General features: G+C 69.4%; 213 protein-coding genes and 18 pseudogenes (2 of these 231 cut by a window edge). 123 read left to right on the top strand and 108 right to left on the bottom strand.

Annotation, left to right across the window (positions count from 1 at the left end; all coding sequences use genetic code 11):
• Positions 1-538 carry the 3' portion of an aspartate/glutamate racemase family protein gene (locus tag OG456_RS41810; protein ID WP_266570301.1) on the top strand. 188 nt of this gene lie to the left of the window's left edge, so 538 of the gene's 726 nt are visible here — the last part of the coding sequence; the start codon falls outside the window, past its left edge; its stop codon occupies positions 536-538.
• A gap of 195 nt (positions 539-733) precedes the next feature.
• On the opposite strand, the gene OG456_RS41805 is transcribed toward OG456_RS41810, so the two are convergent.
• On the bottom strand, positions 734-1,972 hold the full coding sequence (locus OG456_RS41805) for an IS30 family transposase (protein ID WP_266556830.1): 1,239 nt from the start codon (positions 1,970-1,972) through the stop codon (positions 734-736).
• Between the two features lie 82 nt (positions 1,973-2,054).
• Positions 2,055-2,627 carry a dihydrofolate reductase family protein gene (locus tag OG456_RS41800; RefSeq protein ID WP_266570300.1) on the bottom strand — a complete coding sequence of 191 codons (573 nt, stop codon included), beginning with the start codon at positions 2,625-2,627 and terminating at the stop codon, positions 2,055-2,057.
• Between the two features lie 328 nt (positions 2,628-2,955).
• Here OG456_RS41800 and OG456_RS41795 point away from each other — a divergent pair, with 328 nt between their 5' ends.
• Positions 2,956-4,968 carry a family 20 glycosylhydrolase gene (locus tag OG456_RS41795; RefSeq protein WP_266570299.1) on the top strand — a complete coding sequence of 671 codons (2,013 nt, stop codon included), beginning with the start codon at positions 2,956-2,958 and terminating at the stop codon, positions 4,966-4,968.
• 21 nt (positions 4,969-4,989) lie between these two features.
• Here the strand turns inward: OG456_RS41795 and OG456_RS41790 are convergent, their stop codons facing one another.
• The 3 genes from OG456_RS41790 to OG456_RS41780 all read right to left on the bottom strand — a co-directional run bounded on the left by OG456_RS41790 (position 4,990) and on the right by OG456_RS41780 (position 6,903).
• Positions 4,990-5,493 (bottom strand): hypothetical protein, encoded by a 504-nt coding sequence (locus OG456_RS41790; RefSeq protein WP_266570298.1) that lies wholly within the window; start codon positions 5,491-5,493, stop codon positions 4,990-4,992.
• Between the two features lie 62 nt (positions 5,494-5,555).
• On the bottom strand, positions 5,556-6,344 hold the full coding sequence (locus tag OG456_RS41785) for a metalloregulator ArsR/SmtB family transcription factor (RefSeq protein ID WP_266570767.1): 789 nt from the start codon (positions 6,342-6,344) through the stop codon (positions 5,556-5,558).
• Between the two features lie 112 nt (positions 6,345-6,456).
• Positions 6,457-6,903, bottom strand: a complete 447-nt coding sequence (locus OG456_RS41780; protein WP_266570297.1) for a hypothetical protein — start codon at positions 6,901-6,903, stop codon at positions 6,457-6,459.
• A gap of 86 nt (positions 6,904-6,989) precedes the next feature.
• On the opposite strand from OG456_RS41780, the gene OG456_RS41775 reads away from it, so the two are divergent.
• Both OG456_RS41775 and OG456_RS41770 read left to right on the top strand, forming a co-directional pair.
• Positions 6,990-7,604 carry a TetR/AcrR family transcriptional regulator gene (locus OG456_RS41775; RefSeq protein WP_266570766.1) on the top strand — a complete coding sequence of 205 codons (615 nt, stop codon included), beginning with the start codon at positions 6,990-6,992 and terminating at the stop codon, positions 7,602-7,604.
• Positions 7,605-8,051: 447 nt separating this feature from the next.
• A complete protein-coding gene (locus tag OG456_RS41770; protein WP_266570296.1) occupies positions 8,052-8,789 on the top strand; it encodes a carbonic anhydrase in 738 nt (245 codons plus the stop codon).
• Positions 8,790-8,812: 23 nt separating this feature from the next.
• Here OG456_RS41770 and OG456_RS41765 read toward each other — a convergent pair.
• Positions 8,813-9,169: pseudogene (locus OG456_RS41765) on the bottom strand (FAD-dependent oxidoreductase); the annotation flags it as partial.
• Positions 9,170-9,296: 127 nt separating this feature from the next.
• The gene (locus OG456_RS41760) at positions 9,297-9,569 is read right to left on the bottom strand and encodes an HPr family phosphocarrier protein (protein ID WP_266570295.1); all 273 of its coding nucleotides are present in this window, start codon (positions 9,567-9,569) and stop codon (positions 9,297-9,299) included.
• Positions 9,570-9,800: 231 nt separating this feature from the next.
• Between OG456_RS41760 and OG456_RS41755 the strand changes: the two genes are divergently transcribed.
• Positions 9,801-11,057, top strand: a complete 1,257-nt coding sequence (locus tag OG456_RS41755) for an aromatic acid exporter family protein (RefSeq protein WP_266570294.1) — start codon at positions 9,801-9,803, stop codon at positions 11,055-11,057.
• 17 nt (positions 11,058-11,074) lie between these two features.
• Here OG456_RS41755 and OG456_RS41750 read toward each other — a convergent pair whose 3' ends face one another.
• Positions 11,075-11,641 carry a TetR family transcriptional regulator gene (locus OG456_RS41750; RefSeq protein ID WP_266570293.1) on the bottom strand — a complete coding sequence of 189 codons (567 nt, stop codon included), beginning with the start codon at positions 11,639-11,641 and terminating at the stop codon, positions 11,075-11,077.
• Positions 11,642-11,745: 104 nt separating this feature from the next.
• Between OG456_RS41750 and OG456_RS41745 the strand changes: the two genes are divergently transcribed.
• The gene (locus OG456_RS41745; RefSeq protein ID WP_266570765.1) at positions 11,746-12,669 is read left to right on the top strand and encodes an SDR family oxidoreductase; all 924 of its coding nucleotides are present in this window, start codon (positions 11,746-11,748) and stop codon (positions 12,667-12,669) included.
• Positions 12,670-12,767: 98 nt separating this feature from the next.
• Here the strand turns inward: OG456_RS41745 and OG456_RS41740 are convergent, their stop codons facing one another.
• The 4 genes from OG456_RS41740 to OG456_RS41725 all read right to left on the bottom strand — a co-directional run bounded on the left by OG456_RS41740 (position 12,768) and on the right by OG456_RS41725 (position 17,843).
• Complete coding sequence (locus tag OG456_RS41740) at positions 12,768-14,096, bottom strand: wax ester/triacylglycerol synthase domain-containing protein (protein WP_266570292.1); 1,329 nt, start codon at positions 14,094-14,096, stop codon at positions 12,768-12,770.
• Between the two features lie 92 nt (positions 14,097-14,188).
• Entirely contained in the window at positions 14,189-15,472 is a 1,284-nt protein-coding gene (locus tag OG456_RS41735) for a glycosyltransferase (protein WP_266570291.1), read from the bottom strand.
• A gap of 154 nt (positions 15,473-15,626) precedes the next feature.
• Complete coding sequence (locus OG456_RS41730) at positions 15,627-16,553, bottom strand: alpha/beta fold hydrolase (RefSeq protein WP_266570764.1); 927 nt, start codon at positions 16,551-16,553, stop codon at positions 15,627-15,629.
• 255 nt (positions 16,554-16,808) lie between these two features.
• Positions 16,809-17,843 (bottom strand): alpha/beta hydrolase, encoded by a 1,035-nt coding sequence (locus OG456_RS41725; RefSeq protein ID WP_266570290.1) that lies wholly within the window; start codon positions 17,841-17,843, stop codon positions 16,809-16,811.
• A 200-nt stretch (positions 17,844-18,043) separates the two neighbouring features.
• Here OG456_RS41725 and OG456_RS41720 point away from each other — a divergent pair, with 200 nt between their 5' ends.
• Entirely contained in the window at positions 18,044-18,454 is a 411-nt protein-coding gene (locus tag OG456_RS41720) for a hypothetical protein (protein ID WP_266570289.1), read from the top strand.
• A gap of 30 nt (positions 18,455-18,484) precedes the next feature.
• On the opposite strand, the gene OG456_RS41715 is transcribed toward OG456_RS41720, so the two are convergent.
• Positions 18,485-19,186, bottom strand: coding sequence for a FadR/GntR family transcriptional regulator (locus OG456_RS41715; RefSeq protein ID WP_266570288.1), 702 nt, complete (start codon positions 19,184-19,186; stop codon positions 18,485-18,487).
• Between the two features lie 9 nt (positions 19,187-19,195).
• On the opposite strand from OG456_RS41715, the gene OG456_RS41710 reads away from it, so the two are divergent.
• The 3 genes from OG456_RS41710 (at position 19,196) to OG456_RS41700 (ending at position 20,658) form a co-directional block, all read left to right on the top strand.
• The gene (locus OG456_RS41710) at positions 19,196-19,672 is read left to right on the top strand and encodes a fumarylacetoacetate hydrolase family protein (protein ID WP_266570287.1); all 477 of its coding nucleotides are present in this window, start codon (positions 19,196-19,198) and stop codon (positions 19,670-19,672) included.
• A gap of 152 nt (positions 19,673-19,824) precedes the next feature.
• On the top strand, positions 19,825-20,466 hold the full coding sequence (locus OG456_RS41705) for a class I SAM-dependent methyltransferase (RefSeq protein WP_266570286.1): 642 nt from the start codon (positions 19,825-19,827) through the stop codon (positions 20,464-20,466).
• A gap of 60 nt (positions 20,467-20,526) precedes the next feature.
• Positions 20,527-20,658 carry a hypothetical protein gene (locus OG456_RS41700; protein WP_266570285.1) on the top strand — a complete coding sequence of 44 codons (132 nt, stop codon included), beginning with the start codon at positions 20,527-20,529 and terminating at the stop codon, positions 20,656-20,658.
• On the opposite strand, the gene OG456_RS41695 is transcribed toward OG456_RS41700, so the two are convergent.
• The gene (locus OG456_RS41695) at positions 20,639-21,055 is read right to left on the bottom strand and encodes a VOC family protein (RefSeq protein WP_266570284.1); all 417 of its coding nucleotides are present in this window, start codon (positions 21,053-21,055) and stop codon (positions 20,639-20,641) included. The two genes, OG456_RS41700 and OG456_RS41695, sit on opposite strands and share 20 nt — an antisense overlap.
• A gap of 152 nt (positions 21,056-21,207) precedes the next feature.
• Here OG456_RS41695 and OG456_RS41690 point away from each other — a divergent pair, with 152 nt between their 5' ends.
• Together OG456_RS41690 and OG456_RS41685 are read left to right on the top strand one after the other, a co-directional pair.
• Complete coding sequence (locus tag OG456_RS41690) at positions 21,208-21,750, top strand: DUF1707 domain-containing protein (RefSeq protein WP_266570283.1); 543 nt, start codon at positions 21,208-21,210, stop codon at positions 21,748-21,750.
• A gap of 153 nt (positions 21,751-21,903) precedes the next feature.
• Positions 21,904-22,377, top strand: a complete 474-nt coding sequence (locus OG456_RS41685) for an SRPBCC domain-containing protein (RefSeq protein ID WP_266570282.1) — start codon at positions 21,904-21,906, stop codon at positions 22,375-22,377.
• A 33-nt stretch (positions 22,378-22,410) separates the two neighbouring features.
• Here OG456_RS41685 and OG456_RS41680 read toward each other — a convergent pair whose 3' ends face one another.
• The gene (locus OG456_RS41680; RefSeq protein WP_266570281.1) at positions 22,411-22,830 is read right to left on the bottom strand and encodes a DUF5996 family protein; all 420 of its coding nucleotides are present in this window, start codon (positions 22,828-22,830) and stop codon (positions 22,411-22,413) included.
• Between the two features lie 378 nt (positions 22,831-23,208).
• On the opposite strand from OG456_RS41680, the gene OG456_RS50935 reads away from it, so the two are divergent.
• A complete protein-coding gene (locus OG456_RS50935) occupies positions 23,209-23,289 on the top strand; it encodes a tryptorubin family RiPP precursor (protein ID WP_353963518.1) in 81 nt (26 codons plus the stop codon).
• Between the two features lie 106 nt (positions 23,290-23,395).
• Positions 23,396-24,448, top strand: a complete 1,053-nt coding sequence (locus OG456_RS41675) for a cytochrome P450 (RefSeq protein ID WP_266570280.1) — start codon at positions 23,396-23,398, stop codon at positions 24,446-24,448.
• A gap of 125 nt (positions 24,449-24,573) precedes the next feature.
• Here the strand turns inward: OG456_RS41675 and OG456_RS41670 are convergent, their stop codons facing one another.
• Positions 24,574-25,368 (bottom strand): SDR family NAD(P)-dependent oxidoreductase, encoded by a 795-nt coding sequence (locus OG456_RS41670; RefSeq protein WP_266570279.1) that lies wholly within the window; start codon positions 25,366-25,368, stop codon positions 24,574-24,576.
• Positions 25,369-25,786: 418 nt separating this feature from the next.
• On the opposite strand from OG456_RS41670, the gene OG456_RS41665 reads away from it, so the two are divergent.
• Positions 25,787-26,311 carry a lamin tail domain-containing protein gene (locus OG456_RS41665; RefSeq protein WP_266570278.1) on the top strand — a complete coding sequence of 175 codons (525 nt, stop codon included), beginning with the start codon at positions 25,787-25,789 and terminating at the stop codon, positions 26,309-26,311.
• A 133-nt stretch (positions 26,312-26,444) separates the two neighbouring features.
• Here OG456_RS41665 and OG456_RS41660 read toward each other — a convergent pair whose 3' ends face one another.
• The gene (locus OG456_RS41660; RefSeq protein WP_266570277.1) at positions 26,445-27,155 is read right to left on the bottom strand and encodes a response regulator; all 711 of its coding nucleotides are present in this window, start codon (positions 27,153-27,155) and stop codon (positions 26,445-26,447) included.
• Positions 27,152-28,798, bottom strand: coding sequence for an ATP-binding protein (locus OG456_RS41655; protein ID WP_266570276.1), 1,647 nt, complete (start codon positions 28,796-28,798; stop codon positions 27,152-27,154). Before OG456_RS41655 ends, OG456_RS41660 begins: the two co-directional genes overlap by 4 nt.
• A 97-nt stretch (positions 28,799-28,895) precedes the next feature.
• Between OG456_RS41655 and OG456_RS41650 the strand changes: the two genes are divergently transcribed.
• Both OG456_RS41650 and OG456_RS41645 read left to right on the top strand, forming a co-directional pair.
• Positions 28,896-29,897 carry a tripartite tricarboxylate transporter substrate binding protein gene (locus OG456_RS41650; protein WP_266570275.1) on the top strand — a complete coding sequence of 334 codons (1,002 nt, stop codon included), beginning with the start codon at positions 28,896-28,898 and terminating at the stop codon, positions 29,895-29,897.
• Positions 29,898-30,080: 183 nt separating this feature from the next.
• Complete coding sequence (locus tag OG456_RS41645; RefSeq protein ID WP_266570274.1) at positions 30,081-31,526, top strand: GntP family permease; 1,446 nt, start codon at positions 30,081-30,083, stop codon at positions 31,524-31,526.
• Between the two features lie 13 nt (positions 31,527-31,539).
• Here OG456_RS41645 and OG456_RS41640 read toward each other — a convergent pair whose 3' ends face one another.
• From OG456_RS41640 to OG456_RS41630, 3 genes are all read right to left on the bottom strand, one after another.
• Positions 31,540-31,950: a VOC family protein gene (locus tag OG456_RS41640; protein WP_266570273.1), complete on the bottom strand. Its 411-nt coding sequence runs from the start codon at positions 31,948-31,950 to the stop codon at positions 31,540-31,542.
• A 388-nt stretch (positions 31,951-32,338) separates the two neighbouring features.
• On the bottom strand, positions 32,339-33,892 hold the full coding sequence (locus tag OG456_RS41635; RefSeq protein ID WP_266570272.1) for an LLM class flavin-dependent oxidoreductase: 1,554 nt from the start codon (positions 33,890-33,892) through the stop codon (positions 32,339-32,341).
• A gap of 21 nt (positions 33,893-33,913) precedes the next feature.
• Positions 33,914-35,419 carry an MFS transporter gene (locus OG456_RS41630; RefSeq protein ID WP_266570763.1) on the bottom strand — a complete coding sequence of 502 codons (1,506 nt, stop codon included), beginning with the start codon at positions 35,417-35,419 and terminating at the stop codon, positions 33,914-33,916.
• A gap of 67 nt (positions 35,420-35,486) precedes the next feature.
• Between OG456_RS41630 and OG456_RS41625 the strand changes: the two genes are divergently transcribed.
• Positions 35,487-36,014, top strand: coding sequence for a MarR family winged helix-turn-helix transcriptional regulator (locus tag OG456_RS41625; RefSeq protein WP_266570271.1), 528 nt, complete (start codon positions 35,487-35,489; stop codon positions 36,012-36,014).
• 463 nt (positions 36,015-36,477) lie between these two features.
• On the opposite strand, the gene OG456_RS41620 is transcribed toward OG456_RS41625, so the two are convergent.
• Positions 36,478-36,750, bottom strand: a complete 273-nt coding sequence (locus OG456_RS41620; protein WP_266570270.1) for a TetR family transcriptional regulator — start codon at positions 36,748-36,750, stop codon at positions 36,478-36,480.
• A gap of 76 nt (positions 36,751-36,826) precedes the next feature.
• On the opposite strand from OG456_RS41620, the gene OG456_RS41615 reads away from it, so the two are divergent.
• Positions 36,827-38,266, top strand: coding sequence for a cytosine permease (locus OG456_RS41615; protein ID WP_266570269.1), 1,440 nt, complete (start codon positions 36,827-36,829; stop codon positions 38,264-38,266).
• Positions 38,267-38,358: 92 nt separating this feature from the next.
• Entirely contained in the window at positions 38,359-39,597 is a 1,239-nt protein-coding gene (locus tag OG456_RS41610; protein WP_266556830.1) for an IS30 family transposase, read from the top strand.
• Between the two features lie 91 nt (positions 39,598-39,688).
• Here OG456_RS41610 and OG456_RS41605 read toward each other — a convergent pair whose 3' ends face one another.
• Genes OG456_RS41605 through OG456_RS41595 form a run of 3 tightly spaced genes read right to left on the bottom strand, consistent with a single transcriptional unit; the run spans position 39,689 to position 44,752 of the window.
• Positions 39,689-42,451, bottom strand: a complete 2,763-nt coding sequence (locus OG456_RS41605; RefSeq protein ID WP_266570268.1) for a bifunctional YncE family protein/alkaline phosphatase family protein — start codon at positions 42,449-42,451, stop codon at positions 39,689-39,691.
• A gap of 4 nt (positions 42,452-42,455) precedes the next feature.
• Positions 42,456-43,814: an ABC transporter permease gene (locus OG456_RS41600; protein ID WP_266570267.1), complete on the bottom strand. Its 1,359-nt coding sequence runs from the start codon at positions 43,812-43,814 to the stop codon at positions 42,456-42,458.
• The gene (locus OG456_RS41595; protein WP_266570266.1) at positions 43,811-44,752 is read right to left on the bottom strand and encodes an ABC transporter ATP-binding protein; all 942 of its coding nucleotides are present in this window, start codon (positions 44,750-44,752) and stop codon (positions 43,811-43,813) included. The genes OG456_RS41600 and OG456_RS41595 overlap by 4 nt, the downstream gene beginning before the upstream one ends.
• Before the next feature lie 219 nt (positions 44,753-44,971).
• On the opposite strand from OG456_RS41595, the gene OG456_RS41590 reads away from it, so the two are divergent.
• From OG456_RS41590 to OG456_RS41570, 5 genes are all read left to right on the top strand, one after another.
• A complete protein-coding gene (locus OG456_RS41590) occupies positions 44,972-45,289 on the top strand; it encodes a hypothetical protein (RefSeq protein ID WP_266570265.1) in 318 nt (105 codons plus the stop codon).
• Between the two features lie 507 nt (positions 45,290-45,796).
• Positions 45,797-46,036, top strand: a complete 240-nt coding sequence (locus OG456_RS41585) for a DUF5302 domain-containing protein (RefSeq protein WP_266570264.1) — start codon at positions 45,797-45,799, stop codon at positions 46,034-46,036.
• Between the two features lie 84 nt (positions 46,037-46,120).
• Positions 46,121-47,731, top strand: a complete 1,611-nt coding sequence (locus OG456_RS41580) for an APC family permease (RefSeq protein WP_266570262.1) — start codon at positions 46,121-46,123, stop codon at positions 47,729-47,731.
• A gap of 125 nt (positions 47,732-47,856) precedes the next feature.
• On the top strand, positions 47,857-49,665 hold the full coding sequence (locus OG456_RS41575) for an MFS transporter (RefSeq protein ID WP_266570261.1): 1,809 nt from the start codon (positions 47,857-47,859) through the stop codon (positions 49,663-49,665).
• Entirely contained in the window at positions 49,665-50,153 is a 489-nt protein-coding gene (locus tag OG456_RS41570) for a MarR family winged helix-turn-helix transcriptional regulator (protein WP_266570260.1), read from the top strand. Before OG456_RS41575 ends, OG456_RS41570 begins: the two co-directional genes overlap by 1 nt.
• Before the next feature lie 3 nt (positions 50,154-50,156).
• On the opposite strand, the gene OG456_RS41565 is transcribed toward OG456_RS41570, so the two are convergent.
• Positions 50,157-51,695: a SpoIIE family protein phosphatase gene (locus tag OG456_RS41565; protein WP_266570259.1), complete on the bottom strand. Its 1,539-nt coding sequence runs from the start codon at positions 51,693-51,695 to the stop codon at positions 50,157-50,159.
• A 200-nt stretch (positions 51,696-51,895) separates the two neighbouring features.
• Positions 51,896-52,117: pseudogene (locus OG456_RS41560) on the bottom strand (NAD(P)-binding protein); the annotation flags it as partial.
• A 92-nt stretch (positions 52,118-52,209) separates the two neighbouring features.
• Between OG456_RS41560 and OG456_RS50930 the strand changes: the two are divergent.
• The 4 genes and pseudogenes from OG456_RS50930 to OG456_RS41545 form a co-directional block, all read left to right on the top strand.
• Positions 52,210-52,584: pseudogene (locus OG456_RS50930) on the top strand (sigma factor); the annotation flags it as partial.
• Positions 52,585-52,752: 168 nt separating this feature from the next.
• Complete coding sequence (locus OG456_RS41555; RefSeq protein WP_266570257.1) at positions 52,753-53,967, top strand: transposase; 1,215 nt, start codon at positions 52,753-52,755, stop codon at positions 53,965-53,967.
• 37 nt (positions 53,968-54,004) lie between these two features.
• Positions 54,005-54,340, top strand: a pseudogene (locus OG456_RS41550) (sigma-70 family RNA polymerase sigma factor); the annotation flags it as partial.
• Entirely contained in the window at positions 54,337-55,089 is a 753-nt protein-coding gene (locus tag OG456_RS41545; protein ID WP_266570256.1) for an anti-sigma factor, read from the top strand. The pseudogene OG456_RS41550 and the gene OG456_RS41545, both read left to right, overlap by 4 nt.
• A gap of 201 nt (positions 55,090-55,290) precedes the next feature.
• Here the strand turns inward: OG456_RS41545 and OG456_RS41540 are convergent, their stop codons facing one another.
• Positions 55,291-55,731, bottom strand: a complete 441-nt coding sequence (locus OG456_RS41540; RefSeq protein ID WP_266570255.1) for a GNAT family N-acetyltransferase — start codon at positions 55,729-55,731, stop codon at positions 55,291-55,293.
• Between the two features lie 213 nt (positions 55,732-55,944).
• Here OG456_RS41540 and OG456_RS41535 point away from each other — a divergent pair, with 213 nt between their 5' ends.
• Both OG456_RS41535 and OG456_RS41530 read left to right on the top strand, forming a co-directional pair.
• A complete protein-coding gene (locus tag OG456_RS41535) occupies positions 55,945-56,583 on the top strand; it encodes a dihydrofolate reductase family protein (protein ID WP_266570254.1) in 639 nt (212 codons plus the stop codon).
• A gap of 79 nt (positions 56,584-56,662) precedes the next feature.
• Entirely contained in the window at positions 56,663-57,109 is a 447-nt protein-coding gene (locus OG456_RS41530) for a PaaI family thioesterase (RefSeq protein ID WP_266570253.1), read from the top strand.
• Positions 57,110-57,334: 225 nt separating this feature from the next.
• Here OG456_RS41530 and OG456_RS41525 read toward each other — a convergent pair whose 3' ends face one another.
• Together OG456_RS41525 and OG456_RS41520 are read right to left on the bottom strand one after the other, a co-directional pair.
• Complete coding sequence (locus OG456_RS41525) at positions 57,335-57,973, bottom strand: two-component system response regulator (protein ID WP_266570252.1); 639 nt, start codon at positions 57,971-57,973, stop codon at positions 57,335-57,337.
• Positions 57,970-62,205: a HAMP domain-containing protein gene (locus tag OG456_RS41520; protein ID WP_266570762.1), complete on the bottom strand. Its 4,236-nt coding sequence runs from the start codon at positions 62,203-62,205 to the stop codon at positions 57,970-57,972. Before OG456_RS41520 ends, OG456_RS41525 begins: the two co-directional genes overlap by 4 nt.
• Positions 62,206-62,363: 158 nt before the next feature.
• Here OG456_RS41520 and OG456_RS41515 point away from each other — a divergent pair, with 158 nt between their 5' ends.
• The 4 genes from OG456_RS41515 (at position 62,364) to OG456_RS41500 (ending at position 67,458) form a co-directional block, all read left to right on the top strand.
• The gene (locus OG456_RS41515) at positions 62,364-64,217 is read left to right on the top strand and encodes a SpoIIE family protein phosphatase (protein WP_266570251.1); all 1,854 of its coding nucleotides are present in this window, start codon (positions 62,364-62,366) and stop codon (positions 64,215-64,217) included.
• A 117-nt stretch (positions 64,218-64,334) separates the two neighbouring features.
• Positions 64,335-65,486 carry a hypothetical protein gene (locus tag OG456_RS41510; RefSeq protein ID WP_266570250.1) on the top strand — a complete coding sequence of 384 codons (1,152 nt, stop codon included), beginning with the start codon at positions 64,335-64,337 and terminating at the stop codon, positions 65,484-65,486.
• A gap of 182 nt (positions 65,487-65,668) precedes the next feature.
• Positions 65,669-66,361: a DUF899 family protein gene (locus OG456_RS41505; protein ID WP_266570249.1), complete on the top strand. Its 693-nt coding sequence runs from the start codon at positions 65,669-65,671 to the stop codon at positions 66,359-66,361.
• Between the two features lie 578 nt (positions 66,362-66,939).
• Positions 66,940-67,458 carry a DUF3592 domain-containing protein gene (locus tag OG456_RS41500; protein WP_266570248.1) on the top strand — a complete coding sequence of 173 codons (519 nt, stop codon included), beginning with the start codon at positions 66,940-66,942 and terminating at the stop codon, positions 67,456-67,458.
• Between the two features lie 150 nt (positions 67,459-67,608).
• Here the strand turns inward: OG456_RS41500 and OG456_RS41495 are convergent, their stop codons facing one another.
• From OG456_RS41495 to OG456_RS41470, 6 genes are all read right to left on the bottom strand, one after another.
• Positions 67,609-68,190 (bottom strand): TMEM165/GDT1 family protein, encoded by a 582-nt coding sequence (locus tag OG456_RS41495; RefSeq protein ID WP_266570247.1) that lies wholly within the window; start codon positions 68,188-68,190, stop codon positions 67,609-67,611.
• Positions 68,191-68,807: 617 nt separating this feature from the next.
• Entirely contained in the window at positions 68,808-71,963 is a 3,156-nt protein-coding gene (locus OG456_RS41490) for a discoidin domain-containing protein (protein ID WP_266570246.1), read from the bottom strand.
• 193 nt (positions 71,964-72,156) lie between these two features.
• Positions 72,157-73,020 (bottom strand): LLM class flavin-dependent oxidoreductase, encoded by an 864-nt coding sequence (locus OG456_RS41485; RefSeq protein WP_266570245.1) that lies wholly within the window; start codon positions 73,018-73,020, stop codon positions 72,157-72,159.
• 263 nt (positions 73,021-73,283) lie between these two features.
• Complete coding sequence (locus OG456_RS41480; protein ID WP_266570244.1) at positions 73,284-74,078, bottom strand: amino acid ABC transporter ATP-binding protein; 795 nt, start codon at positions 74,076-74,078, stop codon at positions 73,284-73,286.
• Positions 74,079-74,135: 57 nt separating this feature from the next.
• Entirely contained in the window at positions 74,136-74,987 is an 852-nt protein-coding gene (locus tag OG456_RS41475) for an amino acid ABC transporter permease (protein WP_266570243.1), read from the bottom strand.
• Positions 74,984-75,772 (bottom strand): ABC transporter substrate-binding protein, encoded by a 789-nt coding sequence (locus OG456_RS41470; protein ID WP_266570761.1) that lies wholly within the window; start codon positions 75,770-75,772, stop codon positions 74,984-74,986. Before OG456_RS41470 ends, OG456_RS41475 begins: the two co-directional genes overlap by 4 nt.
• Before the next feature lie 417 nt (positions 75,773-76,189).
• Here OG456_RS41470 and OG456_RS41465 point away from each other — a divergent pair, with 417 nt between their 5' ends.
• The 4 genes from OG456_RS41465 (at position 76,190) to OG456_RS41450 (ending at position 80,992) form a co-directional block, all read left to right on the top strand.
• Positions 76,190-77,806 (top strand): phosphodiester glycosidase family protein, encoded by a 1,617-nt coding sequence (locus OG456_RS41465; RefSeq protein WP_266570242.1) that lies wholly within the window; start codon positions 76,190-76,192, stop codon positions 77,804-77,806.
• Between the two features lie 20 nt (positions 77,807-77,826).
• Complete coding sequence (locus OG456_RS41460) at positions 77,827-78,813, top strand: alpha/beta hydrolase family protein (protein ID WP_266570241.1); 987 nt, start codon at positions 77,827-77,829, stop codon at positions 78,811-78,813.
• Positions 78,814-78,878: 65 nt separating this feature from the next.
• Positions 78,879-80,420 (top strand): MFS transporter, encoded by a 1,542-nt coding sequence (locus tag OG456_RS41455; protein WP_266570240.1) that lies wholly within the window; start codon positions 78,879-78,881, stop codon positions 80,418-80,420.
• Positions 80,417-80,992 carry a TetR/AcrR family transcriptional regulator gene (locus OG456_RS41450; RefSeq protein ID WP_266570239.1) on the top strand — a complete coding sequence of 192 codons (576 nt, stop codon included), beginning with the start codon at positions 80,417-80,419 and terminating at the stop codon, positions 80,990-80,992. Before OG456_RS41455 ends, OG456_RS41450 begins: the two co-directional genes overlap by 4 nt.
• A 21-nt stretch (positions 80,993-81,013) precedes the next feature.
• On the opposite strand, the gene OG456_RS41445 is transcribed toward OG456_RS41450, so the two are convergent.
• From OG456_RS41445 to OG456_RS41435, 3 genes are all read right to left on the bottom strand, one after another.
• Entirely contained in the window at positions 81,014-82,267 is a 1,254-nt protein-coding gene (locus OG456_RS41445; protein WP_266570238.1) for an amidohydrolase, read from the bottom strand.
• A gap of 148 nt (positions 82,268-82,415) precedes the next feature.
• Positions 82,416-83,063: an FMN-binding negative transcriptional regulator gene (locus OG456_RS41440; protein ID WP_266570237.1), complete on the bottom strand. Its 648-nt coding sequence runs from the start codon at positions 83,061-83,063 to the stop codon at positions 82,416-82,418.
• A 30-nt stretch (positions 83,064-83,093) separates the two neighbouring features.
• Positions 83,094-83,930 (bottom strand): EamA family transporter, encoded by an 837-nt coding sequence (locus OG456_RS41435; protein WP_266570236.1) that lies wholly within the window; start codon positions 83,928-83,930, stop codon positions 83,094-83,096.
• Positions 83,931-84,046: 116 nt separating this feature from the next.
• Between OG456_RS41435 and OG456_RS41430 the strand changes: the two genes are divergently transcribed.
• Positions 84,047-84,631: an XRE family transcriptional regulator gene (locus OG456_RS41430; protein WP_266570235.1), complete on the top strand. Its 585-nt coding sequence runs from the start codon at positions 84,047-84,049 to the stop codon at positions 84,629-84,631.
• Between the two features lie 16 nt (positions 84,632-84,647).
• Here the strand turns inward: OG456_RS41430 and OG456_RS41425 are convergent, their stop codons facing one another.
• The 5 genes from OG456_RS41425 to OG456_RS41405 form a co-directional block, all read right to left on the bottom strand.
• The gene (locus OG456_RS41425) at positions 84,648-85,070 is read right to left on the bottom strand and encodes a hypothetical protein (RefSeq protein ID WP_266570234.1); all 423 of its coding nucleotides are present in this window, start codon (positions 85,068-85,070) and stop codon (positions 84,648-84,650) included.
• Positions 85,071-85,144: 74 nt separating this feature from the next.
• On the bottom strand, positions 85,145-85,297 hold the full coding sequence (locus OG456_RS41420; RefSeq protein WP_266570233.1) for a hypothetical protein: 153 nt from the start codon (positions 85,295-85,297) through the stop codon (positions 85,145-85,147).
• Between the two features lie 72 nt (positions 85,298-85,369).
• On the bottom strand, positions 85,370-86,098 hold the full coding sequence (locus tag OG456_RS41415; RefSeq protein ID WP_266570232.1) for a cupin domain-containing protein: 729 nt from the start codon (positions 86,096-86,098) through the stop codon (positions 85,370-85,372).
• On the bottom strand, positions 86,092-87,015 hold the full coding sequence (locus OG456_RS41410) for a PmoA family protein (RefSeq protein WP_266570231.1): 924 nt from the start codon (positions 87,013-87,015) through the stop codon (positions 86,092-86,094). Before OG456_RS41410 ends, OG456_RS41415 begins: the two co-directional genes overlap by 7 nt.
• Positions 87,012-88,160 (bottom strand): Gfo/Idh/MocA family protein, encoded by a 1,149-nt coding sequence (locus OG456_RS41405; protein WP_266570230.1) that lies wholly within the window; start codon positions 88,158-88,160, stop codon positions 87,012-87,014. Before OG456_RS41405 ends, OG456_RS41410 begins: the two co-directional genes overlap by 4 nt.
• Before the next feature lie 181 nt (positions 88,161-88,341).
• Between OG456_RS41405 and OG456_RS41400 the strand changes: the two genes are divergently transcribed.
• Complete coding sequence (locus OG456_RS41400; protein WP_266570229.1) at positions 88,342-89,388, top strand: LacI family DNA-binding transcriptional regulator; 1,047 nt, start codon at positions 88,342-88,344, stop codon at positions 89,386-89,388.
• 89 nt (positions 89,389-89,477) lie between these two features.
• On the opposite strand, the gene OG456_RS41395 is transcribed toward OG456_RS41400, so the two are convergent.
• From OG456_RS41395 to OG456_RS41365, 7 genes are all read right to left on the bottom strand, one after another.
• Positions 89,478-91,352, bottom strand: coding sequence for a DUF2264 domain-containing protein (locus tag OG456_RS41395; RefSeq protein ID WP_266570228.1), 1,875 nt, complete (start codon positions 91,350-91,352; stop codon positions 89,478-89,480).
• Positions 91,349-92,329 carry a hydroxyacid dehydrogenase gene (locus tag OG456_RS41390; protein WP_266570760.1) on the bottom strand — a complete coding sequence of 327 codons (981 nt, stop codon included), beginning with the start codon at positions 92,327-92,329 and terminating at the stop codon, positions 91,349-91,351. The genes OG456_RS41395 and OG456_RS41390 overlap by 4 nt, the downstream gene beginning before the upstream one ends.
• A gap of 23 nt (positions 92,330-92,352) precedes the next feature.
• Positions 92,353-93,225 carry a carbohydrate ABC transporter permease gene (locus OG456_RS41385; protein WP_266570227.1) on the bottom strand — a complete coding sequence of 291 codons (873 nt, stop codon included), beginning with the start codon at positions 93,223-93,225 and terminating at the stop codon, positions 92,353-92,355.
• On the bottom strand, positions 93,222-94,205 hold the full coding sequence (locus OG456_RS41380; RefSeq protein ID WP_266570226.1) for a carbohydrate ABC transporter permease: 984 nt from the start codon (positions 94,203-94,205) through the stop codon (positions 93,222-93,224). Before OG456_RS41380 ends, OG456_RS41385 begins: the two co-directional genes overlap by 4 nt.
• A 31-nt stretch (positions 94,206-94,236) precedes the next feature.
• A complete protein-coding gene (locus OG456_RS41375) occupies positions 94,237-95,580 on the bottom strand; it encodes an ABC transporter substrate-binding protein (RefSeq protein ID WP_266570225.1) in 1,344 nt (447 codons plus the stop codon).
• Positions 95,581-95,683: 103 nt separating this feature from the next.
• Positions 95,684-96,859, bottom strand: a complete 1,176-nt coding sequence (locus tag OG456_RS41370) for a substrate-binding domain-containing protein (protein WP_266570224.1) — start codon at positions 96,857-96,859, stop codon at positions 95,684-95,686.
• A 272-nt stretch (positions 96,860-97,131) separates the two neighbouring features.
• Positions 97,132-97,284, bottom strand: coding sequence for a helix-turn-helix domain-containing protein (locus OG456_RS41365; protein ID WP_266570223.1), 153 nt, complete (start codon positions 97,282-97,284; stop codon positions 97,132-97,134).
• Positions 97,285-97,440: 156 nt separating this feature from the next.
• On the opposite strand from OG456_RS41365, the gene OG456_RS41360 reads away from it, so the two are divergent.
• Together OG456_RS41360 and OG456_RS41355 are read left to right on the top strand one after the other, a co-directional pair.
• The gene (locus OG456_RS41360; RefSeq protein ID WP_266570222.1) at positions 97,441-98,976 is read left to right on the top strand and encodes a cytosine permease; all 1,536 of its coding nucleotides are present in this window, start codon (positions 97,441-97,443) and stop codon (positions 98,974-98,976) included.
• Between the two features lie 5 nt (positions 98,977-98,981).
• Positions 98,982-99,626 (top strand): cyclase family protein, encoded by a 645-nt coding sequence (locus OG456_RS41355; protein ID WP_266570221.1) that lies wholly within the window; start codon positions 98,982-98,984, stop codon positions 99,624-99,626.
• Positions 99,627-99,810: 184 nt separating this feature from the next.
• Here OG456_RS41355 and OG456_RS41350 read toward each other — a convergent pair.
• A pseudogene (locus OG456_RS41350) lies at positions 99,811-99,996 on the bottom strand (substrate-binding domain-containing protein); the annotation flags it as partial.
• Positions 99,997-100,065: 69 nt separating this feature from the next.
• On the opposite strand from OG456_RS41350, the pseudogene OG456_RS41345 reads away from it, so the two are divergent.
• Positions 100,066-100,503: pseudogene (locus tag OG456_RS41345) on the top strand (RNA-guided endonuclease InsQ/TnpB family protein); the annotation flags it as partial.
• A gap of 42 nt (positions 100,504-100,545) precedes the next feature.
• Here OG456_RS41345 and OG456_RS41340 read toward each other — a convergent pair.
• Complete coding sequence (locus OG456_RS41340) at positions 100,546-100,740, bottom strand: hypothetical protein (RefSeq protein ID WP_266570220.1); 195 nt, start codon at positions 100,738-100,740, stop codon at positions 100,546-100,548.
• On the opposite strand from OG456_RS41340, the gene OG456_RS41335 reads away from it, so the two are divergent.
• The 5 genes from OG456_RS41335 to OG456_RS41315 all read left to right on the top strand — a co-directional run bounded on the left by OG456_RS41335 (position 100,739) and on the right by OG456_RS41315 (position 104,534).
• Complete coding sequence (locus OG456_RS41335) at positions 100,739-100,894, top strand: hypothetical protein (RefSeq protein ID WP_266570219.1); 156 nt, start codon at positions 100,739-100,741, stop codon at positions 100,892-100,894. The two genes, OG456_RS41340 and OG456_RS41335, sit on opposite strands and share 2 nt — an antisense overlap.
• Before the next feature lie 44 nt (positions 100,895-100,938).
• Positions 100,939-102,417 (top strand): FGGY-family carbohydrate kinase, encoded by a 1,479-nt coding sequence (locus OG456_RS41330; RefSeq protein ID WP_266570218.1) that lies wholly within the window; start codon positions 100,939-100,941, stop codon positions 102,415-102,417.
• Between the two features lie 112 nt (positions 102,418-102,529).
• Entirely contained in the window at positions 102,530-103,285 is a 756-nt protein-coding gene (locus OG456_RS41325; protein WP_266570217.1) for a hypothetical protein, read from the top strand.
• Positions 103,282-103,440: a hypothetical protein gene (locus tag OG456_RS41320; protein ID WP_266570216.1), complete on the top strand. Its 159-nt coding sequence runs from the start codon at positions 103,282-103,284 to the stop codon at positions 103,438-103,440. Before OG456_RS41325 ends, OG456_RS41320 begins: the two co-directional genes overlap by 4 nt.
• 203 nt (positions 103,441-103,643) lie before the next feature.
• The gene (locus tag OG456_RS41315; RefSeq protein WP_266570215.1) at positions 103,644-104,534 is read left to right on the top strand and encodes an MBL fold metallo-hydrolase; all 891 of its coding nucleotides are present in this window, start codon (positions 103,644-103,646) and stop codon (positions 104,532-104,534) included.
• 137 nt (positions 104,535-104,671) lie between these two features.
• Here the strand turns inward: OG456_RS41315 and OG456_RS41310 are convergent, their stop codons facing one another.
• The 6 genes from OG456_RS41310 to OG456_RS41285 form a co-directional block, all read right to left on the bottom strand.
• Positions 104,672-105,121, bottom strand: a complete 450-nt coding sequence (locus OG456_RS41310; protein WP_266570214.1) for a spore-associated protein — start codon at positions 105,119-105,121, stop codon at positions 104,672-104,674.
• Positions 105,122-105,367: 246 nt separating this feature from the next.
• Complete coding sequence (locus tag OG456_RS41305) at positions 105,368-105,658, bottom strand: zf-HC2 domain-containing protein (RefSeq protein WP_266570212.1); 291 nt, start codon at positions 105,656-105,658, stop codon at positions 105,368-105,370.
• Positions 105,659-105,912: 254 nt separating this feature from the next.
• On the bottom strand, positions 105,913-106,602 hold the full coding sequence (locus tag OG456_RS41300) for a response regulator transcription factor (protein WP_266570211.1): 690 nt from the start codon (positions 106,600-106,602) through the stop codon (positions 105,913-105,915).
• The gene (locus OG456_RS41295; protein ID WP_266570210.1) at positions 106,599-107,849 is read right to left on the bottom strand and encodes a sensor histidine kinase; all 1,251 of its coding nucleotides are present in this window, start codon (positions 107,847-107,849) and stop codon (positions 106,599-106,601) included. The genes OG456_RS41300 and OG456_RS41295 overlap by 4 nt, the downstream gene beginning before the upstream one ends.
• A 71-nt stretch (positions 107,850-107,920) precedes the next feature.
• Positions 107,921-108,490: a hypothetical protein gene (locus tag OG456_RS41290; protein ID WP_266570209.1), complete on the bottom strand. Its 570-nt coding sequence runs from the start codon at positions 108,488-108,490 to the stop codon at positions 107,921-107,923.
• On the bottom strand, positions 108,487-109,293 hold the full coding sequence (locus OG456_RS41285; RefSeq protein ID WP_266570208.1) for a ferritin-like protein: 807 nt from the start codon (positions 109,291-109,293) through the stop codon (positions 108,487-108,489). The genes OG456_RS41290 and OG456_RS41285 overlap by 4 nt, the downstream gene beginning before the upstream one ends.
• Positions 109,294-109,776: 483 nt before the next feature.
• Between OG456_RS41285 and OG456_RS41280 the strand changes: the two genes are divergently transcribed.
• Positions 109,777-110,973, top strand: coding sequence for an aromatic ring-hydroxylating dioxygenase subunit alpha (locus OG456_RS41280; RefSeq protein WP_266570207.1), 1,197 nt, complete (start codon positions 109,777-109,779; stop codon positions 110,971-110,973).
• Between the two features lie 90 nt (positions 110,974-111,063).
• On the opposite strand, the gene yicI is transcribed toward OG456_RS41280, so the two are convergent.
• The 6 genes from yicI to OG456_RS41250 all read right to left on the bottom strand — a co-directional run bounded on the left by yicI (position 111,064) and on the right by OG456_RS41250 (position 119,120).
• Positions 111,064-113,394 carry an alpha-xylosidase gene (gene yicI, locus OG456_RS41275; RefSeq protein ID WP_266570206.1) on the bottom strand — a complete coding sequence of 777 codons (2,331 nt, stop codon included), beginning with the start codon at positions 113,392-113,394 and terminating at the stop codon, positions 111,064-111,066.
• Positions 113,391-114,839: a GH1 family beta-glucosidase gene (locus tag OG456_RS41270; RefSeq protein ID WP_266570205.1), complete on the bottom strand. Its 1,449-nt coding sequence runs from the start codon at positions 114,837-114,839 to the stop codon at positions 113,391-113,393. The genes yicI and OG456_RS41270 overlap by 4 nt, the downstream gene beginning before the upstream one ends.
• Before the next feature lie 32 nt (positions 114,840-114,871).
• Positions 114,872-115,603 (bottom strand): carbohydrate ABC transporter permease, encoded by a 732-nt coding sequence (locus OG456_RS41265; protein WP_227300739.1) that lies wholly within the window; start codon positions 115,601-115,603, stop codon positions 114,872-114,874.
• A gap of 102 nt (positions 115,604-115,705) precedes the next feature.
• Entirely contained in the window at positions 115,706-116,671 is a 966-nt protein-coding gene (locus OG456_RS41260) for a carbohydrate ABC transporter permease (RefSeq protein WP_266570204.1), read from the bottom strand.
• Between the two features lie 10 nt (positions 116,672-116,681).
• On the bottom strand, positions 116,682-117,917 hold the full coding sequence (locus tag OG456_RS41255; RefSeq protein ID WP_266570203.1) for a sugar ABC transporter substrate-binding protein: 1,236 nt from the start codon (positions 117,915-117,917) through the stop codon (positions 116,682-116,684).
• Between the two features lie 159 nt (positions 117,918-118,076).
• The gene (locus tag OG456_RS41250; protein WP_266570202.1) at positions 118,077-119,120 is read right to left on the bottom strand and encodes a LacI family DNA-binding transcriptional regulator; all 1,044 of its coding nucleotides are present in this window, start codon (positions 119,118-119,120) and stop codon (positions 118,077-118,079) included.
• A 381-nt stretch (positions 119,121-119,501) separates the two neighbouring features.
• Here OG456_RS41250 and OG456_RS41245 point away from each other — a divergent pair, with 381 nt between their 5' ends.
• Positions 119,502-119,840 carry a hypothetical protein gene (locus tag OG456_RS41245; RefSeq protein WP_266570201.1) on the top strand — a complete coding sequence of 113 codons (339 nt, stop codon included), beginning with the start codon at positions 119,502-119,504 and terminating at the stop codon, positions 119,838-119,840.
• 364 nt (positions 119,841-120,204) lie between these two features.
• Here OG456_RS41245 and OG456_RS41240 read toward each other — a convergent pair whose 3' ends face one another.
• The 7 genes from OG456_RS41240 to OG456_RS41210 form a co-directional block, all read right to left on the bottom strand.
• On the bottom strand, positions 120,205-120,801 hold the full coding sequence (locus OG456_RS41240; RefSeq protein ID WP_266570200.1) for a Dabb family protein: 597 nt from the start codon (positions 120,799-120,801) through the stop codon (positions 120,205-120,207).
• Positions 120,798-121,130: a hypothetical protein gene (locus OG456_RS41235; RefSeq protein WP_266570199.1), complete on the bottom strand. Its 333-nt coding sequence runs from the start codon at positions 121,128-121,130 to the stop codon at positions 120,798-120,800. The genes OG456_RS41240 and OG456_RS41235 overlap by 4 nt, the downstream gene beginning before the upstream one ends.
• The gene (locus tag OG456_RS41230; protein WP_266570198.1) at positions 121,127-122,044 is read right to left on the bottom strand and encodes an LLM class F420-dependent oxidoreductase; all 918 of its coding nucleotides are present in this window, start codon (positions 122,042-122,044) and stop codon (positions 121,127-121,129) included. Before OG456_RS41230 ends, OG456_RS41235 begins: the two co-directional genes overlap by 4 nt.
• 152 nt (positions 122,045-122,196) lie before the next feature.
• Positions 122,197-122,418, bottom strand: a complete 222-nt coding sequence (locus OG456_RS41225) for a hypothetical protein (RefSeq protein ID WP_266570196.1) — start codon at positions 122,416-122,418, stop codon at positions 122,197-122,199.
• A gap of 85 nt (positions 122,419-122,503) precedes the next feature.
• Positions 122,504-123,355 carry an ABC transporter permease gene (locus OG456_RS41220; protein WP_266570195.1) on the bottom strand — a complete coding sequence of 284 codons (852 nt, stop codon included), beginning with the start codon at positions 123,353-123,355 and terminating at the stop codon, positions 122,504-122,506.
• Positions 123,315-124,160, bottom strand: a complete 846-nt coding sequence (locus tag OG456_RS41215; protein ID WP_266570194.1) for an ABC transporter ATP-binding protein — start codon at positions 124,158-124,160, stop codon at positions 123,315-123,317. Before OG456_RS41215 ends, OG456_RS41220 begins: the two co-directional genes overlap by 41 nt.
• The gene (locus OG456_RS41210) at positions 124,157-124,672 is read right to left on the bottom strand and encodes a MarR family winged helix-turn-helix transcriptional regulator (protein WP_266570193.1); all 516 of its coding nucleotides are present in this window, start codon (positions 124,670-124,672) and stop codon (positions 124,157-124,159) included. The genes OG456_RS41215 and OG456_RS41210 overlap by 4 nt, the downstream gene beginning before the upstream one ends.
• A 235-nt stretch (positions 124,673-124,907) precedes the next feature.
• On the opposite strand from OG456_RS41210, the gene OG456_RS41205 reads away from it, so the two are divergent.
• On the top strand, positions 124,908-125,276 hold the full coding sequence (locus tag OG456_RS41205; RefSeq protein WP_266570192.1) for a DUF6479 family protein: 369 nt from the start codon (positions 124,908-124,910) through the stop codon (positions 125,274-125,276).
• A gap of 353 nt (positions 125,277-125,629) precedes the next feature.
• Complete coding sequence (locus OG456_RS41200) at positions 125,630-126,823, top strand: cysteine desulfurase-like protein (RefSeq protein WP_266570759.1); 1,194 nt, start codon at positions 125,630-125,632, stop codon at positions 126,821-126,823.
• A gap of 222 nt (positions 126,824-127,045) precedes the next feature.
• On the opposite strand, the gene OG456_RS41195 is transcribed toward OG456_RS41200, so the two are convergent.
• Together OG456_RS41195 and OG456_RS41190 are read right to left on the bottom strand one after the other, a co-directional pair.
• Entirely contained in the window at positions 127,046-127,702 is a 657-nt protein-coding gene (locus OG456_RS41195; protein WP_266570191.1) for a TetR/AcrR family transcriptional regulator, read from the bottom strand.
• A gap of 55 nt (positions 127,703-127,757) precedes the next feature.
• Complete coding sequence (locus OG456_RS41190; protein ID WP_266570190.1) at positions 127,758-128,699, bottom strand: alpha/beta fold hydrolase; 942 nt, start codon at positions 128,697-128,699, stop codon at positions 127,758-127,760.
• A 143-nt stretch (positions 128,700-128,842) separates the two neighbouring features.
• On the opposite strand from OG456_RS41190, the gene OG456_RS41185 reads away from it, so the two are divergent.
• From OG456_RS41185 to OG456_RS41170, 4 genes are all read left to right on the top strand, one after another.
• On the top strand, positions 128,843-129,658 hold the full coding sequence (locus OG456_RS41185) for an enoyl-CoA hydratase-related protein (RefSeq protein ID WP_266570189.1): 816 nt from the start codon (positions 128,843-128,845) through the stop codon (positions 129,656-129,658).
• 19 nt (positions 129,659-129,677) lie between these two features.
• Positions 129,678-131,219, top strand: coding sequence for a long-chain fatty acid--CoA ligase (locus tag OG456_RS41180; RefSeq protein ID WP_266570188.1), 1,542 nt, complete (start codon positions 129,678-129,680; stop codon positions 131,217-131,219).
• A 47-nt stretch (positions 131,220-131,266) separates the two neighbouring features.
• Entirely contained in the window at positions 131,267-132,139 is an 873-nt protein-coding gene (locus OG456_RS41175) for a hypothetical protein (protein WP_266570187.1), read from the top strand.
• Positions 132,140-132,255: 116 nt separating this feature from the next.
• Positions 132,256-133,068, top strand: coding sequence for an SDR family oxidoreductase (locus OG456_RS41170; RefSeq protein WP_266570186.1), 813 nt, complete (start codon positions 132,256-132,258; stop codon positions 133,066-133,068).
• Between the two features lie 135 nt (positions 133,069-133,203).
• Here the strand turns inward: OG456_RS41170 and OG456_RS41165 are convergent, their stop codons facing one another.
• The gene (locus OG456_RS41165; RefSeq protein WP_266570185.1) at positions 133,204-134,397 is read right to left on the bottom strand and encodes an RNA-guided endonuclease TnpB family protein; all 1,194 of its coding nucleotides are present in this window, start codon (positions 134,395-134,397) and stop codon (positions 133,204-133,206) included.
• A gap of 204 nt (positions 134,398-134,601) precedes the next feature.
• Between OG456_RS41165 and OG456_RS41160 the strand changes: the two genes are divergently transcribed.
• On the top strand, positions 134,602-135,651 hold the full coding sequence (locus OG456_RS41160) for a phosphotransferase family protein (protein ID WP_266570184.1): 1,050 nt from the start codon (positions 134,602-134,604) through the stop codon (positions 135,649-135,651).
• Positions 135,652-135,702: 51 nt separating this feature from the next.
• Entirely contained in the window at positions 135,703-136,020 is a 318-nt protein-coding gene (locus OG456_RS41155; RefSeq protein WP_266570183.1) for a putative quinol monooxygenase, read from the top strand.
• Between the two features lie 116 nt (positions 136,021-136,136).
• Here the strand turns inward: OG456_RS41155 and OG456_RS41150 are convergent, their stop codons facing one another.
• Positions 136,137-137,336, bottom strand: coding sequence for an acetyl-CoA C-acyltransferase (locus OG456_RS41150; protein ID WP_266570182.1), 1,200 nt, complete (start codon positions 137,334-137,336; stop codon positions 136,137-136,139).
• Positions 137,337-137,608: 272 nt separating this feature from the next.
• Here OG456_RS41150 and OG456_RS41145 point away from each other — a divergent pair, with 272 nt between their 5' ends.
• The 3 genes from OG456_RS41145 (at position 137,609) to OG456_RS41135 (ending at position 139,514) form a co-directional block, all read left to right on the top strand.
• Positions 137,609-138,121, top strand: coding sequence for a MaoC family dehydratase (locus OG456_RS41145; protein WP_266570181.1), 513 nt, complete (start codon positions 137,609-137,611; stop codon positions 138,119-138,121).
• 251 nt (positions 138,122-138,372) lie between these two features.
• Positions 138,373-138,843, top strand: coding sequence for a helix-turn-helix domain-containing protein (locus tag OG456_RS41140; RefSeq protein ID WP_266563812.1), 471 nt, complete (start codon positions 138,373-138,375; stop codon positions 138,841-138,843).
• Positions 138,732-139,514 (top strand): IS630 family transposase, encoded by a 783-nt coding sequence (locus tag OG456_RS41135; protein ID WP_266563810.1) that lies wholly within the window; start codon positions 138,732-138,734, stop codon positions 139,512-139,514. Before OG456_RS41140 ends, OG456_RS41135 begins: the two co-directional genes overlap by 112 nt.
• On the opposite strand, the gene OG456_RS41130 is transcribed toward OG456_RS41135, so the two are convergent.
• Positions 139,511-140,083, bottom strand: coding sequence for a hypothetical protein (locus OG456_RS41130; protein ID WP_266570180.1), 573 nt, complete (start codon positions 140,081-140,083; stop codon positions 139,511-139,513). The genes OG456_RS41135 and OG456_RS41130 overlap by 4 nt on opposite strands.
• 149 nt (positions 140,084-140,232) lie before the next feature.
• Here OG456_RS41130 and fecE point away from each other — a divergent pair.
• The 3 genes and pseudogenes from fecE to OG456_RS41115 form a co-directional block, all read left to right on the top strand.
• Positions 140,233-140,331 (top strand): annotated as a pseudogene (gene fecE, locus OG456_RS41125) (Fe(3+) dicitrate ABC transporter ATP-binding protein FecE); the annotation flags it as partial.
• A 146-nt stretch (positions 140,332-140,477) separates the two neighbouring features.
• Positions 140,478-141,632, top strand: a complete 1,155-nt coding sequence (locus OG456_RS41120; RefSeq protein WP_266570179.1) for a hypothetical protein — start codon at positions 140,478-140,480, stop codon at positions 141,630-141,632.
• A gap of 135 nt (positions 141,633-141,767) precedes the next feature.
• Positions 141,768-143,276, top strand: coding sequence for a carotenoid oxygenase family protein (locus OG456_RS41115; protein WP_266570177.1), 1,509 nt, complete (start codon positions 141,768-141,770; stop codon positions 143,274-143,276).
• A 19-nt stretch (positions 143,277-143,295) separates the two neighbouring features.
• Here OG456_RS41115 and OG456_RS41110 read toward each other — a convergent pair whose 3' ends face one another.
• Positions 143,296-144,084 (bottom strand): tetratricopeptide repeat protein, encoded by a 789-nt coding sequence (locus OG456_RS41110; protein WP_266570176.1) that lies wholly within the window; start codon positions 144,082-144,084, stop codon positions 143,296-143,298.
• A 24-nt stretch (positions 144,085-144,108) separates the two neighbouring features.
• Between OG456_RS41110 and OG456_RS41105 the strand changes: the two genes are divergently transcribed.
• From OG456_RS41105 to OG456_RS41020, 18 genes are all read left to right on the top strand, one after another.
• Positions 144,109-144,429, top strand: coding sequence for a hypothetical protein (locus OG456_RS41105; RefSeq protein ID WP_266570175.1), 321 nt, complete (start codon positions 144,109-144,111; stop codon positions 144,427-144,429).
• Between the two features lie 127 nt (positions 144,430-144,556).
• Positions 144,557-144,688: a hypothetical protein gene (locus OG456_RS41100; protein WP_266570174.1), complete on the top strand. Its 132-nt coding sequence runs from the start codon at positions 144,557-144,559 to the stop codon at positions 144,686-144,688.
• 27 nt (positions 144,689-144,715) lie between these two features.
• Positions 144,716-145,183 carry an SRPBCC family protein gene (locus OG456_RS41095; protein ID WP_266570173.1) on the top strand — a complete coding sequence of 156 codons (468 nt, stop codon included), beginning with the start codon at positions 144,716-144,718 and terminating at the stop codon, positions 145,181-145,183.
• A 378-nt stretch (positions 145,184-145,561) separates the two neighbouring features.
• Positions 145,562-147,310, top strand: a complete 1,749-nt coding sequence (locus tag OG456_RS41090) for a hydrogenase maturation protein (RefSeq protein ID WP_266570172.1) — start codon at positions 145,562-145,564, stop codon at positions 147,308-147,310.
• 127 nt (positions 147,311-147,437) lie between these two features.
• The gene (locus tag OG456_RS41085; RefSeq protein WP_266570171.1) at positions 147,438-148,526 is read left to right on the top strand and encodes a hydrogenase expression protein HypE; all 1,089 of its coding nucleotides are present in this window, start codon (positions 147,438-147,440) and stop codon (positions 148,524-148,526) included.
• 91 nt (positions 148,527-148,617) lie between these two features.
• Positions 148,618-150,396 carry a nickel-dependent hydrogenase large subunit gene (locus OG456_RS41080; protein ID WP_266570170.1) on the top strand — a complete coding sequence of 593 codons (1,779 nt, stop codon included), beginning with the start codon at positions 148,618-148,620 and terminating at the stop codon, positions 150,394-150,396.
• Positions 150,393-150,989 (top strand): hypothetical protein, encoded by a 597-nt coding sequence (locus tag OG456_RS41075; protein WP_266570169.1) that lies wholly within the window; start codon positions 150,393-150,395, stop codon positions 150,987-150,989. Before OG456_RS41080 ends, OG456_RS41075 begins: the two co-directional genes overlap by 4 nt.
• Positions 150,986-151,639, top strand: a complete 654-nt coding sequence (locus OG456_RS41070) for a DUF5947 family protein (RefSeq protein ID WP_266570168.1) — start codon at positions 150,986-150,988, stop codon at positions 151,637-151,639. The genes OG456_RS41075 and OG456_RS41070 overlap by 4 nt, the downstream gene beginning before the upstream one ends.
• Positions 151,636-152,301 (top strand): DUF6084 family protein, encoded by a 666-nt coding sequence (locus OG456_RS41065; RefSeq protein ID WP_266570167.1) that lies wholly within the window; start codon positions 151,636-151,638, stop codon positions 152,299-152,301. The genes OG456_RS41070 and OG456_RS41065 overlap by 4 nt, the downstream gene beginning before the upstream one ends.
• Positions 152,298-153,734, top strand: coding sequence for a hypothetical protein (locus OG456_RS41060; RefSeq protein ID WP_266570166.1), 1,437 nt, complete (start codon positions 152,298-152,300; stop codon positions 153,732-153,734). Before OG456_RS41065 ends, OG456_RS41060 begins: the two co-directional genes overlap by 4 nt.
• A complete protein-coding gene (locus tag OG456_RS41055; RefSeq protein ID WP_266570165.1) occupies positions 153,731-154,273 on the top strand; it encodes a hydrogenase maturation protease in 543 nt (180 codons plus the stop codon). Before OG456_RS41060 ends, OG456_RS41055 begins: the two co-directional genes overlap by 4 nt.
• A gap of 255 nt (positions 154,274-154,528) precedes the next feature.
• Positions 154,529-154,927, top strand: a complete 399-nt coding sequence (locus OG456_RS41050) for a hydrogenase maturation nickel metallochaperone HypA (protein WP_266570164.1) — start codon at positions 154,529-154,531, stop codon at positions 154,925-154,927.
• A gap of 3 nt (positions 154,928-154,930) precedes the next feature.
• Positions 154,931-155,680 carry a hydrogenase nickel incorporation protein HypB gene (gene hypB / locus OG456_RS41045; RefSeq protein WP_266570163.1) on the top strand — a complete coding sequence of 250 codons (750 nt, stop codon included), beginning with the start codon at positions 154,931-154,933 and terminating at the stop codon, positions 155,678-155,680.
• Entirely contained in the window at positions 155,677-158,034 is a 2,358-nt protein-coding gene (hypF, locus tag OG456_RS41040) for a carbamoyltransferase HypF (protein ID WP_266570162.1), read from the top strand. The genes hypB and hypF overlap by 4 nt, the downstream gene beginning before the upstream one ends.
• Before the next feature lie 49 nt (positions 158,035-158,083).
• Complete coding sequence (locus OG456_RS41035; protein WP_116504436.1) at positions 158,084-158,404, top strand: HypC/HybG/HupF family hydrogenase formation chaperone; 321 nt, start codon at positions 158,084-158,086, stop codon at positions 158,402-158,404.
• Complete coding sequence (gene hypD, locus OG456_RS41030) at positions 158,401-159,525, top strand: hydrogenase formation protein HypD (RefSeq protein ID WP_266570160.1); 1,125 nt, start codon at positions 158,401-158,403, stop codon at positions 159,523-159,525. Before OG456_RS41035 ends, hypD begins: the two co-directional genes overlap by 4 nt.
• Positions 159,518-160,591 (top strand): hydrogenase expression/formation protein HypE, encoded by a 1,074-nt coding sequence (hypE, locus tag OG456_RS41025; RefSeq protein ID WP_323136443.1) that lies wholly within the window; start codon positions 159,518-159,520, stop codon positions 160,589-160,591. Before hypD ends, hypE begins: the two co-directional genes overlap by 8 nt.
• Positions 160,592-161,009: 418 nt before the next feature.
• Positions 161,010-163,103, top strand: coding sequence for a SpoIIE family protein phosphatase (locus tag OG456_RS41020; protein ID WP_266570159.1), 2,094 nt, complete (start codon positions 161,010-161,012; stop codon positions 163,101-163,103).
• Positions 163,104-163,242: 139 nt separating this feature from the next.
• On the opposite strand, the gene sigJ is transcribed toward OG456_RS41020, so the two are convergent.
• Positions 163,243-164,160 carry an RNA polymerase sigma factor SigJ gene (gene sigJ / locus OG456_RS41015; RefSeq protein WP_266570158.1) on the bottom strand — a complete coding sequence of 306 codons (918 nt, stop codon included), beginning with the start codon at positions 164,158-164,160 and terminating at the stop codon, positions 163,243-163,245.
• A gap of 101 nt (positions 164,161-164,261) precedes the next feature.
• Here sigJ and OG456_RS41010 point away from each other — a divergent pair, with 101 nt between their 5' ends.
• Positions 164,262-164,642, top strand: a complete 381-nt coding sequence (locus OG456_RS41010; RefSeq protein WP_266570157.1) for a hypothetical protein — start codon at positions 164,262-164,264, stop codon at positions 164,640-164,642.
• A 59-nt stretch (positions 164,643-164,701) separates the two neighbouring features.
• Here the strand turns inward: OG456_RS41010 and OG456_RS41005 are convergent, their stop codons facing one another.
• On the bottom strand, positions 164,702-165,295 hold the full coding sequence (locus tag OG456_RS41005) for a hypothetical protein (RefSeq protein WP_266570156.1): 594 nt from the start codon (positions 165,293-165,295) through the stop codon (positions 164,702-164,704).
• A 387-nt stretch (positions 165,296-165,682) separates the two neighbouring features.
• On the opposite strand from OG456_RS41005, the gene OG456_RS41000 reads away from it, so the two are divergent.
• Positions 165,683-166,021, top strand: a complete 339-nt coding sequence (locus OG456_RS41000) for a cupin domain-containing protein (protein WP_266570155.1) — start codon at positions 165,683-165,685, stop codon at positions 166,019-166,021.
• Here the strand turns inward: OG456_RS41000 and OG456_RS40995 are convergent.
• Complete coding sequence (locus OG456_RS40995; protein ID WP_266570154.1) at positions 165,970-166,545, bottom strand: hypothetical protein; 576 nt, start codon at positions 166,543-166,545, stop codon at positions 165,970-165,972. The genes OG456_RS41000 and OG456_RS40995 overlap by 52 nt on opposite strands.
• On the opposite strand from OG456_RS40995, the gene OG456_RS40990 reads away from it, so the two are divergent.
• The 3 genes from OG456_RS40990 to OG456_RS40980 all read left to right on the top strand — a co-directional run bounded on the left by OG456_RS40990 (position 166,538) and on the right by OG456_RS40980 (position 169,153).
• Positions 166,538-166,912: an Lrp/AsnC ligand binding domain-containing protein gene (locus OG456_RS40990; RefSeq protein WP_266570153.1), complete on the top strand. Its 375-nt coding sequence runs from the start codon at positions 166,538-166,540 to the stop codon at positions 166,910-166,912. The genes OG456_RS40995 and OG456_RS40990 overlap by 8 nt on opposite strands.
• Positions 166,913-166,985: 73 nt before the next feature.
• On the top strand, positions 166,986-168,308 hold the full coding sequence (locus tag OG456_RS40985; protein WP_266570152.1) for a transposase: 1,323 nt from the start codon (positions 166,986-166,988) through the stop codon (positions 168,306-168,308).
• A gap of 59 nt (positions 168,309-168,367) precedes the next feature.
• Entirely contained in the window at positions 168,368-169,153 is a 786-nt protein-coding gene (locus OG456_RS40980; protein WP_266570151.1) for an ABC transporter permease, read from the top strand.
• Positions 169,154-169,192: 39 nt separating this feature from the next.
• Here the strand turns inward: OG456_RS40980 and OG456_RS40975 are convergent, their stop codons facing one another.
• Positions 169,193-170,122, bottom strand: a complete 930-nt coding sequence (locus tag OG456_RS40975) for a M56 family metallopeptidase (RefSeq protein WP_266570150.1) — start codon at positions 170,120-170,122, stop codon at positions 169,193-169,195.
• A 15-nt stretch (positions 170,123-170,137) separates the two neighbouring features.
• The gene (locus tag OG456_RS40970) at positions 170,138-170,533 is read right to left on the bottom strand and encodes a BlaI/MecI/CopY family transcriptional regulator (RefSeq protein ID WP_266570149.1); all 396 of its coding nucleotides are present in this window, start codon (positions 170,531-170,533) and stop codon (positions 170,138-170,140) included.
• A gap of 182 nt (positions 170,534-170,715) precedes the next feature.
• On the opposite strand from OG456_RS40970, the gene OG456_RS40965 reads away from it, so the two are divergent.
• The 9 genes from OG456_RS40965 to OG456_RS40925 all read left to right on the top strand — a co-directional run bounded on the left by OG456_RS40965 (position 170,716) and on the right by OG456_RS40925 (position 180,598).
• Positions 170,716-171,354, top strand: a complete 639-nt coding sequence (locus tag OG456_RS40965; RefSeq protein ID WP_266570148.1) for a phosphatase PAP2 family protein — start codon at positions 170,716-170,718, stop codon at positions 171,352-171,354.
• Positions 171,351-172,187, top strand: a complete 837-nt coding sequence (locus tag OG456_RS40960; RefSeq protein ID WP_266570147.1) for an undecaprenyl-diphosphate phosphatase — start codon at positions 171,351-171,353, stop codon at positions 172,185-172,187. The genes OG456_RS40965 and OG456_RS40960 overlap by 4 nt, the downstream gene beginning before the upstream one ends.
• A gap of 320 nt (positions 172,188-172,507) precedes the next feature.
• Positions 172,508-173,542, top strand: a complete 1,035-nt coding sequence (locus OG456_RS40955) for a sodium-dependent transporter (protein WP_266933624.1) — start codon at positions 172,508-172,510, stop codon at positions 173,540-173,542.
• Between the two features lie 172 nt (positions 173,543-173,714).
• Entirely contained in the window at positions 173,715-174,653 is a 939-nt protein-coding gene (locus OG456_RS40950) for an ATP-binding cassette domain-containing protein (protein WP_266570146.1), read from the top strand.
• The gene (locus OG456_RS40945) at positions 174,650-175,501 is read left to right on the top strand and encodes an ABC transporter permease (protein ID WP_266570145.1); all 852 of its coding nucleotides are present in this window, start codon (positions 174,650-174,652) and stop codon (positions 175,499-175,501) included. The genes OG456_RS40950 and OG456_RS40945 overlap by 4 nt, the downstream gene beginning before the upstream one ends.
• 70 nt (positions 175,502-175,571) lie before the next feature.
• Positions 175,572-176,855 carry a sensor histidine kinase gene (locus tag OG456_RS40940; protein WP_266570144.1) on the top strand — a complete coding sequence of 428 codons (1,284 nt, stop codon included), beginning with the start codon at positions 175,572-175,574 and terminating at the stop codon, positions 176,853-176,855.
• A complete protein-coding gene (locus OG456_RS40935) occupies positions 176,852-177,520 on the top strand; it encodes a response regulator transcription factor (RefSeq protein WP_266570143.1) in 669 nt (222 codons plus the stop codon). The genes OG456_RS40940 and OG456_RS40935 overlap by 4 nt, the downstream gene beginning before the upstream one ends.
• 446 nt (positions 177,521-177,966) lie before the next feature.
• Positions 177,967-179,439: an IS607 family element RNA-guided endonuclease TnpB gene (gene tnpB, locus OG456_RS40930; protein WP_266570142.1), complete on the top strand. Its 1,473-nt coding sequence runs from the start codon at positions 177,967-177,969 to the stop codon at positions 179,437-179,439.
• Positions 179,440-179,626: 187 nt separating this feature from the next.
• Positions 179,627-180,598: an SDR family NAD(P)-dependent oxidoreductase gene (locus OG456_RS40925; protein ID WP_266570141.1), complete on the top strand. Its 972-nt coding sequence runs from the start codon at positions 179,627-179,629 to the stop codon at positions 180,596-180,598.
• Between the two features lie 43 nt (positions 180,599-180,641).
• Here the strand turns inward: OG456_RS40925 and OG456_RS40920 are convergent, their stop codons facing one another.
• The 4 genes and pseudogenes from OG456_RS40920 to OG456_RS40905 all read right to left on the bottom strand — a co-directional run.
• A complete protein-coding gene (locus OG456_RS40920) occupies positions 180,642-181,646 on the bottom strand; it encodes a twin-arginine translocation signal domain-containing protein (RefSeq protein WP_266570140.1) in 1,005 nt (334 codons plus the stop codon).
• A gap of 36 nt (positions 181,647-181,682) precedes the next feature.
• Positions 181,683-181,969: pseudogene (locus OG456_RS40915) on the bottom strand (transporter); the annotation flags it as partial.
• 72 nt (positions 181,970-182,041) lie between these two features.
• Positions 182,042-183,215, bottom strand: a pseudogene (locus tag OG456_RS40910) (RNA-guided endonuclease InsQ/TnpB family protein); the annotation flags it as partial.
• Positions 183,216-183,394: 179 nt separating this feature from the next.
• Positions 183,395-184,396, bottom strand: a pseudogene (locus tag OG456_RS40905) (transporter); the annotation flags it as partial.
• Between the two features lie 218 nt (positions 184,397-184,614).
• Here OG456_RS40905 and OG456_RS40900 point away from each other — a divergent pair.
• On the top strand, positions 184,615-185,958 hold the full coding sequence (locus OG456_RS40900; protein ID WP_266570139.1) for a CdaR family transcriptional regulator: 1,344 nt from the start codon (positions 184,615-184,617) through the stop codon (positions 185,956-185,958).
• A gap of 19 nt (positions 185,959-185,977) precedes the next feature.
• Here the strand turns inward: OG456_RS40900 and OG456_RS40895 are convergent, their stop codons facing one another.
• Positions 185,978-187,186, bottom strand: a complete 1,209-nt coding sequence (locus tag OG456_RS40895; protein WP_266570138.1) for an acyl-CoA dehydrogenase family protein — start codon at positions 187,184-187,186, stop codon at positions 185,978-185,980.
• A gap of 310 nt (positions 187,187-187,496) precedes the next feature.
• Between OG456_RS40895 and OG456_RS40890 the strand changes: the two genes are divergently transcribed.
• Both OG456_RS40890 and OG456_RS40885 read left to right on the top strand, forming a co-directional pair.
• Entirely contained in the window at positions 187,497-188,063 is a 567-nt protein-coding gene (locus tag OG456_RS40890) for a flavin reductase family protein (RefSeq protein ID WP_266570137.1), read from the top strand.
• Complete coding sequence (locus OG456_RS40885; protein ID WP_266570136.1) at positions 188,026-188,400, top strand: IclR family transcriptional regulator C-terminal domain-containing protein; 375 nt, start codon at positions 188,026-188,028, stop codon at positions 188,398-188,400. The genes OG456_RS40890 and OG456_RS40885 overlap by 38 nt, the downstream gene beginning before the upstream one ends.
• Before the next feature lie 237 nt (positions 188,401-188,637).
• On the opposite strand, the gene OG456_RS40880 is transcribed toward OG456_RS40885, so the two are convergent.
• On the bottom strand, positions 188,638-189,975 hold the full coding sequence (locus tag OG456_RS40880) for an IS630 family transposase (RefSeq protein WP_266570135.1): 1,338 nt from the start codon (positions 189,973-189,975) through the stop codon (positions 188,638-188,640).
• 175 nt (positions 189,976-190,150) lie between these two features.
• Between OG456_RS40880 and OG456_RS40875 the strand changes: the two genes are divergently transcribed.
• Complete coding sequence (locus tag OG456_RS40875; protein WP_266570134.1) at positions 190,151-190,546, top strand: hypothetical protein; 396 nt, start codon at positions 190,151-190,153, stop codon at positions 190,544-190,546.
• A 133-nt stretch (positions 190,547-190,679) separates the two neighbouring features.
• A pseudogene (locus OG456_RS40870) lies at positions 190,680-190,983 on the top strand (YnfA family protein).
• Here the strand turns inward: OG456_RS40870 and OG456_RS40865 are convergent.
• Both OG456_RS40865 and OG456_RS40860 read right to left on the bottom strand, forming a co-directional pair.
• A complete protein-coding gene (locus OG456_RS40865; RefSeq protein WP_266570133.1) occupies positions 190,896-191,570 on the bottom strand; it encodes a hypothetical protein in 675 nt (224 codons plus the stop codon). The pseudogene OG456_RS40870 and the gene OG456_RS40865 sit on opposite strands and share 88 nt — an antisense overlap.
• A 232-nt stretch (positions 191,571-191,802) precedes the next feature.
• The gene (locus tag OG456_RS40860) at positions 191,803-192,186 is read right to left on the bottom strand and encodes a metalloregulator ArsR/SmtB family transcription factor (protein WP_266570132.1); all 384 of its coding nucleotides are present in this window, start codon (positions 192,184-192,186) and stop codon (positions 191,803-191,805) included.
• 95 nt (positions 192,187-192,281) lie between these two features.
• On the opposite strand from OG456_RS40860, the gene OG456_RS40855 reads away from it, so the two are divergent.
• Together OG456_RS40855 and OG456_RS40850 are read left to right on the top strand one after the other, a co-directional pair.
• Positions 192,282-194,258, top strand: coding sequence for a heavy metal translocating P-type ATPase (locus OG456_RS40855; RefSeq protein WP_266570131.1), 1,977 nt, complete (start codon positions 192,282-192,284; stop codon positions 194,256-194,258).
• Positions 194,255-194,674, top strand: coding sequence for a (2Fe-2S) ferredoxin domain-containing protein (locus tag OG456_RS40850; RefSeq protein WP_266570130.1), 420 nt, complete (start codon positions 194,255-194,257; stop codon positions 194,672-194,674). Before OG456_RS40855 ends, OG456_RS40850 begins: the two co-directional genes overlap by 4 nt.
• 180 nt (positions 194,675-194,854) lie before the next feature.
• Here OG456_RS40850 and OG456_RS40845 read toward each other — a convergent pair whose 3' ends face one another.
• Complete coding sequence (locus OG456_RS40845; RefSeq protein WP_266570129.1) at positions 194,855-195,169, bottom strand: hypothetical protein; 315 nt, start codon at positions 195,167-195,169, stop codon at positions 194,855-194,857.
• Between the two features lie 388 nt (positions 195,170-195,557).
• Here OG456_RS40845 and OG456_RS40840 point away from each other — a divergent pair, with 388 nt between their 5' ends.
• Positions 195,558-196,778: a transposase gene (locus OG456_RS40840; protein WP_266570128.1), complete on the top strand. Its 1,221-nt coding sequence runs from the start codon at positions 195,558-195,560 to the stop codon at positions 196,776-196,778.
• A 162-nt stretch (positions 196,779-196,940) separates the two neighbouring features.
• Here OG456_RS40840 and OG456_RS40835 read toward each other — a convergent pair.
• A pseudogene (locus OG456_RS40835) lies at positions 196,941-197,474 on the bottom strand (transcriptional regulator); the annotation flags it as partial.
• Between the two features lie 185 nt (positions 197,475-197,659).
• On the opposite strand from OG456_RS40835, the gene OG456_RS40830 reads away from it, so the two are divergent.
• The 5 genes and pseudogenes from OG456_RS40830 (at position 197,660) to OG456_RS40810 (ending at position 202,069) form a co-directional block, all read left to right on the top strand.
• Positions 197,660-198,838 carry a fibronectin type III-like domain-contianing protein gene (locus tag OG456_RS40830; protein ID WP_266570127.1) on the top strand — a complete coding sequence of 393 codons (1,179 nt, stop codon included), beginning with the start codon at positions 197,660-197,662 and terminating at the stop codon, positions 198,836-198,838.
• Positions 198,835-199,797, top strand: a complete 963-nt coding sequence (locus tag OG456_RS40825; RefSeq protein ID WP_266570126.1) for a glycoside hydrolase family 3 N-terminal domain-containing protein — start codon at positions 198,835-198,837, stop codon at positions 199,795-199,797. Before OG456_RS40830 ends, OG456_RS40825 begins: the two co-directional genes overlap by 4 nt.
• Positions 199,798-199,887: 90 nt before the next feature.
• Positions 199,888-200,640: pseudogene (locus OG456_RS40820) on the top strand (ATP-binding protein); the annotation flags it as partial.
• A gap of 334 nt (positions 200,641-200,974) precedes the next feature.
• The gene (locus tag OG456_RS40815) at positions 200,975-201,088 is read left to right on the top strand and encodes a universal stress protein (RefSeq protein WP_323136442.1); all 114 of its coding nucleotides are present in this window, start codon (positions 200,975-200,977) and stop codon (positions 201,086-201,088) included.
• A 99-nt stretch (positions 201,089-201,187) separates the two neighbouring features.
• Positions 201,188-202,069 carry a universal stress protein gene (locus tag OG456_RS40810; RefSeq protein WP_266570125.1) on the top strand — a complete coding sequence of 294 codons (882 nt, stop codon included), beginning with the start codon at positions 201,188-201,190 and terminating at the stop codon, positions 202,067-202,069.
• 13 nt (positions 202,070-202,082) lie between these two features.
• On the opposite strand, the gene ppk2 is transcribed toward OG456_RS40810, so the two are convergent.
• On the bottom strand, positions 202,083-202,886 hold the full coding sequence (gene ppk2, locus OG456_RS40805) for a polyphosphate kinase 2 (RefSeq protein ID WP_266570124.1): 804 nt from the start codon (positions 202,884-202,886) through the stop codon (positions 202,083-202,085).
• Between the two features lie 48 nt (positions 202,887-202,934).
• Here ppk2 and OG456_RS40800 point away from each other — a divergent pair, with 48 nt between their 5' ends.
• The 3 genes and pseudogenes from OG456_RS40800 to OG456_RS40790 form a co-directional block, all read left to right on the top strand.
• Positions 202,935-205,319: a phosphoketolase gene (locus tag OG456_RS40800; RefSeq protein WP_266570123.1), complete on the top strand. Its 2,385-nt coding sequence runs from the start codon at positions 202,935-202,937 to the stop codon at positions 205,317-205,319.
• 79 nt (positions 205,320-205,398) lie between these two features.
• A complete protein-coding gene (locus tag OG456_RS40795; RefSeq protein WP_266570122.1) occupies positions 205,399-206,145 on the top strand; it encodes an HAD family phosphatase in 747 nt (248 codons plus the stop codon).
• A gap of 2 nt (positions 206,146-206,147) precedes the next feature.
• A pseudogene (locus tag OG456_RS40790) lies at positions 206,148-206,432 on the top strand (glycoside hydrolase family 65 protein); the annotation flags it as partial.
• A 243-nt stretch (positions 206,433-206,675) separates the two neighbouring features.
• Here OG456_RS40790 and OG456_RS40785 read toward each other — a convergent pair.
• The 3 genes and pseudogenes from OG456_RS40785 to OG456_RS40775 form a co-directional block, all read right to left on the bottom strand.
• Positions 206,676-206,951: a DUF1918 domain-containing protein gene (locus OG456_RS40785; protein WP_266570755.1), complete on the bottom strand. Its 276-nt coding sequence runs from the start codon at positions 206,949-206,951 to the stop codon at positions 206,676-206,678.
• A 126-nt stretch (positions 206,952-207,077) separates the two neighbouring features.
• Positions 207,078-208,394 (bottom strand): annotated as a pseudogene (locus OG456_RS40780) (nicotinate phosphoribosyltransferase); the annotation flags it as partial.
• A 15-nt stretch (positions 208,395-208,409) separates the two neighbouring features.
• The gene (locus OG456_RS40775) at positions 208,410-209,060 is read right to left on the bottom strand and encodes a CBS domain-containing protein (RefSeq protein ID WP_266570121.1); all 651 of its coding nucleotides are present in this window, start codon (positions 209,058-209,060) and stop codon (positions 208,410-208,412) included.
• A gap of 258 nt (positions 209,061-209,318) precedes the next feature.
• Between OG456_RS40775 and OG456_RS40770 the strand changes: the two genes are divergently transcribed.
• On the top strand, positions 209,319-210,020 hold the full coding sequence (locus OG456_RS40770; RefSeq protein ID WP_266570120.1) for a CBS domain-containing protein: 702 nt from the start codon (positions 209,319-209,321) through the stop codon (positions 210,018-210,020).
• A gap of 135 nt (positions 210,021-210,155) precedes the next feature.
• Here the strand turns inward: OG456_RS40770 and OG456_RS40765 are convergent, their stop codons facing one another.
• Together OG456_RS40765 and OG456_RS40760 are read right to left on the bottom strand one after the other, a co-directional pair.
• Positions 210,156-210,809 (bottom strand): CBS domain-containing protein, encoded by a 654-nt coding sequence (locus tag OG456_RS40765; protein ID WP_266570119.1) that lies wholly within the window; start codon positions 210,807-210,809, stop codon positions 210,156-210,158.
• 41 nt (positions 210,810-210,850) lie between these two features.
• Positions 210,851-211,309 carry a Crp/Fnr family transcriptional regulator gene (locus tag OG456_RS40760; protein ID WP_266570118.1) on the bottom strand — a complete coding sequence of 153 codons (459 nt, stop codon included), beginning with the start codon at positions 211,307-211,309 and terminating at the stop codon, positions 210,851-210,853.
• 181 nt (positions 211,310-211,490) lie between these two features.
• On the opposite strand from OG456_RS40760, the gene OG456_RS40755 reads away from it, so the two are divergent.
• A complete protein-coding gene (locus tag OG456_RS40755; protein WP_266570117.1) occupies positions 211,491-211,748 on the top strand; it encodes a hypothetical protein in 258 nt (85 codons plus the stop codon).
• Between the two features lie 164 nt (positions 211,749-211,912).
• Here the strand turns inward: OG456_RS40755 and OG456_RS40750 are convergent, their stop codons facing one another.
• Positions 211,913-212,041 carry a hypothetical protein gene (locus tag OG456_RS40750; RefSeq protein WP_266570754.1) on the bottom strand — a complete coding sequence of 43 codons (129 nt, stop codon included), beginning with the start codon at positions 212,039-212,041 and terminating at the stop codon, positions 211,913-211,915.
• A 564-nt stretch (positions 212,042-212,605) separates the two neighbouring features.
• Here OG456_RS40750 and OG456_RS40745 point away from each other — a divergent pair.
• The 3 genes and pseudogenes from OG456_RS40745 to OG456_RS40735 form a co-directional block, all read left to right on the top strand.
• Positions 212,606-213,019 (top strand): annotated as a pseudogene (locus OG456_RS40745) (PEP/pyruvate-binding domain-containing protein); the annotation flags it as partial.
• Between the two features lie 50 nt (positions 213,020-213,069).
• Positions 213,070-213,889, top strand: a pseudogene (locus OG456_RS40740) (zinc-binding dehydrogenase); the annotation flags it as partial.
• 75 nt (positions 213,890-213,964) lie between these two features.
• Positions 213,965-214,630 (top strand): SDR family oxidoreductase, encoded by a 666-nt coding sequence (locus OG456_RS40735; protein WP_266570116.1) that lies wholly within the window; start codon positions 213,965-213,967, stop codon positions 214,628-214,630.
• A 613-nt stretch (positions 214,631-215,243) separates the two neighbouring features.
• Here OG456_RS40735 and OG456_RS40730 read toward each other — a convergent pair.
• Positions 215,244-216,332, bottom strand: a complete 1,089-nt coding sequence (locus OG456_RS40730) for a HAMP domain-containing sensor histidine kinase (protein WP_266570115.1) — start codon at positions 216,330-216,332, stop codon at positions 215,244-215,246.
• Positions 216,325-217,020 carry a response regulator transcription factor gene (locus OG456_RS40725; RefSeq protein WP_266570114.1) on the bottom strand — a complete coding sequence of 232 codons (696 nt, stop codon included), beginning with the start codon at positions 217,018-217,020 and terminating at the stop codon, positions 216,325-216,327. The genes OG456_RS40730 and OG456_RS40725 overlap by 8 nt, the downstream gene beginning before the upstream one ends.
• Before the next feature lie 157 nt (positions 217,021-217,177).
• On the opposite strand from OG456_RS40725, the gene OG456_RS40720 reads away from it, so the two are divergent.
• Both OG456_RS40720 and OG456_RS40715 read left to right on the top strand, forming a co-directional pair.
• Positions 217,178-217,762: a M15 family metallopeptidase gene (locus OG456_RS40720; protein ID WP_266570113.1), complete on the top strand. Its 585-nt coding sequence runs from the start codon at positions 217,178-217,180 to the stop codon at positions 217,760-217,762.
• Positions 217,763-217,785: 23 nt separating this feature from the next.
• Positions 217,786-218,865: an endonuclease/exonuclease/phosphatase family protein gene (locus tag OG456_RS40715; RefSeq protein WP_266570112.1), complete on the top strand. Its 1,080-nt coding sequence runs from the start codon at positions 217,786-217,788 to the stop codon at positions 218,863-218,865.
• A gap of 342 nt (positions 218,866-219,207) precedes the next feature.
• Here the strand turns inward: OG456_RS40715 and OG456_RS40710 are convergent, their stop codons facing one another.
• A complete protein-coding gene (locus tag OG456_RS40710; RefSeq protein WP_266570111.1) occupies positions 219,208-219,867 on the bottom strand; it encodes a YceI family protein in 660 nt (219 codons plus the stop codon).
• A gap of 572 nt (positions 219,868-220,439) precedes the next feature.
• Between OG456_RS40710 and OG456_RS40705 the strand changes: the two genes are divergently transcribed.
• Both OG456_RS40705 and OG456_RS40700 read left to right on the top strand, forming a co-directional pair.
• Positions 220,440-220,652, top strand: a complete 213-nt coding sequence (locus tag OG456_RS40705) for a hypothetical protein (protein WP_266570110.1) — start codon at positions 220,440-220,442, stop codon at positions 220,650-220,652.
• A gap of 25 nt (positions 220,653-220,677) precedes the next feature.
• Positions 220,678-222,783 carry a SpoIIE family protein phosphatase gene (locus OG456_RS40700; RefSeq protein ID WP_266570109.1) on the top strand — a complete coding sequence of 702 codons (2,106 nt, stop codon included), beginning with the start codon at positions 220,678-220,680 and terminating at the stop codon, positions 222,781-222,783.
• 506 nt (positions 222,784-223,289) lie between these two features.
• Here the strand turns inward: OG456_RS40700 and OG456_RS40695 are convergent.
• The 3 genes and pseudogenes from OG456_RS40695 to OG456_RS40685 form a co-directional block, all read right to left on the bottom strand.
• Positions 223,290-223,605 (bottom strand): annotated as a pseudogene (locus OG456_RS40695) (asparaginase); the annotation flags it as partial.
• Positions 223,497-223,784: an asparaginase gene (locus OG456_RS40690; protein WP_266570108.1), complete on the bottom strand. Its 288-nt coding sequence runs from the start codon at positions 223,782-223,784 to the stop codon at positions 223,497-223,499. The gene OG456_RS40690 and the pseudogene OG456_RS40695, both read right to left, overlap by 109 nt.
• A 254-nt stretch (positions 223,785-224,038) precedes the next feature.
• On the bottom strand, positions 224,039-224,362 hold the full coding sequence (locus tag OG456_RS40685) for a hypothetical protein (RefSeq protein WP_266570107.1): 324 nt from the start codon (positions 224,360-224,362) through the stop codon (positions 224,039-224,041).
• Between the two features lie 346 nt (positions 224,363-224,708).
• Here OG456_RS40685 and OG456_RS40680 point away from each other — a divergent pair, with 346 nt between their 5' ends.
• Entirely contained in the window at positions 224,709-225,368 is a 660-nt protein-coding gene (locus OG456_RS40680) for a TetR/AcrR family transcriptional regulator (protein WP_266570106.1), read from the top strand.
• 3 nt (positions 225,369-225,371) lie between these two features.
• Here OG456_RS40680 and OG456_RS40675 read toward each other — a convergent pair whose 3' ends face one another.
• Both OG456_RS40675 and OG456_RS40670 read right to left on the bottom strand, forming a co-directional pair.
• The gene (locus tag OG456_RS40675) at positions 225,372-226,400 is read right to left on the bottom strand and encodes an SMP-30/gluconolactonase/LRE family protein (protein WP_266570105.1); all 1,029 of its coding nucleotides are present in this window, start codon (positions 226,398-226,400) and stop codon (positions 225,372-225,374) included.
• Positions 226,401-226,567: 167 nt separating this feature from the next.
• Positions 226,568-226,833 carry the 3' end of an SDR family NAD(P)-dependent oxidoreductase gene (locus OG456_RS40670; protein WP_266570104.1) on the bottom strand. The gene runs 796 nt beyond the window's last position, so the window shows 266 of its 1,062 coding nt (coding positions 797-1,062); the start codon falls outside the window, past its right edge; it ends in the stop codon at positions 226,568-226,570.

The raw sequence follows: 226,833 nt of genomic DNA, 5'->3' as shown, positions 1-226,833 counted from the left end.
CTACCCGCACCCCTTCGACGCCGTCATCCAGGCCGGCTACGGCGAGCACGGACGGGAGGGGCTCCAGGAACTCCTCGACGTCCCGGTCGTCGACATCACGGAAGCCGCCGCGAGCACCGCGCAGTTCCTCGGCCACCGCTACTCCGTGGTCACCACGCTCGACCGGACCGTGCCGCTCATCGAGGACCGGCTCAAGCTCGCCGGTCTCTCGGACCGTTGCGCGTCGGTGCGGGCCAGCGGAATGGCCGTACTGGACCTGGAGAGCGACGAGGAAGCCGCGGTCGAGGCCATCGTGGAACAGGCGGCCCAGGCCGTCGAACGCGACAAGGCCGAGGTGATCTGCCTCGGTTGCGGCGGCATGGCCGGCCTCGCGGAGCGAGTCGTCAAGCGCACCGGTGTCCCCGTCGTGGACGGCGTCGCGGCGGCCGTCACCATCGCCGAGTCCCTCGTCCGCCTCGGCCTCTCCACCTCGAAGGTACGCACGTACGCGGCGCCCCGCCCCAAGACCATCAAGAACTGGCCGCCACGGGCTGCGTGAACAAGAGGCGGGGTCCGCTTCACGCCGGGGTATTCACGAGGGCGCCGTCGATCACCGTCATGCGGACCACGCCAGAACCCTCAAGTGCGCCTGAATCAAGGGCCCTGATCGGAAGCCTCAGTTGGAGGCCCTGATTGGAGGCCCTGATTGGAGGTCCTGTTGGCGAATTCCAGGGGTCGTTGCAACACGGGTTGATCAACTGGCTGTGGCCAGGAGCTTAGCGAGGCGCTCGGCTGGGGTTTCCCAGCCGAGCGTTTTGCGTGGGCGGCGGTTGAGCTGGTCGGCGACCGCGCGGAGGTGTTCGGGAGTGTGGGCGGACAGGTCTGTGCCTTTCGGGAAGTATTGCCGCAGCAGGCCGTTCGTGTTCTCGTTCGAGCCGCGCTGCCAGGGACTGGCCGGGTCGCAGAAGTAGACCGGGATGTCGGTGGCGAGGGTGAATTCGTGGTGACGGCCCATCTCGCTGCCCTGGTCCCAAGTGAGGGAGCGGGCCAGGTGGGAGGGCAGCGTGGTGACCGTGCTCGTCAGGGCGTCTCGGACGGCTTCGGCACCGTGGTCGGCGGGCAGGTGCAGGAGCATGACGTAGCGGGTGGAGCGCTCCACCAGGGTGCCGATCGCCGAACCGCTGTTCTTCCCGATGATCAAGTCGCCCTCCCAGTGGCCGGGCACCGCCCGGTCTTCCACCTCGGCGGGGCGGTCGCTGATCATGACCATGGGATGGCTGTAGCGAGGTTGCCGTTGCTGGGCTTGCCGGCGGGGCTTTCGGCGAGCACGACCGCTGCGGAGAGCTCCAGCGAGTTCACGGCGGAGTTCTCCGCGACCCTGCAGGTAGAGGGTCTGATAGACCGTCTCGTGGACCACATGCATCTCCGGCCGGTCGGGAAAGCGTGTCCGCAGAGCCTGACAGATTTGTTCGGGGCTCCACTTCTCATCCAGCATCTCCTGGATGGCCGTTCGTAGTTCCCCGCTCCTGCTGATCTTGCGGTCTTTGGGGCGGGGCCTTCGTGCGTCGGCGCGGGCCTGGGCAGCATGAGGCCGGTAATACCAGGTGCCGTAGTCGTGCAATACGGTGCGGTTGCGGCGGATCTCCCGGCTGATCGTGGACGGACTGCGGCCCAGCTCAGCGGCGATCTGACGAATCGTGGCCTTCTCCCGCAGCCGATCAGCTATGTGGATGCGTTCGTCCTCGCGCAGATACCGCGACGGGCCGCAGACGACCGCTCCCCGTGGTGCGGGAGGCAGTGGCCTGCGGCCCTTGCCCGGCGCGTGGTTACCGTTGCGCCACTTCTTGCCGGTCCGGATGTCGACACCGACGATCCGGCAGGCTTCCCTGTTGCTGTAGCCCTGTGCCATGAGCTGGAAGTATGCGGCCCGCTCACGCGTCAGCTTCTTCCGGCCCTGCGGCTTCGTACGCTCTGGACGGACCTCGAACTCCATCGAACACCCCTGAGAGCTGGGGTGTTGCAACCACCGCTAGAACTCAAGGTTTGGAGTGGGTGCCCCTTGTGTTCCCGCGCGGTCAGCGGACGACGTCGAACACCTGCTTCTGCAGACCGTTGGCGTACGCCTCGGCCTCGACGAGCTTGAGCTTCTGGGTGTCCTTGTCCGTGTCGCTGAACAGGCGCTTGCCCGCGCCGAGCAGCAGCGGGAAGACGAGCAGGTGGTAGCGGTCGATGAGGCCGGCGTCCGAGAGGCTCCGGTTGAGGGCGGCGCTGCCGTGGATGATGATCGGCCCGCCCTCGGTCTCCTTGAGCGCGGCGACCTCGTCGAGGGAGCGCAGGATCGTGGTCTCGCCCCAGTCCGCGACGAGCTCGTCCTCGGTGAGGGTGGTGGAGACGACGTACTTGGGCATGGCCTTGTACTGGGCGAATTCCTCCATGCCGGGCCAGACGGGGCTGAACGCCTCGTAGCTGACGCGGCCCATCATCATGGCGGCGGCCTCCTGCTGCTCGCGGCCCTTGATCTCGAACGCCTCCGGGAGGAATTCGACGTCTTTGAAGGTCCACCCGGAATTCCGGTAGCCGGGCTCGCCGCCCGGGGCCTCGACAACGCCGTCGAGCGAGACGAAGGCGGTGCTGATCAGAGTGCGCATCTCAAGGTCTCCTGGTGTGTTCCGTACCGGCCGGCAGGCGGTTGGCAGGTGGTGATCCGGTCTTCCGGTCATTCGGTCGGTGGCCGATACGGCTACTCGCCCGCGGATCACCACTATCACTGACTGGATGACTGCGGCGCCCGAGCAAAATCATCGGCGCGCACTGGGCCACTCGCCTTGCCCAGTCCCGTCTCGCCCTCCTGCATGCTCAATCATGCTTGGTGCATTGCGTATTGACGCACAATCGCGCACCGTCGATGATGTGGCCCTGCCAGGTCCGAGTGCCCGAGAGTCCAGCCTTCTGCCGCAGCACCTCGAAGGGGCCCGCATGATGTCACGCCCGGCTCGCCGCCCACGTCTCCGGCTGGCTTCCCTGCTCGTCCCTGTCGTCGCGGGTGTGCTGCTCGGCGGCACGCTCGGCGCGCCCGCCGCACGCGCCGGGGAGGCCAATCCAGCTCCGGTGACGGTCCCGTCGCTGCGCTCCTGGCAAGGCGGGCAAGGGAGTTGGGAACTGACACCGCGCACGCGCATCGTCATCGCCCCTTCGGCGGTGGCCGAACTCCGGACCACCGCGAGGCTCCTGGCAGGGGAGTTGGACGCGCAGGAGGGAGTGCGGCCGCTCATCGTGTCCGGAACCCCAGGTGGGCACGACATCGGGCTGAGGGTCGGCGACGTGCCAGGTGCGGCGGGCCGGGAGGCGTACCGTTTCACCCTCGAAGACGCCGCCCGCCTGACCGGCGCCTCGCGGGAAGGCGTCATCCATGGCACCCGCACCCTCCTCCAGGCGCTGCGCACCTCGCCCAGGGCGCATTCCATCGCCCGGGGGACCGCGACCGACTGGCCACTGTTCGGCGATCGCGGGCAGATGCTCGACGTCGGCCGCAAATACTTCCCCGTCGACTATCTGAAGCAGCAGATCCGCCAGAGCGCGTGGTACAAGCTCAACACCTTCCACCTCCACCTCTCGGACTGGAACGGCTACCGCGTCGAGAGCGCGAAGTACCCGGAGATCGTCGCCGAACAGCACTACACCACAGGGGAATTGAGGGACCTCGAGGACTACGCCGAGCAGTACGGAGTGACCATCGTCCCGGAGATCGACCTGCCCGGACACTCCGTGGCCATCGGCACCGCCAAGCCCGAACTCTCCTTCTCCTGCGAGTCGATGGCCCGCCCCCACACCAGCTGGGAGGGGTCGGACCTGGGCCACTGGACCCTCGACTACACCAAGCCCGCCACCCGCGCCTTCGCCCGCGACCTCGTCGAAGAGGTCGCCGACATCTTCAGGAAGAGCCCTTACATCCACGTCGGCACGGACGAAGTGCCACTGGAGGCGGCGCAGAAGGCCTGCCCCGAACTCGTCGCCTACCAGAAGGCGAAGGGGTATCCCTACGTCGGCGACGCGCTCGTCGAATTCATCAACGACCTCGACCGGACCGTACGTGACCACGGAAAGACCACCCAGGTCTGGCAGTGGTGGGACTACCAGCAGCCCACCAGCATCACCCCCGACAAGCGGATCGTGGTCAACGAATGGCTGTCGAGCCCGGAAGGCCGGGCCGCGAAGGGGTACCGGACCATCGGCACCCAGGACGGACCCCTGTACGTGAGCCCGGGATTCGGTGCCACGCCCGGCAGTTACGGCTTCTTCGACATCCGCACCACCTACCGCGACTACGCGTTCACCCAGCGGGACGGCATCCTGGGCTACCGCGTCGCCCGCTGGTCGGACCACACCCAGACCTTCCCGGTCAGCTGGGTCGACTACTTCGCCCGGCGTCCCCTGGCCGTCGTCGCCGAGCGGACCTGGGCCACCCCCGCGGGCTCCGACGTACGTCCCTTCCTCGACCGCTACGACCAGGTCGGTGACGCCCTGCCCCTGCCCGTCGCCGGCGACATCGGCAACAACCCGGGCATGCTGAGCCAAACCGGCTGGACGGCGACCGCCACGAGCCAGGAGACGACCGGCGAGCCCGGCCAGGCCTCGCGAGCCGTCGACAACGACCCGTACACGCACTGGCACAGTGACTACAGCGCCGCACTTCCCCAGCAACTCTCCATCGACCTCGGCCGCGAGCAACACATCTCCGGCATCCGCTACATGCCACGTCAGGACGGCGGCACGAACGGCCGGGTGAAGGCGTACGAGGTGTTGGTGTCCGACGACGGAGCCACCTGGCGGAAGGTGGCAACCGGCGCCTTCCCGAACGACCGCACCGAGTACGTGGTCCCGGTGGCCCCGGTCACCGCGCGCCATGTCGCCCTGCGGGCGCTGAGCGAACACGGCGACCAGAACCGGTTCGCGGCGGTGGCGGAACTGGATGTGGTGCGGGCGCGTTGAGGGCCGGGGGTCTTCCAACCCCTAGTCATCTGCCGCCGGTTGTGGCAGCAGGGCCAGGAGTTGTCGGGTGTGGCCGGGCAGTTCCACGTCCGCCAGGCCCGTGATGAGGTCCCTGAGCGGGAGGGGCTGATTGACCAGGAGCTTGTCGTGGGACAGCAGCAAGGCGGGCACCAGCGTGTCGAGCTCGGTCTCGCTCAGCATCGGGCCGCCGAGGGCGCAGAGGGCGTCTGCCTGGAGGCGGATGCGCTCCCGGAGCCCCGCGTTGCCGCCGGCGAGCGCGATGACGTGCTCGATGGTCCAGATGTCGTGCGCCGTGCGGGTGTCGTACGTCGTGGGTGCTCCCGCGGACGCAGCGGAGACGGTCGCGATGGTGGCGGCGTTGACGATGGCGACGTGGGCGAGGATCTGGTCGGCGTTCCACTCGCCGGTGGGCGGGACGGGGCTCGTGTCCCCGGAGCCGGCCACTGTGGAGGCGGCGTCCAGCAGCGTGCGGTAGGCGTCTCGAAGGGAAATGGTGTCCACCATGGCTTCTTCCTTGAGTCCTGCGCGGAGTGACTTCGGGGGGAGGGGCTGTCGTTCCTGCCGCTTCAGGCGTGCGAGCTCGACATGCTCCACGGCGCCTGCGGGAGCACCTCGCCGGTCTCGAGCAGCGACTTGAGGTTCGCGAGGACGGCCGGCCATCCCTGTGAAATACCGTTCAGCATCTCCGAGTTGGGGAGGTTCTCGTGGGTCACGGTGAGCCGGACGATGTCTTCGTGCGGCTCGACGAGGAAGGTGACGACGGACGGGTCGCGCGGCGGCCGGGCGTCCGGGGTGTCCTCGAACGTGATGACCAGACGCGTCGGCGGCTCGGCCTTGAGGACCTGACCGACTACGTCGACGGCCCCCGATCCGTCGACGCGTCGGTGTTCCCAGGCCGAGCCCGGCTGCCAGTCGGAGACGTTGGCGTGTCCCCAGTAGTGCGCCGTCAGGTCTGCGTCGGTCAGGGCCTGCCACACCTGCTCCGCTCCGGCCCGGATGTAGGTGACGTAGACGTAGGACGGTACGGATGCTGATCCGCTGGTCATGGCGTACTCCTCTGCCTGGTTCCTGATGGCGCTGATCGCTTGCAGACGGGGCTTGTCGAACTCGGAGATCCAGCGTTCCTCGATCTCGTGGATCGGGGCCGGATTGAGGTAGTGAAGCCGTTCGCGTCCGCGCCGGACGACGGTCACGAGGCCGGCCCGCTCCAGGATGTCGAGATGCTGGGTGGCTGACTGGCGCGCCATGTCCAGGCGTTCGCACAGCTCCCGCAACGTTTGGCCGTTGTGCTCGCGCAGACGGTCGAGCAGCCGACGCCGGGTGGGATCGGCCAGCGCTTTGAAGACCTGGTCCATGCCTGTCGCTTCGTGGCTCACACTCCGATTATGCAGGTATTCACCTGCATAATGCCAGCGGTCATGAGGAGTGGGTTCATGCACGCCCGGTGCGCCCTGGTCGTCGCCCGTGTCAGAGGTCGGCGGGGGAAGGCGCTTCCGCGGGTGTGGTGGTGGGCTCGGAGGTGACGTCCTGACGCGCCGGAACCCCGCGGCGCCCGGCCAGTCGGCACCCGAGGCAATCCGGGTGCCCGTTGCGTGCGCCGCGGTCCCGGCCCCTGAGATCCGAAGGTCGCGGGCCGGGCGGCTTGCCCCAGCCCGCGAGGTGCAGGCCCCATGTGACCAGCGTCGCCGAGGCCAGGACGCAGATCCCCAGCCAGATCCCCGGGCGCCAGCCGCAGATGCCGAGGCCTGTGCTGATCGCCCCACCGGTGGCAACAGCGAAGCCGGCCCAACCGGCGACGGTGTGCCCCTCGTCGTGCCGGTGCGCGTCGAGCTGTCCGCCCGCACGTCTCTCCGCCTGTTCGCCCGGAAGCCTCTTCACCTGTCCGACCGGTCGCCTGTCCAGATGTCCGTTCATGGGGTGAGGGCCTCCTCGGTAGGCTATTTGTTGAGTGACTGCTCAAGAATGGACCCTAGCATGAGTTTTTGAGCGAGCGCTCTAGAATGGCGGGCATGAGCAAGGCACGAGGGCGTCCCCGCACGTTCGACCGGGACGCGGCGCTGGAGGCGGCCATTCGACTGTTCTGGGAGCGCGGATTCGAGGCGACCTCGCTGGGCGAGCTGACGGAGGCGATGGGCATCCGCCCGGGCAGTCTCTATGCGGCGTTCGGCGACAAGAAGGCGCTCTTCAGAGAGGCTGTCGAGGTGTACGGGCGGTCGCCGGTGGGGTCCTTCCCGGCGCGTGCGCTGGCCGAGGAGCCGACGGCACGCGGCGCCGTGTCCCGGATCCTGCGTGAGGCGGCGGCGGTCTACGCGGATCCGTCGCACCCGGCGGGCTGCCTGGCCATCAGTGCGGCCACCAACGTCACTGCGCAGGACGACGAGATCGCCAAGTTCCTGCGCGACGTGCGCAACGCGGGCCTGGCCGCCATCGAGGAGCGCCTGCGCCGGGCCCAGGAAGAAGGGGAGCTGCCGGCCGGGGCCGATGCGTCGGCCCTGGCCTCCTACTTCGCCACGATCGTGCAGGGACTTTCACAGCGCGCACGGGACGGAGCGGACGCCGCCGAGCTGTCCCAGGTGGCCGAGCTGGCGCTGGCGGCGTGGCCTGACGGCGGCTGACGGCTGCACCTGGGCCCGTCCGCCGTTGGCGAACCGACCCGCGAGCGCGCCGGACGCGCCGTCGGTGACACGCCGGGCATCGCGCCCGAACAGGGCGCCGACCACATCCCGCTCGTCCTCGCCTCCACACCCACGCCCGCCACCGTCGGCCCACCCGCACGACTGAACCTGACTCCGCATGCCGGACGCTCGAGCCCGCCACGGACGTGTGGCTCAGTTGCCGCCCAGCTGCCCCGCGCTGTACACGCTGATGGACAGCGAACCCACGACCATCTCGTCGGCCGCGTTCGCAGCCTGGGCCGAACGAAAGCCCCTAGCCCGCCGGTGGCAATGTGCCGCGCGCCCGCTCGCGCCTGCCGTCACTTCACCCGTACCTGGCAGCACAATCGCCCCTGTCAGGACGCATGGGCGTGTGCGAGCGGTACACAGCACCGAGGGGAACGACCGATGGACACAGCAGAGTCTCCGAATCGCAGAGTTCTGCTCGCCGGCGCACTCGCCAGTGCCACGGTCGCGCTCGCGGGGTGCACACCGACGACCAGCGCCGTCACCACACCGTCCAGCACTTCGCCGCTGCCTCCGCCGACCACGTCCGTGGCGGCATTCACGAGGCTGATGGAGGGCAACAAGCGCTGGGTGAGCGGGGACCTTCAGCACCCCGACCGGGATCCGGACCGTCGTGAGCTGGTGGCTCAGCAACAGGAGCCGTACGGGTCGGTCCTTTCGTGCATCGACTCCCGCGTGCCGCCTGAACTCCTCTTCGACACCGGGCTCGGCGACCTCTACGTGATGCGCACGGGCGGGGAGGCGATCGGGCCGGTCGTCACCGGTTCTGTCGAATACGGGCCCATGACGAGCGGCACCCCGCTCATCGTGGTCCTCGGCCATCAGCGGTGCGGCGCGGTCAAGGCGGCGTACGAGTCCCTGCGTGACAGCAAACCCCTGCCGGGCAACTTGCAGGCGATCGTCAAGGCTCTGGAACCGGCGTATCGGCAGGCAGTCCGCGAGGGCGGCGCCGACCCCGTCGAGACCATGGCCCGCGCGCAGGTCACCCTGACCGCGACCGATCTGCGCACCAACGACGACCTTTCCCCACTCGTGAAGAAGGGCGACCTCGCCGTGGTCGGCGCCTATTACTCACTCGACACCGGCAAGGTGGAAGTCCTGAGCGGCGCCCCGTCCTGAACCGGCCCGCGCCGCGGATCATCTCAGCCGGTGAGGAAGTCGATGAGGCTGTGCGGTGCCCGGTCGTCGAGGCAGAGCGCCATGAGCCGGTGGGCATCCGCGGCTTCCGACTCGCTGCGCGGGAACATCGCCTCTTCGTAGACGGTGAGCGCCGCTTCCAGGCCGTCGGGGTGCGCGGCGATCGCCCGCCCGAGGTCAGCGCCGTCGAGCATCGCCAGGTTCGCGCCCTCGCCGGACGGCGGCATGAGGTGCGCGGCGTCACGGAGGAGCGTCACCCCGGGCATGCGGTCCCAACGGTGCCGGTTCGGGAGCGTGTGGATGGGGCGCGGTACCGGTGCGGTTTCGCCGTCGGTGATCAGCGCGGTGAGTTCCGGCGCCCACCGCCGGTCGACAGCCGACGGCAGCCATCGACGACCTGCCCCCACGCGTCTGGGCTTGTCGGGGTCGAGGATCGCGTGGATGCCGTCGAGGCGTCCGTCCCGCACGGAGATGGCGACGATCTGACTGTTACTCCCTGGCGTCGAGGTCGGTCGCCACGAGCGCGGCCAGTTCGTCTATGGCGGCGTCCGCGCCGTCGCCCTCGGCTGTGAGCACCACGGAATCACCCTGCTTCACCGCGAGCGCGAGCACGGACAGCAGGCTTCGTGCGTCGACCGGGCTCTGCCCCTCACGGGCCACCGTCACCTTGACCGGCTGCTTCGAGGCGGCCTGGACGAAGACGGAAGCCGGGCGGGCGTGCAGCCCGGTGCGCGAACCGATGACGACAGTGCGCTGCGGCATGAGGTGACCCTCTTTCTGGAGGCGAAGAGTGAGAGGCTCTCCACGGATGTGGATTTACATCCGTTTGATGTCCGAGCCTCTGCGTTTTCAGGGATGCTACGGGGATGGCGCGGCGAAGTAAACAGATATGGGCATGAAGCGCGAGCGCCGAGCTCCCTCGATCTCGTCCGGCATGACCCGGGCGGTCTAGGCGGCCGGGAGGTGCCGCACGGATCGGGGAAGGGACTGAAGATGCGTCTGGTACCCGAGCGGCTGGTGAAGCTGCTGAGCCGTGTCCCCCGTGGCAGTCGGCTCGTGAAACGGCTGAGGCACCCGGTCGCCGTGCAGACGCTACGGGCCACCGTCGCCGCGACGATCGCCTATGTCATCGCCCTGCGCCTCAGCCGCGAACCGGTTCCGCTGACCGCGCCCCTGACCGCTCTCCTCGTCGTGCAGGTGACCCTGTACGCGACCGTGAAGATGAGCCTCCGCCGCATCAACGCCGTTGTCGTCGGAGTGTTCATCGCCATCGGGTTCAGCGCCTTGGTGGGGCTGAGCTGGTGGAGCCTGGGGCTGATCATCCTCGCGTCCCTCACCATCGGGCCCTTCGTCCGCGCGGACGAGTTCGTGCCCGAGGTGGCGATCAGCGCCATGCTCGTACTCGGCGTCACCCAAGTGGCATCGAGCGCATGGGACCGCGTACTGGAAACCCTGATCGGAGCCCTGACCGGGCTCGCCTTCAACCTGTTCTTCGCCCCACCCCTCTGGGTGGACACGGCGGGCGACGCCCTGGAGGACCTCGCCCGCCGCATGCGCCGCCTGCTCCTCGAACTCAGCGACCAGCTCGACGCCGAGACCCCCTGGCCACTCGCCGCGGAACGACTCCACGAGGCGCGGCGCCTCGATCAGGACATCGCCGAAGTGGACGCCTCCCTGCGGCAGGCCGAGGACAGCCTCCGGCTCAATCCGCGCGTACGGGAGGGGCGACTGCACCGCGTGGTCCTGCGGACCGGCCTCGACACACTCGAAATCTGCACCGTCGTGCTGCGCGTCATCGCCCGGACTCTGACGGACCTGGCCAAACAGCGTGAAGAGGAGTGGCTGCTGGAACCCGAGGTGTCGATGGCGATGCGCGATCTGCTCGGGCACGTCGCGGACGCCCTGGTCAGCTTCGCCGTACTCGTCTCCACCGGAACCAGTTCGGAGTCGGAAACGGCCGAGGACCGCCTGGTCAGCCATCTCGGCGCCGCCAACGCCCAGCGCGAACACGTCGCACGATTGCTTCTGGACACCGTCCAGGAGGACCCGCGCCAGTGGCAACTGCAGGGGGCCCTGCTCACCGAGATCGACCGCATCCTCGCCGAACTCGACACGGAGCACCGCTCACAGCGCCTCATGGAGGAACTCGACCGCAACGCCCAGCAACTCCACGAACGCTTCCCGGTACTCGCCGACGTACTGAGATGGGCACGCAAGCACAACCTGCGTGTACGCCGGAAAGGCGCGTGACGGAGAAAAGAGGCGGGCTAGTTGCCCGTCAGCGCCGTCCTGAGCTCGTCCAGCGATTCCCGCATGAACCGCGACATCTCACGTTCCTCTGCCGCGCCGATCCAGCGCTCGAAGCCCACCTTGAAGACGGCGACCCCCGCCTCGGCGGTCAGGCTCGCGGCCGGCTCCGCCACGCCCCGTCGGCGCAGAGTGTCGGCGAGCGCCGCTGACATCGAGGCGAGCTTGATGAGTTCGCGCTCCTGGAGTTCCGCGGTCGCCATGATCACGGCCTGCCGCCGCCGCGCGAAGTCGCGGCGGTCGACAAAGAACTCGGCGAGTGTGTCAAGGCCCACGGCCACCGCGTCGATCGGCGCCGCGGACTTCGGCACGTCGGCCACCGCTTTCACGAACGCCTCCTCCAGCTCGCCGGAGCCGGCGAAAAGGACCTCGCGCTTGTCCGCGTAGTGCCGGAAGAACGTGCGCTCCGTGAGCCCGGCCCGTTTGGCGATCTCCGCCACGGTCGTCTGCTCGAACCCGCGCTCGCTGTAGAGCTCCAACGCCGCGTTCGCCAGACGCCCACGCGCGTTCGGCTCCCATCTACCCATGCGCAGATCTTACGTGATGACAGTGAATGACATCAGGTGTAGCGTTGATGACAGGCACTGACATCACCATGGCAGCATCTGCCATCGACTCTTTGGGGTTCCTCATGCGCATCTTCGTGACCGGCGCTTCCGGCTGGATCGGCTCCGCCGTCGTTCCCGAGCTCATCGACGCGGGACACGAGGTCGTCGGGCTGGCCCGCTCCGACGCCTCCGCCGCTGCGCTCACCGCCGCAGGGGTGGAGGTCGTCCGGGGCACCGTCGACGACCTCGACGTACTGCGTGACGCGGCCGCCGCGTCGGACGGGGTGATCCACCTCGCCTTCAAGCACGACATCGCCTTCTCCGGCGACTTCCAGGGGGCGGCGGAGGCGGATCGCCGCGCCGTCGACACCATCGGCGCCGCGCTCACCGGCACCGACCGGCCCTTCGTCCTCGCCTCCGGCGTGGCCGGCCTCGCGCCCGGGCGCGTGTCGACCGAGCAGGACACGGCCACCAACGACGGCTCGCCGATCTCCATCCGGGTGGCCACCGCCCAGGCGGTGCTCGACCTCGCCTCGCAGGGCGTGCGCTCGTCCGTGGTGCGGCTCGCTCCCACCTGCCACGGTGACGGGGACAACGGTTTCATGGCGACGCTGGTCGCGACCGCCCGCGCCAAGGGTGTCTCCGGCTACGCCGGCGACGGCGCCAACCGCTGGCCCGCCGTCCACCGACTCGACGCCGCCCACCTGTTCCGCCTCGCGGCCGAGAAGGCCCCCGCAGGATCGGTGCTGCACGGCGTCGCGGAGGAGGGGGTCGCGCTCCGCGACATCGCCGAAGTGATCGGCCGTCACCTCGACGTGCCGGTGACGTCCGTGGCTCCCGAGAACGCCGCCGAGCACTTCGCCTGGCTGGCCGCCTTCATCGGCATCGACGCCCCGGCGTCGAACACGCTGACCCGCGAACTGCTCGCCTGGGAGCCGGCCCACCCCGGCCTCCTCGAAGACCTCGACAAGGGGCACTACTTCCAGGCGTCGACGACCACTGCCTGACGCGAGCCGCGGAGTCGGCACCGGCGCGGGGCACGTACACGTGGATTGCGGCGCAGCGACTTCACCCGAACTGGCTGAAGCCGTCTTCCTCGAGACGCTCAGTTGGCCAGGATGCGGATCTCGTCATGGATTCGTTCGGCGAGTGGTTGCGCCAGGTCACGATGGTTGTGGTCGGTGACGGCGGTCACGACGGAGGTGCTGCCGTGATGGATGGCGGTGACTGCGAGGGGGTGGCCCGGGCCGAGTGGAGGGATGGCTGCCATCGCGGTGAGTCGCGCTGATCCGAGGGCGAGTTCACCTGCGTGTGTGGACACGCTGCTGCAGAGAAGGGAGAAGTAGCGAGGTGAGTCGACGTAACGGCCGGCTGCGTTGCTCAGAGGGGTGATCTTGCGTGGTCGTGAGGAGACCACGGCGGCCTGGGCGCGGGCCCTGGCTCCGATCGCGGCGCGCCGGATGAAGGAGTCGACGGCAGCGAGTCTCTCCCTCGCGTCCCCCCGCTGGGGGAGCGGTACCCGGACCGTGGCGTAGTGGTTGCCGAGGAGTTGTGATTGCTCGCTGGTGCGTACGTCGACGGGGACCAGGGCGTAGATGCCGGGCAAGGTCGGTAGGGAGCGGCCGGTGACGCCCAGGTTTCGCAGCGCTCCGGCGGTGGCGGCGAGGAAGACCGCGTTGGTGGAGGCGCGTTCGGCTGGCGCGGCGGAGCGCAACGAGGCGCGGGCGGCGTCGAGTTCCTTGCGCGGCACGTGGCGGAAGGACAGGACACGGTGAGGGTCCACGGGACCGTGAAAGGGCAGTGGGCGGGCCTTGGGCAGCAAGTCGCCCAGAGTCCAGGAGAGTTGACGGCCTCGGGAGGGCGTGTCAGCTGTCGCAGGGCCGCCGACTCGCGGAGGGCGTAGGCCGGCGGTCTCGTCGAACAGGGCGCGGAGCAACGTGGCGATCGATCTGCCGTCGAGCAGTGCGTGGTGGGCGCGGAGCAGGAGAACGAAGCCGCCCGTGGTGGGGACGAGGTGCAACTGCCAGGGTGGGCGGCGGGGGTCGAGTGGCGCAGTGAAGAGGGCTGCGATGTCCACTTCGAGTTCCGTCGTGGCGGCGCCGGGGCTTTCGACGATGTGGTGAGCGGCCTCGAAGTGCGGGCCGGTCGACCACATCGGCCAGCTGTCCTCCGTGGGACCGGCTGCGCTCGGCATCTGTCGTAGCCGCTCGTAGGGTGCCAGGCGGTACCGGGCCAAGGAGCGCAGGGCTGGCAGCGTGGGCGGGGGCCCCTCGAACCAGGCGAGCAGTGCGGCTGTCATGTTGGAGCCGCCGCTGCTCTGCTGGCGGTGCATCCAGGCGTCCAGCGGTGGCATGGAGGTGCTGGGGCGCGAGTTGTTGTGTTCCGGTGCGGTCGACGAGGTGGCGAGGTGTGATGGCGGGGCTGGTCGGGTCATAGGGGGTCCTCAAGCCAAAGGTGGTGGGTGCCCTGCTCAGTTCGGTGTGTCCGGGCGAGCGCTGGGCCGGCGCACGCGCGGGCTGACGCGGATCAGTCGAGCGCGGCGACCGCGCGGGCTACGGCCCCCGCTCCGTCCTCCTGCGCAAGGCGTACGGCCGCTGCCGCGGCGTTCCGTGACAGCGCACGGTCCTGGGTCGTCCGGGTGAGCGCGTCGGCCAATCGTGCGGCGGTCAGTTCGGTGCAGGGCAGTGCTTTCGCGCTCACCCCGAGTTGCACAAGGCGGGCGGCCCACCAGGGCTGATCGGTCATGACCGGGACCGGTACCGCAGGAACCCCCGCCCGAAGACCGGCCGCCGTGGTGCCGGCGCCCGCGTGGTGGACCACTGCCGCCGTCTGCGGCATCAACCAGCTGTGCGGGATCTCGTCGACGGTGATGACGTCGTCGTCGACCACAGAGAGGCCGGCCCAGCCCGACTGGACGACCCCACGCAGCCCCGCGCGGCGCAGCGCCTGCGCCGCGATCTGACCGAGCTCCTCGGGTTCGCCGGGCATCATGCTTCCGAAACCGATGAGTACTGGGGGTGGTCCGGCGGCCAGGAAGTCCCTTACCAGAGTGGGTGGTTGCCAGTTCGGGCACTCGTGCGGCCACCAGTAGCCGGCCACGTGCAGTCCCGGCCGCCAGTCCGCCGGACGTGGAACGACCCAGGGGCTGTAGCCGTGCCAGATCGGCCACTGACTGCGCTCGCGGACGCTGCGCAGACGATGGGCGCTGCGGTGGTCGACACCCAGGCGGGCGTGGACGGCGCGATTGGCCGTGTGGTACAGGGTGTCGAAGAGGGCGTTGGAGGCGTGGCCCCGCAGGAGGTTGGTGCGGCCCGGGCTCTGCCAGGCCATCGTGCACGGGGCGAACTCTGTTGTGGGCACGTCGGGTTGAAGGAAGACGCCCATGGTGGGAATGCGGTGGTGGCGCGCGATGGCCGCGCCGATCGGGGCCGCCATGGTGGACAGCAGGATGAGGTCGGCCTTCGGATCCACGGCGGTGAGGATGGCGTCCACCAACGAGAGCATGGCCTGTTCGGTCGTCCGGACGAGTGACCGTAGCGACTTGAGCGACCTGAGTGCTCGGCGCTGGGGTGAACGAAGGGCGTTCGAGGGATGCCCTGCGCTGCTGAGGCTGCTGTGGGCGCCGATCAGTGACTCAAAGGGATCGGCTTCGAGCGGTTCCATGCGAAGTCCGCAGCAGGCAACCATCGGCGCGAACTTGGCGTGGGTGACGATCTCGACGGTGTGCCCCTCGGTCAACAGCCGGTGTGCGAGGCCCGTGTAGGGGGCGACCGAACCGGTCGAACCCACCGTGATGGCTTGGATGCGCATCGAGTGCGGGTCCCCTTTCAACCGGAGTCGCGCAACCCGGAGTTCCTGCCGAGCCGTTGGGCTGCTGCGACTCACGTCTTTCCATACGCCACCAACGAGCACGCGGACCGAGAGTCACATGACCACGTACTGCCGGGGACGCCGTCGGGCGTACTCACCGTGCTGGGCAGGGCTGGGAAGTCCGCTCCACCCCGCGGCAGTACGTGAGCTGTTCTAACGGCTCGTCCGCCAGGAAGTGTGTGATCAGGTCGGCGAGTTCGACCGGCCGCTCCAGCGGAAGCATGTGGTCGGCGTCGGCCACCCGCGTGAACCAGCTGTCGGAGCACGTGGCGGCGAGGTCCCGGCACAGGTCCGGAGTGGTGAACGTGTCGTGCTCCCCGGTGGCGACCAGCACCGGCATGGCCGGCGGCCGGCTCGTGTCGAGCATCTCGTGCCTGAGCAGACGCATCGTGTTGGCCAGGTGTTTCGCGACGTCCTCCTCGCTCAGGTTGAGCATCCGGCGCATCAGGAAGCGGCGAACCCGGGAGCCTGCGGTGACGGAGTCGATCCGGTCGGCGTTGACCATGAACGCGACGGTCTCCTCGGCGAACTCCTCCATACGCCGGTCCACAAGCAGGTCCAGAGTCCGGCGCATGGCGACCCGGGCGTGCCCGGGAATGGACGTCATGGTCCCTACCAGTACCATCCTCTCGACGAGTTCGGGCCGCCGCTGCGCGAGGCGGTAGACGATCGCGGTGCCGTACGAACCGCCCACGAGATTGACAGAGGTCAGACCCGACTCGTCGAGCATGTGACCCAGGGCGTCCGCGAGGAAGTCCGCGCCATGGCGGTCGGGGAGGACGTTCCCGGCACCCCAGCCCGGCAGGTCGACAGTGAACACGTCCACGTGCGTGAGCAGTTCACGTTCCAGACGACCCCAACTCTCCTTGGTCTGGAACGCACCGCCGACCAGCACCAAGGGCGCGATACGCGGCGCGGCCGCACGCACCAGCCGCGACTCGCAGCGGTAGCCCTCCCAGTCGTGGCGGGACACGAGAGGGGATCGGGTGCGGGTGTTCGGGACGGTGAGCGCCGGGCGCATCAGTGACACGGGGTCTCAACCCCCGTTCCGTGCATCAGGTCCAGCGGTGGGCCGCCTCGGCGCTGTCGCCGCGTGGTCGATCCAGCCGAGGTCCCGACAAAACCGTACATTGACATGCCGTCAAGATATCGTCCCGAACGGAACATTCTGTTCCATTCGCTGGATAGTGGTCGAGCCGTGGCATACCAACTCTCCAAGCTCGCTGACTTGTTCCCCCCAAGCCGGTGCCGTGGCGCGAGCGCTGGGGCATGGGGCTCAGGTACGGCGGTCGGCGAGCAGGCGTTGGAGCCAGCGGGTGCGGGCGTTGCGCGCGTCCTGGCTCAAGGTCGCCTTAGGCGCCACGCTGTCGAAGCCGTGGTAGGCGCCCGGCCATACGTGCAGTTCAGCCTGGCCGCCCGCCTGCCAGATGGCGTTCGCGTAGGCGACGCCCTCGTCCCGGAACATCTCTGCCGACCCGACATCGATATACGCCGGGGGGAGGTGCGAGAGGTCCTCGGCGCGGGAGGGGGCCGCGTACGGGGGCAGGTCCTCGGCGCCGTAGCGATCGCCCAGCAGGGCCTGCCACGCGGTGGCGTTCGAGGTGAGGTCCCAGAGCCCGAGGCCCGACATCTGTCGACTGGAGAAGGTGCTGCCGCGGTCGTCGAGCATGGGGCACAGCAGCAGTTGCCCCAGCGGCTCGGGACCGCCGCGGTCGCGGGCCAGCAGGGCGAGGGCCGCGGCGAGCCCGCCACCGGCGCTCTTGCCGCCGATGATGACGCGGTCCGGGTCGATGTCCAGTTCGGCCTCGTGCGCGGCAGCCCAGACGAGCCCCGCGTAGCAGTCCTGCAGCGGCGCCGGGTACTGCGCCCCCGGCGCCAGCCGGTACTCGACCGAGATCACGGCCATGTTCAGCGGCTGAGCCCACTCGCGGAGAATCCGCGGAAGCACGGACCACGCGTTGCCCATGACCATCGCGCCGCCGTGCATGTAGTACAGCAGCGGCAGCCGTCCGACGAGCCCGGACGGCCGGGCGCTCACGAGCGTGACCTCCGGCCCGCCGGGCGGTCCCGGTACGCGCAACTCCGTCACGTCGAAACGGCCGTCAGCGCGCAGGTCCTCGGCGGTTGGCCTGGGCCGGGCCGCGGCATCCTGCTGCTGCCGGGCCGCAAGATTGTCCGGGGTGAGCGGCTCCCTCGGCTCCTTGCCCAAGTCCGCCAGTACGACGCTCAGTTCGGGGTCGAACGGGGGCGCCGCCTTCGGCGCCGGGACACCGTCCCCGGTCGGACTGCGGAACGGTCGTCTGAGACCCATACACCGCAGCCAATCACAGTGAACGACTGCGCCGGCACCGATGCCTGATGCCTGACGCCGTAACGGGTCGGGCTGGTGAGTTCGGGGGAGTTAGCGCCTCTATTCATCCCTACGAGTGAATTGGTGAATGGACGTCTGAACGGTCGTCCCCGCGGTGCGCTGTGCTGGGTCAAAGGGCAACGGATGCCGAGGGGGAGCGTATGCGTGTCGCCGTGCTGTGTGTCTGGCTGGTCACCGCGAGCCTGGGCGGATATCTGGCCACGGTGTGGATCCGCCACGGAGGGCTGCAACAGCGCACGCCGGGCGTGACGCGGCTGCCGCTGTGGCTCGTCCTCGGCCACATCGCGCTCGCTGTCGCCGGACTTGCCTCCTGGACGGCGTACCTCATCGGTAACGCGCGCGGCTCCGCCTGGGCCGCTTGTGCTGTCGTTCTGATCGTGGCCGCTTTCGGCTTCATGATGCTTTTCCGCTGGCTGCCCAGCAGGGGGAGACATTCGCAGGGGCATGCCACCGCTGAACGGAACTTCCCGCTCACCGCGGTCGTCGCCCACGGAATGAGCGCCGCTGTCACGGTGCTGCTGGTCGCGCTCGTCGTCCTGGGGCATGCGTGACACGACGAGTGGCGGCAGCGCCCTGCTCCCTCAGGCGCGATCCCGTACCGCGTCGAGGCGGTCACGCACCCAGGCGTCCACATCGTTGACGTGCCGGTTGGCCGCCGTGAAGGCGGCCAGGCTGTCGTGGGCGCGCAGGGCGCGGTAGATGTCCATATGCTGCTCGTGGGTCCAGGCGAGCACGTCGGACTTGATCAGCGCTCGCCAGATGCGGGCCCTGGCCGTCTGCTGGGTGACGGAGGAGAGCAGCGACTCAAGGGTGCGGTTGCCCGTCGCGGCGACGATGTCGGCGTGGAACGCGAGGTCCTCGCGGACCAGCTCCTCCGGGTCGTGCAGTGTTCTCATGCGCTCGATGCGCTGGTGGAGGGCGTCGAGGGTGGCCGCGTCGATCCGGGTCGCCGCGAGCGCGGTGGCACTCGGCTCGATGACCTTGCGGCACTCCAGCATCTCGTCGAGACCGGTGTCGTTGGCGAGGTCCAGGAAGCTGCCGATGGCGCGCACCGGCCGGTCCGGCCGCAGATCCGTGACGAACGTGCCGTCACCCCGGCGCACGTCGAGAGACAGGTGCTGCACCAGTTCGCACAGGCCGACTCCGCCCGCGTGCGGGCAGACGGGCACGTCGTGCGCGGCGGCGAGCAGCAGGGCGGCGACCGCCTCGTTCATGCCGCCGAGCCGGCAGGCGTCGATCTGGCAGATGCCGATCGCCTTGCTCTGCAGGAACTGCTTGAACATCACGGCATCGTGGACGACGTCAGCTCCCGGTCGATCGAGGGCGAGAACCCCCGCTATCTGCCCCAGGCCAAGATCTATGCCGGAAGCGCCGCGGTGTCCTCGGGCATAGCGCCCTTCTGGGAGATCGAGGACGCGACCGCGCTGAAGATTGCCCTCGAGGTGCGGCGCGACGGCGCCGTCGCCTATGACGCGACGACCACCACGGCCTCCTTCCACCGTCCTCCGCAAGGGCTGGTGGACCATCTCTGGCACTCCCAGCCGTTCCCCGACGGCGCGGTGCTGTCCACCGGCACCGGCACCGGCATCGTGCCGGGACTCGACTTCACCCTGCGGGGCGGGGACGTGGTCGAGATCACCGTCGACGGCGTCGGGAAGCTCTCGAATCCCGTACGCGGAGACCAGGCGGAGCTGGACTGGCTGGTCGAAGCGATCGACCACCCACTGACGCGGCGTGCGCACCGAACAGGCGCGAGTAGGGGCCGGTGACCGATGTGAGTGGCGGCCGCCTCACACGCCGGCCGTCGCCAAACGGCTTGCAGGGCAAGGCGGTTGGGCCACGCAGGGGGTGGACGCGGGAGGAGGGCCGTGCGACGGGGCACTTGTCGGCGCGACAAGGCAAGGCTCTAGTCTCGTCGCTTGTGACTGAAACTCCCTCACACCGCAATGCGACAGCGGACGCCTACGACGCCGTGTCCGTCCTCTACGCCGAAGTCACCCGCGATGCGCTGGACGCACAGCCGCTGGACCGCGCGGTGCTCGCCGCGTTCGCCGAACTCGCGCGGACGAACGAGGGCGGGCCCGTGGCCGAGCTGGGCTGCGGCCCGGGACGTGTGACCGCGCACCTGCGGGACCTCGGCCTCGATGTCTTCGGCGTCGACCTGTCGCCGGTGATGGTCGACCTGGCTCGCGAGACCTACCCGGACCTGCGGTTCGAGGTGGGCTCCATGGACGCGCTGAGCCTGGCCGACGGCTCGCTGAACGGCATCGTGTCCTGGTACTCGGTCATCCACACCCCGCCGCGGGACGTGCCCTCGTACTTCGACGAGTTCCGCCGTGTACTCACGCCTGGCGGCCACCTCTTGCTCGGCTTCTTCGAGTCCGGGGGCGATCCGGTCACGGAGTTCGACCACAAGGTGGTGACGGCCTACCGGTGGCCGATCGACGACCTGGCGAAGATGGCCGCCGAGGCCGGCTTCGCCGAGGTGGGCCGGATGCTGCGCGAGCCGCGGGAGGGCGAACGGTTCCGCCAGGGGCGTCTGCTGATGCGCAGGGGCAGCTGACGCGACACCGCGGGCCCGTGCCCTGGAGGAGGGCGGGGACCCCGTCGGTACATCAACCGCATGCCGCGTGACCGGGTCTGGGCATGGACCTCCGAGAAGGCCTTCCACGCGGCGTGCGGCTCCGGCGACCTCACCGAGGCACTCGCGCGGTTCCGCTTCTGGGCGATGCGGGTCAGGCGCCGGCCTCGCTGATGTTGACCATCCAGGTGACGCCGAACTTGTCGGTGCACATGCCGAACACGTCACCCCACATCTGCTTCTCCAGCGGGACCGCCACATTGCCGCCGGCCGACAGCTTCTCCCAGTAGCCGCGCAGTTCGTCGGCGTCGTCGCCGCTCAGGCTCACCGAGAAGTTGTTGCCCTGCTTGAGCTCCATGCCCGGCGGGTTGTCTGCGCCCATGAGCATGAAGCCGTTCGGGGCCTCCTGCAAGCCGTGCATGACCTTGTCGGCGTACCCGGGGGGCGTCTCGGAACCGAACGCTCCGTACGTGTTCATCGACAGGTCGCCGCCGAAAACGCTCTTGTAGAACTCCATGGCTTGCTTGGCGTCACCGGCGAAGCTGATGTACGGATTGAGTCGAGAGACCATGAGCGATTCCTTTCGTGACGTTTTGTCAGGGGTGCACACTAGTCGCGTTCCGCCTGCTCAATGGGGATAGGCGCAGACCGTTTTCCCGGGGGTGGGCCTTGGCCGCGTGGATTCCTCGGCGGCAGCTGAATTCCCGACACTAGAGTGAAACGGTGACTCTCCCGCAGGAAAATCCGGCACGCCCGATCAGCGAAGACGACCGCGACTCAGCCGTGCAACGTGTGCAGAAGGCGTACGCCGAAGGGCACATCTCGCATGAGGACATGGACGGCCGTCTGCAGCAGGTCCTCACCGCCAGGACGCACCGCGAGCTCGCGCCGGCTCTCGCCTCGCTCCCGGAGGAGGACCCGGGCACCTCGTCCACGATCGGCGCCCTCGGCGGACGGATCAAACGGCGCGGCGCATGGAAGGTTCCTCGGAACCTCAAGGTCGAGTCCGCCTTCGGAAGTGTGCGCCTGGACCTGTCCCGGGCAGCCTTCGAGCACTCGACAGTCGACATCGAGCTCCAGGTCGGCACCGGCAAGGCCAAGATCACGGTGCCTCGCGACGCGATCGTCGACGTAGAGGGTCTGCACACGGGATGGAAGGACCTGCGCTACAAGCCCCCGCGGCACTCCGGCACGGGCGGCCCGCGGATCCGGATCTCCGGGACCATGGGGTTCGGCCGATTGAAGATCCGCCACGCGCGGCGTTGAGGGATCGGCGCCTGCGGTCGCCAGTGGTGCCCTGGGAGCGGGTCCAGCCCGCACGACCGATGAGTTCTGCCTCGCCGGCTCGTCTGCATATGGGGAACCCCCACTTCCGTGTCTGCGGGAGCCCGAGATGAGCTGACAAGGAGCGCGCACACCATGGCCGAGGACAACGTGAGCGCCACCCTGACCGTGGCCGCGCCCGCTGAGAGGGTGTTCGCCGTGCTGGCGGACCCGACGGCCCATGCCGCGATCGACGGCACCGGCTGGGTTCGGCGATCCGTCGACCGGGCGCCGCTGACCGAGGTGGGGCAGATTTTCCGGATGGACATGTACCACCCCAACCATCCCGACGGTGGCTACCAGACGGTCAACAAGGTCCAGGTACTCGGCCCGCCGCGCACCATCGGCTGGCTGACGGGATACCGCAAGGACGACGGAGAGCTGGACTTCGGCGGCTGGATCTGGCGTTACGACCTTGCGCCGCTCGGTCCGTCCGAGACCGAGGTCACGCTCACCTACGACTGGTCGGCGGTGCCGCAGCACATCCGGGAGTACATCCAGTTCCCGCCGTTCGGCCCGGAGCATCTCACCAACTCGCTGCACCACTTGGCCGGGCTCGTCCAGGAATGAAGACGCGGGTCGGGGCCTCCGGCGACCGTCGGTTCATTGATCCCGGCCCCGGACCGCCGCCGGTGGTGTCGTGCGCATGCGCCAGCCGTCGCAGCGGGATCCGATCACGTCGGCCGGCCAGCCCGCTGTTTCCACGGCCGCCTCGTAGACGGCCTCGCCGAACGCCACGATGGCCCGGCGAGGGTCTGCGGACTCGACGACCACGTCACTGTCCAGCAGTCGGTAGTGCACCTCGAAGGTGACTCCCCGGCGCCGAAAGGTCGGCGTCCGGAGTCCGCGGGGGGTGACATCGAGAACGATGTTTCCCCCAGCCGGCCTCGAAGGGCTCGTCCAGGGTGTACTTGCCCCGACCTGCACCAGCCGGTTCACGTAGTCGACCATGGGCGCCAGATCCTCGTGGACCAGCGCCGGCCATGCGTTGAGTCGTTCGCTGATGGAGAGCCTCCCGGCCATTTTCGCGCGCAGGTCAGAGCGCTGCCTGCTCGGCAGTGAGGGCTCCCCATCCGGCCAAACTGGCCGCGGTGGGAACGACGCCTTCCGAGATCCCGCATGTTGCACCACCCCCTTTCCCGGTCTCACCCGCAGCGCCGCGACCAGTGCATAGGGCGAACGCGGCGACCCTTCGAGGCCGCACACGGTTCACGCAGAGCACTGCGTGCGCAGGGAAATGCAGAGTCTGAAGGTGGATATGCGAAACGCTCTTCGGTGAATTGGTGGATTGGCCGTTGATCACGGCAGGGAAGGTTCACCGCGCCACCGGCATGCGATCTTCACCGGCTCACCCCGGCACCCGTCGCGTGTCTTCCGACCGCCCTGAGAGGGGGTGCAGTGATGAAGCTTCTCTTCGCCATCCGCAACAAGGCCGCGGCCCGAAAGTCCCTGAAGGCCAACGCCTGGTATCTCTGGTACTGACCCGGCACGCCTCCACCCGCCCCCGCTGTGCGGTGGCAGCGAGCAGACGCCCGACGCCGACTGCCGTACAGCGGGGGTTCCGACCCCCACCGCCACCGGAGAACCCGTGTCGCTCACCTCCGTGCCGCGCATGCGCCGTACCGTGCTCGCCCCGCGACTGACAGCCCTGCTCGACGCCCACCTGGGCCAGGACGTCTTCCGCCTCGAGAGCGACACCGTCGGAGTGGCCGGATACGACGTCGCCGACCGGATCCTCGCCGCGCGCCGGGCGACGGAGACCGAGCGGCCGACGTTCAAGCCCCTGCACGGCCGCTCGATCTCGCGCAACGAAGCCTCCTCGGTCACCCGGACGGTAGGCAACGACGTCCGCGAGGCGCTGAAGCGCCCCTTGCCGTCGGACGTCGACCTGTCGGGTCCTTGGCCTCTCACCGGACACCTCTTCCTGAGGGACCTCATCCTCGGCCAAGACCCCCTCCGTCTGCGCATATTGATGAGCCGCAACCTCGAACTGACACCCAAGCTGACCTGGTCCGTGATCGCCGCAGGCGCCGCGCTGCCCGGCTGGCCGCGCCCCGGCGCCCACCTCACCGGTCTTGCGGGGCGGGCGGCCGAGGCCGTCGGCTACCAGGACCGCAGGTACGCGATGGGTGTCTACCGGCGAGCGGCCGCCCCGGTGTGTTTCACGGTCTCGACGCTCGTCGCGAACGCACTGTGGCTCGGCTCCCCCTTCGACGACAGCACGTCGAACCGCGACATCATCTACGAGGCCCTGCGACTGCTGCCGCCCTCGTGGAACATCCTCCGCAACGCCTCCCCGGAGTACCCCGCGATCGACAGCCGGATCCGGGACGACGACGACGTCCTGCTACTTCCGCTGCTCTCGCACCGCGACCCGGCCCGGTGGGAGGACGCGGCCGCGTTCCGGCCCGAGCGCTGGGAGGAACTCGACCCCGACGCCACGCCGGGCTATCTGCCCTTCGGGCATGCCTCTGAGCGCTGCTGGGGACGGCACATGGTGATGCCGCTCGCCGAACTGCTGCTGGACCGGATCCGCAGCTCAGGGCTCGTCGTCGATCCCGAGCAGCGCACCGTCAGGGTTCCGCTGCTCGGCCTGCTGGGGGTCGAGGAAGTACGCCTGACGAAGGCGCGAACAGCCTGACGAACGGCAGGAGTTGCCATGGTTTCGTCGAACTTCCTTTGGTCGACGGCTGCTTGCTGGTGTTGCGCACGGGCAACGCATGAGTCTTCCGGCCCGACGCACACGATCGTAGGGCGCGCGTCGCCTTACGGGAGGATGGCGTCGATGTATCCACCGTCGACCCGCAGCGCGCCGCCCGTGGTCGCGGACGCCAGGTCGGAGCTCAGGTACACCACCATGTTGGCGATCTCCTCGGGTTCGATCAGGCGCTGCAACAGCGACTGCGGGCGGTACTCGCGCATGAAGACGCGCTGCGCCTCGTCCCACGGCAGGTCGCGGTCGACGAGTTGGTACACGAAGTCTTCGACGCCGCCGGTGTGAGTAGGGCCCGCGATGACGCAGTTCACGGTAACGCCCGTTCCCGCGGCGTGCTTGGCGAAGCCGCGGCTGACCGCGAGCAGAGCGGTCTTCGACATGCCGTAGTGGATCATCTCGGCGGGGATCACCACCGCGGAGTCGCTCGCGATGTACTGGACGCGCCCCCGGCCGCGTTCGGTCATCCGCGGCAGGTACAGCTGCGTGAGCCGGACGGCGGCCAGCACGTTCACCTCGAAGTAGCGGCGCCATTCGTCGTCCGTGATGTCCAGGGGGTTCTTCGCGTCGAAGATGCCGAGATTGTTGATGAGGATGTCCACGTCAGGCAGCGTTTCCCAGGCGCGTCGAGCGCCCTCCTCGGAACCGACGTCGGCGGCGACCGGAACGAAGTCGCCGTCCGGCACGGCGACTTTGAGCTGCTCGACGGCCGTCTCCACCCTGCCCTGGTCGCGTCCGTTGACCCCGACCCGCGCGCCGGCGCGTGCGAGTCCGGTCGCGATCGCGGCTCCGATGCCTTGCGTGGAGCCCGTCACCAGAGCGGTGCGGCCCGAAAGGTCCAGGTGCACGTCTTGTTCCCTTACTGGATTGGGTGGGTGATCGGCGGGTCGTCACGAGACTCTTCCCTCTCGCAGACCCCCGGTGATGCCCGGGCGCTCGGAATTGGGGCCGAACGGGTGGGGAGCGGTGCGGCTGTTACGCGCTTCCGGGTGACGGGACGCCGGGGGGCGCGGCAGAAGCGGGGCCGGAGTCGTGCGGAGTAAGGGCCGAGACGTCAACTTGGTGCCTTCAGTGCATAAATGGACGATACATGGGAGAGCAACAGAAATATGGACGACATGTAACGGCCTTCACGTCTTGCGCACATTCAGGACGATCTGTTGGCAAGTTGGGCGTTCTCGGCCACCGGGCCGGGACCCGCACATCGCAGACCTGCGGCACATCACGCCGGTACACGGGTCTGCAGTACAAAGTGAAGGGGCATTCATGTCCGCTTTCATGTCAGTTGCCGCCCGCCGTACCGCTGCCGCCGCCCTCGCGGCCGGCGCGCTGGTCGGAACGTTCGCCGCGTCGGCATCGGCCGACGCCGGTGGCCGCCTGCACCGCGACCGCGTCGAGATCTCCGGCGCGCAGTACGACTCCCCGGGCTGGGACAACGGCACCAACCGCTCCCTCAACAAGGAGTGGGTCGATGTCACCAACACGTCCCGCCACGCGGTGAACCTCGACGGGTGGACGCTGTCGGCCAGGGACGGTCGCACCTACACCTTCCATCACTACCGCCTGGCGGGCCGCGCGACGGTCCGCGTCCACAGCGGTGTCGGGCGCGACAGCGGCCGTGACGTGTACCAGGACCGTCGCAGGTACGTGTGGGACAACCGCTCCGACACCGCCACCCTGCGCGATGACCGCAACCGGAGGGTCGACACCCTTTCCTGGGGCGGCCACCGCGACGACCGCGACGACCGCGGCCACCGCGACGACCGCGGTCACCACGGCGGCCACCGCTGACCTGACCTGAACCTGCCCGCGGGACTCCCAGCCCGCGGGCAGCGATGACCCGCCTCGGAGGGGGCGTTCCGCAGCACGGTCTGCGGGACGCCCCCTCTTGGCTGCCGCCGACGGCACGGCTACCGCTTCGACGTCACCCGTGCCAGTCGTAGCGTCGCTCCGGGCGGCCGGCGACGCCGTAGCGCAGTGACACGCCGGCGCTTCCGGTGCCGTGGAAGTACTCGAGGTAACGGCGGGCGCTGACGCGGGAGATGCCGGTCAGGGCGGCGCATTCGCTGGCGGACAGAGTGCCGTCGGCCTCGCGCAGGGTGCGTTCGACCATCGCGGCGGTCTCGACGCTCATGCCCTTGGGCAGGCCACCGCCCGGAGCGGCCAGGGCCGTTCCGCCCAGCACGCGGTCCACGTCGGCCTGGCCCCGTACGACCGCGGAGAGCAGTCGGCGGCGCCGGGCGGCGTACCGCTCGAGCCGGGGGAGCAGGTCCTCGAAGTCGAAGGGCTTGAGCAGGTAGTCGACCACGCCGCGGCGGACCGCGCGGCGCACCGTCTCCGCTTCCTGGGCGGCGCTGATGACCATGATGTCGCAGTCGTGGCCCGCGGCGCGCAGCCGGGGGATGAGATCGAGGCCGAAGACGTCCGGCAGGTACAGGTCGAGCAGGATGAGGTCGGGGCGCAGTTCCTCGACGGCGTCGATCGCCTGTTGCCCGGTGTGAGCGGTGCCGATGACGCGGAACGGCACGACGCGCTCGACGAAGGTGCGGTGCACCCGGGCCACCATGAAGTCGTCGTCCACGACGAGCACGTCGATCGAGTCGTCTTCTGCGGCCGTGTCGTGCGGGGCGGTCATCCGGGGACTCCTTCGGGCGCCACATCGGCGGGGTGACCGAGGGGCATGTGGGCGGTGAACATGGCGCCGTCGGCGGTGTTGGCCACCGATATCTCGCCGCTGTGGCGCTCGCAGACGAGCTTGGTGAGGGCCAGGCCGATCCCGCGCTCGCCCTCCTCGGCGGCCTTGGTGGTGAAGCCGTGCGCGAAGACCTCCCGAGCCACTTCGGGCGGCAGGCCGGGGCCGGAGTCCCGGACCACGACCTCCACGCTGGACGCGTCCTGCCGCAGCTCCACCTCGACCCACGCGTCGCCGGTGTCGTCATCGGAAGCGGCGGCGTCCACCGCGTTGTCGACGAGGTTGCCGATCACGGTGGCCAGATCGGCCGCGTCCTCCGGTGCCAGCCGGCCGAGTGCGGTCCCGGCGGAGATCCGCAGACTGACCTTGCGTTCGGCAGCGAGGGAGGACTTCGCCATCAGCAGCGCGGCGATCGCGGTGTCGCGCACGCGCCGGGCGAGTGTCACATCGAGCGACTGGCGGCGCTGGTTGAGGGCGCGGATGTAGCGGACCACTTCTTCCTGCTCCCCGATCTGGATCAGACCGGAGATGGTGTGGAGCTGGTTCGCGAACTCGTGGGCCTGTGCGCGCAGCAGCTCGGAGGAGCTGCGGAAGGAGCCGATCTCCCGTTCCAGCTCGGCCAGTTCGGTGCGATCGCGCAGGGTTGTCACCGAACCGAACAGGCGGCCGTCCTTCATGACGGTCATCCGGTTCATCACCAGCAGACGCCCACGGCGGATCACCACCTGGTCGTGCTGGTCGGCCGCGCCGTGCCGGGCCCCTACGAGCACGTCTCGCAGCCGCCCCTCGAAACCCAGGTCGTCAATGCCCTGCCCCACGCAGTCCTCGGGCAGGTCGAGGAGGCGCCGGCCCACGTCGTTGACCAGCGTGAGACGGAGCTGCGGGTCCAAGGCGACGACGCCCTCCGCGATCCCGTACAGCATCGCCTCGCGGTGCTCGGCGAGGCCGGCGATCTCGCGCGGCTCCAGGCCGTACGTCTGGCGTTTGACCCGTCGGGCAAGGAGCCAGGAACCCAGCACACCGAGCCCGCTCGCGATGCCCAGGTAGGCGAGCAGGTACGAAGAGGCGCCGCTGAGCCGCTGCCACACGGTGGGGGAGACCTCTCCGATCATGACGGTGCCGAGCTGCCGCCCGAGCGTCTGCCTCGCAGCGCTCAGAACCGGCACCTGCGCCACCAGCTCGCGGCTTCCGTCCAGCGTCAGATCGCCGGACCAGCTGCGGCCCCGGGCAACCCCCGCTCCCAGGTTCAGCCGTTCACCCACCACCGTGGGGTTGGTGGACGAGACGATGCGGCCGTTTGCGTCGGCCACGGTCACTGATGTGACGCCGGACTGCGCCAGCGTGGAGTGCACCAGCGGGGCCAGCGCCTCCTCGGGGGCAGGCCTCACGAGCTGGCTGCGGACCAGGGGGTTGGCGCCCAGTTGCTCGGCCAGCGCATCGACCTTGCGGCCCTCGACCCGTTGGAAGGTGGCCTCGGACTGGGCGAGCGAGACACCCGCGACCGCCAGCAGCACCACCACGACGATGGCGAGCTGGAGCACCAGCATCTGGCCAGCGAGGGTATGGCGGCGGAACGTCGTGACCACAATTAACTCAATCTTTGCTACTGACACAACGTGGGCGGCTCGCGTGCCATGTCGGACAATCATGACGCCCGGCAGTTGAAATCGAAAGCGAGGTGCCATGAGAGGTCCCGCACGTGCCCTTCTCGGCACCGTCGCCGTACTGACACTCCTCACAATCAGCGCATGCGGGGTGTTTCCCGGGGTGTTTCCCGACGGGCAGGCGCAGTCGGACCGCGATCTGCGGATCCTGGTGCCCAACACACCCGGTGGCGGCTACGACACCACGGCCCGGACCGCGGCCCGGGTCATGGACGAGACGCACATCGCGCCGGACGTGCAGGTGTTCAACCTTCCCGGGGCGGGCGGCACGGTGGGCCTGCAGCGCATCGTCGACGAACGAGGCAACGGAGATCTGGCGCTGCAGATGGGCCTCGGCGTCGTGGGCGCCTCGCATGAGGCGAAGGCGAAGGTGACGGTCGCCCGGACCACACCGATCGCCCGTCTCATCGAGGAGGCGGGTGCGGTCGTCGTCCGCAAGGACTCGCCGTTCAGAACGGTCGGCGACCTCATCACCGCGTGGCGAAGGGCCCCTGAACGCCTCGCCGTCGGTGGCGGATCGTCTCCCGGCGGACCGGATTACCTGCTGCCCATGGAGCTGGCGAAGGCAGTCGGCATCGACCCCAGGAAGGTCGACTACGTCGGCTACGGCGGCGGTGGCGGCGACTTGCTGCCGGCACTGCTCGACGGCGAGGTCGACTTCGCCACCAGCGGCCTGGGCGAGTTCCTCGACCAGGTCGACAGCGGCCAGCTGCGGGTCCTCGCCGTCACGGGCGAGCATCCGGTCGAGCCTCTGGCCGGGGTCCCGACGCTCAAGTCGTCGGGCATCGACCTGGTCTTCAGCAACTGGCGGGGCATCGTCGCCCCGCCCGGTATCAGCGACGCCGACAGGCAGCGCTGGGTCGATGCGTTGACCGAGTTGCACCGGTCCAGTCGGTGGCAGGCCGAGCTCGACCGGCACGGCTGGACCGACGCGTTCGCCACCGGCGACACGTTCGCGGCCTACCTCACCCAGCAGGACAAGCTCGTGGCCGGTCTCGCCGCCTCCCTCGGACGGGAGTGACCGGGCGCTCGTCCACCGACGGCTCGCTTCGAAACCGAAGGCTTGCACCACGGGCAGCTGCCCGAAGTGATCCCACCCACCCATGACCGGGACGGTCCGGCCCCCGTGCGCGAGGGCTCGCCGAGCCATGCCCGTTTTCCTCCGGCCGGACCGCGGCCGGTTCCCGAAAGGCACTCCTCCCGTATGACCGCACACACTTGGTACCTGTTGCTCGTCCTCACCGTGGCGATCGGGCTGCTGATCTACTTGATCAACTCCCGGCTCCGCATCCACCCGTTCATCGCCCTCATCGTGGTGACCATCGGCACCGGGCTCGCCGCCGGTGAACCCGTGGCGAAACTGACCGGGTCCATCGAGGAGGGAGCGGGCGGCACCCTCGGTGACATCGGCCTCACACTCGCCCTCGGAGCCATGCTCGGCCGCCTGCTGTCCGACTCCGGTGCCACCGACGCCATCGCCCACGCCATCGTCGACCGTTCCAGCAACCGCAGGCTTCCCTGGCTCGTCGCGGCCGCGGCGTTCGTCATCGGCATCCCGATGTTCTTCGAGGTCGGCCTCATCGTGCTGCTGCCGCTGATCTTCAGCGTCGCGCGCCGCCTGGAGGGCGACGGCGCAACGAAGGGTTCTCCGTACGTGCTGCTCGGCGTGCCCGCCATCGCCGCGCTGTCCACCCTGCACGGCATGTTGCCGCCCCACCCCGGACCGCTGACCGCCATGACGGGCCTCCACGCCGACCTCGGCCTGACCCTCGGCGTCGGCATCATCTGCTCGATCCCGACCGTCATCCTGGCCGGCCCTGTGTACGCCCGCTGGATCGCGCCCCGCCTGGCCGATGTACGGCCCGACCCCGTGCTCGTGGCCCAGTTCACCGGTGCCGACCGGAACGACGCAGCCGGCACCGCCACGGAAACTTCTCCCACCGGCCCGGCCGAGGGGACGCGCACCGACACTCTGCGGCGCGCCGGTGTGTCCACCGGACTGGCCGTCACCTCGGTCCTCATACCCGTCGCTCTGATGCTGCTGCGCACCCTCGCCGAAACCGTGCTCGACGAGTCCAGCACCGTGCGTGCGGCGCTCACGTTCGTCGGTGAACCGCTGGTGGCGATGCTCGCCGGTTTCCTGTTCGCGCTCGGTGTGACCCTCGTAGGCGGTGGCCGCTCCAGCGAGGCGACCCGCTCCTCCCTGACGGACAGCCTCAAGTCCATCGCCGCGATCCTGCTCATCATCGGTGGCGGCGGCGCGTTCAAGCAGGTGCTTCAGGACTCCGGTATCGGTGACGCCATCGCCTCCGCGGCCGAGGGAGCCCACCTCAACGTGATCGTGCTGGGCTGGCTGATCGCCCTGCTCCTGTCCCTGACCACCGGTTCGGCCACCGTCGGCATCGTCTCGGCCACCGGCATCGTCGCCCCGCTGATCGGCACGGGTGGCGGGCTCGAGGCCTCGCTCCTGGTGGTCGCGATCGGCGCCGGCTCCCTGGGCCTCAACTACGTCAACCATGCCGGGTTCTGGCTGGTCAAGGAGTCCTTCGGCATGGACCTCACCCAGGCCACCAAGACACAGACCGTCGTGCAGACACTGGTCAGTGTGATGGGTCTCGGGATGGCCCTGCTCCTGTCCGTCCTCGCCTGACCGGAGGCGAGCGCTAGGAGTTGGACCAGTTGCGGGTGGACAGCACCAGCAGGTAGCCGTCCGGGTCCTGGATCGTCACACCCCATGTGTCCCAGTAAGGGTTGTGCGCCGGGACCCGCTTGCCGCCGTGCTGTTCGAGGCGTTCCACGAGGGAGTCCGGAACCGGTTCGCCGAGGTAGATCACCAGGACGTCCTCGGCGGTCGGCCGCGGCTCCACGGGCGCGGCGGGATCGTTGACGAGTTCCAGGTGCCAGCCCGCATCCGGCCAGCCGGCCATGAGAAGTGAGTGGTCGTCAGGCGTGCCGTCCGACGCATGCCGGTAGAGGACGTCGAGACCGAGTCCCGAGATCCAGAAGCGTTCCGCCGCTTCGAGGTCACGCGACGGACGGGCGATGCGCACATGAGCCGCGGCGTTGGCCGGCATCGTGTCAACTCCTGACAGGTAAGGACTTCCTGCCCACTGACAGGTCGTACGCGGAGCCTAGCGAGCAATCGATCACGCGCCCATCCGGCGCAGGCACTAGTGCAGCGCGTCGCAGGTCCTTTTCCGGTGTGGCGGACCGGCTCGGTCGCGCCTTGTAGTCGGTGAGGTGGACCAGGGCGGCCGTGTCGAAGGCGTCGTTGGGGTCGCGCTCGTTGTCCGTCGATCTCCATGATCGCGGTGAACCAGGCTTCCCGGCGCTGGACCTGGCGCACACCACGTTCACCAAGTGGACAGGCGCCCCCGCCTTCGTCCGGCGGAGGGCGCCAGGGTCCTCCTGCGGCTGCGCCCTGAGCACATCCACCGCAAGGACTGACCTGTCCGACGAGTACTACCAGCCCGTGCCGAAGCGAGCCATCGGCTCGATCAACTCTCTTTCCTCGTAGGACAGATGGGACAGCAGTGCGTCAGTCAGGAGGTCGACCGCCGTACGCAGGCCCGCGCGGGACGTGCTGTCGGCGTCGTCGGCCACCGACGCGACCAGTTCACGGTCGATGCGTTCGATAACGCCCTGTATGGCGTGGTGCTCCTCGGCGAGCCGGTCGAGCACGGGGGCGAGACCCGGCTCGCTCTCCCGCAGGTGCGGGAACAGGTCGTCGTCCTCGCGCACATGGTGAGCGGTGGTGAACTGGCAGTACGAGGCGCAGCATGCGCCCAACACCCATGTGTTCTGACGCAGACTCAACTGTTGCAGCTCCGAGCGCGCCTCCCCCGCATCCAGTGCGTCCGTGAGGACCTGGTCGACGATCTCGCGCAACTGCGTCAGATCTGCCCTCAGCCGGTCGTGAGCGGCGATCAGATTGCGTGCGGGCTGCTCCGCGGCCCTGGTGTACCGGTGTTGCGGGTCGGCGGCGGGACCGCTGGGCCGGTCCGTCTCGCTCCACAGCTGCTCCGCGCTGTGCCGCAGCCCCAGGTCCGGGGTTGCCTCCACGGAGAAGGGATGCCCGGCCGAGGCTGTCTCCGCCGGGGGATGTACGGAAATAGCAGCGGGGGTGGCCAGGGGCGCCGCGCCGCGCGCGCGGGCGGCGGCGACGAGTTCTCTGGTGGCCGGGGCCACCTCCTTCGCGAACACCTGGATGAGCTCCGGGTGCCCCGACGGCAGCAGATACGCGCTGGTGCCCACTTCCAGGGTGAGTTCGGCCAGTTGCTCGGGCCAGTTGGACGGTGCGCCCTGGGGCCACCCCCCTCCGCCCGGCGAGAGGTTGTACAGCCGCCGTACCTGCTCGGGCTTGCGCCCGGCCGCTAGCGCGGCCTCGTCGATGGCCAGTTGCCCCTGGGCGAGCCGGGGCGGTGGCACATGCGGGACGCTCGGCAGCCAGCCGTCGGCCGCCGCCCCCGTCAGACGCAGCATCCGTGGTGCCACCGCGCCGAGCCAGATCGAGATGGGGTGTGCGGGCACCGGACCGGGTGCGGCGCCGTGCAGGGTGTAGTGCCTGCCTTCGACATGGACGTGCCGGCCGCCGGCCCATAGAGCTCGGATGATCTCGATGGCCTCCCGCGTCGCGGTGACCGCCTCACCGGGCGTGCGGTGCGGACCGCCCTCGGCGGTGATGGCGTCCCAGTACGCGCCGGCGCCCAGGCCCAGTTCGACTCGTCCGCCACTGAGCAGATCGAGGCTCGCCGCGCCGCGGGCCAGCGCGGCAGGCGGCCGCAGTGGCAGATTCGTCACGTTCGGCAGCACCCGTACCCGTTGCGTGGCTGTGGCGATCACCGCCAGGGTGGTCCAGGCGTCGAGAAGCCCCGGCCGGTACGGATGGTCGGGTACGGAGACCAGATCCAGCCCCGCCTCATCGACGAGCCGAGCCAGGAGGACGACCTCCTCGGGCTGGTTCGCCGAGGGCATGAGAATGGTGCCGAAGAGAAGGTCGTGACCGTAGTCGGGCATGTAGAGGTGCTCCTTGTCGGCTCAGCGGGCGGGAGAACCGCTCGGCTCGGGCGCTGCGGCACCTGTGGACGCGGCGGCATTCTTGCGCAGGGATCCTGGTCCGGCGAGTGCCGCGAGCGTGGCGACACCGAGGGCGACGGCGGACATCACGAATGCCGTCGTGTAGCCGGACTCGGCCGGGAACGGTGTGCCCCGCACGGTCTTGGAAGCCACGATCGATGCACCGATCTGCGCACCGAGCGAGCCGCCGATGGTTCGCATGATGGTGTTGATACCGGTGGCCTCGCCGACCTGTCGCGGGTCAACCGCGCTCACTACGAGGTTGGCCAGGGCGGCGAATGCGAAGCCGACGCCGATGCCGAGCACACCGGAGCCCACGTACATCGCCCACTCGCTGTCGTGTGCGCCCGCATAGATGACGAAGCCCACCAGGCCGATCAAGCAGGCGAGTACCAGGGGGAGCTTCCAGCCGATGGCTGCGCCGAGTCGGCTGACCAGTGGGCTGGCGAACAGCATGGTGACGGCCATCGGCACCATGAAGAGGCCGGCCTCGGTGACCGAGGCACCGAACCCGTAACCCGCCTGGCTGGGCGTCTGGGCGAGCAGCGGTACCAGCGTGAACGCGCCGTACATACCGAAACCGATGATGAGAGCGGCCACGTGGGACGTCGCGACGGCGGGGCGGCGCAGCAGGTCGATATCGATCAGCGGCTCCTGGATACGCCGCTCAGCGGCGACGAACACCGCACCGAGCACCACTGCGGCCACGAAAAGGGAGATCACACCCGCCGAGCCCCAGCCCCAGGACCTGCCCTCACTGATGGCGAGCAGCAAGGCGACGACCGCGCCGCTCAGCAGCACCACACCGATCCAGTCGATACGTCCGGGGGAGCGGTTGGGCGACTCCTTGATGAACGCGGCGACAGCCAGCATGCCCAGCACGATCACGACCAGGCCGAGCCAGAAGATCCAGTGCCAGCTGAGCGCGTCCACGATCGGGCCGGGGATGACGAGGCCGATGCCGAAGCCGATTCCGAACGTCGAGCTGATCATGCCGATCGCGACGGGCACGCGCTCGCGCGGGAACTGCTCGCGCACGATGCCGAAGGCGAGCGGGAAGGCTGCGGAGCCCACACCCTGCACGGCACGGGCGGCGATCAGCAGCCCCAGCGAGTTCGCTACGGCGCACAGCAGGGTGCCGACGGCGAAAACGGTGAGGCTCGCGATGAGCACCCGGCGCTTGCCGAACATGTCACCGACCCGGCCGAGCAGGGCGGTGGCCACGGAGGCCGTGAGCAGGAACGAGCTGATGACCCAGGAGATGCCCGTGGTGCTGGCGTCGAACTCTCGCTGCAGGTCGGGCAGGGCGGGCACGACCATCGTCTGCATCAACGAGAACGACAGCACGGCGATCAGTAGCGCCGTGAACGGGGCGGTGACACCAGGAGTGGGTGTCGGTGAGTCCGACGAGGCAGCCATGTTCGAGGCTTTGGCGTCGCTCATGGCTCGCTCCTCAGGGGGTTCGATGTCATGCCGAAATAATTACATGACGACACGCTTACGTCCAGGATTAGATCTTGGTTATGCTGATGACATGCCGACGAAGGAAGTTCCTGCCTGCGAGGATGCAGAGGTCGTGAGCCCTGGTGAGGGCGCCGAGGTCCGGGGCGGGGACGTAGGGCGTCCACCCAGCCTGCTCGCACTGCCCTCGTACCTGGTAAGTCATGTCTCCCGGATTGGCCACGACGTCCTGATCGCGGCAGTCGCCGAGGCGGACCTCCGGCTGCCCCACTTCGCGACCCTCACCGCACTTGCCGACTTCGGTTCCCTGCCGCAGCATGAGCTCGCCGACAGACTCGGGCTCAACCGAAGCCACTTGGTGGGGTACTTGGACACCGTCGAGGGGCGCGGGTTCGTGCAACGCACGCGTGACCCCGCCGATCGTCGGCGGCAGCTCGTCGAGCTCACGCGTGAGGGCGAGAAGGTGCAGCGTCGGCTGTTCGAGGTGGCGTTGCGCTCCCAGGACGAGTTCCTCGCCTGCCTCACGCCCGAGGAGCGGACTGTGCTGTCGGCGTTGTTGCACCGAGTGCTGGTAGCCGGTGAGCAGTCGCGCCCGAATTAGTCAAAATTGCACCAGTCGCATGGATCGCTACTGGACTCCTAGTGCAGCGCGTGCACGTTCTTTTCCGGTGTGGCGGACCGGCTTCGGTCACCTCTCGTAGTCGGTGAGGTGGACCAGGGCGGCCGTGTCGAAGGCGTCGTTGGGGTGGCCTGTGAAGCCGCCGGTGTGCAGCAGGGCCGGTTCATAGGCGTCGGTCGCGGCGGACAGGAGCTCGAAGCCTCATTCCTCGGGCTCGCCGAGGTACTCGATGCGGCACAGGGGGATGTGCTCGTCGTGTCCGTCGATCTCCATGGTCGCGATGATGTAGCCGAAGGATCCGCGCCATCGGACGTCGACTTCGGCCAGCGCGCGTCAGCGGCCCAGCTGTGCGGCGTGGTGGTCGACGGTGCCGTCGACCTTGCCCTTTCGCCCGGCGCGGGGTGCCCGGGCTGCTCGACCGGCCCCGCTCCGGCCGCCCGGAGCGCTACGGACCCAGCGAGCGTCTGGCCGTCGTGGCGATCGCCACCTCCCTGCCGCCCGAGGGCGCGACGGTAGGGACCCGCACCACGTCGCCTCCCGCGGACTTGAAGTGATGGTCCACCAGGCCCGGTACGACGCCCGCCGCCTGGGCGACCCGTTGCGCCGTCAGCTTGTCCAGGCCCTCGCTCACGGCGATCACGTCCGCGGCCCGCAATATCTCCGCGCGCCGCTCGACGGCGGGCCAGCGGCGTTGTCCGGTCCGTGAGGTTGACGTCATGACCTGGGATGCTTATTGACTCCCACCCCAACAAGCAACTGGTGCGCATCCCAAGAGTGGGATTCCGGAGGTCAGGATGGCGTTGAGGGCAACCGGCGGCACCAGCGAGGGGCCCGAGCGGGGCGAGCCGGTCACCGATCGCACCGGTCATGTGGAGACCCACGGTGTCGACCACATCCCGGACGCCGATCGCCATGGTCGGCCACGTTCCCTGTTCACGGTGTGGGCGGCCTCCAACATGAGCTACCTGTACATCGTGCTGGGCGGCGCGATGGTGCTGCTCGGCCTCGACATCTGGCAGTCCTTCGCGGTGATCGTGGCCGGCAACCTCCTCTGGGCGGGCGTGGGCTACCTCGCGATCAGCGGCCCCAGCTCCGGAACGCCGAGCTGGGTGGTGACGCGGACGATGTTCGGCGTCCGCGGCAACAGATTCCTCAACGTGACGCTCGGGTGGACCATCGCGGTCGCCTACGAGGCGATCGGCCTGGCCCTGGGATCCCTCGCCGGATTCGCACTGGTCGACCACTTGGGCATCCACGCGAACACCCCGGTCAAGGTGGCGATCGTGCTGGTCACCGCTGTCGTGACGTTCTCCATCAGTGTGTACGGGCACGCCACCATCGTGCGGTGCAGCATCTGGTTCACCTGGGCGCTGACCGCCTGCGTCCTGGTCCTGGCGTACTACGTGCTGCGCCACACCGACTGGGGCTATCGGACACCTGCTGCCACCGCAGTCCACGGCCACGAGCTGTGGGTGATCCTCGCCTCGGGATTCACGATCATGGTGGGCGGCCCCCTGTCATGGAGCAGCGGCGCTGACTACGCCCGCTATCTGCCCGCCGACACCTCCCGCAAGGCGGTGTGCTGGTGGACGGCAGTCGGCGGATTCGTGCCGGCCGTCCTGCTCAGCGGACTCGGTGTCCTGGCCGGGACGGCGGTGGACATGACCGACGCGCAGACGTCACTGAAGGCGGTCATGCCCGGCTGGTTCTATCCGGTCTTCCTGCTGGTCGTCATCTTCGGCTCGATCACGAACAACGTTCTCACCGCATACAGCGGCGGCCTGGCCCTTCAGTCCGGTGGGATCCCCTGGAGCCGCGCCTTCACCGTCGTCTTCGACGCCTCCATCGCGCTCGGCCTCACCTTCTACTCCCTGTTCGTGTCCGACTTCCTCGACACCATGAACAGCGGTCTGGAACTCTCCGTCGCGTTCCTCGGCCCCGGGTTCGCGATCTACGCCGTGGACATCTTTCTGCGCCGCAACCGCTACGACGGAGTCGCGTTGCAGGACCAGACCCCCGACAGCCGCTTCTGGTACTGGCACGGAGTGAATCCCGCCGGAGCCGCCGCGATGGCCATCGGCGTCGGGGCGGCGCTCCTGTGCGCCAACACGGCCATCTACACCGGCCCGGTCGCGGCCGCCCTCGGCGGCGCCGACCTGTCCGCAGCCGTCGGGATGTCCCTGGGCGCCTTGGTCTACGCGGGATTGACGCTTCGTCAGCGGCGCTCGGGATGAAACGGGACCCGAATTGGCAGAAGGGCCCCTGCCCGGCAACGATGCTTGAGTTCTAGCGGTGGTTGCAACACCCCAGCTCTCAGGGGTGTTCGATGGAGTTCGAGGTCCGTCCAGAGCGTACGAAGCCGCAGGGCCGGAAGAAGCTGACGCGTGAGCGGGCCGCATACTTCCAGCTCATGGCACAGGGCTACAGCAACAGGGAAGCCTGCCGGATCGTCGGTGTCGACATCCGGACCGGCAAGAAGTGGCGCAACGGTAACCACGCGCCGGGCAAGGGCCGCAGGCCACTGCCTCCCGCACCACGGGGAGCGGTCGTCTGCGGCCCGTCGCGGTATCTGCGCGAGGACGAACGCATCCACATAGCTGATCGGCTGCGGGAGAAGGCCACGATTCGTCAGATCGCCGCTGAGCTGGGCCGCAGTCCGTCCACGATCAGCCGGGAGATCCGCCGCAACCGCACCGTATTGCACGACTACGGCACCTGGTATTACCGGCCTCATGCTGCCCAGGCCCGCGCCGACGCACGAAGGCCCCGCCCCAAAGACCGCAAGATCAGCAGGAGCGGGGAACTACGAACGGCCATCCAGGAGATGCTGGATGAGAAGTGGAGCCCCGAACAAATCTGTCAGGCTCTGCGGACACGCTTTCCCGACCGGCCGGAGATGCATGTGGTCCACGAGACGGTCTATCAGACCCTCTACCTGCAGGGTCGCGGAGAACTCCGCCGTGAACTCGCTGGAGCTCTCCGCAGCGGTCGTGCTCGCCGAAAGCCCCGCCGGCAAGCCCAGCAACGGCAACCTCGCTACAGCCATCCCATGGTCATGATCAGCGACCGCCCCGCCGAGGTGGAAGACCGGGCGGTGCCCGGCCACTGGGAGGGCGACTTGATCATCGGGAAGAACAGCGGTTCGGCGATCGGCACCCTGGTGGAGCGCTCCACCCGCTACGTCATGCTCCTGCACCTGCCCGCCGACCACGGTGCCGAAGCCGTCCGAGACGCCCTGACGAGCACGGTCACCACGCTGCCCTCCCACCTGGCCCGCTCCCTCACTTGGGACCAGGGCAGCGAGATGGGCCGTCACCACGAATTCACCCTCGCCACCGACATCCCGGTCTACTTCTGCGACCCGGCCAGTCCCTGGCAGCGCGGCTCGAACGAGAACACGAACGGCCTGCTGCGGCAATACTTCCCGAAAGGCACAGACCTGTCCGCCCACACTCCCGAACACCTCCGCGCGGTCGCCGACCAGCTCAACCGCCGCCCACGCAAAACGCTCGGCTGGGAAACCCCAGCCGAGCGCCTCGCTAAGCTCCTGGCCACAGCCAGTTGATCAACCCGTGTTGCAACGACCCCTGGAATTCGCCATGCCGGGCAGGGGCCCCTTCCGGGATCTGCGACTTGGGATCCGCGCTCTGACTACATCAGCCGTCGGATTCCGGTGACGGGATGTAGGCGCCCGGCACCTCCTTCGGGGCGAAGATCTTGCTCTCGCCGGGGTACGGCTTCGACCACTCGTGCGTCTGGTACCACGTGAAGTGGTTCATCTGCGCGGGGTTCGCGAAGTCGGGCTTGGCGTCGCGCCCGGTCAGCCGCTGCTGCGACTTCCAGGCGTCCCACTGCGCCGCGAGCTTCTGCTTGTCCGCCGGTACCTTCGCCGAGGGCGCCGCCGCGGCATTGGGGTTCTGCGGGGCCGGGGTGTCCAGACCGCAGGAGGGCGGGGTCTTCAGACCCGCGGTGAGCGAGGTGCGGTTGGGCAGTGCCTTGAACGGCGTGACGTCCGCCGTCCGGCTGAACGCCTCCCGCATCGGGCTGGCCGCGCTGTCCTTCTGGTTCATCGGGTGGACCCCGAGGATCTGCTCGATGGTGCGGATCATCGTGATCTGCGAGTAGTAGTGGCTGTCGACCACACCGTGCCTGGCCCAGGGGCTGATGATCTGGATCGGGGCGCGGTGGCCGTCGACGTGGTCGAGGCCGGCCTGGGAGTCGTCCTCGACAACGAAGATCGCCGAGTCCTTCCAGTACTTGCTGTGCGAGATCTCGTCGACCATCCGGCCGACCGCGAGGTCGTTGTCCGCGACCTGGGCGGCGGCGTTCGCCGGACCGCCGGTGTGGTCGCTGGACAGCCAGAACATGTTCAGGTTGGCCGGACCGTTCTTCTCGAAGTCACGCTTCCAGATCTCCGACCGGTAGATGTCCGGGACGCTCGTATCGAACTTCGGGAACCCGTGCACCGAAACGGAGTTGAGCGACGGGATGGGCGAGGACGACACCAGGGGGTAGGCGGTGTCCTGGCCGGTCGCCCCCATGTTCTTGGAGTCGCAGTACAGGTTCTGCCAGCTCGCGTTCGCCGGCTTGGTGAGGAACTGCTGGAACTCGCCGAAGTCCCGTACGGACTTTCCGGCCGCCTGGGCGCCGGTCCAGATGAAGCCGGTGCGCTGGTGACCGAGCGCGTCGTCCTCGGTGTCGTAACTGCGCGCGTACTCACCGGCAGAGGACTCGGTGTACTCCGGATCGTCGGCCTGCATCAGCCAGTTGTGGCCCTCGGCGGAGTTCGTACCGATGTCGTACGTGTTGTCGTACAGGCCGAACTGCTTCGCCAGGGCGTGCTGGTTCGGCGTCACGTTCTCGCCGAACTGAGCCAGCGACGGGTCGCCGTTGCCCTCCGGGACGTCGCCGAGGACCTGGTCGTAGGTCCGGTTCTCCTTGACGATCAGGAACACGTGCTTGATCGTCGAAGGGTCGCCGAGCCGCGCCGGGACCGGCACGGGCTTCGTCTTCTTCTTGTCCTTGCCGTGGGCCAGCGTGACCGAGCCGCGGGTCCAGCCGTTCTGCTGGAAGACCTTGGCCGTCTCGGACTTGATCACGCGGTCGTTCGGCAGGGTGAACCGCTGCACGCTCGATGTCGTGTCGTGGGTGGCGTGCCCGGCGCCGGTGGTGGGACGGCGGGCGTCGATTCCTCGGGTGTTGGAGACGACCACCTGCTTGCCGACGGTGGCGATCTCCGCCGGGAAGTAGTCCGTCGGGAGCAGACCGACGTAGCTGACCGGCTCCTGCGGGGTCGTGTACCGGTAGACGGCGACCGCGTTGGCGCGGCCGAGCGTCACCAGCAGATGACCGTCGTCGGTGAGCGTCACCGCGTCGGGCTCGTAACCGACCGACGACTCCGGCCACGGCTGCGTGGCGACGGTCTGCACGACCTTGTTCTTGGTCGTGTCGATGACCGACACGTCGTTGGTGGCCGTGTTGGTGACGAACAGCGCGTTCTTCTTGGCGTACAGCGCGGTCGGGTGGAGACCGACGTTGATGCTCGAAACGGCGGCATCCGGCTTCGCCAGGTCGATGACGCTGACCGTGCCGGTGGTGGTGGAGGCGGTCACCGGGTCGGCGGGCACCTGGGTGTTGTAGGAGTTGATCGTGGTGTCGCCGGGCTTCGCCGGACGCCCGCCCTCGTTGCTGACGTAGAGCTTGCCGCCGACCTCGGCCATGTCACGCGGGGCGTTGCCCACGGACCAGCTCTGCCGGATGGCGCCGGTCGCCGCGTCGATGGCGACGACGCGGTTCTGGCCGTTGACCGCCGAGTACACGGTGGAGCCGTCGGGCGAGAACACCGGCTCGCCCACCAGCGCGTGCTTGGGCCCGTCCGCCGGGATCTTGACGGACGTCGGATTGGCGACACTGCCGTCCGGGTTCACGGTGAACCTGGTGTAGCCGTCGATCTGGCCCAGCCACAGCTGCGATCCATCGGGCGAGTACGTGGGGCCCTCCTGGCCCACGTCGTTGCCGCTGATCCGCAGGTCGGCCGAAGCGGAGTTGCCGACGAGCTGCTGCACCTTCCAGCTCTTGAGGTCCACGATGGACAGCGCCATACCGCCGTCGGTGACCGAGGCCGCGAGGTGGGTGCCATCCGGGCTGAGCGAGGACGACATGATCTTGCCGTTGTTGACGACGAGACGGTCGCCGTACGGGGCGATGTACTGGTCGCTGGAGATGACCTGGCCCTGACGCGTCGTCTGGCCGACCTGGTCGGTGCCGAACTGGTGCGTCTGGGCGAAAGCGGTGCCCGCGGCGGCGAGGGCAAGAGCCGTGATGCCGGCCGTGGCCAGGGGCATCCGGCGGCCGATGCGTCTGCCGAGAAGGCCGGAACGGCCCTCCGCGGCACGCCTGCGACGGCGTGTGACCTGCATGGACTTATCCCTTCGAGGTAGAGAGCAGCTCGACATTGCCGTCGAACTGCCAGAGCGGGTTCGGTCCGTCCCCGGTCGGGGTGCGCACCAGGAAGTAGCCGTTCACTTCCTTCGGTCCATCGCCGTCGGCCATGAACCGCCCGTCAGCGGTGACGTCGAGCTGATAGATGGCCGACCCGGTGGCCTCGACGTCGGGGAGATGCCAGGAGACGACGCAGCGCCAGTCGTTGCCCGGCCCTTCGGCCGCGACCCTGACGCTGCCCTTGGTGCACGCCGCGCTCGCTTTGAGCTGCGCTTCGGTGACGTCGGGTCGGTTGAGCTGCTCGGTCTGCAGGCGATAGAGATGAGCGAATGCCGTGGCGACCGAGCGCTGCACCTTGTCCTGCTCGATCCCGGAGCCCGTGGCCGAGGTCGCCGGGGCGAAGGCGACGGCCGTCAGAACGAGGAGCCCGACGAGCGGCAGGGCTCCGACGGTGATGGCGCGGCGCCCCGAGCCGTCGTGCGTCAGGTCGGTGAAGTCGCGCCTCAGGAAGAGGAAATAGGCCAGCGCCGTCGCGGTCACCGCCCACAACAGGCTGACAACGATGCCGATGAAGAGCGGACCGAGCTGTACCGGGCCGGTGAACAGACCGTTCCAGGCGATGAAGGCGTAGCTGGGCAGAGCGAGGCGCATCGCGACGGGGAGCGGCAGCATCTGGGCGAGCTGCATCGTGAGCGCGACGAGCATGGGCAGCAGGAGCCCCATCGGGGAGCGCCCGAGCGCGACGGACCCGAGCAGTCCGATCGCGGCGAAGGCCAGCGTCGGGGCGAGGACGCAGACCCAGGCGAGCAGGACCTGAACGGCCGCGTCTCCCGGCGACAACAGATGACCGTCGAGCCCGACCAGCGGCTGGTCGCCGACCGTCACGACCCCGCCCGCCGCGCCGGAACAGGCCAGCCCGGCCACGAGCAGCAGGATGACCGTGAGGCTGGCCAGTGCCTTCGCGGCGAAGATCCGCCGGGGCGAGCGGACCGCGACGAGCAGATGGCGCCAGGTCCCGAGCCGGTCCTCGGAGGCGAACACGTCACCGGCGACCACCGAAGTCAGCAGCGGGAGCGCCCAGGTGCCCGAGAATCCGAGCACCACCAGCGATCCGGCCCATCCCGTGGCGTGCATCCAGCGGCCGAAGAGTGTGTCGACGGGGAGCGAGCTCTGCTGGCTCACCGCGGCGACGAAGAGTGCCGGCGCGATCCAGCAGGCGAGGACCAGCAGGCGGATCCGCCATTGCGAGACCAGCTTGACCAGCTCGAAGCGGTAGCCGCGCGCGACCGAGACACGCGGGGTGGCAGCGGCGGCGGGGCCGGCGGCGACGGTTGCGGTCATCTGCTGTTCTCCTGCTGCTCGGTGAGGGCGAGAAACGCCGCTTCGAGCGGCGACACCACGGGCGCGAGCTCGCGCAGCGCGATGTCCGCGTGCACGAGCCGCACCACCAGTTCGTCGAGGGCGGGCACCGGCGCGCGCACGACGAGCGCCTCGGTGTCGTGCCGTCCCACGGAGTCGTCGACGACGCGGATCCCGGAGGTGTCGGCCGCAAGGCGGCGCGCGGCTTGCGGGTCGGAGGTCAGCAGCCGGTAGTCGAGCTCACTGTTCTCGGCGGCCAGTTTGTTCAGCGGGCCGGAGAAGGCGATCCGTCCGGTGGCGAGGATGGTGACCTCCGAGCACAGCGCCTCGACGTCGTCCATGCGGTGGCTCGACAGCACGACGGCGGTTCCCTCCGCCGCGAGCCCGGCCAGGACGCCGTGTACGTGCTTCTTTCCTGCCGGGTCGAGGCCGTTGGACGGTTCGTCGAGCACGAGCAGCCGGGGCTTGGTGAGCAGGGCCGCGGCGAGCCCGAGCCGCTGACGCATGCCGAGGGAGAAGCCGCGGGCGCGGTCGTCGGCGACATCGGTGAGCCCGACCTGTCCGAGCACGTCGTCGATCCCCGACGCCCGTGCGTCGAGGCCGCGCAGGGAGGCCAACGCGGCCAGGTTCTGCCTGGCGGTGAGCGAGGGGTAGAGACCGGGACCGTCCACGAAGCCGGCGACACCCTCGGGAGCGGCGAGCGCCCGCCCGATGGGCGCGCCCAGGATGTCCAGTTGGCCGTCGTCGGCGACGGCCAGGCCGAGCAGCAGGCCGAGCAGCGTCGTCTTCCCGGCGCCGTTCGGTCCGACCAGGCCGTGGATCTGCCCCTGCGCCACATCCAGATCGATGCCGTCGAGCGCGACGACGTCGCCGAAACACTTGGTGATCCCGCGAGCCCGTATTGCCAGGCGTTCGTCCATGAGTGCCTTCCTTGGAAACCTCCGAGGACCCTAGGGACGGCACACGACGCAAGCGGGGACGGATGCTTGACGTCCGGGGAACGGGAGACGACCGGAATCCGTCACGCCGATACCCGGTCGGTAGCGGTCGATATATCGAACATCTCGTTGTTCAGGGGGAGTTGACGCGAGATCATCCAGGGCCTGTGCCGCACAACTCTCCGGCATGGGGGCGCAGCTGTGACCGATGGACTGCCTGAGCATGTGCAACTGCAGGCCATGCCGGCGGTCGCGCGGGCCCACAGGGAGCACGGGCGGTGCCGCTCCCTGCTGAAGCTCGAACACGCCGTCAGCCTGCGGACGGACGCCAACACCCTGAAGCAGCCGACCGACCGCCGGCTGGAGGCCGGGACCGGCCCGGCGCCGGCGGAGCCGGGCGACCCGACCTTTGCCGCGGCCTGCTGCCCGGACCTCAGCGACCGTGCGACGGTGGCGACCACCGGCGTCCTGTTCGTGGCAGACGGCCCGAACCGGCCGAACCGGCCGAACCGGCGGTGATGAAAAGGAGGTTCGAAGCGACCGTCGACGAGTACGAGCGACTGCCCGGCCGGCTCGCCGGACACATGGCGGTCGAGTGACAGCGCCTCGACGCCCTGCTCACCCCGGAACCGGCCGACGCCGCACGGGCCCGTTACGTCTCACTTGCCCGCACCGTCATGCCGGCAACGCCGATGGCGTGGTCGCACCCCTGCTGACCGCCGCGCTCGACGCGATGCGCAATCTGGACTGACCCCGTCGGGGATCCGCGCCGACCCGGCCGGAGCGGCAGCTCTGCTGCGGACCGCGTCCTGGCTCGTCGACACGGCGGCCGCGACGACAGCCGAGCAGACCGCTTCGCTCAGCCGCTCCGACCCCGACAGGACCGCCTTCATCACAGCCCTCGAAGCAGTCGCCGCACCGACATGACCGTCCACAGATGACCACCCGCGCCACCAGGCGCAGGCGCACGAGTGCTGACGGGCATGACAAGCTGTCCTTCCCATTGCCCGAACCCAGGAGGTCACCATGGCTGCAGAGTCTGCATCGCAGGAAGGTTCGGAGCCGACCGAGGCCGCGAACGAAGGCCTGGCGCCCGACGCCGACGGCCAGTACGACCTGAAGCGCAAGTTCCGCGAGGCGCTGGACCGTAAGCGCGGCATGCAGGCGGACGCCGCCGGCGGCGCCGCGAAGACCGGTTCGAAGATCCGCGGTGCGCACGGTCCGGCCTCGAGCCAGAAGTCGTTCCGACGCAAGAGCGGCGGCTGACCACGGCAGCGCCTCCTCGAAGGTGACGCGCCGCATGGCACGCTGAGCCCCCTGGGTCTGTGATCGTCTGGGAGGGTTTGCCACGTGGCGCAGGATCGGCCGGCGGGGACCGTGGGTGACGCGGACGCCCGCGCAGAGGAGAACCGGCTCCGCAAGGACCTCGGTTTCTGGGGCCTGACCGCGATCGGCTTCTCCAACATCCTCGGCTCGGGCTGGTTGTTCGCCGCCCTGTACGCCGCCCAGACCGCCGGTCCCGCCGCACTGCTGTCCTGGATCGCGGCCGGCGCGCTCTGCGCACTGGTGGCCCTGGTCATGGTAGAACTCGGCGCCACCAGGCCCGAGGGCGGCGGCACCGTCCGGTGGCCGCTGTACGCGAGCGGCCGGCTGGTCGGCACGGTCGTCGGCTGGTCCGTCCTGCTCTCCGTGGGCGGCACCGCCGCCGAGATCAGCGCGATCATGCAGTACGCCGCCCACTACGTGCCCGGGCTCTACGAAGGTGGCAAGCTCACCGCGTCAGGCCTGGGCGTCGCCTCCGCGCTCAGCGTGCTGCTCACCGCGCTGAACTGGTTCGCGGTACGGATGTTCGCCCGCCTGAACAACCTGGTGTCGGTGTTCAAGGTCGTCGTCCCCGTGGTCACCATCGTCGCGCTCTTCCTGTCCGGCACCCACTCGGGCCGCCTCACCGAGCCCGGCGGCTTCGCCCCCTACGGCTACGCCGCCTGCCTGACCGCGCTCGCCGGCGGCGGCATCGTGTACTCCGTGAACGGTTTCCAGGCACCCCTGGACTTCTCCGGCGAAGCCCGCAATCCCCGCCGCAACGTGCCCGCGGCCGTGCTCACCGGCATCGGCCTCGCGGTGCTGGTCTACCTCGGGCTCCAACTCGCGTTCCTGTACACCGTGCCCGACTCGCTCCTCACGCACGGCTGGCAGGGCGTGAACTTCGATTCGCCGTTCGGCCAGCTCGCCCTCGTCCTCAACCTGCACTGGCTGGCCACGCTGCTCTACGCCGACGCGGTGGTCTCCCCGGGCGGTTCGGCCTTCGTGGGCGTCGCCATCGACGCCCGCCACACGTACGCCCTCGCGAAGAACGGCCTGGTGCCCCGGTTCTTCATGCGCATCGACCCCCGCTCCGGTATCGCGCGCCGTGCCCTGGTCCTCAACCTCGTCGTCATCATCCTGTTCATGCTGCCGTTCGGCGGCTGGCAGGACATCGTGAGCGTGATGGGGGACATGTACCTCCTGATCTACGCCGCCTCGGCGGTCGCCGTCGCGTCCTTCCGGGCGCACGACCGCGAGCGCGGAGTGCCCCTCGCGGACGGTCAGGTGCCGGGCGTGCGCTGGATCGCGCCGGTCAGCTTCGCCGTGGCCACCGAGTTCATCTACTGGTCCGGCTGGGAACACCTGCGGCTCGCCCTGCCCCTGGTCCTGGCGGGTGTCCCGCTGTACTTGCTGCAACAGGGCCGGACGGCGGGACGGCCCGTACGCGAGGAACTGCGTCAGGGGGCCTGGATCGTCTTCCACCTGGCGGCGCTGACCCTGCTGTCGTGGCTCGGCACGTTCGGTGGCTCCGGACGTCTGCCGGCCCCCTACGACACCGTCGTGGTCGGCGTCCTGGCCCTCGCGGTCTTCGTATGGGCGGTGCGCTCGGGCGCGGCCCATCTCCGTACGGATCCGTCGGCCGAGCGGGCGTTCTAGGCGGTGTGAAGGGCGTGACCCCATCGGGCGGCCTGTTTGTGCAGGTCAGGTGCCATGGCCGTATCCGGGTGCCAGGAGTAGATTGGTTGATGTCAAGCAACTGACTCCGGCGGGAGTGATGCCCTGTGGCAAGGACAACCGCTGAGTCGGCCGCCGCACCTCGGGGCGGTCTCCGTGAGCCAGGACCGCGTTACAAGTGGATCGCCCTCTCCAACACCACGCTGGGCGTGCTGATCGCGACGATCAATATGTCGATCATGCTCATCGCGTTGCCGGACATCTTCCGGGGGATCGGTGTGGACCCGCTGCGGCCCGGCAACACGAGCCTGCTGCTGTGGCTGATCATGAGCTACATGGTGGTCACCGCCGTGCTCGTGGTCAGCTTCGGCCGCCTCGGTGACATGTACGGCAGGGTCCGGATGTACAACATGGGGTTCGCGGTGTTCACCGTGTTCTCGGTGCTGTTGTCGGTGACCTGGATGCACGGCACGGCGGGCGCTCTGTGGCTGATCGGCATGCGGGTCCTGCAAGGCGTCGGCGGGGCGATGCTGATGGCGAACTCCAACGCCATCCTCACCGACGCCTTCCCCGCCCGTCAGCGCGGCCTCGCACTGGGGCTGAACCAGGTGGCCGGCATCACCGGATCCTTCGTCGGCCTCGTCCTCGGAGGACTGCTCGGGCCCCTCAACTGGCATCTGGTGTTCCTGGTGTCCGTACCGTTCGGCCTGTTCGGCACCGTGTGGGCCTATCTGAAGCTGCACGACACGGGCGTACGCGCGGGTGCCCGGCTGGACTGGTGGGGCAACCTCACCTTCGCCGTGGGCCTGATCGCCGTACTGGCCGGCATCACCTACGGCATCCAGCCCTACGGCGGCGACATCATGGGCTGGGCCAACCCATGGGTGATCGCCGCGATCGCCGGCGGCATGGCGATGCTGGCCGTCTTCTGCGTGGTGGAGACCAGGGTCCCCGAGCCGATGTTCCATCTGTCGCTGTTCAGGATCCGCGCGTTCACCGCCGGGAACGTGGCCAGTCTGCTCGCGGCGCTCGGGCGCGGCGGCCTGATGTTCATCCTGATCATCTGGCTCCAGGGCATCTGGCTGCCCCGCCACGGCTACGGCTTCGAGCAGACCCCACTGTGGGCCGGCATCTACATGCTCCCGCTGACCGTCGGGTTCCTGGTCGCGGGGCCCTTCTCCGGCTGGGCTTCGGACCGCTTCGGGGCCAGGGCCTTCGCCACCGGCGGCATGCTGCTGGCCGCAGCCACCTTCCTGGCCCTTCAGGCGCTGCCGGTCGACTTCAACTACCCTTCGTTCGCCCTCGTCCTGCTGTTGAACGGGCTCGGCATGGGCCTCTTCGCGGCGCCCAACCGGGCGGCCATCATGAACAGCCTGCCGCCCGACCAGCGTGGGGTGGGCGCCGGGATCAGCACCACGTTCCAGAACTCGGCCACGGTGCTCTCCATCGGCATCTTCTTCTCCCTGATGATCGCGGGCCTGTCCGCCGCGCTCCCCGCCGCCCTCAACCACGGCCTGACCGCGCAGGGGGTGCCCGCCGCCGACGCCGCCAAGGTCGCAGCCCTCCCGCCGGTCGGCGTGCTGTTCGCCTCGCTCCTCGGCTACAACCCGGTCCAGACCCTGCTCGGCCCGCACGTGCTGGCTCAACTGCCCCCGGGCCACGCCCACTACCTCACCGGGCGCGGCTTCTTCCCGGAGCTGATCTCCCAGCCGTTCGCCGACGGCCTGTCCGTGGCCTTCGACTTCGCGATCGCCGCGTGCGTCGTCGCCGCCATCGCTTCAATGCTGCGCGGCGGCCGCTACATCCACGACGACAGGCCTCTGCTCCAGCCCGTCCCGCTTCTGGCGCCCGCCCCGCCCGCACAGACGCCCTCGCCCCCGGCATCCCCGCCGACGCCCCGATCCGAGGGGCCGTGATGACCTCCTCCTTCAACTCCGATACCTTCGACTCCGAGCAGTCGGCGGAGCTCGCCGAACGGCTCCGTGCCGCGATCCAGCAGCTCCTCCCCGAACTGCGCGCCCAAGGCATGCAGAGCCAGCTCACCCCCAGTCGGCTGGCCGCGCTGGCGGCGCTCTCCGCTCACGGGCCGCTGCGCATCAGCGAACTCGCCACCCGCATGGGCATCGCCCTGTCCACCGTCTCCCGCATGGTGGACCTGCTCGACGGCTTCGGATGGATCCAACGCGAGGCGGACCCGAAGGACCAGCGCGCCACCCTGATCGCGCTCAACGACACCGGCCAGGCGCTTCTTGACTCCACGCGCCGCCAGGCAGGCACCCGTCTCGCCGAGCGGATCGACCAACTCAGCGCCGACCACCAGCACTCCCTGCACGACGCCCTGCCGGCGCTGGAGGCCCTCTCCGCGCAGCTCCCCGCCGAACCGCCAGGGACCGGCCGACGCTAGGGCCTACCGGTCGGTGCCGCCCGGCCAAGGGGTCGTATTGCGCCGGATGGCGATGATGGCGGCGTCGTCGCTGAGATGTCCTCGGCAGTGGGCGAGGAGGTCACGATGAATGTGATCCAGGAGCTTTTCCGGGCTGCTCGTGGTCCACTGCTCGACCCGCTGCGCGAACGGATAGAAGACCCCGCCTTCATCGCGGGCTTCGGTGACCCCGTCCGTGTAGAGGATCAGGGTGTCACCGGCGTCGAAGGCGAACTCGTCGACGGGAAACTGTGCGGCCGGCAGCCCGGCAAGGCCAAGGGGCGGGGCCGGGTGGGGACTGGTGAGGGTGCGGACGTGGTGCTCGTGCAGCAGTAACGGCGGGGGATGTCCGCAGCAGGTCATACGCGTCGTGTGCCCGTCGCTGGGGATTTCCAGCAGCAGGGCGGTGATGAAGTGCTCGTCGATCTCGTCCTCCGCCTCGATGAAATCGGCGAGGTAGCGGGACACACTCCGGTCCAGGGCGACGGCGAGCGCGGGCAGCGTGGAGTGCTGGTCGGCGACCACGCGGAACGCACCGAGCAGCAGCGCCGACTCGCCGACGGCGGACAGCCCGTGTCCCCGCACGTCCCCGATGATCATCCGTACGCCGTCGTCGGTGCCTGTCGCCGTGTAGAGGTCGCCGCCGATCTCGGCCTCGTCCTCCGCCGCCAGGTACAGCGAGGCGATCCGCAACGGGCCGATGTGGTGGGGGAGCGGCCGCAGCAGGGCCTTCTGCGCGGCCTCGGCCACGGACCGCGCTCTGGCCAGTTCCTGTCTCCGGTGCTCGCGCACGCGGCAGAAGAACACGATCAGGGCGGAGAGGACGGCGAGGGAGAAGACCTGCACCATCACATTGCGTGTGTTCAGGACGCCGAAATGGATGCCGATGAACGCCTGCGCCCCAATCGCCAGGGCCCCGATGAAAGCCGTGAGGCGGGGCCCGGCGAAGGACGCGGTGAGCGCGGGGGCCACGACCAGCAGCGGCCCCAGATGCACGTCGGCCGGCACCAGGATGTCGACGACCGTGATCACCACGATGAGCGCGAGCGGAAGCATCACCAGCGCGTGACTCGGCTGCCACCGCTGCCACAGACCTCCCAAGCGCCGCCGCAGGCCCACGTCATCCACTGTGCACCCTCGGAGCGTGACGTGGGCATCGAGCAAGTCCTCACCTGCGCTGATCACACAGGGTGACGATCGCTGATCGCAGGGGCCCGCCGCGGCGACGCTGTCCACGTCGAGGAGTTGCGCCGTTCCACGTCGTGGAGTCCAGGGCCATGGTTCGTAACACCGCTCGTAGCGCGGGTCCTCGCCGTGGCCGCGCCCTCGCCGCGCGATGTGCAGTGCGAGCCGCAGGCCCCACACCGCGGTGAGCACGGTGACCAGCAGCCGCCGTCCGGGGTCGCCGTCGCCGGCCGACATCACGTAGGACACGAGAGCGACGGCCGTGAAGCCGATGCCCCATGCCACGTCCACGATCCGGTGCAGACCCGTGCGCAGGGCGACGGCGAAGGTGACCGCCATGACGAGGAGCGCCGCGCCCGCGGCCGGTGCGAGGTTCCGGGCGAAGGCGGCTCAGTCGAACCCGTTCACCGCCCGGCCCCGCCCGGCCGGGAACGGTCGCCGAACCCCCGCGCGGGCCGTCCTTCGTGAACAGGTACTGCTGGACGTCCAGGTAGCCCGCGCGGCACCCCGCCTCGGAGTACGCGAGGTAGAAGGTCCACATGCGGCGGAACGCGTCGTCGAAGCACGATGAACCCCGAAACGACCCGGTGCAGGCGGCCGTCGGCCGAGGGCACGTCGTGGCTCTGGGCGTGACCGCCGGTCCTGTCATCGCCCTCGTACATCACCACGTCGTGGCGGCGCGCAAGGATGTGCCCCGCGGTGACACCCGCCACGCCGCTTCCCACGACCGCCGTCCGTACGCCCTGTGCCGCACGCGTCACGATCCACTCCTCCTGCTCCGCGCCTCCGCCCGACTACCCGCGCCGAGGACTCAGCAGTAATCCGGAGCCGGGGCGGGGACGGATTGGCCGGGATGTTCGCCGCGGCACCGGTGACACAGGACCTGAAGCGGACCGCGTACCGCGTGGAAAACTCGTCCGCATCAGCACCAATCCGCCGGCGCCCTGGCTACGCATTACCGGTGTCCCGCCGTTCCCTCCCGGAAGATCGCCACGTGAACCGAATCGCACCCCTTGGGGCGTCACCCGCGCCGGAGCCCGATCTCCAGGAGCTCATGGGACGGACCGCCAAGGGCAGCCAGGAGGCATTCGCCGCCGTGTACGACCGGGTGGCCGGGCCGGTCTTCGGAGTGGTGCGCAGCGTGCTGCGTGACCACGCGCAGTCCGAGGAGGTGGCCCAGGAGGTCCTGATCGAGGTGTGGCGCAGCGCCGCCCGCTACCGCCCCGACCGCGGTACGTCCTCTTCTCTTGCGTGGGTATCTCCGGCTTCGGCCGGGGCGGGAAACGCATCTCGGGGCTGTTCTGACCGGTCATGTGTGCACGGGTGTTCCGTCTGTGGAGGGGGTTGTCAGTGGCCTCGGCTAGGTTGCTCACAAGAGCTGAAGGGGGTGGGCCGGGTGATGCGTGCGTACAAATTCCTCATGCGGCCCACGGTGCGGCAGGCTCAGGCGCTCGGCGAGATGCTGCGTGATCACTGCTCGCTCTACAACGGAGCGTTGCAGGAGCGCCGTGACGCCTACCGGCACGCGTCGAAGACCAGCATCAAGTACGGGCAGCAGTCCGCACAGCTGAAGGACATCCGGTCCTTCGACCCGGAGCGTCAGGGCCGCTGGTCGTTCAGCTCACAGCAGGCCACGCTCCGGCGGTTGGACAAGGCGTTCGCGGCGTTCTTTCGCCGGGTCAAGTCGGGTGAGAAGCCGGGCTATCCGCGTTTTCGTGGGGTGAACTGGTTCGACACGGTGGAGTTCCCGAAGGACGGGGACGGCTGCCGGTGGGACTCCACGCCGCACGATCCGGTGACGCGCGTCCGCTTTCAAGGGGTCGGGCACGTCAGGGTGCACCAGCACCGGCCCGTGGCCGGCAGGGTCAAGACGGTCAGCGTCAAACGTGAGGGCCAAAAGTGGTTCGTCGTGCTGACCGCCGAACAGGTCCAGCCCGAACCGCTGCCCGCGACGGGTTCCGTCGTCGGGATCGACCTGGGCGTAGCCAGCTTCCTCGCCGATTCCAGCGGCGGATTCGTCCCCAACCCGCGCCACGGGCGCAGCTACGCCGCGAAGCTCGAAGCCGCACAGCAGGCCCTGTCGAGGTTTCCGCGCGTGCGCCGTGACAAACGGACAGCCAATCACCGGCGAGCGGTCGAGGAGGTCGCGAAGCTGCACCGCAAGGTGCGCCGCCAGCGCCTCGACCACGCACACAAAACCGCCCTTGACCTCGTACGCGAACACGATTTCATCGCGCACGAAGACCTCAAGATCCGCAACATGGTCCGGCGTGCCACGCCGAAGCCCGACCCCGACACGTCGGGCGCCTTCCTGCCCAACGGGGCCGGCGCGAAGACCGGACTCAACCGCTCGATCGCGGATGCCGGATGGGGGGTGTTCCTGACGATCCTGGCCGCCAAGGCTGAAAGCGCCGGACGGGAAGTGATCGCCGTGGACCCCCGCAACACCTCCCGCCAATGCCCCGCATGCGGGCACACCAGCGCGGAGAACCGGCCCACACAGGCAAAGTTCCACTGCGTCTCGTGCGGCCACACAGCGCACGCGGACACCGTGGGCGCCATCAACGTTCTACGGGCCGGGCTGGTCCGTCGCGAAGCCGTAGCGGCGTAGCGAGAAACCCCCTCAATTATGAGGGGGAGGAGTCACGAACTGGGTACTCACCCTCGCCCACCGGCGTGCCATCGATCGGGTCCGATCGGTTGAGGCCTCCGCCGCCAGGGAGCGGCAGGCCGCCTTCCTCGACCGCACCCCCGAGTTCGACGAGGTGACCGAGCAGGTGGAGCACCGCCTCGAGCGTGAACAGGTACGCCGCTGTCTGCGCGGCCTGACGGAGTTCCAGCGCCAGTCGGTGACGCTGGCGTACTACCGCGGACTCACGTACCGGGAAGTGGCCGAGCTGCTCGCGCTGCCTCTCGGTACGGTCAAGACGCGTCTGCGGGACGGTCTGATCCGCCTGCGCGACTGCCTGGGGGTGAACGCATGACGAACGCCGATGTCCACACGCTGACCGGCGCCTACGTGCTCCACGCGCTGTCCGAGGACGAGCGGGCCGTGTTCGAGTGCCACCTCGGGGCCTGCGAGGCCTGCACCCAGGAAGTCGCTGAACTGGCGGCCACAGCAGGCAGGTTGGGGCTCGCCGTCAGTGAGACCCTGCCGCCCGAGCTCAAGGCCCGGGTGATGGGACGGATCCCCAATGTCCGCCAGGAGTCGCCGCTCCCGAAGCAGCCCTCGCGGGGCGGCGGGAACCCGGCGCGGGGCCGCCGCGCGTCGCGCTGGGCACTCGCCGCGTGCCTGGTGGCCGCCGCCGGTCTTGGCGGCGTCGCGGTGTGGCAGCACGAGGAGGCACGGGACGCGCGGGCCGAGGCGAGCGCGGAGCGACGGCGGTCGGCGGAGCTCGCGGCAGTCCTGGGGGCTCCCGATGCCAAGGCCGGCACCGCGCGTCTCGGCGGCGGTGCGAGCGCCACGGTGGTCGTCTCCAAGAGCCGTGACAAGGCGGCGTTCGTGTCGTCCGGACTGGCCAAGCCGCCGTCCGGCAAGGTCTACCAACTGTGGTTCGCCGACGGCGACACGATGCGTCCGGCCGGCCTGCTCGACCCCGCCTCGCGGGCGCAGGCCGTTCTCTTGGACGGCCCCGTCGACCAGGCGTCCGGTATGGGCATCACCGTCGAACCGGCGGGCGGATCGCCCAAACCCACCTCCGCGCCGGTGGCCCTGATGAACTTCCCTGCCTGAGCGTACGTGGCACCGGCGAGGAGCTGACCGTTGAAGGACGGCTCCTCGCCGCCGCCCCTCGCTGTAGGCGGATAGAGCGACGGCCTGGGCCGCCACGTGGACGGCCCGTTGGAAGGGGCGGTTGCCGCCGGTGCGGTCCGTGAGGACTCTCCGCCGGCCGACATCTCGTGGACGTCGCCGAGACCTCCGGTTCTTCGAGACCTAATCCAGTTTCTTGAACATGTGGACATCTTCGGCGCCGCCCGGGATTCCCAGGGTCCGCCCGGTCTCGACATATCCGTGGCGCTGGTAGAACTCCGGTGCCTGGAAGGTGAAGGACGATACGCAGGCGCGGTCGCAGCCTCGTCGGCGCGCTTCCTCCTCCGCGGCCAGGAGGATCTTCGATCCCCACCCGTCCTTACGGCTCTTCTCACGGATCCAGAGCATCTCGATGCCGAGCAGCCCACCCCACGTCCAGCCGGAAAGGCCCCCGAGCAGCTCACCGGCGTCGTCGACCACCTTCACCGACAGCGAACTCTGATCTGCGGCAGTGGTTCCCGTGGCAGGGAAGTTGACCTCGTCCAAGCCCTGGGACAAGCGCTCGTTGAGCTCGGAGTCGCGCTGCCCGACGCTCAGCGTCTCACCGGTCTGATCATGTGTCATGCGGCGGAGTGTGACACAGGCGCCGTTCGACGAGCCCGGCGGCCGCTCGGGTGAAAGGCCGACCGCCTCGTTGCGGGGGTGGGGGTGGCATGCATTACCTGTCTGAAGCGCGAATAATTCGGCAACCCTCGTTGACCCATCCTGGGTGGCTATTACGGCTACCTCCTATCCGCCGACCGCTACTGATCACCACACGCATGGGAAGGCAGCGTCATGAGCAGCAGCAAACTGATCGTCACCGCGTTCATCACCATGGACGGCGTCATGCAGGCTCCGGGCGGTCCGGGTGAGGACGTCGACGCCGGCTTCGAGCACGGCGGCTGGCAAGTCCCTTATGTCGACGAGGACTTCATGGTCCTGATGACGGGGGTCTTCGAGCAGACCGCCGACCATCTCCTCCTCGGCCGGAGGACGTACGACATCTTCGCCGCCCATTGGCCCCGCGTGACCGATGAGAACGACCCGATCGCCGTGAAGCTGAACGCGATGCCGAAGTACGTCGCCTCGCGCACCCTGGACAGCAGCCTGGAGTGGAACAACTCGCATCTCCTCAAGGGCGAGGCCGCGGAGTCCGTCGCACAGCTCAAGGAACAGGTCGACGGCGTGATCATGACGCAGGGCAGCAGCGACCTCATTCGCACCCTGCAGGAGCATGACCTCGTCGACGAGTACCGGCTGCTCATCAACCCCGTGGTCCTCGGAACCGGCAAGCGGCTCTTCGCCGAAGGCGCCGCCCCTGTCGCCTGGACGCTCACCGAGTCCGGCGCCACCGGCGCCGGCGTTCAATACTGCGTCTACGAACGGGCAGGCAAGCCCCAGTACGGATCCTTCCTGCTGGACGATCAGGCGTGAGGCCAGCGGGGGAGGCGGACAAGGGGAATGGGAACGGCAGGAGAAATCCCGACACAACTCTCGACCTGGGAGGGGTGCGATGACCGGGCGATCCGGGCCGTTCTGGGATGCCGTGGAGGGGCGCGCCCCGCTGCCGCGGGCGGCGGCCACGCTGGGGTTGGAGGTCCTCGACGCGGACGGCGACAACGGCACCGTCGAGCTGGCCTTCACCGCGACCGAGGACTTCACCAATCCGGCCGGGAACGTGCTGGGTGCCTTTCTCGCGGCCATGCTCTACGACACCGTCGGTCCCGCACTCCTGGCCACGCTCGAACCGGACCAGTTCCAGTCCACGCTGGAACTCCACACGCGTTTCCTGAGGCCCGTCCGCCCGGGCCGGATCATCGGCAAGGGGCGAGTGGTGCACCGGGCGGGGGACATCGCCTTCTTGGAAGCCGGCCTCACCGACTCCGACGGGGTGGTCATCGCCACCGCCGGTGCCACGGCCCGCGTCATCCCCCTCGACCAAGCGCCGACGTCGGCGTGATCCGTATGGTGAATCGGATCCACGTTGTGAACTGAATCACATGCTCTGGCCGTCACGGTTTGCTCGTGCGGGGTGCCTCGATGGGCTTCCGGCAAGGGGAGCCGGGCGTGATGTCGGAGTGCCGACGCGAGCACGTGGGGGTAGGGGCGTGACTGAGGGTGCCATCATCGAACGCCGTCGGCCCCCGCCTGGGGGCGCGGTCGGCAGGGCACGCCGGGCGTGCGCCTACTGTTCTTGGCCTTCCAGGAGCCTTCCGACAGCCCTTTCCAGTACGGCGATCCGGTCGGCGAGACCCGCCGCATCGGGTCCGTCCGTACCCTCCCTCTCGCGCAGCAGGCGTTGCACCTGGGCCAGTTGACGTTCCACGTCGGCAAGGCGGTGCTGTTCCTCGGGGGGTTCCGTGGGCACGTCGACCGCCAGGAGACGTGTCAACTGTTCGGCCTGATCGGCAAGTTGGCGGTTCTTGCGGTGCAGCTCCAGGAAGACGTTGACCTTGGTCCGCAACAGCCAGGGATCGAACGGTTTGACCAGGAAGTCCGCCGCGCCGACGGTGTAGCCGCGGTAGGCGTAGTTCGGGTCGACCGCCGCCCCGGTCAGCAGGATGATCGGGACGTCCTTGGTCTGGTCGAGGCCCTTGATGTTGGCGGCGGTCTCGAAGCCGTTCATGCCCGGCATCAGTACGTCGATGAGCGCGACCGCGAACTCCTGCCGCAGCATCGCCTTGAGCGCCGCCTCGCCCGAGCGGGCGCGGACCACGCGGGCGAGCGAGCCGAGCACGGCTTCGAGGGCGACCAGGTTCTCCTCCATGTCGTCCACGATGAGGATGCTGGAGGCGTCCGCCGCCGCTCCCTGCGGCGCCGTCACAGCGTCCGCCCCGGGGTGTCGTCGCCGGACGCGTCCGGAGGCGCTTCCGAGCGGGTGTGCGGGTCGAGCAGCCTGCAGATCACCGACAGCAGCCTGTCGACGTCCACCGGCTTGGGGATGTAGTCGTTGGCACCGCTCTCGATCGCCTTTTCGCGGTCGCCCGGCATCGCCTTGGCAGTGAGTGCGATGACCGGCAGGTTCGCGAAGCGAGGTGTGCGCCGCATCGCAGCGATCATCTCGTAGCCATCCATTTCCGGCATCATGATGTCCATCAGCACCAGAGACACATCCGGTGTCCGGTCGAGGACCTCGAGGCCCTCGCGGCCGTTCTCGGCGTACTTGACGGTGATTCCGACGCGGCCCAGCACATGGGTCAGCGCGAACACGTTCCGGATGTCGTCGTCGACGATCAGGATGCGGCGGTTGGCCAGTACCCCGGCGGCGCCGCCGGTCAGCCACTCCTTGAGCCGGGTCGTCTCCGGCCAGGTGGACGGTTCGTCCACGACGTCGAGCGCGGCGAGGTCCTCGGCGGCACGGGTGGTTCCCGTGCGGGGCACGGACACCGGGTCGGTGAACACGTCGATCTCCGCGGGGGCTCCTGCGCGGGCCGTGGGCCGGCGGGCCGGTGAGCCCGGCCCGGAGATGGCCTGCACTTCGCCGGCCGTGGGGAGCGGTTCCACAGCGGGGGATGTGTAGTGCACAGGGACGTAGAGGGTGAAGGTCGAGCCGACGTCCGGCTCGCTCTCGGCCGTGATCCTGCCACCGAGCAGGGCCGCCATGTCACGGCTGATGGAGAGGCCGAGACCGGTGCCTCCGTACTTGCGGTTGGTGGCGCCGTCGGACTGCTGGAACGCCTCGAAGATCCCGCTGAGCATCTCCGGCTGGATGCCGATTCCGGTGTCCTTGACAGAGAGGGCGATGATTTCGTCCGCGTCGCGCAGTGTCTCCTCCTCGAAGTCCGCGGGCGTCGCGCGCTCGACGAGCAGTTCCACCCCGCCGGACGAGGTGAACTTCACCGCGTTCGAGAGTAGGTTGCGCAGGATCTGCTGGAGGCGCTGCTCGTCGGAGTAGAGCTCGAGGGGGACGTCCTCGCCGACCTTGATGTCGAACGACAGGCCCCGGTCCCCGGAGAGCGGCTGGAACGTCGCCCGCACGTAGTCGAGCAGTTTGTTCAGCGGCAGCGTCTTGGGGTGCACATCCATCCGGCCCGCCTCGATCTTCGACAGGTCGAGGATGTCGTTGATCAGTTGCAGCAGGTCGGAGCCCGCCTGGTGGATGGTGACTGCGAACTCCACCTCCTCCGCGGAGAGCCGGCCGGAGGGATTGTCGGCGAGAAGCCGGGACAGTACGAGGAGCGAGTTGAGGGGCGTACGCAACTCGTGCGACATGTTCGCGAGGAACTCGGACTTGTACTGGGAGGAGGTGGCGAGCAGCGCCGCCTTCTCCTCCAGTTCGGCGTTCGTGGTCTGCAACTCGTCGGAGCGCTGGCGCAGTTCGGCGGTGAGGCGTTGCGATTCCGAGAGAAGCGACTCGGTACGGGAGTTGGCGATGATGGTGTTGATGGAGACACCGATGGTGTTCACGAACTGGTCGACGAAGGCGAGGTGTACCTCGCTGAAGCGGCTGAACGAGGCGAGCTCGATGACGCCGAGCACCCGGTCCTCGAAGAGGATCGGCAGGATGACGACGCTGGCCGGCGGCGCGGCGCCGAGGCCGGAGCTGATGGTGATGTAGTCCGCGGGGACCGCGTCGACGAGGATGCGCCGTTTCTCCGCGGCGGCCTGGGAGATGAGACCCCAGCCGGGCGCGCCGAGGCTGAGCCGGGGGCGTGGCCTGTGGCCTTCTTCCTGGCCGGTGCCGTAACCGGCCAGGAGTTCCAGGTCGTCGCCCGGTTCCGCAGCCGCCCGGGCCAGGAAGAACGCACCGTACTGGGCGTTCACCAGAGGGGTCAGCTCGCGCAGGATCAGGTCGGCGACCTCGACCAGGTCGCGGTGGCCCTGCATGAGTCCGGCGATACGGGTCAGGTTGGACTCCAGCCAGTCCTTGGCCCGGGTCGTCTCACGGAGGTTCGCCACCATGAGGTTGATGTTGTCCTTGAGGGTGGCGACCTCGCCCTGGGCCTCCACCGAGATGGAGCCGGACATGTCGCCCTGTGTGACGGCGCTGGCGACCTCGGCGATCGCGCGCACCTGGGTGGTGAGGTTCAGGGCCAGCTCGTTCACGCTGGTGGTCAGGCGCTTCCACGTCCCGTAGACGCCTTCCACGCGGGCCTGGCCGCCCAGTTGCCCCTCGGAGCCCACCTCGCGGGCCACACGCGTGACCTCGGAGGCGAACGCGGACAGCGTGTCGACCATCGTGTTGATCGTGGTCTTGAGTTCCAGGATCTCGCCGCGCGCGTCGACGTCGATCTTCTTCGACAGGTCGCCTCGCGCGACGGCGGTGGCGACCTGGGCGATGTTGCGGACCTGGGAGGTCAGGTTGTCGGCCATGAAGTTGACGTTGTCCGTGAGGTTCTCCCAGACGCCGGAGGCGCCGTGGACCTGGGCGCGGCCGCCGAGCCGTCCCTCGGTGCCGACCTCGCGGGCCACACGCGTGACCTCGTCCGCGAACGCCCTCAGCTGCTGGACCATCGTGTTGACGGTGTCCTTGAGCTCCAGGATCTCGCCGCGTGCGTCGACGTCGATCTTCTTGGACAGGTCGCCGTTGGCGACGGCGGTGGTGACCTGGGCGATGTTGCGGACCTGGGAGGTCAGGTTGAGCGCCATGAAGTTCACGTTGTCGGTGAGGTCCTTCCAGACCCCGGATGCACCCCTGACCTGGGCCTGACCGCCCAGGTTGCCCTCGGTGCCGACCTCGCGGGCCACACGCGTGACCTCGTCCGCGAAGGCGGACAGCTGGTCGACCATCGTGTTGATCGTCGACTTCAGCTCAAGGATCTCTCCCTTGGCCTCCACGGTGATCGTCTTCCCGAGGTCGCCCTCGGCGACGGCGGTGGCGACCTGGGCGATGTTGCGGACCTGGGAGGTCAGGTTGTTGGCCATGAAGTTGACGCTCTCCGTGAGGTCCTTCCAGACCCCGGACACACCCCTGACCTGGGCGCGGCCGCCCAGCTGTCCTTCGGTGCCGACCTCGCGCGCGACGCGGGTGACCTCGTCGGCGAAGGCGGACAGCTGGTCGACCATCGTGTTGATCGTCGACTTCAGCTGAAGGATCTCGCCGCGCGCGTCCACGGTGATCTTCTGGCTCAGGTCGCCGTTGGCGACGGCGGTGGTGACCTGGGCGATGTTGCGGACCTGGGAGGTCAGGTTCGACGCCATGAAGTTCACGTTGTCGGTGAGGTCCTTCCAGACCCCCGATACGCCCCTGACCTGGGCGCGCCCGCCGAGCTGGCCCTCGGTGCCGACCTCGCGGGCGACCCTGGTGACCTCGTCGGCGAACGCCCGCAGCTGGTCCACCATCGTGTTGACGGTGAGCTTCAGCTCCAGCAGCTCGCCGGTGGCCTCGACGGTCACCTGCTGCGTCAGGTCTCCGCGTGCCACCGCGGTCGTCACGACCGCGATGTCCCGCACCTGCGCCGTCAGACGCGACGCCATCGTGTTGACCGCCTCGGTCACATGGAGCCAGTCTCCGGACAGGCCCTGTGCCTTCGCACGGCCACCCAGACGCCCCTCGGTGCCGACCTCGCGGGCGACTCGGGTCACCTCGCCGGTGAACAGCGAGAGCTGGTCCACCATGCGGTTCACACCGATGCCCAGGCGTCGCAGGTCACCGCGGAGCTGGCGGCTTCCGTCGTGCAGGTCGACGTGCTGCGTCAGATCGCCGTCCGCTACGGCGTCGAGGACCCGGGTGGCCTTGGCGACGGGGCCCACCAGCGCTTCGATCGCCGTGTTGGCGGCCTCGACGTTCGTCGTCCAGGTGCCCGCCCCGGGACTCGCCGAGATGCGCTCGTCCAGCCGGCCCCGCCGGATGATCTCGTGCCGGACGCGCTGGAGCTCCGTGGCGAGGTGACCGTTCCGCGCGATGATCTGGTTGAGGACCGCTCCCATCTCGGCGACGACCGGGTCATTCGGGGCGGCTTCGCCCTCTTCCGGCGAACCGTCCGCGCGCGCGGTGAAATCGCCTTCGCACAGGGCCCTCATCGTGGCGAGAAGCGGGCGCAGCTCACTCGTACGGACCCATTGTCCGGAGTCCGTCGTGGTGGGGCCGGCCACGTCGGGCCGAGTCGTGTCCATGGTCATGAACCACCCTCCGCCCGGAGTTCGTCGTGCGCACCAGCGGCCTGTTTGCCCATGTTTGTCATATTATAAGGGGCGCGAAAATACTTCTCCCACCGCTGTTGGCGCACACAGGGGGCGTCGTGATCCCGTTGCCCGCACACTCGGCTGATTTCGTGTGCAGCAAGGAGTTGCCGGCCAACCAGCTCGCGTCCGCACAGGCGCGACGATTCCTGCGTGAGGTGCTCACGGGCCGGATGACGTCCACCGCGACGCCGCCCGGCCAGGACCCGGTCCCCGCTCCCGGGACGGTCCCGCAGGGGCTCGTCGACAACGCCGTTCTGCTGGTCAGCGAGCTGGTCACCAACGCCGTCGTGTACGCCGGCACCGACATCGACGTCGTCTGCCGCCTGGAGCGCCACCCGAATGCCGGAATGGCCGTCGTCGTCGAGGTCGCGGACCGCCACCCCTCCAGAGGCGTACGCGGCGCGGCGGACGCCCGGCACGGTGAGCCCGGCTACGGCCTCCAGCTGGTGAGCGCGCTCTCCCAGGCATGGGGCGTGACCTACCGCCGGTCGGAGAAGCGGGTGTGGTTCCGGCTGGAGTCCTCGTCGGCGGAGCCGGGCCCCCTTGCCACCGACGCCACCCCGGCCCGTACCGGCGAGACCGGTGCACCCGGGACCGTGCAGGCCGCACCCGATGACGCGAGGCCGCCGGACCACCTCGCGCGCAGCCATGGCTACGCCGCCGAATGGGTCGACCGCAGCGGCCCGTCGTTCCTCGCCGAGACCAGCGAGCTCCTGGCCGGGCAGCTGGACCAGGGCATGGTCGCGGCGCTCGCGGCCCAGCTGCTCGTACCCCGCCTGGCCGACTGGTGCGGCATCTGGCTGCGAACCCCGGGGGGAGGGCTGCAACTCGCCCGGGTCTGGCACGTCGACGAGCGGCGCATCGTGCCGCTGCGCGAGGAACTGGAGCGGATCCCGCCGTCCGCCGGCATCCGCGCCGGGGGCACGCCCTGGCCCTGGCCGGAGAGCGGCGGGTCCGACCGTGCCGGCGGGTCGGCGTTCGCCTTCCCGCTCACCATCCGTGACACCGACGTGGGGGTACTCCTGCTCGGCCGGACGGGCCACCTGCACATGACCGACGCGGTGGTGCGGATGGTGGACGACGTGGCTCGCCGCGTGGCGCAGGCCGTGTACACCGCCCGCCAGTACACGAGACAGACGACCATCAGCGTCGCGCTCCAGCGCAGGCAGCTGCCGACGAGCCTGGCACGCATCGCGGGAATCGACAGCGCGATCGTCTACGAGCCGCACGGCGAGGGCCAGACCGTCGGCGGCGACTTCTACGACATCTTCCCGAAGGGCGAGGGACGCTGGTGCTTCCTGCTCGGGGACGTGCAGGGGAAGGACCCGGAGGCGATGTCCGTCACCGGCCTCGCCCGGCATCTGGTACGGCTCCTGGCCCGCGAAGGCCACGGCGTCGAATCGGTGCTCGACCGACTGAACACCGCCATGGCGGAGGAGAGCGCGGAAGCACTCACGGACGAGGGCGAGCAGGCGGCCACCCGTTTCCTGAGCCTGTTGTACGGGGAGCTGGCCGTCGAACCGGGCGTGGCGGGAGCCCGCTGCCGGGTCGCCAGCGCCGGCCACCCCCCGCCCCTCCATCTGTTCACCGACGGCAGAGTGGAACCGGCCTGCGAACCGCGGATACTGCTCGGTATCGACGAGGGCGCCGAATTCCGTGCCAGCACCTTCGATCTCGCGCCCGGCGAAACGCTGCTGTGTGTGACCGACGGCGTCACCGAACGGCGCCGCGGCAACTGGCAGTTGGACGACGACGACGGTCTGGCGGATGTGCTCCGCCAGGGCATGGGCCTCGGTGCCAAGGCGCTCGCGGAGCATGTGCGGCGAGCGGCACACGACTTCGGGACGGGCCCGGTCGAGGACGACCTGTCGGTACTGGTGCTCCAGGCGCCGGCGGTCGACGCGCGCACGCACCACGCTCCGGAGCCGCCACCCTGCGCCTGACGTCGGGGTTCGTCCCGCTCCCACGCGATTGATGCAAGTCGGGGGCGGGGTTCCCCTTCCATCGACGGGTGCAGGGACCATACTGGTCGAGCCCCCGATCACCCACAGAACGATTCCATGGCCAAGAACAGCAGCTCCTCGACCACCGCCCCCGACACCGCGTGGCTGGGGCGCGGGCGCCATCTCGGGCCCGAACCCGAGCAGGACGTCCGGCGCAACCTGATCGCCCTCAAGGCGGCCGGGGTGCTCGACGACTTCCTGGACCTCGACCCCGTCGAGGCGGCCCGCTCCACCACCCTGCACCCGCGGGACGAATCCGCCGACCCCGGTCCGGCGGCCCGCCGCCTCTTCGAGGCCCGCTGGCGTGTCGCCGACGACGTCACCGTGCGCGCACAGCTGACTACGTACGACCCCGAGGCCCGCCGCAAGGAGGGCGAGGGCGTCACCTGGATCCTCGCCGCCGAGGCGGAGCGGGCGTGGGACCCGCACTGGCCCTCGCCCGCCACCATGTTCTGGCCCGACAGCGACCGGGTCGACTGGGACCACGACACGGTGCCCGGCGTGCGCCTGCGCGCGGCGAACCATCTGCCGAAGGACGACGACGAGCTGCGCCACCGGCTGCGGGACTGCACCCGGAACAGCTGGTTCATCCATGTCGTGGTGCACGAGGCGATGACGCCGGACGCGATGGGGCAGAAGCCGGTCTCGGCGTTCCTGCCGCCCAGCCTGCGGCACCGGGTGGTCGAGCACCGGGGCACGCCGGACCAGGCGCAGATCGCCGACTTCGCGATGAAGCGCGAGCTGAGGGTGCGGATGCCGCGCGGCGGCGCCGTCGTCCTGCCCACGGTGCCGCCCCTCCCGGGCTACGAGGCGGAACGCCTCACGGTGCGCAGCGTCTTCCTGGACGGTTCCGAACCGACCGAACTCCTCGACAGGATCAAGGAGTTCGCCGCGCTGCCCAGGCCGCTGCCCGCCGACGCCGAGCGGGCCCTGACGCGGCTGCGCCAGGGCTGGCACCTGCTGACTCCGGACGAGGAGCTGTTCCACGCCCAGGGCATGGTCACCAGGTACGCGGAGGCGCTGGAGGCGATGACGAAGTCCTGTGACCTGTACCGGGAGGCGGCCGAGGCGGCGCAGGCCGCGCTGGCGGAGGCTACCGGCGGCGCGGGTGTGCCCCGGCCGGCCGACCCGGGCTCGGTCAGACTGGACGGTTCGCCGCTGACCACCCTCACGAAGGCGTTCGGCCGCTTCCGGGGCCCGAACAAGTAGCGGGCGACGGCGCCCTGGGGGGGCAACGGCAGGGCAGTGGTCCGGCCGGTCGGCTGATCGTGCGGGCCTTGGAGATGCCGGCTGCCGTCGCCGGTGCGATCTTGCTGGGGGGCGGCCGATGACTTCCGGCCGCCCCGGGAGTCAGTACTCCCAGACAGGCACCAGATCCGTCCGGAGGCACCATGTCCACCACCGAAAACGCCCTGCCGTCCGTCGTCGACGCGGCCACCTGGCAGAAGGAGCTGGCGGCGCTGCGCGTCCGGGAGAAGGCCGCCACCCGGGAGCTCGACGCCATCGCCGTCCAGCGCCGTCGGCTGCCGATGGTCGAGATGCCCGACTACGTACTGGAGGGCGAGGACGGCCCGGTCCGCCTCGCGGAGATCTTCGGCGACCACCCGCAGCTGATCGTCTACAACCACATGTGGTTCGAGGACGCCGAGTGGCAGTGCAGCGGCTGCACCGGCTTCACGACCCAGTTCACCCGGCTCATGGGCCTGGAGAAGTTCGACGCCCGGTTCGTGATCGTCACCCAGGGCCCGATCGAGGAAGCGCTCGCCTACAAGCGCAAGGTCGGGAACGAGATGACGTGGTACTCGACGGCCAACAGCTCCTTCGGCAGCGACGTCGGCGCCCCGCCGAACGCCGGATTCGGGGTCAACGTGTTCCTGCGCGACGGCGACAAGGTGTACCGGACCTGGCACACCGACGGTCGAGGCGTCGAGCGGTTGAGCTATCTGTTCGGCCTGGTCGACCTGCTGCCGTACGGCCGCCAGGAGGAGTGGCAGGACTCGCCGGAGGGCTGGCCGCAGCAGCCGACGTACAGCCGGTGGGCGCAGTCGGAGGAGATCGCGGCGGCTTACGGCGAGAACAGCTGACCTCGCCCGTCCGCGGTGTCCCTGTGCGCGCTCAGCTGATGCCCGTACCGCAGTCTGCGCGGATGTCGGCGCTCGCGGCCGGGAGTCGTCCGCCTTGATGCCCGCGACCGCGAGCCGGTAGTTGTCCAGGGTGGGGGGGCCACGCTGGCTGTAGGCGCGCCGGCCGGACCAGCTGTCCCGATGGATCTCATGGTGCTGCCGGATCCGCGCGTGGTGGCCCGAGCGATGTGTGCGGAAGCCTGCGCAGTGGGTCGTCGCGCGGGATGTGGCGTCGCCGATCACGATCTCGCCGTCCTGTGCGACGGAGGAGACGGTGCTGGTGCGCCACAAGTCGTGCGCCTCGATGATTCTGACGTTGTCGCACTCGGTCTGGCCGGCGCGTGCGCGACAGTCGTTGCTCCGGACGGACTTGGGGTCCTTGGGCGCGGCGTCGACATCACTGATCGTCATACACAGGGATTCGTAGGGCAGTTACTCGGCCCCGCCCCCCACATCGTGAACGACGTGGGGGGCGGGTGCGCGGTGGTCTTTGCACTTCAGATAGCGTCCTGTCACTCCGGACAAGTGAGAGGGACGTTGTGCAGGTTCAGGTACGTGGGCGGCGGAGTGCCGGCTGGTGGATCACGTTCGGGGTCATCGCTTTCGGGACGCTGTTCTTCGTCATCGGGGCGATCGTCGGCGGGGTGTCGATCTCGTTCGTGACGAGTGCGGAGCGCGCCAAGGGAACCGTGGTGTACCTGGAGTGGCAAGGCGGCCAAGTCAGTTCGTCCAGCAAGTCACGTCAGAGCAGCGGGCCCACGGCACACCCGGTCGTCGAGTTCACGCCGGCGGGCGGTTCGCCGACGACGTTCCGGAGCTCGATGGGCTCCAACCCGCCGGCGTACGACGAGGGTGAGCGCGTCGACGTCCTGTACCGCACCGATGACCCGGGCGACGCGAAGATCGACGGGTTTGTCTCCCTGTGGCTGATTCCGCTGATCTTCTGCGGGATCGGGCTGCTGATCGCGGGCATCGGTACGGCCATTGCGATCGCGACGCGGCGGCGCTCCCGCCTCACCCCCAGCGCATCAGGGATCGCGGTTCCTTCGGCCGGCTGACAGCCCGGCGCGGCAGTTGATGGGAACCCTACGATGCGGAGGTCGTACTGACGCCGCGTCGCAGTCGGCTCAGAGAGCCCTCGATCGTGCGTAGACAGAGGGGCTGAGCGCCCGGCCGTGAGCCCGCCAGGCGCTCACGCCGCGGCGGCTTCAGGCGGTGAAGGCCTCGGTCAGGGTCCAGATGGCGAGTCCGGCCATGCACGCGGCACCGATGCGCTGCACGGTCTTGAGGGGGACACGCTTGGCGATGAAACGGCCGACCAGCAGGGCGAGGGCGGAGACCGACATCAGCGCGAGTGCCGAGCCGAGGGCGGTGGGCAGCCAGGGGTTGGTGGCGGCCAGGTTGGCGGTGGTGATCTGGGTGAGGTCGCCCCATTCGCTGATGAAGACGGCCATGAATGCGGTGGTGTAGACGGGCCAGAAGCCGGTGACGGTCCTGGCGGCGCCTTCCTCGTCGTCACCGTCCCCGCCGCGCAGCAGGACGACGGCACCGAACGCGAACAGGGCGGCGGAGACCAGCTTGACGGCCATGCCCGGAAGCAGACTGAGCAGGCTGCCCGCGCCGATGGCGATCGCGACATGCACGATGAAGGCGGTGGAGGTGCCGAACCACACGTACAGCGGCCGCATCCGGGTGCCCATGGCCAGCGAGGCGAACATGGTCTTGTCGGGGAGTTCCGCGAGGAAGATCAGCCCGAAGGCGGTGAGGAACGCCAGGGGGTCGAAGGTCATTGCCTTGCTTTCTGCTGGGGCCGGGCCGTCAGCTCATCGGCACCCATGGGGCGACGGGAGAACCACTCGGCCCGGCACGATGGAACGGCCCACACGTCAATGGGGCCGGATCATGCCTTGGCCGAAGGTCTCGTCCGCCCCCGCACAGTGTGCGGGAGCCCGGTGGCCGGGGTGCTCCGGAGCACCCAGCGTGTCGACCAACGGTTCTCGGGACTACTCCCCTTCGCTGTGATCCAGGCTGACAGGTGGTGTTCCGACCACGTGTTGGCCGGGCGGCGGACCGGAGTGGGATGAGCAGCCCGCGCGCACTCACCACGGTGTCGGTGGGCGGCAGTTGGGGCGTCATGGTCATCGGCACTCCCGTGGGGGAGGGCTGATGGCTGCTGATGAAGGCAACTGCACGCCGCCTGAGCGAGGTTCCGCAGGTGACAAAGGGGACGTGTGTGTCACGGTGTGTCGAGGTCCGAGCCGGAGGGCCCGCGCAGCACGGAACGAAGCCCGCGCCACACAGGAGGCGGTCCGCATCCCACAGAACGAAGCCCGCACGCCGCTTGGCGCGATGAAGGCCCCGGCCACCCTGCGCGGCCGGGGTCCCTCACGAAGTGAGCCCTACGGGGTCAGCGTCGCACGGAGAGCCGCGCGATCCGCGCGTCGGCGGGCAGTCGTCCGTCGACCTGCACTGCGACGTATCGCGCAGACGTGTCGAGGGTGAGCTTCCGGTCACGGCCGCGCCCGTCGACCCGGCCCGCACTTCGGTAATTGACACCGTCGTCGCTGACCTGCACTCCGAGGGCGGGCGCACCGGCGACCGTCCAGTTCACCTCGACCGAGCGCACCGGGAGTCGCGCGCCCAGATCGACGACCATGCGCCCGTCGGGGCCGGGCCGCCACGCCGTCGCCGGATCGCCGTCCACCGCGGCGGCCGGATCCGACATGCCCGAGGGCAGCGGACTGGTGGGGAACACGGTGCGGCCGAGCGCGAGGTCGTCGAGGGGGAAGGCGGTCGCGCCATTCAGGCGGACGGTCGTCTCACGGCCGTGCGACACGACAGCGACCTCGCTGCGATGCTGTCCCTCCACCCGGACGCGGCAGGCGGCGCCGGACAGCCGCACGGTGGCCCCGTCTATGACCTGCACGCGCAGCCCAGTGGGCAGTCGGCCCCCGCCCGACACAGGAGTGACCGTGAGCCCGGGTGGGAGCAACAGGGCCTCGGCCGACAGGAGTTCGGCCTGGTAAGACGTCCCACTCTCAGTCAGCGTCTGGTCCCCCTGGAACACCACACGACCAGCACCGGACTGCGGCACGTCCACCGTCGTGCTGACCGCGTCGCCCGACAGGTTGAACAGGCTCAGGTGCTCCTCCGTGAAGGCCACCTGGATCGCCTTGTTCCCAGCCGTGGGTGTGGCCTTCCGTGTGAGCGCGCGCAGCGTCTTGGCCGACACACCTGGATACCCCTCGACCACCACGGGCGCCGCGGGGCCGTCGGCCGCCAGGATCGTGTCGCCGTACACCGCGATCGGGTGGTCCGAGCCGCGCACGACAAGGCCGGCCCGCCCGTCGACGTCGAGCCAGCCGCCCCGGCTGCTCACCTCGGGAACCGGCCATGCCGCCAGGTCCTCCCAGTGCTCGCCGTCGGTCGAACCCTGGACGAGGAAGGCGCGCCCGGCCGCCGCCTCCCAGTGCAGCGTGACGCGGTCGATCTCGTGCACGGCACCGAGGTCCACGGCCAACCAGCTGTCGGCGCGCCCGCGTTCGGCCTTCGCGACCGCCCATCGCGTCGCCAGGTCGCCGTCGAAGGCCAGCTCCGGGCCCTTGCCCGGATCGTACGAGGACGTGGTCGCCGTCCCGCCGCGCGCGAGGTCGGAGCCGTCCGCCCCGTCGCGCACCTCGAACGCGTACAGTGAGTAGCCGTATGTCGGGTCGGGCCGTACCCCGAGCATCCGGATGTGCCGCACAGTGGTGCGGGAGAAGCCCACGTCGTCGACGCGCGCCGCCGCCGTGGGCGCCGTACCGGCATCCTGCGCACGCACGGAGACCTCACCCTCCTCGTAGCGGTACGTGCGCGCGCCGTCGAGGCCGACCATCCCCGGCATGGTGAGGTTGTGCACCTCAAGGTGCCCTTCACCGGCGGATGTTCCGGAGGTCGCGTAGACGACCCCGCCCGTCGGCAACGTCGTGAAGCCCGCGTAACCGGTGTCCAGACGGAGCACGGTGGCACTGCCGTCGAAACCGTCGCGCAGCGATGTGTACAGCCGGACCGTGCGCTGCCCGACCTTGCCCGTCGTCGCGGGCAGGAACATCGGCGTACCGCCGCTGAGCTTGAACAGCCAGTCGTCGTGGTCCGGTTGCCAGGCGAACTTCACAAAGCCGGCCTTGCTGACGGCCCCGGCCCACGCGGCCCGCGTCTGGTGCGAGACGAGGCCCGGTCCCGTGCCGAAGTCCGCCACTCCCGACGCCTGGGCGAAGAGCGCGTCCTCGGACAGCGGGCGGACCCGGTGGCCGTTCGCAGCCGCCCACACATGCAGCAGATAACTGATGGCCACCTCGGCCCGGGCCTCCGGCTCATATTTCGGCTCACCGGAGAACTTCGCCAGACGGTACTCGGGCGGATACTTCTGGTACGCTTCCAGCCGCTCGGCCAGCGCCTGTTCGGCCCGTGCCGCGGCCCGGTCGCCCGCCACCTGGGCCAGGAACGCGAGGGGGATCACGTCCCTGCCGTACAGATGCTCGCGGTCGTTCACCATCGGCATCAACGGCTCACCGGCGTCACTCATCACCCCCAGCAGCGTGCGCCACAGTGGCAGCGCGTTGGGCTGTGCGGTCAGCACCTGCGGCAACGGCTGCCCGGCGGCCAGGAAGTGCGCCGCGTTGCGGCCCGAGGTACGCCACAGCTCCTCCTGGTAATGCGGGCCGAAGGAGCCGTGGTTCTCGACGATGAACGTGTCGTACAGATTCCGGGCCGTGTTGCGGGAGACGGCGACGCCGTCGACGAGCGCCGGATTCGCCTGGTCGGCAGGCGGAAGCCCTGCCTCGTTGCGCGACCAGGTGCCGTAGGCGGACTCCCAGTCCGGGCGGCGCGCATCGTCGGGCGCCCACGCGAGGGCGGGTGCGAGGGTCTGCGCGTACAGGCCCATCTCCTCCAGCTTCGTGTCGCCCACGTAGCCGCCCTGCAAACCGTTCGGCGTCCAATCGCCTGAGTCCGGGTCGTCACCGGTGCCCAATTTCGTGGTGTAGGCGGCCTGTTCACGAACGATGGTGTCGACGTTCGCGCGCGTCGCGCTGTCGAGGTCGTCCCAGAGCAACCGTGCGGCGAGGACGAAGTACGACTGGAACGTGGTGTCGAAGAACAGCTTGCGGCCCCACTGGGTCCCGCCCGTGAGTCGGTTGGACGCCGCGAAGTGCCGGATGGTGGCGAGCGTGCGCGCCTTGAGGATGTCCCGGTCGATGCCGGCGGCCCCGCTGTCGTACGTGCCGTGGGTGAGCAGCACCGCGTGGCCGAGGACGACGGCGAATCCGAAGTCCTTGTCCGTGTAGTAGCCCCGTGCCTCGTCCCACTGTGTCTCGGACCAGTGGGTGTGCTGGAGCAGAACGCGGTGGTATGTGGCGGCTGTCTCGTCCGGGGGAGAGGCGGAGCCGGCGGACCCCGTGTGAACTCCGCCCAGTGCCTGGGCGGAGTTCACGCCGACGACGGAGGGCAGAGCGGCCAGGGCGCCCGACAAGCCGAGGAGTTGCAGGATTCTCCGACGGTCGACCTGCTTGGGGTGGTGCGACATGAGCGGGACCTTTCACAAGACAACGTTGTCAGGTGGGGGTGGCGCTCATTCTTCGGTCTGTCGCACGGAGCGTCAATGGGCGGGATCCCGCTGGTGCTCGAGGAGGGACGGGGTCGGAGCATCGCGGGCAGGCCCGGCGTCGGTGTGCCGGATGGAGAGCGACGACGCCGGATCAGCCGTGGACAGCACTTCTCTAGAGCACCGGCGGCCCGCCCTCGATGCGACGTAGAACCGGGGTCAGGCGATCCAGGTCCGGGCCTGTCTGGACCTGTCGTTCGTCCCACCAAGTGGCGCCGGCGTCGTGCAGGGGGCCGATCACGTCCTTGGCTTTGGCCGCGTCCGGGGGCGTGGCGCCGCCGAGTACGAACTCGAAGGGGCCGGCGTCGGCATTCGTACGCTGATCGCGCACGTAGGCGATGAGTTCCTGTACCTCCCCCACCTCCGGCACATGCCCATGCCGGGCGGTCTCGAACAGCGGTACCGCGCCGTCCCACCGCGCTGCCCGCCGCATGGGTGCACGGCGGGGCCAGAACCCTCCGATCCACACCGGGGGGCGGGGCTGCTGCACGGTGGCGGGCAGCATCGCCACGTCCCGGACCTGGTAGTGCCGGCCGTCGTGGTTCACCCGGTCGCCGGACCACATGCGCCCCAACAGGTCCAGGCCCTCGTCCAGTCGCTCGGCGAGGACGCGCGGCTCGACGGCGTCGCCAAAGCTGCGGTACTCGTCCTCGACCGGCCCGCCCAGCCCCGCGGCAAAGATCACCCTGCCGCCGCTCAGCTGGTCCAAGGTGGCCACCTGGCGGGCGAGTTGCTGCGGGCGGTAACGGGGGACCGGCGTCAGCAGGGTGCCCAATCGGATCCGCGAGGTGGCCAGCGCGGCGGCCGTCAGCAGCATCCAGGGGTCCCCGAAGGGACGCCCTTGGTGCTGTCGGTGCAGAACGTGATCCCACACGAAGAGCCCGTCCCAGCCCGCCTGTTCAGCGGCGGCCGCTACGGTGGCGACGTTGCGCGGGTCGGCGAAGTCGCCGAAATTCGGGATGTTGATGGAGAAGCGCATCCCAGCAGGATGCGCAGCAGGCTGGGAAGACGCAATCGGATTCGCATCCTGGCAGCTCAGTACCGGACGCTGCGGCGCCGTCGCCGTGGCTGCACCGGCGCGGTTTTGCGGCTGTCCGGTTTCGGGGCCACATTGTGTGCAGGGTGGAGTCGTCGAGGGATCGTGACCGCTTCGCCGGGCGGCGGTCAGGGGCGGGTGCCGGTCGCCTTCCCGGCCGTCGTCGGTCGGGAAGGCGGTGCGGGGTCGGGAAGTGTCACGTCCCGTCAGGACTTCGTGACGGTGTCCGCCGGGCGCAGGACCCGGGCCAGGAACTCGCGGGTGCGGGGCTGTCGGGGGTTGGTGAGGACCTCGTCAGGCGTGCCCTGTTCGACGATGACGCCGTCGTCCATGAAGACGACACGGTCGGCCACTTCGCGGGCGAAGCCCATCTCGTGGGTCACGACCATCATCGTCATCCCGTCGTCCGCGAGGCCGCGCATGACGGCGAGGACGTCTCCGACCAGTTCGGGGTCGAGCGCACTGGTGGGTTCGTCGAACAGCATCAGTTCGGGGCCCATCGACAGGGCGCGGGCGATGGCCACGCGTTGTTGCTGGCCGCCCGACAACTGCGCGGGGTAGCTGTCCTCCTTGTCCGCGAGTCCGACGCGGACCAGGTTCTGTCGGGCCACCTGGACCGCCTCGGCCTTGTCGCGGCCCAGCACCCGGCGCTGCGCGATCGTCAGGTTGTCCAGCACGCTCAAGTGCGCGAAGAGGTTGAACTGTTGGAAGACCATGCCGATCCGGCGACGTAGCCGGTCGATGTCCACATCCGGGTCGGTGATGTCGGTTCCGGCGATGAGGACCTGGCCCTGGGTGGGCTGTTCGAGGAGGTTGGTGCACCGCAGCAACGTCGACTTGCCGGACCCGGAAGGGCCGATGACGCACACCACTTCGCCCGTGTCGATGGTGAAGTCGATGCCGCGCAGGACCTGAAGGTCACCGAAGGACTTGTGGAGCGCGCGGATCTCGATCGCCCGGGTCGGTGTGGGCGTGTCGGCCGTGGTGGTGGCATTGGTCATGCCCGTCCCCTTGTGTTCTCTCATGCTGCCGGAGGGCTCGCTGGCGGCGCTCATCGTTCACCGCGCCTTCGCATGGCCCGCCTCCAGGCGGCGCACCACGTAGCCCAGCGGGACGGTGATCAGGAGGTAGCAGAGACCGGCCACGAAGATGGGAGTGGTGTTGGCGGTCTCGCTGGCCAAGTCCCGTCCGAACTTGGTGAGTTCACGTGTCTGCAGGGAGACGCCGAGGAACAGCACCAGTGAGGAGTCCTTGAAGAGAAGGACCAGTTCGTTGGTGAGTGGCGGCACGATGATTCGGAAGGCCTGGGGAATGACGATCGACCACATGGCCCTCGCGTGGGACATGCCCAGCGTCCGGGCGGCCTCCATCTGACCGCGGGGCACGGCCTGGATGCCGGCCCTGATGGTCTCCGCCATGTACGCGGCGGCGACGAGACCGAGGGCCACGGCGACCTGCCCGTACGCGCCACCAGGGATGGCGAGGCCGGGGAACGCCAGGGGGATGCCGACCCCGATGAAGATGAAGATCAGCAGGGCGGGCAGTCCGCGGAACACCTCGATGTAGAAAGAGGCGAGCCATCGATATGGGGCCACGGAGGAGAGTCGCATGAGGGCGACGATCAGTCCGAGCACGAGGCCGACGCCGAATCCCGACAGGGTGTACGCCACTGTGTTGGTCAGCGCCACCGTCAGCAGGTCCGGGAACATCCGCTTGGCCACGGAGAGTTCGAGGAACTGCTGCTGCAACTGGTGCCAGTCGGCCAGTACGGCGACGGCGATCACCGCGGCGGCCAGGACGACGTACTGCGCACCTCGGAGCATGCTGCGCCGCCGGCGCGGGGAGAGGCGGGGGCGCGGGGCCGCCTGGGCCGGGGCCTTCGCGGCGACGGGAGTGTGCGAGGAGGTCACTGGGACACGGCCTCCGCGGGCATCGGGCCGATCCACTTCTCGTACAGCTTCTTGTACGTGCCGTCCTGCTTGGCCTTCTTGATGGCCTTGTCGATGGCAGCGAGGAGCTTGGGGTTGCCCCCCTTGCGCACGGCGAAGCCGTACTTCTCGCCCGTCTGGACCGTACCGGTGACAGTGAACTTCGCTGCGTTGGCAGGGTCCTTGAGCCACTCCTGGACCACCGGGTAGTCCTGAATGACGACGTCCACCTGGCTGGTGCGCAGTCCGTTCAGCTCGGCGTCCGAGCTCTCGAACGACTTGGAGTCGATACCGGCGGCGTGCGCGGTGTCCTCGCCGGTGGTGGCCGACTGCGATCCCAGCCTGATCTTGCCGCTCTTGATGCCGCCCAGCGACTTCGCCTTGACGCCCTTACGGGACAGCAGGGCCTGGTTGGCGTCGAAGTAAGGGGTCGAGAAGGCGAGGTGCTGCTTGCGCTCGGGAGTGATCGTCATGCCCGCGGCAGCGACGTCGCAGACCCCCGCGTTGAGGTCCGCACCCGTCTTGATCGTCTCGAAGGACTTGTCCACGATCTGCTGCTTCAGGCCGAGGTCGTCGGCGACCAGATCGATCAGGTCGACGTCGAAGCCGACGATCTTCTTGCCCTTCACCGACTGGAACGGGGCATACGGGAGATGCGTACACGTCGTCAACTGGCCGGATTTGACCAGCTTCACGCCGCCGGCCGTCGTGGTGGCCTGTTCCTTGCTGCAGGCGGTGGCCGACAGGGTGAGCGCGGCGGCGAGCACGAGCGGGGTGGAGCGGCGAACGAGTCTTCCGTGAGTGCTCACTGGACTTCCCTTGGGCATGGAGAAATGCAACTTTCCCTGGGCAGGGGGAAGTTGACCTGGAGTGGGACGGGCACCGACGGGTGCCCGCGCAGCCGTGACCGCGGGCCGCTGGGGGCAGGCCCAGACGGAGCTCCGACTGCGGTGGGCACACCCTGCATCAGCGCGAACACGAAAGTCCAGGGCTGTCACCAGCCACTCCGGAAGCCTTCACATTTTCGATCTTGAGCCGCGCGGTCGTGCGCGGGAGGCCGTCATCGACCGGTCGCACGGTCGCCGGCCGGGTCGTATGCACGGATGACGTGCACACGTCTTGACGAGTGGTCTCGACCACAAGCACCGTTACGCGAGAGCCGTTCTTCGTCCTGTGGGGGGCACGTGAACAGCAGACTGTTCGGCGTGGGCGCCGTGTTGTCCGTCCTCGCCGTCGTGGGAGGCCTGGCGGTTCCGGCCTCGTCGGCGCCGACCCCGAGACCGGCCGGCGCGTTGCCTCTGGGCCCCGCCGACCTGACCGAGACGCGGACGACGCAGCAGCTCCAGCCCGGTGTCACCCTCACCCGAATCGTGCGCGGCGCCGATGCCCCGGCGCTTGCCTGGACGATCGAGGTCTCCATCCCCGGCGGCGCCGGCTCACCGGACCCCGATGCGCCGCCGTCGGTGCTCAACGACCGCGAGAGCGCCGGCGACCTGGTCGCCCACCTGCGCGAAGACGGCTTCGAGGCACGGACCGAGGAGGTCGCCACACAGCCGACGGCGGACTTCGCGGGCGGTACGCTCGGATGGCGCGTCCGCGTCGGTGAGTTCGGCTCGCAGTCCGCTGCCACGGCCGAGCGCACCCGGCTGCGGACAGCCGGATACACCGGGGCCGCCGTGTACCAGGGGTGGGACGGGGAGCCCACGGACCGGGGTCCGTGGCGGATCGACGTTCTCACCATCGACCCGCATCGCTTCCACGGAGCGCTGAGAGCCTCGTACGGGCCGGATCTCGAGAACCGGGAGACGACCAGCCGACTCGTGGCCGCGGCCGGGGCGACCGCTGGGATCAACGCCGGGTTCTTCGTCCTCGACCCGAACGCAGGCGCCCCCGGGGATCCGGCCGGCGTCGGCGTGTACGACGGCCGGCTGTTGAGCGAACCCGTGAGCGGGCGGCCCTCCCTAGTGATCCACGATTCCGGGAGTCGGACCGGCATCGTCCGGCTCACCTGGCAGGGCAAGCTGTCCAGCCCGGGCGCCTCGCTCCCGCTGGACGGGATCAACCGTGTCCCCGGCCTGATCAGGAACTGCGGCGGCACCGCCGACGACACGCCCACCTCGCTGCCCCTGCACGATGCGACCTGCACGGACGACGACGAACTCGTGGCGTTCACACCAGAGTTCGGTGGGCGGACGCCGAGCGGCGAGGGAGTCGAGGCCGTACTCGACCGCCACGGGCGGGTACTTGAGGTGCGCTCGCCGCGTGGCGGATCGCTGCCGGAGGGCGGCAGCTCCGTACAGGCGACCGGACGCTACGTCCCCGAGCTGGCCGAACTGGCTGAGACCGGACACCAGGTGCGGATGCAGGCCGCGTTGAAGGACTCGCACGGCCGCACCGTCTCCCCGTCCCCGAGCACCAGCATCCTCAACGGCGGCCCCGAACTCGTCCGGGACGGCCGTACGCACGTCACCGTGGCCTCCGACGGCATGGTCCAGCCCGGCAATCCCAGCTTCTATTACGGCTGGGTGCACAAGCGCAATCCGCGCACGCTGGCCGGAGTCGACGCCGCGGGACGAACCGTCCTCGTCACGGCCGACGGACGCAGCACCGGCGCGCTCGGACTCAGCATCCCGGAGAGCGCCGCGGTCGCGAAGGCGCTGGGCCTGCGCGACGCGATCAACCTCGACGGCGGCGGGTCCACCACCATGGTCGTCGGCGGGGGCGTGATCAACGCCCCGTCCGACGCGACCGGCGAACGCCCGGTCGGAGACGCCCTGTTGGTCCTCCCCGGCCGAAGATGACCCCATCGACAGGAGCAGCCATGACCGCCGCCACGATCCGCCGCGCCAGACGCCTCCTGCTCGTCCTGGCCGTGCTGCTGCTCACCCTGGCACCGAACGCACCGTCCGTGGCCGCCGAAGCCCGCGGTGCGGAGGTCGTCGCCGTCACCCAGGTCGCCGACCGTCAGGTGGATCTGTCCGTACGCTCCCCAGCTCTCGGCGGCCGGACCGTCAACGTCCGACTGCTCACGCCCGATGGCTGGAACCCGGACGACCGCGGCCGGCACTGGCCGACCCTGTGGCTGTTGCACGGCTGCTGCGGCGACTACACGTCGTGGACGAGCCGGACCGACGTCGCACGCATCGACAGCCTGCGCGACGTCCTCGTGGTGATGCCGGAGGCCGGCTGGAACGGCTGGTACAGCGACTGGTGGAACAACGGGAACGGTGGTGACCCCGCCTGGGAGACGTTTCACACCAAGGAGTTGCGCCGACTCCTCGAACGCGACTGGGGAGCGGGCCCGCGTCGCGTGGTCGCCGGACTGTCCATGGGAGGGCAGGGCGCGCTGATGTACGCGGCCCGGCATCCCGGCATGTTCAAGGCGGCAGCGGCGTACTCCGGATCCGTGCACCCGTTGCTGAACGACGAGTCGGCGAGCCGCATCATGGGGTTCTTCGCTGGGCAGGGCGACGATCCGCGCCGGGTCTGGGGCGACCCCGTGGCGCAGCGGGATGTGTGGGCGGCCCATGACCCGTACTACCTGGCCAAGCGCCTCAAGCCGATCCCGGTGTACCTGTCGTGCGGCGACGGCACCGTCGGCCCCCTGGACCCGCCGGGTGTCACCAACGCACTCGAAGCGGACTTCGACCGGCAGAACCACGCGTTGGCGGGCGCACTCGAAAGGGTGGGTGCCCGGCACGTGACGACCAACTTCTACGGGCCGGGGATCCACAGCTGGCCGTACTGGCAACGAGAGCTGCACGCCTCGCTGCCCATGCTGTTGGGGGCGTTGCGGGCCATGAACTGACGTGACGCGCGGCCGCCCCCCAGGTGGCGGCGGCCGGAGCGGGTTCCGAACTATGTCATCATTCAATGACATCGCCTGATGACAAGAACGGTATCCCTCCCTTGCAGCCCTCCATACCGGCGTCCGCGCGCACCTCTGCCGTATCGGCGCCCGCACTTCGCCACCCACGGGCTCTCGTGCCCGTCCTCGTCTCGCTCGGCATGCTCGTCGCCGTGGTCAGCAGCCTCGGCGCACCGCTCATCCCGACCATCGCGGCCGAGGACCACGTCGCCGTCTCCACCGCACAGTGGGCGCTGACGGTGACGATGCTGATGGGAGCCATCGCCACACCGGTCATGGGGCGCCTCGGCGACGGCCCGTACCGCAAGAACGTGATCCTCACCGGCCTCGCCGTGGTCCTGGCGGGCAGTCTCCTGGCGGCCCTGCCCCTCGGGCTCACCTGCCTCCTCGTGGGCCGGGCGCTGCAGGGCGTCGGCATGGGCCTCGTCCCGCTCGCCATCGCCACCGCCCGCGACGCGCTTCCTCCGGAGCGGGCACGGTCGGCGGTGGCGACCCTCTCCCTGACCACCGCCGCGGGCATCGGCCTCGGCTATCCGATCACCGGCCTGTTCGCCCAGTACCTCGGCATGTACGCCGGATTCTGGTTCGCGGCCGCCACAGCAGCCGCCGCGCTCACCGCCACCGTGATCGTCGTGCCCGCGGCGCCGAAGCGCCCCACCGTCCCGATGGACTTCCCCGGCGCGCTGCTGCTCGCCGGTGGCATGGCGGCCCTGCTGGTGACGCTGGCCGAGGGGGAGCGGTGGGGCTGGGGATCCGCCCCGCTGCTCGCACTCGCCGTCGCGGCCGTCGTCCTGCTCGCCGGGTGGGTCCTGCACTCGATGCACTCCACGCATCCGCTGGTGCGGGTACGGCTCATCAAGGATCGCGGCGTACTCGTCGCCAACCTGACCACGATGGTCGGCGGCGTGGGCACCTACCTGCTGATCGCCCTGGTCACCCGCTACGTCCAGACGCCCGAGTCCGCCGGATACGGGTTCGGCTCGTCCATCGTCGTCACCGGTCTGCTGCTCGTGCCGTTCTCCGCGGCCAGCCTCGTCACCGGCCGCCTGGTGCGCATGCTCGGCGCGGCGGCGACCCCCGCCCGCATGCTGCCGCTGGGCTGTCTGCTCTCCCTCGCGAGCCTGGTCTGCTTCCTGCTCGCACGCTCCAGCCTGTGGGGCATCGGCACGATGATGGCGCTCGCCGGACTCGGTGTGGGCGTCACCTTCGCGGTCACACCCGGCCTGATCGTCGGCGGGGTGCCCGCACAGGAGACGGGCAGCGCGATGAGTTTCAATCAGGTCATGAAGTACATCGGGTACTCGACCGGCAGCGCGCTGAGCGCGGTCATTCTCCAGGCCGCCACCGGCCCCGGCGCGGCGCTGCCGAGCAACGACGGATATCGGACCGCGGGCCTCGCAGGCTGCGCCGCCTTCGTGATCACCGGCATTCTCGCCGTCGTACTCACTCGCACGGGCACCCGGCCGCGGCCGTCCGTGGTCGCGGCGGGGCACGTCGCTCCGGTCGCCACGGGTGAGCGGGCGCGCCCCGAGCCGAGTCGCCCGTGAGCGGCGCGGACGCCGGCTCGCGCCGGAACTCGGCCCGCACCCGCGAGGCGCTGCTGCGGGCGGCGACCGAACTCTTCTCCGAGCGCGGCTACGACCGCACCACCATCCGCGAGATCGGTGAGCGGGCGGGGGTGGACCCGGCCCTGATCGCACGCTACTTCGGCAGCAAGCCCCTGCTGTACGTGGAGGTGCTGCGCGCCGAACACGGTGATACCGCGCCCGACGACCTGCTCACCGAGCCCCGCCTGCGTGAGGTCGCCGAACGTGCGGAGCGGCGCGGTCCTGTCCCTTTGCTGAGGGTCGCCGTCCAGCCGTTGAGTGACGGGGCAGCGCAGGACGCCACCCGCGCGGCGCTGCGGTCCCGGCTCGTGGATCCGCTGCGCGCACGTTTCGAGCGGGAGGGCAGGGACCGGCCGGGGCTGCGGGCCGACGTGCTGGTGGCGGCGGTCGCCGGGGTGTTGCTCGCCCGCCATTCCGGGGCGTTCGAGGACCTGGCCGACGCGGAGGTGGACGAGGTCGTCGATGTGTTGCTGGAGACGCTGGGTGGCGATGGGCCCGCCGGCGATCGGTGAACGTCGGCGGGCCCACATGGTTCAGGAGTCCGCGAGCCAGGTGAGCGCGGCTACGACGAGTGCTTCCACGCCCGTGCTCAGGGTGGGCTCGACGACCGGGGCGAAGTGGGGGGAGTGATTGCTCGGCAGCTCGTCCAGCCGGTCTTCCTGGAGCGCGCCGAGAACCGTTTCGGTGTCCAGGCCGCCCCAGAACCAGAAGACGGTCGGCACGTCGAGCACCTCACCGAACACGCCCACGTCCTCGCTCGCGTTCACCTGAGGCATCGGCATGATCCGCTGCTGCCCGAAGTGCTCCGCGAACGCGGCGACCGTGGCCTGCGTCGCCTCCGGATCGCTCACCAGCGCCGGCGCGGAGCCGGTCCAGGCGAATTCCGGTGACTCCGCGGCGCCACTCGCCTGCGACTCCGCTGTGGCGATGCGCTCGATGGCGCTGCGCACCTTGTCGCGGATCGCCGGGGTGAAGGTGCGGACGTTGATCCCCAACTCGGCCTTGTCGGGGATGATGTTGTCCTTTGTGCCCGCCTGCAGGCGGCCGACGGTCACCACCGCGGTCTCCGCCGGAGGCACCTCCCGCGCGACGATTCCCTGCAACCGCGTGACCACGTTGGCCGCCATGAGCACCGGGTCGACGGACGCCTCGGGCCGGGATCCGTGGGCGCCGCGACCGTGCAGAGTGAGGTCGAGGGAGTCCGCGGCAGCCATCACCGGGCCCGTGCCGTAGCCGATGACCCCTGCGGGCAACGGCCCGACGTGCTGGCCCAGCACGATCTCGGGCCTGGGGAACCGCTCGAAGAGTCCGTCGTCGACCATCCCGCGTGCGCCGACCGCGAGTTCCTCAGCCGGCTGGAACACCACCAGCAGCGTGCCACGCCACTCGTCACGCGACCGCGCGAGCAACCTGGCGGCACCGGTCAGGCAGGCGGCGTGCATGTCGTGACCGCAGGCGTGCATCACCGGCACGTCGCGGCCCTCGTGGTCCACGCCTCGCACCCGGCTGGCGTAGGGAAGTCCGGTCTTCTCCTCCACCGGCAGCGCGTCGAAGTCCGCGCGGAGCATGACGACCGGCCCCTCGCCGTTGCGCAGTACCCCGACCACGCCGGTGACGCCGATGCCTTCGGTCACCTCGTCGAAGCCCGCCTCGCGCAGGTGCTTCGCCAGAAGACCGGCGGTGCGTGTCTCCTGGAGCGAGAGCTCGGGATTTTGGTGCAGATCCTTGTAGAAGGCGGCGAGTTCATCGCGGATCTCCGGCAGATGCGCGGTCACCGTCTTCGACATGGCTACCTGACCTCTCTGAGTACCGATGTGCGTACCGTAACTCCGCACTCCAGGGACGCGTGCCGCACCGTGGCAGGTGGCGCTGACCGCCGTACGTGCCAGGGGGGTTGTGCTGGGTTCGTGTGACCTGAGGAACGCGTCCGCCCTGTCAGGGCTTCCAGTCGCCCATGCGGTCCAGGCGGCGGAGCTGCTGGCGGGCGGTGGGTACGTCGAGGGCCTCGCCCCGTGCGGTGAGGCGGTCCGCGACCGTGGTGCGGTGCTCGGCGGGCTTGTGGTCGTCGTACTTGAACTTGGCGACCACATCGATGACGTCCAGGCGCAGCCCGCGGATGCCGGGCAGCATGCGGCCGTATGGAGGCTGGTCCACCAGTACGGGGGCGTGGTCGCCGTCCGGCTGGAAGTGGGCGAGCTGGCGGCGCAGGAGTTCGGCCTTGGCCTCGGGGGAGTCGACGATGTGGGCGTGGCAGGTGAACTGAACGGCCGCGTAGTAGCTGGTGGGGACGCCGTCGGTGGGTGTCGTGTCCGGCTTGGCGCGCCAGGGGCCGGGGATGAAGGCGTAGTCCCCGATGACGGTGAACGTGACGTTCGGGTCGTGCTCGATCGCCTTCCAGACCGGGTTGGGGCGGGCGAAGTGGATCAGGAGCTGGTTGTCGTCGCCGGTGAAGTGGGTGGGGACGACCACGGGGGCCCGGCCGGGCAGGCCGTTGACGCTGAGCTGGCCGAAGTCGTGGCCGTCAGCGATCCACGTCTGCCATTCGCCCTCGTCCAGTGCGGCGTCCCAGGGTTGGATGAACACGCTCTTCTCCTTGTGGGGTGGTGGGCCGGTTCAGGTGAGGGCGAGGAGGCTGACGGCGACGGCCGCGGTGCCCAGGCCCACGAGCTGGCCGCGGTGGATGCGTTCGGCCAGCACACTCCGGGCGAGCAGCACCGTGCCGACCGGGTAGAGGGCCGTGATCACGGCGACGACGGTGAGGTCTCCGCTGCGGACGGCGATGAGGAACAGCAGGTTCGCCACCGAGTCCAGCACGCCCGCCGCGGCCGACATGGCGTAGGCGGGCTTCTCGCTGCCGAGCCTGCGGCGCATGACCCCGGCCGCGGTCAGGGTGACCGCTGTCGAGACCGCCCTGCCGACGATGAGCGGGGCCACGCCGCTGTCCGCCGGCGCCTGGTGCAGGAAGATCAGCTGGAGGGCGATCGCGGAGCCCGCGCCGAACGCCAGCAGCAGCGCCGTGCGCGACGGACGCGACGAGCCCGCGCCGTGCCCGGCGCTGACCAGCACGACGGCGATGAGCGCGAGCGGCAGGCCGAGCAGCCCTGCCGTGCCCAGCCGCTCGCCCTGCATCAGCCCCACGCTGACAGGCAGCGCGGCGGACACCAGAGCGGTGACCGGGGACAGCACGTTCATCGGGCCGATGGCCAGAGTCTTGTAGAGCAGCGCGAACGCCACCGCCGAGGCGACGCCGGAGGCGGCACCCCAGCCGACGGCGCCCGGGCTGAACGAGGTGCCGAGCACGGGCCACAGCAGCAGCTCGACCGCGAGGCTGGCCGGTGCGGCGACCATCACGGTGCGCAGCACGTGCGCCTTTCGGGCACCGAGGCCGCCGAGGAAGTCGGCGCAGCCATAGGCGAGTGAGCTGCCCAGAGCCAGCAGCAGAGCGATCACGGGTACATCCCTTAGTCTTCAGTGGAACGACTAAACCGTACAATGGACCGACCGCGGTGGTCAACCAACCGACCGGGCGGTGCATTGCAGTGGTCCACGGCGAGGATGGTGATCGGATGGCCGAGACAGAGGAAGCTCTGCGCACGCTCGCGCACAACGTCAGGGCGGCCCGTTCCCGAGCGGGCCTGTCCCTGGACGAGCTCGGCCGACGAGCCAAGGTCAGCAAGGGGGCCCTGGTCGGACTGGAGAAGGCTCAGGGCAACCCGAACTTCGCCACGCTGGTCCGGCTCGCCGACACCCTCGGTGTCTCGGTGTCCGCCCTGATGGAGGGACCGGCCGAAGGGCGGGTCCGCGTCGTGACCGCCGGCGCCGTGATGCCACTGTGGACGGGGGAGCGGGGCAGCGAGGCCCGGCTCATGCTGACGACGTCGGGCCCCGCCCCGGTCGAGGTCTGGCGCTGGCAGCTGGCACCCGGCGAGGAGTACCCCAGCCACCCCCATCAGGCCGGAGTCGTCGAAACCGTCAGCGTCACCGTCGGAGAGATGATCCTCGAGGTCGATGGCACCGAGCACCCTGTCGAAGCCGGACAGACAGCCACCTTTGACGGCAACGCCCCCCACACCTACCGCGGTTCCGGCACGGAGACCTGCCACCTCATCATGACCGTCCACCTGCCGCCCGGCCCCGCGGTCACCGTCTGACGACCGGTGATACGACCTACGACGCGCCTCGGCCCGGGGCGCGGGTCCGCGTGAGGATCTCGTGCAACTCCCGTACAGGGAGCTTTGGTTGACGGTCCGCCGAGAACGGGCCGTTGATCTCCTGCTCCGTGTCGGTGAACTGGGTGAAGCAGAAACCGGCGAGGCCGGAGTCCACCGCGGCCTCCACCAACCCGGCCAGCCGCTCGGCGAAGTCCTCCTTCGTGCTCACGGTGTCGTAGCCGAACCACTCGGCGCCCTCGGCGGGTTCGAAGGTGGCCCCGCCGAACTCACTCAGCACGACTGGCTCCCCCTGGTGGCGCACGCCGTCCAGAACGAGCCGCTTGGCACCCGGCCACCGCTCGACGATCTCGCCCTGCCGCAACGAGGGGTGCCCGTAACGCTCGCGCAGTACGCGCGCGTCCTGCGTGTAGTCGTGCACGCCCCAGATGTCGGCGGCGGAGATCTCCCAGCCGTCGTTGGAGACGGACGGGCGTGACGGGTCGAGGGCTTTGGTCAGGTGGTAGACGCGGTCAGGTGTGCGCGCAGGTGCCCGGCGTACGCACCGGCCCTGAGCGTGGAGGTCAGCGCGGTGCTGAGGCCGACGGCGGCCGCGGCCAGGACGGCACGGCGGGGGAGTGGGCGCCGGCCGCTTCGGGGCTCGGGCATGGGGGCCTTCCAGAGGACGGTGCGTGGATGGAGGGGGGAGGGGAGAGACAGGGGCGGCCCCGGGGCCGGACGTCAGATGCCGGGGTAGACGTCCAGCCGGCCGCACATGCCGAAGCGTCCGCGGGCGGTGGGCCCGGTCGCTGTCACCCTGGCTCGGTCGAGGTGCCCGGCGTCTTTCGCGCGCAGGGAGTCGAGTTGGGTCCCGGTCGTCGCCGCCGCGGCGTGGGCCCCGTCCTTCCAGCGCTGCTCCCATGCGTCGAGGCGTGGGCGGATGAGCTCGGCGGCGGCCCGCTGGAACGCGGCCAGTGGTTCCGGATCGCCGCCCTGGGTGGCTTCGCGCAGTTCCAGGAACCGGCGGGTCGCCAGGTCGCGCCGGGCGCGTGCGCCCTTCACCTGCTCGGCCTCGGGGGCGTCGGTGGGGACGCGGACCGCGGTCGCGTAGGTCTCGGCGTCGGTGAGGAGGTCCTGGGGGAGGGTGAGCACCGCGTCGCCCGCCTCGGGCAGGCCGCTGTTCTGCATCACGACGGTGATCTGGAGGCCGCCGTCGTTGGTGAGGCGATGGATCGTGCCGGGCGTGAACCAGGCCACGGTGCCCGGCTCCAGAGGTGTCTCCTCGTAGCCGGACGTGGTCAGGGTCTGCACCGTGCCCCGGCCGCCCGTCACCACGTATCCCTCGCTGCACGTGAGGTGCAGGTGAGGGGTGCCGCCGCCGGTCCGGCCGTCGACCGTGGGCCAGTCGTAGACGGTCAGCCGGGACACACCCACCGCCGCCGGGAAGCCGTCGTACGTCGCGCTCACCACGCGTGTCCCCGCAGGTGCGCGGCGACCTGCTCGCGGTCCCAGGCGCCGTCGGCGACCGTCACGCGGTAGCTACGGGTGAGTGTGTCGCCGGGGGCGAGGACGAGTTCCTCGTGGAAGGCCCAGGACGGCGCGACCGCGGCGAACGGGTCGCTGCGCACGAACCAGTGCGCCGGGTGGGTCCCCTTGTCGCCCGCGTGGTCGTTGGCGGGGGCGTGCTCGAAGACGACGGTGGCGTGGCCGTCGCGCCCGTCGTGCTCGCCCACGTAGGCCAGCCAGGGTGCTTGACTGCCCATCAGGTCGCCGCCGTCGGCTTCGGAGGTGAAGACCCGGCCGTCGCGGAAGGCTCGCGGTCCGCGCCAGAACAGGCCGGTGTATCCGGCGGCCGGGCGGCCATGGGTGGTGGGGCTGCCGAAGCGCAGGGGCTCGTCGCGCCGGTTGGTGACGGCCGAGGTCCAGGTCAGGGACCAGCTGCCGGTGTCCGCGTCCACGTCGCGCACCTCGATGCGGCGTTCCTCGTCCGCCCACAGCTCCTTGTCGTGCGGGTGCCAGGTCAGGCGCTCGGCGATGACGGCGCGGCGGTCCGCGGCAAAGACCTCCTCGAAGGCGACGTGGGCCATCGAGCCGACCTTCTCGGGCAGGGCGAGGTAACCGTCGCCGTGCACGTAGGTGTTGCCGCCCCACAGGTTCTGGCCCGACAGGTGGGAGGCCGTCAGCTGCAGTCCCTTGTGCCACCGGTGGTCGTTGGGCCGGTAGTCGGTGACGACCGCGCCGGACAGGGTGCGGATCGGGTGCAGATACGGCTTGGGGGCCTCCCACGCGGCCTCGGGCCGGTACACGTAGGCGAACAGCTCGGTGCCGGTGTCCGCGTGGGCGACGGTGATGCGGTCGCCGTGGGCATGGGTCAGTGCGAGCGTCATGCGTGGTCCTCTTCCTGGTGGGGGTCGGCCGGTGCCCAGCCCGGGGCGTCGCCGTGGAGGGCTGTGTAGTAGGGGTCGCCGGGGCCTATGTCACCGGCGCGGACGGTCGCGTCGGTGAACGCGGACTTGTACAGAGCGGTGATGAACTCGAGCGTCTGACGTCCGCCCGCGCCGCTGGTGGCGTGGCGCCGTCCGGCCTTGATGTCGGTGACGAGCGCCCGCAGTTGGGCGAGGTGCGAACTGGGCTCGTCCTCGCCGAAGTCGTGCCAGCCGGCCAAGGTCTCCTCGGGGACGCCGGGAGCGGGCGTGATGCGCCAGTCGGCGTTGCGGTAGCCGTACAGGTGCGTCAGCTCGATGGTCGCGAGCTCACAGTCGATACGGATGCGGCTGACCTCGTCGGGGCTGAGCACGCTGTTGACGACCGTGCCGACGGCCCCGTCGGCGAACCGGATCTGGGCGGTGGACACGTCCTCGGTCTCCACGTCGTGCACGAGACGGGCCGCCATGCCGCGCACCTCGGTCCACGGCCCCATCAGATCGAGCAGCAGATCCGTCTGGTGGATGCCGTGTCCCATGGCCGGGCCGCCGCCCTCGGTCGCCCAACGGCCACGCCACGGCACGGAGTAGTAGGCGCTGTCCCGGTACCACGTGGTCTGGCAGTGCGCGACCAGCGGGCGGCCGAACGCGCCCTCGCGCAGCAGGCGGCGCACGTGCCGGGCGCCGGAACCGAAGCGGTGCTGGAAGACGATCGACGCGTACGGGTCCCCGTCACCGCCCTTCTCCTCCGCCTCCACGGCGTCGTAGTCGGCCAGCGATGGGCACGGCGGCTTCTCGCACCACACCCAGGCACCGGCTCGCAGGGCCGCGACGGACTGTTCGCGGTGCAGGGCGGGCGGGGTGCACAACACCACGAGGTCCGGGCGTACTTCGGCGAGCATCGCGTCGAGATCCGTGGACGCGTAGGGGATCCGGAACGTGTCGGCGAACGCGCGGACCGCGGTGTCGTCCACGTCGACCACGGCCACGACGTCCGTCTCTCCTTCCGCGGCCAGCGTCCGCAGGGCCGGCAGATGGCTGGACCGGGCGATACCCCCTGCGCCGACGACGGCCGCGCGGAGCGGACGGTGGGGACGATCTGGAGACATGGGGACCCTCTCGAGAGGCGGACGGCAAGCGCTTGCCGTGAGGTGGTTCCAACGTTGTAACTGCCGCGTGTCCGCAGGGTCAACCCCCTCGTCGGGAAAGAGTTCCAGGCGGTCGGATCGCTGATGCTTCGTGCTCACAGGTGCATAATCTGGAGGGACTTCGAGTACGGGGGGCTGATCGGTGACGGCAGTGACACTCAAGGACGTGGCGCAGCGCGCGGGGGTGTCGATCAAGACCGTGTCCAACGTTGTACGAGGCGCTCCGAAGGTGTCAGAGACGACGCGCACACGGGTGATGCGCGCGGTGGCGGAACTCGGCTACCGGCCCAATCCGTCGGCGCGAAGACTGAGGACCGGGCGCAGCGGTCTCATCGCGCTGGCCGTCCCGGACCTCGCGACGCCCTACTTCGCGGAGCTCGCACACCACGTGAGGACAGAGGCCGCGGCGCTGGGATTCACCGTCCTGATCGAGGAGACGCTGGGGGACGCCAAGGAGGAGCTGCGCCTTGCGACCGGTGTCGGCGCGTCGTTGCTGGACGGCGTGATCCTGTCACCCCTGCACGTCTCGCCCGACGAACTCGCGCCTGTCGTCCACGAGTTCCCGCTCGTGCTGCTCGGTGAGCGCAGCTACGAACGCGATCGCGTCGTCGCCGACCACGTCCTGATCGACAACGTCGCCGCCGCTCGCGAGGCCACCGCTCACCTGGCCGGCCTCGGCCGTACCAGGATCGCCGCCATCGGCGTCGACCGATCGGCGTCCGCGACCAGCCGCCAGCGCCTGGAAGGATTCCAACTCGCCCTGCATGAAGCCGGGTTGACATACGACCCGAGACTTTCGCCGCAAGTGACAGAGTTCGACCGTGGCAACGGACTCCTGGCGATGCGCACCCTGATCGGCCTGCCGGCGGATGTGCGGCCCGACGCGGTCTTCTGCTTCAGCGACCTGCTGGCGATCGGAGCCCGACGGGCCGCGTTCGAAGCGGGCTTGCACATCCCCGGGCACATCGCCTTGGCGGGCGTCGACGGATCCGAGGAAGCCCGCTACAGCACGCCCTCCCTCACGTCGGTGGTTCCCGACAAGGCCGCGATCGCCTCCCTGGCCGTGAAGTGTCTGGCGACCCGTATCCGCGCGGACGAGGCCCCGCCTTTCGAGGTGCACATGGCCCCCTACTGGCTGGAGGTACGGGAGTCCACGAGCAGTGAGCGGCAGCGGCCGGCCACCCCCTGAAGGGGCCGCCTGCGGTCCGCACGTGCGGACCGCAGGCGGCCGGGCCAGGATGGGAGACGGTGCACGAACCGCCGGTTCAGGAACGCGCGTCACCCATGGGTGACGCGCACCGGCTCAAAGGCCACGAGGGTCTGCGGACCGTCGGCCCACCGCACCCGCAACTCCCTCTCGTGGACGATTACTTCGGACACCGCGTCGGCGAGCGGAGCACTGGGCTCGTCGGCGCTCAACGACGCCAGCGCCACGAACACCGCCGTTCCCTCGGCCGTGCCCGAGAGCCGCGGCACCCGCACCCACTGCTCGTAAGCCGTGCCCTGCGGTGCCCGCACCTCGTCCCGCTCGCCCCATCCGTACAGGCCGTGCAGATGCGAGCTCAAGGCGTCCGAGGCCCATCCGGTGAGCCTGACCCCCGCTCCGTGCGGTGCACCAACGACCCGGTGCACGCGCAACTCGTACCGGCCCCGGGCCACCGTCACGCTCTCCACGCGCAGTCCCGGCACCATCGGCGCGCCCGACGCGAACACCGGCAGGTGCGAGGACGCGGCCCAGCCCCACCCGTCGCCCTGCCCCGCGCCCAGCGGGAGGAGGCGGCGCCGCACGCTCGCGACGCCGGCGATCACGACCGACAGATGGTTGTCGGCGACGTTCGTCCGGGACGTCGGGCCTGTGTGCGTCGAGTACGCCTGACGGCCGTAGAGCGGGTCCTCCTGAGCGGCCGACTCCGCTTCCTGCGGGCGGACATGGTCGCTGCCGTGGTTGTGGAGCCGTACGATCCCGTCGGCCTGGGTCGACTGGACGAGCAGCCCCGGCGCGGGCAGCGCGAGCACCCGGTCCGGGCCCTCGCTCGGCGCGGGCTCCTCGGTCGCCGTCCACAGCGGGTCGTCCTCCGGCGCGAGCAGCGACACGAACCCCTTCGACGCCCAGTACGGGGACGCCGGCCCCGAGTAGGTCTGCAGCGTCGCGTCGTGCGGGCCGTGCCAGCCCAGGCTCAGCAGCCCGTCGTCCGTCACTCCGCCCCGGTCGAGGAAGTAGCGCAGGTTCCCGCTGATGAGGCGGCGGGACGTGCCGGGCGTCAGCGGGGTGTGGCCGGTGACGGCGCCGATGCCGACCGCCGCCGACGCCGCGAACCGGTACGTCAGCGAACGCCCGAAGTGGATCGGCGCCCCGTCGGCGCCGAAGAGCAGGGAGAACCCCTCCAGGTGCTCGCGCAGCCGCGGTCCGAAGCGGGCCGACAGTGCGGTGTCGCCGGACAGGTGCGCGTGCAGCAGCGGGTACAGGTGCAGCGCCCACCCGTTGTAGTGGTCGAAGGCCTGCCCGTCGCCGTCCGCGTACCAGCCGTCGCCCCGGTACCACGTCTCCATGAGCCCCAGTGCCCGTTGCATGGCACGCGTTGTGGCCTCGTCGCCGCGGCCGACCGACTCCAGGAACGACGCCACGGTGAACGGGAACAGATACCAGTTGTTGGGCGCGGGCGTGTGGTCGATCGCCCCGCGCAGCCAGGTCTCCGCCCGGTCCTGCACGTCGCTGTCGAGCTGGTCCCACAGCCACGGCCGGGTCAGCGACAGACCGAGCGCCACGGACGCCGACTCGACCATCGGCTGGCCCTGCACATGGTGGTCGAGGATCAGCGGCCACGACTCGGCGTCGTCCCGGCCGGGCGTCCGCGTGCCCGCCGTCAGGCCCTGCGCGTACCGCTCCAGCCAGCCGTGCGGGTCCTTTCCGCCGGCGCCCGCGACCCGGAAGCCCGCCGCCAGGAACGTACGGGCGAAGCCTTCGAGGCCGTCCGAGCGGACCCCGGACCCGGAGGGGCGGCCCGGCAGGTCGAGCAGGGCGCCCCCGGGTGTCGCCCAGCGCCACGCGGCACCGAGCAGCCCGTCGGCGACGGCCTCCCAGTGCGCGCGCGTGTACCCGGTGATCGGGCTCGACTCACGGTTCTCTTCGGGCAGTTTGAACGGGTTGGTCATGCGAGGAACGCCAGCCTTTCGCGTCGTACGGGATGGGCGAAGCCGTCGCCCGCGGCCCACCGGGCCACCTCGCCGACGGCAGTGTCGGCGAGGCGTTCCCACTCGTTGCCCTGGGAACCCGCGAGGTGGGGGGTGATGAGTGCGTTCGGGCAGTCCCACAACGGGTGGGTCGCGGGCAGGACCTCGGGGTCCGTCACGTCGAGGACCGCGCCGATGAGGCCCGCGCGCACCACGTCGGTGAGCGCGTCCTGGTCGACGACGGCGCCGCGCGAGGTGTTGATGAGGGTGGCCCCCGGTCGCATGGAACCGAGCAGCTCCCGGCTCACGAGGCCGCGCGTGGCCGGCAGCAGCGGCGTGTGTACGCTCAACAGGTCACTGCGCGCGAAGAGTTCGGACAGCTCCACCCACTCGACGCCCAGCTCGGCGGCCTCCGCCTCGGTGATGTACGGGTCGTGCAGCAGCACCTCGAAGTCGAAGGGCCGCAGCAGCTCGATCACCCGGCGGCCGATCAGCGACGCGGACAGCAGGCCCACCGTGCGACGGTAGTTGCCCACCTCCTGCGTGGTCAGCAGCCAGTTGTCGCGCTCTCGGGTCCGCCGGAAGTCGCGGGCCCGTTCCAGGACGTTCTTTCCGTGCAGCAGGATCATCGCGAGGGTGTACTCCGCGACCGGCAGCGCGTTGGCCGCGGCCGCCGACGACACCTCTAGGCCCCGCTCCCAGCAGGCATCGGAGACATGCCCTCGCACCGAACCGGCCGCGTGCACCACGGCCTTGAGGTGCGGAGCCGCTGCCAGGACGTCCGCGTCGAGCCGCGGACAGCCCCAGCCGGTGACCAGAACCTCGGTGTCGGCGAGGATCTTCCTGGCCCGTACGGTCGTCAGGTCGTCCAGGACGGGCAGCGGCGCCAGGTCGCACACCTCCGCGAGCGCGGCCACGGACCGCGGCGTGAAGACGGCCGCCGCGGCCTGGGGTGACATGGCCAACGCCACGCGGGGCTGGCTCACTTGACCGCCCCCGCCGTGAGGCCGGACCGCCAGAACCGCTGGAGGAAGATGAAGGCGAGGACGAGAGGAAGGACCGCCAGGAGCGAACCCATGATCACCACCGGATAGTACTCGGGCGAGACGGTCGCCTGGCTGTTCCACTGGAACAGGCCCAGGCTGACGGGATAGAGCTTCTGATTGGAGAGCATCACCATCGGCAGGAAGAAGTTGTTCCAGATCGCGGTGAGCTGGAACAGGAAGACCGTGATCAGGCCGGGGCCGAGCATCCGCAGCGAGACGCGGACGTATGTCGTCAGCTCCCCGGCGCCGTCGACGCGGGCCGCCTCCAGGACCTCGTTGGGCACGTAGCCCTGGGCGAAGATCCGGCCCAGGTACACGCCGAACGGGTTGAACAGGACCGGGATGAACACCGACCAGAACGTGTTCACGACGCCCGTCGCCGAGGCGATCAGGTACAGCGGCAGCGCGAGCACCGTCTGCGGCACCATCACCGCGGCCAGGACGAGCCCGAACAGCTTCTCCTTGTGCCGGAAGTGGTACTTGTCGAAGGCGTAGCCGCAGGCGACGCTGATCATCGCGCCCAGCGCGGCGCCGAGCACCGCGTACAGCAGGCTGTTGCCGTACCAGCGGCTGTAGAGGCCGCCGTCCATCGCGAACAGGTCCTTGACGTTCTGGACGAACGAGAAGTCCTTGAAGGAAAGGATGTTGCTGCTGAACAGCGCGTCGCGGGACTTGCCGGCGGCGAGCACCAGCCACAGCGCCGGCAGCATGGTGTAGAGGACGGAGATCGCGACGACCACGTTGACGGTCGTCCTGCCCAGCAGACGGGGACGCAGCAGGGTGGACCTGCTCAGCTCGGCAGTTGTCATCGGGTGCTCTCCTCGGCCGAGTTGACGCGGTTGGTCCAGCGGGTGACGCCGTAGGAGACGGCGATCGTGATGATGAGGAGGATCACCGACGCGGCGGCCGCGAGCGAGTAGTTGTTGCGGCTGAACGCCGCGTCGTAGATGTACATGCTCGGCGAGAAGCGGGCATCGACGACCTGCGAGCCCGCGCGCAGCAGCATTGGTTCCGTGAACAGCTGCAGCGCCCAGATCAGTGTGAACATCGCGACCATGACGATCGAGGAGCGCACCAGCGGCGCCTTCACCTGGAGCGCGGTGCGCACCGGACCCGCCCCGTCGACCACCGATGCCTCCAGGACCTCCCGGGGGACCGCTTGCAGGGCCGCGTAGAAGACGACCATGTTGTAGCCGAGGTTGCTCCACACCGCGATGTTCACGATCGACGGAATCGCGGTGTGCAGGCCCAGGAAGTTGACGGTGATGTCGGCCTTGCCCAGCACGTCGATGATCGGGCTGATGCCGGGGGTGTAGAGGTACAGCCAGATCAGCGCGGCGATGATGCCGGGCACCGCGTGCGGCAGGAACAGGCCCAACTGGGCCCAGGAACGCAGCCGTACGAGACCCGAGTCGAGCAGCAGGGCCAGCGCCAGCGAGCCGACGGTCATCACCGGGATGTAGATCAGGCAGTACAGCGCGACCGTGCTGAGGCCGGACAGGAACGACGGGTCCGTGAGCACGGCGGCGTACGAGCGCAGGCCGACGAAGACCGTGCGCTCCGGGCCGAAGCCGAGGCCCGGCTGGTCGTCGCTGAAGAAGCTCAGCCAGACGGCCGTGCAGACCGGGATCAGGAAGACGAGCGTGAGCAGCACGAAGAACGGGGCCATCAGGACGCCCGCGGCGCCGCCCCGGCGGCGCCTGGCCGCACGCTGCGCCTTGTGCCGGGAGCTGTCCGTCTCCCGCGCGGGAGCCGCCGCCGTGGCGGGGACCTGGGTTGTCGCGGTCATGGGGGTCACCTGCCTTTCGGGATGCGGGCGTTCACGTGGAGTGCTGGGTGGTCTTGAGGCCGAGCGCCTTGAGGTCGGGCATCGTGCCGTCCTGCGCGGCGCGCATGGAGGACTCGATCGTTCCGGAGCCCGCCGCCGCCCGGGCGAAGGCGTCCGACATGACCTGCCCGGTCGCGGTCATCCGGGGTCCCCACACCCAGCCGTCGCTGATCTTCTGGGCCTCGGTCTCGAACAGCGTGTAGATGTCCTGCCCGCCGTAGTACGAGCGGTCGAAAGCGGCACGCCCCTCCTTGATCAGCTCGGTCACGGCCGGGTACTGACTGCTCGCACCGCTGGACAGGCGGGCCTTGATCGCGTCGGGGCTGGAGACCTGCCATTCGATGAACTCCATGGCGGCCTCGGGGTGCTTGCTGTCCTTGGTGATCGCGAACGTCGAGCCGCCCTGGGTGCCGAGCGCCGGCTTCGCCGGGTCCCACTGGGGCTGCGGGGCGATCCGCCACAGTCCCTTCTGCTGGGGGCGCGCATTCATCTGGGCACCCGCGTCCCAGGCGCCGCTGTGCCGGGTCAGGACGAGGCCGTTGCCGACCTGGGCGTCGGCCTCGCGGCTGTTGGGGGGACTGACGTAGACGAGGTCCTCGTCGATGAGGCGCTGCCAGTACTGGGACACGCGTCGCGTGGGCGCGTCGGCGAGCGACACGTTCCAGGCACCCTTCGAGGTGTCGAACCAGTGCGCACCGGCCCCCCAGCACCAGCCCGAGAACTGGCCCATGTCCGTGGAGAAGAAAGTCACCCTGCGCTTGCCGCCGGTGCGGCGGACGGCGCGTGCCAGATCGGTGTACTCGTCCCACGTGGTGGGCACCTCGAAGCCGTACTTGTCGAAAAGATCCTTGCGGTAGTGCAGCACCATCGGTTCGACGTCCAGGGGCACGCTGTACGTGCGCCCCTCGAACGTCGTCAGGCCGAGCGCCTGCGGCAGCAGCTTGGCCTTGAGCTTGTCGCTGATCACGTCTGTGATGTCGCGGGCCACACCGTCGATCGCGTAGCCCGGGACCTGCGGGTACTCGATGGTGGCGACGTCGGGCGCGTTGCCCGCGCGAGCCGCGTTGCTGAGCTTGAGATATCCGCCGGAGGTACCGGACGGTATCTGTTCGAAAGCGACCTGGATGGTGTCGTGCGTCTTGTTGAACGCGTCCACCACCTCCTGGCTGCCGCGCAGCGCGGACCAGAACGTGATGGTGGTCGTGCCTTTGGTACCGGACTTGCTGCTGCTCCCGGATGACGCGCTGTCGTTCCCACTGCAGGCGCTCAAGGCGCCCGTCAGGGGCAGCGCGGTGATCGCGGCGAGCACCGATCGACGGCTCTGTCGACCAGGCATGGGCGCCTCCCGCGGCTCCTGCGTGTTCGAGTCACGGGAATCCTGATCGGCTGACCGGACCTGGTCAATAGATCGATCAGAAGAAAATTAAACGGTCAAACGCTCATTGTGGAGTGGCAGTTGTGCCCGAGGTCCCTGAGGCGTCGGGTACCCGCGATTCCGTGGCGTGCGGTGCCTGGGTCGAACCGCGCACCTGCAACGTGGGCATCAGTTCCAGGCGCCGCGCAGGCCCCGCCCCGGAGGCCGTCGCAGGTGACTGCCCGCCGAGTCGGCGCAGGAGCAACTCCGCCGCCGCCCGGCCCACCTCGGCCTTCGGTGGCGAGACGGCCGAGAGCGGGGTGCTGCCGAGACCCGCGACCACGTCGTCGTACGCGATCACGGAACAGTCCTCCGGGACCCGCACCCCACCGTCGCGCAGCGACTGCACCAGCATGAGCGCGTCCACATCACCGTGCAGTACGGCTGCCGTGGCACCCAACTCGGCCAGTAGCGACGGGAGGTCGATGGGCTTCTCCGTCGTCTCCGCCGCCGGGTCGGGAGCCGCTCCGGGCGAACTGAGCGCCACCGCCCACTTGTCCACGTCCGGATGGTCCGCGGCGATCTCGACGAACGCCGCACGCAGGGCACGGGCGGTAGGGCTGTCGTCCCTCGCCGCGAGCACGATGCGCCGGTGGCCGAGCCCGGTGAGGTGCTCGACGGCGATGTGGATGCCGTACCAGTGGTCGGTACAGACCGTGTCCACGGCGTGCAGCGCGCTGCCGCGCCGGGGCCTGCGCTCCATCACGACCGCGGGCACCGGCAGGCGCGCGAGCCAGGCGTAGTCGGCTTCCTCCGTGGCCCTGCTGCGCCAGCGCGGGGCGATGAGCAGTCCGCGCGCGCCGTCCGCCAACGCCTGTTCCACGATGGGCTGTTCGGCTCCCGCGACGGCCGGCGCGATGTGCAGCGCGATGCGGATGCCCGCCTCCTCGAAGGCGCTCCGGGCGCCGTGCAGCGCCTCGTACAGATACGAGTGGCGCTCGGGGACGACGACGGCGACCGGGCCGCCGTCGGCCATCGGCTCGGCGGCGGGGGCGGCGGCACGTCCCGTCTCGGACAGCACCGGGCGGGCGACGCCGTGCCCCCGGCGCAGCTTGCCCTCCCTGGCGAGTTCCTCGACATCGCGGCGCAGGGTCACCACCGACACCGCGAGTTCCGCGGCGAGATCGCTGACCCGCGTCGCCCCGCGCGACTGCACCACGGCGAGAATCCGCTGCCGCCTGAGATCGACCGGCTCACGCATGCTGATGGCCCCCTCGACACCCGCTGTTCGTTTGAGCGCTTCCGTGAACGCTTCGGCGGCAGCATAACCAGCGGGTGGCCGGGAAGGTCAGCCCTTGGACGCCTGAGACATCACTCAGGGATGTTGTGCCTAGTAGTACCCCCCGAACGGGGCGTGGTCCGTCGGGGCGAGGGCGCGCACGAAGCAGCGCAGGCGGACCGGTCGACGGGCGACTGAGCGCACGGCAGCGGGTCGGTGGGGAGCGTAGGGGGCGGTCCGGAGGGGGCGGTGGATCAGTCCAGAAGCCCCAGCTGTCCGGCCGCCCGGATCGCGAGCCACACCTCCGCGAAGGAAGCTGTGGCCGACAGATCCCGGCCCGTCAGCTCGCTGAAGTGGCGGAGGCGGTAGGAGAGCGTGTCGATGCGGTGCTCTTTGTGCTCAGCCACAAAGTGAGGCTACCTCTTCGTGCCTGCACCGATTGCCGTGGCACTCCCTTGCCGTGCACACTCACCCGACCACCTGCATGTTTCGCTGTCGCGTGAGAAACCGCCCGCCGCGTCCGCTGACGACCTGATCAACCTGCTCGCTCCCAAGGAGGACGAATGAGTGATTCCCCGGCTCTGACGGAGGTGGAGCAGTTCGGCGTCGAACGCATCCCTGACTCGGACCGCTCCGCCAAGCCCCTGGACCTGTTCCGGGTCGCGTTCGGTGGTGCCAACACCTTCGCCACCTGCGTGCTGGGCGCCTTCCCCATCCTGTTCGGCCTCTCGTTCTGGCAGGGCCTCGCGGCGACCGTCCTCGGCCTCGTGGCCGGTGCGCTGATCCTGGCGCCGCTCGCGGTGTTCGGCCCGCGCAACGGCACCAACAACGCCGTGTCGTCCTCGGCCCACCTGGGTGTGCACGGCCGGATCGTCGGCTCGTTCCTCTCGCTGCTCACCGCCGTCGCGTTCTTCTCGATCTCCGTGTGGTCTTCCGGAGACGCCCTGGTCGGCGGCGCGCACCGGCTGATGGGCGTGCCGCAGAACGACGGGGTGTTCGCGCTGGCGTACGGGGTGTTCGCGCTGCTCGTGCTGACGGTGTGCGTGTACGGCTTCCGGTTCATGCTGTTCGTGAACAAGATCGCGGTGGTGGCGGCGTCGACGCTGTTCGTCCTCGGTTTCTTCGCCTTCGCCGGGGACTTCGACCCGGGCTACCAGGGGGCGTTCTCGTCCGCCTCGTCCGCCGGGTTCTGGCCCGCCTTCATCGGCTCCGCCCTGATCGTGCTGTCCAACCCGGTGTCGTTCGGCGCCTTCCTCGGCGACTGGGCCCGCTACATCCCGGCACAGGCCTCGAGCCGCCGGGTCGTCACGGCCGCGTTCGCGTCGCAGATCGCGACCATCCTGCCCTTCTTCTTCGGCCTCGCCACCGCCTCGATCATCGCGGAGAAGGCGGCCAAGTACATGGACCCGAGCGCGTCGAACTACGTCGGAGGGCTCCTCGCGATCGCGCCCGGCTGGTACTTCCTGCCCGTGTGTCTGCTCGCGCTGATCGGCGGCATGTCCACCGGCACCACCTCGCTCTACGGCACCGGTCTCGACTTCTCCAGCGTGTTCACGCGGTTCAGCCGCGTGCAGGCGACGCTGTTCGTCGGTGTGCTGTCGATCGGATTCATCTTCCTCGGCCGCTTCGCGGCCAACCTGTCGCAGTCCATCTCGACGTTCGCGACGCTGATCATCACGTGCACCGCCCCCTGGATGGTCATCATGATGCTGGGCTGGCTGACCCGCCGCGGCTGGTACGACCCCGACTCGCTCCAGGTGTTCAACCGGCGCCAGAAGGGCGGCCGTTACTGGTTCACTCACGGCTGGAACTGGCGCGGCATGGGCGCGTGGATGACCTCCGCGGTCCTCGCCCTGACGTTCGTGAACCTGCCAGGCCAGTTCGTCGGCCCGCTCGGCGACCTGGCCGGCGGCGTGGACCTCTCGCTCCTGGTGGGCCTCGGCGTCGCCGCCCTCCTCTACCTGGCCCTGCTGTGGCTCTTCCCCGAGCCACGCGAGGTCTACGGGCCCCAGGGGCCGCGCCTGGTCCGCGCCTCGAACACGTCCGTCCCGCCGATCACCGACGACGTCCCCGCGCCCGTCGCCGCTGGAAAGGCGTGACGACCATGCGTCTCGTGGACCTCTCCGTCGAACTCGCGACCGGCATGCCGGTCTACCCCGGCGACCCGCGCGTCACCCTCACCCCGGCCCTGAGCGTCGCGGCGGACGGCGTGAACGTCCTGCACCTGGACATGGGGTCCCAGTCCGGTACACACGTCGACGCGCCGTTCCACATCGACGACTCGCTGCCCACCCTCGACCAGCTCCCGCTGGACCGCTTCGTGGGAGAGGCCGTCGTCGTCGACGCCCGCGGCGCGCACCCGCGTTCACCGCTCGGGCCGGACCTCTTCGAGGGCCGGATCCGGGCGGGGGCGATCGTCCTCGTCGCCACCGGCTGGTCGGCACACTGGGGCACCGACGACTACCTCACCCACCCCTACCTGACCCGGGAGGCGGCCGAACTCCTGGTCGCCGCGGGAGTGCGTACGGTCGGCATCGACGCGCTGAGCGTGGATCCCACTCCCGCCGACGAGTTCCCCGCCCACCGGATCCTGTGCGGGGCGCACGCCGTGATCGCCGAGAACCTGACCGGGCTCGGCCCCCTGGTCGACGCACAGTCGGCGGGCGAGCCCGTCGAGGTCTCGCTGCTGCCGCTGAAACTGCCCGCCGCCGACGGCGCACCCGTACGGGCCGTTGCCCGCATCGGCTGAAGAGGAGACGCTCCGCGAACGCGAGACGATCGTGTTCGCCCGCCAGGAACCCGGCCGCTGGCTCGCCGTCCACGAGCATCTCTCACCGGCGCCCGAAGCCTGACCTGTCGCTCCACGACGTCGTCCGGAACGCCTCAGGCTTCCCGGGCGACGTTGCCGTCGTTCCGGCACGGGGTCGACGAGGTCACCCCCGGACCGGTCCGCTCGTCGAGTCCCTGGCCTGGAGGGACGTACGCAGGACCACTGTCTGCAGTGGCTTGTCCGTGCCGGCGATGCGTTCCTGCAGGAGCCCCGCCGCCGCGAACCCCAGCTCGTACGACGGGAGTTGGATCGAGGTGAGCGACGGGGTGACCAGCTCGGGCCACGGGACGTCGCCATGGCCGCCTACCGCGCGGCGTCTTCCTGCCGCACATGCTCAGCCTGGTCGTCGTCGGCCTGCTGGGGAAGTTCATGCATGGTGGTCGAAGCACTCGCCATCACGAACATGGTCAGGTCCGCTCGGGGCACCATCGCCGAGCCGGGGACAGGCGTCGCCCAGAAGGCCGGACTCAACCGCTCCATCAGCCAGGAGGCGTGGGGCAGGACGGTCACGATGCTGACGTACAAGGCCGGCCGGTACGGCGGCACCCTGCACAAGGTGCCCGCCCCGCACACCTCCCGACGCTGCTCTGCCTGCGGCTTCATCACGCCCGGCAGCCGACAGGACCAGGCCACGTTCGTATGCAAGAACCCCAACTGCGGATGGTCGGGCAACGCTGACCACAACGCGGCCCGCAACATCTTGCACCTGTACCGGACGGGCCACGCGCTCATCCCGGCTGCCGGGAGGGCAGTCGTCAGGCGTGCCAAGCGCGTCAAGCCCGCCACCGCAAGGTAGACGGGAATCTCCTTCCTGAGCTTGCGAAGGGAGGAGAACACTTCAACTCGGCATACCGAAGGAGCTGGAGGAGGCGGCGATCGTGGACGGCTGCGGGTACTGGCGGGTGTAGTGGAACATCATCCTGCCGCTGTCCCGGCCCGTCCTCTCGGCGCTGTCGGTGTTCTTCTTCCTCGCGAACTGGAACGTCTTCGCCTGGCCACTGGTCGCCACCAACGGCGCGGACCTGACGGTCATGCAGTTGGGCATCGCGTCCTTCAGCACCCAGCGCGGCGCGAACTGGAGCTACGTCCTGGCCGCCGCCGTGGTCGCGGTGATACCCATGCTCGCCCTCTTCCTCGTCTTCCAGCGCCAGATGGTCGAGTCCATCAAGACCTCCGGCCTGAAATGACCCAGCGCAACGATCCGGAACGAACCGAGAAGTACGGTGCTCGCATGCCTCAGTCAGCAGTCATCGGTGTGGATATCGGAACGTCCAGCAGCAAGGGCGTCCTGGTCGGCCTCGACGGCACCGTGCTGCACACGGCCGTCCGTGAACACGCCGTCGACCGCCCGGCTCCCGGACATGTCGAGATGCGCGCGGACATCTGGTGGGACGAACTCGCCTCCCTGACCCGTGAGTTGACCTCTGCACACGAAGCGGACGTGGTCGCGGTCGGAGTCAGCGGCATGGGCCCCTGCGTGCTGCTCACCGACGAGAACGACACACCTGTACGGCCCGCGATCCTGTACGGCGTGGACACCCGCTCCGTCCCCCAGATCGAGCGACTCGAAAGGGAGCTGGGCGCCAACGAGGTCGCCCGCCGCTGCGGCTCGCGGCTCACGACCCAGGCCGCGGGCCCCAAGGTGGCGTGGATCGCCGAACAGGAACCGGAGCTCTTCCGCCGCGCCCGCCGGCTCTACATGCCGAGCTCCTGGCTCGTACGCAAACTGACCGGCGCCTACGTCCTCGACCACCACTCGGCCAGCCAGAGCACCCCGCTCTACGACATCGTGGCCCGCGACTGGTACACCCCGTGGACCGACAGGATCGCCCCCGGCATCGAACTTCCCGAACTGCGCTGGTCCGGCGAGGCGGCGGGCACGGTGACCGCCGAGGCCGCACACGTGACAGGTCTGCCGACAGGCATTCCGGTCACCACCGGGACCATCGACGCCTGGGCCGAGGCGCTGAGCGTCGGCGCGCACGGGATCGGCGACCTCATGCTCATGTACGGCACGACGATGTTCCTCGTCCACACCGTGCCGGGGATGCTGCGTGACCCCTCGCTGTGGAGCACCGTCGGCGCCCTCCCCGACACCCGCAATCTCGCCGGCGGAATGGCAACGTCCGGCGCCGTCACCAGCTGGCTCCGCGACCTGTTCGGCAGCGACGACTACCGGCAACTGCTTCACCTGGCCGAGGAGTCGGGCCCCGGCGCGGGCGGCCTGCTGATGCTTCCCTACTTCGCCGGGGAACGCACTCCGATCACCGACCCACGGGCGCGCGGCGTCATCGCCGGCCTCACGCTCTCCCACACCCGGGGAGACCTGTACCGAGCGGCCCTCGAAGGCACGGCGTACGGAGTGCGGCACAACATCGAGGCCATCGAAGCGGCCGGCGGTGACATCCGCCGCGTCGTCGCCGTCGGCGGCGGCACCCAGGGACGCCTGTGGACCCAGATCGTCTCGGACGTCACCGGCCGGGCCCAAGAGGTACGCACGACGTCCATCGGGGCCTCGTACGGAGGGGCACTCCTCGCCGCCCAACTGGTGAGCGACGCCCGCATCGACATCTGGAACCCGGTCCAGGAAGTGGTCGCCCCGCGTCCGGAGGTGACGTCCCGATACGACGAGCTGTACGCCCTGTACCGCGAGCTCTATCCGGCGTCTTCCCACGTCGTCCACGCACTGTCCGACATCCAGTCCCGCTGAACACCCGGGAGTACCTCCGCTGGGCAGGGGCTCCCTCCTACATGCCGGATGGCCCTCGCAACAGAAACTGGAGGCAGACCTGGCCGCCGCGCTCACGGACCTCGGCCGGGCGGTGCGCCGAGCTCACGCCGTCGACGAGAAGAAGGGGCACGGCTTCATCGACAGTCAGCGCGCCGCCATAGAGGTCTTCAAGCAACTGCCGCCGGACGCCCCGCTGATCGTCGTCGAAGGGGTCTGGCAGTACAGCCACCACGTGTGCGCTGGGCTGCGCAGCCACCAGGGCCCGATACTCGTCGTCGCCGACTGGAGCGGCGAATTCCCGTGCCTGGTAGGCCTGTTGAGCCTCACCAGTAGCCTCACCAAGGCGGGCGGCGTGCCCTACGCGGCGCTGTGGAGCGAGGACTTCACCGACGAGTGGGCCCGCGACGGACTGCGGACCTGGTTGGAGACCGGAACCCTCACACACGACACCACACATGTACGGGATCTGCCCGCACTGCCCGCCGACGCGGAGACCGAACTGGGCGTCGCCCTGGCCCGCCAACTCCGGTCGGAGAAAGCCGTCATCGGTGTCTTCGACGAGGGCTGCATGGGGATGTACTACGCCATCATCGACGACGAACTCCTCAACGCCCTCGGCATCTCCAAGGAGCGCCTGTCGCAGAGCGCCCTCGTCGTCGAGATGAACAAGGTCACCGACGGGGAGGCGCAGGCCGTACGCGACTGGCTCGACGCGGCCGGCATGACCGTCCACACCGGCACCGACGAGGCCACCGAGCTGACCGACGCACAGCTGCTCAGCCAGTTCCGGATGTACGTCGCCGCGCTGCGCATCGCCGACGACTTCGGGCGGTCCTGCACGGCGTGACGCGTGACCAGTTCATGGCCCGCCACGAGGCGAACCGCCTCAACGTGGCCTACGCCCCCGACGCCGCCACCGCCGACAAGGCCCTGCGCGCGAAGGCGGCGCTGTTCGAGGAGCTGGGGCTGCGGGTTCAGCTGTGCGGCGACGTAAGCCTCTGATCCCGGCGCGTCCGGCCCTGCCCTGGCGCCCTGTCTCGACGCACTCCTCGCCGACCGGCTCGCCGGTGACGATGCCCACGACGACCTCGGCACCGTACGGCGGGCCCGGCCGCGGTTCGCTCCCGCGTCTTCAACGCTTCGGTGCTGCACGCGATGCGGGCGTTCGACCGAAGATCGGATCGGAAGGTGAGAGAGTCTGGAAAATGCGGACCACGGGATACACGGCGGCAGAATACGGCGACGTCAGCGTGCTCGTAGGCGCCCAACGGGGTGCCTACCCGTACGGCAACACGCTGCTTGTGCGGGGCACGGCAGAATCGCTGGTCGTCGACCCGTCGTTGTCGCTCCTCGAGGGCGCGCCGCCCGCGGACCTGGTCCTCGTGAGCCATGCGCACGAGGACCACATCGCCGGTCTCGGAAGCTACGAGGTGCCGGTGCACACCCACGAAGGTGACCTCGGCGCACTGCGGTCCCGCGAGGCTCTCGTTGCCGGGATCGGCCTGCCGCCCGACGAGGTCGACGCCGTCGACAAGATGATGCGGGACGAGTTCCATGTGCGGGGTCGACCGGACGCGGCGGGGTTCGAGGACGGCGCCGTCTTCGACCTCGGCGGCCGCACCGTGACCGTCGTGCACCTGCCCGGGCACACCGCGGGCCACAGCGGTTTTCTGATCGAGCCGGACGGCTTCCTGTTCGTGGGGGACATCGACCTGACGTCGTTCGGTCCGTACTACGGGGACGCCAGCAGCAGTCTCGTGGACTTCGAGGCGTCGATGCGCCGGTGCCGGGAGATCGACGCGCGCTGGTACGGCACCTCGCACCAGAAGGGTGTGATCGAGGGCGCCGAGGAATTCCGGCGCCGGCTGGATGACTTCGCCGGTGTGGTGGCCAGGCGCGAGGCGGCGCTGCTTGCGTTCCTCGGTGAGCCGCGGAGCGTCGAGGAGATCGTCGAGCACAGGCTCGTCTACCGGCCCCATGTCGAAGGGCCGCAGGTGAGGCCGGTGGAGCGGAGGACGGCGGTGCAGCACCTGGACGTACTGATGAGCGGAGGGCTGGTCGCCGAGGTGGATCAGGGACGGTTCCGAGCGACGTAGACCCGCGAAACGGGTACGGGCCGCTCCAGCAGGGTTGCGCTCATGGGTACTTCGGGCAGAGACCGGCCAACGGTGGGTGTGGTGCTCCCCGTCGGCCGGTCGGTGCTTCGCCGGTCAGCTGTGCGGTGTCGAGCGGATCAGCGGGTCGTGGTGACCCGGTGCTCCCGGAGCGCGGCACAGTTGGATCCGGTCACCTGGACGTACACGTTGTTGATGTTGCCGCCCCAGTCGACGCAGTGGGCCTTGCCGTAGACGTAGGTCGGTCCCGCGTACGAGGTGTACTGCCCGTAGTCCTGGTCACCCTGGTCGGTGTCGGAGACGTAGATCCAGGCGGACATGTCGAGCCGGGTGCCGGGGTTGTTGCGGATGGTCGCGACGCAGTTCTTGCCGTTCGAGGAGTTGTACGTGAGGTAGACCGTGCCCAGTGAGCCGACGGGCGCAGAGTTGACGGTCTTGTAGCTGCTCCCGCACACCTTCTGCGGTGTGGTGTTGGGTGCGGCGGAGGCGGGTCCCGCCAGCGCGGTCGTGCCCCCGATCGCGAGGGCTGCCAGGGCGGCACCGGTCAGGACAGGTCGGCTGAATCGCATATTTCCCCCTTGTGATCTTTGCGAGTTTGTTGCTCTTGCATCATGTGACTCGCGACACATCCGGATGGTTGTGCCTCTCCGCGGGAGAAGTCGGATCCGGATGGTTGTGCCTGGCGTCGGGGGATCAACGCCCTTGTGTGGCTGACCTGTTGACGTCGCCGCGTCCCCTGGATGGGGGACGCGGCGACGTCTGCGAGAGGAGAGCGTCTACCGGGGGGAAGGGTGACGTCGTCGGTCGACCGCTGTTCAGCCCATGGCCGCCAGCACCTTGCAGTTCGCCCAGTGCGCGAGCGTGAGGTGCCGCGTCCGGGCCGGGCGGCGCCGGCCGAGCTCGCGGCGGCGGGGCTCGTCGGCCAGCGCCTTCCGCAGAGGGATCAGGTGAGCCGACACCGCCGCCAGGCAGTAGTGCTCGTCCCGGCAGGTGGAACAGGTCGCCAGGTGGGTGGTGACGGCACGCGCCTCGTCCTCGGCGAGTGCGCCGAGCGTGTAGTCGGCCAGTCGTTCACGGATGGTGTTGCACTCCAGGGTGCTGAACATGTCGACTCCTCTCCTTGCCACCGCACCAGCGCAGAAACGCAGCTACGGCACCATGAGGCGGGCAGGCGCGGAGGGCCGGTCGTGCCACCGGGCACTGGGGCTCAAGGACCTGCTTCCGTTCATGCATTCAATGTGGCCGACGCGGGGGTGGTTGCGCGTCGTCCCCCTGAAGCGAATCGCGTCTACTGCGTCCGTGGTATCCGACCCCGGTGTCTACGGCCGACGGCGTCCCGCCTGCCTGCCCCATGGGGTCCTCAGGCCTGTGGGCCGGCTGGTTCCACCACCGGGCTGACCAGGCCGCACTGGTAGGCCATGACCACGAGCTGGGCCCGGTCGCGCGCCGCCAGCTTGGTCATGGCCCGGTTGACGTGCGTCTTGGCGGTCAGCGGGCTTACGAACAAACGTTCGGCAATTTCTTCGTTCGATAGACCCAGCGCCACCAGGCACATCACATCGCGCTCCCGCGGTGTCAGGTACTCCAGGCGCTCCTGTACGACGGCCGGGTACAGCTCGGGCTGCGCCAGAAAGCGGGAGATCAGCGCGCGAGTCGCCACGGGGGAGAGCAGCGCCTCACCGGCGGCCACCGTGCGGACGGCCTCGAGCAGGACCTCAGGCCGTACACCCTTGCCGAGAAAGCCGCTCGCCCCCGCCCGCAGCGCCTCGGCGACGTGCTCGTCGTCCTCGAAGGTGGTGAGGATCAGGACTTTCACCCCGGCGAGGTCCTCGGACTCGCTGATCAGGCGCGTCGCGTCGAGGCCGTCCATCTCGGGCATCCGGATGTCCATCAGGACGACGTCGGGATGCAGCGACTCGGAGAGGTCCACGGCCTCCCTGCCATTGGCGGCCTCACCCACGGTCTCCATGTCGTCCGCGGAATCAAACAGCATCTTGAAGGTGCCCCGTAGCAGAGCCTGGTCATCGGCGAGAAGAACACGGATCGTCACGCTCGTCCTTCCTCGGTGGTGCCCTTCACAGCCGGCTCATCGGCATCCGCCGCTGCCGAGTCCTCTGCGGTAGCGGACAGCAGAGGCAGCTCGGCAGTCACCGTGAAACCGCCTTCCGCGCGCGGTCCCGCTTTTACCCTGCCTCCGACTGTGCCGGCCCGTTCGCGCATCCCGATCAGCCCGTGGCCGCTTCCCGGATCGGAGGGGGCGGGCTGCGACGGGCCGTCGTCCTCCACGGTGATCGTCAGCCAGTTCGGGAGGTAGGACAGATCCAGTCGTGCCTCGTCCACGCCCGAGTGCTTGCGCACATTGGTCAGGGCCTCCTGGATGATGCGGTACGCCGCCAGGTCGGCTGCCGGTGCCAGCGGCTTGGGGTCGCCGCTCAGCGTCTGCTTGACAGCAAGCCCAGCACGTTCGAAGGACGCCAGAAGGTCAGGTACGTGACTCATGCCCGGCGTCGGATCGCGCGGTGCGGCTGTCTCGTCCGGCTGCCGCAGCAGGCTCACGGTCACCCGCAGCTCGTCCAGCGCGGACTGGCTCACGTCGCGGATGCCCTCCAGCGCGGTGAGTACGTGTTCGGGCCGCTGCTCCACAAGATGGACGGCGACGCCCGCCTGGGCGTTGATCAGGGCGATGTGGTGGGTCACGACGTCGTGCAACTCACGTGCGATGCGCATCCGTTCGGCCGCCACCCGCTGACGGGCTTCCTGCTCGCGGGTGCGTTCCGCGTGCTCCGCCCGTTCTTCCACGGCCACCACATAGGCTCTGCGGGATCGCACGCCGTCCCCGACCGCCGCCGGCAGAGCCGTCCATGCTAGCGTCGCCGCGTTGTCCGGGGAAAGCCATGTCCGTGGGTCGGTCGCCAGGGCCGCTCCTACCAGCACGGCGGCCGTCGCGCCCGCTGTCGTCCAGGTGGTACGCCGGTCGGTGCACGCGGCGACGGTGTAGATGGACAGGATGACCGAGCTGGTCCCCAGCGGGCCTTCCCGGAACCCGAGCGCCTGAAGGATGGCTGAGCAGCTGATGGCCACGGCGAGTACGCCGAAGGGGTGGCGGCGCCGCCACACCAGTGCGAAGCAACTGGTCCCGAGGAGCACCACGGCCTGCCATCGGATGGAGATCCGGTGCTCCTCATGAACGATCGAGACCGCCAACATCGACAGCAGAAAGACCAAGGCCGCCAACAAGACGTCCACGACGCGAGTCCGAGCCTGCGATCCCGGACGTTTAACGGTCATCACTGCCATGTCACCAACCTAGGGCTGGTCACCGGACGAGGCACCGCGAGCGCAGGCGTCGTCACCGCGGCACATCCCGCTCAGTCGTCCTCGGCCAGTTGGAATGCCGGGGCCAGAACCGTCTTGGCGCCGGGGGCGCTCGGAATCCGCATCAGCGCACGCGCCTGCTTGCCGAGGACTTCCATCTGCTGCTGGGCCCGGCGGAGTTCTTGGGGGTGGCCGTCGAACACGCGGTTGAGCGTCCTGAGCATCTCGGTGTACGCGCGGTCGCACTGTTCGGACGCTTCGCGCGCTGCCGAGCCCTCCTCCAGCTGCTGGGTGTCGGGATTCTCGACCAGGCGGTACACCTCGCGCGGATCGAACGGGATTTCCGGCCCGTCGAACGACCAGTAGCCGTGCGTCTTGACCAGCCGGCGCCCTTGCACGATCTCCCAGAACCGGTAGTAGTGCGCCAGCTCATCCGTGCCTGCCCCGGCCTGGACGGCCGGCGGTGGCCCCTCGGCCGCCGATGGTTCGGCAACGGCCGACGCGGAGGACGGCACCCCTGCGCCGGTGGCGAGCACCCCCGACACGGCGGCAGTGGCCGCCAGTTGCAGAGCGGTGCGTCGGTCGGGCCCGCCGACGGCCCCGTCCTTCTCGGTGCTGGTCATGACGCCCTTCCCGGTAGCGGGCCTACGGTCGGGTCCTGGGCGTGGCCCTCGCCCTGGTCGATGATCTCCAGGATGGCCCAGAGCGCTGTCTGCAGATTGGTCACCCGGTACAGCCGTCCGGGAGCGTGCGGCCAGCTGACCTGCCTGCGTGGATCGCCGCTGAACAGATTCTTCTCACGCTCGTCGAGGTCGGTCAGCACCTGGGCGATGTGCTGGTAGAACCCGCCGATGGTGCTGTCGTCGTAGTCGGCCAGGGCAAAGAACCTTCTAGGGGCGTCGAGGGCCTCTTCGGTGAGGTTCTGGATGTTCCCTTCCGCGTCCAGCTGAGGGTTGTAGCCAGAAATGGACTGGAGTTCTCTCTGGCCGGCCGGGGCGAGGGGGGCCTCGGGCAGTTCGACGCCCATGAAGACCTGGCGTACCCGTTCGATCGAGCAGGCGCCGAGCGAGACCTCCAGGTCGGGCATCACCCCGCCGGGCAGTGGCCCCGGGTAGGCGGGAACCAGGCCCGGGTCGTCGAACCTGGGGGTGGCACCGACCGCGTTCATGATGTTTCCGATGAGCGCCAGGTGCAGCATCTCCTGCATGACGACGCTGCGGATGATGCCTCCGACCTCTTGGTTCTTTCCGTCCTTGAGGGAGTACATCGCCGTGAGATAGGGGGGAATGGTGGCGTGTTCGAGGGCGAGGGCTGTTCGGAGGAGCGAGTGCAGCTCTGCCCGGTCGGTCGCCGTTGTGGTGCCCCGGGTGAAGGCGTGATCCCCGATCTCGGGCGTTCTGGTGGGAATGGAAACTGTCTCGTTCATACGTCCCTTTTGGTCGCGTCGCTCTGACGCTGCACGATCGCATGATGTCCACCCGCTGACGGGGAACCCCGGTGCTCAGTACCGCGCCCAGGGGAGCGCCGGACAGGCAAATGGAGTAACGCGGAAGCCGTGTCCGGGCTCATGGTTGCGACTGCCCCGCCGGTGGTGGCACCCCGGCGCGTCCGGGCCCGCCGGTCGCGCTGGATGGACAGGCGATTCGTGCGGTCGCACGGCACTGCGGTTGCCGTTTGCGCCGCCTGCTACCACCGTGGAAGTGGAGTTCTGCCGCGGCAGGCGGAGCGCCCTCGGCCTCCACCGGGTCGGACCGAACCGATGCCGCCGGCGGCATGCCCGCTGATCGGCAGCCACCCGAACCCAGAGGCACGGCCCGGGACAGGCCGGCCGGCGACGTGTGTACACCTTTCCGGGAGCCTGGTGCTCCCCCTGCCGTGTCCTCCCGGCTCCAGCGCAAGGGAGCAGTACATGACCGAGGCCCTTCCCGGAACGGACGGGTACAGCGCCGACGGACCGGCGGGTTTCCCGTCACGTCCGGTGAGCGAACGTGGCGAGGCCGTCGCCGACCTGCGGCGCATCGGGATCGACCCGGATTACTGGTATCCCGTGGCCATGTCACGTGCTGTGCGCAAGGAACGTACCTTCGCCGCCGTCTTCGCAGGGGAACGGATCGTGCTCTACCGGGGTCGGAGCGGAAGCGTCTACGCGCTGGAGGACCGGTGCGCGCACCGACAGGTGCCGCTGAGTCTCGGCGTCGTGGAGGGGGACGCACTGCGCTGCTGCTACCACGCCTGGGCCTACCGCGGAAACGGCCGCATCTCGCAGTTCCCGTACCTGCCCAAGGGATGCGAGCGGCCGCCTCGCGGCGTGCGCTCGTATCCGGTCCGCGAGGCGTTCGGCCTGGTGTTCGTCTTCCCGGGCGACCCCGAGAAGGCCGAGTCGGCGCCGTTTCCGGTACTGCCCGAGTTCGGCGCGGCCACGCACCGGACCATGACCTTCTCCCGCACCGTGAACTGCCACTACTCGTTCATGCACGAGAACCTGCTGGACATGAACCACCAGTTCCTGCACCGCAGGGTGCTGGGCAGAATTCAGCCCAAGCTGCTGGGGTACGAGACCGGCCCGCAGTTCGTCGAGGCCCGCTACCTCTTCGTCCCCGCCGGGGGCAAGAAGGACCGCGGCGCCGGACTGCTGTCGGCCGAAGGGCTCGGTGGACAGCAGACACCCGACGAGATCACCATCCGCACCCAGTACCCGTACCAGACCTTGCGAGCCGTCCCCGACGGCGCCGAACTCCCGTCCTTCTCCCTCTGGGCGGCCTACGTGCCGGAGGATGCCGAGCAGCGCATCAATCACGCCTACGGCCTGCTGATGATCGCGAAGCCGCCGGTCCCGGGGGTGCTCCAGCTCGCCTGGCCACTCATCCGCCGCTTCACTGAACGGGTGTTCGCCCAGGACCTCATGGCGGTCGAGGCCGAGCAGCGCGCCTGGGACGAACAGGGCGAGGACCGGAACCACGAAGTGTTCCCGCTGATCCTGGACGTGCGGCACATGCTGCGGACGAACGGCGTGCCGCTCGGCCCCGAGACGGTCGGCGACGGCGGGCAGCAGGGCGCCCGGCCGCATGCCGACGACCACGAGAAGGACTCGCGGAACGCCAACTGACCATCGGTGGTGGGGAGTTGGTGGTCGGACAGGAAGGGCCGTGCTGCGGGTCTCCGGGCGAGGCGTACCAGCAGCATGCCGATGACGTCGCTACGCCGTGCCCGCCCCCGTCAGAACCGCCGAGACCGCTGTGACGCCGGACGCGGCCGTGAGGAGTGTGCCGAGGGCGGTCTGTTCCGCGCTCTCGCCGGATGCTTCCGTGCCGACGAGCAGGACCTGCCACGGCACTTGGGTGTCGTCGGCCTCGACCGTGATGACGTCGCCGTCCCGCCGCATGCGGAACGTGGCACCCGCGAAACCGTCCGCAGCAGGGATCCGGACCACCCTCGTCGTGCCGTCCGCCGGGGCGTGGACGCGCAGCGTCACTCCGTGCGCCCAGTCGTAGACGGCGCTGTCGTCGCTCTCCCCGAACGGGATCACCGAGCCGGGGCGGGCCAGCAGTGGCAGGCTGTCGAAGCCGTACCGCTCGCGTCGCCAGCCCGGCCCCTCGACCCGCTCGCCCGACAGCAGATGTGTCCAGGTACCCTCGGGCACGTAGTACTCGACGCTTCCGTCGGCCGAGAAGACCGGCGCCACGAGCAGGTCGTCGCCGAGCATGTACTGGCGGTCGAGGGTGTGGCACGCCGGGTCCTCGGGGAACTCCAGGAGCATGGCGCGCATCACGGGTGTACCCCGCTCCCGCGCCTGCTGGGCCGCGCGGAAGAGATACGGCATGAGGCGGTGCTTGAGCCTGGTGAAGTCGCGGGTGACGGCCACGGCCTCTTCGTCGAAGTCCCACGGCACACGGTACGACCTGCTGCCGTGGAGCCGGCTGTGCGAGGACAGCAGGCCGAACTGCACCCACCGCTTGAAGACTTCGGGCGTCGGCGTGCCCTCGAAGCCGCCGATGTCATGGCTCCAGAAGCCGAAACCGGACAGGCCGAGCGAGAGGCCGCCGCGCAGCGACTCGGCCATCGCCCCGAAGTGGGACTCGCAGTCGCCGCCCCAGTGCACCGGGAACTGCTGCCCGCCCGCGGTCGCCGACCGCGCGAAGAGCACGGCGTCGCCTGCGCCCCGCGCCTCGCTCAGCACCTCGAAGACGGTTTCGTTGTAGAGCTGCGTGTAGTAGTTGTGCATGCGCTCCGGGTCGGAACCGTCGTGCCACACCACGTCCGTCGGAATGCGCTCACCGAAGTCGGTCTTGAAGCAGTCCACGCCCTGCGCGACAAGCCCGCGCAACTTGCCCGCGTACCACTCCCGCGCCTCGGGGTCGGTGAAGTCGACCAGCGCCATGCCCGCCTGCCACAGGTCCCACTGCCACACGTCCCCGTTGGCCTTGCGGACCAGGTAGCCGTGGCGCATGGCCTCCGTGAAGAGCGGGGACTTCTGGCCGATGTACGGGTTGATCCACACCGAGACGCGCAGCCCCTGCTCGTCCTTGAGGCGGCGCAGCATGCCTTCCGGGTCCGGGAAGACGTCCGGGTCCCAGGTGAAGTCGCACCACTGGTACTCACGCATCCAGAAGCAGTCGAAGTGGAAGACACCGAGCGGGATGCCGCGCTCCGACATGCCGCGGACGAACCGGTTGACGGTCTCCTCGTCGTACGAGGTGGTGAAGGACGTGGACAGCCACAGCCCGAACGACCAGGCGGGCGGCAGCGCCGGGCGGCCGGTCAGGGCGGTGTAGCGGTCCAGGACGTCCTTGGGCGTCGGGCCGTGGATGACGTAGTACTCCAGCGACTGGTCCTCGACGCTGAACTGCACCTGCCCCACGGCCTCGGACCCGATCTCGTACGAGACGTGGCCGGGGTGGTTGACGAAGACGCCGTAGCCCCGGTTGGTGAGATGGAAAGGGATGTTCTTGTACGACTGCTCGCTGGCGGTGCCGCCGTCGGCCTGCCAGATGTCCACGCTCTGGCCGTTCCTGGTGAACGGGGTGAAGCGCTCGCCGAGCCCATAGACCAATTCACCTACGTCCAGGGACAGTTGGGCCAGTGAGTGGTGGCGTTCGTCGCCGGTGAGGGCGAAGCCGGTGCCGCGGGACCCGGCGGATGTCAGGACGCGCCCGTCGGCAGTGAAGTCCAGGCGCCAGGGGGCGGCGGTGTCCACCCGCAGGGCCAGCTCCCCGCTGGTCAGCTCCAGCAGGGACCCGTCCCGGGTGATCTTCGAGGTGTGGTCGGGGTCGGTGCGCAGGGCGAAGTCGGGGCCGTGCGCGGTGGCGCCCGCGTGGTGGGTGGAGCGGATGCCGATCACTCCCTCGGCGGGCGACCAGCACTCAACGGTCAGGAGGGGGCTGTTGAGGGTGTGGCCCCGTTGCTCCACTCGCCGCACCGGCGCGTACAGGGTGAGCCGGCCGTCGTCGATGCGCGCCTCGGCGATCTCGGTCGCGTACGACGCCCGGACGCCCTCGCGCATCAGCCAGTAGCCGTCGGTGAACTTCAACGGTGGTCCTTGTCAGCGGTGTCGGTACGCGTGCGGTGGGTGGCGATCAGGTCCCGGAACCAGCGGTAGCTGTCCTTGGGAATGCGCTCCTGGGTGTCGTAGTCGACCCGGACGATGCCGAAGCGCTGGCCGTAGCCGCGGGCCCACTCGAAGTTGTCGAGGAGCGACCACACGTAGTAGCCGCGCACGTCGACGCCCGCGCGGATGGCGGCGGAGAGGGCTTCCAGGTGGCTGCGGAGGTAGTCGATGCGCTCGGTGTCGTGAACCCGGCCGTCGTCCGTGACGGTGTCGGCCTCGGCCGAGCCGTTCTCGGTGATGACCAGCGGGGGCAGCTCGGGGTAGCGCTTCGTCAGGTCGATCAGCAGATCCGTGAAGGTGTGCGGGACGACCGGCCAGCCCATGGTCGTGTGCCGCACGTCGTCGCGCCAGCTCTCGGTGGCCCGGATGTCGACCGCCGTACGCGTCGCCGGGTCGGGGTCGCGGTGCGGGGCGTCGGCGATGGTGATCGGCCGGTAGTAGTTGATTCCGACGAAGTCCAGCGGGGCGGCGATGAGTTCGAGGTCGCCTTCGTGCCGGTACGAAGTGTCGAGACGGTACGAACTGTCGAGCGGGTGCGAGCCGTCGGCCGGCTCGCCCCAGGTCTCCGCCTCGTGCTGCGGATAGCGCCCGGCGAACAACGGGTCCAGCCACACCTCGTTGTGCAGGGTCTCGGCCCGGCGAACGGCGGCGAGGTCGGCCGGCGAGCCGGGGGCGGCGGGGAGCAGCCGGTCCGGGTTGAGCGTGATGCCGACCTCCTGGGCGCCGGCCTCGCGCAAGGCGCGGACGGCGAGGCCGTGGCCGACGAGGAGGTGGTGGGCGGCGGCCAGAGCGCCGCGGCCCTCCTGCGCGCCGGGAGCGTGGGCGCCCGCGGCGTAGCCGACGAAGGCGCTGCAGTACGGCTCGTTGAGGGTGATCCAGCGGCTCACCCGGTCGCCGAGACGCTCCGCGACCAGTCCGGCGTAGTCCGCGAAGTGCTCCGCCGTCTCGCGCACCCGCCAGCCGCCCCGGTCTTCCAGGGCCTGGGGGAGGTCCCAGTGGTAGAGGGTGGCGGCGGGGGAGATCCCGCGGGCCAGCAGTTCGTCGACCAGCCGGTCGTAGAAGTCCAGGCCTGCGGCGTTGGCCGGTCCTGTGCCGTTGGCCTGGATCCGTGGCCAGGCGACGGAGAAGCGGTAGCTGTCCACACCGAGGCCGTGCAGCAGGGCCACGTCCTCGCGGTAACGGTGGTAGTGGTCGCACGCGATGTCGCCTGTGGCGCCGCCCGCCACCCGTCCGGGCTCGCGACAGTAGGTGTCCCAGATGGACGGCCCTCTGCCGCCCTCGTCGTACGCCCCCTCGATCTGGTAGCTCGCCGTGGCGGCGCCGAAGAAGAAGCCGTCGGGGAATTCCGGGAATTCGGGGGTGCTCATGCGGCTGAAGCCCTTATCGCTACGTGATGGCATTACTTGATGGATCCGCCGGTGATCCCGGCGGAGATGTACTTCTGGGCCACGACCAGCAGAATCGCGGCGGGTACCGCGGACAGGACCGCCGTGGCCATGACCGCGCCCCAGTCGCTGACATGCGCGCCGACGAACTGGTAGATGCCCAGCGTGATCGGCTTGACGTCGTCGGTGGTGTTGAGGGTCAGCGCGAACATGAAGTCCGACCAGGCGAACAGGAAGGTGAAGAGGCCCGCCGTGATGAGGGCGTTGCGGCTCATCGGCAGCACGATGCGGACGAACGCGGTGAAGCGGTTGGCGCCGTCGACCATCGCCGCCTCGACGACCTCGCTCGGTATGGACACCATGAAGGCGCGCAGCAGCACGATCGCGAACGGCAGCCCGAGCGAGGCGTCCGCGAGGATCAGCCCCAGGTAGGAGTTGACCAGGCCCAGTTCCGCGTACGCGCTGTAGAGGGCGTTGGCGATGACGATGCCCGGCACCATCTGAGTGATCAGCGTGGTGAAGACGATGCCCTGGCCGCCGCGCAGCCCGAACTGGGCGAGCCCGTACGCGGCGGGCGCTGCGAGCGCGAGGCACACGGCGACGGCACCGAGGGCGACGACGAAGCTGGTCAGCAGCGAGCCGCCCTGGCTGGAGATCGCCGTGTCGAAGTTCTCCAGGCTGGGCGAGGACGGGAACCACTCCGTCGCCGCGACGCTCGACCCGGGCTGGAGCGCGGTGTTGAGCATCCAGTAGACCGGGATGAGCAGGACGCCGAGGATGAGCAGCGCGGCGGTGGTGTTCCAGGCGGCCCGCAGGCGGGGACGGTTCGAGTTCGCTTTCACGGTCGGTCAATTCCCCTTGCCGAAGTCGGCGCGGTTGGCCCGCAGGTACAGCACGGCGAAGACCGCGCTGATGAGGATGAGGACGTTGCCGACGACGGCTCCTTGTCCGAAGTCGAGCTGGAGGAACGACAGTTGGTACGTGACGGTGCCCAGGGTCTGGGTGGAGTCCGCGGGACCGCCCGAGGTCAGCGCCAGGATCAGGTCGAGGATCTTCACCGTGGACATGAAGCCCAGGACGAGGACGACGGTGATGACCGGGCGCAGCATCGGCAGGGTGACGCTGCGGAAGGTTCGCCAGGGGCTCGCCCCGTCCAGTGACGCCGCCTCGTAGAGCTCGCGTGGGATCTCCTGGAGACCGCCGTAGAGGATGACCATGTTGAACGGGATGCCGATCCAGATGTTGACCAGGATCGCCGACAGCAGGGCCACGCCGGGGCTGTTCAGCCACGGCACGCCGCCCTCGGTCAGGCCGAGGGCATGCAGGGCGCTGTTGAGCATCCCGTGGTCCTGGTCGAGGATGCGCCGCCAGACGACGGCGGACACGACCATGGGCACCAGCCAGGGCAGCAGCAGGATCGCGCGGACGAAGCCGGAGAGCCGGAAGCGGCGGGAGAAGAAGACGGCGAGGGCCAGGCCGATGGTGAACTGGCCGAGCAGGGAGCCGAGCGTGAAGAGCGCGGTGTGCCACAGGGAGCCGGCGAACAGCTCGTCGGCGAACACGGCCCGCCAGTTGTCCAGGCCGTTGAACGGGGCTTCGCCGGTGAAGTACGTCTTGGGTGTGTAGTGCTGGAAGCTCATCACGATGTTGCGGATGAGCGGGTAGCCGAAGAAGAGGGCCATGTAGGCGAGCGCGGGGGCGACGAAGAGCCACCGGAGCAGCCCGCGGCGGCGGGTGCCGGAGTCGGCCCTCGCCGGGGCGGCCGAGGAGCCGGAGGACTTGGCGGCCCGGGCGGTGGAGGCGAAGGTGCTCATGTCCGGTTCCTCACTTCCCCGTGGAGGCCTGTTGTTGGGCGCGGTGCAGGGCCTGTTCGGGACTGGTCCTGCCGGTCAGCACCGATTGGAAGGCGCCCGCGAGCGCGTCCCCGACCACCGGCCAGCGGGTGCCGACCTCGGCGGTGCGTGAGCGGGCGGTGGTGACGAGGTCGGCGAAGGCGGCGAGCTTGGGGTTCTGCTCGGCGTAGGCCCGCGCGGCGGCGGCCCGGGTGGGTACGTTGTTGACCGACTCGCCCCACTGGAGCTGGTTCTTCCGGGTGTTGAGGCAGTTGAGAATCTTCCCCGCGTTCTTCTCGCGGGTGCTGTCCTCGTTCTTCGGCACCGCCATCACGGTGCCGCCGATCGGTGGGATCGCGTCCTGTCCCGCCTCGGGCACCGGGATGCGGGCGACCGCCCAGTCCACCTTCTTCTGGGCGCTGAGCACCGGCACCTGCCACGGGCCGTTGATCATCATGGCGGCGCGGCCGGCCACGAACTGGTCGTTGACGTCCTGCTGGTTCCAGCTGACCACGGACTTCGAGGCGGACCCGTCCGAGACCAGGTCCTTCCACAGCTGGAGCGCTGCCTCGCCCTTGCCGTTGTCGAGCTTCGCCTCGTCACCGCCGCCGGACCAGAAGAACGGCAGGAACTGGTACACCCCGTCGGCGTTGGGGCTGGCGCTGAAGGCCATCCCGTAGGTGCTGCCGTGCGTCATCCTCTTCGCGGCGGACTTCAGCTCGGCCCAGGTGGTGGGCGGTTCGACCCCGGCCTCCTTGAGGAGCTTGGTGTTGTAGATCAGGGCCAGGGAGTTGACGGAGCGTGCGATGCCGTACTGGGTGCCGTCGTACGAACCGAGGGAGGTGGCGCTGCCGGAGAACCCGGAGGTGTCGACGCCGACGTCCTTCAGCGGGCGCAGCCCTTCGGTCCCGGCGAACTGCGGCAACTCGGACCCGTCGAGCTCCAGGATGTCGGTGAGCGACTTGGACGAGGCCATCCGTAGCGCCTTCGAGGCAACCTGGTCCGCGGGCACGCTGATCTGCTCGACCTTCAGCCCGAGGGGACCCGCGCAGCGGTCGAAGAACTTCTGGTTGGCGGAGTGCTCGGCGGTGTCCGTCGCCGAGTTGAGCACGGTGACGGTGTCGGGGGCCGGGGCGGCGGCGCACCCGGTGAGACTCGGTGCGACCGTGGCCACCACCAGGCCCACGGCCATGGCGGGTAGCAGTCTGCGCTCTGCGCGGGAGTGCACGAGCGGATCTCCAATCGGGGCTGCGGCTCGGGGAGTTGAGGCTTTGTGCGTACGGCTCGGGGATCGTGCGCGGCCGTGTGCCGGGGGGAGGGGGCGTCTCGCGGGCGGCCTCTTCGCCGGGGTTCGCGGCTCGCTCACGCCGCATCGCCGAGACATCGCTCAGGGATGCCCTTTCGGCGGCTCGATGGTGATCCCGGGGGCCATCTGCGGCGCGATCAGACGATGAGGGGGGACGCCGGGGGCCGGATGGTTGTCGGTGCGGCCGCCGGTGGCCGAGGCGATCGCCTTGACCGCGAGTTCGACGACTGCCAGGGACATCTCCGCGACGGGCAGTTCGATACGCGGCAGGATCCGCCCGCCCAGGTCGTCGGGGAGGGTGCCGACGGGCACGACGACGAGGTCCTCAGGGACCCGTAGCCCGGCCGCGGCCACCTCGGCCAGCAGGTGGGGGAGGCAGTGCAGGTGCTGGACGACCAGCGCGGTCGGGGCAGGCCGCGAACCCAGCAGCTCGCGCACCCGGCGCCGCAGCACGTCCGGGTCGCCGTTGGACGGGTGCACCCGGATGTCCGCACCGGTCTCCTTCGCGGCCCGCCCGGCGCCGTCGAGGCCGTGCACGGCGTAGCCGCGGCGGGCCGCGATCTCGTGCTCGGCCGAGGCGAGGAAGACGATGTGCCGGTGGCCGGCCGCGGCGGTTTCGCGCAAGGCGAGGGCGACGGCGGCCTCCCAATCGAGGTCGACCCAGGGCAGCGCCGAGTCGTCGTCGCCGCGGCCGAGCAGCGCGGTGGGGAAGCCCAGTTCGCGCATGGCGCCGATGCGAGGGTCCTGCTCCTCCACGGCCATGAGGACCGTCGCGTCCGCCAGTCCGCTGCCGGCCACCCGGCGCAGCCCGCCGACCCCGTCCAGGTCGGTCATCAACAGGAGGTCGTAGCCGTGGCTGCGGGCGGCGTCGCTGATGTCGATGGCGAACCGGCCGTCCACCGCCCGGTATGCGCCGGGCACGCGGGGGACGGCCAGGGCCAGGACATCGCTGCGGGCGCTGCGCAGCGTCCGGGCGCTGGCCCGCGGGTGGTAGCCGAGCTCGGCGATGGCAGCCTGTACCGCACGCCGGGTGTCCTCGGAGATCTTGCGGGAGCCGCTGAGGACGTAGCTGACGGTGCTGGGCGCGACGCCCGCCCGTTCGGCGACGTCTTTGATCGTGGCCATTCCCGCTCCCTTGCGGTGTGGTCTTGGTCGTCGAAGCGATTCGTCGAATCGATTCGACTGGCGGCGTGCGTGACTGTAGGAGGAGCCGGGGTGTGAGGGCAATACCCCTGCCGCAGATCGTTTGGGTTTATGTACCTGAATCCAGCGGGGCTTTGGGATGCGAAGCGCGTTAAATGCCCGATTTGATAAGCGTGTTGATCGAGTACATGAACAACTTTCACTGGCGCGAACTCTTGAGGGTCCAGAACGGCGGGTGATAGGCCTGTGCCCCGACGACATTTCCCTTCCCTGGCACCCGAGTTGTGGATCGCCGCCGCGCCACCGGCGCGCCCCCGCGACGCGCATCCGTCATGCCTGGAGGCGACACCGTTGAGAACGCCCATGTCCCGACGCACCTTCGCCCGACTCGCCGCAGCACCCGCCGTCGGAGCGCTGGTCGGGCTGCGGCCCGGCAGCGCGTCGGCCGCGTCCCGGCCCTCCGCTCACCCGGCAGGGTCACGCACCGACAGCGGACGCACCGACGCCGCGCGAGCCATGCGCCGCGCGGCGGCCTTCACGGACGAGCACGTGTCCTACCGCGGCGCGTACGTCTGGAGCTATCTCCCCGATCTCTCCACCACGTGGGGGGAGATGGAGGCGAAGCGGACCATGCTGGGTCCAGCCGCCCGGCACGCCCAGCGTCGGCCACAGCCGCCTCGACGCGTATCACGCCACCGGTGACGAGACCTTCTACCGGGCCGCCGAACGCACGGGCCTCGCGCTCGTCGAGGCTCAACTGCGGGTCCCGTCGGCGGCCGGCCCGCCCGCGCTCCCGCCAGTGCCCGCTCGTACGAGCCACGGTCCCTGACCACAAGTACCACGCAGACCAATATCCGACAGCTGTTCCACTACTTCCGGCTCACCGGAGACCACGACTACCTGCGGCGGGTGCCACACCGCCCGCGGAGCCGCCGTACCAGCCGCACGACAGCTCCGAGGGCATCACGACGTCCGCCTGCACCGGCAACATGGCCAAACTCATCGCCTACGTCGCCGGCTGAGGCCCTCACCGCCTCTCACGCCCCTCACCGCCAAGGTCCTGACCTCAGCGGGAGGTCAGGACCGGCTCCGGGCTCCAGCGGAAGACGTGGACCAGGCGTGGCTCCACGATCCCGGCGCCCGGAATCTCGCCGTCGAACCACCGGTCCACGCACGTCCAGTGGAAGGGATGGCCGAGATACTCGCCGGTCAACCCCTGCACATCCGCGTACTCCTGCTCCCAGACGTGGGTCCAGCGGGAGGGCGTGAGCGTCTGGTCCACCCTGCTCAGAGACCAGGAGCGGATGGTGGAGATGTGCTCGGGCATTGCCATGAGATCCGCTTCCAATTGCCCGACGAGAGCGACGGGTGTGCCGGGGCGCACCGCGAGCAGCAGCGTGCGTTTCACGCGCGGGCCGCGCAGGGGCACGTAACCCCCGCGCACCGGCGCGAGAGCGACCGTGTCGAGGGGCTCCGGCAGCCCGGACTCCGCGGCGATGCCGGCGGGAGTCCGTTCCGCTGTCACGTCCCATGTGGCGCCGGTGCCGCCGAAACTGCCTGGCAGATCGGCCGCCGCGGAGCCGCCCAGGACGCCGGGTGCTGCGGCGGCTCTGCCGTACGCGTCGGTGTTGTCGCCCAGCAGCAGATTCACCCAGCGGGTCATGACGCCACCTCCTCGTGAACACCGGCGACCGGCTCCAGCACATGACGATCGCGGTCCATCGCGATCTCGTCCGTGTACGCCCAGAACGCCGCGACCCGAGGGTCGGCGCCGGCCACGGCGCGCGCGGCGAAGAACGCACCGCTGTCCGGCAGTGACCACAGGATCCGGACCGCCACGGTGTCCGGCCCGGTCCAGGCGCGCCAGAGACGCTCCTCGACCATGCCCCGGTCCACGGCACCCGGCAGGTACTCCGTGCGCCAGCGGCGCAGCCACTTATCGACGTCATCGCCCGCGAGGAGGACGATGTCGAGTACCTGGACCCCGCTCATGACAGCTTCTCCAATACCTCGGCCCGGTACCGGTCGATCTGTTCGCGCAAGGCGTCCAGACCCCGTGGGCCGGAAATGCCGTCCGAGCCGCGGACATGTGGAGCGATGACAAGGCGTGTCGCGCCCGCGTCGACGAAGCCCCGTACCCATGAGGGATCCGCGGCGCGCTCACGGTCGCAGGAGCCCGGCCACACCGTGATCTCCACGGCGTCCTCCGGCCGGCCCTCCCCGCGCGCGGCCTCGCGCAGCAGATCGGCCTGGCGGGCGAAGTCCTCGGGAGTGATCGTGTAGGGGAACCAGCCGTCGCCGATCCGGCCCGCGCGGCGGACGGCGGGATCGCTGTTCCCGCCCAGTACCACGGGCACGGCCCCGCCGGCAGGACGTGGCAGAGAGTGCAGGCCCTCGAAGGAGACGTGCCGCCCCTGGTAGGAGGCGGGGCCGCTGCGCCACAGCGCGCGCATCGCGCCGACACACTCCTCGAGCCGCTGCCCCCGATCCTTGTAGGGCACGCCGACGGCGGCGTACTCCTCCTTCTGCCAGCCGATGCCGAGGCCCAGCATCAGCCGCCCGCCGGAGTGCCGGTCGATCGTCGCGGCGCGTTTGGCCAGGACCACCGGGCTGTGCAGCGGGGCGACGATCATCGCCGTGCCGAACCGCAGAGAGCTCGAAGATCCGGCGAGGAAGGCGATGGTCTCCAGCGGGTCGGGCATGGGCACTGCGCCCGAACTGCCGGGTATCCGGCCGTCGTCGGAGTACGGATAGAGCGGTTCGTACCGTTCGGCGACGGCGACGTGCTCGACCGTCCACAGCGACTCGACGACGCACTCTTCGAGTGTGCCCGCGAGGTCGCGGAGGAAGCCGCCCGAGGTGATCAGGCCGTCGGTGAACGGCGCCATCATTCCAAGTCGGAGCATGCCAGGGTTCCCTCACTTCAGCACCGTGCCGCTATGCCTGTTAGGAGTGTTCCTATCAGGAATAGGTGGGGTGTGGAAGGGAGCGAACACGGAGAGGCCGGGTCGGCAAGGAGGCGCGGACGCGCGCTCACCACGTCCGGTCGGCCCGCTGGTCAACTGTCCTTGCGTGTCCCGCTGACCTTGATCCACGCGTGGGGGGCGTAGGCCACCTCGACCCTCGTGGCGGCAGCGGGGTCTGCCTTCCATACGAGCAGCGCGCCGGCGTCGATCGAGTACGAGAACTGGCCTTCCTTGCCGTCGACGAAGTGCACCACCTCGCCTTCGTGCTCCGAGGTCTGCCCCTCTTTGCCAAGCACTACGAGATTCACAGACATATTTCGACGTTACGGCGGGAGCACCGATTCCGCCCGCCGGGTACCGGCTCGCGCGACCAGTCCCTGGGCGGGCGCCGCCGTCGGACTACCTGGCCAGTCGGGGCAGCAGCGAGGAGGCGGCCACGATGCCGAGCGCGGCGGCCACTGCGAGTACGCCGTAGTCCAGGAGCAGATGCGACGGTGTGCCCAGCAACAGGCCGCGTAGCGCGTCGACTTGGTAGGTGAGCGGGTTGACCCGGCTGATCGCCTGGAGCCAGCCCGGCATGAGCGCGACCGGATAGAGGGCGTTGGACGCGAAGAAGAGCGGCATGGTGATGGCCTGGCCGATACCCATCAGGCGGTCACGGGTGAGGACGATGCCGGCGATGGTCATCGAGAGGCAGGAGAAGAACGCCGAGCCGAGCACCACCGCGACGGCCACGCCGAGCAGGCGCAGCGGGTTCCAGGTCAGGGCGACGCCGAGGACTGCCGCGATGACGATCACGACGACGGCCTGGATCAGTGCCTTGACCCCGGCGGCGAAGGCCTTGCCCGTGATGAGCGCCGCGCGCGGGGTGGGCGTGACCAGGAGCTTGGTCAGAATGCCGGCGTCCCGCTCCCAGATGATCATGATGCCGTAGAAGATGGCGATGAACATCGCGGACTGGGCGATGATGCCCGGCGCGAGGTAGTCGATGTAGGGGATGCCGTGGGTCGGGATCGCCTTGATCCGGGTGAAGGTCTCGCCGAACACCAGCAGCCACAGGGCAGGTTGGACCGCTCGCGTGTACAGCTCGGAACGGTCGTGCCGGAGCTTTTGGAGTTCGACGGCGCACAGGGCGACGACGCGGGCGGGCGCCACGCGCCATCCGGTACGGGCCTTGGGCGGGGTGAGGAGCAGGTCGAACTCGGCGGGGTCAGCCGAGCCTGGACGCGGTGCGGCGGGTGCTGCGGACATCGCGGAAGTCACCACCTTCGTCACCATCGTTGCCGAGCCCGCGGCCGGCGACGTCGCGGAAGACGTCCTCCAAGGTCGGCCAGGGCTCATCGGATCCGGCGTTCCCACGCTGCTCGTGCAGGTCGCGGCGGAGCCCGTCGGAGGTACCGAGAGCGCGCACGCGCCCGCGGTGCATGAGCGCGACCCGGTCGCAGTACTGGTCGGCCTCGTCCATGTAGTGGGTCGTGACCAGGACGGTCATGCCGGTGGCGCGGCGGACCGCGTTGATGTGGTCCCACACGCTGGTCCGGGCGATCGGGTCGAGCCCGATGGTGGGTTCGTCGAGGATCAGCAGGCGGGGGGCGCTCACCAGTGCCTGGGCGAGTTCCAGCCGGCGCACCATGCCGCCCGAGTAGGTCTTGGCGAGCCGGTCCGCGGCGTCGGTGAGGTCGACCGCGGCAAGTGCCTGGGCCACCCGGCGGGCCCGTTCGCGCCGGGAGACGTCGAAGACGCGGGCGAACAGCGTCACGTTCTCCCGCCCGGTCAGGCCGGAGTCGGCGGACAGCTGTTGCGGCACGTACCCGAGGAGCCTGCGGACCGCCATCCGCTCGGTCGCCGCATCGTGCCCGAAAACGGATACGCGGCCGCGCGGCACCGGCAGAAGCGTGGTGATGCAGCGGATCGCGGTGGTCTTGCCGGCACCGTTGGGTCCGAGCAGTCCGAAGACCTCGCCCGGCCCGACCGTGAGATCGAGGCCGTCCACGGCCCGAGTCTCACCGAACGCGTACTCCAGTCCGCGGCAGCAGACCGCGGGGTCCTCGCTCATGCCGGTGCGCCTCCCGGTTCTCCCTGTACTGCGTAGGGCGTTTCACCTTCTGTGCGGATGACGGGCGTGCGGTCCTCGTGCAGGTTGTCGGCGAGCTTGCGCAGGGCCGGCAGCGCCGCGGCGAGCGCGGCCCGGTCGGCCGGGTCGAGCACCGCCAGTTGCTCCCGCATCAACGTGCCCCGGCGGACCTGCCAATCGCGCAACCGGGCCGCGGCGGCCGGGGTCGCGTACAGCAGCGCCGACCTGCGGTCCGAGGGGTCCGTCTCGCGGCGCAGAAAGCCGGCCTTGACCAGCTGGTTGACGAGCGTGGACACGGAGTTCCCGGCGAGCCGCAGGTCCCGCGCGGCGGCCGACACACCGATTCCGGGCCGGTCGACCACCAGGCGCAGCAGCTCCACCTGGGCGCCGCGCAACGGGGGCGCGCTCAGGCCGTGCCGAAGCCTGCGCCGGGACAGGCGTTGCACGGCGGCGAGTATGTCGGCGAAGGAATCCGCCAGCTCATCCGTGGCCATGAAATAACTTTAGCTCTGTGTACGAGCTAATTACAGACCTCGTCGGGACCTCGGCGGGCCGACTGGGCTCGACTCGAATTCACCGCCGTGGCGGCGGATAATCGAGAGCAAAGAACGGGTACGCGCAGGACGCACGCACGATCACCCAGCGTCATCATCCGGCGTAACCCGAGGCGATCCGGTGCCGTCGCGTGCGCCGGAGAATCAGGTCAGGAGCAGGGGGTGCTCGGCGATCATGAACTCGGCTTACCTCGAAATAGCCGCGGCGAACTCGGTGGTCGCCGCTGTCGCCGCTTTCATCGGCGGCCTCTTCATCGCGGGAGCGCTGATATGGGCCGTCCAGATAGGCATGCGGGTGCGCAGGCTGGAGCTCAGGCCCCCCAGGCCCGATGAGCAGCCCCGACTGCCCGCAGGCGGGGCGGTCCACGAGATCCGGGAAATGCGGGAGCCGGATGAGGTCCCACTGGCCAAGGATGAGAGTGAGCGCCTCATGCCGTACGAGCTCCACCATGGCGGCGGCAAGCTCAGCAGAAATCAGAAGCCCCCGACGTGGTCCCCGGGATCGAGCGGCTCGTTCGGCAGCGGCGGCCCCGGCCACACGTGAGGCGTGAGCACTCATCGCCCATGGCAGTTGCTTGCGCGTAACCGCGCGTTGATGACTTCGTGGGCGGGTCGCACGATGCGGTCGCCTCCGTCACGGAGGTTGTTCAGCGCGGACTTCTCGGAGCGCCGTGGCGCCCGACTGGCCCCGCACATCGGGCCGACTCGAACGCACGGACGCGTTCGGGTCGGCCCGTCGCACGCGTCCTCCACCGCTTTACGTGTGCAGTCGCCGGTGCCAGAGTGACTCGACCAGCGGATGGACGCGCCCCACCCCTGCCGCCGCCGACCGGCGCAGCCGTCCGCCAAGCCCATGCCCCGTCTCCAGAAAATCTCCAGAAAGCCGAGGCCAAGGCCATCGACCTGAACGCTCTCCGGGCCCACTTCCCCTCCCTGGACCACGGCCTCGCCTTCTTCGACGGTCCGGGCGGGACGCAGACGCCCCGCCCTGTAGCCGATGCCATAGTCGACACGCTGACCGGCCCTCTCTCCAACCGGGGGGTGGTGAGCCGCTCCGAGCTCAACGCCGAGCGCGCCGTCACGGACTTCCGAGACGCCTACGCGGACCTGCTCAACGTGCCTGCCGAGGGTGTCGTCCACGGGCGCAGCGCCACCCAGTTGACCTACGACTTCTCCCGTCACCTCGCCAAGGGATGGAAAGCGGGGGACGAGATCGTCCTCAGCCGCCTGGATCACGACTCCAACGTCCGCCCGTGGGTCCAGGCCGCCGAGCGCGCCGGAGTGACGGTCCGCTGGATCGAGATCGACGGCGGGAGTACGGAGCTCGACCTCGACTCGTTCGAGCGGGCGCTGTCGCCCCGGACGCGGCTTGTCGCGGTCACGGCTGCCTCGAACGTACTGGGCACCAAGCCGCCCCTGCGCCACATCGCCGACCGTGCGCACGAGTTCGGCGCCCTGGTGTACGTGGACGGGGTGCACTACGCCGCCCACCACCTGGTCGATGTGCCCGCGCTGGGCGCGGACCTCTTCGTCTGCTCCCCGTACAAGTTCCTCGGACCGCACTGCGGCGTGCTCGCGGCAGCGCCCGAACTGCTCGAAACCATCTACCCCGACAAGCTCGCACCTTCCCCCGACACCGTGCCGGAGCGCTTCGAGTTCGGCACGCTGCCCTACGAAATCCTGGCGGGCGCCACCGCCGCCGTGGTTTTCCTCGCCGCGATCGATCCGGGCACAGGGGGCACGCGCAGGGAGTGGCTCGCCCATTCGCTGGGCTCCCTGCACGAGCACGAGCGGGCGCTGCGCACGAGGCTGGAAGAAGGGCTGCGCGCTCTTGGCGACGCCGTCACCCTCCACTCGAAGGCGGCCGACCGCACCCCGACCCTCCTGATGACCATCGAAGGCCGCGACGCCCGTGAGGCCCAGGTCCATCTGGCCGCACGCGACGTCCTGGCCCCCGCCGGGTCGTTCTACGCCTACGAGACCTTCACCGCCCTGAAGCTGGAGCACCCCGCTCTGCGAGTGGGCCTGGCGCCGTACAACTCCGTCGAGGACGTGGACCGGTTCCTCGACGGACTTGCGTCTTTCCTCTGACGCTCGACTCACGGCTCAACGTCCTTGCGACGCCCAGCGGTCCGGTCCCGATCAGGACGCCGAGTTCGCCGACGAGAGAAGCTTCCGGTGAGGCCGCGAGTGAGCCCGCGAGGGTGACCGCCGCCTTCGGCGCACGGTGAGTAGGGGCAACCGGACTTCCCATTCCGAGCGCCTTCCCCGGTCCGGGTGTTCATCGTCCGGCAGGAGTCCGACCCGGAGCGTTCAGCGCTCTGGGTCGGAGGCCGTGAGCTGGAGGCCGTTCTCCCAGATCTTGTTGAGTGTCGTGACGAGGCGCTCGAAGGGGATGCGCTGGCCCATCACGAACACCATGTAGGCCATGCGGCTCACCATGACGGACAGGGCGTGCGCCGTGACCAGGGGATCCAGGCTCGTGTCGGCTTCGCCGCTCTCCTGTAGCGCCTGGATCAGCTTGGCGTTCCGGCGCGCGAAGGCGTTGCCACGCTCGATGCGCAGCGCCATGAACTTCTCGTCGATCTGGGCCACTTGCTCGAACAGCGCCATGAGGCGCGCGTTCTTCTTGTAGGCGCGCAGGTACTCGCGGTTCGACGCGTCGATGAGCTGCCGGGTGTCGGTGATCCCGGTGCGCTCGCGCAGGTGCGGGTGGAGCATCTCCTCCTGCACCTGCTCGACGAGCGCCTGGAAGATCTCTTCCTTGCTGTTGAAGTACGTGTAGAAGGACCCGGAGGCGACGTGGGCCGCCTTCGAGATGTCCGTGATCCGGGCGTCCAGATATCCGTCGCGTTCAAACACCTCGCGGGCGGCGGTGATCAGCGCGTTACGCGTTCTGACACCCCGCGCGCTGCGTGGCGTGATGGGTTGTTTCTGGCCGCCGTCTGCGGCCGGGGCCTGGGCAGCCACTGAGGTCCGTCCACTCTTGTTCGATCACGTACTTCACCGGTGGCAGCGGATGTTATCAGCCGAGGGTGGAGAGGAACTCGATAAGCGCGGCGTTGACTTCCTCGGGCCGCTCCTGCTGGATCCAGTGGCCGGCGCCGTCCAGGACGACGTGTCCACGGAGGTCGGTGAGCACCCGGTCGAGTCCGTGCGCGGGCATGAACTTCCCGACGGGGTCCTTCGACCCGGTGACGAACAGCGACGGCTGTGTGACGAGGTGGCCGTCCAGGTGCTCGGTCAGCGTCCAGTTGCGATCGAGGTTGCGGTAGTAGTTGAGGCCACCGGTGAATCCGGTCTCCTCGAATGTCTTGACGTAGTAGGTGAGTTCCTCGTCGCCCAGCCACCGCGGGGGCGGCAGCTGCTCGTCGGGCTTCGCGGCCCACTCGGCCGAGTAGATCTCCCTCGTGACGAGGGTCCTGCGGACGTTCCGGCTCAGCGCCCGGTCGGCGACGCCCGGCTCCTGGAACCACACGATGTAGAAGTCGTCGCCGTTGCGTGAGCGCAGAATGGGCAGCGGCGGGGCCGGGGCGCGCGGCGTCGCCGGCACGCTCATGCCCACCACCGCGCGTACCCGCTCGGGGTGGATCAGGGCCATGTTCCACACCACGGAGGCGCCCCAGTCGTGCCCGACGAAGACGGCGTCGTCCGCGCCGACGTCGTCGAGGAGCCCGGCCAGGTCGGCGCAGAGAGTCAGGATGTCGTAGGCGTCGACATCGTCGGGGCGTGAGCTGCCGCCGTATCCGCGCATGTCGGGAACCAGGACGCGATATCCCGCCTCGGCGAGTGCGAGGACCTGGTGCCGCCAGGAGAAGGCCAGCTCGGGAAACCCGTGGCACAGGACCACGGGGGGCCTGTCCGGCCGTCCCTCGCCGTGCTCGAAGACGCGCAGGGAGATGCCGTTGGTCGTGACATCCCGTACCGAGACGCGCTCCCAGTCGGCGATCGGCGTGTGTGTCGTCATGTGCCCAGGGCTCCTGTCGTTCGCATGCTGCGCCGGCGCAAGGAACTCACGCCGGTAAGGGGCGTGTTGTAGGTGTTGAACTTGACGTTGGGTTCAAATATACATGAGGCGGGTCAGAGCCGGCTGAAGAGGAGACCACGACGGTGACCGCAAGCATCCAAACAGCCCAGTCGACGGTTCTGGCGGAATGGCGCGGGCCCGTGCTCGTACTGACGCTCAACCGCCCGGACCGTCTCAACGCCTGGACCGACGAACTGGAAGCACGCTACTTCGGACTGCTCGACGAAGCCGAGGCGGATCCTGGCGTGCGGGCGATCGTCCTGACCGGAGCGGGCCGCGGCTTCTGTGCGGGGGCCGACATGGACGACCTGCAACAGGCCGGTGCGGCAGCGGAGCTGATGGATGGCCCGGTGCCGAAGAGGGAGCGCCCGCGGTGGTTCCCGCTGACGCTGCGCAAGCCCCTCATCGCGGCCGTCAACGGGGCCGCGGCCGGACTCGGCCTCGTCGAGGCCCTTTACTGCGACATCCGCTTGAGCACACCCGACGCCAAGTTCACGACGGCGTTCGCGCGCCGCGGCCTGATCGCCGAATACGGCATCGCCTGGCTGCTGCCGCGCCTCATCGGCCAGAGCCGGGCCATGGACCTGCTGCTCTCCGGGCGGGTGGTGCGCGGTACGGAGGCCTACGAAATGGGTCTGGTCAACAAGGTCGTCGAGGCGGACCAGCTCCTGGACACCGCGGTCGAGTACGCCACCGAACTGGCCACGTGGTCCTCACCCGCATCCATGAGCATCATGAAGCGGCAGGTGCTCCAAGCGCTCGACACCGACTTCGTCACGGCCGCCGACGCGGCGGACGCGCTCATGCCGGAGGCCTTCCGCCGGCCCGACGCCACCGAGGGTGTCGCCAGCTATCTGGAGGGCCGCGCGCCCGCATTCAGCCCTCTCGACCCCAAGTGAGCACGGAAGGTCGCCCCGCATGACCAACGCTGCCGCACCAGTCTGGAACCACGCCGCGTCGACACCCGACCGCATCGCCCTTCGTGGGGAGGAGGGTGAGGAATGGACCTACGGCCGGCTGCGCGAGCGCGCCGCCGCCGTCGCGGGCCGCCTGGGGGAGCAGGGCGTAGGCCCCGGCGACAGAGTCCTGCTCGTCGCGCCCTCCGTGCCAGAGTTCGCCTTCGCCTACTACGGGATCCTCGCCGCCGGAGCCATCGCCGTCACCGCCAACACCATGGCCCCACAACGGGAGTTGGCGTACATAGCGGGCGATGCCGAAGTATCGCTCGTGCTGGGCTGGCACGCGATCGCCCCGGCACCCAGGCAGGCAGCGGACGAACTGTCCCTCCCGTACTGGGAGCTGCGGCCCGGTCTCACCGGGACGGGACCGTCCGAGACCACCGCGCTCCTCGACGCGCACCCGCGCGAGGACGACGACACAGCCGCTCTCCTCTACACCTCCGGCACCACGGGCCGGCCCAAGGGAGCCCAGCTCACCCACGGCAATCTCAACGCCTGCGCGGCGGTCTTCTGCGACGTGCACGCCATCACCGCCGACGACCGCGCCGTGACCGGCCTGCCCCTGTTCCACGTTTTCGGCCAGGCATGCGTGATGGCCACCACGATGCGCGCCGGCGGCAGCCTCACCCTGCTCGAACGCTTCCACCCGTCGACCATGCTGGCCGTGATCCGCCGCGACCACCCCACCTTCATCGCCGGCGTCCCCACCATGTGGAACGCCCTTCTGCGCACCGGCGACGACACAGGCGCCGACTTCACGGGCCTGCGCCTCGCGTCCTCCGGCGGCGCCTCACTGCCGGTGGAGGTGATGCGCGCCTTCGAGGAGCGGTTCGGCTGCACCATCGTCGAGGGATACGGCCTGACCGAGACCACCGGAGCCGCCACCTGCCATCTCGCGGGCCGACCGGCGAAGCCAGGACACGTGGGACGGGCCCTGCCCGGCTGCGCCATCTCGGTACGGGACGACGACGGTCATGAACTGCCACCCGGCCAGGTCGGCGAGGTGCACATCAAGGGCCCCGTCGTGATGAAGGGCTACTGGAACCGCCCCGATGCCACCGCTGAGGCCCTGCGCGACGGGTGGCTGCGCACGGGCGACCTCGGCGCCACGGACGGCGACGGGGACCTGCGCATCGTCGACCGCAAGAAGGATCTCGTCATCCGCGGCGGCTACAACGTCTATCCGCGCGAGGTCGAGGAGATCCTGTACGAACACCCCGACATCGTCGAGGCGGCCGTCATAGGAGTCCCCGACGAGTTCTACGGCGAAGAGGTCGCGGCCGTCATCGCGGTACGGCCCGGCGCCCGCCTCGACGCAACCGAACTGCGCGCCTGGGCCAAAGAACGCCTCTCCGCCTACAAGGTGCCCCATCTGGTCGCCGTTGTGGACGAGCTGCCGAAAGGAGCGACCGGGAAGATCCTCAAGCGCGCGATCGATCCGGCCCTGCTGAAGGTGGACGCGGGCACGGCGGACGCGCCGGCGCCGACACGGCAGGACTGAGCAACCGCGCCTCCTGGAACGCCTCGAACCAGTGACGGGACACACGCATGACGACGACACACGCACCGGCCTACGCCCGCGAGACCTGGCAGACGCTCGAGCCCTACCACGGCGCGGTCTACTTCTCGCCCGAGGCACACGCCGCCTACGCGGCACTGGGAGTGGAGAGCGGGCCCGGATACTTCGCCTCCCGTGCGGCGGCCCTGGGCCCGGTCGCACCGGAAGTCGTGATCGCCACCTTCTACAACTTCAACCCGAAGGCCGTACGGGCAGCGCTTCCCGCCGCCTGGCGGACCGCTCCGCCCGAGGAATTCCTCGCCGCACGGCTGGCAGGCATCGACGCGACGCTGCGCAGAATCCTCGGGGCCGGGGTTCTCGCATCGGAAGAGCTTCGGCGGGCCGCGGAGCTGGGCAGGCGAGCCGCGGAATCCACGCCGGCACACCTGCACGGCAGGCCCCTGTTCGCCGCGCATGCCGCACTGCCCTGGCCCGACGAGCCGCATCTCGTGCTGTGGCATGCCCAGACGCTGCTGCGTGAATTCCGGGGAGACGGCCATGTGACGGCGCTCCTGGACGCCGGGCTGAGCGGCATCGAGGCGCTGGTCACCCATGCCGCGGCCGGGCCGGTGGGCGCCGAGGCCCTGCGGACGACGCGCTCCTGGACGCCGGACGAATGGGCCGGGGCGGTGGAGGGGCTGCGTACCCGGGGGTGGCTCGCGAGCGGGCCCGAGCTGGCCTTCACGGCGGAGGGGAAGGAGCGGCGATCGGCCGTGGAGGCGGCCACGGACCGGTTGGCCGCCGCGCCCTACACCGCCCTGGGACGCGACGGCTGCGCCGAGCTGCGTGACCTGGTGCGGCCCTGGAGCCGGTCCCTGGCAACGGAGTTGATGCCATGGGCCGCGGCGCGACTGAAGGACTGACGTGCGCTCCGGGCGGGCCGAGCCGTCCATGGCACAAGTCATTGAAGGTGACGCCGGATTCATCTACGGTGCAGAGGCCTGAGGAGAGCCGGTCGAGCAACTGAACGGGAGAGTTCGTGCAGATCAACGGGAAAGTCGCCATCGTCACGGGAGCGGCGGGCGGCATCGGCGCTGCCATCGCCCAGCGCCTCCTGGAACACGACGCTCAAGGCGTCCTGCTGACGGACCTCGACGCCGGTCGCCTGGAGACGACGGTCAAACTGCTGGCCGGTTCGCACGGCGAGCGGGTCGGGGCAGTGGCGGGCAATGCCGCGTCGACGGCGGATCTGGAGCGGATCGTCGATGCGGCCGAGCAGCGGTTCGGACCGGTCGACCTGTACTTCGCGAACGCCGGGGTCGGCGGTGGCGCGGGGCTCGACGCGAGCGAGGAGGAGTGGAGCCGGTCGCTCGACGTCAACGTGATGGCGCACGTGCGTGCCGCGAAACTGCTGGTGCCACGCTGGGTCGAGCGCGGCGCCGGCTACTTCTTCAGTACGGCCTCGGCCGCCGGCCTGCTCACGCAGATCGGCTCCGCGACGTACTCCGTCAGCAAGCACGGCGCCGTGGCGTTCGCCGAGTGGCTCTCGGTGACGTACGGGGACAGCGGGGTACGGGTGAGCTGCCTGTGCCCGCAGGGGGTCGAGACCGAACTGCTCATGTCCGGCACCCGGTCGGACGATCCGGTCGAACGAGCAGCGGCACGCGCCGTGTTGGACTCCGGCGAGCTGCTGCGGCCGCTCGACGTCGCCGACCACGTGATGGAGGCGGTCGGCGACGAACGGTTCCTCGTCCTTCCGCACCCGCAGGTACTCGACTTCTACCGCCACAAGGGCAGCGACTACGACCGGTGGCTGCGCGGCATGCGGCGCTACCAGGATGCGGTGAAGTGACCTGACGCAGCACATCGTTGCTGCGCACCGCCCGTGCCTGATGAGGGCGGAACGCGCGTGAATCTCGCGCCGGGCGGCCCGTCGGTGAAACCGTAAGAGACTTGACTTCCTCCCCCTCGTGAACGAGGGGGATTCCTACGGCTTGCGCCGTGGGGTTTCCTGCTTCATTGCCGACTGCCCGCCCGGAGAACTCCGTTGAGGTCTTACACCGGCTCCACAGGCCGAAACCGCCAGCCCGGCGGCCTTCAGGTTCTTCGCCGCGTTCACGTCCCTGTCGTGGGTCGTTCCGCAGCCGCACGTCCAGGTGCGGACGCTCAGCGGCATCTTCTCCTGGAGGGTGCCGCAGGCGTGGCAGAGCTTGGAGGAGGGGAACCACCGGTCGACGGTGATCACCTCGCGTCCGTACCAGGCGGCCTTGTACTCCAGCATGCTCCGGAACTCCGACCATGCCGCGTCCGAGACGGCGCGGGCCAGGTGCCGGTTCTTGACCATGTTGCGGACGGTCAGGTCCTCGATCACGAGCGTTTGGTTTTCACGCACGAGCTTCGAGGTGAGTTTGTGCAGGTTGTCACGCCTGCGGTCGGCGATCCGGGCATGGATCCTGGCAACCTTCCGGCGGGCCTTGACCCGATTGTTCGACCCCTTGGCCTTCTTCGCCAGGCGGCGCTGAGCCAGGGCGAGCCGGGCACGGTCCTTGCGCTCATGCCGGGGATTGGTGATCTTCTCCCCGGTCGAGAGAGTCAGTAGATGGTCGAGACCTACATCGATGCCGACCGCCGTATCCGTCTTCGGGAGTGGCTTGACAGTGGGGTCGTCGCACAGCATGGACACGAACCAGCGTCCCGCCGCGTCCTGGGACACGGTCACCGTGGACGGCGATGCCCCCTCGGGGGGCTGACGCGACCACACGATGTCCAGCGGCTCACGCATCTTCGCAAGCGTCAACTTCCCGTCACGGAACCGGAAACCGCTGGTCGTGTACTCGGCGGACTTCCGCGACTTCTTCCTCGACTTGAAACGCGGGTACTTGGCCCGCTTGCCCAAGAAGTTCGCGAACGCCGTCTGCAGATGCCGCAGACACTGCTGAAGCGGGACGGAGGAAACGTCGTTGAGGTAGGCCAGCTCCTCGGTCTTCTTCCAGGCCGTCAGCATCGCCGACGTCTGGTTGTAGTTCACCCGCTTCTGCCGCGTCCACGCCTCAGTGCGGGCGGCGAGTGCCAGGTTGTAGACCTTCCGCACGCATCCGAAGGTGCGCGACAGCTCCGCCGCCTGCGCATCCGTCGGATAGAAGCGGTACTTGAACGCCCGCTTCACGCACGTAGTGGCCATGGCTCACAAACTATTGGGGCAAACTGTGACCAGTCAAATGCGGGTCACAGTACGGTCTTTCGCCTTGGCGGCGAAACCCCGCCCCTTGCCCTGCTCCGCAGGGATTTCGTTTGTTCGCCAGCCTGAAGGCTGGGGTATCCACGAAAGGAATCAGATGACCGTTGGAGGATTCGTGTTCGAGCTGTCCCACGGCCCGGGCGCCGTATGAAGTCCGTCGACGCCCACGCCGGGGCGCCGGCGGGCACCGACCTCGGCGCGCTCGCCCGATGGCTGGGCAAGCGGGGCGAGCACGTGACCGGTCCGCTCACCGCCCGGCGCATCGGCCTCGGCCAGAGCAACCTCACCTACCGCGTCGACGACGACGACGGCCACTGCTGGGTGGTCCGCCGTCCGCCGCTCGGCACCCTGCTTCCCACCGCCCACGACATCGGGCGCGAACACCGCATCCTGGCGGCACTCACCGGCACTCAGGTCCCAGTACCCGCCGTGGTCGGCCTGTGTGACGACGGCGGCGTGCACCACCTGGTGATGGAGCACGTCGACGGGATCGTGCTCGACGGCCTGGACGTGGCCGAGGCCCTGCCCACTCCGGTGCGTGCGGGCCTGGGGCCGTCGCTGACACGCACCCTCGCCGCGATCCATGCGGTGGACCTGGAGAAGACCGGTCTGCACGACCTCGCGAGTCACCGGCCTTACGCCGAACGGCAGTTGAAGCGATGGTCCCGGCAGTGGGAACAGAGCCGCACCCGCGACCTGCCCGCCCTCGACCGGCTCACCGAGCTGCTCCGCCGCCGCGTCCCCGAGCGGCAGAGCCTCGTCCTGGTCCACGGAGACCTGCACGTCCGCAACGTGATCTGCTCGCCGGACACCGGCACCGTACGCGCCGCGCTCGACTGGGAGCTGTCGACGCTCGGCGACCCGATGGCCGACCTGGGCACCCTGCTCGCCTACTGGCCCGAGCCCGGCGAAGTCCCGGCGGATCGCCCCGCCCTCGGCGTCACGGCACTGGACGGCTTTGCCCGACGCGACGAGCTCATCCAGAGCTATGCCAGGTCGAGCGGCCGCGACATCGGGCCGGAGCTAGCCTTCTGGCACGTACTTGCCGTGTGGAAGGTGGCGGTCATCGGCGAAGGCGTCCTGCGACGCGCCCTCGACGAGCCACGCAACGCCGCGGAGGGCGGCCCGCCCAGCACCGCCTACATCGACCAGATGGTCGACCAGGCCTGGGCACTGGCCACCCACTACGGCCTCTGACACTGGGCCATGCGCCGCCGGCCCATCGCCCAACTCAAGGAGAGGCACCCCATGTCGTACGTCATCATCGCCACCATGATCGCCAAGCCCGGCCAGGAGGAACTCGTCGAGAAGACACTGCGGGAAGCCGCGGCCGATGTGCACGCGGAGCCGGGGTGCGCCCGCTGGGCCCTGCACCGTAAGACCGGCACCACCGGCCACTTCGTCATGGTCGAGAAATGGGAGTCCAAGGAAGCGCTCCACATCCACGGCAAGGGCGCCGCGCTCGCCGGGATCGGACGCGCGCTGAAGGACGCGTTGGAGGGACCAGCGGATGTCGCCGTCTTCGACGCACTCCCGGCGGGTGACGCCGAGAAGGGCGCACTGTAGGCACGCGCGATCGCGTCGGCCACGCAGTGGTCCGTACGTGCTGATGGCTCCGGTGCCCGTGTCAGGCGGCACGGGCACCGGAGCCGTTCGGGACCTCTCGGAATCCCTCGGACCCGTCAGAGCACCTCGAAGAGCCCGGCGGCCCCCATCCCTCCGCCGATACACATGGTGATCACCACATGGCGGACACCGCGCCGCCGCCCCTCCACGAGCGCGTGGCCGACCAGGCGAGCCCCGGTCATGCCGTACGGATGGCCGACCGCGATCGCGCCACCGTCGACGTTGCACCGGTCGGGATCGATGCCGAGCGCGTCCCGGCAGTGCACCGCCTGGGAAGCGAACGCCTCGTTGAGCTCCCACAGGCCGACGTCGTCGACCGAAAGCCCGTGTTCCTTGAGGAGCTTGGGGATCGCGAACACGGGCCCGATGCCCATCTCGTCGGGCCCGCACCCGGCCACGGCGATACCGCGATACGCCCCGAGCGGTTCGAGCCCGCGCCGCTCGGCCTCCGCGGCCTCCATCAGGACCGACGCCGACGCCCCGTCCGAGAGCTGGGACGAATTGCCCGCCGTCACCGTCGAGACGGCTCCCGCGGCGCCGTCCGGCAGTACCGCCTTCAACGTGCCCAGACCGTCAAGGGTCGTACCGGGCCGATTGCCCTCGTCGGCCGTGAGCGTGACCTGCTCCCGGCGCACCTCGCCGGTCGCCTTGTCCTGTACGAGCTTGGTCGTGTCCAGTGGCACGATCTCCGCGTCGAACCGGCCCGCCTCCTGCGCGGCGGCCGTCCGCGTCTGGGACAGCAGCGCGAACGCGTCCTGCCGTTCACGGCTGACCCCGTACCGCTCCGCGACGATCTCGGCGGTCCGGAGCATCGGGAAGTACAGGTCCGGGCGATGCTCGGTGAGCCAAGGGTCCTGCGCGCGATAGGAGTTGGCGTGTTCGTTCTGCACGAGCGAGATGGACTCCGCGCCACCGCCCACGGCGATCTGCATGCCGTCGTGGACGATTTGCTTCGCCGCCGTGGCGATGGCCATGAGCCCCGACGAGCACTGCCGGTCGATCGTCATGCCGGGCACGGAGTCGGGTATCCCGGCGCGCAGAATCGCCTGCCGTGCCAGGTTGAAACCGCTGGCGCCCTGCTGCGCGGCGACGCCGATGACCACGTCCTCGATCTCACCGCCCTCCAGGCCGGCACGCTCGACGGCAGCCGCGAGCACATGAGCCGTGAGCTCCTGCGGCTGAGTGTCGTTGTAGGCGCCGCGGTAGGCCTTGGCGATGGGGGTGCGGGCGGTCGAAACGATGACGGCTTGCCTCAAGGGTGCTCCAGGTGTCTGTTGAGCCGTTCGGCATGTGGATGGGTAACTGCGGTGCAGGGGAACGGCGTTGAGGGGCTGCCCCCTACTGTCGAGTGGCGCAGTCCGCCAGTCCGTGGATGTGAACATATCGGTATTGACGTCGGATTCAAGTCCTACTGAGCGTGCCGCCTGTGGCGGATGACGTCAAGGAGTGATGTGATCCGGTCCAGATATTGAAGCCGGATTCATCTTCGAATACCGTCGTCGGCGTCCCCCGGATTCCAGGAGCTGCCATGACCGAGACCGCGGCACAGCTGCGCCCGACGACCGTCGAAGATCTGGTGAACCTCATCGGCACCGAGATCGGCCCGACCCAGTGGCACACCGTGACACAGGAACGGATCAACGCCTTCGCCGACCTGACCGGCGATCACCAGTGGATCCATGTCGATCCCGAGCGTGCGGCGCAGAGCCCGTTCGGATCGACCATCGCGCACGGCCTGTACAGCCTGTCGCGAGGTCCCCGCTTCATGGAGGAACTGATGGCGTTCGACGGCTTCGCGCACAGCCTCAACTACGGCTACAACAAAGTCCGGTTCATCTCTCCGCTGCCGGTGAACTCGCGTATCCGGATGCGCGGAACGTTCCTGTCGGTCGACGTGGTGAAGCCCGGACAGGTCAACGTCCTGACGCAGATGACCATCGAGGCGGACGGCATCGACAAGCCGATCGTCGTCGCCGAGTCGATCGGCCGCTTCACCGAGCACACGCAGGACGGCCCTACGGCTCAGGGGGCGACCGGGTGAGTGCCGAGCGGGAGTGCGGCTACCGTGCCGTCCGGTCCAGTTGCGCCAGAACGGTATCCGGCACGTCACTACGTAGAAGAGGGATCAGCAGGCCGGACGCCGACGATGGTGCGGCGGCCGGCCGGCCATGACTGCGTGCGGTAAGGGTCGGAGACCCTAGTAGCGTGTCGTTGCTTAGTTCTGGGTTGTTTGGTTGGGATGGTGGGGTCCGGCAGATGTTGCTTCCCTTCTGCCGGACGGGAGTTGGGGTGATGGGTTCGCAGAAGAAGAGGCCGGTGGTGCTGACCGCGGCTGATCGTGAAGAGCTGGTTCGGGTAACCACGACGGGTATCCATCCAGCCTCGGTGATCAGGAGGGCGCGGGTGCTGCTCGCGCTCGACACCTCTGCAGGCGCGATCGGCTCGCAGGACGCGGTCGCGGCCCGGGCCGGAGTCTCGGGCGAGACACTGCGGCTGGTGGCCAAGCGGTTCGCCGAGACCGGTGGCGATGTTCACGCCACGATCGCCCGGAAGAAGCGCGAGCTGCCGCCGGTACCCTCGCCGGTGACCGGTGAGGTCGAAGCCCGGCTGATCGCGATGGCATGCTCACAGCCACCCCAGGGCTATACCCGGTGGTCCCTGCGGCTGCTGGAGAAGCATGTCGCGCTGGTCGAGGACATCCCGAACCTGGATCACTCCACCATCGGGCGGGTCTTAAAAAAACGAAACTGCGTCCTCATCTGAAGAAGTGCTGGACCATCCCACCGAAGGCAAACGCGCAGTTCGCGGCCCGGATGGAAGACGTACTGGCCATCTATGCCCGGCCCTATGACCCAGCACGTCCGGTCGTGTGCATGGACGAGAAGCCCTACCAGCTCCTCGACCATGCCCGCGCCCCGCTCCCGGCCCGCCCTGGCCACGACACCTGCCAGGACAGCGAGTACATCCGCTGCGGCACGTGCTCAATCTTCGTGTGGGTCGAACCCCTGCGCGGGTGGCGTCGAGTTCAGGCACTGTCCCAGCGGACCCGGATCGACTGGGCCGGCCAGATCAAACAGCTGCTGAGCGTGGATTACCCCGACGCCGAGGCCGTGGTGCTGGTGATGGACAACCTCAACACCCACACCATCGCCTCACTGTACGAGGCCTTCGAACCAGAAGAGGCCTTCGCGCTGGCCCAACGCCTCGAGATCCACCACACGCCCAAACACGGGTCATGGCTCAACATCGCCGAGATCGAACTCTCCGCGCTGACCCGCCAATGCCTCGACCGCCGGATCAACGACCTCGACATCCTCAACACCGAACTCACAGCCTGGCAGAACGCCACCAACACCGACCAACGCCAAGTGAACTGGCAGTTCACCACCCACGACGCACGCACCAAACTACGTCACCTTTATCCCAAAAATTAGCTACGACGGTCTACTAGGCCGCCCACTCCCGCAACAGCGCCTCCCGCTCCCCACTCCCGCAACAGCGCCTCCCGCTCCCCGCTCCTGGGTGACCCGCCCTCCCACGCGCGGCCCCACGCCGACATCGCCGCCAGCGTCGTCTCCATCGTCGCGGCGCCCTGCGTGAGGCGGGACAGCAGGGTGAGGGAGAGGTCGACCTCGGTCTGGGGGTACCCGACGGCCGCGGCAACGTAGGCCGCCAACTCGTGGTCGCCGCCGGCTGATTCCACGTGCACGGTCATCAGTGGCGGGGCATCGTCGAGCCGGCCGGAGCTCACGGGCAGCGCCAGCTCCGTCACCGCGCTCAGAGCCAGGTCCTTGACCACGCCGACCCGCCGCTTCAGGGACTTCACGGGGACGTCCGCCACCGTCAGGGCGGTCACGTCCTCCCACAGGTGGAGGCCGGACTGTCTGTCGCCGAGGCCCACCACGCCCTCGGGGGTCAGGCGTACCCCAGGAGCCAGACCGGACGGCTTTGCGCCCACGTACACATCGCCCTCGGCGATCCAGAAAAGGCCCACCATGGCCATGGTTGCTCACTTCCCCCGACGACGGCGCGGCCGTCGTGCTACTTCTCAAACGATCAGGTCGTCCACCGTAACGCGTGATGGGGGCGGGGAGTTCCCAAAAGGTCAGGTCACAGCGCTGATCGGCCCGAACGGCAGTGGGAAGCCGACCGGCGCAGGACACCGAAGTGCTGCTGCTGGACGAACCCACGACCTCTCTCGACCTGCGCCATCAGGTGGAGATCCTGGACCTTGTCCGCGATCTCGCCGAGTAGACGCGTGCTGTACGGGCCACGACGGGGTGTCGCGGCGCCCGCCGCAGCGGTAGGGCGGGACGCATGCCGTACGAGATCGCCACCCCTTATTCTTCCGCTCATCGCAGCACATACAGCTGCAGGGCCGAGGCGGGGGACGACACATGACATATCGGCGCGCGGTGATACCGGCACTGGTCGGAGGCCTGCTCATCACGCTGTTGCTGTGGTGGGCGGGGGCGAGCACGCAGGCACTGCAACTGCGCGGCACCACCAGCGTGTTCGACCCCCAGTCCGTGACCGAACTCGAACGCTGGCTCGCACCCTGGTCGTACGACTCAACGGCGGAGCTGATGTCCGGCGGCCCTGTCGGTGGAAGCACGGCGATGGGGGGAGGCACCCAGTACGCCGATCTGTACAGCACGGCGATGCAGATCAGATTCGTGGCGGTCTTCGTGTTCTTCCTGGCCGGTGCGCTGCTCCTGGTCCGCAGGATCCCGCCGACGCAGGGCCGTACGCCGGCCACGTTGCTCGCGCTGTGGGCCTGGGCCCCGGTGGCCGGAACGCTGGCCGTGACCGTCTCCGCGCCCTGGCTGATCGCGTCCAGGGGGCACGGCAGCTACCGGGTGCTGCCGGCGCTGGCGGGTGTGATCGCGTCGAGTGGCCCGGTCACGGTGTTCACAGGGCTGTTGACCGCCGCGGTCACGGTGCTCGTGGCGCGTGTCACCGCCAAGGGTGAGGATCCGCTGCCCCGGCACAGCGTGCCGCCGCGCGCTGCCCGCATGGCCGCGAGCGCGGGGACAGTGGTGGTCGCGTTGTCGCTGGTGGTCCTCTCGTACCAATCGGTGGCGGCCCGGATCCAGACCTCGTTCGACGGTGGAGGACTGCTGTCCGAGCCCGGCGACCTGCTGCGCCAGTGGCTGCTGCTCGGTGGCTGGACGGGCCCCGCGAGCACTGGGCTGGGGGACTGGCTGCTGTACCGAGCCGTCGACGTGCTCATGCTGGCCGTGGTGTGGTGGACGCTGCGACTGCTGCCCGGCCTGCTCACGCGCGCCACGGTGCCGGCGATGGCGGTGGGCGCGGTCTGCGCCACCGTACTGGGGCTGCTGGCGAGCCAAGTGCTGCACATGGCGATTGACGACACGGCCGGCGTGTACGGGCCCGTGCACCGGTTCTCGGCGCTCGGCACCGGCGCCCCGGCCGCACTCACCTTCGGCATCGCGGCGGGCCTGGCAGCCGTCGCGACACTGCGGCTGGCCGGGGGCCCTGACACGGGTGAGGTTCCCGCCGGCCGGGACACGGCTGACGTTCCCGGTTAGCGACCCTGGTGGGGGTGTTGCCGGCACCACCCCCAGACGGGGCCCAGGCCACCTGACTCGCCGTCGGCCGCGCGGCAGGCTTTTCCCAGCACCGGTGAAGAAACGCCGGGCACCGGCCAAGGACGGGGAAGAGCGATGAGCGGTCACACACGCCGAAGGATCCTCCAGGGAGCGGCAATCGCGGCAGCCGGAAGCGTGGTCGGGGGCTACGGTCCCGGTTTCCACGCCACCGAGGCACAGGCCGCCATCCGCGGCACGGCGGCCGGGGACGGGGAGTCAACTCCGTTCCTGGAGGGCGCGTTCGCGCCGGTCACCGAGGAACTCACGGCGTTCGGCCTCAAGGTGAGCGGCCGGGTGCCACGCGACCTGGACGGCCGCTACCTGCGTACCGGCCCCAACGCTCTGGGAGTTGAGGACCCGCGGGCCCACCACTGGATGCTCGGCGACGGCATGGTGCACGGGGTGCGGCTGCGCGGCGGGCGCGCCGAGTGGTATCGCAACCGATGGGTGCGTTCCTCGCAGGTGGCACGGAAACTGGGTGAGCCGTACCCGGGCCAGGCCCCGCCGGACGACTTCGCCTGCAACACACACGTCATCCCGTACAAGGGCCGCATCCTGGCCCTCCAGGAGAGCGGACCGCTGCCGTACGAACTGGACGGCGAGTTGAACACGGTGCGGCCCTACGACTTCCGCTCCACGCTGGAGGGCGCGTTCACCGCGCACACCAAGTACGACGCGGCGGCGGACGAACTGCACGCGGTGGCGTACTACCCGACCTGGGACCACGTGCGGCACCTCGTGATCGACGGGACCGGCCGCGTGGCACGGACCACCAGGATCCCGGTCGCGGACGCGCCGATGATGCACGACTTCGCCCTGACCGGGAAGTACGTGGTGATCGTCGACGTGCCGATCACCTTCGACATGGCAGCCGCCGAGGCGGGCGCGCCCGTGCCCTATGTGTGGAACCCGAAGCACCCGATGCGGGTGGGTGTGATGCCTCGAAGTGGCGGCGCCACGCGCTGGTTCGAGATCGATCCGGTGTTCTACTCGCACACGCTCAACGCGTACGACCAGGGCGACACCGTCGTCATGGAACTGACCACCATGCCCGCCCCGTTCTACGCCGCGGGCCGGGGCAACGGCGGGCCCTCCACGACCGGCACACCCGCACTCGACCGCTGGACCATCGACCTGCGTGCGGGCCGAGTGACCAGCACCCGGCTCGACGACCTGCCGCAGGAGTTCCCCCGCGTCAACGAGTCCCTGGTGTCGCGACGGCACCGCTTCGCATACACGGCAAGCGCCGCGGAGATGTGGCGCGCCTACGAAACGGTCGACGGGGTGCCGCCGGACGACAAGTTCACCAACTGCCTGGTCAAGCACGACATGCTGCGCGGCAGCCGGCAGGTGCACCGCTTCCCGCACGGCGCGGCGGCCGGAGAGCCGGTGTTTGTCCCACGCCGCGGGGCACGGGACGAGGACGACGGCTACCTCCTGTCCTACGTGCACGATCCCGACCGCGGAGCCAGCGACCTGGTGATCCTCTCCGCCCAGGACTTCACCGCCCGCCCCCTGGCCCGTATCCACCTGCCGGGCCGGGTACCCCTCGGCTTCCACGGGAGCTGGGTCGCGGACGCGTGAGGCCGGAACCCGCAGCGTGTCACTGCCCGAGAGTTCCGGAGCGGCTTAGCCCTTCGACCACCTGCGCGTGCCCCCTTGGATACCTGGCGGCGCCGGGAATGGCGAGTGTGGTGCTGAACTGGTCTCTCGCAGCGGCGATCTGGCCCGCCGCGTAGTAGGAGTGGCCCAGCTTGCAGCGGATGTCCATCTCATTGCGGTCGTGATCGGGATCGTCTCGTGGTGCCAGAGTCCGGTGCTGTGCGAGAGCGTGTCGGTAGGCGGCCACGGCGGCGGTCAGGTCTCCTGCGCTGTGCTCTGCTGTACCCAGTCTGGTCAGGGCGAGCGTGTGCAGAGGGACGTCGCCGGTCTCCTGAATGAGGCCGGCCACCTGACGGAGCAGGGTCTGGGTCCCGGGGCGGTCGAGGTAGAGGTAGAGGTCGAGGGTGGACGTGAGGGCCCTGTGGATCGCGCGAGGGTGGCCGAGGACCATGCTGGGGACAAACGCGGCGCGGAAGCAGGCCAGCGCTTCCTCATTGCGCCCCTGGGCGTGGTGGATGAGCCCGAGGGCCAAGGACGCCATCGCGGCGAGCCAGTGATCGTCACACTGCTGAGCCAGTTCCAGTCCCGAGGCGAGCCAGGAAACTCCTCGCCTGCCTCGGTCCGTGCTCGGCCCGGCGGTCCCCAGCCCGACCAGGGCCCGGGCCTCCTCGCGGCTGTCCGAGCGCTCACGGCTGAGTGCCAGTGCCTCGTTGAGGCAGGTGAGCGCCTCCGGGAAACGGGCCCGGTGCATGAGGGTGAGGCCGAGGGCGTTGCGCAGCGAGAGGTCCATACGCCGGTCGGTGGCCCGGTCCGCTTGCGTGAGCGCGATCTCGAGGACGGTCTGGCACTCGTGAAACCGGCCCCGGCCGAGAAGGTGACCGGGCGCGACGCGCTGCGCCGGTTCGACACACGCCTCGACGCCGCGCTGTCGGACGCGGTGCACCGGCTCGTGGGCGAGGTGGCCGATCGTCCCGGATTCGACACGAGCCTGCTCACCGCCATCAGCGCGATGCGCGGCCTGCTGCTCATGGCACGGGCGGTCGGCCTGAGCGAGGGCGACCTCGAAGCCGAGTGGTCGGGCGTACGGGACCGACTGGTCCTGATCTTCCGGGAGTTCGACCCCGACGGTGTGTGAGTCGCTGATGTCCGGGATTCCGAGAACGTGGACCGAGGGCCGGCTGTGCTCGTCGGGTCGGCGTCTCAGGAGCGGCTGTCAGTCGCCCTTCCCCACGCCGGTCATCGCCCCGGCGACGACGGGGTGGATGCGGGCTCTGGCCCAGGTGCGCGGCCAGGGGGTGGCGGAGTTCGACAGCGGCCACGCGGGGCGGGCGGTCGGCTGGTCGGGGCACCGTGCTGTTCCTTCGCTCTGGCCGACCGGCGACATCCTCGGCTGATGGGACCTCAGTCCTAGAATCGGGCCCATGGGTAGGACTGACAGCGCAAGGCGGCTGATCGCAGCGCCACCGGCGATCGTCTACGGCGCCCTGGTGGATCGGGAGTCCATCGAGGCGTGGCTGCCGCCGGACGGCATGAGCGGGCGGGTGGAGCGGTGGGATCCCAGGCCCGGTGGCGGGTTTCGCATGGTTCTCACCTATCTCGACGCTGCCGACAACCCAGGCAAGGCGTCCGCTTCGACGGATGTCGTCGACGTCGGGTTTGCTGCCCTGGTGCCACCCGAGCGCGTGGTGCAGCGTGCGGTGTTCGCGTCCGACGACCCGTCGTACGCGGGCACCATGACGATGACCTGGAGTCTGACTGCCACAGGCCTCGGGACCGAAGTGACTGTCACTGCCACGGACGTTCCACCCGGAATCGACCAAGCCGCCCATGAGGCCGGGATCGCTTCCTCGCTGGCGAACCTGGCGTCGTACGTCGAAGGGTCCCTCTGACACAGCGCCGTCACGGGCTGCGGAGAACCGCTTCAGGTGCGTTCCTGAAGGTGAGGCGGCACCGATATCTCCGTAAGCGCGGCGCGGGAAGTGTTTGATCGTCCGCTCAACCTCGGTCCTGCGCTCCTGCATTGGCTTGTCGAAGCCGGTGGGGCCGGGACGTGGCGCGCATCCGTTGCGCGGCTCCGGCCGAGCCCAGAAGCAGTCGGTCGCCCTGACACCGCTGCCGATGACTCGCACGTGCGCCGAGTGGTCGTCAACCCCTGCGCTTTGGAGTGACGGCGCGGCCCGGCTTCGGTGTGGCTCCTGCCCCGTGTCCGAGGATCGCGGGTGGCCGGAGCCGCTCCGGCCGCTGCTCCGGGGCTATGGGAGGTTGCCGTGCACATTCTGCTGGTGGCGAGCGCGTTCAACAGCCTCACTCAGCGTGTCCACGCCGAGTTGCGGGACCGAGGCCACACCCTGGACGTGCATCTGGCTTCCAGTGACGATGCACTGCGCGACGCACTCGGGGGCTGTGAGCCGGAGCTGGTCATCGCGCCCATGCTGAAGCGGGCCATCCCCGAGGACGTGTGGCGGAAGCACACATGCCTCATCGTCCACCCCGGCCCCGTCGGTGATCGGGGTCCCTCCTCGCTCGACTGGGCGATCAACGCGGGCGTGGAGCGTTGGGGCGTCACCGTGCTCCAGGCCAACGGGGAGATGGACGCCGGCGACGTGTGGGCATCGGTCGCCTTTCCGGTGCCCCGGGTCGGAAAGAGCGACCTGTACCGGAACGAGGTGTCGGACGCCGCGTCGGCGGCGGTGCTCCTGGCCGTCGACCGATTCGCCTCGGGCGTCCATGCGCCCCAGCCCCAGGCTCAGTTGCGGAACAGGGCAGCGGCAGGAACCCGCCCCGCCTATCCCCAGAGCCTGCGGCGCATCCGCTGGCAGCGGGACAGTACCGAGACCGTGCTGCGCAAGCTGCGCGCCGCCGACTCGTCCCCAGGTGTGCTGGACGAACTCCTGGGCAGTGAGTGGCACTTGCACGGGGGCTACCCGGAGGATGAGTTGAAGGGGCGCCCTGGGGAACTGCTCGCCACCAGAGCCGGCGCGATCTGCCGGGCGACAGCGGATGGTGCCGTGTGGATTCCCGAACTGAGGCCCCGCCGCAGACCGGGGGAGCCGAGGCCGTTCAAGCTGCCTGCGGTTCAGGCCCTCGCCGGCCGGCTGCCCGCGCTTCCCGAGCTGCCGGTCCGTCCCGAGCTGTCGGGGCTTTCCGAAAGCAGCAGCTTCGTGCCTGCCGCGGACCGTGACCGGCGTACCTGGTCCGACATCCGCTACCGCGAGGAGGGGGCGGTCGGCTTCCTGTCCTTCTCCTTCCCGGGCGGCGCCATGAGCACATCGCACTGCCGGCGCCTGCTCGACGCCTACGTGACCGCCTGCTCGCGACCCACCACCGTGCTTGTCCTCGGCGGCACCCGGGACTTCTTCTCCAACGGCATCCATCTGAACGTGATTGACGCGGCCGACGATCCGGGCGCCGAGTCCTGGGCCAACATCAACGCGATGAACGACCTGGTCGAGGCCGTCCTGACCACCACCGACCGGCTGGTGGTCAGTGCCCTGGGCGGCAACGCCGCCGCGGGCGGGGCCATGCTGGCGCTCGCCGCGGACGAAGTGTGGTGCCGTGCGGGCGTGGTGCTGAACCCGCACTACCGTCTGATGGGGCTGTACGGGTCCGAGTACTGGACCTACACGCTGCCGCGCCGCGTGGGCGCCGAGGCGGCCGACCGCCTGACCCAGGAGGCGCTGCCGGTGAGCGCATCGGCGGGGTGGCGGCTGGGGCTGGTGGACCGGCTGATCGAGTGCTGCCCGCAGGATTTCTCGGGCGAGGTCACCCGTTCGGCCGTCCGGCTCGCCAAGTCCTCCGGAATGCAGGAGCGCATCGCGTCGAAGAAGCAGGCGCGGGAGCTGGACGAATCCGTCAGGCCGCTGTCCCTGTACCGGGAAGCGGAGCTCTCCAGCATGCTCCGCACCTTTTCGGATCCCGATGCCCCGTACCACGCGTTGCGGCGTGCGTTCGTCCGCAAGCAGCCGCCCGCGGAGACGCCGTCCCACTTGATCCGCGTAGGTGCGACGGGCCGGTGACCTGTCCGGGTGGTCCGCTCACGGCTGCGCACGGCCACGTCGCGCAGCGACCGGGTGCCTGCTATCAAGGAATACGAGGGCCCAATTGTGCCCTTTCGTTGTATACCTCCCCCTAGGAGGCATCCCTATGGATGCAGCAGCGTCGACCGTGGTCGATTCCGACGTGCCTGATACGCCCGCAGAGGATGAATCCCCGACGATTCACATCCTCTGGATCAACGCGGGACTGAGCTGCGACGGTGACTCCGTGGCCCTGACGGCCGCCATGCAGCCGAGCATTGAGGAGATCGTGCTCGGCGTGCTTCCCGGACTGCCGAAGATCGCCGTCCACTGGCCGCTGATCGACTTCGAGTGCGGACCGGTAGGTGGCGCGGACACCTTCATCGAGTGGTTCTTCAAGGGGGAGCGCGGCGAGATCGACCCGTTCGTGCTGGTCGTCGAGGGGTCCATCCCCAACGAGGGCATCAAGCGCGAGGGTTACTGGTGCGGGTTCGGCGACGATCCCGAGACGGGCCAGCCGATCACGACGAGCGAGTGGATCGACCGGCTCGCGCCCAAGGCGCTCGCCGTCGTCGCCATCGGGACCTGCGCCACGTACGGCGGCATCCACGCGATGGCGGGCAACCCGACCGGTGCCATGGGCGTCCCCGACTACCTCGGCTGGGACTGGAAGTCCCAGGCGGGCATCCCGATCGTGTGCGTACCGGGATGCCCGATCCAGCCGGACAACTTCTCCGAGACCCTGACCTACCTGCTCTACCAGGCGGCAGGGTCGGCTCCGATGATTCCGCTGGACGACAAGCTCCGTCCGACCTGGCTGTTCGGGGCCACCGTCCACGAGGGCTGCGACCGGGCCGGCTACTACGAGCAGGGCCAGTTCGCCACCACCTACGACTCGCCCAAGTGCCTGGTCAAACTTGGCTGCTGGGGACCGGTCGTCAAGTGCAACGTGCCCAAGCGCGGCTGGATGAACGGCATCGGCGGCTGTCCGAACGTCGGCGGCATCTGCATCGCCTGCACCATGCCCGGCTTCCCCGACAAGTTCATGCCGTTCATGGACGAGCCGCCCGGCGGCAAGCTTTCCAGCGCGGCGAGCGGCGCGTACGGGTCGGTGATCCGAAAGCTCCGCTCCATCACGGCCAAGACCGTGGACAAGGAGCCGAAGTGGCGTCACCGGGGCGACGAGCTGACGACCGGATACCGGCCGCCGTGGTGAGTGCATGTACCGCACGGCGCGCCTTCGGGGTGGCCGTCCCAGGTGATCCGACCTCCCGTACGAAGACTTGACGAAGGGCGCTGCACAGAAGATGGCACCGAAGACGAAGACCGACAGTAACGGCCTGGTGGAGATGTCCTGGGATCCGATCACCCGGATCGTGGGCAGCCTCGGCATTCACACCAAGATCGACTTCAAGCAGAAGCGGGTGGCGGAGTGCTACAGCACGTCGTCGGTCTTCCGCGGCTACAGCGTCTTCATGCGGGGCAAGGACCCCCGTGACGCGCACTTCATCACCAGCCGCATCTGCGGCATCTGCGGCGACAACCACGCCACCTGCTCGGTGTACGCGCAGAACATGGCGTACGGAGTGAAGCCGCCGCACCTCGCTGAGTGGATCATCAACCTCGGAGAGTCCGCCGAGTACATGTTCGACCACAACATCTTCCAGGAGAACCTGGTAGGGGTCGACTACTGCGAGAAGATGGTCCGCGAGACGAATCCCGGCGTTCTGGAACTCGCGGAGCGCACCGAGGCGCCGCACGCGGCAGAGCATGGCTACCGCACGATCGCCGACATCATGCGCTCGCTCAACCCGATCGAGGGCGAGTTCTACCGCGAGGCCCTCCAGGTCAGCCGCTACACGCGCGAGATGTTCTGCCTGATGGAGGGCCGCCATGTGCACCCCTCCACGCTCTACCCGGGCGGCGTGGGAACCATCGCGTCCGTCCAGCTCTTCACCGACTACATGAGCCGCCTCATGCGCTACGTGGAGTTCATGAAGCGCGTAGTCCCCCTGCACGACGACCTGTTCGACTTCTTCTACGAGGCCCTGCCCGGGTACGAGGAAGTAGGACGCCGCCGCGTGATGCTCGGCTGCTGGGGCGCGCTCAACGACCCCGAGTACTGCGACTTCACGTACGCCAACATGACCGACTGGGGACGGAAGATGTTCGTCACCCCGGGCATCATCGTGGACGGCAAACTCGTCACCAACGACCTCACCGAGATCAACCTGGGCATCCGTATCCTGCTCGGCAGTTCGTACTACGAGGACTGGCAGGGCAAGGAGCAGTTCGTCACCCACGACCCGCTCGGCAATCCGGTCGACCCGCGCCACCCCTGGAACCAGCACACGATCCCGGCCCCCCAGAAGCGCGACTTCGAGGGCAACTACAGCTGGGTGATGTCGCCTCGGTGGTTCGACGGCAAGGACTACCTGGCGCTCGACACCGGCGGTGGCCCCCTCGCCCGCCTGTGGTCGACCGCGCTGTCGGGACTCGTCGACACCGACTACGTCAAGGCCACCGGCAACAGCGTCGTCATCACCCTGCCCCGCTCGATGACCAAGCCCGAGACCCGCTTCGAGTGGAAGATCCCGAAGTGGAGCAACGCGCTGGAGCGCAACCGGGCCCGCACCTACTTCCAGGCCTATGCCGCAGCCATCGCGCTGCACTGCGCCGAGAAGGGCCTGGCGGAGGTCCGCGCCGGGCGTACCCAGACCTGGGAGAAGTTCGAGGTGCCGGACGAGGGCCTGGGCGTCGGCTTCACCGAGGCGGTACGCGGAGTCCTGTCCCATCACATGGTGATCCGCGACGGAAAGATCGCCAACTACCATCCCTATCCGCCGACTCCGTGGAACGCCAGCGTGCGGGACACCTACGGGACCCCGGGCCCGTACGAGGACGCCGTGCAGAACACACCGATCTTCGAGGAGAACACCCCGGAGAACTTCAAGGGCATCGACATCATGCGGGCGGTGCGCAGCTTCGACCCCTGTCTGCCTTGCGGTGTCCACATGTACGTCGGCGGCGGCAAGACCGTGCAGAAGATGCACGTGCCGACCGGACTGAGCGGCCTGGCCGGATGAGCGCGTCCACCACCGCGGCCCGGTCGCCCGGCGGAACGGCGGCGAACGCGGAGGAGGCCGGCCGGCGGGTCGAGGAGATCATCGACCACCTGACCGCCGAGGGTGACTCCGAAGCCGCCGGCGCGGCTGAGGAACTGGTGCGCGTACTCATGGACTTCTACGGCACAGGCCTGGCCCGCATGGTCTCGCTGCTCGAAGCCCCCAAGGCCAAGGACGACCCGTTCGCCGCGCTGCTCGACGACGCCGTGGTCACCAGCCTGCTGGTTCTGCACGACCTGCACCCGGAGGACACCCCCGCACGCATCGCCCGCGCCTTGGGAGGCGTGCGCAGCTATCCTGTCGAGTTTCTGAGCTTCGACGATGCCACCGGCACGTTGCACCTGCGCTCCGCGGAGAGCTCGGGCTGCGGCTGCGCGAGCACCGCGGCGGCCGGCCGGCAGGAGGTGGAGGCTGTCCTCTCCTGTTTCGCGCCGGAAGTGACGACGGTCGAGATCGAGGAGGCGGCTTCCTCGCAGGAACCGCCTCTGCTGCAGATCTCGCGGCCGCCCTCCGGCGCACTCGGCAGCGCACCCGCCTCGCCGAAGACACCATGAGCACGCCACACAAGCGGACAAGTCCGCCTGCATCGGGGCTGCGGCGGTTCGCCGCGCCGCGTATGTCCCGGCCCGAGGTGTGCGAACTGTGCGGAGCGCCGGTCGACGACGGCAACCACCGGCACATGGTCGACACCGCGAACCGCTCCCTCGCCTGCGCCTGCACGCCGTGCGCCATGCTCTTCGAGCAGGGCGGCGCGGGCGGCGGGAGGTTCCGCACCGTCCCGGACCGCTATCTGGCAGACCCGGACCACGGACTCGACCAGGGAGTCTGGGAGCTTCTGCAGATCCCGGTCAGCGTCGCGTTCTTCTTCCGCAATGCCTCGCTGGACCGACTGGTCGCGCTCTACCCCAGCCCGGCCGGCGCCACCGAGAGCGAACTAGACCCGTCCACCTGGCAGACCGCGCTCGGGAACAGCCGCCTGGCCGAACTGCTCGAACCCGACGTGGAGGCTCTGCTCCTGCGCCGGGTCGAGGAGCGGACCGAGTGCTATCTCGTGCCGGTCGACATCTGCTACGAACTCGTCGGACGGATGCGCATGTTGTGGCAGGGCTTCGACGGCGGGGCGGAGGCCCGCGCCGATCTGACCGCGTTCTTCGACCACATCGCGCAGCGGGCCGGGACACCGGAGGAGGCACGCCGCCGATGACGGAGTTCTCGTTCTCCTGCGTCGGCGTCCGCGCCGACCAGTACGCCGCCGGTCCCACCCTGGTCTTCCGGCTGCGCGTCAACGCTTCCGAGCGGACACGCGTGCACGCGCTCGCCCTGCGCTGCCAACTGCGCATCGAACCGGCCAGGCGCGGCTACGACGCCGAAGAGGCCGACGGACTGCATGACCTCTTCGGCCGGCGAGCCCGCTGGGGCAGCACCCTCCAGCCGTTGCAGTTCGCGCAGATCTCCCTCATGGTCCCCAGTTTCACCGGGCAGACGGAGGTCGACCTGGTCGTGCCCTGCACGTACGACATGGACGTGGCCTCCACCCGCTACTTCCACGCCCTGTCGAGTGGCGACGTGCCGCTCCTCATGCTCTTCTCCGGGACCGCGTTCACCGGGGACGGAGGCTTCCACGTCGAACCCGTGCCCTGGGACCGCGAGGCCCCGTACCTCATGCCGGTCAAGGTGTGGCAGGAGATGATCGACCAGCACTTCCCGGGTGCCGGCTGGGTGAGGCTGCCCCGCGACACCATGGACGACCTGCTGGAGTTCCGATCACGGCGGGCGCTGTCCTCCTGGGAGGCGACGGTGCGCACCCTCCTGGAATCCGCTGCCGCGGACGCTCTGTCCCAGACCAGTGAGAGGCCGGCGCCGTGACGACAGCCGTGTTCAGCCAGGAGACCGAGTCACGGTTCGCCGTCGCCCGCGCGGTGGCCGACGTGGTGCTGTTCGAGGGCTACGTGCTGTATCCGTATCGGGCGTCGGCGGCCAAGAACCGGCTGCGCTGGCAGTTCGGCGTGCTGGTCCCGCCGGCCTGGGGTGCGGACTGCGACGAGCACGACTTCCAGCACACCGAGTGTCTGGTGGAGCCCAGGACGGGCGCCACCTTGTCGGTCGAGGTGCGCTTCCTGCATCCTCAGCGCCGCACGGTGCAACAGGCCCGCCAGGACGGCTCGTTCGAGGACGCGTCCGAACTGTCGCTCCCGGACCGTGTGCTGGTTCCCTGGGACGAGGGCGTGGAGGAACGCATCGAGGTGACGGCCACCGTGGCCGAACTCGCCGCCGACGGAATCGCTGTCCCCTTCAGCCGCCCCGCGCGCGAGGAGACCGAACTGGTTCACGACGCCGAGGGCCGGCTGGTGGGAAGACTGGTCCGCCGGTGTGAAGAGATCAGCGGAGTCGTACGTCTCTCCACGCGCGACGTCGACGGCCCCTACCGCGTCTCCCGGCTGACCGCCGTGGTGGAGAACACCAGCACCTGGTCCCCGGCTGACGGCACAGCCGACCGCGACGCCGCGCTCCCGCACTCGCTCGTCGCCACGCACCTGTTGCTGTGTCTCGACGCAGGCTCGTTTCTCTCCATGACCGACCCTCCGGAATGGGCCAAAGGCGCAGTCGCCTCGTGCCGCAACCTGCACACCTGGCCGGTCCTCGCCGGCGAGCCGGGACGTGCGGACCTGGTGCTGTCCTCGCCGATCATCCTGGAGGACCACCCGGCCGTCGCCCCCGAGAGTCCCGGCGCGCTGTACGACGCCACCGAGATCGACGAGATCCTGGCCCTGCGCACCGCGGCCCTCACCGAACAGGAGAAGCGCGAGGCCCGCGGCACGGACCCGAAGGCCGCCGCCGTGATCGACCTGGCCGAGTCCATGCCCCCCGAGGTGCTGGAACGCCTGCACGGCGCGGTTCGGTCCCTCCGGGAAGTAACAGGCTCAGCCCCGACCGCGACCGGCGAAGCCGACCTTCTCGTCGAACCGGGTCAGCCCCATGTCGTCATGCCCGAGACCCCCTGGTGGGATCCGGAGGGTGACGCAGGACTGGACCCGGCCCGCGACGAGATCTTGGTCGATGGCCGGCCGGTGCGTGCCGGAAGCCGGGTGACCCTGCGCGCGGGACGGCGCCGCACCGACGCCCAGGACCTGTTCCTGCACGGACGCACCGCGCTCGTCGAGGCCGTGCTGCACGACGTCGACGGGGGCGTGCACCTGGCGGTGACCGTCGACGGCGACCCCGGCGCCGACATCCGTCGAGAGCAGGGCCGGTTCCTGTACTTCCAGCCCGACGAGGTCGCACCCCTGGAGGACGAGTGACCGAGGACCGCAAGACCGGCGCCCGCACCCTCGTCGCCGGCGTGGGGAACATCTTTCTCGGCGACGACGGATTCGGCGTCGAGGCGGTGCGCGCACTCGCCACACACCCACTACCCGCGCATGTGGAGGTCGTGGACATCGGCGTACGCGGTGTGCATCTCGCGTACCAACTGCTCGACGGATACGACACGTTGGTGCTCGTCGACGCCACCGCCCGCGGCGGTGACCCGGGAACGGTGTACCGCATCGACGTCGACTCGCCCGGCGGCATCGCGCCGCAAGGACCCGTGCTCGACGGCCACCACATGTCACCGGACGCGGTCCTGGCCCTGTTGGAGACCCTCTGCTCCGGGACGGGCGGGACACCTCCCGGCCGCACCGTGGTGGTGGGCTGCGAGCCCGCCACACTCGAGGAAGGCATCGGCCTGAGTGCTCCGGTGGCCGCCGCAGTTCCCGAAGCCGTACGTGTGATCCAGGAGATCGTGCGGGAAAGCCAGGCGCCCGTGGTCGGAACCGCCGCCCGTGAGGCCGGTAAGTGAGGAGAGATTCATGAAGAAGTCCGTCATCGGAGCCGTCGCCGTCGCCGTCGTCGCGCTCGCCGTGCTCGCACGGCACATCGTGCCCGACGTCCAGCGCTATGTGCGTATGAGAAGCATGTAACGGGCTCCTTGCGCCGAACGGTGCACCAGGGCAGTGGAGTCGGCGAGCCCCGAGCTCGCACGGCAGCGAGCCCCCTGTAATGGAGCCGAGCGCAATGGCCGCCCAACGATCGGCCTCTGCCAGGACGGAGACCGATGCACGAGATGTCCATCGCCATGGCTGTCGTCGGCCAGGTGCAAGAGGCGGCGGAACTGAACGGCGGGGTCACCTCGGTCACTTCGGTGCGACTACAGGTGGGGGAGCTCGCCGGCGTCGTCCCGGACGCGCTGTCCTTCTGCTTCGAACTCGCCTGCGCCGAAACCCTCCTCCAGGGGGCAGAGCTTGTCACCGAGTCCGTGCCCGGCCGGGCACGCTGCTCACCTTGTGCCGACGAATGGGCGGTGGGCATGCCGCCGCGCCTTTGCTGTCCGCGCTGTGGTGAACCGACGCTCGAACTGCTGTCGGGCCGAGAGCTGCAGATCGTCAGCGTGCGGTGGGAGGAAGAGCCGACCGCCCGTCGACGAACCTGTGAACCGATCTCCGAGGAGCGCTGAGTCATGTGCCGAACCGTTGACTTGCACCAGGCGGTGCTCGCCAAGAACGACGCGACCGCGCACGCTCTGCGGGCCGAACTCGCGGGCCGCGGCACCACGATGGTCAATCTGCTGTCCAGCCCGGGGAGCGGGAAGACAGCCCTGCTGGAACGCGAACTCCTGCGCGCGCGTGAGCGCGGAGTGCCGACCGCCGCGCTGACCGCCGACCTCGCCACGGAGAACGACGCCAGACGTCTGGCCCGGTCCGGAGTGCCGGTCAAGCAGGTCCTCACCGACGGGCTGTGCCATCTCGAAGCCTCGATGCTCGGGCGCCATCTGGAAGGCTGGCTGCCCGCGGCCACCCGCCTGCTGTTCGTGGAGAACGTCGGGAACCTGGTCTGCCCGGCCTCCTACGACCTCGGGGAGGACCTGCGCGTCGTCCTCGCGTCAGTCACCGAAGGCGAGGACAAGCCGCTGAAGTACCCCACCGCCTTCGGCCTCGCGCACCTGGTCGTGGTCACCAAGGCCGACATCGCCGAAGCCGTCGAGTTCGACGAGGAAGCCTTCCGCGCACACGTCGAGCAGGTCAACCCCGGCGTGGAGGTGGTCCTGACCTCGGCCCGACGGGGCGGCGGCGTGGGCGAACTGCTCGATCGTGCCCTCGCCGTCGCGGACGGCGGGGCCGTCCACGAACCGGTCATGGCCGGACAGCCGCACGAGCACCATCACCACCACGACCCGGACGACACCGTCATGACACGGCCTCTCCCGTGAGCGCACTTCAGCCCGGCCCGGCCGTCGACCAGGTGGTTCAGCGCCGTCGCGTCACCGTACGAGGTGTCGTACAGGGCGTCGGGTTCCGTCCGTTCCTGTACACCCTGGCCACGTCCCTGGAGCTGGCGGGGCATGTGACGAACACCCAAGACGGTGTCGTCGCGGAGGTCGAGGGAGATCACTCCGCCGTCGCACGGTTCTGCGACCGGATCGCCCAACAGGCCCCGCCGCTGGCCCTGGTGGAGTCCGTGGAGCACGAGCAGGTCCCCCTCACAGGCGGCAGCGGATTCGCCATCGTCGCCTCGCGGTCGCAGGGATCGTCGCGCACACTCGTCTCCCCGGACACGGCCACGTGCGCTGCGTGCCTCGCCGAAATGGCCGACCCCGGTGATCGTCGGCACCGCCACCCGTTCATCACGTGCACACACTGCGGACCGCGCTTCACCATTGTCACCGGACTCCCGTACGACCGAGCGCACACCACCATGGCCGGCTTCCCAATGTGCGCCGACTGCGCACGCGAGTACACGGACCCAGGAGACCGACGATTCCACGCCCAGCCCGTCTCCTGCCGTGCCTGCGGCCCGCGCCTGAGCCTCGTGTACGCGTCGCCCCGACCTGACACCGACGTCGACCCGATCCATGAGGCACGCGCGCTGTTGACCGCAGGCGCCATCCTCGCCGTCAAGGGCATCGGCGGCTACCACCTCGCCTGCGACGCCGGGAACTCCCAGGCCGTGTCCGCACTGCGCAGCCGCAAGGGGCGGGGCGACAAGCCGTTCGCGGTGATGGTGAAAAGCCTCGCCGACATCGAGCACCTGGTGCACATCAGTCCCCCCGAACGGACTCTTCTCACCGGTGGTGTCCGGCCGATCGTCCTGCTGAGGCGCAGAATTGACGTCTCGTCAGGTCAGTGCGGACTCTCGGACGCGGTGGCGCCGGGCAGTCCCGACCTGGGAGTCATGCTTCCGTATACCCCGGTGCACCACCTGCTGCTCGGCCTGCCCGGTGACCCGGACGGGCCGCGCGCACTCGTGATGACCAGCGGCAACGTGGCCGGTGAGCCCATCGTCACCGATGACGCCGAGGCACTTGAGCGGCTTGCATCTCTGGCCGACGCCTGGCTCACCCACGACCGCCCCATCCACGTGCCCTGCGACGACTCCGTGCTGCGCGTGTGCGACGGGGAACGTATGACAGTACGCCGCGCTCGCGGCTACGCCCCGCTGCCCGTCTCCCTGCCGGTGTCCGTCAGGCCCTCGCTCGCCGTGGGGGGAGACCTCAAGAACACGTTCTGCCTCGGCGAAGGCCGAAAGGCCTGGCTGTCCGCGCACATCGGAGACATGGACGACCTTCAGACCCAGCACGCCTTCGCACGCGCTGAACGGCAGTTGGAGTCGATCACAGGTGTGCAGCCCGGGCTTCTGGCGGCGGACCGGCACCCCGGCTACCGATCCGGACAGTGGGCCCAACGGCACGCGAACAACCGCGCGGTCGTCCGCGTGCAGCACCATCACGCCCATGTCGCCGCGGTCATGGCCGAGCACGGCCTCGACGGCGGCCGGCCGGTCATCGGCGTCGCATTCGACGGCACGGGCTACGGCGACGACGGGGCGGTGTGGGGCGGCGAGTTCCTGCTCGCGGACTACGACACGTACCGGCGCCTGGGGCATCTCGCGTACGTCCCCCTGCCCGGCGGCGACGCCGCAGTGAGCCGCTCGTACCGCATGGCGCTCGCGCAGCTCCGGCAAGCGGGCATCGCGTGGACGGACGACCTGCCCAGTGTGATCGCCTGCCCGCATGATGAACGACGGGTACTGGCAAGGCAGTTGGAGCGGAGCCTGAACTGTGTGCCGACGTCGAGCATGGGCCGGCTCTTCGACGCCGTCTCTTCCCTGGCAGGTGTGTGCCACCAGGTCGGATACGAGGCGCAGGCAGCCATCGAGCTGGAGGCGGCCGCGCTGAGGGGGGCCGTGGACGGGGGCGACGCCGGATACCGGTTCGCGCTGAGTCCGGACACCTCGGAGCCGATGACTGCCGACCCCGGACCTGTGGTGAGAGCCGTGGTCGATGATGTTCGCGCAGGCGCGGAACCGGCGGTCATCGCTGCCCGCTTCCATACCGGAGTCGCAGATCTCGTGCGGCGGATGTGTGCGGTGGCGCGCGAACGACATGGCACGGACACCGTCGTCCTGACCGGCGGCGTGTTCGCCAACGTCCTGCTCTCCTCGGCCTGCGCCCGAGGGCTCGGGCAGGACGGATTCACAGTGCTGCGAGCCGGCGAAGTCCCGCCGAACGACGGGGGGCTGGCCCTCGGTCAGTTGATGATCGCGGGGCGTGCAACCGCCCGATGACACCGCAGTCGCAAGCCGGATCGGATCACCACAGTGAGGAGAGCCCCCCATGTGCCTGGCGGTACCCGGGAGAGTGACGGAAATCGAGGATCGCGACGGCACCCGCATGGCCACCGTCGACTTCGGCGGAGTGGTCAAGGAGGTGTGCCTGGAGTACCTGCCGGACCTTCAGGTGGGCGAATACGCCATCGTCCACGTGGGATTCGCGCTCCAGAAACTGGACGAGGAATCGGCCAAGCAGACGCTGGAGCTCTTCGCGAATCTCGGCCTGCTCCAGGAGGAGTTCGGCGACCCGTGGGAGCTTGCGGCCGAAGCAGGCGGACCTCAGTGGGCCGACGACAAGGACGTTCCACAGGAGGCACAACAGTGAAGTACCTCGACGAGTTCCAGGACCCGGACCTGGCACGGCGTCTGCTCGACGACATCCACTCAGTGGTGACCAGGCCATGGGCCCTCATGGAGGTGTGCGGCGGACAGACGCACACGATCATCCGACATGGAATCGATCAACTCCTTCCGGACCAGGTGGAGTTGATCCATGGTCCGGGGTGTCCCGTGTGCGTCACCCCGCTCGAGGTCATCGACAAGGCCCTCGAGATCGCCTCCCGGCCGGGAGTGATCTTCTGCTCCTTCGGCGACATGCTCCGGGTGCCCGGCACCGGCCGAGACCTCTTCCAGGTACGAGGCGAGGGCGGCGACGTACGCGTCGTGTACTCGCCACTGGACGCTCTGCACATCGCCCAGCAGAACCCCGACCGGGAAGTGGTGTTCTTCGGCATCGGCTTCGAAACGACCGCCCCGCCCAACGCCATGACGGTCTATCAGGCACGCAAACTGGGCATCAAGAACTTCAGTCTCCTGGTGTCCCACGTGCGTGTTCCGCCGGCGATCAAGGCGATCATGGAGTCTCCGAACTGCCGGGTCCAGGGATTCCTCGCCGCCGGACACGTATGCAGCGTGATGGGTGTCGGCGAGTACCCCGAACTCGCGGACCGCTATCGCGTTCCGATCGTGGTCACCGGCTTCGAACCGCTGGACATTCTGGAAGGCGTGCGCCGGACCGTGCTGCAACTGGAGCGGGGTGAACACACCGTCGACAACGCCTATCCGCGCGCAGTCCGGCCCGAGGGAAACCCCGCGGCCCAGGCCATGCTGGCGGACGTCTTCGAGGGCACCGACCGGGCCTGGCGAGGCATCGGCGTCATCCCGGACAGCGGCTGGCGGCTCTCCTCCCGTTACCGGGACTTCGACGCCGAGCACCGGTTCTCGGTCGGTGACATCGACACCCGTGAACCCGCGGAGTGCCGCAGCGGCGAGGTTCTGCAGGGGTTGTTGAAGCCGAACGAGTGCGCCGCGTTCGGCACCACCTGCACACCGCGCAATCCACTCGGAGCGACGATGGTCTCGAGTGAGGGCGCGTGCGCCGCCTACTACCTGTACCGACGCCTCGACATCACCACCGCGCCGCTGGAGGCGAGCCCCGTTGCCTGAGACCACCCAACTGACAGCCGTGGACCCGACCGCATGGACCTGCCCGGTCGCGTTGCGTGATCATCCGAGGGTGGTGATGGGACACGGTGGGGGAGGGGCCCTGTCCGCCGAGCTGGTGCAGCACGTCTTCGCGCCCGCCTTCGGCGGCGAGACCCTGTCGCAGCTCGGCGACTCCGCCGCCGTCTCGCTCGGCGGTGTCCGGATGGCGTTCTCCACCGATTCCTACGTGGTGCGGCCCCTGTTCTTCCCGGGCGGCAGTATCGGCGACCTCGCCGTCAACGGCACCGTCAACGACCTCGCCATGAGCGGCGCACGGGCCGCCTACCTCTCCTGCGGTTTCATCCTGGAAGAGGGCGTCGAGATGTCCGTGGTGGCCCGGGTCGCCGAGACACTCGGTGCGGCCGCACGGCGCGCCGGAGTCGAGGTGGTGACCGGTGACACGAAGGTCGTCGAAAGCGGTCACGGAGACGGGGTGTTCATCAACACGGCCGGGATCGGGCTCATCCCGTCAGGCGTGGACATCCGCCCCCAGCGTGTGGTCCCGGGCGACGTCGTCATCGTCAGCGGTGACATCGGCGTTCACGGCGTGGCGATCATGAGTGTGCGTGAGGGTCTGGAATTCGGTGTCGAGATCGAGAGCGACTGCGCGGCGCTGGGCGGCCTGGTGGAGGCCATGCTCGCGGTGACACAGGACCTCCACGTGCTGCGCGATCCCACCCGCGGCGGTCTGGGCGCGGCGCTCAACGAGATCGCGGTGGCCTCCGGCGCCGGTGTCGTCATCCAGGAAGGTGACGTGCCTGTCCCGCCGGCTGTCGCCAACGCGTGCGCGATTCTGGGCCTCGACCCCCTCTACGTGGCCAACGAGGGCAAACTCGTGGCGTTCGTCCCACGCGAACACGCGGACGCCGTACTCAGCGCGATGCGGGCACATCCGCTGGGCGCGAACGCGCGAGTGATCGGCGAGGCCGTCGCAGAGCATCCGGGCATGGTGGTCGCCCGCACGGGCCTGGGCGGCACACGCGTAGTCGACCTGCCGATCGGCGAGCAGCTTCCGCGGATCTGCTGACGGCCGGAACAGTTCGGACCGGCGGCGCGACAGACCACGCACATCGGCGGCGGTGCCCAGCATGGGCACCGCCGCAGTGCGGAGAGCCGCCGCACCGTCGTTTCAAGCGGTGGCGGCGGGCGAAGCGCGGACCGCGCCGCCCACCTGGTGCAGGTACATGTCCCCAGGGGTGGCGGTGCCGGACGGCACCCCAGCCCCACCTCGTCGACGTCCAGCTCCTGATCAGTTCGGTGAGCCGCCTGGCTCGGCCGGGGAGTCCATCCGGGCCCCGCCGCCCTGTGAGGCGGAGGAGCTCCCTCCCTGGCATCGTGAGAAGGGAGATGCGACCGAGGCGGGGGAGATCACGGGAGATCTGCCAGGCGTGGAAGATGCAAAGGGCCCGCAGGGGCGCAGGCCGCCGACATCTGCACCTCCGGGTGTGTTGCGGCAACTGGGCACGGAAAGGGCGGCGGCGCTGCTCGATGTCCTGTTCGCCGAGGCAGCGGGCGGTCTGTACGTTCTGGACTCCGACCTGCGCAGCCTGCGCTTCGACAACAGCGCTCCTGCGACGCCGGCCCCGGGTGACACGGACGAGAGTGTGTCCCTGGAGGCGGGCCTGTCGCTTCCCCACGTGCAACGTGCGCTGCGCACGTCCCTGGCAACAGGTGAGCGCGTGCGTGACCTGCGCTGTCTGGTGAACGCTGCGCACGGAGAGCGACGAAAGCGGCGGGCGCTGTCCCTCTCGGCCTATCCCCTGCGCGATCGGGACCGGCAACCTCTCGGCCTGGCCGTGACCGTCACCGACATCACGAGACGCGAGCGCGCCGAGAAGCGACTGGAGCTGCTGGAGCGGGCGGACTCGGTGATCGGCAGCTCGCTGGACGTCTTCAGTACCGCGCAGGAACTGGCCGAGAGCGCGATCCCCGGCTTCGCGGACGCGGCCGCCGTCGACGTGCTCGACGCCGTGCTGCACGGCGACGCTCCCGCGCCGGGGCCGCTCCTGGACCCGATCACCGTACGCCGGGCGGGCTTCGCGACGGCGGGACGAGCGGACGGGCGCGGTGTGCATGAGGTGGGCTGCGTGCGCGTCATGCGGCAGGGCAGACCGTACGCCTACGTGCTCGCCGATCTGACCCCGCGCGTCGTGAACGATCTCGGCGGTGACGACTCGGAAGCGTGGCTGTCGCACGATCCGGACCGGGCAACCTTGTTCCGGAGCGCCGGTGTGCACTCGCTGCTGGTAGTGCCCCTCGCCGCTCGCGGCGTGGTTCTGGGCCTCGCCGCTTTCTATCGTGCGGGGGAGTCGGAGCCGTTCGACGAAGCGGACGCCGACGTGGCCGGGGAACTGGCGGCGCGGGCCGCGCTCAGCCTGGACAACGCGCGTCTCTACACGCGCGAGCGAACCCTGGCCCGGATCGCCCAGCGGGAGTTGTTGCCGAGGCGCGTGCCTGCCACGCGTGCCGTGGAGACGGCCCACACGTATCTGCCCGTGGCGGCGGGCGGAGCCTGGTTCGACGTGATCCCGCTGTCCGGGGCCCGCGTGGCGCTGGTGGCGGGTGACGTACGAGGCAGTGGGCTGCGCGCAGCCACCGCGATGGGGCAAGTTCGCACTGCCGTCCACGCGTTCGCCGCCATGGACTTGGAGCCCGCCGAACTCCTGACGAGGCTGCATGAGCTGTTGGCCGGCGTAGCCATGGACAAAGGGCCGACGGAACTCCCGGCGCAGGTCGACGGCTCCACGGCGCACGACCGCGAGATGAACGATGGCCCGCTGGCGAGCTGCCTGTACGTCGTGTACGACCCGGTGACCCTGCAGTGCGAGGCCGTCAGCGCCGGGCACCCGCCGCCCGTGGTCACGGCCCCGCAGACAGCGCCGTACGTGCTGGACCTGGTTCCTGGTCCCGCGCTGGGGCGTGGGGCCGCTTCGTACCGGTCGACGACCGTCGAACTGCCGACGGACAGTGTGCTCGCGCTGTTCAACCACGGCCTGGTGCCCGGCACAGTTCGGGACGACGATCGACTTCCCGTCCTCATGCACCACCTGGACCGGGCCTGGGAGCGCCCGCTGCAGCAGCTGTGCGACACGCTGGTGACCGCCGTGCTGCCCGACGGCCCCGAGGACGACACGCTGCTGCTCCTCGCCCGCACCCGGGCACTGGGCCCCCACGATCTCGGGTGCTGGACGCTGCCCCACGACACGCGCAGCGCCTCCAGGGCCCGGCGGCTGGTCGCCGGCCGACTGGCCGAATGGGGGCTGGACGACCTGATCCCCGGCGCCGAACTGATCGCCAGCGAACTGGTCACCAACGCCGTTCGTTACGCCGAGGGCACCATCGGCCTACGTCTGATCCGTGACGACGTGCTCACCTGCGAGGTCACGGACTCCACCGGCGCAGCACCCCACTTGCGTCTCGCCGACGAGTCCGACGAGGGAGGCCGCGGCCTCTACCTTGTCGGGACGCTGGCCAGGCGCTGGGGCACGCGCCACTCCGCCCGCGGCAAGACGATCTGGGCCGAGCTGCCAAATCCCTGACGGCCGTCACGGGGCCGCTTCAGTCCCGTCCGGGCGGAATTCCTCGAAGAGCAGGACCAGGCGCGCACGAAGCATTTTTCACCCTCAGATGCGCGCTCATCTGCCGACGGCGACTGAGCGCTCCGCCGAGCGAGGGTGGCTAGTCATTCCGCGCCCACGGCCGCAGCTTCTCCGGGTTGCGGACCGCCCAGATCCGGGTGACGCGCCCGTCGGAGACCTCGAACGAGGCTACGGTCATGACGACGCCGGCACGTTGGGCCACCAGGCCCGGCACACCGTTGACCGACCGCTCCAGGAGTTCGAGCCCCGGAGCCTTGTCGGCAATGGCGACCATGTACTGGGCGATGCGCGCGCCGCCCTCGACCGGGCGCAGGACGGTGCCGACCATGCCACCGCCGTCGGCGGTCATCACGGCGGCCGGGTTGAGGAGACCGACGAGGGCTGCGATGTCCTTGGTCTCCCATGCCTCTTTCACGCGCTTCACCACGTCGGCCTCGCCGGTCGCCGCCACCGGGGCGCGCTCGACGCTCACCCGCCGCCGGGCGGAGGCCGCCAGTTGCTTGCAGGCCGCAGGGGTCCGGCCGAGAACCTCGGAGATCTCGGCGAACGGGTACCGGAAGACGTCGTGCAGGACGAACGCCACCCGCTCGGCGGGCGTCATCGACTCCAGGACGACGAGAAAGGCCATGGACACCGACTCGTCGAGGACGATCTGGTCGGCGGGGTCTGCAAGGCCGGTGGTACCGGCGCCGCCCGCGTGGTCCCACTCGGTGCGGTCGGGCAACGGCTCGGGCAGCCACGCGCCGACATAGCGTTCACGGCGGGCCCGCGCCGAGCCGAGCAGGTCCAGGCAGATGCGGCCGGTCACCGTCGTCAGCCAGGCACCGGGGGACAGGATCTCCTCCTGCCGGCTTTTCGTCATCCCGTACCAGCGTGCGTAGGCATCCTGTACGGCGTCCTCGGCCTCGGTCACCGAACCGAGCAACCGGTAAGCGACATTGATCAGTTGGCGTCGCTCGCCCGCTACCTCATCTGTGCTGACCCAGACAGTCCCCATGCTTCCGGCCGCCCCCTCGCCTTACCTTTCGCAGGCCCGCGTCGTCGGGCTGGTGAGACCTTATCGATCTACTGCCCGAGGGCGGAAAAGGGGACTGTGACATGGCCACCGAGGTGAAGCCGACGGCGACGGCGAGCGCACGGCGCAGCTCCTCGTTCCTGCAGATCGCGATCGCGCTGCAGACCCTGACCATCTTCCTTCAGGCGGTTTCCGCCGGACTGCTGCTGACCGCGTCGTACGGAGAGACGCTGCACAGTGTCGGAGCCCGTGTGATGTACGGGGCGTCGATGCTGTACGTGCTCGCGGCGGTGCTGGCGTGGAAGCGGGGCGGTGGCTCGCCCCGGCCGATCTGGCACGCGTCGGGTTTCCTCGCACTCGCCTCGGTCCAGGTAGTGCTCGGCATCGCGCACGTTCCTTCGGTCCATCTCCCTCTGGGCGTCTTGATGTTCGGTCTGAGTGTGCTGGCTCTGGCCCGGCGCTGAGGTCCGGTGAGGGAACCGTCGGGAGTACTGCACGAGCGTGAGACGGGGCAGCTCCTGCCTTATGGGGCCGCCGGGGCTGAGGGGCGCTGAACGTCCAGGACGACGGCCGTTCCGGCGACGGTGCGGTCCTCATGCATGGTGATGGCCTGACCGGGCCTAAGGTGCGTCCAGTTGGACGGGGTCAAGGGGGCGAGACGCACCGTGGCCAGCGCACCGGGCTCCATGAACGGAGCGAACTCCACCCAGAGGCCGGCAACGTAGAGGTCCGGTTCGCCCGTCGGGGTTCGAGGCCCGATGTTCCACATGGGCCGAAGGATGCCGGCTCCCGAGAAGGGAGTCTGTCGGCGAGCGTGGCGGGCAGGTCTGAGGGTGAGGTCGGCTCGGATGACGCCGTGCTGTGCTTCGTAGCAGCGCCAGTGGCACCAGGCCGCGCTCCTCTCCAGCCGCATTTGCTCCGCTGCGGTGGCGAGGGCCTGCCAGAAACTGAGTGGAAGCGGGTGGCCGTCACCGAGCTCCTCCAGCAGACCGAGAGCCACTTCCCACTCGTCGTGGGTGAGGTGTTCCCAGACGTCGTTCACCGTGAGGTCGTTCTCGGTGGCGCTCTCTTCCGGGACCAGCAGGGAAGCTGCTTCCAGCAGCCTGGGAACGTCCATGTTCCGATTCTGGATGGTGGGTTGATCCTTGTGGGCCTGCAGGTCTCTGTTTCGCGGGCACCGACGAGGGTTTGGGGTAATGATCAGGTCACTTCTTGTGGATCTTCCCACATCGCGGAAGGATGCCGTCATGGTTTTTGAAGAACCGATCGCTGAGCCAGAGGCAGCGTAGGCGTTGGAGTTCGGGCAGTTGGCTCCTTTCTTGGCCGAGCGGCCGAGCGGCCGAGCGGTGAAGCCGCCAAAGCCTGACCGGACCGCGACTCGCACCCGGATGGTCAACTCCGGCCCCCTGAACCCCGCCCCGGTGCCACGAACCCCCTCGAAGCTCCAACTGAAAAGAACCGCATGCCGGCGGCGGACGGCCGTCCGGGGTCAGGAAGAGGTGTCATGAAACAGGAACACGAGTTCTTTGCGGGGGACGCTGCGCCGTGGCGGGAAGCCGCGCAGCCGGGCACCGAGGAGAAGGTGTTGTCGCGGGATCCTGATGATCCGGCTGTGCTGACCCGGCTTGTGCGATGGCTGCCTGGTCTGGACACCAGCGCCGCCGGCGTGATCACTCACGACTACGTCGAGGAGGTGTACCTGCTGGAAGGCGACCTGGTCGACCTCACGCTCGGGCAGACGTTCGGGGCGGGCCACTACGCGAGCCGCCGGCCCGGTATGCGCCACGGCCCCTATCGCACCCCGGCAGGCTGCACGATGCTCGAAATCCGGTACCGCGCCTGATCTGCGAGAGGGTGCGGGCGGTGCGGGTGGGCGGTCGAACGGTCCGCCTCCGCCGCCATGCCGGACTGCGCGAGCGCCGTGCGTGCCTCCATGGGCCCGCGCGGACCTGCGGCTTCGGACGCCTCGAGCGTCCACAATTCCGGCCATGCCCCGGCGACGCCGCAACGCCGGCCACCTCGGCGACCCGCCGGGTCAGCCCAGGTCGAGCACCACCTTGCCGATTGCCTCGCCCGTGCGCAGCCGCGCCACCGCGTCTTCGAGCTGGTCGATGCCGTAACGCTCGCCGGCAGCGTGAGTTCGCCGGAGGAGAGGTCCGGCAGGAGGCGCACGACCTCCGCGGCGACCTCCTTGCCCCGGCTGATCATGTTGACGGGGAGCAGCGAGACGTCGGCGAGGAAGAAGTCCGCGAGATCGAGAGTGAGTTCACGGCCTGCGGTGTAGCCGACGAGCGCGGCCCGGCCGCACGGGCGGACCAGGCCGAGGGCATCGCGCAGGATCGTGCCGCCGACCGTGTCGATGAGCACGTCGACCTTGCCGCCGATCGCCTCCTCGGAGAGGTCGGCCGCGAGGACCGCCTTGGTCGGGGACGTGCGGCAGTTTGGCCGGGCGGCCGACCACGCCGAAGAGACCAGCCAGGTCCTCGCAGGCCTGCGCGAGGTGCGCTCCTGCGCCATCACGGCGGGCCCGCACAACCTCGTCGTCGACGTCTGGCTGCGCACACTGCACGACGTGCACGCCTTCGAGGCGCACGTGTCACGCAGACTGCCGCGCCTGACGGTCACCGCCACCGACCGCTCGGTGGTGCTGCGCACGGTAAAGCACATGGGGCGGCTCCTGGGCCGAGACGGACACAGCGTGGGCGTCGTGCCACTGCGGCATCCGTGTCGATGACGTGGCGACCAGAGCGCACATCGGGATTTTGGTTCCCTCTCGGCGACGTGGGGTCCAGCGTTATGGTGACCATGTGACTACGGAACGTGCGGAGGAGAAGCGGCAGTTCGGGCATCGTGCCCGGCTGGCGCTGACGCCTGCACAGGCCCGGCTCATCGACGACCAGGCGCACGCGGCCCGCACCATGTGGAACTGCCTGCACGACTGGTGGACGATGCTCCCCAAGGACAAGCGTGCCCGGGCCGCCGCCGATGCGGCGATCCGCCAGGCCCGTAGGGAGATCGACTGGCTCGGAGTGCTCCCCGCCCAGGCCGGGCAGGCAGTGCTGAAAACATACGTCCAGGCGTGGAAGAACTGCTGGGAGTGGCGGGCGGACGAGCCGAACTTCAAGGCCCGTTTGCGCACCGTGATGTCCGTCGACATCCCGCAGGGCCGCGATCTGCAGATCAAGCGGGTGCACCGCCGTTGGGGCATGGTCAACATTCCCAAGGTCGGTCGTGTCCGCTTTCGCTGGACCAGGGATCTCCCGGTCGGCAAGCTTGCCAACAGGGAGAATCGGATCACCGGGGCGCGGTTGGTCAAAGACGGACTCGGATGGCATATCGCCTTCCGCGTCCAGACGCTGGAATTAAAGCCTGAGCCGCACACCGGCCCTGAGATTGGCATCGACGCCGGGGTCAGCCTTCCCCTTGCCCTGTCCGATGGCAACCATCAGGATCACGGACGGCTCGCCCGGCTCCCGGATGGCACCGCCGACCGGGACAAGTGGCTGAACCCGCAGGAGAAGGCCAAGCTGCTCCGCCTGGAACAACGGGCCGCGCACCGCAAGTCCTTCCGCAAGCCGAAGGAGCGCAGCTCCAACCGGCTGAACCGCACCTACGACCAGATCAAGCAGCTCCGCGCAAAAGCCACGCGCCGTGCCGTTGACTGGCAGCACAAGACCACGACCAGCATCGCCAGGCAGTACGGCACGGTCGTGGTGGAACAGCTCAACATCACGAGCATGGTCAAGTCCGCGAGGGGCACCGTCGAGGAACCCGGGAAGAACGTCGCGCAGAAGTCCGGCCTGAACCGCTCCATCAGTCAGGAGGCATGGGGCCGTACCGTGACGATGCTGACGTACAAGACCGGCCGTTGTGGCGGCACCCTGCACAAGGTTCCCGCGCCCGGTACCTCCCTGCGTTGTTCAGCCTGTGGGTTGACCACAGCGGGCAGCCGGGAGGGCCAGGCCACGTTCGTGTGCAAGAACCCAGACTGCGGCTGGTCCGGCAACGCCGACTGGAACGCGGCACGGAACATCTTGCACCTGTACCGGATCGGCCTCGTGGCGATTCCGGCTGCCGGGAGGGCAGTCGTCAGGCGCACCCGTGGCGTCAAGCCCGCCGCCGCAAGGTAGGTGGGAATCTCCTTCCTGAGCTTGCGAAGGCAGGAGAGCACTTCAAGGTGAGGCATGTGATGCTGCTGAGCGCAAGATCTCTTCTCCCGGTCAACATCACGCTTGGCGTGTTGCTGGTCGTGCTGCTCGCGGTGGCGGCGGGGGTTGCCCACTGGTTTCGTCTGTCTCCTGACTCATCGGGCGGCAGGCCGAGGGAAATCCTGGTCGCGGGAGTGCGTGCGGCGGCTCAGCTCGCCGCGGTGTCCGTGGTCATCACCTGGGCAGTCACCACGGTGGCGGGCCTGGTCGCGTTCCTGGTCGTGATGTTCAGCGTCGCGGTCCGTACGGCAGGCCGACGGCTGACCAGTAACCGCACGTGGTGGCTGACCGCCGCACCCATTGCCGCCGGTGTCGTTCCCACGGTGGCCGCATTGCTGCTCACGGGACTGGTTCCCCTCAAGGGTCTCGCGCTCGTTCCGATCACCGGCATTCTCATCGGCGGCGCCCTGACGGTGACGGTCCTCGCCGGGCGCCGCGCCCTGGACGAGTTGGAACAGCGCCGCGGGGAGGTCGAGGCGGCGATGGCACTGGGCTTCCTCGACCGCGACGCGCGCATGGAGATCGCCCGGCCCGCGGCATCGGACGCCCTGCTCCCGGGCTTGGACCAGACCCGTACGGTCGGCCTGGTCACGCTTCCCGGAGCGTTCGTGGGCATGCTGTTGGGCGGTGCGAGTCCGGTGATGGCCGGGGCGGTGCAGCTCTTTGTGCTGATCGCCCTCATGGCCGTACAGGCCGTCGCGGTCGCCGTAACCGTCGAACTCATCGCTCGACGGCGACTGTTCCGCCCTGACGCGCACAGGCACTGATGCCCGGAGCCCCTGGGCGTCAAAATCAGAGCGCACACATCAACGCAGGTGGGCGAGTTCCAGAAACTCGTGCAGGTCATGGGCGGCTTCCAGCACGCAGACGCTGCTCACTCCTACCAGCGCTCCGGCCGCCGCGAGGAGGTGGGCCGGTCTGCTTGGGGGAGGTTCGAGCAGGGCTGCGACTCGGCGGGGGATGACGCCCGGGGCCGGGCTGCGGCCGAGGACTCCCAGGGCCGCCGAGGGCAGGCGCAGCGCGCGGGTTCGTTTGGTGGCCACGGCGGCTCTGGCCACGGTTTCGGCGACGGCGCGCCGGTCGCCGCTGTGGAGAGCGGCGAACTCATCGGCCCACCGCTCGACGGTGTAGGAAACGGACGTGGCCAATGGGCGAAGCAGCGGGTTGGCGGCTGCTGAGATCTGGGCGAGCGTGACGAACGCGTAGTGATGGTGGTTCAGGTGTGCCCGCTCATGGGCCAGGATGATGTCGTGGCCGGTGGGGTCCAGAGCTTCGAGCATGCCGTGGGAGATCACGATGCGGCCGGGCAGTCCGGGCATGGTGTACGCGTCGGCGTGCCGGTCGTCGGTGACGACGACCGATTCCCTCCCGGGCAGGCAGGCCGCTTCGAGAGCGGCTGACCACAGCGCCCCGGCGCGGCGCACGGTGAGACGGACGGTGGCCGCCACTGCGAGGGTGAGCAGAACAGCTCCCGCCAGGGCCGCGGGCCAGGCCGCCGGGTCCTCGCGGGCGATCACCGCAGGCGAGTAGCCCTCAAGTGCGTCGATCAGCGGGAGACGCACCAAGCCGGCCACGGCCAACAGGCCGAGGACCACGGTGCTGGACACGGCCAGGATCAGTCCGGCGGCGGTCAACAGCCAGGTCGCCAGCCGCGGTTCGAGGCGGCGGGCCAGCGGGCCCGCGCTCAGGCCGGCCAGCGCGGGCAGCAGCAACGGCAGGTAGACGGCCAGGTGCATCGGTACCCTTCCCCGCTACCCGTTGCTGCCGTCGCTGCCCAACAGGCGGCGCAGCAGGTCCTCGTCGTCGTCGGACAGCTCATCCACGAAATGGGTCAGCACCGAGGCACGGTCGGTGCCTGCCTCCATCACCTGATGCATGTGCCTGGCCGTCAGCCCCGACTCGTCGGAGACGGGTTCGTACGCGTAACTGCGACCGACTGGAGTGCGTTCGAGTACGCCACGGCTGTGCAGACGGGCGAGCGTGGTGGCCACCGTGGTGTGCGCGGGGGACGCCGTCAGGAGTTCGGCCACGTCCCCGGGCGTCAGAGCGCGTCCCGCCGAGTGCAGCAAGGTGAGGACCTCGGCCTCCAGCGCACCGTTGGCCCGGCGCCTGCCACCTGCCTCAGAAGCCTGTCTCTGAGCACCCAACGCCGTCCTCCTGTCTTCCTGGACTACAGTCACCCGTATCTTCTATTCGCGAATAGAAGATAATGTGTCCCCCAGCCCCGCTGCCACGTCCCTGCGTGCGGTGGACCCTGCTCACAGGATGCCTGATGCCTCCTTCGTCTGCCCACAGCCCTCGGCGCGAGAGCATGCCGTGGTGGCCTGCCGTGACCGTCCTGGCAGTTTGCGGTGTCCTGCTCGGGACCCTGGTTGCCGCGGTCGCGACTCGGGCGTCGCCCTTCGCCCTGGATACGGCCGTCCACGGGTGGGTGCTGGACCACCGTCCGGCCTGGGCACGGCAGTTGGCCACGGTCGTGACCGACACCGGCAGCGGAACGCCGGCCTACGCGCTGGCGGGCCTGGCCGGGGCACTCGCGCAACGCACCGCGTACTGGCGGGGCGCACTCGCGGGGGTACTCGCGCTGGCCTCGGCACAACTGCCACGTACGGCACTGGCCTCGGCACTGGCAAGGCCCAGACCGCCGTCCGCGGACTGGGCGGCGAAGGCCGGCGGATGGTCCATGCCCTCCGGCCACACCACGACGTCCATGGTGGTCGCCCTCCTGCTCACCCTCGCCGTACACCGCAGGGTGCATGGCCGAACGCGGCCGATCCTGCTCGCCGTCCCCGCGATCTGGGCCACCACCGTGGGCCTCACCCGTGTCTACCTCGGCATGCACTGGCCGACCGATGTCGCGGCCGGCTGGCTGCTGGCCTCCTGCTGGGCGGCGTCGGCAACACTCCTTGTTCTTCTGTGGCGGCGCCGGGCCGACCACGCACTCTCGATGGAAAGGCAGTACACGTGAGCGCCATCAGCATCGGACAGGCCGTGATTCTCGGCGTGGTGGAGGGAGTGACGGAGTTCCTGCCCGTCTCCTCCACCGGCCATCTGAAGATCACGGAAGGGCTGATGAACATCCCGGTGGACGACAAGTCCGTCGTCGCGTTCACCGCGGTGATCCAGGTCGGCGCCATCGCCGCGGTACTGCTCTACTTCTTCAAGGACATCGTCCGGATCCTGGGCGCATGGGGACGCGGACTGCGCCACCGCGACCAGCGCTATCACCACGACTACAAATTCGCCTGGTGGGTCATCTACGCCACCATTCCCGTCGTCATCGTCGGACTGGCCGCCAAACCGCTGATCGAGGGCCCGCTCGCCTCGCTCTGGGTCGTGGCCGCATCGTTGATCGTCGGCAGTGGACTGATGTGGGCCGCCGACCAGATGGGCCGGCACAAGCGTGGGGAGGACGACACCACCCTGAAGGACGCCATGCTCGTCGGCTCCTCCCAGATCCTCGCCCTTCTCTTCCCCGGCTTCTCGCGGTCCGGCGCCACCATGTCCACGGGGCTCATCCTCGACCTGGACCGCGTCGCCGCCACGCGGCTCTCCTTCTTCCTCGGCATCCCCGCACTCACCGGCGCCGGCCTGTACGAACTCAAGGACGCCGTCGGGGCCGGCGCGGACACCACGCCCCTCATCGTGGGGACCGTGGTCTCCTTCATCGTCGCGTACGCGTCCATCGCCTGGCTGCTCAAGTACGTCGCCCGGCACAGCTTCAACGCCTTCGTCATCTACCGGCTCATCGTCGGAGCACTCCTGTTCGCTCTCCTGGGCGCCGGAGTCCTCAACGCCTGAGCAGGCCACGGGGACGGCGCCGCCGGCCATCGCCGCGCTGGGCAGCCGGCGCAGGAGGCGCCGCCGCGGTAGCCGTCGAGGAGGAACGTGTGAGCCGCATGGCGTCATGGCACCGTCCGTGCCGACGGACACCTGAACGCATCCTGACTGCCGTGCGGCACAGCACGCACCTCCCCGTCCGGGGGAGCACCATGGGCGGATGAACAACTCCGTGGCCCGGCGCATACCGGCGTTCCTTCCCGCCCCCGCTCCTGCGACGGAAGAAGGCCGCCCTGAACACCCGAAGCGCTGCTTCCCGGACTGACAAGGCGACCGACTGGTTGCGACGCCGGCTCGGACGGGGAGTCGTCCTGTCCTACGCGGCCGCCCTGCTCCTGCCGGGCCCCGGACTGTGGCTGCGCCGACCCCATTCGCTGTCCCTCGGCGCGAGCGGACACCTGTCCTTGACCACCGCACCGCTCCTGCTCTCCCTGGTGCTCTTCTCGGCCGGGCTCCAGGTGCCGGTACGCGCGCTGGCAACCCTGCTGCACCACCCGGTCCCCCTGCTGGCCGGGCTCGTTCTGCACCTCGCGATTCCGCTCCTTGCCATCCCGATCGTCGCGTTCCTGCTGCGCCGGACGCCCGACACCGACGGCGGCAGCGGCCTGGTCACCGCGATGATCCTGATCGTGGCCATGCCCGTCGCCGCCGGAGCCACGGTGTGGACCGGCAAGGGAGTCGGTGACCAGCCGACCATGGTCGGGCTCGTCCTCGCGTCCACCCTCCTCAGCCCGCTCACCATTCCCTTGGTGACCAGTGCCCTGGTGCCGCTGCTCGGAGGCGGCCACGCCGACGCACTCACCCGGGCCCTGCACGCCGGCGACGGCGGATTCGCCCTGGTCGGCGTGGTCCTGCCGTGCGCAGTCGGCATTGTGTGCCGCCTGGCACTGCCGGCACCTTGGCTGCGCCGGGTGCTCGGCGTCGGCGTACCCGTTGCCCTGGTCGGCTCATTCCTCCTCACCTACGTCAATGCCTGCGGCGCCCTCGGCTCGTTCCTGGCCCACCCGCGTCCGCTGCTTCTCGCCGCCGCGCTGGCCGTGGCGGCGAGCGTCTGCCTGCTGTCGTTCTCGGTCGGCCGCGGAGCCGCGCGTCTGCTGGGACTGGACGCGCCGGCGGCATCGTCCCTCACGCTCGCCTGCGGCATGAACAACAGCAGCGCGAGCGCGGTCCTGATCACGACCACGCTTCCCGACAAACCACACCTGCTCCTGCCGGTCCTGGCCTACGGGCTGCTGCAGAAGACGGCCGCCGGCCGGGTGGTACGCGGACAGCGTTTACGTGCTCCCGGCTCGCACCCGACGGCTCACGCCTCCTGACGGCAACCGCAGAGTCGTCCGAAGCGCACATCGCCGGGGCGTAGTACCCCGGTACCACCCGACCGGCCCCCTTCAGCCCCCGGTACCACCGGATGGGGGCCATCACGGACTTAGCGTTGCGGAGGAGGCGTCAGGCGTGTCGAACAGCGCAGTCCGAAAGAGAGGGAAGCCAATGATCGACGCACAGCAGCTCACCAAGAGGTACGGGCAGAAGACAGCCGTCGATGATCTGGACTTCACCGTGAAGCCCGGCACGGTCACCGGTTTCCTGGGACCCAACGGGGCGGGCAAGTCCACGACCATGCGCATGATCGTCGGGCTCGACGCGCCGACGAGCGGGTCCGTGACGGTGAACGGCCGCCGCTACGCCCGCCACCAGGCACCCCTGCAGGAGGTCGGAGCGTTACTGGAGGCCAAGTCGATCCACCCGGGCCGCTCGGCCGGCAACCACCTCAGGGCGCTCGCGCTCACCCACGGCATTCCGCGCCGCCGCGTCGACGAGGTCATCGAACTCGCCGGTCTCGGCAGCGTCGCGAAGAAGCGGGCCGGTGCCTTCTCCCTCGGCATGGGGCAGCGGCTCGGCATCGCCGCCGCACTGCTCGGCGATCCGCAGACGGTGATGCTGGACGAGCCCGTCAACGGTCTGGACCCCGAGGGAGTGCTCTGGATCCGTAATCTGCTGACCTCGCTCGCGGCCGAGGGTCGGACGGTGTTCGTCTCCTCGCACCTGATGAGCGAGGTCGCACTGGTGGCGGACCACCTGATCATCGTCGGCAGGGGACGGCTGCTGGCCGACACGACCGTACGGGACCTTGTCCGCGAGGCGGGCGGTGACACCGTCAAGGTCGCGACGCAGCACCCGACCCGGCTGCGGGACGTGCTGTCCGGGCCCGGCGTGGAGGTCATCGGCCGCGTCGGCTCCGAGGAACTGCAGGTGACCGGGATGACCGCCCGCGAGATCGGGCTGAAGGCGGCCGAGCACGGAATCCCCCTGTTCGAACTGACCGCGAAGGCGGTGTCGCTGGAGGAAGCCTTCATGGATCTGACCAGGGACGCCGTGGAGTACCACGGCTCCATGACCGGCGCCGACACCTCCGGGAGCACAGCATGAGCACCCTCACGGCAACCCCCGACACCCCCGAGTCCGCGCAGGCCGCTCCGGCCGGGCCCGTCTACCGCGTGACCGGACGGCGTGTGCTGTTCTCGGAGTGGGCCAAACTCTGGTCCGTGCGCTCGACCTGGATCACCCTCGGCCTGGGCCTGCTGTTCCTCGTCGCCTTCGGCGTCATCGCCGCGAGCCACTACAGGTCCGGGCTCCACTCCGGCCGTCCCATGGATCGCGACTTCGCCTCCGCGACTGCCGTGAGCCTGTCCCTCTTCGGCACGAACTTCGCCCAGTTGGCCCTCGGTGTACTCGGTGTGCTGATCACGGCGGGCGAGTACTCCACCGGCATGATCCGCTCGACCCTCGTCGCGGTGCCGCGCCGGCTCCCCGTGCTGTGGTCCAAGGCGGCGGTGTACGGGCTGGTCGCGCTGGTGGTCGCCACCTTCGGCGCGTTCGTCGCCTTCCTCGCCGCAAGCCGGATCGTCTCCGGCACGCCCATTGCGATGGGCCTCGGCCACGCCGGGGTCGCACGCAGCCTGCTGGGCGCCGGGCTCTACCTCGGTCTGGTCGGTGTGATCGGCACGGCCCTGGGCGCGCTGCTGCGATCCGTGGCCGGCGGCATCTCGGTCCTGGTCGCCGCCCTGATGCTCGTCCCCGGACTGATCTCCTTGTTGCCCAGCTCGTGGCAGGGCGACATCGACCCCTACCTGCCGAGCCACGCCGGCGCGTCGATGTTCGCCGTGGCCCACGACTCCACCACGCTGTCGCCCGCTGCCGGGCTCCTCGTCCTCCTCGGCTGGACGGCACTGGCGCTGGCCGGAGCGGCGTACCGGCTGCTGCGCAGCGACGCCTGAGACATTGACTCCGCATCATGGGAGGGACCCACATCATGGACTCGACCCCCGTCATAGGCTGGTGCACTCCGTGACCACCGAAGACCTCTGCGGGATGGGGCCGTTGGTCGCTCGGCTCGGCCGTGGCGGCGAGCGGCTCCGGCGCGCCGACCGGGCCCGTCCGTGGGTGCTGGACACCGCGGTGGTGGTCCTGGTCTTCCTGGTGTGCTGCCTGCCTGACCTGCTGCAGGGGGGCGCCGGGGGCGGCGACGGTCCGCGCCGGTTACGCGTGGCGTTCATCCATCTCCCCGCGATCGGCATGCTGGCTCTGCAGGCCGGGCTGGTACTGCCGCTGTGGTGGCGGCGGCGATCGCCCGCGGTGGCCTTCGGCGCGGTCACGGCCGTGTTCGTCCTGCAGTGGTCCATCGGTGCCGCACTCCGCGCGGATGTCGCCCTCTTCGTCGCCCTGTACAGCCTGGCCCTGCACGGGCGGCTGCGGCAGCTGCCGTGGGCATGCGCGGTCATGGCGGGTGCGGTGGGGCTGGTCGCGGTGCGGGTCGCGCCGGCGGTGTCGGTCTGGGACGCGCTCTTCTTCCTCCTCAGCACGGCGACGGCGGCCCTCGCGCTCGGCCTGATGATCCGGATCCGGCGGGCTCAGCTGGCCGGCCTGCGGGACCGTGCGGCCCGGCTGGAGACAGAACGCGACCAGCGCGGCAGGCTCGCCGTCGCGGCCGAACGGACGCGGGTGGCCCGCGAGATGCACGACATCGTCGGCCACAACCTGTCCGTGATCGTCACACTCGCGGACGCGGGTGCCTATGCCACGGCCGTGGCTCCGGAACGGGGCAGGGAGGCACTGCACCTCATCGGCGACACCGGACGCCAGGCCCTCGGGGAACTGCGGCGCCTGCTCGGCGTGCTGCGCGAGGCGGACGGCCCGCGCACCCAGCCCGAACTGAGCCCGCAGCCCGGGCTCGCGGACATCGACGCGCTGTGCGAGGGCGTCCGTGCCGCCGGCCTGGACGTGATCTACCGTACCGGCGGTGACGTCGACGCCCTCGACAGCGGCGTGCAGCTCACCGTCTACCGCATCGTGCAGGAGGCCCTGACCAACACGCTGAAGCACGCAGGCGCCGACGCCCGCGCGAACCTGGCGATCGTCGTCGAGGACACGCGGCTGACCATCACCGTCCAGGACTCCGGCCCACCCGCTGCGGCCGGCCGGCGGGGACCGGCGAACGAGGAAGGACACGGCCTGGTAGGCATGCGAGAACGAGCGGCTCTCTACAGCGGACACGTCAGCGCCGGTCCCGCCGGCGCGGGATGGACGGTGCGGGCCGCACTCGACCTCGCCCCCCAGGGCGGTGCCGGATGACCACCGTGCTCGTCGTGGACGACCAGCCTCTCCAGCGGTACGGGCTCCGCATGCTCCTCGACTCCTTGCCCGAGACAGAGGTGATCGGCGAGGCCGCGCACGGAGCCGACGCCGTGCGCAAGGCCGCCGAACTCCGCCCCGACGTCGTCCTCATGGACGTACGTATGCCGGGCATGGACGGCATCGAGGCCACGCGCCGCATCGTCGCCACGGGCGACCGCTCCCGCGTCCTCGTCATGACCACCTTCGACCTCGACGAGTACGTCTACGCGGCTCTGCGCGCCGGAGCCAGCGGCTTCCTCCTCAAGGACGCCCGTCCCGAGGAACTCCTGGCCGGCATCCGTGCCGTGGCCGTCGGGGACGCGGTCATCGCTCCGGCACTCACCCGCCGCCTGCTGTACGAGTTCGCCCGGCTCGTGCCACCCCTCGCGAACGGGTCTGACGAGGAGCCGAGGCTGAGCTCCCTCACCGACCGCGAACGCGAGATCCTCGTCGCCATCGGCAAGGGCTGGACCAACGGCGAGATCGCCACCCGCTTCGTCCTGTCGGAGTCCACGGTCAAGACCCATGTCGGCCGCGTCCTGTCCAAGATCGGTGCCCGCGACCGCATCCAGGCGGTGATCTTCGCCTACGACCACGGTCTGGCCAGGCCCCATGGGGGCTGAGCCGACGGGCCGGCGGCGCCGATCGCATCGATCACAGTGCTCCCGTTGGTATCTGAGTACCGTGTGGACACCGCTTGCACGCCGCTGATCTTCACTGCTGTCCTTGGTGATGCACGGGGTGTTCAGTGGCGGCGGGGAGTCGGGCCGCTCGGTGCAGGGGGCTAACAACTGCTGCGGGATGCATAGTCGGATCTCAACGAACGTCTTCTTTTCTCTGACGTTTGGGGTGCTTGTCCCGCCAGGCATCCAGGGCTTTTGCCTCCCAAGGAGGGTTCGTCCGATCTTCTTGGGTTTGGGAAAGTCCGGGCTTTGGCGGTGGAGGTGGTAGAGGGTGCGCCAGGCGATTTCCAGCCGCTCGCAGGCTTCACCGCTGGTGATCCATCCGTTGATCTGTTCCATGATGCGTAGTGCATAGTCAATGACTGGCTGGTGAGGGGGTGTTCAGGGTGAAGAAGTTCCAGGCGCAGCCGGGCTTTGTGGTGCAGGCGTTCCGTTTCGCCCTGGACCCGAATGTGACTGAGGAATCCGCGCTGCGGTCGCACTGCGGGGCTGCTCGGGGCGCGTACAACTGGGCTGTCGGCTGGGTGACGGCCTCGTGGTGGCAGCGGAATTCGGAAGCCTCGTACGGGGTCGCCGAGGAGGAGCTGACGCCGTGGCGGCCGTGGTCGCTGCCCGCGCTGCGTAAGGAGTTCAACCAGGTCAAGCGCATTGATCCGCGCTATGCCCACTGGTGGCACGAGAACTCCAAGGAGGCGTACAGCACCGGCCTGGCCAACGCGGCTGCCGCGTTCGACAACTACACGAAGTCGAAGAACGGCCGCCGCAAGGGTGCCCGCATGGGTACGCCACGTTTCAAGTCCAAGCGCAAGGCCCGTCTTGCGTGCCGGTTCACCACCGGTAGCATCCGCGTGGCCGACGAGGGGCACGTGACGCTGCCGGTGCTCGGAACCATCCGCACCCATGAGTCCACCGTCAAGCTTGTGGCCCGCGTGCAGAGCGGAATGGCGCGCATCCTGTCCGCGACGGTGCGGCATGAGCGGGGCCGCTGGTTCGTGTCCTTCCAGATGGAGGTCAAGCGGGAGATCACCCGCGTGGCCCGTCCTGGTGTCGCAGTCGGTATCGACCTCGGGGTGAAGGTGCTCGCGGTGATGGCCGACAGTGCCGGACAGATCGGTTACGTCGACAACCCCAAGCACTACGAGGGCGAACGCAAGCGGCTGCGGCGTCTGTCCCGTCGTGTGTCGCGCCGCCAGGGGCCGGCCGTGCACGACCGGGCCACCGGCAAGACCATCCGCCGGGAACCGTCGAAACGATGGGTCAAGGCGAACGCCGAACGCAACCGCGTGCACCACCGCGTGGCGAACCTGCGCGAAGACGCCCTGCACAAGCTCACCACCGCCGTGCGTGCCGAGTACGGCACCGTCGTGGTCGAAGACCTCAACGTCGCCGGCATGCTCCGCAACCGCCGTCTGGCACGGAAGATCGCCGATGCCGGATTCGCAGAGATCCGCCGTCAGCTCACCTACAAAGGCCGGCGCAACGCCTGCCCCACGGTCGTCGCCTCGCGCTGGTACCCGTCCTCGAAAACCTGCTCGTCGTGCAAGACGGTGAAAGCCAAACTGCCCCTGCACGTGCGAGTGTTCTCCTGCGACGCGTGCGGCCTGGTCATCGACCGGGACGAGAACGCTGCCCGTAACCTCGCCGACCTCGCATCGGCCGGCACAACCGGTACCGGAGTGGCCGGAGACCGGGGCACGCCCAGCGTGCCGAAACCGCGTGGAGCCGACCAGAAGACCCGCGCCAGCCGGGCCAGCCGCAAAGCTGACCCGGTGCGGGCAGGTGGCGCAAACCCGCCCCACAGGCGGAAGGAACCGCGAGACCTTCAACAGGACACCACCGCCCAGCTCGGGCTGTGGTGACACCGTTAAGGACCATCTGTGCGTAAACGCACGGATTGCTGAGATCTGACTATGACCTCAGCAACGGATCTCGGGTGGGAACGAATCGGCCGTCCGGTCGGTACTGGTTCCCCGATCGGGGCCTGTCCGGTCCGCGGCCGCGGGGCGAGCTTGACTTCGAGTGCACTTGAATTCGTAGCGTGCGGTCATGAGCGACAACAGCACACCACAGCACAAGATCGGTTCGGGTTTCGGTGCCGGCAGCACCGCCGATGATGTCCTCGAGGGCATCGACCTCACCGGTCGGCTCGCCCTGGTGACGGGCGGCTACTCGGGCATCGGCGTCGAGACCACACGCGCACTGACGAAGGCCGGCGCCCGCGTCGTGGTCCCGGCCCGCCGGATCGGCGCGGCACAGGAGAACCTGGCCGGAATCGACGGTGTCGAGGTGGCCGAACTGGACCTCGGCGACCTGGACAGCGTGCGCGCCTTCGCCGAGCGGTTCCTCGCCACGGGCCGGCCCCTGGACATCGTCATCGACAGCGCGGGGATCATGGCCTGCCCCGAGACCCGGGTCGGGCCGGGCTGGGAGGCCCAGTTCGCGACCAACCACCTAGGCCACTTCGCCCTCGTCAACCGCCTGTGGCCGGCGATCGAGCCGGGTGGCGCCCGCGTCGTCTCGGTCTCCTCCACCGGCCACCATGCCTCGTCCATCCGCTGGGACGACGTCCACTGGCGCGACGGCTACGACAAGTGGGAGGCATACGGTCAGGCCAAGACGGCGAACGCGCTGTTCGCCGTGCAACTCGACCGCCTCGGCCAGGAGCGGGGCGTGCGGGCGTTCTCGCTGCACCCCGGTGGCATCCTCACTCCCCTTCAGCGGCATCTGCCGAAGCAGGAGATGGTCGAGCGGGGCTGGATCGACGAGGACGGCAACCTGCTCTATCCCGAGGCGTTCAAGACACCGCAGCAGGGTGCGGCCACCCAGGTGTGGGCGGCGACCTCCCCCCAACTGAACGGAATGGGCGGCGTCTACCTGGAGGACTGCGACATCGCCGAGCCCGCCCCGGCGGACGGCACCCGGGTCGGCGTCAAGGAGTGGGCCACGGACCCGGAACAGGCCGCCCGCCTGTGGGCACTGTCCGCCGAACTGACCGGCGTGGACGCGTTCGCCGCCTGAGACCGGTGGGATTCGTGCGGCGGCGGCGCCCAGATTCCGCGGGTCAGCTCCGTGCGACCGCGATCGAGCCTGCCAGCCGCTCTCCCGCCTCGTACACCATGTACGGCACCCCGTGTTCCGTCCCGAACGACGGTGCGGCCGCTCGGCCGTTCTCGGGGGCTGTGGAGTGGGAGTCGTAGAAGACGCCCAAGTGGTTGCGGCGGGAGAAGTCCGTGCCGACCTCCGTGATCATGAGGTCGCCGCCGCTCTCCTTGACCTTGTTGTAGACGACGTACGCGGAGCCGCCGCGCGTCAGGAGGTGGGGGCCGCCCACGTTGACCGCGCCGACGTCCGAGTGCCGGACGAGCGGGGTCTGGTCGAAGGCCCAATTCCTGCCGTCGGCGGACCAACCCCAGCAGATGTCACGATGGTTGGTCGTGTTGTTCAGCATGAAGAGCATGACGTAACGGGCGCCGTGTGCGGGCAGGTCGTGCCGGAAGACGCGGGCGTACGACGTCTCGGTGGTGCCCGACGGCATCACCGACGTAGACAGGACGACCTTGTCGTACCAGAAGTGCACACCGTCCTTGGAACGGGCCAGGCGCGTCGTCGTGTTCTCCCCGTGGAAGTACAGCCAGAACTCCTTGGCGTCCGCGTTCCACAGCACGTGCGGGGACGAGACGTGGCTGACCGAGTAGTGCGGGTCCCACTTGTTCGACACGATCGGGTTCGCCGGGTACTCCGTGAACGGGCCCTCCAGCGAGTCACCGTAGGCCAGGCAGATGCCGCCCGGCGCGTCGTGCGGCGCGTAGTACAGGTAGTAACGGCCCAGCGGCGAAGCCAACTTGTCGTACACGCCGCGCACGGTCGGGAAGATGATCTCGCCCGTCGGGTTGTACTTGAGCTGGGACGGCGTCAGCAGCGTGCGGACGTACGTGTAGTCGGAGAACCCGCCGGGCGCGGCCGACGCGGACGGCGTCGACAGGCCACCGAGGGCGAGCGCGGCGCCGGTGACGGCGGTGGTGCGCAGGAACATACGACGGTCCAGGCCAAACTGCGGCTCTTGCATGATCGGCTCCTGAAGTCGGTTGCTTTCAGTGGGGGTTCAGAGGTAGGTGGCAGCGGTGACGCACAGGCCGCCGACCGCCACGGCCCACACGTAGGGCAGCGTCCTGACCATCACCTGCTGCGGTGAGACCCCGAGTACTGCGCGCTCCACACCGTCTGCGTGCTGGTCGGGTCGGCGACGCCGAAGACCTGGTTGTACGAGGTGGCCATGCCGAGGACGGCGACGGCCGGGTAGATGCCGGTGGCGATGAGGACGCCTGCGATGCCGGCGCCCAGGCCGAACACGTTCAGCGGTCCGCGGTACAGGCACAGCGGTACCAGGAGTTTGAAACCTCCCCCAGCTAAAGGCAGGGGGATTCCTAGCTCACGTGGCCTGGTCCCCGGCGGGGATGCAGGTCTTACACGATCAGCGCTAGCCGGGACAGAGACCAGCCCGGACGAGCATCACACGGGCTGAGTTTTTGTCCCGAGGTCGGGACATCCCGCACGTGGTGCACGTATACGTTCGTTCTGAGAGAGGTAGCGCGTGCTTGGTTCTCGCTCCGCAGTCTGCGCAGTCCATCGTGGTGTGCGCCGGGTGCACCAGATGCACGGATCGGCCGTGCTTACGGCCCATCTCGATCAGGGCTGTCTTGGTCGCGCCGATCGCCGCGTCAGCGGCCTTCCTGGCCATGGTGGACTTCGCAAGGAACTTCGGCCGGAAGTCCTCCACGGCCAGGGCGTCATGGTCACGGACGACCTTCTTGGCCCACTTGCGGGCGGTGTCCTGACGCTGCCGGGCCACCTTCTTGTGCAGCTTCGCCGTCTGCCGCTTCGCCTCACGGTAGCCCCTCGATCCGGCGCATCCACGCTTCGGCTTACGCCGGGACATCATCCGCTGATAGTGCGCCAAGCGCTGGGCAGCGTTCTTCCCGTGCTGCGGGTGAGGAAGGTCGTGGTCGTCGCTGGTGCTGGTCGCGGTCTCCTTCACGCCCCAGTCGATCCCGATCACCCGGCCGGTTCCCGGCAGCGTCTCGGTCATGCCCGCCACGACGAAAGACGCGTACCAAGCTCCGGTGCTGTCGCGGTAGACGCGGACGCTGGAGGGCGGCTCGGGAAGGGCACGCGACCACACGACCGTCACGACGATGCCGCCTGCCAGGTGCAGGCGGCCGTCCTTGAGCCGAAAACCCCGCTGCGTGTAGTTCAGCGACAGGTCGTCCTGGTGCTTCTTCTTGTACTGGGGCATCCCGGCCCGCTGCCGCATCGGCACAGCGGCCTTGATGTCCTTCAGCGCCTTCGCCCGCGACTTCGCGAAATCGCGTATCACCTGCTGCTGAGGAACACTGGAGCCTTCACACAGCCAGCCCATGCAGGCACGCGCCTCGGTCAGCATCTTGTCCAGCCGGGCCGGACCGCACTTCTCGTTCGCGGCGTGCGCCTTCTTCGAGCGGGCGCAGCACTCATTCCACAGCCACCGGCACCGCGCCCATTCCGCTTCGAGGGCGCCAGTCGCGGTGGACGACACACGCAGGCGGAAGGTGTAGCGGGCATGCCCGACACCTGCCGTCTCCTGCGCCGCGATCGCCATGAACAGCAACCTATCCGGGAGGACTGACAGTTGAGAGCTCTCCACCCGCCGTGGGCTGCCTCACCACCACGGCAGGCGGACGCCGATCCGCCCTGCCGGCGAATCGGCTTCCCCTGCCCTGCTCCGCAGGAGTCCGATCCCTCCCCGGCCTCAAGGCCGGGGCATCCCCGGAGGAATCCGGTGAAGACCAGGACGAACAGCACCGCGTTGTGCGGGCTGACCGCCTTGACGAGCGGCTCCAGCGCCTCGACCGCGCCGGGCAGCTTCACCGCGGCGAGCAGAATGCCGATGGCCACGAACAGCGTGATCGGCGGGGCCGCCACTTCGAAGCCGCCGTACAGGGTGCGCAGCAGACGGCGGTTCATCTCGCGCGGCCGTGTCGTCGTCACCAGCGCGTACAGCACACCCGCGAGGAGCGAAGGGATGATCGCGAGGTCGAAGCCCAGTGCCAGCACCAGCGGCACCACCGGAGTGAGCAACGCGTACCAGGGGGCGTCACCGAGCCGCTTACGGCGTCCAGCGCGTGAACTTGGCTCCGACTGAACCGACTTGAGTGACCAGGCGTGTTCCACCCCTCGCCGTCGTGACTCGACCAGGACGTAGGCGATGGCCGCCGCCAGTGCGAACGGGAACAGTTTCAGCATGAAGCCGCGCACGGTGTCCACCGGCAGGTCCAGTGCCGTGGAGAAGAACTGCCATATCGGCAGTTCGAACGGCATCCCGGCCGCGATACCCATCAGGATCGTGCCCGCGGCAGTCACCTTCGGGATGCCCACCGCGATCATCGCCGGGATGCCGATCAGTCCGGCGAGCATCGCCGCGGGTGCGGACCCGGTCACGGTGCCCACGTGGGCGGACACCGCGAGGACGCCGAGCGCGACGAACATCGGCCGGTCACCGCTGAATTCGACGATCTTGCGGACCAGGGTGCCCGCGATACCGGTCTCCTCCAGCAGCTTGCCGAGCCACGAGCCGAGCAGGATCGCGATCATCGTGGCGGCGAGCGCGGGCGCACCCTCCTGGAGCACCGTGTCGAACACACTGTTCTTGCCCGTCAGGGGCGCGCCCGCGAGGAACGCGATCACCACGGCGAGCAGGACCAGCGCGAACGCGGTGGGTAGCTTGCGGCTGAGCATGGCGGCCACTCCGGCCGCCATGACGAGCAGAATGACGACACCCATGGGTCACTTCTCGCTTTCACAGGTACCGGCGCCCCTTAGCGCAAGGCCGTGCAGTTACGGTGTGCCTGATCGCAAGGTCGGCTGTGGATCTCGCGGGGGGCGGACGCAGGAAGCGGGGCTCCGGTAGAACGGCTTGTCCTCCAAGACGAGTCGTTCACCACGGGAGCTCCGCAAGGCACAGCAGCGCATGCTGCTTTCACGACGGCAAGGGCGGCGTCATGACGGCTCACCACACATCCGGTCCAGCCGACTGGATCTACCGGCTCGCTCCCGGCCGTGGGGACGCGCCGCGTACTCCCGCCAGTTCGGCGCAGAGCATCACCGAGGCGACCGACCGGCTCGGCCCCCAGCCCGTGGCCTGGGCCATCGCTGTCGGTGACGAGCTGGCGCGTGTCATCATCCACGAGGTTCCCGAACTGGGAGGCGGACCGGCGCCCTACGAAACGCTCCGGATGGGGACCGAAGCCGCGACGCTGTACGCGCTGCTCCTGCTGGCCGACCCTGCGGCCGACCTGGTTGTCCCGGAGGAATCCCTGCTGGGGGACCGCGAGTTCGCTCGCAGGCGCCTCGGCCTGGACAAGGTGCTGCGCGGCATCCGCGTCTCCCACGCTGCGCTGACAAACGCCCTGATGGCCGCGTGCCAGGAAATCGTTCCGCTGCCCGAACGCGCGGAGCAGTTCCGCCGCGTCTCCGAGCTGCTCTTCGGCTTTGTCGACGAGTTCTCCTCGCGGATGACCGCCGAGTACCTGGCCGAGCACGACCGCTGGCTCACCAGCGGCGCCGCAGCCCGCGAGGAGACCGTCCGCTTGATTCTCGGCGGTCAACCGGTACGGCAGGAAGCCGCGAGTGAGCTCCTCGCCTACCGGCTGGAGGGCCGCCATCTCGCCGTCATCGCTTGGTGTGACAGCCCGACCGCGGACGCCGCCGGCGATCTGCAGCGGGCGGCGGCCGAACTGTTGCACCGGCGCGGCTGCACGTCGACCCTGGTCATCCCCACCGGCCGGACCACTGTGTGGGCGTGGGGAGAACCGCACGCCGCGCCCCCGACCGGCACGCCGGGTGAATTGCCGTACCAGGAAGGCATCCGCTTCGCCTGCGGCTCGGTACGGCACGGGCTGGCGGGGTTCCGCCAGTCGCATGAGGACGCCCAGCACACGGTCCGGGTCATGCAGCTCAACCCCGGCGGCACGGGCTCGGTCGTCGACTACCCGGATGTCGAGCTGGCGGCCCTGGTCTCGGCCGACCTGCCCGCCCTGCGCCGCTTCGTGAGTGACGAGCTGGGGGCGCTGGCGGCGGACAGCCGGCACGCGGGCCAACTGCGCCGGACGCTGCGCCTGTACCTGCGCAACGAGCGGAGCCTGACGGCCGCCGCGGCGCAGCTGCACGTGGCGCGCAACACCGTCACCTACCGGGTCAAGCGTGCTCAGGAACTGCTCGGGCACGACCTGACGGACCGGCTGCCCGAGCTGATGACCGCCCTGGAGGCCGCGCAGACGCTGGGCCCCGCCGTGCTCCGACCGGAGGAAGACGACTCGCACGACGGTGCCTGCCGTCGCTCCTGACGATTGACGGCTGATGCGCTCAGATCAGGGGAGTGACCTGCTCCTCGATGCCCAGCAGCGCCCGCCCGTACAGCTCACCGGCGATGGCCGGGTTGATCACCGCATGACGGCTGCCCGTTTCCTGGTCCCGCCAGATCCGCTGCAGCGGATTGGCCTCGGCGAAGCTGCCGGCGCCCTGGATGCTCAGCAGCAGATCGAGGGCCTCACGGGAGCGGCGGGCCACGTAGCCGGTGTCCATCCGCACCCGGGCCCGGGTCTCGAACGGCATGTACTCGCCGCGGGCAGCCCAGCTGTCGATGTCGTCCGCGGCCCGCATCAGGTGCAGGCGGGCGGTGTCGATCAGCTGGGCCGCCTCGGCCAGCTGGATCTGCGTGGACGGGGCGTCACTGGCGCGCTCGTAGAAGGTGTAGGAGATGCCCCTGCCCTTGGCGAGGGAGGCGGTGACCACGTCCATGCCGGCCTGCGCCAGGCCCACCTGCGGGCCCGCCAGCACCAGCGCGAGCACTGGAACCAGCGCCGAGCGGTACAGCGCCTCGTCCTTGCGTTCGGTCGAATAGGTGCCCTGCACGCCCTGGGTCACCGACAGGATGCGGTGCGCGGGTACGAAGACCTCGTCGGCGACGAGGGTGTTGCTGCCCGTGCCCCGCATGCCGGCCACATACCAGGTGTCCTCGATCGTCAGCTCCTCCATCGGGATGAGAGCGGAGCCCTGGTCGATCTGCTGTCCGGAGGCGTCCACGACGGGGACGCCGAGGCACGCCCACTGGGAGTGCAGGCTGCCCGAGGCGAAGCCCCAGCGTCCGGTGACGACCAGTCCGCCCTCGACGGCCCGGCTGGTGGCACTGGGGGCGAGCACTCCGCACACCCGCGCGTCGGGGTTCTCGCCCCACACCTCCTGCTGGGCCCGCTCCGGGTAGAGGCCGGCCATCCAGTTGCAGACGTTGATCAGCGTTGCCACCCAGGCCGTGGAACCACATCCGCGCGCGAGCTCGGAGGTGATCTCCAGGAAGGTCCTTATGTCGGCCTCGTGACCGCCAAGGCGCCGCGGCACGGTCAACCGGAACAGCCCCGCCTCGGACAGGGCCGCGATGTTCTCCTCGGCCACTTTGCGGTCCGCTTCGGTGCGGGCGGCGTTCTCGCGCAGCAAGGGCACCAGTGCCGCCGCACTCTTCTTCAGCGCCGCGGCGGACGCGGCGGTCGCCTGCGGGGCGGATGTGGTCGTGGTCATGGGGGCCTCCGGAGTTTCGCGGCTCATGTAGCGGCACCTCAGGTGGCGAGGTGCCGCTACCGGCATTCCACGCCCGGTCCGCATCGCTGTCGTGTGTCCGGGACCGCAGAGTTCGTCTCGCCGGTTGGGCCCGCGGACCAGTTCGGCGGCAACTTGACTCCGTGGCCCGAAGTCGTGCGCCCGTCTTGGCCGCCCAGCCCAATGCCATGCGGAGGTAACCGTGGATTCACTGGAGTGAAACCCGCGCCGCCGACGCCGCGAGCGACGGCAGGCGGCGCATGGTCCGGCTCCCGCTCCCCTGGAGATTGCTGTGTCCGCAACCGCCCTTGCCGCAACAGACCTGACCGCCGCCACGGCCGAGCCCGCGGTGTTCCGCCGCGTACTCGGCCATGTGCCGACCTCGGTGTGCGTGGTGACCGCCACGACGCCGCAGGGCCCGGTGGGCGTCACGGTAGGCAGCTTCACCTCCGTCTCCCTCGACCCGCCTCTCGTGGTCTTCTACTGCGGCCGACAGTCAGCCAGCGCACAGGCGATCATCCGCTCAGGGCACTTCTGCGTAAACGTGCTGGCCGAAGACCAGCAGCAGGTGTGCGCCACCTTCGCAGGCCGCTCGGCCAATCGGTTCGCCACCGGCGACTGGGAACTGACGGACCAGACGGCTCCGCGCCTCGGCGGGGCGGCGGCCTGGATCGAGTGCGACGTGGAGGACAGTTTCCCCGCAGGCGACCACGTAGCGGTGGTGGGCCGAGTGCAGCGTCTGGCCGCGGCCGGCGGCCCCCGCAAACCCTTGATCTTCCACCGCGGCCAACTGGTCCGCCTCGATCGTGCCTGCGGCATGCATGTGCCCACCCATTCCTTCGACTGGTGGGACATCTGACCTCGTCCAGGACCACGCCATCGACAGCGATGAGCCCGGGCAGAAGGACGACGACGTCCGTACGCCCGCCGACCTGCGTCGCCTGCTGGCGGAGGTACGGCGCGGCGACTATGCCGTCGGTCACCAGAGTCGTCCCTGGCAGATGAGCACCGTGGCCGCACCGGTGCGGGACGGTGACGAGGTGGCGGCGGCGTTGTCGGTCGTGGCCCCCGGCACCGGTGCGCCGAACGCGGGCTACGGTCCGGCCCTACGGGCTACGGCCCGTGCAGTCTCCCGTCGGCTGGCTGAGGACGGCGGTCGGGCCATGCCCTCCAGAGGTGCGGATGCACGTCGGTAAGGCACCGTGCGGTGGCTGCAGCAGGGCATGTGACACCTCCTGCCACCGGCGTCGCGGTGTCGGTCGCCGTCGTGCCGGATCACCGGCGGGCGTGCGGGCCGGACCAGCCGGGCTCAGCTGGTGGTGGCTTCGGCGCCGGTCCACTGCTGCACGTGCTCGAGCAGGACCACCTCGTGCACCCACCACCAACCAGCCCGGCTAGTGTGATGCGCCAGAAATGGCGACTCTAAGTAGCTTTCACGTATTGGTGGTTGGTGGGTTGATTTTGGTGAGGTAGTCGGCGAGGGAGTTCAGGATCTCGTCGGCGGTCTTGGTCCAGGTGAAGGGCTTGGGATCGTGGTTCCACTCCTCGATCCATGCGCGGATGTCGTCCTCCAGAGCCTTGACGGAGGTGTGGACGCCGCGACGGATGAGTTTGTCGGTCAGCAGGCCGAACCACCGCTCGACCTGGTTCATCCAGGAGGAGCCGGTGGGGGTGAAGTGGACGTGGAAGCGGGGGTGTTTGCCCAGCCACGTCTTGATCTCGGGGGTGTTGTGGGTGGCGTAGTTGTCGCACACCAGGTGCACGTCCAGGCCGATGGGCACTGCCTTGTCGATCCGGGTCAGGAACTTCTTGAACTCGATGGCCCGGTGGCGGCGGTGGAGTTCCGATATGACGGTGCCGTCAGCGATGTTGAAGGCGGCGAACAGGCTGGTGATGCCGTGCCGGTGGTAGTCGTGGGTGCGGCGCTCGGGCATGCCCGGCATCATCGGCAGGACGGGCTGGGAGCGGTCCAGGGCCTGGATCTGGGACTTCTCGTCCACACATAGCACCACCGCCTTCTCGGGCGGGTGGTGGTACAGACCGACGACGTCGACGACCTTGGCGATGAACTGCGGGTCGGTGGAGAGCTTGAACGCATCCTGCAGGTGTGGCTTGAGGTCGAACTTCTTCCAGATCCGGCCGATGGTGGACTTCGACAGGCCGGAGTGCTTGGCCATCGAGGCCCGCGACCAGTGCGTGTCCTTGCCCGGGGTGGATTCCAGGGTCGCGGTGAGCACGTCCTCGACCCGGTCGAGCAGGATCGAGGGCGGCCTGCCGGGACGCGGCTCATCCGTCAGCCCGTCCAGCCGCAGCCGGACGAACCTGGAGCGCCAACGGTTCACCGTGTTGTGCGCGATGCCGAGTTCGGCACCGATTTCCTTGTTCGTCCCGCCGTCCGCGCACCGCAGCACGATCCTCGCCCGCAGCGCCAGGAACTGCGCGGTCTTCGCCCGCCGCGTCCAGCGCGTCAGCTCTGCCCGCTCGGCCTCGGACAGCACCAGCTCCGACTTACGCCGGCCCGGCCTCGGCGCATCCGTCAGGCCTGCCAACCGCTGGGCCGCGAACCGGGAGCGCCACTTGCGTACCGTCGCCGCACTCACCCCGAAGTCCGCTGCCACAGCCGTGTTTGACACACCGTCCGCACAGGCCAGGATGATCTGGGCCCGCTCCGCCGCACGAGCCGATACCGCGCCGTCCGCCCAGCGCGTCAACTCCGCACGTTCCTCGGCGGACAGCACGACTTCGACAGCACGAGGACCCCGAGACACCATGAAAACAGCCTACATACTTAGAGTCGCCATTTCTGGCGCATCACACTAGTGCGATGGCCGGGAAGGTTCACCGGGTTGCGTCGGCAGCGCCGATCAGTGGGCAGCATATGTTCCCATCGGGGTTGCAAGTGGGAGATTCTTGATCACCGGGAATGCCGAGCCGCAGGAGAGGCCCGTGTGGGAGACCTTCATCGTCATCGTTGGCTTCGGGGCCGTGGCTGACCTGATCCGTCGCCGCATACGCGAGCTATGGCACAAGCGCCGCGTCCCCCAAACGGTCGCCGCACTGAGACGTGGGGAGACCGTACGCATCCGTTGTGATGCACGATTCCGTAACGCTGGGGGACAGAGACACCGCGCTCGCCTCGTGGTGCATGCCGAAGGTGCCTTCCTCTCGACCGTCGACGGCACCGTCTCGAACGTGCAGCTCGCGCCCCCCGGCGCCAATGTCGAGGTCGTCACTGAGCGCTCGATGTTGCTGTGCAACGTGGCCGGGCGACAGCTTGAGGTCCTACTGCCAACCGGAGATGACCGCCTGCTCAAGGCCGTGGCGAGCGCCCTCACACGCTGAGGGGGGCGTGTTCTGCCAGTCTCGATTCGAGGGTCACCAACACCAGCCCGGCGAACGTTCCCGGTCACAGCACTAGCGTCCTGAGCAGGACATCTCGCTACAGTCCCGCACATGACGATCACCCGTTCCGTTCATACTCGCCGCCCTGCTGGATCGGCGGCGCCTGGTTGGTCTGGCAAGACGTCCGCGAGCACAAAGGCATCGCATGGATCGGCGGCGGCGTCATCGCCCTCGGCTTGTACGGTTTCGTAGCCACCCTCCAGCCCGACGCCCACTTCGGACGCGTGCTCGCCGCATACGGCGGCATCTTCGTCGCCGGATCCATCGCCTGGGGCGTGATCGCCGACGGCTACCGCCCCGACCGCTTCGACGTCACCGGTGCCCTGATCTGCCTCGTTGGAATGGCCGTCATCATGTATGCCCCACGTAGCCACTGAGACCTCCGGCAGCGAGGCATTCCGCAGCTTCTGATAGCCGGGGTTACCGATAACACGGCGGCGCCCAGCGCCTCCGTGAGCAGCAGGGGACTGCGGACCATGCCGCAGGTGGCTCGGGCGTAGGCGTGCGCGGCGAGTTCGTCGGCGCCCGCGACATGTGCGTACAGGCGGCGCCGTCCGAGCCGCAGCGCCGTGTGTCCGAGCGCCCGCTTGAACTCGGCCCGGACATGCGCGTGGTGGAGCCAGCCGTGCGCCTGCTCGTGGGCGAGGGCGGCTGCCCGCACCGACCCTTCCGGGAACCAGTGCCGCCAGCCGCGCTCGGCGATCAGCCGCTCGGCGCGGTCGACGGTGTCGACGTAGATCTCGACCACCGGCGGCCTCGACCGGTACCGGGCCAGCAGCCCGGCCGCGAGGCCACCGTCCCGCTTGACGACTCGGACCGGCAGCGCGGGAGGCGTCATCCGACTGTCGAACTCCGAGGCGACAAGCGCCCATTGGCGAAGGAGCAGGGGATCGCGGCCCTCGTGCGTAGGTGTCCCGGCGAGCAACCGCACCGCCAGGTCGAGGTCCTCGTCCCGGCCGCTCATGCGCGGGACTCCACGACCGCGACCACCGGTTCGTCGGCACCCCGCGAGCGCAGAGGGCGCGGCGGGGGACAGGTCAAGAGGCCGGACAGAACTTTTTGATCGGGAGTGGCCTTGCGGCCAGGGCGAGTTGAGGCCACAGACGCAAGGCCGGCGCCGCACAGCGGGCTGATCGGACGTCCGGCATGTGGGGCGTGCGCGCGCGTCGACGGGGGCTGTCCCGGCCTCGATCGCCTCAGTCGGCGAGAGGCTCCGGCGTGGCGGCAGGGACATCCCGAACTCCCAGCCGCAGGTGTTCGACGTGGTACAGCGCCTGGTCGAGGAGTTCGGCGACGTGGTTGTCGTAAAGGGCGTAGACGATCGACCGCCCGTGGCGCTCGCCGGTGACCAGGCCGAGGTTGCGCAGCAGGCGCAGCTGGTGCGAGCAGGCGGAGGCTTCCATGCCGACGGCCTCGGCGAGTTCGCTCACCGAGCAGGGCCCTTCCTGGAGGCGGGCCAGGATGTACAGCCGCGAGGGTGTGGCGAGGGCCTGGAGGGTCGCCGCGACGTCGGCGGTGCCGACGGCGTCGAGGCGCTCGCGGGTGGTGGCGCTGCTGGCGGTGTCGGTTCCGTGGCCCATGCGGACATCATAGCGATGACGCATGAAGACCTATTCAGGTGTTCCTGTATGGTGGAAGCCATTGCCCCATCCCGCCCGTGAAGGGTTGTTTTGTCATGTCTTCTGTCCTGGATCGGCGGCCCGCGCCAGCTGTCCCCGGGCCGCGCCCGGCGGCCCCCCGGCGGCGTACGCGGGTGCTGGCGTTGCCGGAGGCCCGATGGGCGCTGGCCGCGCTGGTCCTGTTCCTTGTCGCGCTCCCGCTCAAGCTGCTCGATGCCCCGGTGTGGACATGGGCGCCGCTGTTCGCCGCCACCTACGTCACAGGCGGATGGGAGCCGGGGTGGGAGGGCCTGAAGGCCCTGAAGGACAAGACCTTGGACGTGGATCTGCTGATGGTGGTCGCGGCGCTCGGGGCCGCCGCCATCGGGCAGGTCCTCGACGGGGCACTGCTCATCGTCATCTTCGCGACCTCCGGCGCCTTGGAGGCCGTCGCGACAGCGCGTACCGCGGACTCCGTACGTGGTCTCCTCGACCTTGCACCGGTCACGGCCACGCGGCTGCTGTCCGACGGCGGTGAGGAGACCGTCGCCGCCGCGGACCTGAAGGTCGGGGACTTGATCCTGGTGCGGCCCGGCGAGCGAGTCGGCGCCGACGGCCAGGTCCTGGACGGCGTCAGCGACGTCGATCAGTCCACCATCACCGGCGAGCCCCTGCCGGTGGCCAAGGAGGCCGGGGACGAGGCGTTCGCCGGCACGGTGAACGGCACCGGCGCCCTGCGCCTGCGCGTCGGGCGCGACCCGTCGGACTCGGTGATCGCCAGGATCGTGAAGATGGTCGAGGAGGCCTCCGAGACCAAGGCTCCCACCCAGTTGTTCATCGAGAAGATCGAGCAGCGGTACTCGATCGGCATGGTCGTTGCCACCCTCGCCGTCTTCGCGATCCCCCTCGCCTTCGGCTCCGCGCTCCAGCCCGCCCTGCTCCGGGCGATGACCTTCATGATCGTCGCCTCGCCGTGCGCGGTGGTGCTCTCCACGATGCCGCCGCTGCTGTCCGCGATCGCCAACGCCGGCCGCCACGGCGTGCTGGCCAAGTCCGCCGTCGTCATGGAGCGCCTGGGCCAGGTCGACGCGGTCGCGCTCGACAAGACCGGCACCCTGACAGAAGGCACCCCACGCGTCACCGGCATCCGCCCACTGCCCGGTACCGGCCTGACCGAGGACACGCTGCTCGCGCTGGCGGCCGCGGCCGAGCACCCCAGCGAGCACCCGCTCGCCCGCGCCGTCGTCGAAGCCGCCCGCGAACGTCGTCTCCCGCTACCCGAAGCGCTCGACTTCAGCTCCGTCCCCGGCAGGGGAGTGAGCTCCACCATCGGCGGTCACGCCGTCCAGGTCGGATCCCCTGGCCGCCTGCTGCCCGCCGCCACCGGTCCCGAGGCCGCAGCCGTGGCGGAGTTGGAGGACGCCGGACAGACCGCGGTGCTGGTCCTGTGCGACGACATCCCGGTCGGGGTGATCGGCATCGCGGACCGGCTGCGTCCGGACGCAGCCGCCACGGTCGCCGCGCTCACGGAGCTGACCGGCCGCACGCCGGTCCTGCTGACCGGTGACAACGAACGCGCCGCCCGCCGTCTGGCCGCCGAGGTCGGCATCACCGACGTCCGCGCCGGACTCCTGCCCCAGGACAAGGTCGCCGCCGTACGGCAATGGGAGAGCGAGCGCCACAAGGTGCTCGTCGTCGGCGACGGTGTCAACGACGCCCCCGCTCTGGCCGCCGCACACACCGGCATCGCCATGGGCAAGGCCGGCTCCGACCTCGCCCTGGAGACCGCCGACGTCGTCGTCGTCCGCGACGAACTCGCCACCATCCCCACGGTGGTCGGCCTCTCCCGGGCCGCTCGGCGCCTCGTCATCCAGAACCTCGTCATCGCCGGCGTGTTCATCAGCGCCCTGGTGGCCTGGGACCTCATCGCCACCCTGCCGCTGCCGCTCGGCGTCGCCGGCCACGAAGGCTCCACCGTCATCGTCGGCCTCAACGGCCTGCGCCTGCTGCGCGAAGCGGCCTGGAAGAACCCCGTCCGAGGAGGCTCAGCGTGAGTAAACGCTCCCGCCGTGCTGCTCCCGACCCGGCATCCGGAGCGGCAGCACCTCGGCCCACGGTCACCGTCTGCCGCGGCTGTTGCTGCGGCAGCCCCAAGGTCCCCGGCCTCGACCACACCGCCCAACTCCGCGATCTGCGACGCGCCCTGGACGGTTCCGCGACCGTACGGGTCACCGACTGCCTCGACGCCTGCGAGCGCGCCAACGTCATCGTCGTACAACCGTCCACGGCCGGGCGCAAGGCGGGTGGGCGCCCAGTCTGGCTGGGCCTGGTCAACGACGCCGACGCAACCGCCGACATCACCGCCTGGATCGAGGGCGGCGGCCCCGGCCTCACCGAACCACCCGGCATCCTCGACCTCTACGCCTTCAAACCCTCCCGCCGCATACGCGCCGAACTCCACGACGAGTAGGCGGCGGATGGTTTCGACGACCTGCCCAACCGGATGCGAGCGCACCTTACGTCCCACCATCAGGTCCGCACCCATGTCGAGTACGTCGTCTCCCACAGGAAGACACCCAATTCCTGAGCGGTACCCCCTCTGCGACTGGGCGCGGCTCTGTCATGACACGGGCCGATACTGTTCGGCCGGTCAGTCGGAGTTGCGTGCGATCTCCAGCGCGAGTGCCTGCAGGATAGCCTCCGTGGACGTATCGGGGTCTGTCTGGTCGTACGCGTCTGCGACCGTTTCGAAGGCCAGCACGAAGCCCTTGATCAGGGCGCTCAGCGGTTCGGAGAGCTGGTTCAGCACGGCGAGGCCCACCTCTGCCGCGTCTTCGGTGTCGGGGACGAGGAACTGCGTCGGAATGACCTCGCCCAGCAGGTCGGAGACGTAGTCTGCGCTGACACCGCCGCGCAGGGCCGTGAGTGCCGCGATGGCCTTGAGCTCGATCTCGTTCTCGGTCATGTGCCGAGCGTAGGAGGAAGCGGCGGTGGGCACGCGGGGAGCGTTTCATGCGCGGGCGTGTCGACACGTGAGCGACTGGCGGGTCGGTCGGGTCATGGGATCGAAGGCTGCCGCGTCACGCCTTGGAGTGCCGTCGAAGCTCGTGAACGCTGCGATACGCCGCCACAACCGCGCAGGTACCTGCCAAATCTGCGGACGACTTCGGTCACCGGGTTCCTCCGAGGATGCTCCGGCCTTCAGGTCGGGGAGGAATCGGACTCCTGCGGGGCAGGACGGGAAGTAGGGGTTTCGCCCCCGGGGCGAAGGACCGTCCACCGGGTGACGGGGTGAGCGAGCCGCAGCGGTCAAGAACTCTCGACTGTCAGTCCTCCTGGGTAGGTTCGGGTGTATGACGAGTGGAGCGATCACGGAGGGGGCCGGGTATGCCCGGTACACCTTTCGTGTGCGCCTGTCGGCGACGGCCCGGCGCGCGCTCGACGCCGAGTGGGATCGCTGCCGGTGGCTGTGGAACGAGTGTGTGGCCAAGTCCAGGCAGGTCCACGCGCAGAGCAGAGCGGGCGGCGAGAAGCTGACGTGCGGTCCGGCCCAGCTCGACAAGCTGCTGACCGAGGCCCGCAGGGTGACGCCGTGGCTGGCTCAGGGCGCGTGCGTGCCGCAGCAGCAGGTGATCCGCGACTTCGCCAAGTCGAGGGCGAAGGCGCTGAAGGACATCAAGGACGGGCTTGCGCAGCACCGCCGGGCGGGGATGCCCCACTTCAAGCGCAAGCGGGACGCCAGGCCGGGCATGAACTACACGAAGCGCGGTTTCCGCCTCAAGGACGGCCGCGTGCACCTCGCGGGCGGGATCGGGCTGACTGTCGTGTGGTCGCGGGACCTTCCGGCCGACCCGTCGAGCGTGCGCGTGTACCAGGACACGCTTGGGCATTGGTACGTGTCCTTCGTCGCTTCCGCGCAGAGCGAACCGCTGCCCGCCACCGGGCGGGTTCTCGGGGTGGACTGGGGTGTGAAGGAGACGGCCACCACCACGGATGACGCCTACGACCTCCCGCATGCCGGGCACGGCAGGCGGGCCGCGCAGCGGCTCGCGAAGTACCAGCGGATGATGGCCCGGCGCCGGCGCCCGAAAGGGCAGCCCGCATCCAAGGGTTATCGGAAGGCGCGGGCACAGGCCGCCAAGGTGTCCAAGAAGATCGCGAGGCAGCGTGAGGACACCGGCCGCAAGTGGGCCACGTCTGTGATGCGCGGCCATGACGGGGTTGCGGTGGAGGACTTCCGGCCGAAGTTCCTCGCGAAGACCACGATGGCCCGCAAAGCGGCCGACGCCGCCATCGCCGCGACGAAGCGCGCCCTGGTCGAGACGGGCCGCAAACACGCACGGGACGTCCGTCTCGTGCACCCGGCGCACACCACGATGGAATGTGCGCAGTGCGCAGCGAGAACCAAGCACGCACTCCCTCTCTCGATGAGAACGTATGCCTGCACCGTGTGCGGAGCCGTGTCCCCCCGGGACAAGAACTCCGCCCGCGTGATGCTGGTCCGGGCAGGTTGGAACCCGGACGGTGCTGAGGGCGCAAGACCACCTGAGCCGCCGGCTCGGGTGGCGGCCTGAGCCGTAAATCCCCGCACAGCCCTGGAGGGTGGAGAATCCCCTCCCTTCAGGGAGGGGAGCCTTCAAAGCTCATGAGTGGAGCCGCCGCAGGTGGGCCCCGCGCGAGTTCGTAGGCGCCGGTGTTCGGTGCGAACCGTCGGAACGAAGGTGGTGAGTGGGCGGTCAGCCGGCTGCCTGTCTGGTGGCGGAGGCGGCTTCTTGTGTGGCGGCCCAGGTGGCGAGAAGTCGCAGACCTTCTTCGGAAGCGGACCCTGGTTCGGCGGTGTAGATGGCGAGAGTGAGGCCGGGTTCCGCGGCCATTTCCAGCCCTTCGAAGGCGAGGGTGAGTTCTCCTACGGCCGAGTGGTGGAAGCGTTTGGTTCCGGTGCCGTGGCGGCGGACGTTGTGGGCGCCCCAGCGGGTGCGGAATTCCTCGGTGAGCGTGGAGAGTTCACCGACGAGGTCGTGAAGGTCCTTGTCGTGAGGGTTGCGGCCGGCTTCGGTCCGCAGGATGGCGACACAGGTGTCGGCGAAGGTGTCCCAGTCCGGGTAGAAGCGTCGCGAGACGGGGTCGAGGAAGTTGAAGCGGGCGAGGTTTCTCTGGCTGGGGGCGCTGTCGTAGACGTCGCTGTAGAAGGCGCGGGCGAGCTGGTTGGCGGCGAGGAGGTCCATGCGGCCGTTGCGGACGAAGGCGGGGCCGGCGGTGATCGCGTCCAGGGGCGACCTTCGCGAACAATGACGGCAACTCCGCGACCGAGGAGTACGGCGAGGGCATCTACGTCGGATACCGCTACTTCGATTCCTTCTACCGCTCGATCAACAAGAGCGACCCCGCTTCCGTAGTCAACTACCCCTTCGGCTACGGCGGTTCCTACACCGACTTCAGCATCCAGGCGCAGAAGGTGACCGCGAGCGCCAAGCAGGTGTCGGTCACCGCCAAGGTCACCAACACCGGGCACCGTTACAGCGGCAAGGAGACCGTGCAGGTCTACGTCTCCGCCCCGCAGACCGGCGCGGACAAGGCCTACCAGCAGCTCGCCGGCTACGCGAAGACGGACGACCTGGCGCCCGGCGCCTCGCAGACCGTGACGGTCACCTTCAACACCTCCTCGTTGGCCTCCTACAGCGAATCCCGAGCCGCATGGGTCCTCGACGCCGGTGACTACCTCGTCCGCGTCGGCAACTCGTCCCGCAACACCCACGTCGCCGCCAACCTGAACCTCGCCAAGCCCGTCGTGACCGAACAGGACCACAACGAGCTGAACGACCAGAAGCCCGCGAGCGAACTCACCAGCAAGCCAGCGGACTTCTACACCTACGTCGACGAGAAGAGGGAGATCGCCCACGCCCGGCGCATCAACCTGGACCCCCGCTCGTTCCGCACCGAGAACGACGCCTCCGACGGCGAGCAGGACGTCACCGTCGACTCGACCTCGCCCTACTACGCCCTCGACGGGGACAAGATCTCCTCCACCACCGTCTATCTCGACCGCGACGAGAAGGACTGGGAGGGAACTGGCGCCCCCTACGCACCCAAGACCGGAGAGAAGGTCACGCACGTCAAGACCAGCTCCAGCAGCACCCTTTACGATGTGGCCAAGGGCAGGACCTCGATCGAGCAGTTCGTCGCCGGACTCACGGTGAAGCAGCTCGCCGACATCGTGGAAGGCTCCAGCGTCGGAGGCGCCACCCCGTCAGCCGTCGGAGCCGCCGGATACACCACCGGAGCCCACGAGGACCTCGGTATCCCGAGCATGACACTGTCCGACGGACCCGCGGGACTGCGCCTCACCCAGCAGATCGCCACGACCCCGCCCACCTACCAGTACGGCACCGCCTGGCCCATCGGCACCCTCCTGGCCCAGACCTGGGACCGTGACCTGGTCGACAAGGTCGGCACCGCCGTCGGCAAGGAGATGAACGAATACGGGGTCTCCCTCTGGCTGGCACCCGGAATGAACATCCACCGCGACCCTCTGAACGGCCGCAATTTCGAGTACTACTCCGAAGACCCCCTGATATCCGGACTCACCGCCGCGGCCACCACCGAGGGCGTCCAGAGCAACCCGGGCGTGGGGTGACCATCAAGCACTTCGCCGCGAACAACCAGGAGACCGCCCGCAACTCCGGCAACGACGTGGTCGGCGAGCGGGCGCTGCGCGAGATCGAGCTCAAGGGCTTCGAGATCGCCGTCAAGGCCGCCCAGCCCATGTCCGTCATGAGCTCGTACAACAAGGTCAACGGCACCTACGCCTCCGGCAACTACGACCTGCTCACCGACGTGCTACGCGGCGAATGGGGCTTCAAGGGCACCGTCATGACCGACTGGGGCGGAGCGCACGGCGCCACCAACACCATGTATTCCGGCAACGACCTCATAGAGCCCGGCGGCAGGCCCTCCGACATCGTCAACGCCACCGTCAAGGCCGCACCGACCGTCGACGTCCACGGCCTGCCCGCCTACACCAAGACGGTACGGAGCACCGGCTCCACCAGCTACACCTTCCAGCTCGGCGGACTCACCCTGGCAGCCGGCGGCAGCACCACTGTCTCCTCCACCGTCGACGGCACGACGGACCTGTCGAAGACCCCGCTGTCCGGTACCATGACGATCGATGCGATCAACAACCAGACCTACACGGCTCACCCGAAGTTCACCTCGGTCGACGACGCCTACCAGGCCGTGCAGGACCTGCTCGCCTCCTCCGCCCTGACCGCGACCCAGAAGGCTGCTGTCACGGTCTCGGACGTGCAGCACAGCACGCCAGGGGACTCGACCAGCCCCGTGACCTCCTACACCGTCACCCTGACCGGCAACTACGCTGCGGCCAGCGCCTACACGATGCGGCTGGGCGACCTGCAGCGCAGCGCGATCCGGATCCTCACCACGGCGTCCAAGACCGCTTCGTTCCAGCAACTGGCCCAGTCCCAAAAGGTACGAGGCATCTCGGTGGGCTCCTACACCGACCAGTTCAAGAACCTCGACCCGACGGGCACCTCCGTCAAGGGCCGAGTCCAGCAGCCCTACCACAAGCGCTGACCATGCGGGCGGCGGCCGATCACACAGAGGCCGCCGCTCCCGCTCTTGCCGGCGGACTGTTCGTGGGCAGCTCGTCCGATACGTTCGAGGCGGCGGATCGTGCTGCCGCTGGCCCAGCCCGCGCTCGCCGAGCAGTACGGAGTGATGCCGCCGAAAGCGGTCATCCTCTTCGGGCCTCCGGGCACCGGCAAGACCAGTTTCGCCAAAGGGGTCGCCTCCCGGCTGGAGTGGCCCTTCGTGGAACTCTTCCCCTCCAGGCTCGCATCATCGAGGGAGGGAGGACTGGCGACCTCGCTCCGCGAGGCGTTCACCGATCTGGCCGAACTGGAGACGGTGATCCTCTTCATCGACGAGGTCGAGGAGATCGCCTCCGTCCGGTCCGGCACGGCCGTCGACCCCGGTCACGGAGTTACCAATGAACTCCTCAAGCTGATACCCGGCTTCCGCGACCACGATGACCGGCTTCTGATCTGCGCCACGAACTCCATCCGCTCCCTCGACCCAGCGTTCCTACGGCCGGGCCGCTTCGACTACGTCATCCCCGTCGGCCCTCCGGATCCGGTGGCCCGGACGGCGGTCTGGCAGCGCTATCTCCGCCCTGCTGCGGCCGATGTCGACCTGCAACGCCTGGTGGAAGCCAGCGAGATGTTCACACCGGCCGACATCGAGTTCGCGGCACGCAAGGGCGCGCAGACCGCCTTCGAACGCGAAGTCGCCCATGGGAAAGGCACACCGCCCAGCACAGAGGACTACCTCCAGGCTATTGCGCAGACCCGCCCCACGCTGACTGACCAAGCGCTCAAGGACTTCGCCGAGGACACCGAGCAATACGTACGCATGTGACCTCGAGCCGTCAGCGCCATACGTGATGAGGATCTCTGCGCGGTTCGCCGCTGAGGGTCGTCCTCGTCCGGGAGCCGGACCCCTGGCCGTAGGAGGCCCGTCTGCCAGGCAAGTCCCTCCATGTTGTCCGCAGCTGGGATCTGCCGCTCTACATCGCCTGCGGTCTGGCTGCCGACCTCGTGGCGAGCGCACGGCTCTTGGACGAGGAGGCTGCCGCGGTGACTGAGGTGCTGCGCCCCTGGCGGCAGAATTTCGCGACAGTGAAGGTCACCGAAGACTCCCGGTCCGGAAGGCGCCCGACGACCTGGTCGAGGCCTTTCGCAATGCCTCCCTTGTGGTTGTGGGCCGTCGTGGTCCCCGCTCTGTGCTCGGCACCCACATCGGGCCGGTCACCCACGCCGTACTGCACCATGCGACCGCCCCTGTCGCGGTGGTTCCCCATGAGTGATCACCTGGGAGAAGTGATTCTGGTGAGAACAGCGCCGGTGTGGGCTTGCGTCGTGGCGCTGACCGACTCCGAAAACGACGGTGAAGGTAGGTGAAGGCCGTGGAGCTCCCCCTGGTCGTGGGTGTCGACGGCTCCGAGTCGAGCATGCGCGCGGTGGACTGGGCGGCGGACGAGGCCGTCCTGCGTGGGGTGCCGCTGCGGCTGGTGTACGCGTCGCTGTGGGAGCGCTATGAGGGAGCGGCGCTCGCCGAGACCCTCGGCAGGTCTTCGGAACAGGTGCTGGCCGACGACATTCTTGATACCGCGGCGCGGCGTGCCCACCACCGTGACAGCGGTCTGAAGGTCGCCACCGAGGTGCTGCCCGAAGATGCGGTCAGTGCTCTCCTGCACGAGGGGCGGAATGCCTGTGCCCTGGTCCTCGGATCGCGTGGCCGCAGTGGTGTCGCCGAGCTGCTGCTCGGCTCGGTCTGCCTCGCGGTGGCCGCCCGCGCCGACTGCCCCGTGTTCGTGCTGCGCGGCAGTCACGACAACCAGGCCAGGACCGGGATGCTGCACACGATCGCTCTCGGAGTCGGCGAGGAGCAGCAGAACTCGGAGGCCGTGCGCTTCGCCTTCCAGGAGGCACAACGCCGTGGAGCCACTCTCGACGCGGTGCGGGCCTGGCGCTGCCCGGCGTACGAGTCGGTCGAGCACCCGCTGCTTGCGGGAGAACCCGCCCGTTTGCACGAGGAGCGGGCGGTGGAGATCCTGGAGTCGGCGCTGAGCGAGTTCGCGGCGGAGTACCCGTCGGTGGAAGTGCGTCGACGGACTGCCGAGGGGCCCGCCCGCAGGGTGCTGCTGGATGCCTCGATGCGGGCCGACCTGCTGGTTGTCGGTGCCTTGCGGCGCCGGGGCCACCTCGGTCTTCAGCTCGGTCAGGTCGCGCACACGGCCCTGCACCATTCGCGTTGTCCCGTCGCAGTCGTTCCGCAGTGGGGCTGAGCGCGTGGCCGGCTCAGAGACCCGCCGCGTGGTCGGGGACGTATGTCTGCAGGTCACGCGGTGGGCGTTCGTAGCCGGTCGACGGGGGCCGGGGCGGCAGCTCGAGCACCGGAGGGGGCACCTCGTGGTAGGGCACGGAGTCCAAGAGGTGGGCGATCATGTTCAGTCGCGCCCTGCGCTTGTCATCACTCTCCACCACGAACCACGGCGCGTCCGAGGTGTCGGTGTGCACCAGCATCTGGTCCTTGGCCCGGGAGTAGGCCTCCCAACGGGTGATCGACTCAAGATCCATCGGGGAAAGCTTCCATCGCCGCGTCGGATCCTCCAGCCGGCGGCTGAAGCGCTCCTGCTGAACGGCGTCGCTCACCGAGAACCAGTACTTGCGCAGCAGGACGCCGTCCTCGATGAGCATGCGCTCGAAGACGGGGCATTGGCGGAGGAAAAGTTGGTACTCCTCCTTGGTGCAGAAGCCCATCACATGCTCGACACCGGCGCGGTTGTACCAGCTCCGGTCGAACAACGCGATCTCCCCGGCAGCCGGCAGCTGCTCGACGTAACGCTGGAAGTACCACTGGCCGCGTTCGCGCTCGGTCGGCTTGGGCAGCGCCACGGTCCGGGCGACGCGAGGGTTGAGGTGTTCGGAGACCCGCTTGATGGTGCCGCCCTTGCCTGCCGCGTCCCGCCCTTCGAAGACGACCACCAGCCGGGCGCCCTCGGTGCGCACCCACTCCTGAAGCTTCACCAGCTCCGTCTGAAGACGCAGCAGCTCCTGTTCGTATGCCGCGCGCGGCACCTTCGCGGTCTTCTCGCCGGCCATGCCGCCTCCTCCGCCCGATGACTTGCCCCGATGACTTACGGAGCCACCATGCCCAAGGTCGAACACCAGGACAGCACGGTACTGACCGACGACGAACTACGCACCCTGGACGCCCACTGGCGGGCCGCGAACTACGTTGCCGTCGGCCAGATCTACCTCATGGCCAATCCGCTGCTCGCCGAGCCCCTGACACCCGCCCACATCAAGCCGCGCCTGCTCGGCCACTGGGGAACGTCGCCCGGCCTCAACCTCGTCCACACCCACCTCAACCGCGTCATCAAAGCCCGTGACCTCGAAGCGCTGTGCGTGTGGGGACCGGGCCACGGCGGTCCCGCGGTCCTCGCGAACTCCTGGCTGGAGGGCAGCTACAGCGAGACCTACGCGGACGTCACGCGTGACGCGACGGGCATGGAGCGCCTCTTCAGGCAGTTCTCGTTCCCGGGCGGCGTGCCCAGCCACGTGGCGCCCGAGACGCCCGGGTCGATCCACGAAGGCGGTGAACTCGGCTACTCACTCGCTCACGCCTATGGCGCCGCCTTCGACAATCCGAACCTGCTGGTCGCCTGCGTGATCGGCGACGGGGAGGCGGAGACCGGTCCGCTCGCCGCGTCCTGGCACTCGAACAAGTTCCTCGACCCGGTCCACGACGGCGCCGTCCTGCCGATCCTCCATCTCAACGGCTACAAGATCGCCAACCCGACCGTACTGTCCCGCATCCCCGAGCCCGAACTCGACGAGCTGTTGCGGGGATACGGGCACGAGCCGATCCATGTGACCGGCGACGACCCGCACGAGGTTCACCGCGCGATGGCCGGCGCCCTCGACCGGGCGCTGGACCGCATCGAGCTGATGCAGCGCACGGCCCGCGAGGGCGGCGTGGCCGAGCGGGTGCGCTGGCCCGTGATCGTGCTGCGTACGCCGAAGGGCTGGACGGGACCCGCCGAGGTCGACGGCGTGCCCGTCGAGGGGACTTGGCGGGCCCACCAGGTCCCCCTGGCCGGCGTACGCGAAAACCCGGATCACCTGCGGCAGTTGGAGGCCTGGCTGCGCTCCTACCACCCCGAGGAACTCTTCGACTCAGCGGGGCGGCCCAGCGCGGACGTCCTTGCGTGCGTTCCCGAGGGGGACCACCGCCTCGGTGCCACGTTGCACGCCAACGGCGGCCGTCTCGTACGCGATCTGCCGATCCCGCCCCTCGACGGCTTCGCCGTCCCCGTAGACAAGCCGGGCGCCACCCAGCACGAACCCACCCGCGTCCTGGGCAGCCTCCTCGAACGGATCATGGAGGACACCTCCGGCCGCCGTGACTTCCGCCTGGTCGGGCCCGACGAGACCGCCTCCAACCGACTGGACGCCGTCTACCAGGCCAGTGGCAAAGCCTGGCAGGCCCAGACCCTCCCGGTGGACGAGCACCTGGACCGACACGGCCGCGTCATGGAGATCCTCTCCGAACACCTCTGTCAGGGCTGGCTGGAGGGTTACCTCCTCACCGGCCGGCACGGACTGTTCTCGTGCTACGAGGCGTTCGTCCACATCGTCGACTCGATGGTGAACCAGCACATCAAGTGGCTCAGGACCTCTCGGGCACTGAAGTGGCGCGCCCCGATCGCCTCCCTCAACTACCTGCTGACCTCGCACGTCTGGCGGCAGGACCACAACGGGTTCTCGCACCAGGACCCCGGCTTCGTGGATCACGTCCTCAACAAGAGCCCCGAGGTCGTACGGGTGTACCTGCCGCCCGACGCCAACACGCTGCTGTCCGTCGCGGACCATGTCCTGCGCAGCCGTGACTACGTCAACGTCGTCGTCGCGGGCAAACAGCCCTGCTTCGACTGGCTCTCCATGGACCAGGCCCGCGCCCACTGCGCCCGCGGCGCCGGAATCTGGGACTGGGCGGGGTCCGCCGACGGGGAACGCGAACCCGATGTCGTCCTCGCCTGCGCGGGCGACGTCCCCACCCAGGAGATCCTGGCGGCGTCCGACCTGCTGCGGCGCCACCTGCCCGAACTGGCCGTCCGGGTCGTCAACGTGGTCGACATGACCCGTCTTCTGCCCCGCGAGGAACATCCCCACGGGATGAGCGACTACGAGTACGACGGGCTGTTCACGACGGACAAGCCCGTGATCTTCGCCTATCACGGCTACCCCTGGCTGATCCACCGTCTCGCCTACCGCCGCACCGGACACGGCAACCTCCATGTCCGCGGCTACAAGGAAATGGGCACGACCACGACGCCGTTCGACATGGTCGTCCGCAATGACTTGGACCGCTACCGCCTGGTGATGGACGTCATCGACCGCGTTCCCGGCCTCGGGGTCCGGGCCGCCGCCGTACGCCAGCGCATGGCCGACGCCCGCACCCGGCACCACGCATGGATCCGCGAGCACGGAACCGACCTGCCCGAGGTCGCCGACTGGGCCTGGAGCGCATAAGGCCTCTTCCCTGCGAAGGAGTTCACCGCGATGACGGACACGACGCCCGGCACAATGCCAACGCGATGGCCGGCGAACGATGAGTGCTGAACGGAGAGGAACGGCCGCCGTACCCCGTGCGTTGCGAGGTACGACAGCCGTGGTCTTCGACACCGACGGTGTCGTCACGGACTCCGCCCGGGTGCACGCCGCCACGTGGAAGACGGCCTTCGACAGCTTCCTCCACGCCCGGGACCCGCAGGGACAGGCGCCCTGCGACATGAGCGACGACTATCTGCGGTACGTCGACGGCAAATCACGCCTCGACGGAGCCGCCGCGTTCCTCCGTGCCCGGGGGTTCCACCCGTCCGATACGGAGATCCAGGCCGTCGCCGCCCACAAGGAAGTGCTCTTCACCGAGCGGCTGCGCGCCGAGGGCATCGACGCCTGTCCGGGCACGGTCCGGCTGGTGCGGACCCTGCGGTCCGCCGGGATGCCGCTGGCCGCCGCCTCGGCCTCCCGGCACGCCGGGGAACTCCTCGAGCGCGCGGGCGTGCGCGACCTCTTCGACGTCCTGGTGGACGGAACGGAGGCAGGACGACTTGCCCTGCTGGGGAAACCCGATCCCGCGCTCTTCCTGGAGGCGGCGCGCCGCTTGGGCGTCCCCGCTCGACGGGCCGCCGTCGTCGAAGACGCACTGGCCGGAGTCGAGGCCGGACGGCGCGGCGGCTTCGGCCTGGTCGTGGGGGTGGACCGCGCTCGCACCCCCGACACCCGGGGCGCGCTGCTGAAGCACGGCGCGGATCTGGTGGTCGACGACCTCGGCGAACTGCTGGGGGAGGGCTGACGATGCGGGACTGGACGCTGGAGTACGAGGGCTACGATCCCGCCCAGGAACGGCTGCGTGAGTCGCTGTGCACCCTCGGCAACGGCTATTTCGCGACCCGCGGAGCAGCACCGGAATGCGCCGCCGACGCCGTCCACTACCCGGGCACGTACGCAGCCGGCTGCTACAACCGGCTCACCTCGGACGTGGCCGGCCGCAGGGTCGAGAACGAAGACATGGTCAACCTCCCCAACTGGCTACGACTCCGCTTCCGTACGGACACCGGGACCTGGCTCTCCCCGGACACCCGCTTGCCTTCAATGCCGGGTGTGCCGACCGCGGCCGGGGAGACTGCCGTACCAGCAGCAGATCACCGGCCGAGCACCTCGGTCCGCATTCCGCTTCCAGCTTGTGCTCCGCATGCCGCAGCGTGGCAGGGCCGTATGGGCCGGACTCGGGCCCATACGGCCTTCCCGTTCACTTGCGTGAGCGGCTTTCATGACGGTCCGGCGACGCTCATGCAGGGCAATACGACGAGAATCGGCCGGTGTTCACTCGGACCGGACATGGCCGTCCCCCGCCTGAGGTGTGACGGGAGCCGACGGCACGTCGGTGACCGTGTCCCTGGAGACCGGCTCATGCGTCAGGTGGCGGACATAGGCATCCGGCCCGGGAAAGTACAGGGTCACCCGCCCATCCTCTGCCCAGCGCACGTCGTAGGGCGGGCTGCCGTCGCGGTGGTGAACGCCGACGACTTCGCCGTCCCGCGTGACAACCCCGGCCGTGGTGCCGCGTACGACGATCTCGTCGCCCGTACGGGCGTACACGGTGGTGCCGCTCGGCGTCGGGTCGGTCCTCGGCGCCGCAAGGTCGCTTTCCCGCGTGGATGCGGGCGTGGTCACTGCTGCCTCACCCCCTTGCTGCGGCGGCGCGGCGACGCTTCTTGAGGGAATCCTGGCCTCAATGTCCGAGCGGACCCTCATGGTGAGTTCCTGCAGTGCCCTGGACCGGTTTGCGGTCACCGGTTCGGGGTCGTGGATCCGCCGGGCCGACGCCGGCAGCGCGTCGATGTCCTCGGGGAACCGTTCGCGCGCGTCCTGCCAGCGGTCCGGCGGTCCCGTTCGCCGACCGCCACGCATCACCGTGCGCAGCAGTGGCCGTGCCGAGTCCGGTGGTTCCTCCCACGACAGAGCGACGACGTCCGGTTGCCCGGCGCGCCGGTAGACCTGTTTACGGCCCGGGGCCGTGACCTTCGCCGGGGACAGCTTCATCACGGGGTGGCCGTCGTACTCGACGAGCTTGTATGCGGAGTCCAGGTACGGGGCGTCCGCGGCGACGCCGACGCGGGTGCCCACCGCGAACACGTCGATCGGGGCACCAGCGTCCACGAGTCGGGCCACGCCGTACTCGTCGAGCCCGCCGCTGGCCACGATGCGCACGTCGGGTAGTCCGGCATCGTCCAGGATGGCTCGTGACCGGCGCGAGAGGGCGCCGAGGTCGCCGCTGTCCAGGCGGATCGCGCAGCCGGGGCCGCGCCGAAGGTCGTTCAGAACACGAGCCGCGACCCTTACGCCCGCCTCGGTGTCGTAGGTGTCCACGAGGAAGGTGAGGGGGCCGGGGTGGCAGCGCGCGAAGGCTCGGAACGCCTCGTCTTCACTTTCGAAGGTCTCGATGTAGGAGTGCGCCATGGTCCCTGAAGCCGGGATGCCGAGGGATGTGGCCGCGGCCACGTTGCTGGTTCCCGCAAAGCCGACCATGGCTCCAAGACGGGCCGCCTGCCTGCCCGCCCAAGGGCCGTGCGTGCGGCGCAGAGCGAAGTCCACCACCGGCCGTCCGGCGGCCGCCAGGACGCAGCGCGCCGCTTTGGATGCCACCACCGTCTGGTGGCAGAGCTGGTTGAGCAGGTAGGTCTCGACGAGCTGGGCCTGCGGGAGTGACGCGGTCACCTCGAGCAACGGCTCGCCGGCGAATATCGCGTGGCCTTCGGGTACGGCTCGTACCTCACCGTCGAAGGCGAGGCCGAGGAGAGGTTCCAGGTCCCGCACCGGGCGGTGCAACGCGGCGGCGAACTCTTCGACGTCTTCGCGTTCGACGCGGTATTCGGAGAGGAAGTCCAGTGCGGGCTCCAGGCCCGCCGCGACCAGGAAGCCCCGGCCAGGTGGAAGGTCGCGGACGAAGAGGCTGAAGGTGGCCGGGGCCCGCATGTCCTCGCGAAGGTAGGACAGGGCCATGGTCACTTCGTAGAGATCGGTGGTGGTGACGTCGGACATGGTTATCGCCGCCGGCTACTGAGCGTTTTCGCGCGCGAGGTCGAACTGCACGTCGACGACTCCTTCGACGGACCGCACCAGGCGCGCTGCGATGGGGACCATGGCGGTGTCGTGGATGCGGCCCGTCAGGGTGGCCACTCCGTCGTGCACCTCTACTTGAATGACCGACGGAGGCGGGAAGTGGGAGGCCACGATCTCGCGCCGGACCTCCTCGGCGATCTTGTCGTCCCCGCGCAGGAAGACCTTGAGCAGGTCAGCCCGGCTGACGACGCCCGCCAGCATGCCTACGTCGTCCACCACGGGCATCCGCTTGACCCCTTCTCGTGCCATGGTGCGCGCGGCCTCGGCGAGCGTGGCGTCGGCACCGATCGTGACGGCGGGGGAGGACATGAGGTCCCCTGCGCTGAGAGCGTCGGCCTTCGCCACGTCGACCGGCTGACGCATCTGGAGGTAGGCAGCGTCGGGGTTGTCCCTGAGTTCCTCCTTGGGCAGCAGGTCGGCCTCGGAGACCACGCCGACCACTCGTCCCTCGCCCTCGATCACAGGGAGGGCGCTGATCTGCCAGTCCTGCATCAGCTGCACGATCTCCTTGAAGGCGGCCCGTCGGCCGACGGCGGCAACCGTGTGGGTCATGACATCGCTGACGATGTGCGGGGTGCCGTACATGATGACTCCGTAAGGTCTGCGTCGGTCCTGCCGATTCCAGCCTGTGCCGGTGAGAGAGGGCTGACCAGGGGCCACCTGGCCCCTCGGTCGGGCCGTACGGTTTCAGGCGGCCGACGTGGGCGGTGTCAGTGGGAGCCGGTCGCGCTTGAGGCAGGGCCGGCGGTCGAGTGTGTCGGGCCCACTCGGCCCATGCCCAGGACGGGTCCGAGGCCGCAGCCTGAAGGTGTCCGAGACGGCACCCGAGCCCTGGAGGATGCCATGAACGGCACTCCGACCCTTGTGAACGACGTGATGACGCACCGGGTCGTCGCACTGCAGTCAGGCGCGGCCTTCAAGGACATAGTCAAGGCCATACGCGAGTGGCGGGTGAGCGCGCTCCCGGTGCTGGATGACGCCGCACATGTCGTCGGCGTTGTCTCCGAGGCCGATCTGCTGCCCAAGGAGGAATACAGCGGAGGAGATGTCGGCCGCTACGGGCAGGTGCAGGATCTCGCGGATGTCCGCAAGGCGGACGCTTTGACTGCGGGGGAGCTGATGACCGCCCCTGCCGTCACCGTGGCGCCCGACGCCACCCTTGCCCACGCCGCACGCGTCATGGCACGCAACCAGGTCAAGCGGCTGCCGGTCGTCGGCGGCGATGGGACCCTGGAGGGCATCGTCAGCCGCTCCGACCTGCTCAAGGTCTTCCTGCGGGACGACGATGCCATCGTCGAGGAGGTGCGGCGCGATGTCGTCGTTCGGCTCTTCGGCACCCATACGGCAGCGATCGGGGTCGAGGTCCACGACGGTGTCGTCACGCTTGCCGGCCGGGTCCACGAAACCGCTCTCATCCCACTTGCCACTCGCCTCGCACGGGCCGTGCCGGGTGTGGTGTCCGTGCAATGCGCGCTGGTCGGCATGCCCCGCCACCCGGACCTCGACCCCGACCTCCCGGGCACCGGCCGGGCCGTCACGCCCTGACTCAGGGTCGTCGGTACAAAAGGGAGGCAACGATGCCACGGCTGTCGCCCATGGTCGAGGGCTGCCGGTGGTCCGGACCGCCAGCGTGCATCGACCGTCGATTTCGGGCGGGCGGCAGACGTTCGCCGCGCCGCTTCATGCCTCGTCGGATGCGGTGAGTTGGCAGTCCACGCCCACGATGCCCTCGACGCCTCGCACCAGGCGCGCGGCGAGCGGAATGCGCGTGGCGTCCTGGACCCGTCCGGTCAGGGTCGCGACGCCGTCGACCACGGCGATGTGCACGGGCTCGACCGGGGCCGGGAACAGGACGTCGAGGACGTCCCGCCGTATCTCGTCGGCGAGGTCGTTGTCCGGGCGCAGGAACACCTTCAGTAGATCGCCACGGCTGACAACGCCTTCGAGTACCCCCTCGGAATTCACCACGGGCAGCCGCTTGACGTGCCGGAGCGCCATGATGCGGGCCGCCTCTGCGAGCGTGGCGTCCGCGTGGACGGTGACGGCCGGCGTACTCATCAGCTCCTCGGCGTACACCGCCCCGGCCTTCGCCATGTCGGCCAGGCGATGCAACTGGGTGTACCGGTCCGGATCGCTGTCCCGGAACTCCTCCTTGGGCAGCAGATCGGCCTCGGACACCACCCCGATCACCCGGCCATCGCCCTCCAGCACGGGTACGGCGCTGACCTTCCACTGCTCCATGCGTTCGACGAGGTCCTTGAACCGGGTCTTGCGGCCCACGGCGACGACGGCGGGCGTCATCACGTCACTCACACGGTGAGGGCTGGTGTCCATGTTCTCCTCCTCGGAACGCCGGCGACGTCGGGACACTGCGGTCATGCCAGACCACCGCTGCCGTGAGGGGCGTAGAGGTCGAGCAGCCGGATTCGGGAGGCGTGCAGCCGGTCGGCGACCACGAGCCCGACCCAGACAGCGATCACCCGGCCGAACTCGGGGTCCTCGGCGCACGCCGCCCGCACGGCCTCGGCATCGAACTCCCAGGCCCGCACCGGGCTCATCGCCTCGGCGCCCAGGTGCCAGATGTACGGCGGGAAGTGCCAGGACCAGCCGACCAGTTCGCCGTGCCCGAGCGTTTCGACGACGGCGGGCCGCAGGTCCGGCACGTGCACGTCCAGAGCTACGGTGCCGGTTCGCACGATCCAGAAGTGGTCGGCTCGCCTGCCCTCCTCGAACAAGCGGGCCCCGGCCTCGAAGGAGACCTCACGGGCGAATTGCATCAGTCGTTCGCGGTGTCCGGCGGGGAGGGCCGCGTTCATGGTGGTGGCGGTTGTCATCACGCTGGCTCCCTTCATTGCACTGCTCCCAGGGTGGGCGCGCCGAGCCCCCGGCACCACGGGCCGCACGGTCCCGACCGGGGTCCTTTCGGCCCGGGTGCACATCCACGGCCCACCGAGGAGGCGTTGGAGTCGTCGGGTCGGTGGGCGCACACAGGAGGGTGGGGGACAGACAGGTCGTATGAGTGCCGCGTATGCCGTCGAGCCGAGCGGGCTGGCCGAGTGGTGCGGGGCTGTGGTCGGCGTGGGGTGGCCGCAGCGGGCAGGTGACCGAGTGGAACTGCTCGTGCCGCCGAACAAGGTGGCCGGCGGGCCGAGCGGGCTGTTGGAGTCGGCAGCGGCCGACGCCGCCGTGGACGAGGCCGGGCTGGACAAGGCATTTCCGGATCTGTGCCAGGACGGTACCGCTGGGGAGGGGCCGTCACCTTCTCGGCCCTGAACGACCGAGCGATCGCTCCGCATCGTTCACACCTTGTCGAGCTCCCGACCGCCCCTACGACGGGACGGTCACGGGTCGCATCTCCCTACCCATGCGTAGTTACGTGGGGGTGGGGACGGGCATGGTGACAAATGCCCACACCGAGCGTGCGCGGTCGCGCACGCTCACCCCGGCGACGACGTCGGCGGGGTGAGCGAGACCGCACCGACGACAACAAAGGTGGTCCCGAGTCGTTTGGCCTTCTCGGTGTGGTGGCGGCGCGGGCAGCGCTGCGAGGTATGGCACGCGTCCACTTCCAGGGAGGCCACCCCGGCCTGTCTCGCTTTGTAGGCGAGGTGCCGGCCGAGCTGCCGAGCTGGTGGAAGGGCCAGGAGGAGAGCGTGCCGCGCTGGTCGCGTCGAAGCCGTACCCGGTCCCGGATCCCGTCGAGTCCCTCGACGGCGATACCTCGACCGGTGCGTTGCGCGACCGACACGATCTCCTTGCTGATGCGGTGGTTCAGGTGGGAAGCGGCGGGCTGGAGGAGAACCGCAGGGGGTGTCATCAGCTCCGCAGCGCAGGAAGCGCGGCCGCCACGCTCCGGGGGTATGGGCCGATCGGTCCCTCCCTGGTACGGCCCACTCGGCCCCTTCCTCCTGCCCCCTCGGCACTGCAACCAGGGCACCGCGTGGCGTGATCGTGGAATCCGGACACTGCTCGGGATTCCGCCCGTCAAGAGGTGAGGACGATGCACCGCATTCGGATCCAGGCCCGGCCGAAGCAGCCTCACCGGCCCGCCCCGCTGGACCTGCGCACCCCGTCCGGCCGCCCACTGCCTTACTGAGCACGTCATCACCTCACGTACGACGGAGGACGTCATGGCCACCACTCGACGCGTCATCCCGTTCGCGGAACTCGGCCGTCAGGACGTCGGCCGTGTGGGCGGCAAGAACGCCTCCCTGGGAGAGATGACAGCCCACCTGGCCGCCGGAGGTGTGCGGGTGCCGCCCGGGTTCGCCACGACGGCATACGCGTACGGAGAGCTGCTGGGCGGCCACGGGCTGCGCGGGCGCATCGACGAGCAACTCGGACGGCTCCACGAAGCGGCGGCGCTGGAAGAGGTGGCGGTGGCGATCCGAGCGATGATCCTCGCCGAGCCGCTGCCGGCGGAGTTGTGCACCGAAATCGTCTCGGCCTACGAGCAACTCGCCCGTGAGCAGGGGCGGGACGAACCCGAGGTTGCCGTGCGCAGCAGCGCCACGGCCGAGGATCTACCGGAAGCGAGCTTCGCCGGGCAGCAGGAGACCTACCTGAACGTGCGCGGGCCCGCCCGGCTGCTGGAGGCTTCGTCGAGGAGGTCGGCAGTGAGGTCACCTCGGTCAAGCCCGGCCAGTTCGTCGTCGGCTCCTTCGCCACCTCGGACAACACCTGCGCCAACTGCCGGAACGGCTTCCAGTCCAACTGCCTGCACCGCGAGTTCATGTCCACCTGCCAGGCCGACTACGTCCGCATCCCCAACGCTCACGGCACCCTGGTCGCCACCGACGAGCACCCGGCCGATGAGTTCCTGCCCGGCCTGCTCGCTGTCTCCGACGTGATGGGAACCGGCTGGTATGCCGCGGAGGCCGCCGAGGTGACGCCCGGCTCCACCGCCGTGGTCGTCGGCGACGGGGCGGTCGGCCTGTGTGGCGTGATCGCCGCCAAGGAACTGGGCGCTGAGCGGATCATCGCCATGAGCCCCGCCAGAACCTGGCGCGCGAATTCGGCGCCACCGACATCGTCGCCGAGCGCGGCGACGAAGGCATCGCCCGCGTCAAGGACCTCACCGGGGGGATCGGCGCCGACTCGGTCCTGGAGTGCGTCGGCACCGCCGAAGCCATGCGGCAGGCCCTGCAATCGGCGGTGCCGGCGGCAACGTCGGCTTCGTCGGCGTCCCCCACGAGGTGGCCATCGACGGGCAGGAGCTGTTCTTCTCCCACGTCGGCCTGCGCGGCGGCCCCGCCCCCGTGCGCCGCTACCTGCCCGACCTCATCGACCGCGTCCTGACCGGCCGGATCAACCCGGGCAAGGTCTTCGACCTCACCCTGCCTCTGGACCAGGTCGCCGAGGGCTACCAGGCGATGGACGAGCGCCGCGCCATCAAGGCCCTCCTCACGCCCTGACCCGCACCTCCCGACATACGGGGCCGGGCCCCTACGGCCCGGCCCCGTGACCTCCCTCGCGAAGGACTACTCACCGTGACCACGTTCGCTCTTGTCGGCGCAGGCTCCGGCCTGGGGCTGGCCACCGCCCGCCGTTTCGGAACCGCAAGCCACAGCGTCGCGCTCATCTCCCGCAACGTCGAGCACCTGGACGCTCTGACGGCCGAACTGAGCCGTGACGGCGTTCCCGCCCGCGGTTTCACCGCAGACGTCCTCGACCCCGGCTCCCTCACCACGGCCCTTGAGGCCGCCTCCGAGACTCTCGGACCGATCGAGATCCTGCAGTACAGCCCGGTGCCCCGCGCCGACTTCATGAAGCCGGTCCTCGACACCGGCGCCGACGACCTCGACGCCCCACTGGGCTTCTCCGTCAACGGCCCGGTCACCTGCGTCAATGCGGTCCTGCCCGGCATGCGGGCGCTCGGCCGCGGCACCCTGCTCTTCGTCAACGGCGGCAGCGCCGTGCGCCCGCACCCGGAGCGGGCCGGCACCTCGATCGCGTTCGCCGCCGAGAGCGCCTACGCACACATGCTCCACGACGCGCTCGCCCCGGAGGGCATCCACGCCGCCCAGCTGATCATCCCCGGTGCGATCCGTCCCGACGCCGAGCACTCCAGCCCCGACGCGCTGGCCGAGCGCCTGTACGCCATGCACACCGAGCGCAGTGGTTTCCGGCACTTCGCCGAGCCGCTGCCTGACTGACGGCCTGGACGCCGCCGCGACGCGCCGGCGACGTCCACGCACTGAACCCCGGATCCCCAAGTCCGCATCGGGCAGCTCTAGTCGGGGACCTGCGGATTAAATCCGACGCACTTTCGGTATACGAGCATCTTCAAGCGGAGAGACGGACGCTCCAAAAGCCGCGTGACGACCACCGGCCCGACCTCTCGCGCCCTCTGTCACATCCGTCATGACGAACTCCCCGGCCAGTCTTGGCTGGATGACCGGCAGCCTCCACTTCCGAAAGCGATGTCAGGAGAGCGATGGAACGGCACCACGTCACGCCGGCTACCCACACAACGGCCGCCGATTCAGAGCGGTGTCCGCTACCGCGATCGCGCTGGGCCTGAGCGCGATGCTCGCAATCACTCCGGCCAAGTCCCATGCCCGACCCTCACTGGACGACCCCGCCACACCGGTCGGGGTCGAGCCCCTTGGCAGCACGGCCCGCGCGGCACAGCACTGGTGTTCAGCGACGAGTTCACCCGGACCTCCCGCGACACGTCGAAGTGGACAGCCCGCGACCAGGAACGCACGGAGTCCTCCCGTGCCGACGGAATCCGCTGTTGGGGCGGCGCAACAACTCCCAGATCCGCTACCTGCCGGTGCGCGGGGCCGGGGCCGGCGCGGGTAGTTCCACAGTGACGCGCATCCCGCCGCCTGAACGTGGGGTGAGGGTGAGTGTTCCGTCGTGTGCCTGGGTGATGGTTTTGACGATTGCCAGGCCGAGGCCGACGCCCGCGTGGTCGGTGCGCATGCGCTCGGTGCCGCGCTGGAACGGTTCGGTGAGCGTCGAGGCCAGCTGTGGGGTGAGCGTCGCGCCGGTGTTTTCGACAGTGAGCACCACAGTCCTGGGACGGACGCTGGTGTTGACCCACACGGTGCCCTGTTCAGGCAGGTTGTGGACGATCGCGTTGTGCACGAGGTTCGTGGTCAGCTGCAGCAGGAGTGCCGGCGATCCGATCGTGGGGGTGATGTCGCCGCGGGTCTCGATGGTGACGCCGTGCTTTTCCGCGAGGGGGAGAAGGGTTTCGGTGGCTTCTTCCGCCATGAGGGACAGGTCGACTGGTTCGCGGCTGAAGGACCTCTGGTCGGCGCGGCTGAGCAGGAGCAATGCTTCAGTGAGATCGATGGCTCGGGTGTTGACGACGTGGAGGCGGTCGATGAGTTCGGCGGTGTCGTGGTTCGGATCGGTGCGGGCCACGTCGAGAAGGGCCTTCGAGATCGCCAGCGGGGTGCGCAGCTCGTGAGAGGCGTTGGCGGCGAATCTCCGCTGTTCTGCGACGTGTGCTTCGAGCTGGGCGAGCATCGTGTCGAAGGCGTCGGCGAGTTCGCGGAACTCGTCATTGCGGCCCGGTAGCCGGATCCGGTGGGAGAGTGATCCGTTCGTGGCCAGGCGGGTGGCGTCGGTGATCCGGGTCAGAGGGGCGAGCATTCGGCCGGCGAGGATCCACCCTCCCAGGAGACCGAACACCAGCAGGAACGCCAGAACTGCGGCTGCCGTTGGGGCGAAGGTGCGCAGAACGGCGTAGCGGTAGTCGGGCACGATGATGAGCCCGGGGTGGACCACACGATTCAGGTAGACCCACACCGCAAGGAGCAGAAGGGAGCCGGCAACCATGAGGAATCCGGCGTAGCTCAGGGTGAGTTTGAGGCGAACGCTCAGCCCAGGGGCTCTATCCACGGTCTCCTCCCTCGTGTCCGGCCTCTGGTGGTGTGCCGATGCGGTAGCCGACGCCTGGCACGGTGGCGATGATCCAGGGCTCGCCGAGACGCTTGCGCAGAGCCGAGACGGTGATGCGCACTGCGTTGGTGAACGGGTCGGCGTTCGCGTCCCATGCCCGCTCCAGGAGTTCTTCGGCGCTGACGACACCGCCTTCGGCAGCGACGAGGACTTCGAGCACGGCGAACTGCTTCCTGGTCAGCGCGACGTAGCGGCCGTCCCGGTAGACCTCTCTGCGGAACGGGTCCAGCCGCAGACCTGCGATCTCTCGTACGGGAGGTCTGTTGTGGGCACGTCTGCGGTTGAGCGCTCTGAGCCGGAGCGCGAGTTCTCGGAGTTCGAAAGGCTTCGTGAGGTAGTCGTCGGCGCCGAGTTCGAACCCGGAGGCCTTGTCGTCGAGACGGTCGGCCGCCGTGAGCATGAGGATCGGCATGCCGCTGCCGGAGTCGACGATGCTTTGGGCGATCTCGTCACCGGAAGGTCCGGGGATGTCGCGGTCGAGGACGGCGATGTCGTAGTCGTTGATGTTCAGCAGTTCCAGAGCGGTGTCGCCGTCGCCTGCGATGTCGGCCGCGATCGCTTCCAGGCGTAGGCCATCGCGGATGGCTTCTGCCATGAAGGGTTCGTCCTCGACGATCAACACACGCATGTTATTGATGCTACGAGCCGGCACATATCATCGGCGTATCGAAAACCGCATACGTGCCCACAACACGACGCTGCCTTGACTGGCAGCATGACTCGCCCCCCCACCACCAGCAGGAACAACGACCCGCCGGATTCGCCGGTTCCTTGTCGTCGGCCCGGTGGTCGTCATAGCAGCGATCACCGCAGCCCTCCGCTACCAGCCGTGGAATTCCTCGTCGGCCGCACCACCGTCGTCCTCCTCGGCCGCACCGCCCTCGAAGGCTCCGCGTCGTGAGAAACACGGTGCGCTCGGCAAGGCCGGCGGGGTTGTCCCTGACGGCGTGACGGTCTTCGACGACGCGATTCCGGCTGTGGCCGACCTCGATCCAGATCTCCTCAAGGCCCTCCGCCGGGCTGCGACGGATGTCGCGGACGACGGGGTCGAGTTCTACGTCAACAGCGGCCGGCGTGCCCCGGAATACCAAAATCAGCTTCTTCGTGAGGCGGTCTCCAAGTACGGGTCCGAGGTCGAGGCCGCCCGATGGATCGCCACCGCGGCGACGTCTCCTCACGTGTCGGGGGACGCGGTCGACCTCGGGCACTCCGATGCGACGACGTGGCTCTCCGAGCATGGTGCCGAGTTCGGGCTGTGCCCGATCCACAAGAATGAACCCTGGCACTACGAACTACGCCCCGAAGCAATCGATCACGGTTGCCCGCGTATGTATGCCGACCCCACCCAGGACCCGAGGATGCAGCAGTGACCGGCAGTGAGCGAGGACAGACGATGGCGCAGGTGGACACGGCGGAGACCGGACAGGGCAGTGCCGGCCGCCGGGACACCGGCTCCGGTACGTGGCGCGCGCGCATCCGCGGCGCGATCCGCATCGGCGCCCGCCCGGGGCCGTGGAAGCGCGGCCCGGTCCTCGCGGCGCTGGCGCTGCTGCTGGGCCTGTTCATGCTGCTGCACGCGAAGATCCCGAACCGGATCGGGAACCTCGGCAGCCTGGTGGAGACCTCTCTTCCGTGGTTCGGGTTGTTCATCCCGGTGCTGCTGGCCGGGGCGCTGTGGCGCCGCTCCACCTCCGCGGTGGTCGCGCTGCTGCTGCCGGTCATGGTGTGGCTGAACCTCTTCGGCGGCCTGCTCAGCGACAAGTCCCACCCGGGCAGCGACCTCATGGTGGTCAGCCACAACGTCGGCGCAGACAACCCCGACCCGGCCGGCACCGCCCGCGACCTGGCCGCCTCCGGTGCGGACGTGCTGGCGCTGGAGGAGCTGACCCCGCAGGCTCGCGGCACGTACGAGAAGGAGCTGGCGAAGGCGTACCCGCACCACACGGTGCAGGGCACGGTCGGGCTGTGGAGCAAGCTGCCGCTGTCGGACACCCGGCCGGTTGACATCAAGACGGACGTCGGGCCGCTGGCGGCCACCAAGCCGGCCGACGTCAAGCTGGCCTACAACCGGGCACTGCGGACCACGGTGGCCACGGACCAGGGTCCGCTGGCGGTGTATGTGGCCCACCTGGGGTCGGTGCGGGTGAATCCCAGGGCGGGCTTCTGGACGGACTCGCGCGACAGAAACGCGAAGGCGCTCGGCGAGGCCATCGCCGCCGAGCCGAACGAGCGGGTGGTGCTGCTCGGCGACCTGAACGGCACTACGGACGACCGCGCGTTCGCCGGCGTCACCTCGCAGATGCGCTCGGCGCAGGACGCGGCCGGGGACGGCTTCGGCTTCAGCTGGCCGGCGACGTTCCCGGTGACGCGGATCGACCAGATCCTGGTCCGCGGCGTGGAGCCGAACAGCTCCTGGGTGCTGCCGGCCACCGGCAGCGACCACCGGCCGGTGGCGGCCGGAATCAGCTGGTGAACACGCGTCAAGCCTCCGGATGCGTCCCGCGCCCCCTGGTCCCGCGCAAGGGTCACTGGCCGTCTCTTCCGTACGGGCCAAGCTCACGGGTAAGCCAGCCGTCGAGAAGCCCGGTCTGGAAGTCGGCATACTGGCCAATGCCCACGCGAAGTTCCCCAGCGTGCACGCCGACCCACCTCCCCCATGCGCGGGCGGCGGCGTTCCTCCCAGGGCGCCGATGACTGCGGGGCCGTTCAGGAAGGCGCGACCGCCTGGCAGTCGGTCGAGCCCACGGTCCTCAGGGCTGTCGCCCTCCCACCTTCGTGGCGGGGGAGCGGGGGCCTGGTGTGCAGCGTGGTGCAGCTATGCGATGGGGGTGGAGCGGATCGCGGAGATGTCGAACTGCAGCCGGACCTTCTCACTCACCATGGTGCCGCCGGCTTCGAGGCGTTGGTTGTAGACGAGGCCCCATTGGGTGCGGTCGATGGTGGTGGTGGCGTCGAAGCCGGCTCGTTCGTAGCCGAAGGGGTCGACTACGGAGCCGAGGTAGTCGAGTTGGAGTTCGACGGGGCGGGTGACCTGGCGGATGGTCAGGTCACCCGTCATGCGGAAGGTCTCTCCGCCCTCGTGGGTGGCGGAGGTGCTGCGGAAGGTCATTTCCGGGTAGCGGCGGGCGTCGAAGAAGTCGGCGCCGATGAGGTGGGCGTCGCGCTGTTCGACGCCGGTGTCTACGCTGGCCACCCGGATGGTGATTTCGGCCCGGGATTGGGAGGGGCGGGCTCCGTCGAAGTACAGGGTGCTGTCGTAGTCGGCGAAGGCGCCGCGCACGGTGGTGACCATGGCATGGCGTACGGAGAAGCCGATGCGGCTGTGCGGGCGGTCGATGGTCCATTGCCCGGTCAGTGCGCGAAGGGCGGGGTCGAGCGCGGCGCCGGTGGTCTCGGCGCCCGGGAAGGGCGTACGGGGGCCGGCAGCAGGCGTCGGCTCGATGGTCGCGCCCTGGCGACGGCTGAAGATACCCATGCGGTCGTAGCCTCCTCGAATGTGATTACTACGTGTTATCACGGGGCCGGGATGGACCGGACAGCGAGATGGGTGGCCTCGTCCGAATTCTCTGTCGCGGCCTGCAAAGATGCACAGGATCGACCCAGGATCGTCATGAGTGTGGATGCACTGTCGGGCGATATGTGTTCACACAAAGTCACTGTGCGGTTCGGTCAGGTGGCGGAGTCGGCGTTCGTGACGCACTCGGTGGTCGCCGTTCGCGGCCCGATCTCGTGAACAGGGACGCCCTCCAGCACGGTTTGGTGCAGGTCTTGGTGCAGGTTTCGGTTGCGCTGTGAGGCGCAGTTGGTCCGAGTGCAGGTGGAAGGCTTGCGCCAACCCGCTGTCGTGGCCGGCGTAGGGAGACGGCGTGGCGGGTGGGGGTCCCTGCGAATACCTCTCACGACATGGTCTGCCTGGACCGGGCCCGGATCGGTGTCCTGCCGGATGCCCACGCTCGACCGTGTCGACAGTGGCCGGTCGCGGGTGGCGGGGCGAGGCCGGTGGGGTGAGGATGGCGCGGACGGGAGTCCCAGGAAGGCGGTGCGCGCATGGCGGAGGAAGTCGCAGGCGCGCCGGCCGGACCGCGGGACACTTTCGTCAGCGTCAACAACGACACGAGCTGCTCCCTCCACCCCGGCCGCCGAACCACCGGAGCGGCAGCAGGCGCCTTCCTGCCCATCCTCGGCATGTACCAATCGCCCCCCGAAGCCCGCGCCGGGCACGTACACGTGCCGCCCCTCAAGACCGCTCGACCGGCCTGAAACAACCGGACAGGAGGGACCGCACGTGGTGGACGCCGACCCCTACCTCGGCACGAGAGCATCGGACTCGGCCGTGCTGGAGGCCTTGTTCACGCAGGCGCCGCTCGGCCTCTTCCTTCTCGACGAACAGCTGCGCGTGCGTCGCTACAACACATCGGCCCGTGGGCTGCGCGGCATCACCGCCGAGCGGGTACTCGGGCGGACGTTCGGAGAGGTGAGTACGGGCCTCGACACCACGGAGCTCGGTGAGCTCGCTCGGGAGACCCTCCGCACTGGTGAGTCCGTGCTACGGCACACCGTGAGGGGCACGCCGGCCACTCGACCGGACGAGGACCTGACGGTCTCGGTGTCCATATTCCAGGTGGACGACGCGGCCGACGGGCAGCCCGGTGTGCTCATGGCGGTCGAGGACGTGACCGAACGTGAGGCGGCCCGGGCGCGGCTCGATCTCCTCTACGACACTCGCCGGACCGTCGGCACGACGCTGGATGCGGAGACGACGGCCCGCGAACTGGCAGGCGTGCTGGTGCCGGCCCTCGCCGACGCGGTGACGGTGCACATCCTGGATGCGGTACTGCGCGGTGAGCCTCGCCGTCGAGGACCGGTCGATGCCGGAGAGACGTTGCGTCGGGCGGCCTTCTTGAACGGGCCCGACACACATGCCGACGAACGGGGCACGATCCTTGAGACGCTGCCCCTCGCCACCCCCTTCACGCGGAGCCTCGAGGACGCCACGCCCCGCCTGGTCTCGCGGCTGGACGCGGAGGGAGTCTGGCCCCCCGAGCTGTCCGAGCACGCCCACGCACTCGCCACCGCGGGCGTCCACTCGCTGATGGCCGTGCCCCTCGTCGTACACAATGCGGTGCTCGGTGTCGTCACGCTCTACCGCTCGGAGCGGCCCCAGCCGTACACACAGCAGGATCTCGATCTGGTGGTGCAGGTCGCCTCCCGGGCTGCCCTCGGCGTCGACCACGCGTCCAGTTACGCACGGGAGCGGAACACGGCAACGGCCCTCCAGCGGCATTTGCTGCCGAGCCGTACGCCGGAACTGACAACCGTCGAGACGGCACATCTGTACCTGCCCGTGAGGGCGGGCGGGGACTGGTTCGACGTGATCGAACTGTCCGGAGCCCGGGTCGGACTCGTCGTCGGCGACGTCGTCGGACACGGGATCGAGGTCGCGGCCATGATGGGGCGCCTCCGTACAGCCCTGCGCACGCTCGCCGAACTCGACCTGGAGCCGGACGAGTTGCTGACCCATCTCGACGAGATCGCTGCGCGGCTCGCCAGTGAGAACGTCGACACCGACGAGTCGGGTCACGATGGCGACATCCCTACCGGCCGACGGGTCGCCACCTGCGCGTACGCCGTTTACGACCCGGTCAAGCGCCACCTGACCCTAGCCTCCGCCGGACACCCCGCCCCGCTGCTCGTCTCGCCGGAAGGAGAGGTCGCCACCGTGGAGGTCGACGTGGGCCCCGCGCTCGGCACGGCCCACGGCACGTACGAGACAGCCACGCACAGCCTTGACGACGGCGCCGTCATCTGCCTGTACACCGACGGACTGCTCGCGGGCAGTGACGAGGCGGCCGACACGCTCCGACGCGTTCTCACCCACCAGGACCGCGCACTGTCCGAGACGGCCGATGCCATCGCCTGTGCCCTGGCCGACGATCAGGCCGACGACGACGCCGTCCTGCTCCTGGCACGCGCCCGCGGCCTCTCGGATGACCAGGCGGCTCACTGGGACCTGCCGTCCGACCCCTCGGTGGTCGCCGCGGCGAGGTCTCTCGCCGGACGACAGCTGGTTGCCTGGGGGCTGGAGGACATGGCGTTCCAAACGGAACTGATCATCAGTGAGCTGGTGACGAACGCCATCCGATACGGCGAGGGCCCGGTGAGTCTCCGGCTCATCCGCGACCGGCATCTCACGTGCGAGGTCACCGACGGAAGCAACACCTCGCCACACATGCGCCGCGCCCACGACACCGACGAGGGCGGCCGAGGGCTGTATCTCGTGATGAGCATGAGCCACCGCTGGGGCACGCGCTACGCCGCGCGAGGCAAGACGGTCTGGTCGCAGCAGACCCTTCCCGGCCGGACCGAGGAAGGGGCTCCATCGCCACGGTGAAGCAGCCGACTGCCGTGCAGCGCCGCACGGCCCACGGCCTCAGGGCGCTCGGGTCATGGCCTTTCCTTGAGCCGGACCTTTCACCGGACAGCCCCGGCTTCATGAAAGCGCGACCGTGCCGGGGATGCGCGGCGGTATCTCCCTGACAGCAGCCCGAGGTGTGGAGGCGGAAGACTTCCTGGTCCGTCTCGGCGCGGACCGTGAACAGCTTTGATGAGTTTGGTGAGCTCGATGGCCGGCTGACGGTAAGTGTGGCGGTGGCTGCGCGGCCTGGAGCATGCCCGCCGAGCTCCGGGCCGCTGTCACCGCGGCAGCGGACTCGCGTTGAGGCTGTCGGCCGTCGGTGAGCCCACAGCATCCGGCGGCAGTGCGGGCCGCACGGCTCCCTCCGCGACTAGCCTGTGGCCCCGAGCAGTGCCGACGCCCTTACGGCTTCGACGGGTTTGGCCGTGGCCGAGGACCGGGGCCTCTGTGAGTGCCGACAGTCGCGGGTCGCTGTCGACGTCGACACCGAGGTGGCGCAGGGCCGCTGTCATGACGACGGGCCGGGGCCGCTGTCCGCCGTCGGCGATCTTGAGGGCGACGGCGCTGCCGTCGGGGGAGGGCAAGGGCATAGACGCCCTCGGCTCCGTCCTTGGCGACGGCGCCGGGCAGCGCCTGCATGAGCGCGGTGACATCGCGGCCGGTGCCGCCTACGTACTCGGGGTGGGTGTTCATTCGGCGTGCTTGCCCGAACAATTCATGGTGACGCGGGTCGGGCCGAGCCCGGAGGCCAGGTGCGCGGGCTGCGAAGCGGCGCCGATGGGCAGCACGGCGGTGCATTGCAGGGCGTCCTCGGCCTGACCCAGCACACGGACCCGTCCGGGGGCCACGGGCCGAAAGACGCAGGAACTGCTCAGCTTCCTGGACAAGGCGTTCGCCTTCAGCCCGCTGCTGCTCCTGCCGCCGCTCGTGGTCCTGGCCGGCGCGGTGCTGCGCAAGCCGCCGCTGCCGACGATCATCCCTCTGCTACCTGGGGGCCGTGTTCGCGGTGATCTGCGGGTACACCGGGATCGGCATCGCCCGGAGCAACTCGATGCAGGGCAGTGCCACGTCTCTGGAGCCTGTGACGTCCTGAGGTCGCTGCCCATGCCGGATTCATCGTCTCGTCGTGATGACGGTGAATCCGGCATGGGCAAGTGTCAGTGCCCGGCTCAGAAGGAGCCTCTGTCTTCCTGTTCATGCCCCGGACACAGCCGTAACTGAAACACGCAGGCTATGTGCCGATTGCCGTCACCGTGTCATCGTTCTGGCTGGTGACGTAGACGCTCTTGCCGTCCGGACTCACCGCCATTCCACCCGGGTTGGCGCCGACCGGGACGGTCCTGAGCACCGCGTAGGTGTCCGTGTTGATCACCGACATCGTGTCCGAGTCGGCGTTGACCACGTAGAGGCGAGTCCCGAGCCCGCCCACAGCCACCCCTCTCGGGGTGTTGCCGACAGGGATCGTCGCGATCACTGCGTTGGTGATCGTGCTGATCACCGACACCGAGTCCGAACCCTGGTTGGTCACGTAGAGGAGGGTTCCGAACCCGCCCACAGCCACCCCGGCCCGCGTCCCCAGTACTGGATCACAGCCGGCACCTTCCTCAACGGTGAGGTGCTGGAGGTCGAGGAGATCACCAACGACGCCGAGATCCCCTACGACGACACGTTCTCGATGAACGCCGTCCTCGGGTCGGACAACCTTTGGACGGTGTCCGCCCCGAAGAGCTGATGCGGCTACCTCCGTCGCCGCACGACGGTGGCGACCTGGGGGACTGGGGCCAGGCTCATGCGCAGTTCGGGTGTCTTCCGACGTGGGCGCCCTCTGATCTGCGAAAAGCGCGGTGGCGGCAGAGGAACCGCCGGGCCGGCGCGCCCTGCGCTCGTACTACGCTGCCGACGTGACGAATCCGACCGAGCCCCAGGACCCGCAGCCGGCAATGCGGGGTTCGGCCGTGGCGGGCGGCGGCGGCGCGGGCTCAGGCCGCGGCGGCGCTGCCGGCCAGAGCCGCCCGGCCAACCAGGGGCGGCGGGTCGCGGCCCGCAACCGGGCCGCTCTCATCGCCGCCGCCCGCGAGGTCTTCGCCGAGCAGGGACTGAACGCCCCGCTGTCAGCCGTCGCTCGCCGCGCGGGAGTGGGTCAGGGCAGTCTCTACCGGCACTTCGCCGACCGCTTCGCATTGGCCGCCGCCGTTCTGGACGAGAACGTCCAGCAGATCGAGCGGGCCGGCGCCGAGCCGGGCGCGAGTCTCAAGGGTGTTCTGGGCGTGGTCACTTGGCACCTGACCCGCTCGACGGCATTCGTCGACCTGTTGCGCGTGCGCGGCGACGGCGAGCAGGCCCGCGCGCTGTCCGAGCGCGTCCGCAGTGTCCTGGCCCGGCGCCTGCCCGCCGGGCATCGTCTGTCCGCCGACGACGTCATGCTGGCCGTCGCGATGGTCTCCGGCGCCGTCGCCGGCCCCACCCCGGCGGAACGGGAGCGCGTCGCCCTGGCGGCCTGGCAACTGCTCGGCGTCGAGGTGGGGCCCCTGCGACCCTGCGAGACGGTCGTCGACGTGTGACCGTCAGCCGCCGTTGGACTGGCGGATGCCCTTGGCCAGCGCGGTGAACTTGTAGACGTACCCGCCGGCGGGGCCGCTGACGGTCATGTAGGCCTTCGTGCCGCCCGGTGCGATCGCGACGTTGGTCGCCGACTTCAGACCCTCGGATTTCTCGGCGGGAACCTCGACAGTGGCCAGACGCGCCCCGTACTTGCTGTAGACGGCGATGGCGGGCCGGCCGTGCAGCGCCTGGTAGAGGTTGCCGTCGGCGTCCACGGCGATGGAGTCGGTCTGGGCCAGGCCGCCGTCGACATGGATGGCCTCGTGCTGGGAGGTCACATCGGTCTTGTCGGCGTCGAGCAACAGGTAGGAGATGGTGTCCTCGGAGAGCTCGCTGATCCACAGGCCGCGCAGTTCGGGGTCGAACATGACTCCGTTGGGCTGGGCGAGCCCGTCGGCCAGGACGGTGGTCCTCGTGCCGTCACGGTCGATGCGCACGATGCGGCCATCGGTCTCGTCCGGCTCCGTGCCGTGCGCGTCGCTCACGTACACGTTGCCCTCGTCGTCGAAGGCGATGTCGTCCGGCGTCATTTTGGAGCCGTCGACCTCACCGGAGAAGAACGTGCGCGGCTTCGAGCCGTCCTGCGCGACGCTGACGATCGAACCGGTGGCGAAGTCGGTCAGGTACAGGCGGTGGTCGTGCGGGCTGATCTGCGCGGAGGTGTAGGCGCCGGTCTTGTCGGTGTAGACGCCTTCGTGCTTGCCGGTGGCCACATCGACGGAGATGAGCTTGGGCTCGCCCGCAGGTGCGGTGACGTCCACGACGTACAGGCTGCCGTCGTCGATCAGGACCGGGCCCTCCAGCAGGGTCATGCCGGTGGCTGCGTGCACGTCGGTCACGTGCGCGAGCTGGGTCGCCCGGATGCTTCTGCCCTCGCCGGACGACGCGGGCTCCGAGGCCGGGGTGGCGGTCTGGGTGCCGCATGCGGTCAGTGTCAGGAGGCCGAGGGCGGCCAGACCCGCCAGGGCGCGGGGGCTACGGGACGTGGTCATACGGTGATGTGCTCCTTCCTGTCGCCCGGATATCCGGACGTCGTGACGTGCAGGAGACGTACTCCCGGCCGTGGTGCGGGAGTTCGGCAACGGGGCCCTCCTGTCGGGATGTTCCGCACCCGGGCTCCGATCGGGCAGCTGTCAGGCGGGCTCCGACGGGGCAGCTGTCAGGCGGCCGACCAGCCGCCGTCGGAGGGCAGGATCGCGCCGTTGAGGTTCACCGCGTCCTTGCTGAGCAGGAACGTGATCGATGCGGCCAGCTCCTCGGCCATGGCGAGGCCGGGGATCGCGACACGCATCTTCGCGGTGCGGGCCGAGCCGTACGGGGCGGCGGTGGGGAGGTGGATTCCGGTGGCCACCGCGCCGGGGGCGACGGCGTTGACCTGCACGCCGGTGCCCGCGTACTGGTAGGCCGACGATTTCGTCAGGCCCA

This window comes from Streptomyces sp. NBC_01446, from assembly GCF_026340095.1.
GTDB classification, from domain to species: Bacteria; Actinomycetota; Actinomycetes; order Streptomycetales; family Streptomycetaceae; genus Streptomyces; species Streptomyces aureus.
Note: the sequence above shows the minus strand (reverse complement) of the source record. Positions and strands in the feature narration are given on the sequence as shown.

Bases quoted from the DNA above. Each gene is read 5' to 3' on its own strand.
- OG456_RS41805 (WP_266556830.1), bottom strand. From the start codon at position 1,972: ATGGAGTTCGAGGTCCGTCCAGAGCGTACGAAGCCGCAGGGCCGGAAG.
- OG456_RS41800 (WP_266570300.1), bottom strand. From the start codon at position 2,627: ATGCGCACTCTGATCAGCACCGCCTTCGTCTCGCTCGACGGCGTTGTC.
- OG456_RS41795 (WP_266570299.1), top strand. From the start codon at position 2,956: ATGATGTCACGCCCGGCTCGCCGCCCACGTCTCCGGCTGGCTTCCCTG.
- OG456_RS41790 (WP_266570298.1), bottom strand. From the start codon at position 5,493: ATGGTGGACACCATTTCCCTTCGAGACGCCTACCGCACGCTGCTGGAC.
- OG456_RS41785 (WP_266570767.1), bottom strand. From the start codon at position 6,344: ATGGACCAGGTCTTCAAAGCGCTGGCCGATCCCACCCGGCGTCGGCTG.
- OG456_RS41780 (WP_266570297.1), bottom strand. From the start codon at position 6,903: ATGAACGGACATCTGGACAGGCGACCGGTCGGACAGGTGAAGAGGCTT.
- OG456_RS41775 (WP_266570766.1), top strand. From the start codon at position 6,990: ATGGCGGGCATGAGCAAGGCACGAGGGCGTCCCCGCACGTTCGACCGG.
- OG456_RS41770 (WP_266570296.1), top strand. From the start codon at position 8,052: ATGGACACAGCAGAGTCTCCGAATCGCAGAGTTCTGCTCGCCGGCGCA.
- OG456_RS41760 (WP_266570295.1), bottom strand. From the start codon at position 9,569: ATGCCGCAGCGCACTGTCGTCATCGGTTCGCGCACCGGGCTGCACGCC.
- OG456_RS41755 (WP_266570294.1), top strand. From the start codon at position 9,801: ATGCGTCTGGTACCCGAGCGGCTGGTGAAGCTGCTGAGCCGTGTCCCC.
- OG456_RS41750 (WP_266570293.1), bottom strand. From the start codon at position 11,641: ATGGGTAGATGGGAGCCGAACGCGCGTGGGCGTCTGGCGAACGCGGCG.
- OG456_RS41745 (WP_266570765.1), top strand. From the start codon at position 11,746: ATGCGCATCTTCGTGACCGGCGCTTCCGGCTGGATCGGCTCCGCCGTC.
- OG456_RS41740 (WP_266570292.1), bottom strand. From the start codon at position 14,096: ATGACCCGACCAGCCCCGCCATCACACCTCGCCACCTCGTCGACCGCA.
- OG456_RS41735 (WP_266570291.1), bottom strand. From the start codon at position 15,472: ATGCGCATCCAAGCCATCACGGTGGGTTCGACCGGTTCGGTCGCCCCC.
- OG456_RS41730 (WP_266570764.1), bottom strand. From the start codon at position 16,553: ATGCGCCCGGCGCTCACCGTCCCGAACACCCGCACCCGATCCCCTCTC.
- OG456_RS41725 (WP_266570290.1), bottom strand. From the start codon at position 17,843: ATGGGTCTCAGACGACCGTTCCGCAGTCCGACCGGGGACGGTGTCCCG.
- OG456_RS41720 (WP_266570289.1), top strand. From the start codon at position 18,044: ATGCGTGTCGCCGTGCTGTGTGTCTGGCTGGTCACCGCGAGCCTGGGC.
- OG456_RS41715 (WP_266570288.1), bottom strand. From the start codon at position 19,186: ATGTTCAAGCAGTTCCTGCAGAGCAAGGCGATCGGCATCTGCCAGATC.
- OG456_RS41700 (WP_266570285.1), top strand. From the start codon at position 20,527: ATGCCGCGTGACCGGGTCTGGGCATGGACCTCCGAGAAGGCCTTCCAC.
- OG456_RS41695 (WP_266570284.1), bottom strand. From the start codon at position 21,055: ATGGTCTCTCGACTCAATCCGTACATCAGCTTCGCCGGTGACGCCAAG.
- OG456_RS41685 (WP_266570282.1), top strand. From the start codon at position 21,904: ATGGCCGAGGACAACGTGAGCGCCACCCTGACCGTGGCCGCGCCCGCT.
- OG456_RS41680 (WP_266570281.1), bottom strand. From the start codon at position 22,830: ATGGCCGGGAGGCTCTCCATCAGCGAACGACTCAACGCATGGCCGGCG.
- OG456_RS50935 (WP_353963518.1), top strand. From the start codon at position 23,209: ATGAAGCTTCTCTTCGCCATCCGCAACAAGGCCGCGGCCCGAAAGTCC.
- OG456_RS41665 (WP_266570278.1), top strand. From the start codon at position 25,787: ATGTCCGCTTTCATGTCAGTTGCCGCCCGCCGTACCGCTGCCGCCGCC.
- OG456_RS41660 (WP_266570277.1), bottom strand. From the start codon at position 27,155: ATGACCGCCCCGCACGACACGGCCGCAGAAGACGACTCGATCGACGTG.
- OG456_RS41650 (WP_266570275.1), top strand. From the start codon at position 28,896: ATGAGAGGTCCCGCACGTGCCCTTCTCGGCACCGTCGCCGTACTGACA.
- OG456_RS41645 (WP_266570274.1), top strand. From the start codon at position 30,081: ATGACCGCACACACTTGGTACCTGTTGCTCGTCCTCACCGTGGCGATC.
- OG456_RS41640 (WP_266570273.1), bottom strand. From the start codon at position 31,950: ATGCCGGCCAACGCCGCGGCTCATGTGCGCATCGCCCGTCCGTCGCGT.
- OG456_RS41635 (WP_266570272.1), bottom strand. From the start codon at position 33,892: ATGCCCGACTACGGTCACGACCTTCTCTTCGGCACCATTCTCATGCCC.
- OG456_RS41625 (WP_266570271.1), top strand. From the start codon at position 35,487: ATGCCGACGAAGGAAGTTCCTGCCTGCGAGGATGCAGAGGTCGTGAGC.
- OG456_RS41620 (WP_266570270.1), bottom strand. From the start codon at position 36,750: ATGACGTCAACCTCACGGACCGGACAACGCCGCTGGCCCGCCGTCGAG.
- OG456_RS41615 (WP_266570269.1), top strand. From the start codon at position 36,827: ATGGCGTTGAGGGCAACCGGCGGCACCAGCGAGGGGCCCGAGCGGGGC.
- OG456_RS41610 (WP_266556830.1), top strand. From the start codon at position 38,359: ATGGAGTTCGAGGTCCGTCCAGAGCGTACGAAGCCGCAGGGCCGGAAG.
- OG456_RS41605 (WP_266570268.1), bottom strand. From the start codon at position 42,451: ATGCAGGTCACACGCCGTCGCAGGCGTGCCGCGGAGGGCCGTTCCGGC.
- OG456_RS41600 (WP_266570267.1), bottom strand. From the start codon at position 43,814: ATGACCGCAACCGTCGCCGCCGGCCCCGCCGCCGCTGCCACCCCGCGT.
- OG456_RS41595 (WP_266570266.1), bottom strand. From the start codon at position 44,752: ATGGACGAACGCCTGGCAATACGGGCTCGCGGGATCACCAAGTGTTTC.
- OG456_RS41585 (WP_266570264.1), top strand. From the start codon at position 45,797: ATGGCTGCAGAGTCTGCATCGCAGGAAGGTTCGGAGCCGACCGAGGCC.
- OG456_RS41570 (WP_266570260.1), top strand. From the start codon at position 49,665: ATGACCTCCTCCTTCAACTCCGATACCTTCGACTCCGAGCAGTCGGCG.
- OG456_RS41565 (WP_266570259.1), bottom strand. From the start codon at position 51,695: ATGGCGGTCACCTTCGCCGTCGCCCTGCGCACGGGTCTGCACCGGATC.
- OG456_RS41545 (WP_266570256.1), top strand. From the start codon at position 54,337: ATGACGAACGCCGATGTCCACACGCTGACCGGCGCCTACGTGCTCCAC.
- OG456_RS41540 (WP_266570255.1), bottom strand. From the start codon at position 55,731: ATGACACATGATCAGACCGGTGAGACGCTGAGCGTCGGGCAGCGCGAC.
- OG456_RS41535 (WP_266570254.1), top strand. From the start codon at position 55,945: ATGAGCAGCAGCAAACTGATCGTCACCGCGTTCATCACCATGGACGGC.
- OG456_RS41530 (WP_266570253.1), top strand. From the start codon at position 56,663: ATGACCGGGCGATCCGGGCCGTTCTGGGATGCCGTGGAGGGGCGCGCC.
- OG456_RS41520 (WP_266570762.1), bottom strand. From the start codon at position 62,205: ATGGACACGACTCGGCCCGACGTGGCCGGCCCCACCACGACGGACTCC.
- OG456_RS41510 (WP_266570250.1), top strand. From the start codon at position 64,335: ATGGCCAAGAACAGCAGCTCCTCGACCACCGCCCCCGACACCGCGTGG.
- OG456_RS41505 (WP_266570249.1), top strand. From the start codon at position 65,669: ATGTCCACCACCGAAAACGCCCTGCCGTCCGTCGTCGACGCGGCCACC.
- OG456_RS41495 (WP_266570247.1), bottom strand. From the start codon at position 68,190: ATGACCTTCGACCCCCTGGCGTTCCTCACCGCCTTCGGGCTGATCTTC.
- OG456_RS41490 (WP_266570246.1), bottom strand. From the start codon at position 71,963: ATGTCGCACCACCCCAAGCAGGTCGACCGTCGGAGAATCCTGCAACTC.
- OG456_RS41485 (WP_266570245.1), bottom strand. From the start codon at position 73,020: ATGCGCTTCTCCATCAACATCCCGAATTTCGGCGACTTCGCCGACCCG.
- OG456_RS41480 (WP_266570244.1), bottom strand. From the start codon at position 74,078: ATGACCAATGCCACCACCACGGCCGACACGCCCACACCGACCCGGGCG.
- OG456_RS41460 (WP_266570241.1), top strand. From the start codon at position 77,827: ATGACCGCCGCCACGATCCGCCGCGCCAGACGCCTCCTGCTCGTCCTG.
- OG456_RS41455 (WP_266570240.1), top strand. From the start codon at position 78,879: ATGACATCGCCTGATGACAAGAACGGTATCCCTCCCTTGCAGCCCTCC.
- OG456_RS41445 (WP_266570238.1), bottom strand. From the start codon at position 82,267: ATGTCGAAGACGGTGACCGCGCATCTGCCGGAGATCCGCGATGAACTC.
- OG456_RS41430 (WP_266570235.1), top strand. From the start codon at position 84,047: ATGGCCGAGACAGAGGAAGCTCTGCGCACGCTCGCGCACAACGTCAGG.
- OG456_RS41420 (WP_266570233.1), bottom strand. From the start codon at position 85,297: ATGCCCGAGCCCCGAAGCGGCCGGCGCCCACTCCCCCGCCGTGCCGTC.
- OG456_RS41410 (WP_266570231.1), bottom strand. From the start codon at position 87,015: ATGACGCTCGCACTGACCCATGCCCACGGCGACCGCATCACCGTCGCC.
- OG456_RS41405 (WP_266570230.1), bottom strand. From the start codon at position 88,160: ATGTCTCCAGATCGTCCCCACCGTCCGCTCCGCGCGGCCGTCGTCGGC.
- OG456_RS41395 (WP_266570228.1), bottom strand. From the start codon at position 91,352: ATGACCAACCCGTTCAAACTGCCCGAAGAGAACCGTGAGTCGAGCCCG.
- OG456_RS41390 (WP_266570760.1), bottom strand. From the start codon at position 92,329: ATGTCACCCCAGGCCGCGGCGGCCGTCTTCACGCCGCGGTCCGTGGCC.
- OG456_RS41385 (WP_266570227.1), bottom strand. From the start codon at position 93,225: ATGACAACTGCCGAGCTGAGCAGGTCCACCCTGCTGCGTCCCCGTCTG.
- OG456_RS41380 (WP_266570226.1), bottom strand. From the start codon at position 94,205: ATGACCGCGACAACCCAGGTCCCCGCCACGGCGGCGGCTCCCGCGCGG.
- OG456_RS41375 (WP_266570225.1), bottom strand. From the start codon at position 95,580: ATGCCTGGTCGACAGAGCCGTCGATCGGTGCTCGCCGCGATCACCGCG.
- OG456_RS41370 (WP_266570224.1), bottom strand. From the start codon at position 96,859: ATGCGTGAGCCGGTCGATCTCAGGCGGCAGCGGATTCTCGCCGTGGTG.
- OG456_RS41360 (WP_266570222.1), top strand. From the start codon at position 97,441: ATGAGTGATTCCCCGGCTCTGACGGAGGTGGAGCAGTTCGGCGTCGAA.
- OG456_RS41355 (WP_266570221.1), top strand. From the start codon at position 98,982: ATGCGTCTCGTGGACCTCTCCGTCGAACTCGCGACCGGCATGCCGGTC.
- OG456_RS41335 (WP_266570219.1), top strand. From the start codon at position 100,739: ATGCAGTTGGGCATCGCGTCCTTCAGCACCCAGCGCGGCGCGAACTGG.
- OG456_RS41340 (WP_266570220.1), bottom strand. From the start codon at position 100,740: ATGACCGTCAGGTCCGCGCCGTTGGTGGCGACCAGTGGCCAGGCGAAG.
- OG456_RS41330 (WP_266570218.1), top strand. From the start codon at position 100,939: ATGCCTCAGTCAGCAGTCATCGGTGTGGATATCGGAACGTCCAGCAGC.
- OG456_RS41315 (WP_266570215.1), top strand. From the start codon at position 103,644: ATGCGGACCACGGGATACACGGCGGCAGAATACGGCGACGTCAGCGTG.
- OG456_RS41310 (WP_266570214.1), bottom strand. From the start codon at position 105,121: ATGCGATTCAGCCGACCTGTCCTGACCGGTGCCGCCCTGGCAGCCCTC.
- OG456_RS41305 (WP_266570212.1), bottom strand. From the start codon at position 105,658: ATGTTCAGCACCCTGGAGTGCAACACCATCCGTGAACGACTGGCCGAC.
- OG456_RS41295 (WP_266570210.1), bottom strand. From the start codon at position 107,849: ATGGCAGTGATGACCGTTAAACGTCCGGGATCGCAGGCTCGGACTCGC.
- OG456_RS41290 (WP_266570209.1), bottom strand. From the start codon at position 108,490: ATGACCAGCACCGAGAAGGACGGGGCCGTCGGCGGGCCCGACCGACGC.
- OG456_RS41285 (WP_266570208.1), bottom strand. From the start codon at position 109,293: ATGAACGAGACAGTTTCCATTCCCACCAGAACGCCCGAGATCGGGGAT.
- OG456_RS41280 (WP_266570207.1), top strand. From the start codon at position 109,777: ATGACCGAGGCCCTTCCCGGAACGGACGGGTACAGCGCCGACGGACCG.
- OG456_RS41270 (WP_266570205.1), bottom strand. From the start codon at position 114,839: ATGAGCACCCCCGAATTCCCGGAATTCCCCGACGGCTTCTTCTTCGGC.
- OG456_RS41265 (WP_227300739.1), bottom strand. From the start codon at position 115,603: ATGCTCAACACCGCGCTCCAGCCCGGGTCGAGCGTCGCGGCGACGGAG.
- OG456_RS41260 (WP_266570204.1), bottom strand. From the start codon at position 116,671: ATGAGCACCTTCGCCTCCACCGCCCGGGCCGCCAAGTCCTCCGGCTCC.
- OG456_RS41250 (WP_266570202.1), bottom strand. From the start codon at position 119,120: ATGGCCACGATCAAAGACGTCGCCGAACGGGCGGGCGTCGCGCCCAGC.
- OG456_RS41245 (WP_266570201.1), top strand. From the start codon at position 119,502: ATGTCCCGACGCACCTTCGCCCGACTCGCCGCAGCACCCGCCGTCGGA.
- OG456_RS41240 (WP_266570200.1), bottom strand. From the start codon at position 120,801: ATGACCCGCTGGGTGAATCTGCTGCTGGGCGACAACACCGACGCGTAC.
- OG456_RS41235 (WP_266570199.1), bottom strand. From the start codon at position 121,130: ATGAGCGGGGTCCAGGTACTCGACATCGTCCTCCTCGCGGGCGATGAC.
- OG456_RS41230 (WP_266570198.1), bottom strand. From the start codon at position 122,044: ATGCTCCGACTTGGAATGATGGCGCCGTTCACCGACGGCCTGATCACC.
- OG456_RS41225 (WP_266570196.1), bottom strand. From the start codon at position 122,418: ATGTCTGTGAATCTCGTAGTGCTTGGCAAAGAGGGGCAGACCTCGGAG.
- OG456_RS41220 (WP_266570195.1), bottom strand. From the start codon at position 123,355: ATGTCCGCAGCACCCGCCGCACCGCGTCCAGGCTCGGCTGACCCCGCC.
- OG456_RS41215 (WP_266570194.1), bottom strand. From the start codon at position 124,160: ATGAGCGAGGACCCCGCGGTCTGCTGCCGCGGACTGGAGTACGCGTTC.
- OG456_RS41210 (WP_266570193.1), bottom strand. From the start codon at position 124,672: ATGGCCACGGATGAGCTGGCGGATTCCTTCGCCGACATACTCGCCGCC.
- OG456_RS41205 (WP_266570192.1), top strand. From the start codon at position 124,908: ATGAACTCGGCTTACCTCGAAATAGCCGCGGCGAACTCGGTGGTCGCC.
- OG456_RS41190 (WP_266570190.1), bottom strand. From the start codon at position 128,699: ATGACGACACACACGCCGATCGCCGACTGGGAGCGCGTCTCGGTACGG.
- OG456_RS41180 (WP_266570188.1), top strand. From the start codon at position 129,678: ATGACCAACGCTGCCGCACCAGTCTGGAACCACGCCGCGTCGACACCC.
- OG456_RS41175 (WP_266570187.1), top strand. From the start codon at position 131,267: ATGACGACGACACACGCACCGGCCTACGCCCGCGAGACCTGGCAGACG.
- OG456_RS41165 (WP_266570185.1), bottom strand. From the start codon at position 134,397: ATGGCCACTACGTGCGTGAAGCGGGCGTTCAAGTACCGCTTCTATCCG.
- OG456_RS41160 (WP_266570184.1), top strand. From the start codon at position 134,602: ATGAAGTCCGTCGACGCCCACGCCGGGGCGCCGGCGGGCACCGACCTC.
- OG456_RS41155 (WP_266570183.1), top strand. From the start codon at position 135,703: ATGTCGTACGTCATCATCGCCACCATGATCGCCAAGCCCGGCCAGGAG.
- OG456_RS41145 (WP_266570181.1), top strand. From the start codon at position 137,609: ATGACCGAGACCGCGGCACAGCTGCGCCCGACGACCGTCGAAGATCTG.
- OG456_RS41140 (WP_266563812.1), top strand. From the start codon at position 138,373: ATGGGTTCGCAGAAGAAGAGGCCGGTGGTGCTGACCGCGGCTGATCGT.
- OG456_RS41130 (WP_266570180.1), bottom strand. From the start codon at position 140,083: ATGGCCATGGTGGGCCTTTTCTGGATCGCCGAGGGCGATGTGTACGTG.
- OG456_RS41120 (WP_266570179.1), top strand. From the start codon at position 140,478: ATGACATATCGGCGCGCGGTGATACCGGCACTGGTCGGAGGCCTGCTC.
- OG456_RS41115 (WP_266570177.1), top strand. From the start codon at position 141,768: ATGAGCGGTCACACACGCCGAAGGATCCTCCAGGGAGCGGCAATCGCG.
- OG456_RS41110 (WP_266570176.1), bottom strand. From the start codon at position 144,084: ATGGACCTCTCGCTGCGCAACGCCCTCGGCCTCACCCTCATGCACCGG.
- OG456_RS41100 (WP_266570174.1), top strand. From the start codon at position 144,557: ATGCGGGCTCTGGCCCAGGTGCGCGGCCAGGGGGTGGCGGAGTTCGAC.
- OG456_RS41095 (WP_266570173.1), top strand. From the start codon at position 144,716: ATGGGTAGGACTGACAGCGCAAGGCGGCTGATCGCAGCGCCACCGGCG.
- OG456_RS41085 (WP_266570171.1), top strand. From the start codon at position 147,438: ATGGATGCAGCAGCGTCGACCGTGGTCGATTCCGACGTGCCTGATACG.
- OG456_RS41080 (WP_266570170.1), top strand. From the start codon at position 148,618: ATGGCACCGAAGACGAAGACCGACAGTAACGGCCTGGTGGAGATGTCC.
- OG456_RS41075 (WP_266570169.1), top strand. From the start codon at position 150,393: ATGAGCGCGTCCACCACCGCGGCCCGGTCGCCCGGCGGAACGGCGGCG.
- OG456_RS41070 (WP_266570168.1), top strand. From the start codon at position 150,986: ATGAGCACGCCACACAAGCGGACAAGTCCGCCTGCATCGGGGCTGCGG.
- OG456_RS41065 (WP_266570167.1), top strand. From the start codon at position 151,636: ATGACGGAGTTCTCGTTCTCCTGCGTCGGCGTCCGCGCCGACCAGTAC.
- OG456_RS41050 (WP_266570164.1), top strand. From the start codon at position 154,529: ATGCACGAGATGTCCATCGCCATGGCTGTCGTCGGCCAGGTGCAAGAG.
- hypB (WP_266570163.1), top strand. From the start codon at position 154,931: ATGTGCCGAACCGTTGACTTGCACCAGGCGGTGCTCGCCAAGAACGAC.
- OG456_RS41035 (WP_116504436.1), top strand. From the start codon at position 158,084: ATGTGCCTGGCGGTACCCGGGAGAGTGACGGAAATCGAGGATCGCGAC.
- sigJ (WP_266570158.1), bottom strand. From the start codon at position 164,160: ATGGGGACTGTCTGGGTCAGCACAGATGAGGTAGCGGGCGAGCGACGC.
- OG456_RS41010 (WP_266570157.1), top strand. From the start codon at position 164,262: ATGGCCACCGAGGTGAAGCCGACGGCGACGGCGAGCGCACGGCGCAGC.
- OG456_RS41005 (WP_266570156.1), bottom strand. From the start codon at position 165,295: ATGGACGTTCCCAGGCTGCTGGAAGCAGCTTCCCTGCTGGTCCCGGAA.
- OG456_RS41000 (WP_266570155.1), top strand. From the start codon at position 165,683: ATGAAACAGGAACACGAGTTCTTTGCGGGGGACGCTGCGCCGTGGCGG.
- OG456_RS40990 (WP_266570153.1), top strand. From the start codon at position 166,538: ATGAGCACGTCGACCTTGCCGCCGATCGCCTCCTCGGAGAGGTCGGCC.
- OG456_RS40980 (WP_266570151.1), top strand. From the start codon at position 168,368: ATGCTGCTGAGCGCAAGATCTCTTCTCCCGGTCAACATCACGCTTGGC.
- OG456_RS40975 (WP_266570150.1), bottom strand. From the start codon at position 170,122: ATGCACCTGGCCGTCTACCTGCCGTTGCTGCTGCCCGCGCTGGCCGGC.
- OG456_RS40950 (WP_266570146.1), top strand. From the start codon at position 173,715: ATGATCGACGCACAGCAGCTCACCAAGAGGTACGGGCAGAAGACAGCC.
- OG456_RS40945 (WP_266570145.1), top strand. From the start codon at position 174,650: ATGAGCACCCTCACGGCAACCCCCGACACCCCCGAGTCCGCGCAGGCC.
- OG456_RS40935 (WP_266570143.1), top strand. From the start codon at position 176,852: ATGACCACCGTGCTCGTCGTGGACGACCAGCCTCTCCAGCGGTACGGG.
- OG456_RS40925 (WP_266570141.1), top strand. From the start codon at position 179,627: ATGAGCGACAACAGCACACCACAGCACAAGATCGGTTCGGGTTTCGGT.
- OG456_RS40920 (WP_266570140.1), bottom strand. From the start codon at position 181,646: ATGCAAGAGCCGCAGTTTGGCCTGGACCGTCGTATGTTCCTGCGCACC.
- OG456_RS40900 (WP_266570139.1), top strand. From the start codon at position 184,615: ATGACGGCTCACCACACATCCGGTCCAGCCGACTGGATCTACCGGCTC.
- OG456_RS40895 (WP_266570138.1), bottom strand. From the start codon at position 187,186: ATGACCACGACCACATCCGCCCCGCAGGCGACCGCCGCGTCCGCCGCG.
- OG456_RS40885 (WP_266570136.1), top strand. From the start codon at position 188,026: ATGTGCCCACCCATTCCTTCGACTGGTGGGACATCTGACCTCGTCCAG.
- OG456_RS40880 (WP_266570135.1), bottom strand. From the start codon at position 189,975: ATGGTGTCTCGGGGTCCTCGTGCTGTCGAAGTCGTGCTGTCCGCCGAG.
- OG456_RS40865 (WP_266570133.1), bottom strand. From the start codon at position 191,570: ATGAGCGGCCGGGACGAGGACCTCGACCTGGCGGTGCGGTTGCTCGCC.
- OG456_RS40860 (WP_266570132.1), bottom strand. From the start codon at position 192,186: ATGGGCCACGGAACCGACACCGCCAGCAGCGCCACCACCCGCGAGCGC.
- OG456_RS40855 (WP_266570131.1), top strand. From the start codon at position 192,282: ATGTCTTCTGTCCTGGATCGGCGGCCCGCGCCAGCTGTCCCCGGGCCG.
- OG456_RS40845 (WP_266570129.1), bottom strand. From the start codon at position 195,169: ATGACCGAGAACGAGATCGAGCTCAAGGCCATCGCGGCACTCACGGCC.
- OG456_RS40840 (WP_266570128.1), top strand. From the start codon at position 195,558: ATGACGAGTGGAGCGATCACGGAGGGGGCCGGGTATGCCCGGTACACC.
- ppk2 (WP_266570124.1), bottom strand. From the start codon at position 202,886: ATGGCCGGCGAGAAGACCGCGAAGGTGCCGCGCGCGGCATACGAACAG.
- OG456_RS40800 (WP_266570123.1), top strand. From the start codon at position 202,935: ATGCCCAAGGTCGAACACCAGGACAGCACGGTACTGACCGACGACGAA.
- OG456_RS40795 (WP_266570122.1), top strand. From the start codon at position 205,399: ATGAGTGCTGAACGGAGAGGAACGGCCGCCGTACCCCGTGCGTTGCGA.
- OG456_RS40775 (WP_266570121.1), bottom strand. From the start codon at position 209,060: ATGTACGGCACCCCGCACATCGTCAGCGATGTCATGACCCACACGGTT.
- OG456_RS40770 (WP_266570120.1), top strand. From the start codon at position 209,319: ATGAACGGCACTCCGACCCTTGTGAACGACGTGATGACGCACCGGGTC.
- OG456_RS40765 (WP_266570119.1), bottom strand. From the start codon at position 210,809: ATGGACACCAGCCCTCACCGTGTGAGTGACGTGATGACGCCCGCCGTC.
- OG456_RS40760 (WP_266570118.1), bottom strand. From the start codon at position 211,309: ATGACAACCGCCACCACCATGAACGCGGCCCTCCCCGCCGGACACCGC.
- OG456_RS40755 (WP_266570117.1), top strand. From the start codon at position 211,491: ATGAGTGCCGCGTATGCCGTCGAGCCGAGCGGGCTGGCCGAGTGGTGC.
- OG456_RS40725 (WP_266570114.1), bottom strand. From the start codon at position 217,020: ATGCGTGTGTTGATCGTCGAGGACGAACCCTTCATGGCAGAAGCCATC.
- OG456_RS40715 (WP_266570112.1), top strand. From the start codon at position 217,786: ATGGCGCAGGTGGACACGGCGGAGACCGGACAGGGCAGTGCCGGCCGC.
- OG456_RS40710 (WP_266570111.1), bottom strand. From the start codon at position 219,867: ATGGGTATCTTCAGCCGTCGCCAGGGCGCGACCATCGAGCCGACGCCT.
- OG456_RS40705 (WP_266570110.1), top strand. From the start codon at position 220,440: ATGGCGGAGGAAGTCGCAGGCGCGCCGGCCGGACCGCGGGACACTTTC.
- OG456_RS40690 (WP_266570108.1), bottom strand. From the start codon at position 223,784: ATGATCGTCGGCAGCGGCGGCTTGCGCAGCACCGCGCCGGCCAGGACC.
- OG456_RS40675 (WP_266570105.1), bottom strand. From the start codon at position 226,400: ATGACCACGTCCCGTAGCCCCCGCGCCCTGGCGGGTCTGGCCGCCCTC.